Here is a 185119-nt window from a genome sequence, read left to right as displayed (position 1 = left end):
GAGGCAAGAGCGCGAAAGTCGCGCTCATTGCCTGCATGCGGATACTGCTGATCAGGCTGAACGCCATGCTACGCGACGGTACCGAATGGCGGTGACGAATAGCATGGTGAAGACAGTTGCTCCCACCAGGATGGTGATAGTCCTGTGGGAGCGGGCTTGCCCCGCGATAAAGATTGACCACTCATCCTTCAAGGTTGAAATCCTTCCCACCACCCCCATATGAGTCTGCATCAGGCATTTTCGCCCCGCTGCGTGGAGACTCTCCCTTGACCACCATCGTTTCAGTTCGCCGCCACGGCAAAGTCGTCATGGGCGGCGACGGCCAGGTTTCTCTCGGCAACACCGTGATGAAAGGCAACGCCAAGAAAGTCCGCCGCCTGTACCACGGCCAGGTCATCGCCGGTTTCGCCGGTGCCACCGCCGACGCATTCACCCTGTTCGAACGTTTTGAAGGCCAGCTGGAAAAGCACCAGGGCCATCTGGTCCGTGCCGCCGTCGAGCTGGCCAAGGAATGGCGTACCGACCGTTCCCTGAGCCGTCTGGAAGCCATGCTGGCGGTTGCCAACAAGGACGCTTCGCTGATCATTACCGGCAACGGTGACGTCGTCGAACCCGAAGACGGCCTGATCGCCATGGGTTCCGGTGGCGGCTACGCCCAGGCCGCCGCCCGCGCCCTACTGCAAAAGACCGACCTCTCGGCCCGTGAAATCACCGAGACCGCCCTGAACATCGCCGGTGACATCTGTGTGTTCACCAACCACCACCTGACTATCGAGGAGCAGGACCTGGCCGAGTAACTCAGCTGTTCTGGCGCCCGGCCCTGGTGGCCGGGCTTTTCCACGCTGACTTATCGAGCCCAAGGACCATCACAACCATGTCCATGACCCCCCGCGAGATCGTCCACGAACTCAACCGCCACATCATCGGCCAGGACGACGCCAAGCGCGCCGTCGCCATCGCTCTGCGCAACCGCTGGCGGCGCATGCAGCTCCCGGCCGAGCTGCGCGTTGAAGTCACGCCGAAGAACATCCTGATGATCGGCCCGACCGGTGTCGGCAAGACCGAAATCGCCCGGCGCCTGGCCAAACTGGCCAACGCCCCGTTCATCAAGGTCGAAGCGACCAAGTTCACCGAGGTCGGCTACGTTGGCCGTGACGTCGAGTCGATCATTCGCGACCTGGCCGACGCCGCGATCAAGATGCTCCGCGAGCAGGAAATCGTCCGGGTCGGCCATCGCGCCGAAGACGCTGCCGAAGAGCGTATTCTTGACGCCCTGCTGCCACCGGCACGCACCGGTTTCAATGAAGATCAGGTCAACACCCAGGACTCCAACACCCGCCAGCTGTTCCGTAAGCGCCTGCGCGAAGGCCAGCTGGATGACAAGGAAATCGAGATCGAAGTGGCCGAAGCCATGGGCGTCGACATTTCCGCGCCACCGGGCATGGAAGAGATGACCAACCAACTGCAAAACCTGTTCGCCAACATGGGCAAGGGCAAGCGCAAGAGCCGCAAGCTCAAGGTCAAGGAAGCGCTCAAGCTGGTGCGCGACGAAGAGGCCAGCCGCCTGGTCAACGAAGACGAGCTCAAGGCCAAGGCCCTGGAAGCGGTCGAGCAGCACGGCATCGTGTTCATCGACGAAATCGACAAAGTGGCCAAGCGTGGCAACGTCGGCGGTGCCGATGTCTCGCGCGAAGGCGTACAGCGCGACCTGCTGCCGCTGATCGAAGGCTGCACGGTGAACACCAAGCTGGGTATGGTCAAGACCGACCACATCCTGTTCATCGCCTCCGGCGCTTTCCACCTGAGCAAACCGAGCGACCTGGTCCCTGAGCTGCAAGGTCGCCTGCCGATCCGCGTCGAACTCAAGGCCCTGAGCCCGGAAGACTTCGAGCGCATCCTCAGCGAACCGCACGCCTCGCTGACCGAGCAATACCGCGAGCTGCTGAAAACCGAAGGTCTGCACATCGAGTTCGCCGCCGAAGGCATCAAGCGCCTGGCCGAGATCGCCTGGCAGGTCAACGAGAAAACCGAGAACATCGGTGCCCGTCGCCTGCACACTCTGCTCGAGCGCCTGCTCGAAGAGGTGTCGTTCAGCGCCGGTGACCTGGCTAGCGCCCACAGCGAAGCGCCGATCCGTATCGACGCCGAGTACGTCAACAGCCACCTCGGCGAATTGGCGCAGAACGAAGACCTTTCTCGTTATATTCTGTAAGCCTCACTCTCTTACAGGCAGGGCCGCTTGCGGCCCTGAACCACATGTCCAGACTCCCCACCGGCATCAACCTGCATAAAGCCTCCAAGACCCTCACACTGACCTACGGGCCAGACGAGGTGTACCACCTGCCCGCCGAATTCCTGCGCGTGCACTCGCCTTCCGCCGAGGTCCAGGGTCATGGCAATCCGATCCTCCAGTACGGCAAACTTGGCGTCGGCCTGAGCGGGCTGGAACCTGCCGGCCAGTACGCACTCAAACTAACCTTCGACGACGGCCACGACAGCGGCCTGTTCACTTGGGAGTACCTGGAGCAACTGTGCCTGCGCCAGCAGGAACTCTGGGATGACTACCTCGCCGAGCTGGAAAAAGCCGGGAAATCGCGCGACCCCTCCGAGTCCATCGTCAAGCTGATGCTCTAGTTCAGGCCTTTCAGGATTTAGAGCGCATTTTCTAATTCTATTTGCTTGAATGCCTGCTCAGCGGCCAATGAATGGCCGTCTTGCGCAACACTCGAAAGTCGGGTAACCAATGGATCTGGCAAGCTCCCTGCATTGCTTTGAAGCAGGGTCTGGCCGGTATGCAGAGGTCGCGAGCGAAAGCAGGCAGTCTTCTCAAGCAGAAAAACCCGCAGGGCTCATCGTCGTTTGCATCCGGCCGCAGGACCGCAGTTCGTTATCACTGGTCACCCTAGCAGCAGTACCGGGCACTCGTCTGTGTAACGCGCACAGCAGGCCGGTACTCGTCTCAGGACAACGGAGCGTCGTAGATGAGTCACAAGAACAACGATGACCTGCAGCGCCAAGCCTCGGAAAACACACTGGGCCTGAACCCGGTGATCGGCTTGCGCCGTAAGGATTTGCTGACATCTGCGCGAATGGTGCTGGGCCAGGCCATCCGCCAGCCGCTGCACAGTGCCAAGCATGTCGCGCATTTCGGTTTGGAACTCAAGAACGTGATCTTCGGCAGATCGGCCCTGCAACCGGAGAGCGACGACCGTCGTTTCAATGATCCGGCATGGAGCCAGAACCCGCTATATCGCCGCTACCTGCAGACTTACCTGGCCTGGCGTAAAGAACTGCACGACTGGATCGACACCAGCAACCTGTCGGATCAGGACATCAGTCGCGGTCACTTCGTCATCAACCTGATGACCGAAGCCATGGCCCCGACCAACAGCGCGGCCAACCCGGCAGCGGTCAAACGCTTCTTTGAAACCGGTGGCAAAAGCCTGCTCGACGGCCTGTCGAACCTGGCCAAGGACATGGTCCACAATGGCGGGATGCCCAGCCAGGTGAACATGGAGGCCTTCGAGGTCGGCAAGAACCTGGGCACCAGCGAAGGCGCGGTGGTGTTTCGCAACGATGTGCTGGAGTTGATCCAGTACCAGCCGATCACCGAACAAGTGCATGCCCGCCCGCTGCTGGTGGTGCCACCGCAGATCAACAAATTCTATGTGTTCGATTTGAGCCCGGAGAAGAGCCTGGCGCGCTTCTGCCTGCGCTCCAATCTGCAGACCTTCATCGTCAGCTGGCGCAACCCGACCAAGGCCCAGCGCGAATGGGGCCTGTCGACCTATATCGATGCGCTCAAGGAAGCCGTCGACGTGATCCTGGCGATCACCGGCAGCAAAGACCTGAACATGCTCGGCGCCTGCTCCGGCGGTATCACCTGCACCGCCCTGCTCGGTCATTACGCCGCGCTGGGTGAAACCAAGGTAAATGCCCTGACCCTGCTGGTCAGCGTCCTCGATACCACCCTCGACAACCAGGTTGCGCTGTTCGTCGACGAACAGACCCTGGAAACCGCCAAGCGCCACTCTTATCAGGCCGGCGTGCTTGAAGGCCGCGACATGGCCAAGGTGTTCGCCTGGATGCGCCCCAACGACCTGATCTGGAATTACTGGGTCAACAACTACTTGCTCGGCAACGAGCCGCCGGTATTCGACATTCTGTTCTGGAACAACGATACCACGCGCCTGCCGGCCGCCTTCCATGGCGACCTGATCGAAATGTTCAAAAGTAATCCACTGACCCGTGCCGATGCACTGGAAGTGTGCGGCACACCGATCGACCTGAAGAAAGTCACCGCCGACATCTACAGTCTGGCCGGCACCACCGATCACATCACCCCCTGGCAGTCCTGCTACCGCTCAGCCCAGCTGTTTGGTGGCAATGTCGAGTTCGTCCTGTCCAACAGCGGGCATATCCAGAGCATCCTCAACCCGCCGGGCAATCCCAAGGCACGCTACATGACCGGTAGCGAGCTGCCGACACTGGCCAGCGAATGGCAAGAGAATGCCCACAAGCACACCGACTCCTGGTGGCTACACTGGCAAGCCTGGATCGCGGCACGTTCCGGGGAACTGAAAAAAGCGCCGACGCGACTCGGTAACAAGAGCTATCCCGCTGGCGAGGCATCGCCTGGGACCTACGTTCACGAGCGTTGATTGCAGCGGCCGCCGCGGCCAGTTGCAGGCCGCGGCGAACTCTCCACCACAGGGCTTCGCGCATGCCGCAACCGTATATCTTCAGAACCGTCGACCTGGATGGCCAGTCCATCCGCACTGCGGTTCGCCCCGGCAAGCCGCACTTGACGCCCTTGCTGATTTTCAACGGCATCGGTGCCAACCTGGAGCTGGTATTCCCGTTCATCCAGGCCCTGGACCCGGACCTGGAGGTCATCGCTTTCGACGTGCCCGGTGTCGGGGGCTCATCAACGCCCAGGCAGCCCTATCGTTTCCCCGGGCTGGCCAAGCTCACCGCGCGCATGCTCGATTACCTCGACTATGGACAAGTCAATGCCATTGGCGTGTCCTGGGGCGGGGCACTAGCCCAGCAATTCGCCCATGACTATCCCGAGCGCTGCAAGAAGCTGGTGCTGGCGGCTACTGCGGCTGGCGCGGTCATGGTGCCGGGCAAGCCCAAGGTGCTGATGCTGATGGCAAGCCCCAGGCGTTACATACAGCCGTCGCATGTCATTCGCATCGCGCCGCAAATCTATGGCGGGGCTTTTCGCCGCGACCCGGACCTGGCCATGGCGCATGCCGCCAAGGTGCGCTCCTCAGGCAAGCTCGGTTACTACTGGCAACTGTTCGCCGGGCTCGGCTGGACCAGCATCCACTGGCTGCACAAGATCCAGCAGCCGACCCTGGTGCTGGCCGGTGACGATGACCCGTTGATTCCACTGATCAATATGCGTCTGCTGGCCTGGCGTATTCCCAATGCCCAGCTACACATAATCGACGACGGTCACTTGTTCCTGATCACCCGGGCCGAAGCCGTAGCCCCGATCATCATGAAGTTTCTTGAGCAAGAGCGCCAACGCGCCGTCATGCACCCGCGCCCCGCCCCCAGTTAAGACGCTGACATGAGGTTGGTGTCGCTCTTGCATTGATCTGTTTGTAGATGGCCTGACGACGGAGTGTTGCCTGATGAAAGACAAGCCCGCGAAGGGGTCGGTACCGGTCCCCGCCTCGTATATGAATGCGCAGAGTGCGATCACCGGCCTGCGTGGCCGCGACCTGCTGTCCACGTTGCGCAATGTCAGCCGCCACAGCCTGCGCCACCCGCTGCACACGGCCAAGCACATGCTCGCCCTGGGCAACCAGTTGGGACGCGTGCTGCTCGGCGACACACCGCACCAGCCCAACCCGCGCGACAATCGCTTCAAGGACCCGGCCTGGAATCTCAATCCCTTTTACAGCCGTGGGCTACAGGCTTATCTCGCCTGGCAGAAACAGACCCGCCAGTGGATCGATGAAAGCCAGCTGGAGCCCGATGACCGTGTCCGCGCACACTTCCTGTTTGCCTTGCTCAACGATGCGATGTCGCCGAGCAACTCGTTGCTCAATCCCGCTGCGGTCAAAGAGCTGTTCAACTCAGGCGGCCTGAGCCTGGTACGGGGTTTGAATCACTTGGTCGATGACCTGCGCCACAACGATGGCTTACCGCGCCAGGTTAACCCCCATGCGTTCGAGGTCGGTCGTAACCTGGCCACCACCCCCGGCGCGGTGGTGTTTCGCAGCGAGCTGCTGGAGCTGATCCAGTACAAACCGATGAGCGAAAAACAATACGCCCGGCCAGTGCTGGTGGTACCGCCGCAGATCAACAAGTTCTACATTTTCGACTTGAGCCCGGCCAACAGCTTCGTGCAGTACATGCTCAAGAATGGCCTGCAGACCTTCATGATCAGCTGGCGCAACCCCGACCCGCGCCATCGCGAATGGGGCTTGTCGAGCTACGTCGAGGCCCTGGAAGAAGCCATGAGTGTCTGCCGGGCCATCACCGGCAGCCGCGAGGTCAACCTGATGGGCGCCTGCGCCGGGGGCCTGACCATGGCCGCCCTGCAAGGCCACCTGCAGGCCAAGCGACAATTGCGCAGGGTCAGCAGTGCCACCTACCTGGTCAGCCTGCTCGACAGTCAGATCGACAGTCCCGCCAGCCTGTTCGCCGACGAACAGACCCTGGAAGCGGCCAAGCGCCGCTCCTACCAGCGGGGCGTGCTCGATGGCCGGGAGATCGCCAAGGTATTCGCCTGGATGCGCCCCAACGACCTGATCTGGAACTACTTCGTCAACAACTACCTGCTCGGCAAGGCGCCACCGGCCTTCGACATTCTCTACTGGAACAACGACAACACCCGCCTGCCGGCCGCGCTGCACGGCGACCTGCTGGACTTCTTCAAGCACAACCCGCTGACTCATGCCGCCGGCCTTGAGGTCTGCGGTACTCCGATCGACCTGCAGAAAGTCAACGTCGACAGCTTCAGCGTGGCCGGCAACAACGACCACATAACCCCTTGGGATGCGGTCTACCGCTCGACCTTGCTGCTGGGTGGCGACAAGCGCTTCATCCTGGCCAACAGCGGCCATGTGCAAAGCATTCTCAACCCACCCGGCAACCCCAAGGCGCATTATGTCGACAACCCGCGCCTGAGCAGTGACCCCCGGGCCTGGTTCTACGATGCCAAGCAGGTCGACGGCAGTTGGTGGCCACAGTGGCTGGAATGGATTCAGGCACGCTCCGGCACCCAACGCGAAACCCTGATGACTCTGGGCAACCAGAACTACCCTCCCATGGACCCCGCGCCCGGCTCTTACGTGCAGGCGCGCTGAACAAGTAGAACGGATGAAAACCCGCGACCGAATTCTCGAGTGTGCCCTGCAGCTGTTCAATCAGCAGGGCGAACCGAATGTCTCGACCCTGGAAATCGCCAATGAGATGGGGATCAGCCCAGGCAACCTGTACTACCACTTCCACGGCAAGGAGCCGCTGGTCCAGGGTTTGTTCGAGCGCTTCGAAGACGAACTGACCCCGCTGCTCGACCCGCCTCTGGAGGTGCGCCTGGATGCCGAGGACTACTGGCTGTTCCTGCACTTGATCGTCGAACGCATGGCCCAGTACCGTTTCCTGTTCCAGGACTTGTCGAACCTGACCGGACGCCTGCCCAAGCTGGCCCGTGGCATGCGTAACCTGCTTAACGCTCTCAAGCGTACCCTGGCTGCCCTGCTCGCCAGTCTCAAGGCGCAGGGCCAGGTGGTCAGCGACACGCGAGCACTTGGGCAGCTGGTGGAGCAGATCACCCTGACGCTGTTGTTCTCCCTCGACTACCAGCGCGTGCTGGCCCGGGAGGGTGAAGTCGGGGTGGTGGTGTATCAGGTGATGATGCTGGTGGCGCCGCATCTGGATACCGGGTCACGGCATGCTGCCGAGCAGATCGCTTTGAGGTATCTGGATGGCTGAAAAGCATCGCGGGGCAAGCCCGCGCCCACCGACTACTACGGTGGGAGCGGGCTTGCCCCGCGATTAGGCCCGAATCAGGACTGGCTGATCGGGCTTACAGGCGCCGATGGTGCTGGCGCGATCGGTGCTGCAGTTACTACGGGTGCAGCGCTGGGTGCCGGTGCTGCACTGGCCGCCGGGGCTGCTGCTTTGGCAGCAGGCTTGGCCGGTGCTTTTTTCACCGCAGGTTTCTTCGCCGCTGCAGGCTTGGCTGCTGCTTTGGCAGCAGGTTTGGCCGCTGCGGTTTTCGCTGCCGCCGGTTTGGCTGCAGGTTTGGCAGCAGCCTTGGCCAGTGGTTTGGCTGCGGTCTTGGCCGCTGCCGGCTTGCTCGAGGCCGGCTTGACCGAAGCACCGGTCAGTTTCTCGATCTGCTTGGTCAAGGTGTCGACCTGCTGATGCAACGCCTTGACTTCATTGCGGCTCGGAACGCCCAGGCGCGAAATGGCACTGTTCAGACGCTTGTCGAAAGCCTCTTCGAGCTCGCTCCATTTGCCCAGTGCACGGTCTTTGACATCACCCACCCGCGAGGTGGCCGACTTGGCCGAAGCCTTGGCCGCGTCTACGGAACTCTTGGCCTGCTTTTCAGCCTTCTCACCATCCTTGACCAGAGACTCGAACAGCTTGTTGCCGTCCTGGTCGATCTTGGAGTAGATACCCAGCCCAGCCAGCCAGATCTTGCGGGAATACTTCTCGATCCCCCCGACCCAGGAGCTGCTCTCTTTTTCGCTATTCTTCTTGCCAGCCATCCCGCTCTCCTTATTGTTTACGTGCGACACGTTCAAGCAATGCCGTCAGCTCATCGAGCTTGGCAGAGAGTGCCTCCACGTCATGTTTAGACGGAATGCCGATGCGATTCAAGGCGCTGGCAACCCGTGTGTCGAAAGCCTTTTCGATTTTATCGAGTTGAACTTCGACCTTGCCCTTGACGCTGGTGATCTCGCCTTTGACCGAATCGATCTGGCTGTTGGCGGCATCAAGCTCATGGTCGATGCGTTTCTTACCGCGTTTCTCGACGGTTTCGCCGGCCTTGACCAGCTCTTTCAGGTAGTCGGCACCTTCCTGACCGACCCGGGCATACGCGCCCAGACCTGCCAGCCAAATCTTGCGCGCGTAGCCGCGCACCTCACCCAGCGTGTGCTGGGTGTCGTCTTTTTTCTTCAGGGTCACTTTGGCCATGCTCTGCACCTCACGCTCGAAAAGATATGGAGGAACTGCCCATGGAAGCTGGGCTTGAGCATACGGTAGGGAGAAAAATTAGAATTCTCACCCTAAGGCAGGAAAAAAGCATCGCGGGGCAAGCCCGCTCCCACCGGCATTCACAATCCCGGTGGGAGCGGGCTTGCCCCGGGACAGGGTTTCACACCAGGGCTTTGTCCAACGCCCGCTCGATCTCGCTCTTGATGGTCGCACTCATCATCGACAGCATCATGCCCAGCTTCAACTCGACCCTGATGGTGTCTTCGCCTATCTGCACACTGCCACTGGCGCCGCTGCGCTTGACCTCGACCCGGTCGCCATTCCAGCGGGCACTGAGGTCGTACTCGCGAGCCAGCTTGTCGACCAGGGTCTGGGCCTTTTCCCGAGCCGCTTCGCGGCCCAGGCTGTGTTTGCGCTCAACGCTGATCTGGGTCATTCATTCAATCCTGAGTTCAAAGGCATACTCTATTATGCCCGCGCCCCGACCTGCGACACACCCCGCCAAGACAAATCCGACCGTACGCCCTAGAATGGCCAGTAATTTTTTCCGGTGAAGCGATATGAACGATCAGCGCAAAGGCGACCACGCCGAACCCACCACCCATTTCGGCTACCAGAACGTGCCGGAAAGCCAGAAAGCAGAGAAAGTCGCTGAGGTTTTCCATTCGGTGGCGGCCAAGTACGACTTGATGAACGATGTGCTTTCCGGCGGCATGCACCGCCTGTGGAAGCGCTTCACTATCGAGCTGTCCGGTGTGCGTAGCGGCAACCGGGTCCTGGACATCGCCGGTGGTACCGGTGACCTGGCCGCCAAGTTCTCGCAACTGGTCGGCCCAACCGGCCAGGTAGTGCTGGCCGACATCAACGAGTCGATGCTCAAGGTCGGTCGTGACCGCCTGCTCGATCGCGGTGTGGCCGGCAACATCGAATTCGTCCAGGCCGATGCTGAAAAGCTGCCATTCCCGGACAACCACTTCGATTGCGTGACCATCGCCTTCGGCCTGCGCAACGTGACCCACAAGGAAGACGCCATCCGCTCGATGCTGCGGGTGCTCAAGCCGGGCGGCCGTCTGCTGGTACTGGAATTCTCCAAGCCGACCAGCAAGCTGATGTCCAAGGTCTACGATGCCTATTCGTTCGCCTTCATGCCGCTGGCTGGCAAGCTGATCACCAACGACTCGGAAAGCTACCGCTACCTGGCCGAGTCTATTCGCATGCACCCTGACCAGGAAACCCTCAAGGCGATGATGGTCGAGGCCGGTTTCGACCGCGTCACCTACCACAACATGACCAGCGGCATCGTTGCCCTGCACCGGGGTATCAAACCCTGATGCTCCTGGCCGGCCTTCTTGCCAGCGTCGAACATGGCCTGAACCGTGTCCTGCGCCTGGACAGCACAGCGCTGCCGCGCTTGCGCCCGCTCGATGGCAAGGTGATTGCCATCGACTGCCGCCAGCCGGCACTGCAACTGTTCATTCTGCCCAGCGACGAAGGCCTGATGCTCGCCGCGCACTGGGCCAATGAGGCCGACTGCACCCTTCGCGCCCCGGCCAGCAGCCTGATGCGCCTGGCCCTGAGCCAGGACAAGAGCGCGGTACTGCACAGCCCGCAGGTCGAGCTCGAAGGCGATAGCGCTGTGCTTCTGGACCTGGTCGCGGTGCTTCAGGACCTGGAGCTGGACTGGGAATACGAAGTCTCGCGCTGGCTTGGTCCAGTGGCCACGCAACTGGTCAGCGGCCACCTGCGCAGCCGCGCCAGCTGGACCCGCCAAGGCCTGGCCAATCTCAACCAGAACCTCTCCGAGTACCTGGCCGAAGAAGCCCGCACCCTGGTTGGCCAGCATGAAGCCGAAGCCCGCTTCAGCGAACTCGACACGCTCAAAGTCGACATCGAACGCCTCGAGGCGCGCATTGAGCGCCTTGCCCGATCCCTTGATACCAGCGATAACGCATGAAGCTGCTTGCCGTCCGCCGTCTGTTTCGTATCCAGCGCGTGGTTATCCGCTACCGCCTCGATGACCTGCTGTTCGAACTGCCGCTGCCCTGGTGGCTGATGGCCCTGCAGCATCTGATGCCCTGGCGCTGGCTGCCACGCAAGCCCCTGGAGCTCAGTCGCGGCGCGCGCCTGCGCCTGGCCCTGCAAGACCTGGGGCCGATCTTCATCAAGTTCGGCCAGTTGCTGTCGACCCGTCGCGACCTGCTCCCCGAAGACATCGCCGACGAGCTGATGCTCCTCCAGGACCGGGTACCGCCGTTCGATCCACAGCAGGCCATCGCCCTGATCGAAGAACAGCTCGGCGCGAAGATCATTGAAGTGTTCAGCCGCTTTGACGTCGAACCGCTGGCCTCGGCCTCGGTGGCTCAAGTCCATGCGGCCAAGCTCAAGAGCGGCGAAGAGGTCGTGGTCAAGGTCGTGCGCCCAGGCCTCAAGCCGGTCATCGCCCAGGACCTGGCCTGGTTGTTCCTGATCGCCCGCGGCGCCGAACGGGTGTCCGCCGACGCTCGCTTGTTGCACCCGGTGGAAGTGGTCAACGATTACGAAAAAACCATCTACGACGAGCTCGACTTGCTGCGCGAGGCGGCCAACGCCAGCCAGCTCAAGCGTAACTTCGAAGGTTCGGAGATGATGTACGTGCCCCAGGTGTACTGGGACTGGTGCCGCCCCAAGGTACTGGTGATGGAGCGTATCTACGGCATCCAGGTCACCGACCTGGCAACCCTGGCCGACCAGCGCACCGACATGAAAATGCTCGCCGAACGCGGCGTGGAGATTTTCTTCACCCAGGTGTTCCGTGACAGTTTCTTCCATGCCGACATGCACCCGGGCAACATCTTCGTCAGCACCGTCAAGCCGTGGAGCCCGCAGTACATTGCCATCGATTGCGGCATCGTCGGCAGCCTGACGCCTGAAGACCAGGATTACCTGGCACGCAACCTGTTTGCCTTCTTCAAACGCGACTACCGCCGCGTCGCCCAGTTGCACATCGATTCCGGCTGGGTGCCGGCGCATACCAAACTCAACGAGTTCGAGGCGGCGATCCGCACCGTTTGCGAGCCGATCTTCGAAAAACCGTTAAAAGATATTTCCTTCGGCCAGGTGCTGATGCGCCTGTTCCAGACCGCGCGACGTTTCAACATGGAAGTCCAGCCGCAGCTGGTGCTGCTGCAAAAGACCCTGCTGAACATCGAAGGCCTGGGCCGTCAGCTGTACCCCGAGCTGGACCTGTGGAGCACCGCCCAGCCGTTCCTCGAACGCTGGATGCGCGAGCGGGTCAGCCCCAAGACTCTGCTGCAGAACCTGCACGGCCAGGTCGAACAGATCCCGCACCTGGCCGACATGACCCGCAACCTGCTCGAACGCATGTCGCAGCCGCACCTGGCCGAGCCGCCCAGCGCCTGGCAACAGAAAGGCGATGGCTGGGCCTTGCGCTTGCTCGGTGCCGGCTTGCTCGGCGGTGGCGCGACGCTCGCCGCCGGTGCCGTCAGCCTCAGTGCCCCGGCAGCCTGGCCGGCCTGGCTGATGCTTGCGGCCGGCCTGTACCTGATCGTGCGTCGATAGCCAGCCGGGCCGCTGACTGGCACACTAGCGCAAGGGGCCGGCAGAGGATCGGGCCTCTAGTTTTGGAGTCGTACATGAAAGACTGGCTGGACGAGATCAACTGGAACAGCGATGGCCTGGTACCGGCTATCGCCCAGGACCACAAAACCGGGCGCGTGCTGATGATGGCCTGGATGAATCGCGAGTCGCTGGCCCTGACCGCCGCTGAGCAGCGGGCCATCTATTGGTCACGCTCACGTGGCAAACTGTGGCGCAAGGGCGAAGAATCCGGGCACGTGCAAAAACTGCATGAAATGCGCCTGGACTGCGACGCCGACGTGATCATTCTGATGGTCGAGCAATTGGGACATATCGCCTGCCATACTGGCCGCGAAAGCTGCTTCTACCGTGTTTACGAAAACGCAGAGTGGAAGACCGTCGATCCCGTCCTCAAAGACCCCCACGCCATCTACAACGCAGGACACTGACATGAGCGACACCCTGACCCGCCTGGCCGAAGTGCTGGAAGCGCGCAAAGGCGCCGAACCTGACAGTTCCTACGTGGCCAGTCTTTACCATAAGGGCCTGAACAAAATCCTGGAAAAGCTCGGCGAAGAGTCGATCGAGACCATCATTGCTGCCAAGGATGCCGCCCACAGCGGAGATTACAGCGATGTCATCTACGAGACCGCCGATCTGTGGTTCCATAGCCTGGTCATGCTCGTCCAACTGGGCCAGCACCCACAGGCGGTGCTGGATGAGCTGGACCGCCGTTTCGGCCTGTCCGGGCACGCCGAGAAAGCAGCGCGTCAGCCGTCGGCCTAACTGAATTATTTCGAGGGATTGCACCATGGGTATTTTTGACTGGAAACACTGGATCGTTTTGCTGGTGGTCGTGGTACTGGTATTCGGTACCAAAAAGCTGAAGAACTTCGGCAGCGACCTGGGCGAATCGATCAAGGGCTTCAAGAAGGCCATGAACGAAGAAGAGTCCAAGCCTGAAGAGCAGACACCACCTCCGGTGCAACCCGTACAGCCACAGGCCGCTTCGCCACTGAACCAGCCGCAGACCATCGACGGCCAGGCGCACAAGGTCGAAGAGCCGATCAGGAAAGATTGATCAATGTTCGGGATCAGCTTCAGCGAACTGCTGCTCGTGGGCCTGGTGGCCCTGCTGGTGCTCGGCCCTGAGCGTTTGCCGGGCGCCGCGCGTACGGCCGGGTTGTGGATCGGCCGCCTCAAGCGCAGCTTCAATGCGATCAAGCAGGAAGTCGAGCGCGAGATTGGCGCCGATGACATCCGCCGTCAGCTGCACAACGAGCACATCCTCGCCATGGAGCAGGAAGCACGCAAGATCCTCAACCCGCAGAGCGTGACGCCTGAGCCACCTGCGACCCCGGTTGCCAGCAGCGAAGCCGCAGCAGCACCGAGCACAGCCACAGTCGAAGCCAAGCCGGTCGCCAACGCAACCACCGAACCGACACAGCCACCGCGAGCCCCATGAGCGATATTCCGGAAAACGACCAGCCGATGCCGCTGGTTTCGCACCTCACCGAGCTGCGTACGCGCCTGCTGCGTTGCGTCGCGGCCATCTTCCTGATCTTCGCCGGGCTGTTTTCCTTCGCGCAGCAGATCTATACCTTGGTCTCGGCCCCGTTGCGTGAGCACCTGCCGGCCAACGCGACGATGATCGCCACCGATGTGGCCTCGCCGTTTCTGACGCCGTTCAAGCTGACCATGATCGTTTCGCTGTTCCTGGCCATTCCGCTGATCCTCCAGCAGATCTGGGGCTTCATCGCGCCAGGCCTGTATCGTCATGAAAAGCGCATCGCGATCCCGCTGCTGATCTCCAGCATCATCCTGTTCTACGCCGGGATGGCCTTTGCCTACTTCCTGGTGTTCCCGCTGATCTTCGGTTTCTTTGCCAGTGCCACTCCGGAAGGGGTGTCGATGATGACCGACATTGCCAGCTACCTCGATTTCGTCATGACCCTGTTCTTCGCCTTCGGCGTGGCCTTCGAGATCCCGGTGGCCGTGGTCCTGCTGGTGTGGATCGGCGTGGTCGATGTGAAGTACCTGAAAAAGATCCGCCCTTACGTGATCATCGGCTGCTTTGTGGTCGGCATGATCCTCACGCCGCCGGACATTTTCTCGCAGACCTTATTGGCCGTGCCGATGTGGCTGCTGTTCGAGATCGGCGTGCTGTTTGGCGGACTGATCCGCAAACGCAGCGAACATCATGATGACGCCGCCGACGACCACAACGACCAGCCGCCAGCGACTCAACCGTGAACCTGCTGCTCCTCGAAGAAGCCGACTTCATCGCGGCCGATCGCGTCATTCTGGCTGACCGGCGCTTTACCCATATGCAGGAGATCCACCGGGTAGCGGTAGGCGACAGCCTGCGCGTCGGGCGCATTGGCGGGCTGATGGGCGAAGCCCGGGTACTGCGTCTGGAAGGCCACGAGGCCGAGTTGTCGGTCAGTTTCGAGCGTGAACCACCGGCCAAGTTGCCGCTGACCCTGGTGCTGGCCCTACCGCGCCCGAAAATGCTGCGCCGGGTGTTCCAGACCGTCGCCACCATGGGTGTGCCAAAGCTGATTCTGGTCAACAGCTACCGGGTCGAGAAAAGCTTCTGGCAGACCCCCTTCCTCGAACCCGAGGCCATCCGTGAGCAACTGATCCTGGGCCTGGAACAAACCCGCGACACAATCCTCCCCGAGGTCATCATCGAGAAACGCTTCAAGCCTTTCGTCGAGGATCGCCTGCCAGCCATTGCCCAAGGCACCCTCGGCCTGGTCGGCCATCCCGGGCCGTTCCCGCCCTGCCCGCGTGGCCTGGACGAGCCGGTGACCCTGGCCATCGGCCCCGAAGGCGGCTGGATTCCCTACGAAATAGACCTGCTGGGCAAGGCCGGGCTGGCCCCGGTGCAGCTTGGCGAGCGCATCCTGCGCGTGGAGACAGCGGTCACTGCCTTGCTCGCCCGACTTTTCTGACTTCAGCTTTGCGGCGCAAGGCCGATGGATTGGCACGAGAACAAGAAAATCACCCCTGCCGATTGCAATGGAGCCCCACCATGTACCGTTGGTTAGCGCAACATCTGGGTAACGTGAGCGTCAATCGTAAACTCGGAATCGGCTTCGGCCTGGTCCTGCTACTGACCCTGACAATCAGCCTGACCGGCTGGCAGGGCATCAATGGCATCACCCACCGCAGTGACACCCTCAGCGCTATCTCCCAGGTACTTGAGGCCACCCTGGAACTGCGCGTTGCTCGGCAGGGCTACCAACTCCAAGGTGGCGAATCTCCCGCGCAGCACCTCAACAGCGCGGTGGTGAAACTCGAGCAAAAACTACAGCAAGTCGATCAGTTTATTACCAGCCCACAGGACCGCCAGCGTCTCGAACAGCAGCAAGAAGCCGCCCGGCAGTACCGCCAGGCGCTGGGCATTACCGACAAGGCTGCCCAGCAACGCCAAGCAAGCCGCGAAGTACTCGGCAGCACCGCCGAGCAGGCTGCCGCTCTGATCGTCGAGGTTCAGCAGCAGCTGCTGCAGGGTGACACTAATCTGCACCTGTTCAACAGCGTCATGTCAGCCAGCAAATTGCTACAAGAGGCGCGGTTCGAGGTCCGGGGTTACACCTACAGCAACAATGCCGAGCTCCAACAGACCGCACTCGATGCCATCGACCAGGCAATCGAACAACTGACGACCCTGGCGGGAGTCTTGCCAGCGAACTTCACCAGCAGCCTCCAGCAAGCGGCAGGTGCCCTGAACAACTACCGTGCAGCCGTGGTCCAGTTCGGTGTTGCGCAGGTCGCGACAGAACAGGCGTCGGCACAGATGGCCGTACAGGGCCAGATCCTGATCGAACAAAGCCAGCAACTCACCAGCGACCTGACCCAGGCGCGCGATGACGAGTCGCAAAACGCCAAGTTGATGCTCGCCCTGGCCACCGCCCTGGCCCTGCTGTTTGGCCTGCTCGCTGCCTTGACCATTACCCGCCAGATCATCATCCCTTTGCGCCAGACCCTGAACGCCGCCGACCGGGTCGCCAGTGGCGACCTGCGCCAAGACCTCAACGTCGAGCGTCGGGACGAGCTTGGCCAACTGCAACACAGCATGCAACGCATGACTGTAAGCCTGCGCACGCTGATCGGCGGCATTGGCGATGGTGTCACGCAAATTGCCAGTGCCGCTGAAGAGCTGTCGGCGGTGACCGAGCAGACCAGCGCCGGGGTCAACAATCAAAAGGTCGAGACCGATCAAGTGGCCACCGCCATGAACGAGATGGCCGCTACCGTGCAAGAAGTCGCACGCAATGCCGAAGAGGCTTCTGAAGCAGCGCTGGTGGCCGACCAGCAGGCCCGTGAGGGTGATCGAGTAGTCGGTGAAGCCCTCAGCCAGATCGAACGCCTGGCGAATGAAATGAACCACTCCAGCGAAGCCATGGGCCAGCTCAAGACCGAGAGCGACAAGATCGGCAGCGTGCTCGATGTGATCAAGTCGGTGGCCCAGCAAACCAACCTGCTGGCCCTCAACGCAGCGATCGAAGCCGCCCGCGCCGGGGAAGCCGGCCGCGGCTTTGCCGTGGTGGCCGATGAGGTGCGCAGCCTGGCCCAGCGCACCCAGCAATCAACTGAAGAGATTGAAGCGTTGATTGCCGGCTTGCAAAGTGGCACCCAACAGGTCGTCAGCAGCATTGATGCCAGCCGTAACCTGACCGACAGCAGCGTCGAGCTCACCCGTCGCGCTGGCACCTCGCTGGACACCATCACCCGTACCGTTTCCTCGATCCAGGCGATGAATCAGCAGATCGCCGCAGCGGCCGAGCAACAAAGCACCGTGGCGGAAGAGATCAACCGCAGCGTGATGAATGTGCGCGATGTATCGGACCAGACCTCCGCTGCCAGCGAAGAAACCGCTGCCTCCAGCGTCGAACTGGCCCGCCTGGGTACCCATCTGCAGGGCCTGGTCGGCAAATTCCAGCTCTGAGGTTAAACAACCTGTGCTAGCCGTTCGGGCAGCACAGGTTGGGATACTGAGAGTCTTCTGCTGTTTGCCCTTGGGCAACCTTCCTACACCCTCCCGCCACTTCAACCATTTTCCTTAGGTTAACCACAGAACTTTCCTACATCGTTTGCAGGTCCAGCTCGCCCGCAGCCAGCCGATGAGCAAGGGGCGGCGCCCTGACCCTCGTCCTGGCGCCGGTCATTCCTCAATTGCTGGAGACCTCCATGTTCGGACCTGTGAATCGGATGCTAGGCAACATGAGCGTCAGACTGAAACTGACCTTGGCCTTTGCCTTGGTGCTGTTACTGACCCTATTGATCACCCTCAGCGGCTGGCGTGCATTGGACGACGCCATCCTGCGTTCGGAAAAGCTTCAGGAAATCGCCCGCCTCAATGACATCGGCAAGGACCTCAGGGCCGAGCGCATCACCTTTCGGGTACTCAATGATGCGCACAGCAAGGCTCAGATCGAGCTGTCGCTGAAGGCCCTGCAGGAACTGCTCACGGCAATGCCGGATCGTTATGCAGCGTCCGAAGACCGGCAGATGATCGCCGGCAAGCTGCAAACGGTGCAGCGCTTTACCCTGGACTTTGCACAGTTACAACAGGCCGTGGCCTTGCGCCAGACACGCCAGCAAGCCATGCAAGGTGCCGAACAGCGCCTCGCCGAGCTAGTCGATGAGGTCGCGGACCAAGCACTGGAGAACATGCGTAGCGAGAGCCAGCTGGCCAGTCAGAGCCAGGTCCTGAACCTGGCCGAAGCACTTGCCCGGCATGTCGAAGTTGCCAATCAACAAAGCCTGGTGCCGGCCTATACCTTCGCCCCCCTGGAGCAGTTCGCCAGCGTTGGTCAGGCGGCGCTCGATGCCAGCCGGCAGACCTTCGAGCAGCTGGCGCACCTGATGCAAACCCACGGTCTGGCCGCCAGCACCCGGGAAAACCTGCGCGCAGCACTGAGCCGCTACCAGGACAGCCTTGATCAGTATCGCCGGGCCGCCATCGCCGTGGAGAGCGTGCAAGGCACGCTGGAACAGCTAGGCATCGAGCTTCGCGACGCCAGCCGCAAACTGAGTGACCGTCAGATCGAACAGCGCGACGCCGAAGCCGTCCAGGCCCAGAGCGTACTGACCGCCGAGGCCACACTGGCCTTGCTATTCGGCAGCCTGGCAGCCTGGTTGATCAGCCTGCAAATCACCGCACCACTTAAACAGACCCTGGCCCAGGCCGCACGTATTGCCCAAGGCGACCTGCAACTGACCGAGACCGTGCAACGCCGCGACGAAATGGGCCAACTGCAAAACAGCATGCAGGCCATGACCCTGAGCCTGCGCGAGCTGATTGGAGGTATCGGCGAGGGCAGCACCCGGCTGTCCTCGGCAGTCGAACAACTGGCTGCGGTCAGCGAGCAGACCAAAGTCAGGATCGCCCAGCAAAAAGACGAAACCGATCAGGTTGCCACAGCCATGAACCAGATGAGCGCAACGGTTCACGAAGTGGCGCAGAACGCTGAACAGGCCTCGCAGGCGGCGACCACGGCTGACCAGCAGGCGCAACTGGGCGACCAAGTGGTCGGTGAGGCCGTGGAGCAGATCGAACAGCTGGCCCGGCAAATGGACCACTCGATCGATGCCATGCATCAACTGGCCGGCGAGAGCCAGCGCATCGGCAGCATTCTTGATGTGATCAAGTCGGTCTCCGAGCAAACCAACCTGCTGGCCCTGAACGCCGCCATTGAAGCGGCGCGGGCTGGAGAGGCCGGTCGCGGATTTGCCGTGGTCGCCGACGAAGTCCGTGGCCTGGCCCAGCGCACCCAGCAGTCAACCGAGGAAATCGAACAACTGATTGGCAACCTGCATGACGGCACCGATCAGGTCACCCGCCTGCTCGACAGCAGCAAGATCCTGACCCGCGACAGTGTCGAGCTGAGCCGCAGGGTCGGTGATGCATTGGGGCAGATTACCCGCACAGTATCGAACATCCAGGGCATGAACCAGCAGATTGCTACTGCCAGCGAGGAACAAAGCGCAGTGGCCGAGGAAATCAATCGCAGCGTGATCAATGTCCGCGAAGTGTCGGACCAGACCAGTACGACCAGTGAAGAGACAGCAGCGTCGAGCGTCGAGTTGGCGCGGCTCGGGCGTCAGCTACAGACGCTGGTCGGCCGCTTCAACCTATAACCTCTGGTGGTGGGCGGGCTTGCCCCGCGATTGCGATGTTACTGACACACCGCAATCGCGGGGCAAGCCCGCTCCCACCGGTCCTACAGCACCTGGCGCAAGAACGCCTGGGCGCGCAGGTCTTTCGGGGAGGTGAAGAACGCCTCGGGCGGCGAGTCTTCCAGCAGTTTTCCATGATCGAAGAACAGCACGCGGTCCGCCACTTCGCGGGCAAAGCCCATTTCGTGGGTCACGCAGACCATGGTCATGCCTTCCAGCGCCAAGGTTTTCATGACATCGAGCACTTCACCGACCATTTCCGGATCGAGTGCCGAGGTCGGCTCATCGAACAGCATCACCTTCGGGTCCATCGCCAGGGCACGGGCAATGGCGACCCGCTGCTGCTGACCACCGGACAGGCGCGAAGGGTATTCATTGGCTTTCTGGCCAATGCCAACCTTCTCCAGCAACGCCCGGGCCTTGGCCTCACGCTCGGCCTTGCCGCGCTTGCGCACCACCTTCTGCGCCAGGCACAGGTTCTCCAGCACGGTCATGTGCGGGAACAGGTTGAAGTGCTGGAACACCATGCCGACTTCACGGCGATAGGCGTTGACGTCAGTCTTCGGGTCAGCCAGTTGCAGGCCATCGATCGCCACCGTGCCCTCATCGAACGACTCCAGGCCATTGAGACAGCGCAGGAAGGTCGATTTGCCCGATCCCGAAGGTCCGAGTACGACCAACACTTCCCCCTTGGCCACGTTGGTACTGACGTGATCGACCGCGCGCACCACCTGGCCACGGGTATCGAAGACTTTTACCAGATCACGGACTTCAATCACTTTGCGCAAGCCTCCGCTCAAGCCGGCTGGCCATGTGCGACAGCGGCAGGTTGATCAAAAGGTACAGGCCGGCAACACAGAACCAGATCTCGAAGGTCGAGAACGAGGTAGTGATCGCTTCGCGCCCGCTCTTGGTCAGTTCGGTGATGGCGATCACCGACACCAGTGAGGTGTCCTTGACCAGGCTGATGAACTGCCCGGCCAGCGGCGGCAGAACGCGCTTGAACGCTTGTGGCAGCACCACGTGCCGCATCGACTGGCCAGCGCTCAAGCCCAGCGAGCGAGCCGCCTCGCCCTGCCCTTTGGCAATCGACTGCACACCGGCGCGGACGATCTCGGCCACGTACGCGCCGGTAAACAGTGCCAGTGCTGCAACCCCGGCGAACTCGCGGGACAAGTTGAGCACGGTGCCGATGAAGAAGTAGAAAATGAAGATTTGTACCAGCAGTGGCGTGCCGCGCACCAACTCGACGTAGACCGTGGACAGGTCACGCAGGGTCGGGTTGCTCGACAACCGGCACAATCCGGCGAACAGGCCAATGACCAGACCCAGCACGCCAGAGGCCACCGAGATCCAGACAGTGGTCCACAGCCCCCAGGCCAACGGTCCGGCGGCCCAGTGATGGGTCACACCGATCAGGTCGCCTTCGCTAACATCGTCGCCACGCGACAGCAGCACACTGGCCAGCTCGACGTCGAACACCTGCTCGGCGCCGCTCTCGTCACGCAGGGTGACGCTTGCCATGTCACCTTTGGGCGTAATCGATTCGATGGTTCCATTGTCGCTGGCGCGCTGGGCGACTTCGGCCTGGTAGGCGAAGTACTGCGGCACCCGGTTCCAGCTCCACTCGTAGGAAATCATCGAGGTGGCGTAATACAGGCTCAGTGCCAGGCCCACCAGGACCAGCGCGGTCAGCCCGTGCCAGGGCCACTGGGCTTTCTTGTGTTTGATCAATTGAGGGTACTTCCGTAAAAGCGAACGCGCAGGACCTGCCTGCGCGTCGGGTTTCAAACCGGGCGGGGTACCCCGGCCTTATTCCATGTCCTTGAGCCAGGCGGTGTCCTTGAACCACTTGTCGTGGATTCGATCGTAGGTACCGTCGTGCTTGATCTGGTGCAGGAAGTTGTTGATGAAGTTAAGGCTGTCGTAATCACCTTTCTTCAGGCCGAAGGCCAGCGGCTCGAAGGTGAACGGCTTGTCCAGGAACAGCAGTTTGCCGGCACCGGCCTTGTTCACTGCAACCACGTTGTACGGCGCGTCGTAGACGAAGGCGTCAGCCTTGCCGTTGACCACGTCCATCACCGCTTCCTGTTCGTTGTCGTAGCCGTGGTATTTGGCCTTGCCGATCAGCTTCTTGGCAACCATCTCGCCGGTGGTGCCGAGCTTGGAGGTCAGGCGGTACTTCTCGTTGTTCAAATCTTTGTAGGACTTGATCTCGCCCGCCAGTTCCTTGCGGATCAGCAGGGTCTGCCCGACAACGATGAAGGGTTCGCTGAAGTTCAGCTTCAGGTTGCGTTCCTGGGTCAGGGTCATACCGCTGCTGATGATGTCGAACTTGTCGGTCATCAGTGCCGGGATGATGCCATCGTAGGAGGTGGAGACCATCTCCAGCTTGACGCCCATGGACTTGGCCATGGCCTTGAGGATATCGACTTCGAAGCCGACGATCTCGCCACGCTTGTTGGTCATCTGGAACGGCATGTAGGTAGGGTCCATGCCTGCACGCAGGGTGCCGCGCTTGACCGCCTCATCAATGGCGCCGGCTGCCTGGGCAGCACTGACTGCCATCAGCGCGGTAACGCCGACCAGCAGCATCGACAGATATTTTTTCAACATCACCAGATCCCCCAGCAAGAAAGCTCGAATTTTATTTTTGGCGCGAACCGTCCTACAGACGGGTGCGAGATATTCGAGGGGGATGCTAACGCATGGGCGGCGTTGTGGGTATCAGAAAAAGGGATGAAACAAATCGCGGGGCAAACCCGCCCCCACAGGGATTGTGGAAGCAGGCTTGCCCCGCGATAAGTCAGGCGCTGGCCAATGAAGGCTGCGCCACAGGCTCCGGATGCAACGGCAACAACGGCGAGTGCGGGTCGTTGGCGATCGACTGACGCCAGACGCCCAACCAGGCCTCGTTGCTCTCGGCCCAGACCCGCGTGTGCAAGCGCGCCAAAGCGACCGGATCGCTGAGCAATGCCAGACGGGTGTTGCCGTCCAGGCCGCTTGGGCCAAGGTCCAGTGCCTGGCCGATACGCTCGGCACGCAGCGATTCGATCGGTGCCGCGACGCCGTGACGGGCGGTGGCCAAGGCACAGGCCAGAGCATTCTGCTGCGGGTCGACCACGGCCCGGACGAAACCGTCATGCATGGCATGCCAGCGGTTCTCGTGGGTGTACTGGTCGGTTGCCAGCAACTCGTGAGGCGTGGCGTATTCCTCAGGAATCAGGAACAGGCTCTCGTCCTTGGCGCGCAGGCCCAGGTGCACCCGGCTGGAGATCACCGACACCGGGATCGACAGCATCAGCGAACCGACAATTGGCACCAGCCACCACAGGAAGCTCGGGTTCAGCCACGCCACCAGCAAGGCCCAGGCCACACCCAGCAAGGTCTGCGGACCATGACGGCGCACCGCTTCGCTCCACGGGGTGGAGTCATCGTCACGCTGCGGCGAGTTCCAGGTCGCGGCCCAGCCGAGGAACGCGGCCAGTACGAAGCGGGTGTGGAAAATCATCCGCACCGGTGCCAGCAGCATGGAGAACAGCATCTCCAGCAACATCGACAAGGTCACTTTGAAGCGCCCGCCGAACTCTTTCGCACCCTTGGCCCAGATCAGAATGACGCTGAGCAGCTTGGGCAGGAACAGCAGCACGATGGTGGTCGAGAACAGCGCAATGGCCTTCTCCGGGTGCCACTGTGGCCACAACGGATAGAGCTGACGCGGCTCAAGGAAGTACTGCGGCTCCATCAGGGTGTTGGTCGCCAGCAATGCTGTCGACAGCACCAGGAAGAAGAACCACAACGGCGCCGACAGGTACGACATCACCCCGGTGAGGAACACCGCACGGTGCACCGGGTGCATGCCCTTGACCAGAAACAGGCGGAAGTTCATCAGATTGCCGTGGCACCAACGCCGGTCGCGCTTGAGCTCGTCGAGCAGGTTCGGCGGCAATTCTTCATAGCTGCCCGGCAGATCGTAGGCAATCCACACGCCCCAGCCGGCACGGCGCATCAGCGCGGCTTCGACGAAGTCGTGGGAGAGGATCGCACCGGCGAACGCACCTTTGCCCGGCAACGGCGCCAGGGCGCAGTGCTCAATGAACGGCTTCATGCGGATAATCGCGTTATGGCCCCAGTAGTGCGACTCACCGAGCTGCCAGAAGTGCAGGCCAGCGGTGAACAGCGGGCCGTAGACGCGGGTCGCGAACTGCTGCATGCGCGCATACAGGGTATCCATGCCCGACGCTTTCGGCGCGGTCTGGATGATCCCGGCATCCGGGTTGGCTTCCATCAAGCGCACCAGGCTGGTCAGGCATTCGCCACTCATCACGCTGTCGGCGTCGAGGACCACCATGTAACGGTAGTCGCCGCCCCAGCGACGGCAGAAGTCGTCGAGGTTGCCGCTTTTGCGCTTCACCCGGCGGCGACGGCGGCGGTAGAAGATCCGCCCGAAGCCCTTGGCCTCGCGACAGACTTCCAGCCACGCCTGTTGTTCAGCCACAGCGATATCGCTGTCGTTGGTGTCACTGAGCACGAAAAAGTCGAAGCGGTCCAGGTCACCGGTAGCGGCAACCGACTCGAAGGTTGCGCGCAGGCCAGCAAACACCCGTGGCACATCTTCGTTGCAGATCGGCATGACGATGGCGGTACGCGCACCGGCCTCGATCGGCTCGTTACCGGCACTGCTGCCGGAGATGCGGTACTTGTCGCGGCCGGTCAGCAGCTCGAGAAAGCCCATCAACGCGGTCCAGAAACCGGCCGATACCCAGCAGAACAGGATACCGAACAGGATCAGGATGCTGGTCTGCAGTGCGTAAGGCCAGACCTGCGTGGCAGTCTGCAGCAACGACTGGTGGGTGATTTCGTCGAGATCGACGAACGACCAGCCCTGGTACGGCAGGATGCCTTTCATGTACCAGCCGGCAACGATGGTCTGACCGAGCATCAGCGCCAGCAGGATGTAGCGACGCATGGAGCCGACCCAGCGCCAGCGGGCCTTGGGCAGCTCACGCTTGGCTGGGGGCGGGGCATTGGTACGCCCGGTCAGGCGGCGCCAGGCGCGAATCAGGATGTTGGTGCGCCATGGCTCGGGAATCACCCGGGTACGACGGATCGGCGGCGTGGCCTTGAGGCACACCCGGCCACTGCCATCGACCGCGAGCATCTCGGCGTCGTGCATGTCCTGGGCGCTGTTCAGGGTCAGCCGCTCGCCGACCGAAGCCTGTACGGCTTCGGTGTCGCGAGTGCCCGGCTGGGCCGACAAACGTTGATGCAGCTCGCTGAACGAGGTGCAGCTGGCAAGTTCCGCCCGCTGCTCATCGCTCAGTGGTAAATGGGCCAGGTATTCGCCAAGCGATTCTGGCCGTGCTTGAGAGTTACTCATCGGCAGGCAACTGATAGCTCCAGGTCTCGGTCAACACCTGTTCGGTGGTGGCCGGTGCCCCAGTGGTGGACGCCGCGTCGGCGGCAGGTTGCTCGGCAGGCTTCTCGGCCTTGGCAGTTTTGGCTGCTGCCTTGTCCTGTTTAGCCGGTTTTGCTGGCTTGGCCGGCTCGACCGGGACGTCACGCAGCAGCGCTGCACGCATTTCCACGGACTTGCTCGGGTCTTTGACCTTCATCCGCAAGGTAAGGCGCCAGCCTTTGATTTCCGGGTTGTAACGCAGGTTGTTCTCGACCAGCTCCGCGTTGTCACCAATACTGACCTGGCTACGAACAGCGGTGTCTTCTGGCAGTTTAGCCAGCACCGGACCTTCGAAGTCGACCAAAAAGGCCAGGCTGCCGTCCGGCTGACGAATCAGGTTGGACTGCTTGACGTCACCGGTAGAGCGCAAGGTCTGCTTGACCCAACCGAGCTTAGGCGAATGGAACTCGGACTCGTCGATGGTCCAGTGCAGGCGGTAGGCGTACTCGAACGGTGTCCCCGGCTCCGGCAGTTTTTCCGGGCTCCAGAAAGCAACGATGTTGTCGTTGGTTTCATCGGCGGTCGGAATCTCGACCAGGTCGACAGTACCTTTGCCCCAGTCGCCGACAGGCTCGATCCAGGCGCTTGGACGCTTCTGGTAGTTGTCATCGAGGTCTTCGAACTGGCTGAACTCGCGCTGGCGCTGCAGCAAGCCGAAACCACGCGGGTTCTCGACGCTGAAGTTGCTCACGGCCAGGTGTTTCGGGTTGTTCAGCGGACGCCACAGCCATTCGCCGTTACCGGCATGGATCGACAGGCCCTCGGAGTCGTGCAGGGCTGGACGGTAGTTGAGCACCTTCGAAGGCTGGTTGCCGCCGAACAGGAACATGCTGGTCAGCGGGGCAATGCCCAGACGGCTAACGTGGTCACGCAGGAACACCTTGGATTTGACGTCGACAATGGTGTCGCTGCCCGGACGCAGGGTCAGTTTGTAGGCACCGGTGGAGCGCGGCGAGTCGAGCAGTGCGTAGATCACCAGGTGCTTGTCGGTGGCCTTCGGCTTTTCGATCCAGAACTCGGTGAAGCGCGGGAACTCTTCGCCGGACGGCAGCGCGGTATCGATGGCCAGGCCACGGGCGGACAGGCCATAGACATGGCCCTTGCCGACCACGCGGAAATAGCTGGCGCCAAGCAGGGTCATGATTTCATCCTGCTTGTCGGCTTTGTTGATCGGGTACAGCACGCGGAAACCGGCATAGCCGAGATTCTCGGTGGCCTTGGGGTCAAACTGCACGCTGCCGAAATCAAAGCGGTTCGGGTCGTACTTGATTTCCTCGACCTTGGTCGCGGTAACTTCGTTGATTTTCACCGGCGTGTCGAAATGCATGCCCTGGTGATAGAAGGACAGCTTGAACGGGGTCTTGTCCTTGGCCCACTCGGCCTTCTCCGGCAGAAAGCGGATCTGCTGGTAGTCGCCGTACTTCATGTCACGGAACACAGCGGGCAGATTGCTTTTCGGCGCTTCGTACTTCTGCCCGGCAAGATCCTTCGCCTTGGCCGCAACATCGTCAAGGTTGAACGCCCAGAGCTGACCTGCGCTGAGCAGGCCTACCAGCGTTGCGCCCGCCAACAAGGCCTTGCGCAGCCGATTGCCTGGGGTTCTTGGTGCATTACAGGGACTTACAATCACGAGCAACCCTCGCCGAAAACAGATCAAAAAACCAACGGCCAGCGACATATGCCAGGTTGGCGAGCACTGTTCGGACTCCGAAAGGGCGCAATGATTCCCCAAACGGTTCCGGACAGTCTCAAGTCAGAGTAAAACGAACCCACGAACGCAGGTCCACATAGCGCGCGATTATCCAGCAGGCGGCGTTACAACGCATCAGGCCGAACAAACTATTTATGCTACAAAACCCCTTGTTTTCCTGCAAACAGGGGTTTTTTGCTGTCAGATTTGTAACATAAATGTTACGGGGCCATCATTGATCAAGTGCACCTGCATGTCAGCCCCGAACTGACCACTGGCAACCGTGCCATGTAGCGTCTGGGCCTGGGCCAGCAAATAGTCGAACAGCTCAGCACCGAGGGCTGGCGGCGCTGCGGTGGAAAAGCTCGGGCGCAGGCCGCTCTGGGTGTCGGCGGCCAGGGTGAACTGCGACACCAGCAGCAGGCCACCGCCAATATCCTTGAGCGACAGGTTCATCTTGCCCTGGGGATCGCTGAACACCCGGTAGTTGAGCAGTTTGTGCAGCAATTTGTCGGCATGCGCCCGGCTATCACCGGGCTCCACCGCAACCAGAACCAACAGCCCCTGGTCAATTGCCCCTACCGTTTTGCCCTCGACATCTACCCGTGCGCCACGCACACGTTGCAGCAGCCCCTTCATGCCTCTTCCAAGGGCAGGTCGAGCAGGCGCCGGGCCATCTGGTCGGCAGCACGCACCAGGGCATCGGTGATACCCGGCTCGGAAGCAGCGTGACCGGCGTCGCGGATCACCTTCAGCTCACTGTTCGGCCAGGCCTGGTGCAGCTCCCAGGCGTTATCCAGCGGGCAGATCACATCGTAGCGGCCATGCACGATGACCGCCGGCAGATGGGCGATCTTCGGCATGTCGCGGATCAGTTGGTCCGGTTCGAGGAAGGCATTGTTGGTGAAGTAGTGACATTCGATACGGGCGATCGACAGCGCGCGCTGCGGCTCGGAAAAGCGATCGACCACCAGCGGGTTGGGCCGCAGGGTTGCAGTGCGCCCTTCCCAGGTGGACCAGGCCTTGGCCGCATGCATCTGGGCAATCTGGTCGTTGCCGGTCAGGCGCTTGTGGAAGGCCTTGACCAGGTCACTGCGTTCTTCCGCCGGGATTGGCGCGATGTAATCCTGCCAGTAGTCCGGGAACAGACGGCTGGCGCCGGCCTGATAGAACCACTCGATTTCTTGCGGGCGGCACAGAAAGATGCCGCGCAGGATCAGGCCGTGAACGCGCTCGGGGTGGGTCTGGGCATAAGCCAGGGCCAGGGTCGAGCCCCAGGAGCCGCCGAACAGCACCCATTTTTCGATCCCCAAGTGCTTGCGGATGCGCTCCATGTCTTCGATCAGATGCCAGGTGGTGTTGTTTTCCAGGCTGGCATGCGGGGTCGAGCGACCGCAGCCGCGCTGATCGAAGGTGATGATCCGGTACAGGTTGGGATCAAAGTAGCAACGGCTCTGGGCATCACAGCCAGCGCCCGGACCACCATGGATGAACAGCACCGGCAGACCTTCCGGCGAACCGCTCTCGTCGACGTACAGCACATGCGGTGCTTCCACGGCCAGATCGTGCCGGGCGTAGGGTTTGATCTGCGGGTACAAGGTCTGCATTACGCACTCCGTGTGGGAATTATTCTGCCGTTGGGCATCATAAACCTGAATTGCGCTTTGAGCATGTACCTGTGTTGATCTTGCCCCGCGATAGCTTCAGCGCGAGTAGTGCTCCTGCCCCCACGCCAACACTGTCTCCAGCAATTTCTTCAACACCACTTGGGTCGGCTGCGCCAGATCCTCGCGATAGCTGAACGGCTCGACCTCTTCCATATAGGTACTCTGCGCCAGCTCCAGCTGCACTGCATGGATATTGTTGGCCGGATCGCCATAGTGACGGGTGATATGCCCGCCCTTGAAGCGGCCATTGAGCACATGGCTGTACTGCCCGGCCTCGGCGCAGGCACCCTGCAGGCGTTCGGCCAGTTGCGGATCGCAACTGGCGCCATTGAAGGTGCCCAGGTTGAAGTCCGGCAGCTTGCCTTCGAACAGATGCGGGATATGCGACCGGATCGAGTGGGCATCCCATAGCAGTGCGTAGCCAAACTGCTCGCGTAAGCGCGCCAGCTCACGACGAATCGTGTCGTGATAAGGGCGCCAGATACCCTCCAGGTACTCCGCCCGCTCTTCTGCCGACGGCTCCTTGCCAGCCTGGAACAACGGCTCGCCCTCGAACAAGGTAGCCGGGTACAGGCCAGTGGTAGCACCGGCATACAATGGTTTGTCGTCATCTGGACGGTTCAGGTCAATGACGAAGCGTGAGTACTCGGCGGCCACCACGCTGGCCCCCAGCTCACGGGAAAAATCGTAAAGCTGCGGAATATGCCAGTCGGTATCCGGCAAGCTTTGCGCCTGCGCTACCAGCCCGGCCTTGACCACTGGCGTCAAACGCAGGCCAGCGTGAGGCATGCTGATCAGCAGCGGCAGGCTGCCTTGGTGAAAACTCAGTACCTTGTCCATAGGCCCTCCTTCAATTGAAAATTTCGCGGCCCAGACGTACCACCCGCTTAGGCAGGTCGCCGCCCAGCCAATAGCATAGGTCGGCCGGGCGCTCGATCTGCCAGGCAACAAAGTCCGCCACTTTACCGACTTCCAGCGAGCCATGACTGTGGCCCAGTCCCAACGCCGTGGCGGCATGCGTGGTGACGCCTGCCAGAGCCTCTTCCGGGGTCATGCGGAACAGGGTACAGGCCATGTTCAGCATCAGCCGTAGCGACAGCGCCGGCGAAGTGCCGGGGTTCAGGTCGGTGGCGATGGCAATCTTCACCCCGTGTTTGCGCAAGGCATCCATCGGTGGCAGTTGGGTCTCGCGCAAAAAGTAAAACGCACCGGGCAACAGCACCGCCACGGTGCCGGCCGCGGCCATGGCAATGGCATCGTCCTCGGTCATGAACTCCAGGTGATCAGCCGACAGTGCCTGGTAGCGCGCAGCCAGGCTGGAGCCTGCCAGAGACGACAGTTGCTCGGCATGCAGCTTGATCGGCAGGCCCAGTTCGCGGGCCTTGATGAACACCCGCTCGACCTGATCCGGGGAGAACGCCAGGTATTCGCAGAATGCATCCACGGCATCGACCAGCCCCTCGGCCGCCAAGGCCGGGAGCATCACCTCGCAGATATGGCTGATGTAGTCGTCAGCCCGATCCTTGTACTCCGGCGGCAAAGCATGGGCAGCAAGGCAGGTACTGCGCACGGTCAGCGGCAGCTCTTCACCGAGGCGGCGAATGACTTTGAGCAGCTTGCGCTCGCTGGCAAGGTCCAGACCGTAGCCGGACTTGATCTCCAGGGTGGTGACGCCATCACGCATCAACGCCTGGACCCGCTGGCGAGCACTGCTGAACAGTTCATCTTCGCTGGCCGCCCGGGTCGCCCGCACGGTGCTGGCAATGCCACCACCCTGTGCGGCGATTTCGGCATAGCTGACCCCTTGCAGGCGCTGCTCGAACTCGCCGCTGCGATTGCCACCGAACACCGCGTGAGTATGGCAATCGACCAGCCCCGGAGTGACCCAGGCGCCGCCCAGGTCCACGCTTCTGTCAGCGTTCAGCGCCGGCAGCGACTGGCGCGGGCCGATCCACTCGATGTGGCCGGCGCTGGTGATGATCGCCGCGTCCTCGATAATCGAGTAAGCGCCTTGGGCCATGCTCGCCACATGGCAGTGCTGCCAGAGGGTTCTCATGCAATGTCTCCGTTTCTAGCGGTGAAGTTGGGACGGATCCTGGGCCAGCGGCGCTTCGCCCTTGGCTGCCCGTGGCCTGCACCACAGCAGGTACGAGGCGACCAGGAACAGCACCCAGACCACGCCGACCAGCAGCGCTGCCTGAGTATCAGGGAAGTAACCGAGCACGCCGAACACGAACAGCATGAAGGCAATTGCCGCTGCCGGACCGTACGGCCAGAACGGCACCGGGAACTTCAGCTCGGCGACTTCTTCACGGCTCATGCTGCGGCGCATGGCAACCTGGGTCACCAGGATCATCAGCCAGACCCAGACGGTCGCAAAGGTAGCGATCGAGGCAATCAGCAGGAACACGTTTTCCGGAATCAGGTAGTTGAGCACCACGCCACCGAGCAAGGCCGCACCCATGACCAGCACGGTCATCCACGGCACACCGTGACGGGAGATTTTCGCGAAGCCCTTGGGCGCATGCCCCTGCTGGGCCAGGCCGTACATCATGCGGCCGGCACCAAAGATATCGCTGTTGATTGCCGACACTGCCGCCGAGATCACCACGATGTTCAACACAGTCGCCGCCGAGCCGATCCCGAGGTTACTGAAGATCTGCACGAACGGGCTGCCTTGGCTGCCGATCTGCGGCCATGGGTACAGGCACATCAGCACGAACAGGGTCAGGACATAGAACAGCAGGATACGTATCGGTACCGCGTTGATCGCCTTGGGCAGCACGCGCTGCGGGTCCTTGGCCTCACCGGCGGTGATGCCGATGATTTCGATACCACCAAAGGCAAACATCACCACGGCGAAGGAAGCGATCAGACCGCCTATGCCATTGGGCATGAAGCCGCCATGGTCGAACAGGTTGCTGATACCCACGGTGTTGCCGGCACTGGCGTTGTTCAGGCCGAAAATCATGATGCCGAAGCCGCCCAGGATCATCGCGACAATGGCACCGACCTTGAGCAGCGACAGCCAGAATTCCATCTCGCCGAAGACTTTGACGTTACACAGGTTCAGGCCGCCAATGAGGAAGACGATCCCCAGCACCCAGATCCAACGGGCAACTTCGGGAAACCAAAAGCCCATATAAATGCCGAAAGCGGTCACGTCGGCGATACAGACGATGATCATTTCAAAGGCATAGGTCCAGCCCAGGATGAAACCCGACATCGGTCCCAGATAGGTAGTGGCATAGCTGCCGAACGAGCCGGAGACCGGGTTGTGCACGGCCATCTCACCCAGTGCGCGCATAACCATGAACACCGCCGCGCCGCCGATCAGGTAGGCCAGCAACACGGCGGGGCCGGCCATCTGGATCGCCGAAGCAGAGCCATAGAACAACCCGGTACCGATTGCCGAGCCTAGTGCCATAAAACGAATGTGTCGCGCGGTCAGCCCGCGCTTGAGACCTTGAGCTTCTTGCATGTCACGTCCTTATTTTTGTTCTGGTCGTGAGGATGGTCGGGCCGTTTGTCGAACATCGGGGGGGCAAGTCGGGTCGCCGCACCGCCGCTCCCACAGTGGGAGCGGCTTACCCCGCGATGAATAACGCAACGACCCCAGAGGCATTACAGGCTAGGCAGGACCTTGGCCGGCAGCAGGGTGGTCAGCGAGCCTTCGGCCAGCAGGGCGATGGCCGCCTCGATGTCCGGCGCGAAGAAACGGTCCTTCTCGTAGAAGGCGACCTTGCCACGCAGGGTCTGCCGCGCCTGCTCCAGCTTCGGCGAGGTTTTCAGGCCTTCGCGCAGGTCCAGGCCCTGGGCTGCAGCCAGCCACTCCACGGCAAGCACACCGCGGGTGTTTTCAGCCATTTCCCACAGACGCTTGCCGGCAGCCGGAGCCATCGACACGTGGTCTTCCTGGTTGGCCGAGGTCGGCAGGCTGTCGACGCTGTGCGGATGCGCCAGCGCCTTGTTCTCGCTGGCCAGCGCGGCCGCGGTCACCTGGGCGATCATGAAGCCGGAGTTGACCCCGCCGTTAGCCACCAGGAACGGCGGCAACTGAGACATGTGCTTGTCCATCATCAGCGAGATACGGCGTTCGCTCAGCGAGCCGATCTCGGCGATGGCCAGGGCCATGTTGTCAGCGGCCATGGCCACGGGTTCAGCGTGGAAGTTACCACCGGAGATCACGTCACCTTCGTTAGCGAACACCAGCGGGTTGTCGGACACGGCGTTGGCTTCGATCACCAGCACCTCGGCAGCTTGACGGAACTGGGTCAGGCAGGCGCCCATGACCTGTGGCTGGCAGCGCAGCGAGTACGGGTCCTGGACCTTGCCGCAGTTTTCGTGGGAGGCCGAGACTTCGCTGCCGTCACCGAGCAAGTCGCGGTAACAGGCGGCGGCATCGATCTGGCCGCGCTGACCACGGGCGGCATGGATGCGGGCGTCGAACGGCGAGCGCGAACCCAGCACCGCTTCGACCGTCAAGGCACCGATCGATGTCGCTGCGGCGTACAGATCCTCGCCTTCGAACAGACCGCGCAGGGCATAGGCGGTGGAAGCCTGGGTGCCATTGAGCAGCGCCAGCCCCTCCTTGGCCGCCAGGGTCAGCGGTTCAAGACCGGCAACTGCCAGCGCTTCGGTGGCCGACAGCCATTGGCCGTTGTAGCGAGCTTTACCTTCACCAAGCAGTACCAGCGACATGTGCGCCAGCGGTGCCAGGTCGCCGGAAGCGCCCACCGAACCTTTGAGCGGGATGTGCGGGTAGACCTCGGCGTTGATCAACGCGATCAGTGCGTCGATCACCTTGCGGCGAATGCCGGAGAAGCCACGGCTCAGGCTGTTGACCTTGAGCACCATGATCAGCCGTACCAGAGCATCATCGATAGGCTGGCCAACGCCGGCGGCGTGGGACAGCACCAGCGAGCGCTGCAGGTTTTCCAGGTCATGGCTGGCGATGCGGGTCGAAGCCAGCAGGCCGAAACCGGTGTTGATGCCATAGGCAGTGCGGTTTTCCGCCAGGATCTGCTCGACACAAGCGACGCTGTCGTCAATCTGCTGATCGGCGCTGGCATCCAGCTTGAGCTTTACTGGCTGCTGGTAGATCGCACGCAGCTGAGCCAGGGTCAGGGTGCCGGGCTTGAGGGTCAATTCAGTCACGTTAATGCTCCGTACTCGTGAGGCGTATACGCCTGCATAGATATCAGTATCAACCATTTACCGCAGATCAGCCGGTGATCATCGGCAGGTTCAAGCCTTGTTCTTTGGCGCAGTCGATGGCGATCTGGTAACCGGCATCGGCGTGACGCATGACACCGGTGGCCGGGTCGTTGTGCAGGACGCGGGCGATACGCTCGGCAGCCTCGTCGGTACCGTCACAGACGATGACCATGCCCGAGTGCTGCGAGAAGCCCATGCCGACGCCACCACCATGGTGCAGGGATACCCAGGTCGCGCCGCTGGCGGTATTGAGCAGGGCGTTGAGCAGCGGCCAGTCGGAGACAGCGTCAGAGCCATCGCGCATCGATTCGGTTTCGCGGTTGGGGCTTGAGACCGAGCCCGAATCCAGGTGGTCGCGGCCGATAACGATCGGTGCCGACAGCTCACCGCTGCGCACCATTTCGTTGAACGCCAGGCCCAGCTTGGCGCGCAGGCCCAGACCGACCCAGCAGATACGCGCCGGCAGGCCCTGGAAGCTGATGCGCTCGCGGGCCATGTCCAGCCAGTTGTGCAGATGCGTGTCGTCCGGGATCAGTTCCTTGACCTTGGCGTCGGTCTTGTAGATGTCTTCGGCGTTACCCGACAGCGCCGCCCAACGGAACGGGCCGATACCGCGGCAGAACAGCGGACGGATGTAGGCCGGCACGAAGCCCGGGAAGTCAAAGGCATTGCTCACGCCCTCTTCCTTGGCCATTTGACGAATGTTGTTGCCATAGTCGAAGGTCGGCACGCCCTGCTTCTGGAACTCGAGCATGGCTTTGACGTGTACGGCCATGGATTGCTTGGCAGCTTTGACCACTGCCGCAGGCTCGGTTTGCGCGCGGTCGCGGTACTGCTCCCAGGTCCAGCCGGCTGGCAGGTAACCGTTGAGCGGGTCGTGGGCACTGGTCTGGTCGGTGACCATGTCAGGGCGCACGCCACGCTTGATCAGCTCAGGCAGAATTTCTGCGGCGTTGCCCAGCAGGGCGATGGAGATGGCTTTGCCTTCGGCGGTGTACTTGGCGATACGGGCCAGGGCGTCATCGAGGTCCTTGGCTTGCTCGTCGACATAACGGCTGCTCAGGCGGAAGTCGATACGGCTCTGCTGGCATTCGATGTTCAGCGAGCAGGCGCCGGCCAGGGTTGCCGCCAGCGGCTGGGCACCGCCCATGCCACCGAGGCCTGCGGTCAGTACCCACTTGCCCTTGAGGCTGCCGTTGTAGTGCTGGCGGCCGGCCTCGACGAAGGTTTCGTAGGTGCCCTGAACGATGCCCTGGCTGCCGATGTAGATCCAGCTGCCGGCGGTCATCTGGCCGTACATGGCCAGGCCCTTGGCATCCAGTTCGTTGAAATGCTCCCAGTTGGCCCAGTGCGGCACCAGGTTGGAGTTGGCGATCAGTACGCGCGGGGCGTTGCTGTGGGTCTTGAACACGCCGACCGGCTTGCCCGACTGCACCAGCAGGGTTTCGTCTTCATTGAGGTTGGTCAGGCTCTCGACGATCTTGTCGTAGCACTCCCAGTTACGCGCGGCACGGCCAATACCACCGTAAACCACCAGTTCTTTCGGGTTTTCTGCGACTTCCGGGTCGAGGTTGTTCATCAGCATGCGCAGCGGCGCTTCAGTCAACCAGCTCTTGGCGGTGAGCTTGTTGCCGCGTGCAGCGCGGATTTCGACGTCACGGAATTTTTTGAAGTTGTTGTCAGTCACGGAAATGGCTCCTAAGCGATCAGTCCAAACCAACCCAGGCATTGGGTGTGTGATGGTGCTTATACAAACACATCTTTACTTGTATGTACAAGCATAGGCAATCAAAATACCAACGCTTCCAGACCAGCGCTTACAAAGCTGAAACGCAGACGCTAGAGCCCCGCAGCACCTGGTTTTGATCAGCAGAAAAAAAATTTCAGGGGATAAACGGTGAAATGAAGCCGACCAGTGGCGTTGCACCACATTGGGACAATCGGTAATAACCTCGGCCGAGGTGCTCGGCCGAGGTATAACAAAATCAGTGTGGCGTCAGCTCGATCAGGCAGCAGCGGCCCTGCACATTCAAAGTCTGCAGGCTGGCGTTATCTTGCAGCTGCAAGCAATCGTAACGTCCGAGCTGATGCTCGCCCTGCCCGGCCAGTGTCACTTCCACCTGGGAAGCGGCGGCAAACAGCAACAGGGTCGAGGCCGAGCTGAACACCCGCTGGCTGCCATCCAGCCACTGCAGGCGCGCACGGTAACGCTCGGGGGCGTAGATCAGGTTGAAATCGCGAATTGAACCACCGAGCAAGGTGCAGCTGACCTGGCTTTCGCCACTGAACGCAAAGGCATCGAAAGGCAACAGCGGCCGTGTTGCCTGGCCATCGACCTGCAAGCGCATGCCCTCGCCTTCAAGCACGGTGATGATCCGCTGATAACCGGCGAAACTGGAAAAACCTCCCGACCCGGCGATGTCGGCAATCGACAGGCGCCAGCCGAAACCGTCAAGGCCTTCGCCGGCATCACGGGTGATCTCTTCGGTACTGCCGCCACCGTTCTTCCACGGCATGCGGGGGTAGTCTTTGGCGCGTAAAACCTGCAACTGGCTCATTTGCTGAAGCGTCCTTCCAGACGATGACGGGAACCGGGGTGAATCAGACGAGCGGCAGTCACTGGCTGACGACCCGACCAGGTGCGGCGGCGGATCAACAGGCACGGCTCGCCCTGTTCGATTTGCAACAAGCGGCATTCTTCCGGCTCGGCGAGGATCGCCTCGACCACGTGCTCCCCCTCAGTCAGCGGTGCAACCTGGGACAGGTAAGCGTAAGGCGTCTGCCGGGTGAAATCCTGCTTGAGATAATCCGGGGCGATCTGCGCGTTGACGAAGCGGTCTTCGATCTGCACGGCAATGCCGTTTTCGTAGTGCACGATCAGCGAGTGGAACACCCGCTGGCCTTCACGCATGTCCAGGGCCAGGGCGCGCTCGGAGCCGGCAGATTCCTCGGCGAGGGTGATCACCTTGCACGTGTGTTGATGGCCACGGGCGGCGATCTCATCGGCAATGTTGTTGACCTCGAACAGCGCCGAGCGGGTCTTGGGCTCGGCGACGAAGGTGCCGACGCCTTGCATGCGCACCAACAGCCCTTCGGCAGTCAGTTCGCGCAAGGCACGGTTGATGGTCATGCGGCTGAAGCCCAGCTGGCTGACCAGCTCGCTTTCCGACGGCACCCGATGGTGCGGCGGCCAGCTGCCATTCTGGATCTGCTGGGCAATCATCTGCTTGACCCGGGCATACAGCGGCGCCGGCCCCTCGCCCATCTGGGCAACCAGCGCGGAGACAGGAGGTGTCGGCACGGAAAATATCCTTGTTCGGTTGAATGAACGGTAGCTTGCCGGAGTTTACCCAGCAGGCAAACGTCTGTATATGTATATACAAATAATCACAATGAGGTGCTGCGTCGATGTCCGTCTTCTTTGCCGAGCGCGCTCTGCTGCCTACCGGCTGGGCCGAAAACGTCCGAATCGAGGTCGGCGCCGATGGCCTGCTGGCCAGCCTCCAGACCGGTGGCTCGGCTGAAGGCGCTGAGCGTCTGGCCGGCCCGTTGTTGCCAGGCATGCCCAACCTGCACTCGCATGCATTCCAGCGCGCCATGGCCGGGCTGGCCGAGGTCGCCGGCAACCCCAATGACAGCTTCTGGACCTGGCGCGAGCTGATGTACCGCCTGGTCGGCAAGATCAGCCCGGAACAGCTGCAAGTCATCGCCCGTCAGCTGTACATCGAAATGCTCAAGGCCGGTTACACCTCGGTTGCAGAATTCCACTATGTGCATCATGACGCTCAGGGCCAGGCCTATGCCGATCCGGCCGAGCTGTCCTTGCGCATCAGCCAGGCGGCCAGCGCCAGCGGCATTGGCCTGACATTGCTGCCGGTGCTGTATAGCCACTCAGGCTTTGGCGGCCAGACGCCGAATGAAGGCCAGCGGCGCTTTATCAACAGCACCGAACAGTACCTGAGCCTGCAAGCACGCCTGGCGCCGCTGTTGGCCAAGCAACCGGCGCAAGCCCTGGGCCTGTGCTTCCACTCCCTGCGCGCGGTCACCCCGGCGCAGATTGCCGAGGTCCTGGCCGCCAGCGACAAGGCCTGCCCGGTGCATATCCATATCGCCGAGCAGCAGAAGGAAGTCGATGACTGCCTGGCCTGGAGCGGACGCCGTCCTCTGCAATGGCTGTACGAAAACACCGAAGTCGACCAGCGCTGGTGCCTGATCCACGCCACCCATGCCGAACCCGATGAAGTCGAGCTGATGGCCCGCAGTGGCGCAATCGCCGGCCTGTGCCTGACCACCGAAGCGAACCTCGGCGACGGGATTTTCCCGGCAGTGGACTACCTGGCCCGGGGCGGTCGCCTGGGGATTGGGTCTGACAGCCATGTGTCGTTGAGCGTGGTCGAGGAGCTGCGCTGGCTGGAGTATGGCCAGCGCCTGCGTGACCAGCGCCGCAACCGCCTGTATCGCGGCGACCAGCCAATGGTTGGACGTACCCTCTTCGATGCCGCACTCAGCGGCGGTGCCCAAGCCTTGGGACAACCGATCGGCGAACTGGCGGTGGGCAAGCGCGCTGACTGGCTGGTGCTCGATGGCGATGATCCGTACCTGGCGACCACTCGCGAAGACGGGATTCTCAACCGCTGGTTATTTGCCGGAGGGGATCGTCAAGTGCGTGATGTGATGGTCAACGGCCAGTGGGTGGTACGCCAGGGGCGGCATGCCCAGGAAGAAGACAGCGCACGGGAATTTACCGCGGTGCTGCGGACTTTGCTGGGCTGAGCTATCGCGGGGCAAGCCCGCTCCCACAGGATTTGTGTGTTTGTGGGAACGGGCTTGCCCCGCGATAAGGCCCTCAGTGCTTGTGCGCAACCATGTCCTTGTCCGCCACCCGCCAGATCAGGCGGTTGGTGTCATAACCCTGCTGACGCGCCTTGGCCAGCAGGCTTTCCCGCTGCCAGGCCGGAACGTTCGGCGTGCGCGAAAGAATCCACAGGTACCTACGATCCGGGTTACCAACCAGCGCGGTTTGATAGTCGTCGCCGACATACAGCACCCAGTATTCGCCCTTGGTTATTCCCGGCAGCACTGTCGAGAACCAATTGTCGAACTCCACCCAGAGTTTGTCAGTCTTGCCCGAAACCTGGGGCGTGGCGTTGCCGCTGGCTTCCTGCCACTCACCCTCAAGGGTCTGACAGCGGTTGAGCACACCGACCGTACCATCAGGTTTGAGGTTGTAGTGGGCCTCGGACTGGGCGCAATCGCGCTGGAAAAACATCGGCAGGCGCGCCAGTTCAAACCACTTGCCCTGGTAACGCTTGAAGTCGACGCTATCGACCGTCTTCGGCGGGATCGGCCCCGTGCCCGAGTTGGCACAGCCACCCAGGACCAGGCCGATACACAGGGCCAGCAGCAGGTGTAGCGGTTTCATTTGAGCCCCTGTCCTGAGTACATCAGCACCTTGTCGCCGGCGTATTGCACGCTGATAAAGCTCTTCTCGTCACCCCAAGTGCAACTGGACATGCCCAGGGCGCCGGAGCACTCCTTCGGCGTGCCGAGCAGCTTTTCGACCTCGGCCTTGGCCATGCCAGCCTTGAGCTGTGAATAGTTTTCCTGGTTGATTTTGTTGCACGCAGTCAGAAATACGCACAAGGACAACAGGGCGAGGGAACGCAACGACATGAAAGGTCACTCCTGGACATGAGGGTGCAGGCGCGATGGCCTACCGACAGCTTAGAAGGGAAAAACCGACTCTGGTTCCCCAGCTTCAGCGCTTTCCTGACGCCAAATCCCTGCCTTTGGTCGCATAGCGTCACATCCGCACTAATCTTTTGCCCAAAGCGGACGACACAGGGAGACGCTGCGACGCATTGCCGCGCCCTCCCCGTTGACCCGCCTTGTGCAGACAGACCCCGCAATGACAAAAAACCTGAAGTTCAGCCACAAGATTCTGCTCGCCGCCGCCCTGGTGGTCGCTGTCGCCTTTACCTGCTTTGTCCTGTTCAACGATTACCGCCAGCGTCAGACCCTGCGTAGCAATACCGAGGCCTCCATGCGCGAACTCGGCAGTTTGACCAGCAGCAACATCCAGACCTGGCTGCAGAGCCGCATACAGATCCTGCAGTCGCTGTCCCAGCAAGTGGCCGTCGATGGCGCCAGCAAAGACAGCCTGACCCACAGCCTCAACCTGCCGGTGTATGGCAACAATTTCCTCCTGACCTATTTCGGCGGCCAGGATGGCTACATGCAGTCGGTGCCCCTGGGCAGCCGCCCCGCCGACTACGATCCACGCGTGCGTGGCTGGTACAAGGCCGCCAGCAGCGCCGGCCAGACCATCGTCACCGAACCTTATATTTCGGCCTCCGCCAACAAGCTGGTGATTACCCTGGCCACGCCTGTGCAACATCAAGGCAAGCTGATCGGGGTCAATGGTGCCGACACCGACCTGGACAGCATCAGCGCAATCATCAACGCCCTGGACTTCGACGGTCACGGTCAGGCATTCATCGTCAACGGCGACGGCAAGATCCTGGTCCACCCCGACAGCAAGCTGGTGCTGAAAAACCTCAGTGAGGCCTACCCAAAGAACACTCCGCAGATCGGCAGTGGTCTCAAGGAGGCCGAACAAGGGGGTCAGCAGCAGTTCATCAGCTTCACCAAGGTCAATGGCGTGCCCTCAGCCGACTGGTATGTGGCACTGGTGCTCGACCAGGACTTCGCCTTCGCCATGCTCAGCGAACTGCGCACCTCGGCGATTGTCGCCACGGTGATTGCGGTGCTGATCATCATCGCCCTGCTGGGCCTGCTGATCCGCGTCCTGATGGAACCGCTGCACGTCATGGGCCGGGCGATGCACGACATCGCTGAAGGTGAAGGCGACCTGACCCGCCGCCTGCGCATTCACGGCCAGGACGAATTCGGCAGCCTCGGCCAGTCGTTCAACCGTTTTGTCGAGCGCATCCATGAGTCGATCCGTGAAGTGTCCTCGGCCACCGGCCAGGTCAACGAAGTGGCCTTGCGCGTCATTAGCGCCTCAAACGCCTCGATCCATAACGCCGACCAGCAATCGAGCCGTACCAGCAGTGTTGCCGCAGCCATCAACCAGCTCGGCGCCGCCGCCCAGGAGATCGCCCAGAACGCGGCCCTCGCCTCGCAGCACTCCAGCGATGCGCGCAACCTGGCCGCAGAAGGCCAGCAGGTGGTCGAGCAAACCATCGAGGTGATGAACCAGCTGTCGACCAAGATCAGCGACTCCTGCGACAACATCGAAACGCTCAACGCCAACACGGTGAACATTGGCCAGATCCTCGAAGTGATCAGCGGCATTTCCCAGCAGACCAACCTGCTGGCGCTCAATGCTGCCATCGAAGCGGCCCGTGCAGGTGAAGCCGGCCGAGGCTTCGCGGTGGTGGCCGATGAGGTACGCAACCTGGCTCACCGCACCCAGGACTCAGCGCAACAGGTTCAGCGCATCATTGAAGAACTACAGGCAGGCGCCCGCGTCGCCGTCAGCACCATGACCGAAAGCCAGAGCCACAGCCAGCACAGCGTCGGCATTGCCAACCAGGCCGGTGAACGCCTGGGCAGCGTGACTCAGCGAATCGGTGAGATCGACGGCATGAACCAGTCGGTGGCCACCGCTACCGAAGAACAGACGGCCGTGGTCGAGTCGATCAATGTCGACATCACCGAGATCAATACGCTGAATCAGGAAGGCGTGGAGAACCTGCAAGCGACTTTGCGGGCCTGCAATGACCTGGAGAATCAGGCCAGCCGCTTGAAGCACTTGGTGGGGAGTTTCAGGATTTGATCTGAAATTTATCGCGGGGCAAGCCCGCTCCCACAGAATCGGTGGGAGCGGGCTTGCCCCGCGATCGAATTCAACTCAAAACCGCGAGCCGGGCTCCAGCAGAAAATCCATCTCTTCATCGGTACTCGGCCGATTCAGAACCAGATTGCGATGCGGGAAGCGGCCAAAGCGGGCAATCACTCGCTGGTGCTGCTCGGCATAGTCGAGGAAGCCTTCGAACAGACGCCGCTCTCTATCCGGCTGGGCATCAAGCAACAACTGATAGCGCTCGACACTGATGTTCTGCCAGTCGAGCACTTCGGCATGCTCGAGCACCAGCAGGATGAACACCCGCTGGATCGGTAGAAGCTGGTAATCCCACTTCTTGTCCAGGCCCTGCATCACCAGCACCTGAGCACGCCGGTCGCCATCGAAGGCATGCGGCGTGTCGCGGTGAATCATGCGCGGCAACTGGTCGAGCAGCAGGACCAGACCCAGCCAGCCCTGCGGGCTTTGCAGCCACTCGTCCAGACCGCCCGCCAGTGCCTGAGCGACCAGGTCGCCGAAGCGCTCACGCGCCTCGTCGTCGTGGTGCTTGCCGAACCACAGCGTGCTCTTCTCGTCAGCGACGTCCTGAGGGCTGGTGCCCCATCCGAACCACCACTCCAGTAACGGCTGCCAAGGTGCGAGCATGACTTACTCCTGGTGATAACCGGTAACGCGCTCGACTTCCTGCTTGGAGCCGAGGAACACTGCCACGCGCTGGTGCAGGCTTTCGGGCTGGATGTCGAGGATGCGCTGTTTGCCGTCGGTGGAAGCACCGCCAGCCTGTTCGATGATGAACGACATCGGGTTGGCTTCGTACATCAAGCGCAGCTTGCCCGGCTTGGAAGGCTCACGGGCATCACGCGGGTACATGAACAGGCCGCCGCGGGTCAGGATGCGATGCACATCGGCAACCATCGAGGCAATCCAGCGCATGTTGTAGTTCTTTTTCAGCGGACCGGTCTCACCGGCCAGCAGCTCGCCCACATAACGGGTCACCGGCGCTTCCCAGTGACGCTGGTTGGACATGTTGATGGCGAACTCGGCGGTGGTTTCCGGCACCTGGATGTTCTCGTGGGTCAGGACGAAGCTGCCCAGCTCGCGGTCCAGGGTGAAGCCCTTGACGCCGTTGCCCAGGGTCAGGATCAGCATGGTCTGCGGACCATAGATCGCATATCCGGCGGCAACCTGCTTGGTGCCAGGCTGCAGGAAGGCCTGCTCGTTGAGGCTTTCGTTCTGGCTCAGGTACTCGTTAGGGCAACGCAGTACCGAGAAAATCGTGCCGACCGATACGTTGACGTCGATGTTCGACGAACCGTCCAGTGGGTCGAATACCAGCAGGTAGGCACCTTTCGGGTATTTGCCCGGAATCTGGTAGGCGTTGTCCATTTCTTCGGACGCCATGCCAGCCAGGTGACCGCCCCACTCGTTGGCTTCGAGCAGGATGTCGTTGGAAATCACGTCCAGTTTCTTCTGGACTTCGCCCTGCACGTTTTCAGTGCCCATGCTGCCCAGAACGCCGCCCAGCGCGCCCTTGGAAACGTTATGGCTGATCTCCTTGCACGCACGCGCCACCACTTCGATCAGGAAGCGCAGATCGGCAGGAGTACTGTTGCTGCGGGTCTGCTCAATCAAATAGCGACTCAGGGTAACGCGGGACATGTAAGGCTCCGAAGGAAGGGGGTAATAAAAACCCCCGCAGTTTACAGGGAGAGTGCAACGCTAGCGAGCGATCCGACACGCTTGCCCGATCAGACGGCACATTGGCCCGAGAGTTCACCGCCCCCGGGCCGCCATGCACAGCTTAGTCGAGGACTTTCCAGATTTGCGTGGCGTACTCACGAATGGTCCGGTCGGACGAGAACCAGCCCATCCGTGCGGTGTTGAGCACTGCGATACGCCACCACTGTTTGGGGTCATGCCAGAGCGCTTCGACGCGCAGTTGAGCATCCCAGTAGGCATCGAAGTCGGCGCAGAGCAGAAAGCGGTCATGGGCCACCAGCGAATCCACCAGCCCCAAATAACGGGCCGGATCATCCGGGGAGAACACCCCGCTGCGAATCGCCTGGAGCACGTCATTGAGACGGTGCGAGGCACTGATCGCCGCATGGGCGTCAAAGTCGCCACTGCGCTTGCGCGCTTCCACCTGCTGCGCGGTCAGGCCGAAGATGAACATGTTCTCGGCGCCCACTTGCTCGCACATCTCGACGTTGGCACCGTCCAGGGTGCCGATGGTCAGGGCGCCATTGAGACCGAACTTCATGTTGCTGGTACCAGAGGCTTCGTAACCGGCCGTAGAAATCTGTTCGGACAGGTCAGCCGCCGGAATGATGCTCTCCGCCAGGCTGACGTTGTAGTTGGGCAAGAACACCACCTTGAGCAGACCGCGCACCGTCGGGTCGTTATTCACCACCCGGGCGATGTCGTTGCTGAGTTTGATGATCAACTTGGCCTGGTGATAGCTGGCCGCCGCCTTGCCGGCAAAAATCTTCACCCGCGGCGCCCAGCTGGTGCCGGGCTCGGCGCGAATGGCCTGGTACAAGGCCACGGTGTGCAGGAGGTTGAGCAACTGGCGCTTGTACTCATGGATGCGCTTGACCTGCACATCGAACATGGCTTGCGGGTTGACGCTGACACCCAGGCGCTCCTGGATCAGATTGGCCAAGGCCGTCTTGCTGTGCAGCCGTTGCTCGGCGAACTGCTTGCGGAACGACGCCTTGTCGGCAAAGGGCTCAAGATCGCGCAAACGCCCTTGCGGGTCATCGAGCACGTCATCACCCAAAGCCTCGACCAGCATGCCGGTCAACAGCGGGTTGGACTGATAAAGCCAGCGGCGGAAGGTGATGCCGTTGGTCTTGTTGTTGATCCGTTCCGGGTAGAGCTTGTGCAGTTCGGCGAACACCGTGCTGCGCATCAACTTGCTGTGCAACGCCGACACGCCATTGACGCTGTGCGAGCCAAGAAACGCCAGGTTGCCCATACGCACGCGCCTGCCGTTGTCTTCCTCGATCAGCGACACTGCGCGCAGTACATCAAAGTCATGGATGCCCTTGGCCCGCAGGGCATCGATGTGAAACGCATTGATCAGGTAGATGATCTGCATGTGCCGCGGCAGCATGCGTTCCATCAGGCCGACCGGCCAGGTTTCCAGGGCTTCGGGCAACAGGGTATGGTTGGTGTAGGCCAGGGTCTCGACGGTCAACTGCCAGGCTGTGTCCCAGGGCACTTCATGCTGATCGACGAGCAAACGCATCAGTTCGGCCACCGCAATCGAGGGATGCGTGTCATTGAGCTGGATCGCCGCCGACTCATGCAGGTTGAGCAGACTTTCGTGCATGTTCAGGTGACGGCGCAGCAGATCCTGCAGCGAGGCACAAACAAAGAAGTACTCCTGGCGCAGGCGCAGCTCTTGGCCAGCCTCGGTACTGTCGGCCGGATATAGTACCCGCGAGATGCTTTCAGCCCGTGCTACTTCAGCCACGGCACCCAGGTGGTCACCCGCATTGAATCGCTCCAGGTGCAACTCTTCCAGCGCCCGTGCCCGCCACAGGCGCAAGGTGTTGACGCTGGCGCCACGCCAGCCAACAACCGGCGTGTCATAGGCCACCGCTCGTACGGTTTCGGCCGGCCACCACACCTGGCGTTGCTGGCCATTGGCGTCATGCACGGTCTCGACGCTGCCGCCAAAACTGATCGGATAGATCACCTCAGCCCGCTCGAACTCCCAGGGGTTGCCGAAATCCAGCCAGTTCTCGGTCTGCTCCTGCTGCCAGCCATCGACCACCGCCTGGCGGAAAAGGCCGTGCTCGTAGCGAATGCCGTAACCGTGGGCGGCAATACCCAACGTCGACATGCTTTCCATGAAGCAGGCCGCCAGACGCCCGAGGCCACCGTTGCCCAAGGCTGCGTCCGGCTCTAGCAGGCGAATGCGCTCAAGATCGACATCCAGGCCACTGAGGGCTTCTCGGGCGACCTCCAGCAGGCCCAGATTGCTCAGACTGTCGTACAGCAAGCGACCGATGAGAAACTCCAGGGACAGGTAATACACCCGTTTCTGGCTGCTGCGGTAGATCTGTCGGGTATGGTCCATCCAATGATCGACCATGTGATCACGGGCGGCCAGGGCGATGGCTTCGAACCAGTCATGGTCGAAGGCGTGTTCCGGATCCTTGCCGACCGCGTAGGTCAATTTGTCCAGTACAGCGGTGCGAAAAGCGGCCACCTCTGCGTCACGAGCGAGTGGTTCCTGAGACATGCGACGTCCTCGACCAGGTTGACGAATGCGGATGGAGATCTCTCAGCCTAGACCGTTCGACACAGAGCGAAAGCGCAGGTTCGGGAGTTTCTGCTTAAAAACAGCGGCCATGGCTGGTGGAACTGGCAAATGGCTGTTCACATTTTGACCAACTCCGGTATGATCGCGCGCCTACCAGAACATCTAAAACCTGAACCTGATGAAACCGACCCTGATTGCCGCCGCCGAAGTCGACCGCCTGGAAACCTGGCAGAAGTACCAAAGCCATATGTGCGGAGGCTGCAACTCGACCTGCTGTACCTTGCCGACGGAAGTGAAAATCAAAGACCTGATCCGTATGGGCGTGGTGGATGAGTTCGAGGTGGGCGAGCCGCCGAAGAACATTGCCAAGCGTTTGCAGAAGGACGGGATCATCCAGCGCTTCAACCAGAAGTCGGGCATCTTCACTCTGGCGCAGATGAGCAACGACGACTGCCTGTATCTGGATCGTAAAAGTCGCATGTGCACCATTTACGACAAGCGCCCGGACACCTGCCGTAACCACCCGCGGATCGGACCGCGCCCAGGGTATTGCGCCTACATTCCCAAGCCGGCAGCGCGCCGCTAAACGCATCGCGGGGCAAGCCCGCTCCCACAGTGGGCTTGCCCCGCGATTGGTTTACCAGACAAACAAAAACGCCCCCGGCCTTGCGGCCGGGGGCGTTTTTGTTTCAGCCGGGCTTAGTTAGCCTTGGCTTTCTTGGCAGCGCGGGTACGCTCGCCTTCGTCGAGGATCTTCTTACGCAGACGGATCGACTTAGGCGTCACTTCGCACAGCTCGTCGTCCTGGATGAATTCCAGAGCCTGTTCCAGGGTGAAGCGAACAGGTGGAACCAGAGCGATGGTTTCGTCTTTACCCGAAGCACGCATGTTGTCGAGCTTCTTGCCCTTGGTAGGGTTGACGCCCAGGTCGTTGTCACGGCTGTTCAGACCCACGATCTGACCGTTGTAGATCTCCTGACCATGCTCAACGAACAGCTTGCCGCGAGCCTGCAGGGTTTCCAGCGAGTAGGTCAGTGCCTTACCGGTTTCTACCGATACCAGTACACCGTTCTGACGGCCGGACATGTGACCGGACTTCATCGGCGCGTAGCGATCGAAGATCGAGGTCAGGATGCCTGCACCGTTGGTCAGGGTCAGGAACTGGTTACGGAAACCGATCAGACCACGGGCTGGAATGTTGTATTCCAGGCGTACACGGCCCTTGCCATCCGGAACCATGTTGGTCAGGTCGCCTTTACGCAGACCCATTTCTTCCATGACCTTGCCCTGCGAATCTTCAGGGATGTCGATGGTGACGTTCTCGAACGGCTCGTGCTTGACGCCGTCGACTTCACGGATGATCACTTCCGGACGACCAACGCCCATTTCGAAGCCTTCACGACGCATGGTTTCGATCAGAACCGACAGGTGCAGCTCACCACGGCCGGAAACCTTGAACTTGTCAGCCGAGTCGCCTTCTTCAACGCGCAGTGCAACGTTGTACAGCAGCTCTTTGTCCAGACGTTCCTTGATGTTACGGGAGGTGACGAACTTGCCTTCTTTACCGCAGAACGGCGAGTCGTTGACCTGGAAGGTCATCGAAACGGTTGGCTCGTCAACGGTCAGTGGCTTCATCGCTTCAACTGCGTCCGGGGAGCACAGGGTGTCAGAGATGAACAGCTCGTCGAAACCGCTGATGCAGACGATGTCGCCAGCCTGGGCTTCTTCGACGTCAACGCGGTGCAGACCGTGGTGACCCATCAGCTTGAGGATACGGCCGTTACGCTTCTTGCCGTCGGTATCGATAGCAACAACCGGGGTGTTCGGCTTGACGCGGCCACGGGCGATACGGCCAACGCCGATAACACCGAGGAAGCTGTTGTAGTCCAGGGCCGAGATCTGCATCTGGAACGGACCGTCACGGTCAACAGCTGGCGCTGGTACGTTGTCGACGATCGACTGGTACAGCGGGGTCATGTCTTCGGCCATTTCGGTGTGGTCCAGACCGGCAATGCCGTTCAGGGCCGAGGCGTAGACGACTTTGAAGTCCAGCTGTTCTTCGGTGGCGCCGAGGTTGTCGAACAGGTCGAAGATCTGGTCCAGAACCCAGTCAGGACGTGCGCCCGGACGGTCGACCTTGTTGATCACCACGATTGGACGCAGGCCGGCTTCGAAAGCCTTCTTGGTCACGAAACGGGTTTGCGGCATAGGGCCGTCTTGGGCGTCGACCAGCAGCAGCACGGAGTCGACCATCGACATTACACGCTCAACCTCGCCACCAAAGTCGGCGTGGCCGGGGGTGTCGACGATGTTGATGTGGTAGCCGTTCCAGTTGATGGCGGTGTTCTTCGCCAGAATGGTAATACCGCGCTCTTTTTCCTGGTCGTTGGAGTCCATGACGCGCTCGTCGTTGAGCTCGTTACGCTCCAGAGTGCCGGACTGACGCAGGAGTTTGTCGACCAGGGTGGTTTTACCATGGTCAACGTGGGCGATGATGGCGATGTTACGCAGATTTTCGATCACGTGTGTATCTCGATCAGAGGATTCGGGTTGCCGCCCAGTCTAGGCGGCGAATATGAATGAATGGCGCTCAACGGGCCCGCAGGTCGGGAGGGCGATGGCGGATGCTCCCGCCATACAACCCCGGCGTTTTATGTCGGACGATAAACGCGCACATTGGCATGTCCCTCACTGAGCAAATGATGGGCATGCAGGCGACTCATCACACCCTTGTCGCAATACAGTAGGTACTGGCGCGTAGCGTCCAGCTCCTTGAAGCGACTGTTCAGGGCGTAGAACGGCAAGGCCTTGACCTCGATGCCGTCCAGTTCCAGGGGCTGGTCTTCCTGGGCATCGGGGTGACGAATGTCGATCACCACCTGCCCGGCCAGCGCCTGGCTGACTTCTTCGATCTGGATATCCTGGCTGAGTTCATCGATCACGTGGTCGATGGAGATCAGGCGAGCGCGCTCCAGAGCACGCTCGAGCACGGCCATGTCGAACTGCTTCTCTTCATGGTCAACGCGGTGACGCTTGGCGCAGGTGGTCGGGTTCACCGAGATCACGCCGCAGTATTCAGGCATGTGCTTGGCGAACTCGGCGGTGCCGATCTGGTTGGCCTGGTCAATGATGTCCTGCTTGTGGCTGGCCAGCAGCGGACGCAGTACCAGCTTCTCGGTGGCCGAGTCGATTATGGCCAGGTTCGGCAGGGTCTGGCTCGACACCTGGGAAATCGCTTCGCCGGTCACCAGCGCGTCGATCTCCAGGCGGTCGGCAATATTGGTCGCCGCGCGCAGCATCATGCGCTTGAGGGTCACGCCCATGTAGCTGTTGTCGACCTTGCCGAGAATCTCGCCGACCACTTCTTCGAACGGCACGCTGACGAACAGCACGCGCTGGCTGCTGCCGTATTTCTTCCACAGGAAGTGGGCGACTTCCATCACCCCCAGCTCGTGGGCACGGCCGCCCAGGTTGAAGAAGCAGAAGTGGGTCATCAGGCCGCGGCGCATCATCTGGTAGGCCGCCACAGTGGAGTCGAAACCACCGGACATCAACACCAGAGTCTGCTCCAGCGCGCCCAGCGGGTAGCCGCCGATTCCCTTGTGCTGGCTGTGAATCACGTACAAAAGCTTGTCACGCACCTCGATGCGCACCTCGACCTCGGGATTGCGCAGGTCGATACCGGCGGCGCCGCACTGCTGACGCAGCTGGCTGCCGACATAACGGTCGACGTCCATCGAGGTGAAGTCGTGGTGGCCGCCACGCTTGCAACGTACCGCGAAGCGCTTGCCGGCCAGCAGATGACCGAAGTGCGCCTTGCACTTGGCAACGATATCGTCGAAGTCACCCAGCGGGTACTCGTCGACCTGCAGGAAATGGGCAATGCCCGGCATACAGGTCAGACGCTCGGTCATCTCGCGCAGGACTTTCTCGTCCTCGATGCGGGTGACCACCTCGAGGTTGTCCCAGACACCGTTAACCGCGAGCGCAGGATCGAGGTCCTTGAGCACGGTACGGATGTTGCGGCCCAGCTGACGAATGAAGCGCTTGCGAACCGGGCGGCTCTTGATAGTGATCTCTGGGAAGACTTTTACGATTAGTTTCATGAAATACAGCGCGCGAGGTGCCGACTAAAAAAGTGGGGCGCGGATTATAGCGGAAATTGTTCAAGGTTTAACCAATTAATCTACAGAAGGTTTTTCTCGCACCATAATGAGGCACAACACTTCATTCGCGCCTCTTAAGAGTGCAGAAAATCGCTTGAATTTCAGCCCCGCGCCCCTGAAATGCTTGGCAATCGGGCAAAAACTCCAAACCGGGGCACTGGCATGCAATTTGCTCCCTTGTGATGCAGGTTGCCTTGGCCGACTATTCGCGCCCGGCATCACCCAAATTCCAGGGCTGCACAGGCTAGCTCTACCCCACCCGGAGGACACTATGTCGAAGTCGGTTCAACTCATCAAAGATCATGACGTTAAATGGATTGATCTGCGCTTCACTGACACCAAGGGCGTACAGCACCACGTGACCATGCCGGCCCGTGATGCGCTGGAGGAAGACTTCTTCGAAGTCGGCAAGATGTTCGACGGTTCCTCCATCGCTGGCTGGAAAGGCATCGAAGCCTCGGACATGATCCTGATGCCGGTCGACGAAACCGCCGTGCTGGATCCGTTCACCGAAGAGCCGACCCTGATCCTGACCTGCGACATCGTCGACCCTTCGAGCATGCAGGGTTACGACCGTGACCCGCGCGCGATCGCCAAGCGTGCCGAAGAGTACCTCAAGAGCACTGGCATCGGTGACACCGTGTTCGCCGGTCCAGAGCCTGAGTTCTTCATCTTCGACGAAGTGAAGTTCAAGTCGGACATCTCCGGCTCGATGTTCAAGATCTTCTCCGAGCAAGGCTCGTGGATGTCCGACCAGGACGTTGAAGGCGGCAACAAAGGCCACCGTCCAGGCGTCAAAGGTGGTTACTTCCCGGTTCCGCCGTTCGACCACGACCACGAAATCCGTACTGCCATGTGCAACGCACTGGAAGAAATGGGTCAGACCGTCGAAGTTCACCACCACGAAGTGGCGACTGCCGGTCAGAACGAAATCGGCGTCAAGTTCAACACCCTGGTGAAGAAAGCTGACGAAGTCATGGCCCTGAAATACGTCGTGCACAACGTTGCCGACGCTTACGGCCGCACTGCCACCTTCATGCCGAAGCCACTGTACGGCGACAACGGCTCGGGCATGCACGTGCACATGTCGATCTGGAAAGAAGGCAAGAACACCTTCGCAGGCGAAGGCTATGCCGGCCTGTCCGACACTGCCCTGTACTTCATCGGCGGTATCATCAAGCACGGTAAGGCCCTGAACGGCTTCACCAACCCGTCGACCAACTCCTACAAGCGTCTGGTACCAGGCTTCGAAGCACCGGTAATGCTGGCCTACTCGGCTCGCAACCGTTCCGCTTCGATCCGTATCCCTTACGTTTCCAGCCCGAAAGCCCGCCGTATCGAAGCGCGCTTCCCGGACCCATCGGCCAACCCGTACCTGGCCTTCGCCGCACTGCTGATGGCCGGCCTGGACGGTATCCAGAACAAGATCCACCCAGGCGATGCCGCCGACAAGAACCTGTACGACCTGCCGCCTGAAGAGGCCAAGGACATCCCGCAGGTTTGCGGCAGCCTGAAGGAAGCCCTGGAAGAGCTGGACAAGGGCCGTGCGTTCCTGACCAAGGGCGGCGTGTTCTCCGACGACTTCATCGATGCCTTCATCGAGCTGAAGAGCGAAGAAGAAATCAAGGTCCGCACCTTCGTACACCCACTGGAATACGAGCTGTACTACAGCTGCTGATTCGGTGACGGTGTAACGCCATCAAAGAGAGGCCTCCTTCGGGAGGCCTTTTCTTTTTCTGACGCATGCATAGGTCACAGCCGACAGGTTTAAAGCTCACAACGCGGCACACTGGTCTTTTTCTGTTCAGGACACCTCACCATGCGCACAACCCTGTTTGCCCTGCTGTTCACTCCCCTGCTCCTCACCCAAGGCTGCACATCGACACCGCCACCCACCAGCGCGCTGCAGCAATTGCTCGACAGCGTCGAACAACGCCTGGATATCGCCGAAGCCGTTGCCCTAAACAAATGGGACTCGGGCCAGCCGGTACAAGCCAGCGAGCGCGAACTGCAGGTGATCGCCGGCGCCCAGACTCAAGCCGCACGCCTGGGCGTCGACAGTCAGCGCGCAGCCGTGTTTTTTACCGATCAGATCGAAGCCAATAAATTACTCCAGTACAGCGCGCTGTCACGCTGGCATGCGGCGGGCAGCGCACCGCAAACGCCACGTATCGATCTGGCCACGCAGTTGCGCCCACAGCTGGATCGTCTGCAACGCACCCTGCTAAGCCAGCTGGCGGCCTTCGACCGCAGCCGCCCGGCGCCTTGCCAGCCTGCACTGGCCCAGGCCATCGAGCAGCGCGAGACAAGCCCGCAACGAGCGCTGGCCCTGATCCGTGCCACCGCCCATTTATGCGCCGCGCAGTAAATCCTCCTCTATGCTCTATATTGGTGCACGCAATAGCCTGCACCTAAGCAAATCAGCCCATTTTGGTTCAAGAAAACCGCCAGATCAGGGCTTTGTAGCCATATTTAGCGCAAATACAGGTCTTTATCCGGCAAATCCGCTTCTTTTCGGAGCCTTGGTTTGTTTTTTGCATTTTCTTCTCACCAGCAGACAACCAGCGCCCGCGACCCTGGCCCAGCCGCGGTCGTCATGAGCCAAAAGAGGTCACCGACACCCCATGACCATCAGCGATGCCCTGCACCGACTGCTACTGGACAACCTGACCACTGCCACCATTCTGCTCAATGCCGAGTTGCGCCTTGAGTACATGAACCCGGCAGCGGAAATGCTCCTGGCCATCAGCGGCCAGCGCAGTCATGGGCAATTCATCAGCGAGTTGTTCACCGAATCGCCTGAAGCGCTCAATTCCTTGCGCCAGGCAGTGGAGCACGCGCACCCGTTCACCAAGCGCGAAGCGCAACTGACGTCACTGACCGGGCAGACTCAGACCGTCGACTATGCGGTAACACCGATCCTCAGCGGTGGCCGGACCTTGCTGCTGCTTGAGGTCCACCCCCGCGACCGGCTGCTGCGTATCACCAAGGAAGAAGCCCAGCTGTCCAAGCAGGAAACCACCAAGCTGCTGGTGCGCGGCCTGGCCCACGAAATCAAGAACCCACTGGGCGGCATTCGCGGCGCCGCCCAACTGTTATCGCGGGAGCTGCCCGAGGAAGCCCTCAAGGATTACACCAATGTGATCATTGAAGAGGCGGATCGCCTGCGCAACCTGGTCGATCGCATGCTCGGTTCGAACAAGCTGCCCTCGCTGGCAATGACCAACATCCATGAAGTGCTTGAACGGGTCTGCAGCCTGGTCGAAGCCGAAAGCCAAGGCGGCATCACCCTGGTGCGTGACTACGACCCGAGCCTGCCGGACGTACTGATCGACCGCGAGCAGATGATCCAGGCCGTGCTCAATATCGTACGCAACGCCATGCAGGCCATCAGCGGCCAGAACGAACTGCGCCTGGGCCGCATCAGCCTGCGCACCCGCGCCATGCGTCAGTTCACCATCGGCCACACCCGCCATCGCCTGGTGGCCAAGGTCGAGATCATCGACAACGGTCCGGGCATTCCCGCCGAACTGCAGGAAACCATCTTCTACCCCATGGTCAGCGGCCGTCCGGACGGTACCGGGCTGGGCCTGGCCATTACCCAGAACATCATCAGCCAGCACCAGGGCTTGATCGAATGTGACAGCCATCCAGGCCACACCACCTTCTCGATCTTTCTGCCGCTGGAACAAGGAGCCACCGCCTCATGAGCCGTAGTGAAACCGTCTGGATCGTCGACGATGATCGCTCCATCCGCTGGGTCCTGGAAAAAGCCCTGCAACAGGAAGGCATGACCACCCAGAGCTTCGACAGCGCCGACGGCGTCATGAGCCGCCTGGCCCGGCAGCAGCCTGACGTGATCATTTCCGATATCCGCATGCCCGGGGCCAGCGGCCTGGACCTGCTGGCGCAGATTCGCGAACAACACCCGCGCCTACCGGTCATCATCATGACCGCCCATTCGGACCTGGACAGCGCGGTGGCGTCCTATCAGGGCGGTGCGTTCGAATACCTGCCCAAACCGTTCGACGTCGATGAGGCCGTGTCGCTGGTCAAGCGCGCCAACCAGCACGCCCAGGAGCAACAGGGCCTGGATGTCGCCCCGAGCCTGACCCGCACCCCGGAAATAATCGGTGAAGCGCCGGCAATGCAGGAAGTGTTCCGCGCCATCGGTCGCTTGAGCCACTCCAACATCACCGTGCTGATCAACGGTGAGTCGGGTACCGGCAAAGAGCTGGTGGCCCATGCCCTGCACCGCCACAGCCCACGGGCGGCCTCGCCGTTCATCGCCCTGAACATGGCGGCGATTCCCAAAGATCTGATGGAGTCCGAGCTGTTCGGTCACGAAAAAGGCGCATTCACCGGTGCCGCCAACCTGCGTCGCGGCCGCTTCGAGCAGGCCGATGGCGGCACGCTGTTCCTCGATGAGATTGGCGACATGCCAGCCGACACCCAGACCCGTCTGCTGCGAGTACTGGCCGATGGCGAGTTCTACCGGGTTGGTGGTCATGTGCCAGTGAAGGTCGACGTACGCATCATCGCCGCGACCCACCAGAATCTGGAAACCCTGGTGCAGGCTGGCAAGTTCCGCGAAGACCTGTTCCATCGCCTGAACGTGATCCGCATCCATATCCCGCGCCTGGCCGACCGTCGCGAAGACATCCCGACTCTGGCCCGACACTTTCTCGGCCGCGCCGCCCAGGAGCTGGCGGTTGAGCCAAAGCTGCTCAAGGCCGAGACCGAAGAGTTCATGCGCAACCTGCCGTGGCCGGGTAACGTGCGTCAGCTGGAAAACACCTGCCGCTGGATCACCGTAATGGCTTCAGGCCGGGAAGTGCACATCGGCGACCTGCCGCCAGAACTGCTCAACCTGCCACAGGACAGCGCGCCGGTGACCAACTGGGAGCAGGCGCTGCGCCAATGGGCCGACCAGGCCCTAGCCCGCGGCCAGACCAGCCTGCTCGACAGCGCCGTGCCGAGCTTCGAGCGGATCATGATCGAAATCGCCCTCAAGCACACCGCTGGTCGCCGACGTGATGCCGCGGTATTGCTCGGCTGGGGGCGCAATACCCTGACGCGCAAGATTAAAGAGTTGGGGATGAAGGTCGCCGGCGGCGATGAGGACGGCGACGACGAGGCCTGATGGAACTCTGGTGGGGGCAAGCCCGCTCCCACCGATAGTTGCTCCCAGATGCACCGAACCTGTGCCCGACGCACCGCAGCAAAGCACAAATCCCCGGCAAAACCCCGTTCCAGCCCCTCAAACCCGCTTATCTGCGGGCTGCAATAAAACTGGCACACACCCTGCATTAGTATCAGTACTTCCAGTTTTGGGGGCCTTGGTACAGGCAGGCCGGGGATTCCCCTCTTTTATTCGTGCAGTCTCACCTGCACACGCCAGCGCCCCTCATCCTCTGCACCGGCCCAGTTGCCGTGCAGAGGACGGGCCGCGACCAGGGTCACCAGCAACCCACCATCACTTTTCTGCACCCGCCAACTGACCGGTTTGCCCTGCTGGCGCAACTGGCCCCGCGCAGCCTTGCCGTCGGCCTCGAACAGCAAGGCCAGGGTGCCATCGACTTCTTCGCCATGCAGTTTGGGTTCTTCGTTGAACCACAGGTCCAGCCCACCCTCGACCACCTGTACCTGCTCCAGAACCCGCGGCTCGGGCGTGGTCAGGCGGCCGATCATCAAGCCCACCAACATGCCGAAAATCGCCAGGGAAAACAGCACGCGCGGCCATTGCTGCGAACGCGGGTCCGGTTCAGGAGTAGAATGCTCGCCATCTTTATGCTCGGAGCCGTGCATGTTTCACGTCATCCTCTTTCAACCAGAGATTCCGCCGAATACTGGCAATATTATAAGGCTGTGCGCCAACAGCGGCTGTCACTTGCACCTGATCGAGCCGATCGGCTTCGAGCTGGACGACAAGCGCCTGCGCCGCGCCGGGCTGGACTACCACGAGTATGCCACCCTCAAGCGCCATGCCGACCTGCCCAGCTGCCTGGAAAGCCTCGGCCAGCCGCGTCTGTTCGCGTTCACCACCAAGGCTTCGCACCCTTACCACGAAACGGTGTTCCAGCCTGGCGATGCCTTCCTGTTCGGCCCGGAAAGCCGTGGCTTGCCTGCTGAGGTGCTCGACAGCCTGCCCGCCGAGCAGCGCCTGCGCCTGCCCATGCGCCCGGGATGCCGGAGCCTGAATCTGTCCAATACCGTGGCGGTGACTGTCTACGAAGCCTGGCGTCAGCAAGGTTTTGCCTGAGCCATGAAAAAAGCGCCCATCAGGGCGCTTTTTGCGACATTGCAACAGGCTTATTGCAGCGAAGGCGCTTCGCCAGCTTCCTGCATGCGCTGCATTTCCTGAGCGTACAGAGCGTCGAAGTTGACCGGCGACAGCATCAGCGCCGGGAACGAACCACGGGTCACCAGGCTGTCCAACGCTTCGCGAGCATACGGGAACAGGATGTTCGGGCAGAACGCGCCTAGGGTGTGGCTCATCGAAGCCGCATCCAGGTTCTTGATCAGGAAGATACCGGCTTGCTGGACTTCAGCAATGAAGGCCACTTCATCACCATTCTTGACGGTCACCGACAGGGTCAGTACGACTTCGTGGAAGTCGCCTTCCAGACCTTTCTGCTTGGTGTTCAGATCCAGAGCAACACTTGGCTCCCACTGCTGACGGAAGATCGCCGGGCTTTTTGGCGCTTCGAAGGACAGGTCGCGCACATAGATGCGCTGCAGGGAGAACTGCGGAGTGCTTTCGTCGGCTGCTGCTGCGTCGTTGTTCTGTTGATCAGTCATGACAGATCCTTCTTTCCAGGTTCTTTAATAGGGGTTCTGGTTCAGGCCTTGAGCAAGCCGTCGAGTTTACCGGCGCGCTCAAGGGCATACAGGTCGTCGCAACCGCCGACATGGGTGTTGCCGATCCAGATCTGCGGCACCGAGGTACGCCCTGCCTTCTGGCTCATTTCGGCGCGCACTTGTGGCTTGCCATCGACCTTGATCTCTTCGAACGCCGCACCTTTGCTTTCGAGCAGGTACTTGGCGCGCGAGCAGTAAGGGCAGTAGTCGCTGGAGTAGACGATGACGTTGGCCATATCACTTCACCAGCGGCAGGTTGTCGGCTTTCCAGCTCGACACACCGCCAGACAGCTTGGCAGCGGTGAAACCGGCTTTGAGCAGTTCGCGGGCGGTGGTGCCAGCGTGCTGACCCATGGCGTCGACGACGATCAGGGTCTTGTTGGCCTTGTGCTTTTCCAGCTCGCCGATACGTGCGGCGAATTTGTCCTGCGGAATGTTCAGGGCGCCAACGATATGGCCAGCCGCGTAATCCTTGGTCGAACGGATGTCGATCACCAGGCCTTTATCGCTGTTGACCAGGGCGGTCAGCTCGCCAGTGCTCAGGCTGCGTCCGCCTTTGCGCGCTTCGGTGACAATCAGCAGCACCAGCAGAACGACGAAGATACCAACCAGCAGATAGTGATTTGTTGCGAATTCAATCAGGTGAGCAACCATCGGAGGGTGTTCCAGGCCATTAAAAATGTTGGCCAGTATACACAGCCCCCAAGGTCGGCCAAAGCCCGCCCGACCGGCTTGTCGGTAGTAATTCTCATCTAACCCCTGCAGTCCGTCGGCCAGCCCCCGGCGGCGAACAAGGTTAATTCGTCATTCATGAGCAATTTGCCCTAAAATGCGTGTCTTTATCATCTGAACAACCGTGAGTGGGATTGATGACGAGCACGCCAAAACCTTTGGTCCTGATCATCCTGGATGGTTTCGGTCACAGCGAAAGCCACGAATACAACGCCATCTACTCGGCCAACACGCCGGTTTACGATCGCCTGCGCGCTACCCAGCCGCACGGCTTGATCTCCGGCTCCGGCATGGATGTCGGTTTGCCTGACGGGCAGATGGGCAACTCCGAGGTCGGCCACATGAACCTCGGTGCCGGTCGCGTGGTGTACCAGGACTTCACCCGGGTCACCAAGGCCATCAAGGACGGCGAGTTCTTCGATAACGCCGTGCTCTGCGGCGCAGTCGACAAGGCCGCGGGTGCCGGCAAGGCCGTGCATATCCTCGGCCTGCTCTCCGATGGCGGCGTGCACAGCCACCAGGATCACTTGATCGCCATGGCCGAACTGGCCGCCCAGCGTGGCGCCGAAAAAATCTACCTGCACGCCTTCCTCGACGGTCGTGACACCCCACCGAAAAGCGCGCAATCTTCGATCGAGCTGCTCGACGCCACCTTCGCCAAACTGGGCAAGGGCCGCATCGCCAGCCTGATCGGCCGTTACTACGCCATGGACCGCGACAACCGCTGGGACCGTGTATCGGCTGCCTACAACCTGATCGTCGACAGTGCCGCCGAGTACAGCGCCGACAACGCCCAGGCCGGCCTGGAAGCCGCCTACGCCCGTGGCGAGAGCGATGAATTCGTCAAGGCCACGCGCATTGGTGACGCCGTCAAGGTCGAAGACGGCGACGCGGTGATCTTCATGAACTTCCGCGCCGACCGTGCCCGCGAGCTGTCGCGAGTGTTCGTCGAGCCTGACTTCAACGAATTCCCACGTGCTCGTCTGCCCAAGCTTGCCGCTTACATCGGCCTGACCCAGTACTCGGCAAAGATCCCGGCCCCTGCCGCTTTCGCTCCGGGCAGCCTGGACAACGTGCTCGGCGAATACCTGGCGAAAAACGGCAAGACCCAGCTGCGCATCGCCGAAACCGAAAAATATGCTCACGTCACCTTCTTCTTCTCCGGCGGCCGCGAAGAGCCGTTCGAAGGCGAAGAGCGCATCCTGATCCCGTCGCCGAAGGTTGCTACCTATGACCTGCAGCCGGAGATGAGCGCCCCACAAGTCACCGATCGCATCGTCGAAGCCATCGAGCAGCAGCGCTACGACGTGATCGTGGTCAACTATGCCAACGGCGACATGGTCGGCCACAGCGGTGTGTTCGAAGCCGCGGTCAAGGCCGTCGAGGCCCTGGACCTGTGTGTCGGCCGTATTGTCGAGGCGCTCGACAAGGTCGGTGGCGAAGCCCTGATTACCGCCGACCACGGCAACGTCGAGCAGATGGAAGACGCCTGCACCGGCCAGGCGCACACCGCGCACACCACTGAGCCGGTGCCATTCATCTATGTTGGCAAGCGCAACCTGCAGGTCCGCGAAGGCGGCGTGCTGGCTGACGTGGCGCCGACCATGCTCAAGCTGCTGGGCCTGGAAAAACCGGCAGAAATGACCGGCACCTCGATTCTGATCGACGCCTGAAGCCGCTAATCCGGCCGCAACGGTCGGTTTTCCGGACAAACGCCTCAATGCAGTTGCCTTGAGGCGTTTTTTTTGCAAGCTGCGGCGGGCATACTAGGCCAGTCTCTATCCCTGGTGTCGCCCACTCCATGTTTCGCGCCCTGATCGTTCTAGCCTTGTCTTGCCTGCTCAGCCCGGCGTTTGCCGACGAGCGCGCGCAAACCCAGCAGCAACTGGACGCCACGCGTCAGGACATTGCCGAGCTGAAAAAAATGCTTGGCCAGTTGCAGCAGGAAAAATCCGGTGTGCAGAAAGACCTGCGCAGCACAGAAACCGACATCGGTAAGCTGGAGAAGCAGGTGGAGGCCCTGCAACAGGAACTAAAAAAGACTCAGGGCGAGCTGGAGCGCCTTGATCACGAGAAAAAAAAACTCCAGAGCGCCCGCGTTGAACAACAACGCCTGATTGCCATCCAGGCCCGTTCGGCGTACCAGAATGGCCGCGAGGAATACCTCAAGCTGCTGCTCAACCAGCAGAACCCGGAAAAATTCGCCCGTACCCTGACCTATTACGATTACCTGAGCCAGGCACGCCTGGAGCAGTTGCGCAGCTTCAATGAGACCTTGCGCCAGCTGGCCAACGTCGAGCAGGACATTAACCTGCAGCAGGCCCAGTTGCTGGCCCAGCAAGGCAACCTCGATGCCCAGCGCCAGGAACTGGAGAAAGTGCGCGCCGAACGCCAGCAAGTGCTGGCCAAGCTGAACAACGACGTCAAGGCCCGTGACCAGAAGCTGCAAGCCCGCGAGCAAGACCAGGCCGACCTGAGCAAGGTCCTAAAGACCATCGAGGAAACCTTGGCGCGCCAGGCCCGTGAAGCGGAAGCCGCGCGGCAAAAGGCCCTGCTGGCGGCGCAGGAGGCGGAAAAGCAACGCCAGCGTGAGGCCTTAGCAGCCAATAATGATGCGCCAAGCAAGCCCAGAGCCATCCCCGGCCCGCTGGTTTCCAGCAGCGGTGAAACCTTTGGCGGCGCTTTTTCTTCGGCCCGGGGCAAACTTCCATGGCCGGTCAATGGTCGATTGCTGGCGCGCTTTGGCGAAACCCGCGGAGGTGATTCGCGGGCGAAATGGGACGGCGTGATGATCAGCGCCTCACCCGGCAGCCAGGTGCGCGCCGTGCATGGTGGCCGGGTTGTGTTTGCCGACTGGTTGCGCGGCGCTGGACTTCTGGTCATTCTCGACCATGGTAATGGTTACCTGAGCCTCTACGGCCATAACCAGAGCCTGCTCAAGAGCGCCGGAGACGTCGTCAAGGCCGGCGAGGCTATTTCCACCGTCGGCGACAGCGGCGGCCAGGACAGCTCGGGGCTGTACTTTGCCATCCGCCAGCAAGGTCGTCCCAGCGACCCCGCACAATGGTGCCGTGCCCAGGGATAGGTACCACCCCCCTATTTGACGGCGTAGCGCGATATCGGGCTACGCCGAGGCTCCAGCCGGAGCGCTACCAGGATCAGGAGTTCGTTCGACATGCTGCATTCGCCTCGCCTCACCTCGCTGGCCCTGACCATCGCCTTGGTCCTCGGCGCGCCCCTGGCCCGTGCGGCCGAGCCCGCCAAGCCGACCTCGGTGCCGGCCACGACGGTATCGGCCTCTGCCAAGGCGCCACTGCCGCTTGACGAGCTGCGCACCTTCGCCGAGGTCATGGACCGGATCAAGGCGGCCTATGTCGAACCTGTGGACGACAAGACCCTGCTGGAGAATGCCATCAAGGGCATGCTCAGCAACCTTGACCCGCATTCCGCTTATCTCGGCCCGGAAGACTTCCAGGAGCTGCAGGAAAGCACCAGCGGCGAGTTCGGTGGCCTGGGCATCGAAGTCGGCATGGAAGATGGTTTCGTTAAAGTGGTATCACCGATCGATGACACCCCGGCCTCGCGCGCCGGGATCGAAGCCGGTGACCTGATCGTCAAGATCAACGGCCAGCCGACCCGCGGCCAGACCATGACCGAAGCGGTCGACAAGATGCGCGGCAAGATCGGTGAGAAAATCACCCTGACCCTGGTGCGCGACGGCGGCACGCCCTTCGACGTGACCCTTGCCCGCGCAGTGATTCAGGTCAAGAGCGTCAAGAGCCAGTTGCTCGAAGATGGCTACGGTTATATCCGCATCACCCAGTTCCAGGTCAAGACCGGCGAAGAAGTCGGCAAGGCCCTGGCCAAACTGCGCAAGGACAACGGCAAGAAGCTGCGCGGTCTGGTCCTCGACCTGCGCAACAACCCAGGCGGCGTACTGCAGTCGGCGGTGGAGGTATCTGACCACTTCCTGACCAAAGGCCTGATCGTTTACACCAAGGGCCGTATTGCCAACTCCGAGCTGCGCTTCTCTGCCGATCCGGCCGACGCCAGCGAAGGCGTGCCATTGGTGGTATTGATCAACGGTGGCAGTGCCTCGGCCTCGGAAATTGTCGCTGGCGCCCTGCAAGACCAGAAACGCGGCGTGCTGATGGGCACCGACAGCTTCGGCAAAGGTTCAGTGCAAACCGTGTTGCCCCTGAACAACGATCGCGCACTCAAACTCACCACAGCCTTGTACTACACCCCGAACGGTCGCTCGATCCAGGCCCAGGGCATTGTCCCGGACATCGAGGTGCGTCAGGCCAAACTGACCGCCGAGGTGGACAACGACAACTTCAAGGAAGCCGACCTGCAAGGCCACCTGGGTAACGGCAATGGCGGCGCCGACCGCCCCTCAAGCGCGAGCAAACGCAAGGAGCGTCCGCAGGACAATGACTTCCAGCTCAGTCAGGCCTTGAGCCTGCTCAAGGGCTTGAGCATCACCCACAGCAAGTGACCCTGCACATGCGTTACCTGTTGTGTGTTCTGCTGTATCTGTTGAGCGGCGCCGTGGTGGCGGCGTCCGCCCAACAGGGCAAGGCTTACATGAGCCTGATCATCGACGACCTGGGCCAGAGCAGCGCCCGCGATAGCCGCACCCTGGCCCTGCCGGGCCCGGTGACCATGGCGATCATGCCTGATACCCCTCACGCCACTGAATTCGCCCGCCAGGCCCACAAGGCGGGCAAGACTGTGATCCTGCACATGCCCATGGACCCAGCCACGGGGCCTTATGCCTGGCACCCCGGCACGCCAATAGCGGAACTGGCCCAGCGCCTGGATGCGGCCCTGGCCAAGGTGCCCTACGCTGCCGGCATCAATAATCACATGGGCAGCCGCATGACCTCGCAAGCCGAACCGATGGCCTGGCTGATGGGCGAACTGCAGCGTCGCCACCTGTTTTTCCTCGACAGTCGCACCAGCGCCGCCACTGTAGCGGCGGCCAAGGCCCAGGCACTTGGCCTGGCGCATGTCTCGCGGGATGTATTCCTCGATGACGTGCGCACACCCGAAGCGATTGCCGGGCAATTGCAGTCAGGTATTGAACTGGCGCGCAAGCAAGGTTCAGCCGTACTGATTGGTCACCCTTATCCGCAGACGCTCGACGTGCTGGAACGTGAGATGCCCCGACTCAAAAGCCAGGGCATTGAACTGATCAACATTGAGCAAATGATTACCGAGCGCAGCAATCAGGCCATGCCGGCTCACGGCAGGCAGGGTCGTTACACCAACCGATAAATGATAAAGGCCCTGTTCTCACGAACAGGGCCTTTATCATGGTCACGCCGGGAGCAGGTTAGCTATAAACCCGACCCAGCAACTGGCGATGGCTCTCGAACTGATCGAGCACATCGCGAGTGATCTGATCAGGCGTGAAGCCCATCAGATCGTATTCCTGGCTACCGTTGTGCAGGTACACCTCGGCACGGTAGAAGCGCTGGCGCACTTCGCTTTCACCTTCGACCGGCGCTTCGCTTGGCGCGGCCAGGTAGCCGTCCAGGCTCACTTCATAGACGAAAGGATTGCCCTCTTCCATCATCACCCGCAGGCCCATGGTCGAGCGCGACTGACCGACGCGGGTTTCCACCTCAACGCCCAGGTTGCGCAGTTGTACTGCAGCTTCCTTCAGCGCCGGGCTGACCTGCTTGTCCATGAAGCGCTGAACCATCGCCTGGGTAGGCTGCAGGTCCAGCTGGCTCAGGCGCTCGCTGAAGCCGCGGCGACCGCGGGCTGCCAGCTCGGCTTGTTCCTGCTCGATCTGGCTGTCCTGCTTCATGGCCTTGTACAGGCCGAGCATGAACAGCACCAGTACCACCGAGAACGGCAAGCCAGCCAGTACTACCATGGTCTGCATGGCGGCGAAGTTGCCGGCGAACAGCAGTCCGATGGTCACCAGGGTGATCACCACCGACCAGAACACGACCATCCAGTGCGGCGCGTCCTCGTCGACCTGGCCGCCTTTGCACGACAGGTTGGCCATCATCACCGCGCCAGAGTCGGCCGGGGTGAGGAACAGCACGAAGCCGACGAACACCGCTACACCAATGACAATCTTGGCCGCCGGGAAGAATTCCAGCAGTTGGTAGATCGACATCGACGGCTGCTCGAGCGCGGTCTTGCCCAGCTCCACGGCGCCATGATTCATCACCAGGTCCAGCGCGGTGTTGCCGAAGATCGACAGCCAGGCCAGGGTGAAGCCCAGCGGGATCAGCAGGACCCCGGCAACCAGTTCTCGCACGGTGCGGCCCTTGGAGATACGGGCGATGAACATGCCGACGAACGGGCCCCAGGAAATCCACCAGGCCCAGTAGAACACGGTCCACAGCCCCAGCCAGCGCTCGGACTTGCCCGCCTGGTCTTCGTAGACATAGAGATCGAAGGTCTTCAGCACGATGCCGTTGAGGTAGTCGCCGATGTTCTGTACGAAACCGTTGAGCAGGTGCAGGGTGTCACCTGCCAGCAGGACAAAGATCAGCAGGCCGCTGAACAGCACGATGTTCAGGTTCGACAGGCGACGGATGCCGTTCTCCACGCCGGAAACTGCGGCCACAGTGGCCACTGTGGCCATGACCAGGATCACGATCAGCAGATTGGTCTTGCTGTGGTCCATGCCGAACAGGTATTCCAGGCCCGAGGACACCTGCATCGAACCGATACCTAAATTGGTCACCAGCCCCAGCAGCGTCACGAACATACCGAAGATGTCCACCGCATGACCGGCGCCACCCTTGACCCAGCGCTCGCCCATCAGCGGGTACAGCGCCGAGCGCAGTGCCAGCGGCTGGTTGTGACGGTAGGCGAAGTAGCCCACAGCCAGACCGACCAGGGCGTAGATCGCCCAGCCGTGCAGACCCCAGTGCAGGAAGGTCAGCTGCAGGCCCTGGCGCGCAGCCTCGGCGCTGGCTGCGGAGCCTTCTGGCGGGTTGAAGTAGTGATCCAGCGGCTCAGAAGCGCCGAAGTACAACAGCGAGATGCCGATGCCCGAGGAGAACAGCATGCCGGCCCAAGCGCCATAGCTGAAGTCGGGTTTGTCGTCCTTGCCGCCAAGCTTGAGCTTGCCGAAACTGGAGAAGGCCAGGACGACCACGAATACCAGGTAGCCGCCGATCACCAGCATGTAATACCAGCCGAAGCTGCGGGTCAGCCAAGTCTGGGCGACGTTGAGCACTTCGCCGGCTTTTTCCGGTACAGCGATAAGCAAGGCAGTCAACACGAGGATCAGCAACGCGGAGGTGATGAACACCACGCTATTGACCCGGACCCTCTCAGCAGGGGTCTTGATTAGGGAGGCAGAACTCATTGCACGTAGGCTCCGGGCAGTGCGAGAGAAACGAAACGAACCTTTGCCTGAGCAAATGGTGCAATAGCCCCACTGCATCAGGTGTTATAAAAGCACCTTGGAAAACCGTGATTCCGAATCGATTGCGTTGAAAAAAACAGCTCGAAAACCCCGTTCCGAGGGTTAGCCGCACGGTCGTGGACCGCTCGGCGGATCTGCTCAACGCGCCGCTTACGCCCGTAAACACCTTGTATTCCGGGGGTTACACGTCTTTTTAGGGTGCCAATTTGGGCCGCTGACTGTAGGAAAAAACCTGTCAATGGCACAGATTGTCGCAGAGCTTATTCTTTGTTGATTGAACGTTCAATCAAAACAAAATAGACTGGCCTTCGCCGAGGCAGCCGCTCGTCGACTGCTCGCAGGCCTGAGGAGATTTGCAAGATGCCCAAGGTCGGTATGCAACCCATTCGCCGCCAGCAGTTGATCGAAGCCACATTGCTGGCCATCGACCAGGTCGGCATGGGTGACGCCAGCATTGCGCTGATCGCCCGTTTGGCCGGTGTGTCGAATGGCATCATCAGTCACTACTTTCAGGACAAGAACGGCCTGATCGCAGCGACCATGCAGTACTTGATGAGCGTGCTGAGCGAGAACGTCGTCGCCAATCGACAGGCGCTCAAGGATCACAGCCCGCGTGCCCACCTGCAGGTGATCATCGAAGGCAACTTCGACGCCAGTCAGGTCAACGGCCCGGCAATGAAAACCTGGTTGGCCTTCTGGGCCTCCAGCATGCACCAGCCGTCTTTGCACAGGTTGCAGCGGATCAACGATCACCGCTTGTATTCCAACCTGTGTTGCCAGTTCCGTCGCGTCCTGCCGTTGCCTGAGGCACGCACCGCGGCCCGAGGGCTGGCGGCATTGATCGACGGTCTGTGGCTGCGCGGGGCGCTGTCCGGAGAGGCCTTCGACACCGACCAGGCGAAACAAATCGCTTACGAATACATGGATCTACAACTGGCGAAACAGACGAGCCCGGACACGCAAAACCAGGCCTCTGAACCACCGCGCGCCGCGATTGCCCAACAAGCAGGAGCGCTGCACGGATAGCCAAACACACATATGCACTTGCGAGGACACTATGGCCCGTTTCGAACTGCAAAAACTCTACATTGATGGTGGTTATGTCGACGCTTCCAGCGACGCTACTTTCGACGCCATCAACCCGGCCAACGGCGAAGTCCTCGCTCAGGTGCAACGTGCCACTCAAGCAGACGTCGAGCGCGCAGTAGAAAGCGCCGAACGTGGCCAGAAAGTCTGGGCCGCCATGACTGCCATGCAGCGCTCGCGCATCCTGCGCCGCGCCGTCGATATCCTGCGCGAGCGCAACGATGAGCTGGCCGCCCTGGAAACCCTGGACACCGGTAAGTCCTACTCCGAAACCCGTTACGTCGACATCGTCACCGGCGCTGACGTACTGGAGTACTACGCAGGCCTGGTCCCGGCCATCGAAGGCGAGCAGATCCCGCTGCGCGACAGCTCGTTCGTCTACACCCGCCGCGAGCCGCTGGGCGTCACCGCCGGTATCGGCGCCTGGAACTACCCGATCCAGATCGCCCTGTGGAAATCCGCGCCAGCCCTGGCGGCCGGTAACGCGATGATCTTCAAGCCGTCGGAAGTTACCTCGCTGACCACCCTGAAACTGGCTGAGATCTACACCGAAGCCGGCCTGCCAGACGGCGTGTTCAACGTTCTGACCGGCAGCGGCCGTGAAGTCGGCACCTGGCTGACCGAGCACCCGCGCATCGAAAAAATCTCCTTCACCGGCGGCACCACCACCGGCAAGAAGGTCATGGCCAGCGCGTCGAGCTCGACGCTCAAGGAAGTCACCATGGAACTGGGCGGCAAGTCGCCACTGATCATCTGCGACGACGCCGACCTCGATCGCGCCGCCGACATCGCCATGATGGCCAACTTCTACAGCTCGGGTCAGGTCTGCACCAACGGCACCCGCGTATTCGTGCCTGCCTCGATGAAAGCGGCCTTCGAAGCCAAGATCGCCGAGCGCGTTGCGCGTATCCGCGTTGGCAACCCTGAAGACGAGAACACCAACTTCGGCCCGCTGGTCAGCTTCGCCCACATGGAAAGCGTGCTGGGCTACATCGCCAAGGGCAAGGAAGAAGGCGCACGCGTACTGTGCGGCGGCGAGCGCCTGACCGACGGCGAGTTCGCCAAGGGCGCGTTCGTGGCACCGACCGTGTTCACCGACTGCCGTGACGACATGACCATCGTCAAGGAAGAAATCTTCGGCCCAGTGATGAGCATCCTCTCCTACGAGAGCGAAGAAGAAGTCATCCGTCGTGCCAACGATACCGAATACGGCCTGGCCGCCGGCGTGTGCACCAACGACATCAGCCGCGCCCACCGCATCATCCACCAGCTGGAAGCCGGTATCTGCTGGATCAACGCCTGGGGCGAGTCGCCTGCCGAAATGCCGGTTGGCGGCTACAAGCAGTCCGGTGTCGGCCGTGAAAACGGCGTGAGCTCGCTGGCTCAGTACACGCGCATCAAGTCGGTACAGGTCGAGCTGGGCAACTACAACTCGGTGTTCTAAGCACCCCTGTAGCCGCGCCCGGCCCGCAAGGCCCGGGCGCTCCCGCGCTTTCCTGTCTACCGCCAACATGAGGGAACAGAAATGTCCCATGAATTCGATTACATCATCGTCGGTGCCGGCTCTGCCGGTAACACCCTGGCGACCCGTCTGACCGAAGACCAAGGCGTCACTGTCCTGCTGCTTGAAGCCGGTGGCCCGGACTACCGCGCCGATTTCCGTACCCAGATGCCAGCCGCCCTGGCTTTCCCGCTGCAGGGCCGCCGCTACAACTGGGCCTACGAGACCGATCCCGAGCCGCACATGGACGGCCGCCGGATGGAATGCGGTCGCGGCAAGGGCCTGGGTGGCTCGTCGCTGATCAACGGTATGTGCTACATCCGTGGCAACGCCATGGACTTCGACGGCTGGGCAGAACTGCCAGGCCTGGAAGACTGGACCTATCTGGATTGCCTGCCGTACTTCCGTAAAGCCGAAACCCGCGACATCGGCCCGAACGACTACCACGGTGGCGAAGGCCCGGTCAGCGTGACCACACCGAAAGCCGGCAACAACCCACTGTTCCACGCCATGGTCGAAGCCGGCGTGCAGGCCGGTTACCCGCGTACCGAAGACCTCAACGGCTACCAGCAGGAAGGTTTCGGCCCGATGGACCGTACCGTGACGCCTAAAGGCCGTCGCTCCAGCACCGCCCGCGGCTACCTGGACACCGCCAAGAAGCGTTCGACCCTGACCATCGTCACCCACGCCCTGACCGATCGCGTGCTGTTCGACGGCAAACGTGCCGTTGGCGTGACCTACCTGGTCGGCGCCAGCGAAGAGCGCGTGGAAGCCCGTGCGCGCAAAGAAGTCATCGTCTGCAGCGGCGCCATTGCCTCGCCGCAACTGCTGCAACGCTCCGGCGTCGGCCCGGCCGAACTGCTGAAAAGCCTGGACATTCCGGTGGTTCACGACCTGCCGGGCGTCGGTGAGAACCTGCAGGACCACCTGGAACTGTACCTGCAGTACGCTTGCACTCAGCCGGTTTCCCTGTACCCATCGCTGCTCTGGTACAACCAGCCGGCCATCGGTGCCGAGTGGCTGTTCAACGGCACCGGTATCGGCGCCAGCAACCAGTTCGAGGCCGGTGGCTTCATCCGCACCCGCCCTGAATTCAAATGGCCGAACATCCAGTACCACTTCCTGCCAGTTGCGATTAACTACAACGGCAGCAACGGCGTACAGGAACACGGCTTCCAGGCGCACATGGGCTCGATGCGTTCGCCAAGCCGCGGCCGTATCCAGGCCAAGTCGAAAGACCCGCGCCAGCACCCAAGCATCCTGTTCAACTACATGGCTACCGAGCAGGACTGGCAGGAATTCCGTGATGGCATCCGCCTGACTCGCGAAATCATGGCTCAGCCGGCCCTGGACGCCTACCGTGGTCGCGAAATCAGCCCGGGCGCCGACGTACAAACCGACGAAGAACTGGACAAGTTCATCCGCGAGCACGCCGAAACCGCGTTCCACCCGTCCTGCTCGTGCAAGATGGGCACCGACGACATGGCCGTGGTCGATGGCCAGGGTCGCGTGCATGGCATGCAGGGTCTGCGCGTGGTCGATGCCTCGATCATGCCGATCATCATCACCGGCAACCTCAACGCCACCACGATCATGATCGCTGAGAAAATCTCCGACAAGATCCGTGGCCGCCAGTCGCTGCCGCGAAGCACTGCCAAGTACTTCGTAGCCAATGACGCACCGGTCAAAGGCAAGGCGATGCGTGAAGTGAAGCAGGCCTGATGCTTCGCGGGGCAAGCCCGCCAAAGCACCACAGATCAGGCACCCGATGGGTGCCTTTTTTGTACCTGCGATTAACCCTTTACAGCCCGCCAACTCCTCAGGTTAGAATCCTTGGCACGCGACCTGCTTATCCACAGCAAACCGCCCCCTTCCTGCTTTCCCCCGGAGTACTGCCTTTGGATGCGTCCACCATCAATAGCCTGTTCTTGATCGGCGCATTGCTGGTAGGTGCAAGTATTCTGGTCAGCTCACTGTCATCACGGCTGGGCATCCCGATCCTGGTCATCATCCTCGCAGTCGGCATGCTCGCCGGCGTGGATGGCGGCGGCATCATCTTCAACAATTACCCGACCGCCTATCTGGTGGGCAACCTGGCACTGGCGGTGATCCTCCTCGATGGCGGTTTGCGCACGCGCGTGGCAAGTTTCCGCGTGGCCTTGTGGCCTGCGTTATCGCTCGCCACGGTCGGCGTGCTGATCACCACCGGGCTGACCGGCATGGCCGCCGCCTGGCTGTTCGACCTGAGTCTGATCCAGGGTCTGCTGATCGGTGCAATTGTCGGCTCCACCGACGCTGCAGCAGTGTTCTCACTACTCGGCGGTAAAGGCCTGAACGAACGGGTCACCGCTACCTTGGAGATCGAGTCGGGCAGCAACGATCCAATGGCGGTGTTCCTCACCGTCACCCTCATCGACATGATCGCCAGCGGCCAGACCGGCCTGCACTGGAGCCTGCTCACCCATCTGCTGCGCGAGTTCGGCATCGGCGGCCTGCTCGGCCTGGGCGGCGGCTGGCTGATGCTGCAACTGGTCAACCGCATCAACCTGGCGGGCGGCCTCTACCCGATCCTGGTGATCGCCGGTGGCCTGGCGGTGTTCTCCCTGACCAACGCCTTGCACGGCAGCGGCTTCCTCGCCGTGTACCTGTGCGGTCTGGTCCTGGGCAACCGGCCAATCCGCAGCCGCCACGGCATTCTGCACATGCTCGACGGCATGGCCTGGCTGGCCCAGATCGGCATGTTCCTGGTCCTCGGCCTGCTGGTCACTCCGCATGACCTGCTGCCCATCGCCCTGCCCGCCCTGGGGCTGGCGCTGTGGATGATCATCTTCGCCCGACCGCTGTCGGTGATTGCCAGCCTGCTGCCGTTCAAGGCCTTCCACGGCCGTGAAAAAGCCTTTATTTCCTGGGTAGGGCTGCGCGGCGCGGTACCGATCATTCTTGCGGTGTTCCCGTTGATGGCCGGGTTACCCGATGCCCAGCTGTTCTTCAACCTGGCGTTCTTTATCGTCCTGGTCTCGCTGTTGGTGCAAGGCACCAGCCTGCCGTGGGTGGCCAAGCTGCTCAAGGTAACGGTGCCACCCGACCCGGCACCGATCTCGCGCTCGGCCCTGGAAGTGCACATCACCAGCGAGTGGGAGCTGTTCGTCTACCGCCTCGGTGCGGAAAAATGGTGCATCGGCGCTGCCCTGCGTGAGCTGAAAATGCCCGAAGGCACCCGTATTGCGGCCCTGTTTCGTGGCCAGCAACTGCTCCATCCGTCGGGAAGTACCACCCTGGAAGTCGGCGATCTGCTGTGCGTGATCGGCCACGAACACAACCTGCCAGCCCTCGGCAAGCTGTTCAGCCAGGCCCCGCAACGCGGTCTGGACTTGCGCTTCTTTGGTGACTTCGTGCTCGAAGGTGACGCAGAACTGGGGGCTGTAGCGGCGTTGTACGGTTTGCAGCTCGACGGCCAGGACCCGCATATGCCGCTCAGCCGCTTCATCGCCCAGAAGGTTGGCGGTGCGCCAGTGGTCGGTGACCAGATCGAATGGAACAACACCCTATGGACGGTTGCAGTGATGGAAGGGAACAAGATCAGCAAAGTGGGCGTCAAATTCCCCGAAGGAACTCGACCCGGCCCCGGGTTGTTCCTTTAAACTCAAAACTTCGCCCCTGGTTGTAAGAATTTTCTGCCTATGTCTCTGCGCACCTCCATATGCGCAGCCCTGCTCGGGCTGTGTCTGTCACTCTCCTACGCCTGGGCGGCAGAACCGCCAACCCGTGCGTCCATCCAACACAGCCTGGACAAGATCGCCGAGCGCAAACTGCCGGAGGCTGAGCAGAAAGCCCTGCAGCAGGTTCTCGAACGGACCCTGACCTTCCTCGTGACCAAGGAAGACAGCGAGAAAAAGCTTGTCGCCCTCAAGCAGCAGCTCAGCGATGCGCCGCGCCAGATCAGCGAGAACCAACGCGAACTGGCCAAACTCAATGAAAGCAAAGTGGTCGCTGTGGCCCAGCGCTATGCCGCACTAAGCGTGCCGCAGCTTGAACAGCTACTGGCCGAACGCACCACCGAACAGAGCGAACTGCAGAAAGCCCTGTCTGAAGCCAACAGCCTGACCATCACCTCGCAGACCCGCCCGGAGCGGGCCCAGGCTGAAATCAGCGCCAACCAGACCCGCGCCCAGCAGATCAATGCCAGCCTCAAACTCGGCAAGGATGGCGGCAAGCCGCTGACCGCCGATCTGCGCAACCAGCTCAACGCCGAACTGGCAGCGATCAATGCCGTGACCCTGCTGCGCCGCCAGGAGCTGGCCGGCAACAGCCTGCTGCAAGACCTGGGCAACAGTCAGCACGACCTGCTGATCGAACGTGCCACACGCCTGGAACAAGAAATCCAGGACATGCAGACGCTGATCAACCAGAAGCGCCTGGCCCAGTCCCAACAGACCGTTACCGAGCAGTCCATTGAGGCGCAGAAAGCCGGCGGCAGCACCTTGCTGGCCAACGAAAGCGCAGCCAACCTGAAGCTCTCCGATTACCTGCTGCGCAGCACCGACCGACTCAACGAGGTGACCCAGCAGAACCTCAAGACCAAGCAACAGCTGGACAGCCTGACCCAGGCCGACCAGGCCCTGGATGAGCAGATCAGCGTGCTCAAGGGCAGCCTGCTGCTGTCGAAGATTCTCTACAAACAGAAGCAAGCCCTGCCGCACCTGAGGGTCGACCGTAACCTGGCCGACCAGATCGCCGATATACGCCTGTACCAGTTCGAAATCAACCAACAGCGCGAGCAGATCACCAGCCCGAGCAGCTACGTCGACAAACTGCTGGCCAATCAGCCTGAAGAAAACGTCACCCCGCAACTGCGCAAAGCCTTGCTGGAAGTGGCAATCACCCGTAGCGACCTGCTGGAGCGACTCAACCGCGAACTGAGCGCCCTGCTCAACGAATCCATCACCCTGCAGTTGAACCAGAAACAGTTGCTCAGCACCTCGCAGAGCTTGCGCAACACCCTCGATGAGCAGATGTTCTGGATTCCGAGCAACAAGCCACTGGACCTGGAATGGTTGCAGGCTGTTCCTGAGCGCCTGCAAAAGCAGTTGGTCAGTTTGCCTTGGGGCTCTGGTATCAAGGAGCTGGGCGATGGCCTGGTGCAGCGTCCGCTGCTGTTCCTGCCGCTGTTGCTATTGATCGGCGCCCTGCTGTGGCGGCGCAAGTACCTGTATGCCCGCCTGAACAAAGTCCACCAGGACGTCGGCCACTTCAAGCGTGACAGCCAGTGGCACACGCCCCAGGCGTTCCTGATCAATATCCTCCTGGCCATGCCCGTGAGCCTGGGCCTGGCGCTATGCGGTTTCGCGCTGCAAATCGACGCCCGTGGACAGAACGCCAACCTTGGCTCGGCCCTGCTGCAGATTGCCCAGGCCTGGCTGGTGTTCTATACCGCTTACCGGGTACTGGCTCCCGGCGGCGTTGCCGAACTGCATTTCCGCTGGGACAAGCCGCAAGTCGAGTTCTTGCGTCGCTGGATTCGCCGTCTGGGCGCCGTAGTACTGGCACTGGTCGGCGTGGTGGCGGTGGCAGAACACCAACCTTCTGCCCTGGCCGACGACGTGCTCGGCATTGGTGTGGTGCTGGCCTGCTATGCATTGATGACCTGGCTGCTCAGCCGCTTGCTGCTCAGCAGCCCGGCGCACCGTAATACCTCGTTGTTCCGCCAGGCCGTCGGCGTGGCCTTCACGGCCCTGCCGGTCGCCTTGTTCGTTGCCGTGTGCTTTGGCTATTACTACACCGCGCTGAAGCTCACCGACCGCCTGATCGACACCCTCTACCTGCTGATGTTCTGGCTGGTGATCGAGGCTGCTTTCGTTCGTGGTCTGGCTGTGGCTGCCCGGCGCCTGGCTTACCAGCGAGCCCTGAGCAAACGCCAGGCGACCACCAAGGAGGGCCTGGATGGCGAAGTGATTGTCGAGGAGCCAACCCTGGACATCGAACAGGTCAACCAGCAGTCTCTACGCCTGATCCGCCTGGCCATGCTCGGTGGCTTCATCGCGGCGCTGTACTGGGTCTGGTCCGACCTGATCAGCGTGGTTGCCTACCTCGACAACATCACCCTGTACGAGTACACCAGCGGCACTGGCGCAACGATGAGCATGGTGCCGATCAGCCTCAGTGACATGCTCGGCGCTCTGGTAATCATCGGCATCACCTTCGCTCTGGCGCGCAACTTGCCGGGCTTGCTTGAGGTACTGGTGCTGTCGCGCCTGAATCTGGCCCAAGGCAGTGCCTACGCAACCACTACGTTGCTGTCCTATGTGATTGCCGGGGTCGGCTTCGTCTCCACGCTCTCGGCCCTCGGCGTCAGCTGGGACAAACTGCAGTGGCTGGTGGCCGCGCTGTCGGTGGGCCTCGGCTTCGGTATGCAGGAGATCTTCGCCAACTTCATCTCCGGCATCATGATCCTGTTCGAACGTCCGGTGCGTATCGGTGACACCATCACCATCGGCAACCTCTCCGGCACGGTAAGCAAGATCCGCATCCGCGCCACGACCATTACCGACTTCGACCGCAAAGACATCATTGTCCCGAACAAGACCTTCATCACCGGGCAATTGATCAACTGGTCGCTGACCGACACCATCACCCGCGTCACCCTCAAGCTCGGTGTCGACTATGGCTCGGACCTGGACCTGGTACGCTCCCTGCTGCTCAAGGCCGCCCATGAAAACCCGCGGGTACTCAAGGAGCCGGAACCGATTGTCTACTTCCTGAACTTCGGCGAGAGCACCCTGGACCACGAACTGCGCATGCACGTGCGTGACCTGGGTGACCGCAACCCGGTGCTCGATGAGATCAACCGCTTCATCAACAAGGAATTCAAGAAGCAGCAGATCAACATCTCGTTCCGGCAGATGGAGATCTACCTGAAGAACATGCAGGGCCAAGAATACAAAATGGTCCCGGTGGAGAGCATGGACAGAACCGTGAACGTGAGCAAGCCGCTGGCTGATGGCGACAAACCGAACGACGCGGCATCCGGCAAAACCGCCTGACTGGACGCAGACGGCCATACCCTTGCAGAATGATCGGATATTCTCCTGGAGATGGCCGTTGAAAGCCCTCGACGAACTGACCTTCGACAACCGTTTTGCTCGCCTCGGCGACGCCTTTTCAACCTCGGTGCTGCCTGCGCCGATTGCCGAGCCGCGCCTGGTGGTGGTCAGCGAGGCCGCCATGGCCCTGCTCGACCTGGAGCCGAGCGAGGCACACTCGCCGGTGTTCGCCGAACTGTTTGGCGGCCACAAGCTCTGGAGCGAGGCCGAGCCGCGGGCGATGGTCTATTCCGGGCACCAGTTCGGCGGCTATAACCCGCGCCTGGGAGACGGTCGTGGCCTGCTGCTCGGTGAGGTCTATAACGACGCTGGCGAGCACTGGGACCTGCACCTCAAGGGCGCTGGAGAGACGCCCTATTCGCGCATGGGCGACGGCCGCGCGGTACTGCGTTCCTCGATCCGCGAGTTCCTCGCCAGCGAAGCCCTGCACGCCCTGGGCATTCCCAGCAGCCGCGCCTTGTGCGTGATCGCCTCAAGCACGCCGGTATGGCGCGAAACTCAGGAGCGCGCGGCAATGCTTCTGCGCCTGGCGCCGAGCCATGTGCGATTCGGGCATTTCGAATATTTCTATTACACCCGTCAGCCCGAGCAGCAGCGCATCCTCGCCGAGCATGTGCTGAAACTGCATTTCCCCGAATGCCAGACCGAGCCCGAACCGTACCTGGCGATGTTTCGCAGCATCGTCGAGCGCAACGCAGAACTGATTGCCCTGTGGCAGGCCTATGGCTTCTGCCATGGGGTGATGAACACCGACAACATGTCGATCCTCGGCATCACCTTCGACTTCGGCCCGTTCGCCTTCCTCGACGACTTCGACGCCAACTTCATCTGCAATCACTCCGATGACCAAGGCCGCTACAGCTACAGCAATCAGGTGCCCATTGCCCACTGGAACCTCAGTGCCCTGGCCCAGGCGCTGACGCCGTTCATCAGTGTCCAGGCGCTGCAGGAAACCCTGGCGTTGTTCCTGCCGCTGTACGAAGCCCATTACCTGCACCTGATGCGTCAACGCCTGGGCATGCTCAGCACCGAGGATGACGACAAAGTGTTGATCGAGCGCTTGTTGCAGCTGATGCAGCCGGGCGCGGTGGATTACACCTTGTTCTTCCGTAAGCTCGGCGACCAGCCCGCGGAACAAGCGCTACGCGTAGTACGCGATGATTTCGTCGACTTGGCCGGTTTCGATAGCTGGGCCGTGGACTACCTGGCTCGCCTGGCCCGTGAACCCGGCAACAGCGAAGGCCGCCGCGAACGCATGCACGCGGTCAACCCGCTTTACATCCTGCGCAACTACCTGGCCCAGCGCGCCATCGAGGCCGCTGAAGGCGGTGATTACGAAGAAGTGCGGCGCCTGCATCAGGTGTTGTGCAAACCGTTCGAGGAACAGCCGGGGATGCAGGCCTATGCCGAGCGTCCGCCGGAGTGGGGTAAGCATCTGGAGATCAGCTGTTCATCTTGACCCTACTAATGGGAACAACCGCCGGAGGGAGCGGGCTTGCCCCGCGATGCGATGTAACTGACACACCGCAATCGCGGGGCAAGCCCGCTCCCACAGACAGCTGTTCCACATCTAAACCCTGGAGTGCCGATGACTGACCCACTGGTAATACCCTGTCCTCACTGCAACGGTCTGAACCGCATCCCCGGCGAACGCCTCGGCGATACGCCAAAATGCGGCCGCTGCAAAAAACCGCTGCTGTTGAACAAACCCTTCGACCTCAAGCAAGGCGACTACGCCAGCCAGATCAAGGGCGACCTGCCGTTGCTGGTCGATGTCTGGGCTGACTGGTGCGGGCCGTGCAAATCCTTCGCGCCGATCTTCGAACAGGCCGCCAGCCAGTTGAGCGGACGCTGCCGTTTGGCCAAACTGGACAGCGAGGCCAACCAGCAACTGGCGGGGCAATTGGCGATTCGTTCGATTCCTAGCCTGATCCTGTTCAAGAACGGCCGGGAAGTGGCGCGCCAGAGCGGCGCATTTCCACTCCAGCAGCTACTGGAGTGGCTGCGCAGCCAAGGTATCTAGGCGTTTTCTTCAAGCAATGCGTGCAATTCGACAAACTGCTGGGTCAGCTTGTGCCGCGGCTCCAGGTGGATCAGCGGCAGGCTGGCCTGGTGCGACTCACGCATCTTCACCGAACTGTTGAGGTACACCGGTAACACCGGCAGGCCTTCGGCCAGCAGTTCGTCAAGCATCTGCTGGGGCAGGCTGGCCCGGGCCTGGAACTGATTGACGACAATGCCTTCGACTTGCAGGCCTTCATTGTGATCGTCCTTGAGCTCCTCGATTTCGGCCAGCAGGCCATACAGCGCCTGGCGGGAAAAGCTGTCGCAATCGAAGGGAATCAACACACGATCAGCGGCGATCAGCGCGGAAACCGCATAAAAATTAAGGGCTGGCGGGGTATCCAGATAAATCCGCTCGTAGTCTTCATCCAGCTCGTCGAGCAGTTTGCGCAGCTTGTTGATCTTGTGCTTGGCCTCAAGCTTGGGCTGCAGGTCGGCCAGCTCGGCAGTGGCGGTCACCACATGCAGGTTGTCAAAGGGGGTTTCGTAGATATCGACCTTGTTCTTCTTGGCAAACGGCCCGGATGACAGGGTCTGCTTGAAGAAATCGGCAATGCCCATGGGAATGTCCTCGCCGGTCAGCCCGGTGAGGTACTGGGTCGAGTTGGCCTGGGCATCCAGGTCGATCAGCAAGGTTCGATAGCCTTCATTGGCACTCACCGCCGCCAGGTTGCAGGCAATGCTCGATTTACCCACACCACCTTTCTGATTGAACACCACGCGCCGCATGGGAAGACCTCCGTGTATCTGGGAATGACCGAGTATGTGGTGCCGACGCAGGCTTGACCAGCACCGCATACCTCAAGTTGCCAAGGAATCGACCGACAACCGATTACTGCCGTCTGTCGGGAAAAATCTGAACGGTCTGACGAACCTGATTGTTCGAGGTCTTTTACAGGCGGGTGAATTTTCAACCAGCATTTGCTACACGCCAGAGTCACCGGGATAATGCGCGCCACTCGGCGATAGCGCCACACCCTGCCAATTCGTTAGCTGCGAGTCATACCCTCGGCAAGGATGTCCTTCAGGGCGGGAAACAAGCATCGTGATCACATTCGACATCAGCCAGTGGCGAGCCTGGGCGCCAGGCCTGCAGACGACTGCCGACTGGCAGCGCTGGAGCCAGGCCCCGCAGGTTTTCACGCCAACTGATCAGGCGCCGGATGTGTCGTTTTTGCCCGCCATGCAACGCCGCCGCCTGAGTCGCCTGGCGCGTATGGCCTTTGCCGTCGGCTGGCCGCTGGCCGATGGCCTGCGCGATTTGCCGCTGGTGTTTGTCTCGCGCCACGGTGAAACCCCACGCACTTACGCCATCCTCAGCGACCTGGCCCAGGAACAACCGCTGTCGCCCACCCAGTTCAGCCTCTCGGTGCACAATGCGGTGATCGGCCTATGGTCAATCATGCGCGGTGAAACCAGCGAGATGAGTGCAATTGCCGCCGCCGCTGACGGCTTTGAGCAAGGGCTGCTGGAAGCCGCTGGCCTGCTGCACGATGGCGCCCCAGCGGTGCTGCTGATCATCGTTGAAGAACAACCGCCCAAGGCCTACCGCGATTGGGTTGATGACGTACCCTTCGACTATGCGCTGGGATTGCTGTTGACCCCTGGTGATAGCTGGTCCCTGGCCCTTGGTTCAGACAGTGTCACAAACCCGGCTGCTGTCTGCGAGCCGCACGCCCTGCGTTGGCTGCACAACCTGCTGAGCGGCCAGACAAGCTGGATCCACAGCGGCCAGCGCCGCACATGGCACTGGCAACGTAAACCTTGAGCCGGCCACAGGACTTTTACTATTGGCGCCTGCTAGCCACCGCAGGCAGTTTCTGCCTGTTCGGTGTTGGCTGCCTATGCCTGCGCGTACTGGTGTTCCCGTTGCTGGCCTGCTTGCCCGGCGATGCTGCCCGTCATCGACAGCGGGCGCGATACACCATTAGCTGGCTGTTCTGGCGGTTCATTCGCTTCATGTCCGTCACTGGCGTGTTGACCTACGAAGTGCATGGCGCAGACAGACTCGGGCGCCCAGGGCAAATGATCCTCGCCAACCACCCTTCACTGATCGACGTGGTGTTCCTGATCGGCCTGGTGCGCCAGGCCAACTGCGTGATCAAGCAGAGCCTGTTGCGCAATCTCTTCACCCGCGGCCCGGTACGCTCGGCCGAGTACATCAGTAACGACGGCAGCATGGACATGCTCGACAGCGCAGTGAACGCTCTGCACGATGCCCAGACCCTGATTATTTTTCCCGAAGGCACACGTACACTACCCGGCCAGATGCCCACCTTTCATCGTGGCGCCGCCGCAATCGCCTTGCGCGGTGCGAAGATCATTACACCAGTGACCATCAAGGTCAGTCCCACGACCTTGACCAAGGCCGAGCCCTGGTACCGCATTCCTCTGCGCCGAGTGCACTTCAGCCTGCAGATCGGCGACGATATCGACCCGCAGGCGTTCGCCGCGCTGGGGCCCGCTCCTCAAGCCTCGCGTAAACTCAACGACTACCTGCACCAGTACTTCATCAAGGAGCTCGCCACAGATGAGCGTTGCACAGCAAGACCTTAACCGTGACATCAAGCTGTTGATCATTGACGCGCTCGGCCTGGAAGACATCAGCGCCCAGGATATCGACGACGATCAACCCCTGTTCGGCGAAGGTCTCGGACTGGATTCAGTAGACGCGCTGGAGCTCGGCCTGGCCATCCAGAAAAAATACGGCATCAAAATCGACGCTGACGCCAAGGATACCCGCAACCATTTCACCAGCGTGACCAGCCTTGCCGCTTTTGTCACCGCCAAACAGGCTGCCTGAGACTGCACCATGCAAACCCGCGAAGACATCTTCAACACCCTGCGCGATGCGCTGGTCGAACTATTCGAACTGGAGCCTGAGCGCATCAATCTGCAATCGAACCTGTACCAGGACCTGGAAATCGACAGCATCGATGCGGTCGACCTGCTCGATCACATCAAACGTCAGACCGGCAAGAAAATCACCGCCGAAGATTTCAAGTCCGTGCGCACCGTCAATGACGTGGTCGAGGCGGTGTATCGCCTGGTCAGCCCGGCGGCATGAAGCGCCTGATTGGCCTCGGCCTGGTCGTGGCCGGCCTGTTGTACCCGTTTGCGGTGTATTTTGGCATGGCGCATTTCGCCCCCTGGCAATTCGGCCTGTTGCTCGCTGGTCTGTGGCTGGCCCGCGTCCTGAGCGAGCCGCGTCGTCCGGGTGGACACTGGATCGCGCTGCTGGCCATCAGCTTCTGCGTGTTGCTGATGCTGCTCGACAACCCCACGCTGCTGCGTTGGTACCCGGTGCTGATCAACGCGTGCCTGCTCGGCCTGTTCGGCTTGAGCCTGAAGTTCGGCCCGCCCATGGTCGAACGCCTGGCACGGCTGCGTGAGCCGCAACTGCCAGAGGCTGCGATCCACTACACCCGTCAGGTGACTCAGGTCTGGTGCCTGTTCTTCCTGACCAACGGTTTGATCGCCTGCGCCCTGACCCTCTGGGCGCCCTTGAGCTGGTGGACGCTGTACAACGGACTGATCGCCTACGGTTTGATGGGCCTGTTGTTCACCGCAGAATGGTTGATAAGACAGCGTGTGCGAGGACGCTCATGAAGTGGCTGAACCCTGAGCAACTCTTGCGCCCGGTTGATGTACCGCGCCCGGTCACCCTGGACCCGGCGCTCGACCATGCGCAGCTCTGCGCTCAAGCCCTGCAACTGGCTGCAGGCCTTGAGCGCCGTGGCGTAACACGCCTGGCCGTGTACCTGGAAGATGCCGCGCTACTGGCCGTAGCATTGCTCGGCGCCTGGCGTGCCGGCGTGCAGGTGCTGCTGCCCGCCAATCTGCAACCCCAGACTCGCCTGCGCTGGCACAACGACGTCGACCTGTGGATCAGCGAACTGCCCCAGGACCATCAACTGGAGGCACTGTACGATGTGCCCCTGGCCGCCGCCGACCTGGATCTGGACACCAGTCAACTGAGCCTGTGCACCTCCGGCTCCAGTGGCGAGCCCAAGCGTATCGACAAAACCCTTCGTCAGCTGGCCAATGAAGTACTGGCACTGGAACAACAATGGGGTACTGAACTGGGTGATGCCTGCATCATCAGCAGCGTATCCGCCCAGCACATCTACGGCTTGCTGTTTCGCATACTCTGGCCACTGTGCGCCGGGCGCCCGTTCCTGCGGCGTCAACTGCCCTTCCCCGAAGACCTGCAGCGCGCCAGCCGCCAGCACCCGGCATTCGCCTGGGTTGCCAGCCCGGCCCTGCTCAAGCGCATGGGCGACAACCTCGACTGGCCGGGCCTGCGCCAGGTACGCCGGGTGTTCTCCTCCGGGGGAGCATTACCCGCCAGCGCAGCACAGGCCTTACAACAACGCCTGCAGCAATGGCCAACAGAGATCCTCGGCAGTTCCGAAACCGGAGGCATTGCCTGGCGCCAAGGCGACAGCTTGTGGCAACCGTTCAATGGCGTGCGCCTGAGCCAGAACGCCGCAGGCGCATTACGCATCGAATCACCTTATCTGCCAGTCGGCCACATCGAACAAAGCGCTGATGCCGTCGAGCTTGCGGCTGACGGACGCTTCCGCCTGCTCGGGCGTCTGGACCGCATCGTCAAGCTCGAGGAAAAACGCATCGCCTTGCCGATGCTGGAACAAGCCCTGCTCGAACACCCCTGGGTAGCCGACACGCGGCTGGCACTGATCCAGGAAAACCGCGCCGCTCTGGGGGCCTTGCTGGTTTTGACTACGACGGGGCTGCATGCCTTGCGCAATCAGGGACGACGTGCGATTACCGAAGGCTTGCGCACGCATTTGAGCCAGCACTGTGAAACCCTGGCCCTGCCCCGACGCTGGCGCCTGCTGCGCCAACTGCCGTTCAACACCCAGGGCAAGCTGCCGCAAGCCGAGATTGAAGCATTGCTACTGGCTCCGCGCCCCAAAGGTCCTGAAGTCATCAGCCAGCTACAGCAAGGTGACGAGCTGCAGCTGCAGCTGGCCGTCTCGGCGGACCTGGCCTACTTCAGCGGCCATTTCCCACAAACCCCGGTGCTACCCGGGGTGGTTCAAGTCGACTGGGCTATCGAGCTGGGGCAGGCGCTGCTCGACGGTCCGCGACGCTTTGTCGGCATGGAGGTGGTGAAGTTCCAGCGGGTAGTGCGGCCTGGCGATCTGCTGACCCTGCACCTGCGTTTCGATAGCGAACGCGGCAAGCTCTACTTCAGCTACAGCAAGGGCGGCGAATCCTGCTCCAGCGGCCGCATTGTGCTGGAGGCCCGCAGTGCATAAGCCCTGTGCGGTGATCCCGGTCTATAACCATGAACTGGCCGTACCGGCAGTGGTCTGTGCGTTGCTCGCGGTGGGCGTGCCCTGCGTGCTGGTCGACGACGCCAGCAGCCCGGCCTGCGCCGCTGTCTTGCGCCAACTGGCCACGCAGGAGCAGGTGTTTCTGCTGCAGCTGGCAGTCAATCAAGGCAAGGGCGGCGCAGTCATGGCCGGATTGCGTGAGGCGGCGCGCCTGGGCTTCAGCCATGCCCTGCAGGTGGATGCCGACGGCCAGCATGACCTGGCCGATGTCAGCCGTTTTCTCGAAGACTCGCGTGCGCATCCACAGGCATTGATCTGCGGTTATCCACAGTTCGACGCTAGCGTGCCCAAGGGCCGACTGTATGCCCGTTACCTGACCCATGTGTGGGTGTGGATCAACAGCCTGTCCCTGCAGATCCCCGACTCCATGTGCGGATTCCGGGTCTATCCCCTGGACCCGACCCTGGCGCTGATCGACAAGGTGAAGCTGGGCAAGCGCATGGACTTCGACCCGGAAATCCTCGTGCGCCTGGCCTGGCGCAACCAGCCCATGCGCTGGCTGCCAACCCGGGTGCATTACCCGGCAGATGGCCTGTCGCACTTTCGCCTGGTCCACGACAACGTCCTGATCTCCAAAATGCACGCCAAGCTGTTCGTCGGCATGTTGCTGCGCGCGCCGGTGATCCTCTGGCGCCGGTGGCAGGCATGAGCGGCGGCGAACGGCACTGGGCCGAGCAGCAGGAGCGTGGCAACTTCTGGCTGATGAAACTGACCGCTGTTAGCGTCAGGCTGCTCGGACGACGGCTGCTGAGCCCGGTCCTGTATGGCGTAGTGGTGTATTTTTTCCTGTTTGGCCGCACGGCCCGGCGCAGTGCCTGGCAGTACCAGCAGCGTCTGGCCGCGTGGAGCGCCGAACCCGCCTTGCAACCCAACCACTGGCGGGTGTTCGGTCAGTTCATGGCCTTCGCCGATGCCCTGCTCGACAAACTCGACGTGTGGAACGGCAAGCTGCGCCTGGAGCAGATCGAAATCATCGACCCGGCCTTGCTACGCGAGCAGTTGCGCGGCGAGCGCGGACAGATGCTAGTGGGTGCCCACCTGGGCAATCTCGAGGTTTGTCGGGCCCTGGCTGAGCTGGGCGAACAGGTGACCATGAACGTGCTGGTGCACACCAAACATGCCGAACGCTTCAATCGCCTGCTCGGCGAAGCCGGGGCCAGCAACCTGCGCCTGATTCAGGTCAGCGAGCTGGACCCGGCGATCATGCTGCAGCTCAGCCAGCGCCTGGAGCGCGGCGAATGGCTGGCGATTGCCGGTGATCGCGTGCCACTGCACGGGGCGCGCACGGTCGAGGTAGACTTTCTCGGCTACCCGGCGGCCTTTCCCCAAGGCCCGTGGTTGCTTGCCGGGCTGCTCAAGTGTCCACTCAACTTGCTGTTCTGCCTGAAGCAGCAAGGGCGCTATCAGGTGATTCTCGAACCTTTCGCCGCCGCCATCGAATGGCGCCGTGGTCAGCGTGATCAGGTGATTGCCGACTGGGCCGGGCGTTATGCCCAACGCCTGGGGCACTATTGCCTGCAAGCGCCGCAGCAATGGTTCAATTTCTACCCTTTCTGGAAATCCGATGACGATGCCTGTGCATGAGCCTGTAACCTTCGGCGAGTCGCCGCTTGCTATCGAAGACGTCCTGGCCCTGGCCTGCCGCCAGGCCGAAAGCCGCCTGCAGGATGACGCCGAATACCGTGCGCGCATCGCCCGTGGCGCGCAGTTTCTCGACACCCTGCTGAACAAGGAGGGGGTGATCTACGGCGTCACCACCGGCTATGGCGACTCGTGCGTGGTAGCCGTGCCGCTGGAGCACGTCGAGGCCTTGCCGCAGCATCTGTACACCTTCCATGGTTGCGGCCTGGGGCGCCTGCTCGATGCGCCGGCAACCCGCGCGGTGCTGGCCGCGCGCTTGCAGTCGCTGTGCCAGGGCGTATCCGGCGTTCGCGTAGCGTTACTGGAGCGTCTGCAGGCCTTTCTTGCCCACGACATCCTGCCGCTGATTCCGGAGGAAGGCTCGGTCGGTGCCAGCGGCGACCTGACGCCATTGTCTTACGTCTCCGCCACCCTGTCCGGTGAGCGCGAAGTCCTCTACCGCGGCGAACGCCGCAGCGCCGCCGAGGTCCACCGCGAGTTGGGCTGGCAGCCACTGGTGCTAAGGCCCAAGGAAGCCCTGGCGCTGATGAATGGCACCGCGGTAATGACCGGCCTCGCCTGCCTGGCCTTCGCCCGCGCCGACTACCTGCTCAAACTGGCCACGCGCATCACGGCGTTGAACGTAGTCGCCCTGCAAGGCAACCCGGAACACTTCGACGAGCGCCTGTTCGCGGCCAAGCCACACCCGGGGCAGATGCAGGTCGCCGCCTGGCTACGCCAGGACCTGGCCATCGACGCGCCGACCGCGCCTCTGCACCGCTTGCAGGACCGCTACTCGCTACGCTGCGCGCCCCATGTGCTCGGCGTGCTGGCCGACAGTCTGGGCTGGCTGCGCAGCTTCATCGAGACCGAGCTCAACAGCGCTAACGACAACCCGATCATCGACGCCGAAGCCGAACGGGTGCTGCACGGTGGGCACTTCTACGGCGGGCACATCGCCTTTGCCATGGACAGTCTGAAGAATCTGGTTGCCAACGTCGCCGATCTGCTCGACCGTCAGCTCGCCCTGCTGGTGGACGTGCGCTACAACCACGGCCTGCCCAGCAACTTGTCCGGCGCCAGTGCCGAACGGGCGATGCTCAACCATGGCTTCAAGGCAGTGCAGATCGGCGCCAGCGCCTGGACCGCCGAAGCCCTGAAGCAGACGATGCCGGCCAGCGTGTTCTCGCGCTCCACCGAATGCCACAACCAGGACAAAGTCAGCATGGGCACGATCGCTGCCCGCGATGCCCTGCGCGTGCTGGAACTGACCGAGCAGGTGGCTGCGGCCACTCTGCTCGCCGCCAATCAGGGCGTCTGGCTTCGTGGGCAGGCGGCCGACGCCCGCACACTACCGCCGGCCCTGGCCACGATGCACCGTGAGCTGCTGGCAGATTTCGCCCCGGTCATCGAAGACCGCGCACTGGATAGCGATCTGCGGTTGTGTCTGAAACGTATTGGCGAACAACACTGGAGGCTGCATGCGCAGTAAGGGCGTGCTGCACGTCGACAGCGAAATCCTGGTGCCGTTCTTCGACGTCGACAGCATGCTGGTGGTCTGGCACGGCCACTACGTCAAATACCTGGAAGTGGCGCGTTGTGCCCTGCTCGACCGGCTCGACCACAACTACCTGCAAATGCGCGACTCGGGCTATGCCTGGCCTGTGATCGACCTGCAACTGCGCTACGTACGCGGCGCCACCTTCGGCCAGCGCCTGAATGTGCGCGCCAGCCTGGTGGAATGGGAGAACCGCCTGAAGATCAACTACCTGATCAGCGATGCCGTCAGCGGCGAACGCATGACCCGCGCCAGCTCTGTGCAGGTAGCGGTGGAAATCGCCAGCGGCGAGATGCAATTGGCCTCACCTCAAGTGATGCTCGATGCTGTGGCCAAGGTGCTGAAATGAAAACCCTGTTGCGCAACCTGCTGTGCGCCGCCCTGATGCTCACCCATACCCTGGCTCAGGCCTTTGGCCTGGACGATCTGAGCACACAGCTGGCTGAGTCGGCGGTGGTCAAGGGGCCGTTCATTCAGGAAAAACACTTGCGCGCCCTGCCGCAGCCGTTAGTGAGCAAAGGCCAGTTCGTCCTGGCCCGCGATCACGGCTTGCTCTGGTTGCTGCATACACCGCTCAAGCAGGACTACCGCCTCGACGCTCAGGGCATTGCCCGGCGCGACGCTGGAGGCTGGCAGATGCTGCCAGGCAACAGTGCCGGTGCCGGTGCCGAGCAAAACCGCCTGTTCTTCGCCGTGCTGCAAGGTGACAGCAGCGGTTTGCAGCGCGACTTCGAACTCAGCCTGCAAGGCGATGCACAGCATTGGCAGCTACGCCTGACACCGCGCTCGCTGCTGCTCAAGCAAGTGTTCCAGCAGATCGATATCGACGGTGGACGCTTTGTCGAACGTATCCAGATGCTCGAAACCCAGGGCGACAGCACTGTGTTGCGCATGCCCTCAAGCAGCAGCGCCAGCCATTTGAGCGATACGGAGCGCCGCGACTTTGCCAAGTGAGCGCGTGTTGCCACGGCTTTTCCTGGTACTGCTGGTTGCTGTCCTGGCCCTGACCGGCTGGCAGTGGCATCGGGGTGCGCCACTGTCGGCCGACTTGATGACACTGGTACCCGGTGCTGTTCAAGACCCGCTGGTGCAACGCGCCGAACAGCGCATGCAGGAACCGTTGAACCGCGAAATGCTGATGCTGGTCGGCCACCCCCGGCGCGAACAGGCAATCGCCCTGGCCCAGCATCTGGGCCAGCAATGGCAGGCCAGCGGCTTGTTCGAAAAGGTTCAGTGGAGTGTGCAGAGCGACTTGCAGGCAGTACGCGAGCAATTGCTGCAAGGCCGTCTGGCAATGTTGTCGCGTGCCGATCGCAAGATGCTGAGCGACGATCCCCAGGCCTTTGTCGAACAACGCGTACAAAGCCTCTATGACCCTTTCTCCGGCTTCAGCCTGGTGCCGAGCCAAGACGATTGGCTGGGCCTGACCGGACGTATCCAGAACAGTCAGCCACGCCCGGCCGCAGTGCAGCTGGACACCGCCAGCGGTGCACTGCTGGCCGAGGCCGACGGCCAGTTCTGGGTATTGCTGCGCGCCCGTACTCAGGGCAACGCCTTCGATTTGCAGCTACCGCTGCAAGTGGCCGACTTGCTCGACAATAGCCGTCGGCAAGCCAGCCAGGACGGCGCCCGGTTGCTGGCCGCCAGCGGCCTGCTATACGCCGCCAACGGCCAGCGTCAGGCCAGCGAGGAAATCACCTGGGTCGGCGGCGGTGCCACACTCGGCATTCTGCTCTTGCTGCTCCTGGCGTTTCGGCGCCTGCGCGTACTGCTGGCGTTCGTCCCGGTGCTGGTCGGCATGCTGTTCGGTGCCACAGCCTGCGTTGCCCTGTTCGGCCAGATGCATGTGATGACTCTGGTGCTGGGCTCCAGCCTGATCGGTGTGGCCGTGGACTATCCGCTGCACTACCTGTCGAAAAGCTGGAGCCTGCGCCCCTGGCACGCCTGGCCCGCCGTGCGCCTGACCCTGCCGGGTCTGAGCCTGAGCCTGATCACCAGTTGCATTGGCTACCTGGCCCTGGCCTTCACGCCGTTCCCGGCGCTGACCCAGATCGCGGTGTTCTCCGCTGCCGGCCTGTTCGGGGCCTACCTCTGCGCGGTGTGCCTGCTGCCCGCACTGCTCAAGGGCACGACATTGCAACCGGCGCAATGGCCGCTGATGGTCGCGCAATGGCTGATGGACCTGCGCAGCACCTTGTTGGCCAAGATCCCCAGCCCGGTTCTGCTCGCCCTGCTGGCGCTGTTCTGTATCGCCGGCCTGTGGCAGCTGGACAGCCGTAATGACATCCGCCAGTGGATCAACAGTTCGCCACCGCTGCTTGCTGAGGCCCAAGCCGTGGCGCGCATTACCGGCTACCAGCCCACCAGCCAGTTCTACCTGGTCCGCGCTGACGACCAGAGCCAGTTGCTTGAGCGTCTGCAAACCTTGGGCACTCGCCTCGATAAGCTGGTCGAAACGGACAAACTCAAAAGCTATATGGCGCTCAGCCAACTGCTCGCCAGCCCGCTCGAGCAACGGCAGCTACGCGATGCGCTGGGCAAACTGCCCGAGCATTGGCAGCCTTTGCTGGCCATGGGCGTCCCGCACAGCGCACTGCAAGCTGAGCTGAGCCAACTGCAGGCAATGCCAGCCCTGGACATCGAACGCGTCCTCAGCGGCCCCTTGGGCGAGCCCTGGCGCCCGCTATGGCTGGGCACTGACGGTCAAGGCGTGGCTGCCATTGTCAGCCTGCAGGGGCTGAACGATCCGGCCGTCTTGCAACTGCAGGCAAATGACCTGCAAGGCGTGCAACTGGTGGATCGTCTCGGCGACTTGAACCGGGTATTTGCCGCCACCCAGGTCAGCGCCGCCGAGCTGAAACTGCTGTCCTGTGCGTTGATCGTGGTGCTGCTGATCCTGCCTTTCGGCATGAGCGGGGCGCTGCGTATCGTCGCCTTGCCGCTGCTCGCCGCCCTGTGCAGCCTAGCCAGCCTCGGCTGGCTGGGACAGCCGCTGACCCTGTTCAGCCTGTTTGGTTTATTGTTGGTTACGGCCATCAGCGTCGACTACGCGATCCTCATGCATGAACAGATCGGCGGCGCCGCCGTCAGCCTGCTGGGTACTTTGCTGGCAGCCACCACCACCTGGCTGTCGTTCGGCCTGCTGGCGGTATCGAGCACGCCTGCGGTGAGCAATTTCGGCCTGGCCGTGAGCCTGGGACTGGTATTCAGCTTCATCCTCGCGCCCTGGGCTGCCACCCGGCACAAGGAACCGGCATGAATCGCCTGCTGCTGATTGTTGCTATGTGCCTGCTCAGTGCCTGTGCCACTCAGGCGCCGCTGCCCGAACAGCTGCCGACGTTGCCACTGCCGATGCAACTGCACATCCAGCGCGAACAGGCCGATCAGCGTCAGGACTGGCTGCTGGTGATCCAGCGTGAAGGCCCCAGCCTACGCTGGTCGTTACTCGATTTACTGGGCATTCCCCAGGCCCGACAATTGCTCAATCAGGGTCAGTGGCAGGCCGATGGTTTCCTGCCACCCAACCCGGCGGCGCGCGAGCTGTTCGCCGCTGTGCTGTTCGCCCTGACAGCCGACGGGCAGCTCAAGCAACGCTATCCAGACGCCCGCCAGCACGGTCAGCAGCGCTGGCTGGGCAAGCGCTGGCGGGTCGATTACCGGCACGCCGATGACTTCACTTTGAACCTCAAGCAGGGCCTGCGCTATCGAGTCAGCCCTCTGCCCAGCGAGACCACGCCATGAGCGCTTATCTCAATGCCCTGGGCCTGGTTTGCGCCCTGGGGCGCGATCAGGCCGAAGTCGCCCGCCGCCTGTTTGCCGGCGATTGCTCAGGCATGCGCGAAGAACTCGGCTGGGTTCCAGAGCGCCGCGTGCCGGTTGCCGTGGTGCCCGGTACGTTGCTCGACTTGCCGCCGGCGCTGCGGTCGCGTCACAGCCGCAACAATCAGTTGCTGTATGAAGCCTGCCTGCAGATCGCCCCGCAGATCGAAGCGGCAATTGCCCGTCATGGCCACCAGCGGGTGGCCATCGTGCTCGGCACCAGCACCTCTGGCATTGCAGAAGCAGGCGACGGTATTGCTCATTACCTGCGCGAGCAGCAGTTCCCCGCGAGCTATGACTACAGCGAGCAAGAACTCAGTGCGCCGGCCAACTTCCTCGCCGACTGGCTGCAACTGAGCGGCCCGGCCTACGTCATCTCCACCGCCTGCACCTCCAGCGCCCGCGCCTTGATGAGCGCCCGCCGGCTACTCGATCTGGGGGTCTGCGATGCGGTGATCTGTGGAGGCGTGGACAGCCTGTGCAAGCTGACCCTCAACGGCTTCAGCGCCCTGGAAGCCGTCAGCGCGCAACGCTGCAACCCCTTCTCGGTCAATCGCAACGGCATCAACATCGGCGAAGCCGCGGCGCTGTTTCTGATGACCCGCGAAGCGAATCGCGAAGGCACCAGCGTTGCGCTCCTCGGCGCCGGGGCCAGCTCCGATGCGCACCATATCTCGGCGCCCGAGCCGCAGGGAAAAGGCGCCTTGCAGGCCATGGCCAAGGCGCTGGACAATGCAGGTCTACAACCGGCGCAAATCAACTACCTGAACCTGCACGGTACCGCCACCCAACACAACGATGCCATGGAGAGCCAGGCTGTGCATACCCTGTTCGGCAGCCAGTTGGCTTGTTCGTCGAGCAAACCCATGACCGGCCACACCCTGGGTGCCGCCGGTGCGCTGGAAGCGGCGTTCTGCTGGTTGAGCCTGTCGATGCACAATCGGCATGGACAACTGCCACCGCACATCTGGGACGGCGCGATTGACCCACAGCTGCCAACGCTCAACCTGGTCGATGCCAGCCAGCGTCTGCCAGCTGCTGGCCCACGACGCTTGATGAGTAACTCGTTCGCCTTCGGTGGCAACAATGTCAGCCTGATTCTCGGAGACGCCCCATGACCATCTGGCCCCTGGCTGAACTGCTGCCCCATGCCGGCGACATGATCCTGATCGACCAGGTCGAGTCCTTTGACCAGGACCAGGTTCATACCCGCCTGACTGTTCGCCCGGGCGGGTTGTTCAATCGCGCCGACGGCAGCCTGCCGGCCTGGGTCGGCATCGAGCTGATGGCCCAGAGCGCTGCGGCTTTTGCCGGCTGTCGCGCACGCACCCAAGGCAAGCCGGTAACGCTGGGCTTCCTGCTCGGTACGCGCAAGTTCGAATGCAATGTCGAGTATTTTCCCGCCGGTGCCGAACTGCATATCCATGCCCGTCCCTCACTGGAAGATGACAACGGCATGGCCGTATTCGAATGTGATCTGCACGGCCCGGGCATCCAGGCCACGGCCCGTTTGAACGTATTCAGCCCGCCGCAGGCTGCCAGCTACCTGGCCGAAGCGGGCCCTGAGGAGTCCCCCCATGACTGAGACCATTCTGGTCACCGGTTCCAGCCGCGGTATTGGCCAGGCCATTGCCCTGCGCCTGGCGCGCTCCGGTTTCGACCTGGTGCTGCATTGCCGTAGTGGCCGCACTGAGGCCGACGCTGTTGCCGAGGAAATCCGGGCTATGGGCCGACAGGCCCGCGTGCTGCAATTCGATGTTGCCGATCGTGGCGCGTGTGCGGCTATTCTCACTGCCGACGTCGAGGCCCATGGTGCCTATTACGGTGTGGTGTGCAATGCCGGACTGACCCGCGACGGTGCCTTCCCGGCCTTGAGCGAAGAGGATTGGGACCAGGTATTACGCACTAACCTCGACGGTTTCTACAACGTCCTGCACCCGCTGATGATGCCGATGATCCGCCGCCGTGCGCCAGGCCGGATCGTTTGCATTACCTCGGTTTCCGGGATGATCGGCAACCGAGGCCAGGTCAACTACAGCGCCTCCAAGGCCGGGGTCATCGGCGCCGCCAAGGCCCTGGCAATCGAACTGGCCAAGCGCAAGATCACGGTCAATTGCGTCGCCCCCGGGCTGATCGACACCGCCATGCTCGATGAACATGTACCGCTCGAAGACTTGCTGAAAATGATCCCGGCGCAACGCATGGGCACGCCGGATGAAGTCGCCAGTGCGGTCAATTTCCTGGTGTCGGCTGAGGCGGCGTACATCACCCGTCAGGTGCTGGCAGTCAACGGAGGGTTGTGCTGATGAAACGCGTGGTGGTCACCGGTATGGCCGGCATCACATCCCTGGGCAGCGACTGGGCGACCATTGCCGGGCACTTTTCCAGGCATCGCAGCGGCATCCGGCGAATGCACGAGTGGGACCGGTTCGAGGAGCTCAATACGCGCTTGGCCGGCCCGATCGATGACTTTCAGGTGCCCGACAGCTGGACCCGCAAGCAATTGCGCAGTATGGGCCGAGTCTCGCGCCTGGCCGTGGCGGCGGCCGAGAACGCCCTGCGCGATGCCGGGCTGTTCGGCGACCCGTCGATCCGCGATGGGCGCATGGGCGTGGCCTGCGGCTCGTCGACCGGCAGCACCGACGAAATGAAAACCTTTGGCAACATGCTGCTCAATTCAGTTGCCGAAGGCCTGAACGCCAACTCCTACGTGCGCATGATGCCGCACACCACAGCGGCGAATATCAGCATCTTCTTCGGCCTGACCGGGCGCCTGATCCCCACCTCCAGTGCCTGTACCAGTGGCAGCCAGGGTATCGGCTACGCCTATGAAGCGATCAAGTTCGGCCGCCTGCCGCTGATGCTCGCCGGAGGCGCCGAAGAACTGTGTCCGACCGAAGCGATGGTCTTCGATGCGTTGTACGCCACCAGCCTGAAGAACGATGCACCACAGAGCACGCCAAGCCCTTATGACCGTGGCCGCGATGGCCTGGTGATCGGCGAAGGCGGCGGCATGCTGGTACTCGAAGAGCTTGAGCACGCCCTGGCCCGAGGCGCGCACATCTACGCCGAAATCGTCGGTTTCGGTACCAATGCCGACGGTCAGCACATCACCCGCCCGGAGCAAGTAACCATGCGCCGCGCCATGGAGCTGGCCCTGGAGGATGCCCACTTGGCGCCCGAGGCCATCGGTTACGTGAATGGCCATGGCACCGCTACCGAACAGGGTGATATCGCCGAAACCCTGGCCACCAGCAGCCTGTTCGGCCCACGCATGCCGATCAGTTCACAAAAGAGCTTCCTCGGCCACACCCTGGGCGCGTGTGGGGCGCTGGAGTCCTGGTTCAGTATCGAGATGATGAACAGCGACCGTTATGTGCACACGCTCAACCTGGTGAATATCGACCCACAATGCGGTGAGCTGGATTACCTATGCGGCGATTGGCGGCACCTGAACAACGAGTACGTGATGAACAACAACTTCGCGTTTGGCGGAGTTAACACCTCGTTGATTTTCCGCCGCTGGCAGTGAGACCTCACGTCTGCGGGACAGGTAGCGCATTCCCACCCAGTAACGACACGAATGCGCTAGCCATTGCCGAAGGCGACTGGCGCCGCTGTACCACCCACACGGCGGTCACCGCATCGCGATCAAGTAGTGTCCGGTAAACCACACCGTCAATGCGCATACGCTGGAACGACGCCGGTAACACCGACACCCCCAACCCTGCCGAGACCAGACCGATGATGGTCATCGCTTCGCTGGCCTCCTGGGCAAAGTGCGGGCTGAAGCCGGCCTGCCGGGCCAGGCTCAGCAATTGTGCGTGCAGGCCACTGCCATAACTGCGGGGAAAGAACACGAACGGCTCGTTAGCCAACGACGCCATGTGCAACCCGGCTTCGCTGCCTTCAGCCAGTGGATGCGTGGCGTTGATCACCGCAACCAAGGGCTCGCGGAACAACTCGGTGGCGACCAGGCTATCGGGCAGCGTTAACGGTCGAATCAGACCGACCTCTATGGTTTCGTCGAGCAAGGCATCGGCTACCGCCTGGCTGCTCATCTCGCTGAGGTTAAGGTGAACGGCTGGGAAGCGCTGGCGAAAGGCATAGATAGCCTTGGGGATACTGGAATTGAACGGTGCCGATGACGTGAAGCCGATTTTCATCTCGCCCAGCTCACCCAGTTGCGCCCGCCGGGCGACGTCGGCGGCCTTGTCGACCTGAGCCAGCACCAGGCGTGCTTCTTCGAGAAACAGGCGCCCCGCTTCACTCAGCTCAACCCGACGATTGGTTCGCTCGAACAGACGCGCCCCAAGCTCCTGCTCCAGGGCCTGAATCTGCTGACTCAGCGGCGGCTGGGAAATCCCCAGGTTCTGCGCCGCCCGGCCAAAGTGCAGCTCTTCGGCGACGGCAATGAAGTAGCGCAGGTGGCGTAATTCCATGAAGGCTCCAATAGGTCGCAAAACCTCTTAAACAGGTCGAACAATATATTGGAAATGATCATTAGCCAGCTATATGCTTTTTTCACTGCCTGACTGGCCGTAGCGCCCCCGAGGTCACCCGTGAAGACTGCCGTTGCTCCACACGCCCACGAACTGCCCCACGCGCCCCTCGACGAAACTGTCGCAACCCTGAACGAACGCTGGATCGAAAAAGGCACTCCAGCCTTTTTGCGCACCGTACTGGCGCTGTTCTGCGGCGGATTTGCCACCTTTGCCTTGCTCTACTGCGTGCAACCGATGATGCCGCTGCTGTCTCAGGAGTTTTCCATCAGCGCCGCGCAAAGCAGCCTGATCCTCTCCGTGTCGACCGCCATGCTGGCGGTGGGCCTGCTGATCACCGGGCCCATCTCTGACCGCATCGGGCGCAAGCCGGTGATGGTGTTTGCGCTGTTCTGTGCGGCCCTGTGCACCCTCGTCAGTGCGCTGATGCCCAGCTGGCACGGCGTGCTGTTGACCCGCGCACTGCTGGGTCTGTCACTGAGTGGGTTGGCGGCAGTTGCGATGACCTATCTGAGTGAAGAGATCCACCCGCAGCACATTGGCTTGGCCATGGGCTTGTACATCGGTGGCAACGCCATTGGCGGCATGAGCGGTCGCCTGATCACCGGGGTACTGATCGATTTCGTCAGCTGGCACACAGCATTGCTGGTGATTGGCAGCCTGGCCCTGATCGCTGCGCTGGTGTTCTGCAAGGTTCTCCCCGAGTCGCGCAACTTCCGCCCACGCTCGCTGCATCCGCGCAGCCTGGTGGAAGGCTTTACCCTGCAGTTTCGCGATGCCGGGTTGCCGTGGCTGTTCCTCGAGGCCTTCCTGCTGATGGGAGCCTTCGTCACCCTGTTCAACTACATTGGCTATCGCCTGCTGGCCGAACCGTACCACATGAGCCAGGCGCTGGTCGGTTTGCTGTCGGTGGTGTACCTGTCGGGTATCTACAGCTCGGCGCAGATTGGCGCCCTGGCCGACAAACTGGGGCGGCGCAAGGTGTTCTGGGGCACTATCGTGCTGATGTTCAGCGGCCTGCTGCTGACCCTGTTCAGTCCCTTGCTGCTGGTGATCGTCGGCATGCTGGTGTTCACCTTCGGCTTCTTTGGCGCGCACTCGGTGGCCAGCAGCTGGATTGGACGGCGGGCGACCAAAGCCAAAGGCCAGGCGTCATCATTGTACCTGTTCAGTTACTACGCAGGATCGAGTGTGGCCGGGACGGCCGGTGGGGTGTTCTGGCACCAGGGCGGCTGGAACGGGATCGGGCTGTTCATTGGCAGTTTGCTGGTGGTGGCGTTGCTGGTGGCGTTGCGCCTCAGCAAGTTGCCAGCTAAAAGCTGAAAAAGGGGCCGCTGTGCGGCCCCCTAGCTCAGTTGATCACTTCAACCAGATCCACATCCACTTCACGGCTCATCAAGTGCTTCTCGACTTCACCGGTCAGCTTGACCTTGGTCTTGTCGTTGAAGGCCACTGGCGGCATGTCTTCCTTGTCGATTTCGACGGTGATGGTGCCCGTGGTGTCCTTGAACTCGAACTTGTCATCGTTGTTCAGCTTCTTGACAACGAAACCCTGCAACACCACCGCAGTGTCGTCAGCGGCGTCATTGGCAGCGGCAACGGTGGTCACTGGCTGGGCGCCTGGACCGGTGTAGCCGGCGGCCAGGGCGGCGGTGCTGAACAGCGGGGCAAGCAGCAGAGCGAGGTAGCGGGTTTTCATGAGGAAGATCCTGTCTGGGTTTCGATGAGCACAGATTACCCAGGCAGGCTGAACTGAAACTTAATAGCAAAACGCCCGGCATTGGCCGGGCGTTTTGTGCTGCAGCAGAGCTTACTGGTGGTACTGCGCCGACAACTCATGCACGGCGTGGATAAACGCGCCCGCATGCTCCGGATCGACTTCAGGGGTAATGCCGTGGCCAAGGTTGAACACATGGCCGCTGCCATGGCCGTAGCTGGCCAGGATGCGTCCGACTTCGGCACGGATGGCTTCTGGCTTGGCGTAGAGCACGGTCGGGTCCATGTTGCCCTGCAGAGCGACCTTGCTGCCGACACGCTGGCGGGCTTCGCCGATGTCGCAGGTCCAGTCCAGGCCCAGCGCGTCGGCGCCAGCGTCGGCGATGCTTTCCAACCACAGGCCACCATTCTTGGTGAACAGGATGACCGGTACCTTGCGACCTTCATGCTCGCGAATCAGACCGCTGACGATCTTGCGCATGTAGGCCAGGGAGAACTCCTGATAGGCCGCCGCCGACAGGTTGCCACCCCAGGTGTCGAAGATCTGCACCGCTTGCGCACCGGCCAGGATCTGGCCGTTGAGGTAGCTGATGACCGACTGCGCCAGCTTGTCGAGCAGCAGGTGCATGGCCTGCGGGTTGTCGTAGAGCATGGCTTTGGTCTTGCGGAAGTCTTTCGACGAGCCGCCTTCGACCATATAGGTGGCCAGGGTCCACGGGCTGCCGGAGAAACCGATCAGCGGCACACGGCCGTTGAGCTCGCGGCGGATGGTGCTGACCGCGTCCATCACGTAGCCGAGGTCTTTCTGCGGATCAGGGATCGGCAGCGCTTCGATGTCGGCCAGGGTGCTGATGACCTTCTTGAAACGCGGGCCTTCGCCGGTTTCGAAGTACAGGCCCTGGCCCATGGCGTCGGGGATGGTGAGGATATCGGAGAACAGGATCGCGGCGTCCAGCGGGTAGCGGTCCAGCGGCTGCAGGGTGACCTCGCAGGCGAACTGCGGGTTCATGCACAGGCTCATGAAGTCACCGGCCTTGGCGCGGCTGGCACGGTACTCCGGCAGGTAGCGGCCGGCCTGGCGCATCATCCACACCGGGGTGACGTCTACGGGTTGCTTGAGCAGGGCGCGCAGAAAACGATCGTTCTTCAAGGCAGTCATGTCGGCATCCGGAAAAAAAGTGCGGGCATTTTCTCAGACACCAACGGAAAAGGCACGGTAAGTACCGTGCCTTTTGTCTATCGACTTGTGACAGATCAATAGATTTGTTGAATTTATCGCGGGGCAAGCCCGCTCCCACAGGGTTTGTCGAATCTCCTGTGGGAGCGGGCTTGCCCCGCGAAAAGGCTTGTCAGACCTCCAGGTAATCCAGAATCCCTTCAGCCGCATTACGCCCTTCAAAGATCGCCGTCACCACCAGGTCAGAACCCCGGACCATGTCGCCACCGGCGAAGATCTTCGGGTTGCTGGTCTGGTGCTTGAACGAGCCTTTCTCCGGTGCCACAACGCGACCCTGGCTGTCGGTCTGGATGCTGAACTGCTCAAACCACGGCGCCGGGCTCGGACGGAAACCGAAAGCGATGACCACGGCGTCAGCCGGGATGATCTCTTCGGAGCCCGGGATCGGCTCAGGGCTGCGGCGGCCACGGGCATCCGGCTCGCCGAGACGGGTCTCGACCACCTTCACACCTTCGACCTTGTCTTCACCGACAATCGCAATCGGCTGGCGGTTGTAGAGGAACTTCACGCCTTCTTCCTTGGCGTTCTTCACCTCTTTGCGCGAGCCAGGCATGTTCGCTTCATCACGACGGTAGGCACAGGTCACTGCCTTCGCGCCCTGCCGAATGGAGGTGCGGTTGCAGTCCATCGCCGTGTCGCCACCACCGAGCACCACGACCTTCTTGCCCTTCATGTCGACGAAGTCTTCCGGCGACTTTTCAAAGCCCAGGTTGCGGTTGACGTTGGCCACCAGGAAATCCAGGGCATCGTGCACGCCAGGCAGGTCTTCACCCGGGAAGCCGCCCTTCATGTAGGTGTAGGTGCCCATGCCCATGAACACTGCATCGAACTCCTCGAGCAGTTGTTCCATGCTGATGTCCTTGCCCACCTCGGTATTGAGACGGAACTCGATACCCATGCCAGTGAAGACTTCGCGGCGATTGCTCAGCACGGTCTTTTCCAGCTTGAACTCGGGGATACCGAAGGTCAGCAGACCACCGATTTCCGGGTTGCGGTCGAACACCACCGGGGTCACGCCGCCGCGCACCAGCACGTCGGCGCAGCCAAGGCCGGCCGGACCGGCGCCGATGATGGCGACACGCTTGCCGGTCGGCTTGACCTTGGACATGTCCGGGCGCCAGCCCATGGCGAAGGCGGTGTCGGTGATGTACTTCTCCACCGAACCGATGGTCACCGCGCCGAAGCCGTCGTTGAGGGTGCAGGCACCCTCGCACAGACGATCCTGCGGGCACACCCGGCCGCAGACTTCCGGCAAGGTGTTGGTCTGGTGCGACAGCTCCGCGGCAGCGAGGATGTTGCCTTCGGAGACCAGCTTCAACCAGTTGGGGATGAAGTTGTGCACCGGGCACTTCCACTCGCAGTACGGGTTGCCACAGCCCAGGCAGCGGTGGGCCTGCTCGGCCGACTGCTGGGGTTTGAAGGGCTCGTAGATTTCCACGAATTCTTTCTTGCGTTGACGCAACAGTTTCTTCTTCGGATCCTTGCGCCCGACCTCGATGAACTGGAAGTCATTACTCAGACGTTCAGCCATGTTCAAAACCTCATCAAACTCTTCAGGCGCATATCACTGCGGGTTGGCACGGGTGCTGGACAGCAGGTTCTTCAGGTTTGCCGCCTTCGGCTTGACCAGCCAGAAGCGCCGCACGTAGTCGTCCAGGTTTTCCCAGAGCTCACGCCCCCATTCGCTGCCGGTTTCTTCGACGTACTCAGCCAGGACCCGCGACAGGTGGCTGCGATAAGCCTCCATCGCTTCGCCACTGATGCGCTGGATTTCCACCAGTTCATGGTTGAGCTTGTCGACGAAGCTGTTGTCCATGTCCAGCACGTAGGCGAAACCGCCGGTCATGCCAGAGCCGAAGTTGTAGCCGGTTTTGCCCAGCACGCAGACAAAACCACCGGTCATGTATTCACAGCAGTGATCGCCTGTACCCTCGACAATCGCGTGGGCACCGGAGTTACGCACGGCAAAACGCTCGCCTGCGGTGCCGGCGGCGAACAGCTTGCCGCCGGTGGCGCCATACAGGCAGGTGTTGCCGACAATGGCACTGTGCTGGGTGGCGAACGGGCTGCCCGCAGGCGGCACGATCACCAGCTTGCCACCGGTCATGCCTTTACCGACGTAGTCGTTGGCATCACCTTCGAGGTACATGTTCAGACCACCGGCGTTCCACACACCAAAGCTCTGCCCGGCAGTGCCTTTGAAGCGGAAGGTGATCGGTGCCTTGGCCATGCCCTGGTTGCCGTGCAGACGTGCGATCTCGCCGGAAATCCGGGCGCCGATGGAACGGTCGCAGTTACAGATGTCCAGGTTGAACTCGGCGCCAGACAGGTCACGAATGGCCGGCAGGGCCATGTCGACCATCTTCTCGGCCAGCACGCCCTTGTCGAACGGCGGGTTGCGGTCGACTTCGCAGAACTGCGGCTTGTCTGCCGGTACATGCGGGCTGCCCAGCAGCGGGCTGAGGTCAAGGTGCTTCTGCTTCTCGGTTTCGCCGGGGAGCATTTCCAGCAGGTCGGTACGCCCGATCAGCTCGCCGAGGCTGCGCACGCCGAGCTTGGCCAGCCACTCACGGGTTTCTTCAGCCACGTAGGTGAAGAAGTTCACCACCATGTCGACGGTGCCGATGTAGTGGTCCTTGCGCAGCTTGTCGTTCTGGGTGGCGACGCCGGTGGCGCAGTTGTTCAGGTGACAGATGCGCAGGTATTTGCAGCCCAGGGCGATCATTGGCGCGGTGCCGAAGCCGAAGCTCTCGGCGCCGAGGATGGCTGCCTTGATCACGTCGAGGCCGGTTTTCAGGCCACCATCGGTTTGTACCCGGACCTTGCCGCGCAGGTCGTTGCCGCGCAGGGTCTGATGGGTTTCAGCCAAGCCCAGTTCCCACGGGGCACCGGCGTACTTGATCGAGGTCAGCGGCGAAGCACCGGTACCACCGTCGTAACCGGAGATGGTGATCAGGTCGGCATAGGCCTTGGCCACACCGGCGGCGATGGTGCCGACGCCCGCTTCCGCCACCAGCTTGACCGAAACCAGCGCCTGCGGGTTGACCTGCTTGAGGTCGAAAATCAGCTGCGACAGGTCTTCGATCGAGTAGATGTCATGGTGCGGCGGTGGCGAGATCAGGGTTACGCCAGGCACGGCATAGCGCAGCTTGGCGATCAGGCCGTTGACCTTGCCACCCGGCAGCTGGCCACCCTCACCGGGCTTGGCGCCCTGGGCAACCTTGATCTGCAGCACTTCGGCGTTGACCAGGTACTCAGGGGTTACGCCGAAACGACCGGTGGCCACCTGCTTGATCTTCGAACTCTTGATGGTGCCGTAACGGGCCGGGTCTTCGCCGCCCTCACCGGAGTTGGAACGCGCACCCAGGCGGTTCATCGCTTCGGCCAGGGCCTCATGCGCCTCCGGCGACAGTGCGCCGAGGGAGATACCGGCAGAGTCGAAACGCTTGAGGATGGCCTCCAGCGGCTCGACTTCCTCCAGCGCCAGCGGCTGATCGGCAACCTTGACCTTGAGCAGGTCGCGGATCATCGATACCGGACGCTGGTCGACCAGCGTGGTGTACTCCTTGAACTTGGCGTAGTCGCCCTGCTGCACAGCGGCCTGCAGGGTGTTGACCACATCCGGGTTGTAAGCGTGGTACTCGCCACCGTGGACGAACTTCAGCAAACCGCCCTGCTGGATCGGCTTGCGCGCGCTCCAGGCTTCGGCGGCGAGCAGCTTCTGCTCGTTCTCGATGTCGACAAAGCGCGCGCCTTTCAGGCGGCTGGCAACACCACGGAAACTCAGTTCGACGACTTCCTCGGACAGCCCGACAGCTTCAAACAGCTGCGCACCACGGTAGGAACCAATGGTCGAGATGCCCATCTTCGAAAGAATCTTCAGCAGGCCCTTGGAGATGCCCTTGCGGTAGTACTTGAAGACTTCTTCCAGGTCACCGAGCACTTCACCGGTGCGGATCAGGTCGGCCAGCACTTCGTAGGCCAGGTACGGATACACCGCCGAAGCACCGAAACCGATCAGCACGGCGAAGTGATGCGGATCGCGGGCAGTGGCGGTCTCGACCAGAATGTTGCTGTCACAACGCAGGCCCAGTTCGGTCAGGCGGTGGTGCACGGCACCCACGGCCAGTGAGGCATGCACCGGCAGTTTGCCCGGAGCGATATGACGGTCGCTCAGCACCAGCTGGGTCTTGCCGCTGCGCACGGCTTCTTCGGCCTGGTCGGCGATGTTGCGCACCGCAGCTTCCAGGCCGACGCCTTCTTCGTAGTTGAGGTCGATCAGCTGACGCTCGAAACCTGGGCGGTCGAGGTTCATCAGCGAGCGCCACTTGGCTGGCGAAATCACCGGCGAGCTGAGGATGACCCGCGAGGCGTGCTCAGGGGACTCCTGGAAGATGTTGCGCTCAGCACCCAGGCAGATCTCCAGCGACATGACGATCGCTTCACGCAGCGGGTCGATCGGCGGGTTGGTGACCTGGGCGAACTGCTGGCGGAAGTAGTCATAGGTCGAACGCACGCGCTGGGAGAGGATCGCCATCGGCGTGTCATCGCCCATCGAACCGACCGCTTCCTGGCCTTGTTCGCCGAGCGGACGCAAGACTTGGTCACGCTCTTCGAAGGTGACCTGGAACATCTTCATGTATTGCTTGAGCTGGTCAGCGTCATAGCTGGCCACGCCCTGGTCGTCGCTGAGGTCGGCCTGGATGCGCAAGGCATTCTGACGCAGCCAGCGCTTGTACGGGTGACGCGACTTCAGACGGTTGTCGATGGCGTCGGTGTCGAGGATCTGCCCGGTCTCGGTGTCCACCGCGAAGATCTGGCCCGGGCCGACACGGCCCTTGGCGATGACGTCTTCAGGCTTGTAGTCCCACACGCCGATTTCCGACGCCAGGGTGATGTAGCCGTTCTTGGTGGTGACCCAGCGCGCCGGACGCAGGCCGTTACGGTCGAGCAGGCAGACCGCGTGGCGACCTTCGGTCAGTACCACACCAGCCGGACCGTCCCACGCCTCCATGTGCATGGAGTTGTATTCGTAGAAGGCGCGCAGGTCGGCGTCCATGGTCTCGACGTTCTGCCACGCTGGCGGAATGATCATGCGCACACCACGAAACAGGTCGATGCCGCCAGTGACCATCAACTCGAGCATGTTGTCCATGCTCGAAGAGTCGGAGCCGACGCGGTTGACCAGCGGGCCGAGCTCTTCCAGGTCCGGGATCAGGTCGTTGGCGAACTTGGTGCGACGGGCCTGGGCCCAGTTGCGGTTACCGGTAATGGTGTTGATCTCGCCGTTGTGGGCGAGGAAGCGGAATGGCTGCGCCAGCGGCCATTTCGGCAGGGTGTTGGTGGAGAAGCGCTGGTGGAACACGCAAATGGCGGTCTGCAGGCGCTCGTCACCTAGGTCCGGATAGAAGGCGGCAAGGTCCGCCGGCATCATCAGGCCCTTATAGATAATGGTCTTGTGCGAAAAGCTGCAGATGTAGTGGTCGCTGTCGGCGGCGTTGGCCACGGACGAACGACGACGGGCGCTGAACAGCTTGATCGCGAATTCCTGATCGCTCAGGCCTTCGCCGCCGACGAACACCTGCTCGATCTGCGGCAGGCGCTCCAGGGCCAGGCGGCCGAGGACGCTGGTGTCGATCGGCACCTTGCGCCAGCCGACCAACTGCAGGCCAGCGGCGAGGATCTCGCGGTTCATGTTTTCGCGGGCAGCTTCTGCCTTGGTGGTGTCCTGATTGAAGAACACCATGCCAACCGCGTACTGCTTGGGCAGCTCGGTGCCGAACTGTTCCAGGGCCACTGCGCGCAGGAACTGATCGGGTTTTTGCATCAACAGACCGCAACCGTCGCCGGTCTTGCCGTCAGCGTTGATACCACCGCGGTGGGTCATGCAGGTCAACGCCTGCATGGCTGTTTGCAGAAGGTGGTGGCTGGGTTCACCCGTCATATGGGCGATCAGGCCGAAACCACAGTTATCCTTGAATTCTTCGGGATGGTACAGACCTGTTTTCATAGACACTTTCTCACCAGGTTCGCCTCTCACCAAGGCAAATCTCTTTTTAATACAACCACTTACCATCCACGCCGAACGAATGCCAGCTTTGCGGGGGCAATAGAGGAGCCATTGTTGCACAGCGACAAGGAAGCCCACAAATTTACGACGAATAGTCGTAAGTCCATGTCGCATTTTTGAATGTTTTTAAGCGTGCGCCGTGGTACGGCATGGCTTGAGTCTGAAGCGTTTCAGCCTGGACTGCAAGATAGGCTTGTGGCCGGCAGTCTTGGACAGAAAAGCCTGCCGCGTTTTACGCAGCAGGCTTGACCGTAATTCAGGAGTCGCTCAGCAGGTGGCGGGGGTAGTGCCACCAGGCTATATCAGCGGGTCGCGGCCAGTTCTTGTTGGACGCTGGCGACGCTACGAGGCCAAGGTTTACCAGCCTGGACCTTGGCTGGCAAGGCTTTGATTGCAGCCAGGGCCGCATCACGGCTGGCGAAGCTGCCGTAAGTAATCACGTACAACGGCTTGCCCTGCAGGTTTTTCTTGAAGTAGCGATAGTCGCCACCCTGGGCCTTCACGTAAGCCTGGGCAGACGCTTCGGAGCTGGTACCGAGGATTTGCACGACATAGTTGCCCGGCTTCTGCCCGGCGTACCAGCTGCCACCTGCGGCCGGCTTGGCGGCCGGCTTCTCGGCAGGTTTTGGCGCTGGCTTGGCCGCTGCAACCTGAGTAGGTGCAGGCTTGACTGCAGGTGCAACCGGCTTGCTGACAACAGGCGCAACCGGTTGCGGCGCTGGCGCGACAGGTTGCGCCTGGGCGACCGGCTGTGCCGGAGCAGGTGCAGGGCCGGCGACAACGCCAGCTGGCGGAGCAATGGTGGTGACAGTTGGCGGCTGCAGTGCGGTATCACCGGCCGGACCACCTTCTTCGCCATCCCCCATACCTGTGGACTCGGCCAGCGGGCCGCGCATCACCGGCTGCGACTGACCTACCAACGGCAGTGGCATGGGTTGCGAGTTACCGGCGAACTCAATCGCCGGGCCGCCATTGTTCGACTGTGCATTACCTGGCTGGCCCTGGCCCAGTGGCAATTGTGCTTGCTCAGCAGGCGCGGTTGGCGCCTGATCGCCTTTCTTCGGCATCAGCACCGCCGCGGCAACGGCGACCACAACGACAGCAGACAACGCCAGCACGTGTTTTTTAGGCATATTGAACCCCATTGATGGTCGCTTGGCCGTGGTCCGGCTGGCGATCATGGCTTCGATCAAGGTATCGCGGGCGACCTGGTTGATTGCCCCAGGCCAGCCATCCGAGTGTTGGTGAATATCGACAATCTGTTCACTGGTGAACACCTCGATCCCTCGTCCGGCGCCTTCCAGGCGCTGCTCGAGGTATTCCCGGGTTTCTTCTTCGCTGTAGGGCGCAAGTTCAATGACGTGGAAACGCTCCAGGTCGGCATTGAGCTCTTCCAGCCCGGCGATCAGTGACGGTTCGCCGAACAGGAACACGTGCGGACGCCCTTCCGGAGTGCCCGCCGCCAGTTCCAGCAAGGCTTGGAGTGCCGACTCGTCGAGTTGTTCCGCATCGTCCACCAACAGGTAGACTTCCTGCCCGGTCAACGCCAGTTGCACCACCTGGGCAAGCAGCTCGGGGACCTCAGGCTGGGCAACACCCAGGGCCTGGGCGACCTGAGCGAGAACGCTGGCGGCATCGCTGGCGCCGCGCGCGGAAACCACCACGCTTTGCACCGACTGCTTGTTGGTGCTGGCAACCAGGGCTTGGCGCAGCAGGGTCTTGCCGCTGCCTTGGGGGCCGGTCACCACCAGCAGCAGCTGGCTGTAACGAGCCAGATGGTGCAGTTGGCCAAGCACCGGCTTGCGCTGGGCCGGGAAGAATTTGAAACCAGGCACCCGTGCAGCGAAAGGGTCGTGGTTCAGCTGGTAATGGCCGAGAAAGGCCTCGTCGGCATGCAAACTAGTCATCGGACGCTCATCAACCTCAAAGCTGGGCCACGATCGCGCGGTAATCCGCAGCCAGCGTGGCCTGAAGAATCTCTTTCGGATAGTCGTCGGTGACCACCGCTGCGCCCATTCGGCGCAGCAGGACCAGACGCAGACGACCGTCGAGTACCTTTTTATCTACTGCCATGTGCTCCATGAACTGCGCCGGGGTCATTTCCTCTGGCGGCATCACCGGCAAGCCTGCCTGCTGGAATAAGCGGATGCCACGATCACGCTCCTGCTGGCTGATCCAGCCCAGGCGCATGGACATCTCCAGCGCCATCACGGTGCCCGCTGCCACGGCCTCGCCATGCAGCCATACACCATAACCCATGTGGGTTTCGATGGCGTGGCCGAAGGTATGACCGAGGTTGAGGGTGGCGCGTACGCCAGACTCGCGCTCATCAGCACCGACAACGGCGGCCTTGGCCGCACAGGAGCGCGCAATCGCCTCGGTCAGGGCAACCTGATCCAGGCCGCGCAAGGCATCCATATTCGCTTCAAGCCAGCCCAGGAACGGTTCGTCACAAATCAGGCCGTACTTGATCACTTCGGCAAGGCCGGCCGACAGTTCGCGCGGCGGCAGGGTGTTGAGGCTGCAGGTGTCAATCAGCACCGCATTGGGCTGATAGAAGGCGCCGACCATGTTCTTGCCCAGCGGGTGGTTGATACCGGTTTTACCGCCCACCGAAGAATCGACCTGGGACAGCAAGGTCGTCGGCACCTGGATGAAGTCCACGCCACGCTGGTAGCAAGCGGCGGCAAACCCGGCCATGTCGCCTATCACCCCGCCACCCAAGGCAACCACCGTGGTGCGGCGGTCGTGGCGAGCCGTGAGCAAGGCATCGAAAATCAGCTGCAGGGTTTCCCAGTTCTTGAAGGCCTCGCCATCCGGCAACACCACCGGCAGCACCGAATAGGCACCCAGGGTCTTGCTCAGACGATCAAGATAAAGGGGTGCGACAGTCTCATTGGAGATAATGGCGACCTGTCGGCCGGCAATATGCGGCGCCAGCAGTTCAGGTTGATCCAGCAGGCCTTCGCCAATGTAGATCGGGTAGCTACGTTCGCCCAATTCGACCTTTAGTGTCTGCATGTGTCCCCACAATGAACGAGGCGCGGCATCGATGGCTCGACCCGCGCGATAACGGTGTGCCCTGTCATGGCATGACTGGTCGCCGAGGATAGTCCTGGCTTAACGGGGCGGCAACTTCTGCAAGCGCTCGAGAATATCCTGCACAACCATTCGCGGCGGCCGCTCGTCGGTTTCCACTACCAGATCAGCGATCTCGCGGTAGAGCGGATCACGGACCTCCAGCAGGGCACGCAACGTCGCCTCCGGATTGGCGGTGCGCAGCAATGGCCGGTTGCGGTCACGCGAAGTGCGCCCGACCTGCTGCTCGACCGAGGCGTGCAGGTACACCACCCGCCCGCCGGCATGCAGGGCCTGGCGATTGGCATCGCGCATCACCGCACCTCCACCAGTGGCCAGCACCACGCCATCGAACGCGCACAGCTCGGCAATCATCGCCTGCTCACGGTCACGAAAGCCCGGTTCGCCTTCCTTGTCGAAGATCCACGGGATATTGGCGCCGGTACGCAGTTCAATTTCCTTGTCGGAATCTTTGAACGGCAGGCGCAGCTCTTTGGCTAACAGGCGACCGATGGTGCTTTTACCAGCACCCATGGGCCCCACAAGTATCAAATTTCGCACAGAATCAACGACTCACAGCAATCGCCTGGTCACTCATGATACGCGGAGTCAGGAAGACCAGCAGCTCGGATTTTTTCTCTTGTAGAACATCGCGACGAAACAGCCGCCCAACATACGGCACATCGCCGAAAAATGGCACCTTATCGACAACTTTACTTTGCACCGTTGAGTACACGCCACCGATCACGATGGTCTCGCCGTCCCTGACGCGCACCTTGGCGTTGACCTCGTTTTTGCGGATCGGCGGCACATGGGCCAAGGCATTGAGGTAGTCCGGCTCATCCTTGGTCACTTTCACGGCCATGATCACCCGGTTGTCCGGGGTGATCTGCGGCGTCACCTCCAACGACAGCGAGGCCTCACGAAAGGTCACCGAGGTAGCGCCACTGCCACTGGTTTCCTGATAAGGCACTTCAGTACCCTTGAGGATCCGCGCGGTTTCCTTGTCGGCGGTGACCACTTTGGGCTGGGAGATAATTTCACCATTGCCGGATTTCTCCATGGCGCTAAGCTCCAGGTCGAGCAGGACGTTATCGCGCACCAGCCCCAAACCGATGGCCGAGGTAGCCCGCTCCGCCCCCAGGTCGACAAAGGTGTCGGCACCGCCCAGCACCAGACCACTGCCCAGATTCAGCGCCCCGCCCCAGCGCACGCCCAGACTCCTTTCGTAGTCGACATTCGCCTCAACGATCCTCGCCTCGATCATGACCTGGCGCACCGGCACATCCAGGCGAGCGATCAACTGACGCAACTCCTCCAGGCGCTCTGGAGTCTGGCGCGCGATCAGGGTGTTGGTCCGCTCATCGACACTCAGCGCTCCCGGAGCCGCGTCGAATGGATCGTTATCCATCAGCGAATGGAACACAGCCGCTATGTCCACAGCCTGGGCATAGTGAATCGGCAGCAGCTCTCGGCGTGTCGGCACCAGGCTGGCCACCTGCTGACGACCTTCCAGCAGTTGCCGTTGCTGCCCGGCCAGTTCGCCGATGGGCGCCACCAGCAGGACATTGCCTTCGGCACGCTGCTCCAAGCCTTTGCTACGCAGCACCAGATCCAGCGCTTGCTCCCAGGACACATCCTGCAGGCGCAGGGTGACCCTGCCCTGCACCGCATCGCTGGCGACCAGGTTGACCCCGGAAAAATCAGCCAGCACCTGCAACACCGAACGCACCTCGACATCCTGGAAGTTCAACGACAAAGGTTCGTCCGGTGGCGCGCCACTGGCCGACACTGCGCCGGCAGCCTGCAGGGTAAACAACCCGGCGAATACCGCCATATTCCATCCCGTCCTCATCTGCGACCTCCCTGGTCCACTGCTTTATCCCGCGCCTGCAGGCCGCTTCAGGCTCAGCGTTCGACGCCGCTCGATCCAGCCCTTGCCCACCACAAACACTTGCTCGGCTATTTCGATCTGCCGCTCATCAATGCCCACGACCCGCCCCTGATCACGCCCCAGGCGATCACCCAGCTGCAGGCGATGGACGACGCCAGCGACTTGTAGCAAGGCAAAGCGCACCGAACCACGGGCAAGGCTGCCAATCATCTCAAACTGGTCGAGTGGCAAGGTTTCCAGGTACTGACGGTTCTGCATCAGGGAGGAGGGCTCGAACGGACTTCGCGAAACGCCCGGCACCGGAGGCACAGGCTCTGGCTCTGGCTCCAATCCAGAGAGGCCAGAGACCGCGCTCGTCAGCCGGCTGCGGTAGGCGCTGAGGTGTACCTGTAAACGCAGGCCCGACTGCGTCGGCAGCAAAGAGAAATCCTGAAAAGTGATGAGTCGGGGCAGATGAGCAAGACCGTGGGTAAAAGTCAGTAACGCCAGGTAAGTGCCTTGCAACTGAAGCTGCATGGGCAGCTCAATGTGCTGGTCATGGAGGATTTCCGGTAACAGCTCTAGCTGTTCGACAAACACTCCGGTCGACTGAGCCTGGTACGCAATGTTTTCCAGCAGGTCAGCCAGCTCACCGCCCGCAGCCAACCTCCAGCGCGCCTCATCAAGATTCTGGTACGCCGCAGCCAGTCGCGCCTCATGGGCGGCAAGCGCCCGCGTACCTGCAGCCTTGTCTGCCTGCTCGATCCGCAAGTACTGCGCCTGTTCGGCGCCCTTCTCGATTTCGACGAAAAGAGCCCGCAAATGAACGCTGTAGGCAAGCCCCAGCAGCAGCGCCAGACAACCAACCAGCAATAACGTTTGCCTGACGGGCGAGCCCGTCACCAGCTGCCATCGAGCGATGGCCGACAGGTTCAAGAGTCAGCCCTCAAGGCCACGCTCAACTCGAACGCCTCCCCTTCATCCACAGCCTTCACTTGCTGCAATTCGGTCTTCCCTAGCGCGCAAGAGAGGTTGCGCAACAGCTGCGCAACCAGCGAACCGGAGTGCGCCAGCCCATGGATATGCAGGCGCGCACCTTGCCGGGTCGCCGCCGTGAGCTGTACCCCCTGAGGTACGGCACGTTCAAGTTGCTCGAGAAGATCCACCAGAAACAAGCGCTTGCCGCGCAGAGACTCCAGCGCTTGCAACCTGCCCCGGATCTGCTGCTGCTCAACTTCGTGTTGCGCTAGCTGCGCCAATTGAGCATCGAGGCTGTCGATCGCCTGCTGGATCGTGGCATTTTCGCGGATCTGGCGCTGCTGCGCCTGTCGCCCCAGATAGTCCGTCAGCACAGTAACCAGCACAGCCATCAGCCCTACGCCACACAACAGCAACTGCAAACGCCGGATACCGGCCAGGCGCCGCTGCTCACGCCAGGGCAACAGATTCAAGCCAGGCATCGATCGTCCTCACGCATTGCCAGACCGCAAGCGACTGTAAGACACGGGGCCTGCGCCAGCGAAGGACGGGACTGCAGGCCTGGCGCTAATGCCAGATGCTTGAAAGGGTTGGCATGGTGCATCTCCAGGCCGAGGCGTTGCTGCAACTGTACGAGCAAGCGGGGATCAGCAGTAGCGGCGCCTGCAAGCAACAACTGCTCTGGCAAGGCCGTCCCCGGCCTGGATAGCAGGTAGTTATCCACAGCCGTCGCCAACGACTGCACAAAGTCGCCCTGATTTGACATGCGCACCTCACGACGCAGCGACACCGGCCCCGCACCCCACTCATGAAAAACCAGGGCATCGGCCTCAACTTGCAGCAAAACCCCCTCGTACTGCACCGCACGACGCAAGGCATGACTGTCAGGCTCAACCACACAAGCGCACATGCCGGCGGACTCGAGGCTGGCCTGGAGAACATCCAGCAACGCCAGTTGACAGGCGGCAACAACGACTTGTTGGTGCTGCGGTTCGTCGGGATCGGGCCCCACGACCTGAAAGTCGATGGCCGCATCCTCAAGGGCAAAAGGAACGAACTGGCCGCAATCGACTGGCAGACGCTCAACAATGGCTGCGTCATCAACGTTCGCCGGCATCGACAGCAGCTTCTCGATCACCAGCCCACCTGGCAGCGCAACGGCTGCCCTGCGCACCTGCCCAGCGCTACGCCGGACTGCCTGGAGCAAGGCCGCGCCAACCTGTTCGGGATCAGCAATCCAGCCATTGCGCATGGCCGCTGCGGGCAAGGGCTCGAGCGCCCAGGCTTGCACGCTGTAACGACCGCGGTGACGGTGCAAGCGCACCAGCCTGATGAACGGAGGGGTTATTTCTACCCCCAGAAGTGAACCGGCATCCTTGCCTAGGCGTCCAAACATCGATTTTCCCTCGATCGCTGCAGCTCAACAGGGGCTTTGCCCCGTCAAACCTGACTGAGTTCCCTGACAGGCGCGCCAATAACGCGACCGTGCGAAAAATGCTTATAATGCCCAGCGTTTTTCCTTATCCGCTGGTCCTGCGCGCAACCCACTCTTTTACCTGGACGCCCAAAAGCCTTGATACGCCTGCTGAAGTTCTTCTGGTGGTCTTTCGTCGCAGTCATTTGCGCAATCGTGCTCGGCCTGAGCGGCGCGTTTCTGTATCTTAGCCCCAGCTTGCCCTCAGTAGAGGCCCTCAGAAGCATCCAGTTGCAGATCCCGTTGCGGGTCTACAGCAGCGACGGAAAGCTGATCGCAGAGTTTGGCGAGATGCGCCGTTCTCCCATCCGTTTCGCCGACATTCCACCGCATTTCATCCAGGCTTTGCTCTCGGCCGAAGACGACAATTTCGCCAATCACTACGGGGTCGACCCCGCCAGCCTGATGCGTGCTGCAACACAATTGCTCAAGTCCGGGCACATCCAGACCGGCGGCAGCACCATCACCATGCAGGTAGCGAAGAACTTCTTCCTCAGCAGTGAACGCAGCTTCTCGCGCAAAACCAACGAAATCCTCCTGGCCTTGCAGATCGAACGCGAGCTGACCAAAGACGAGATCCTCGAGCTGTACGTCAACAAGATCTACCTGGGTAACCGTGCCTACGGCATCGAAGCTGCGGCGCAGGTGTACTACGGCAAGTCGATCCGTGAAATCAGCCTGGCGCAGATGGCCATGATCGCCGGTCTGCCCAAGGCGCCGTCGCGCTTCAACCCGCTGGCCAACCCGGTGCGCGCCAAAGAGCGCCGTGACTGGATCCTGGGCCGTATGTACAAACTGGGCAAAATCGACGAAGCCAGTTACCAGACCGCCCTGGCTGAGCCGATCAACGCCAGTTACCACGTGCCGACGCCTGAAGTCCGCGCCCCTTACATCGCCGAGATGGCCCGCGCCGAAATGGTTGGCCGATATGGCAGCGATGCCTACACCGAAGGTTTCCGGGTCACCACCACGGTACCGAGCGACCTGCAGGAAATTGCCAACAAAGCCGTCCTCGACGGCCTCAGCACCTACGATGAGCGCCATGGCTATCGCGGCCCTGAAGCACGCTTCCCGGGCAAGACTCACGCTGCCTGGCTGCAGGAACTCAGCAAGCAGCGCCCGCTGGGCGGCCTGGAGCCGGTGATTGTCACCCAGGTCGACAAGACCGGCCTGCAAGTGCTGACCCGTGCCGACACGCTGGAGCATGTGGCCTGGGACACCATGAAATGGGCCCGCCCATTCCTCAACACCAATAGCCAGGGGCGTGCGCCGCAACAGCCTTCCGACGTCGCCCAGGTTGGCGACCTGATCCGCGTCCAGCGTCTGGACAACGGCGATCTGAAGTTCAGCCAGGTTCCGGGCGCGCAGAGTGCATTGGTCTCGCTCGACCCCAACAGTGGCGCCATCCGCGCCCTGGTGGGTGGCTTCTCCTTCGAGCAGAGCAATTACAACCGCGCCATGCAGGCCAAACGTCAGCCGGGCTCAAGCTTCAAGCCTTTCGTCTACAGCGCAGCGCTGGACAACGGCTACACCGCGGCCAGCCTGGTTAACGATGCCCCGATCGTGTTCGTCGACGAATACCTGGACAAAGTCTGGCGCCCGAAGAACGACACCAACACCTTCCTCGGCCCGATCCGCATGCGTGAAGCGCTGTACAAGTCGCGCAACCTGGTATCGATCCGTTTGCTGCAGGCCATGGGTGTCGGCCCGACCATCGACTACATCAGCAAGTTCGGCTTCAACAAGCAGGACCTGCCGCCCAACCTGTCCCTGGCCCTGGGCACCGCCACCCTGACCCCGATGGAAATCGCCACGGGCTGGAGCACCTTTGCCAATGGCGGCTACAAGATCACCCCGTACCTGATCGAACGTATCGAAAGCCGCAACGGTGAAACCCTGTTTACCGCCAACCCGCCACGGGTGCCGCAAGCGGAACAGGTCGAAGCCGGTATCGCCGCACCAGAAGCGCCGATCAGCATTCAGCTCCCCGGCGAAGCCGCTGCCACGCCTGCCAGCAACCAGCCTGCCTTCCCACAGCCGCCAGCAGTGGCCGAACGCATCATCGACAGCCGCACCACCTACATCCTCACCAGCATGCTCCAGGACGTGATCAAGCGCGGCACCGGGCGACGCGCCCTGGCCCTGGGCCGCACGGACCTTGCAGGCAAGACCGGTACCACCAACGAATCCAAGGATGCCTGGTTCTCCGGCTACAACGCCGACCTGGTAACCACCGTCTGGAGTGGTTTCGACCAGCCTGAAACCCTGGGCCGTCGTGAATACGGTGGCACCGTGGCGTTGCCGATCTGGATGAACTTCATGGGCCCGGCGCTCAAAGACAAACCCAACCACGCCCCGGCCGAACCGGAAGGCATCCTCAGCTTGCGGGTCGACCCAGTCAGTGGCCGGGCGGCAACACCGAGCACGCCGAATGCCTACTTCGAGCTGTTCAAGGCCGAGGACACGCCGCCATCGGTCAACGAGCTCAATGGCTCGGCACCGGGCAGCCCGCTACCGGCGGATGAAGCGGCACCGATCGATCTGTTCTGATTCGGAACCTGTGGGAGCGGCGGTGCGACGACTCGACTTGCCCCGCGACGGGATGTGACTGACAAACCGAATCGCGGGGCAAGCCCGCTCCCACCGAGACAGACACAAAAAAGCCCCGACTCTCACGAGCCGGGGCTTTTTGTTACAACGCTACAACGGCTTAGCCGTTGAACACGTCATCCACGCTTTTCAGCGGGTAGTTCTTCGGATACGGCAGGGTCGCCACGCCGGTTTCGATCGCGGCCTTGGCCACAGCATCGGATACGACGGTGATCAGACGGGCATCCATTGGCTTCGGAATGATGTACTCACGGCCGAACTCCAGCGAATCAACGCCGTAGGCTGCACAAACTTCCTTCGGCACTGGCAGCTTGGCCAGGTCTTTCAGGGCGTTGGCGGCGGCGATCTTCATCTCTTCGTTGATGCGCTTGGCGCGAACGTCCAGGGCACCACGGAAGATGAACGGGAAGCCCAGCACGTTGTTGACCTGGTTCGGATAGTCGGAACGACCGGTGGCCATGATCACGTCGCTACGGGTAGCGTGCGCCAGCTCCGGGGCGATTTCCGGATCAGGGTTGGAGCAGGCGAAGACGATCGGGTTCGGTGCCATCGACTTCAGGCCTTCAGCGCTCAGCAGGTTCGGGCCGGACAGACCAACGAACACGTCAGCGCCTTGCAAGGCGTCAGCCAGGGTGCGCTTGTCGGTAGCGTGGGCGAAGACCGCCTTGTACTGGTTCAGGTCGTCACGGCCAGCGTGAATCACGCCAGTACGGTCAACCATGAAGATGTTCTCGATCTGCGCACCCATGCTCACCAGCAGCTTCATGCAGGAGATGGCGGCAGCGCCAGCGCCCAGGCAGACGATTTTGGCGTCAGCCAGGTTTTTGCCTGCGATTTCCAGAGCGTTGATCATGCCGGCAGCGGTAACGATCGCCGTGCCGTGCTGGTCATCGTGGAACACCGGGATGTCGCACTGTTCGATCAGCGCACGCTCGATCTCGAAGCACTCAGGCGCCTTGATATCTTCCAGGTTGATGCCACCGAAAGTGATGGAGATGCGCTTGACGGTGTCGATGAAGGCTTGTGGGCTTTCGGAGTCGACTTCGATATCGAAGACATCGATGCCAGCGAAACGCTTGAACAGAACACCCTTGCCTTCCATGACCGGCTTGGACGCCAGTGGGCCAAGGTTACCCAGACCAAGGATGGCGGTGCCGTCGGAAATGACTGCTACCAGATTGCCCTTGCCGGTGTACTTGTAAGCCAGCTCCGGATCGCGAGCAATTTCACGTACCGGCTCGGCCACGCCAGGGCTGTAGGCCAGCGCCAGGTCGCGAGCAGTCGCGGTAGGTTTGGTGAGCTCGACGCTCAGTTTCCCCGGACGAGGCTGAGCATGGTATTCGAGAGCGGCGGTTTTCAAATCTGACATGGTGGGCATTCCGCTATTTACTGTTCTGACGGACCGCCGAGGATACGCAAAGAGCAAAGGGCCGACAAGACTGGCCGGTCACTTGTGTCAAGGCCTTTAACCTACGACTTTCCGCCAAGAGCCGCAGCCTGCAAGGGTTTCAATGTGTACAATTGAAGAAAAAAATGTCCACAATTTTTTATCTTTCGACCCGCTCCAGCATCGAAGGATCAGTCAAAGGCAGCAACCAGCGCTTCTGCCCGGTTTTCAGGCCGCCTTTGCGGGAACGATCCAGCACCCAACCTCGCGCCTCGATGCTTCGGCCCTTGAGCCCATCAAGGAAGGAGGGAGGAAAATTGCGCTGCAGCCGCGCCGGGACCTGAAGCACCAACGTATCGTCGATTTCGATCCAGATACCTCCGCGATTCCGCTCGATACCCATAACTTTGCCGCCGATCAAGGCAAAGCCGGATTGCCGCACCTGTGCCGCCGGGATCACGGGTGATTGCCGCCATACACCGGCCTTCAGCTGACGAGCGGCACGCTCGGCCTGCTGCTGACAGTCGGTGAGGGACACGTTAGGAGCCACGGCAACCCGGTAGCCAAGGCCTTCGCTGAGCAGTTGTGCTTCAAAATTGTCGCCAGTGCGACCATAAATGTGCGCCAAGGTGCGCCCATACTTGTCCTTGGACTCGACGCCCGGCACCAGCTCGACCTCAGCCCCACTGGCCCTGACCAAGGCCTGCAAACGCTGACGAGCAGCCTCGGCGAAGGGTTCACTGGTTCGACCCTTGCGGCCGATTTCCGGGGCATTGAGGCCAATCAGGCGAACACTGCGCCCATCATTCAGACGCAAGGTATCGCCATCGACCACCTGGCGCACGGTTACCCGCTGGGGATCGACAGGCAGCGGACAGAAGGCCTGTGCCTGCAACTGCCAGATTGCGCCCACAAAAAAGGCGCCCACAAGGGACGCCTTTTTCAGCAGCATTGCCAAACCCATCGGCCCGGCTACGCGCAATCTTACTTCTTGCCGAACGCTGCGAAGCGATCTTCGAAGCGCTTGACGCGGCCGCCGGTATCCAGAGTCTTCTGCTTACCGGTGTAGAACGGGTGGCACTCGTTGCATACGTCGGTACCCAGTGGAGCGCACAGGGTCGAACGAGTTTCGAACTTGTTACCGCAGCTGCAGGTGACTGCGACTACTTCATAATTCGGGTGAATTTCTGGCTTCATGGTCACTTCCTCGACTGCGTGCCGCCACCCAACACCATTGTTGAATACCGCACGTAATTAGGCGGCGAATAATACCAGAGCATGCTGTCAACGCAAGTTGTCGCTTGCACCGACCGTCGTCTGCTAGGCTCGCCGGCTCTTGCTAACCCCCTTCAGAGAATTCATCGCGTGTCCGACGTCATTCTGCGCCTCGCCCTGCCCTCGCCCCTGCGGCGACTGTTCGACTACAGGGCGCCAGCGAGCATGGCGCGCCAGGCGCTGACCCCGGGCATGCGTATCCGCGTGCCCTTCGGGCGACGGGAAATGATCGGCATCCTGATCGAAATCACCGACAAGAGTGAGGTTGCGGCGGACAAACTCAAGCCGGCAATTGCCCTGCTCGACCCGATTTCGCCGCTGCCCCCGGCGCTGTTCAAGCTGTGCCTGTGGACGGCCCAGTACTACCAGCACAGCCTTGGCGACACCCTGAGCTGGGCCCTGCCGGTGCTGTTGCGCCAGGGCGAACCGGCCGAGGCCCGCCAGGAACGCTTCTGGCAGATTGCACCGGGGGCGCGCCTGGATGATCCGCGCATCGCCCGCGCGCCACGTCAGCGTGAAGCCCTGGCGACTCTGGCACAGCACCCCCACGGCGTCGCCCACACCCTGCTGAGCAAGCTGATGCTGAGCAAGGACAGCCTCGACCTGTTGCTGGCCAAAGACCTGGTCCAGGTCGAAGTGCGCCGCCATCTACCTCTGGAGCGCCACGAACACTGGCTGGCCCAACCCGAGCTGCCACTCAACGACGAACAACGCGCAGCCTTCAATGCCGTGCGTTCGGGCTTCGACAGTTTTCATGCCTTCCTGCTCGCCGGCGTGACCGGCAGCGGCAAGACCGAGGTCTACCTGCAACTGATCCGCGAAACCCTTGAGGCCGGAAAGCAGGCGCTGATCCTGATTCCGGAAATCAACCTCGGGCCGCAGACCCTGGCGCGCTTCGAACAGCGCTTCAACGCCCGCATCGCCCTGCTGCACTCGGCGGTCAATGACCGCGAACGCCTGGACGCCTGGCTGGCGGCCCGCGACGGCGAGGCCGATATCATCATTGGCACCCGCTCGGCACTGTTCACGCCGATGAAGCACCCTGGCCTGATCATCATCGACGAGGAGCACGACGGCTCCTATAAACAGCAAGAAGGCCTGCGCTACCACGCCCGCGACTTGGCCCTGGTGCGAGCGCGCCAGGAAAACATCCCGATCCTGCTCGGTTCGGCAACGCCATCACTGGAAAGCCTGCACAACGCCCACAGCGGCCGCTACGGCCTGCTGCGCCTCAACCAGCGCGCCGGTGGCGCCCAACAGCCACGCTTCCTGCGCCTGGACGTCAAGAGCCGACCACTGGACAGCGGCATCAGCGGGCCAATGCAACAGGCTATCGGCCAGACCCTGGCCGCTGGCCAGCAGGTGCTGGTATTCCTCAATCGCCGTGGCTTTGCCCCGACTCTGCTGTGCCATGATTGCGGCTGGATGTCCGAATGCCCGCGTTGCGACGCGCGCATGACCGTGCACCAACGCTCCAACGAACTGCGCTGCCACCACTGCGGTTACGACGAACGTGTGCCGCGCCAGTGCCCGCAATGCAACAAAGTCGACCTGCGCCCGGTGGGCGCTGGCACTGAGCGGGCCGAAGAACGCCTGAGCATTCTGTTCCCCGACTTTCCGGTACTGCGTGTGGACCGCGACAGCACCTCGCGCAAAGACGCCATGAACCAACTGTTCAACACCATCCAACGCGGCCAGCCGTGCATCCTGGTTGGCACCCAGATGCTCGCCAAAGGGCACCACTTCCCGCGAGTGACTCTGGTGGCGATCCTCGATGCCGATGGTGGCTTGTTCTCCGGCGATTTCCGCGCCAGCGAGCGCATGGCCCAGCTTATCGTTCAGGTCGCCGGCCGCGCGGGGCGCGCCGAGGAGCCTGGCAAGGTGATCATCCAGACCCATCTGGCTGACCACCCGCTACTGGTGCAACTGACCGAACAGGGCTACTTCGCCTTTGCCGAGCAGGCCCTGAGCGAGCGCCGCGCCGCAGGACTGCCACCGTTTGCCCACCTCGCCCTGCTGCGCGCCGAAGCGCACAAACCGGGACAGGCCGAGAGCTTCCTCGACGAAGCCTGCAGCTCGGCCGAACAACTGCTGGCGGAGCACAACCTGCAGGGCATCGAGCTGTTGGGCCCGGTACCGGCGCCGATGGAACGACGTGCGGGGCGTTTTCGTGCACAACTATTGCTCCAGGCCAATGCGCGGGCGCCTTTGCATCGACTGATCAGTGCCTGGTTGCTACTGTTGGAACAAATGCCGTCCGGGCGCCAGGTGCGCTGGTCTTTGGATGTAGACCCGGTAGATTTGTATTGACAGCCCCCCTGTGGGAGCGGGCTTGCCCCGCGATTAAAGTCACCACAAATCCCCCAAAGGTTGGCAACCTCGCCCCGGCAACGGATAATGTCCAGTTTTTCCACCTGCGCATCGAAGCGCCGCCGCGCTTGCGGTCGAAAGAGAAGCCCATGAAAGACACCATTCGCCAGCTTATCCAGCAAGCCCTCACCCAACTCGTCACCGACGGTGTGTTGCCTGAAGGGCTGACGCCGGCGATCCAGGTGGAAAACGCCCGGGACAAAACCCACGGCGACTTCGCCAGCAACATCGCGATGATGCTGGCCAAGCCGGCCGGCATGAAACCCCGCGAGCTGGCAGAAAAAATCATTGCCGCGCTGCCTGCCGACGAGCAGGTCAGCAAGGTCGAGATCGCCGGCCCGGGCTTTCTCAACTTCTTCCAGAATACCCAGGCCCTGGCCGCTCGCCTGGATGCCGCGCTGGCCGACGCCAAGCTCGGTGTGAGCAAGGCCGGCCCGCAGCAGAAGGTAGTGGTCGACCTGTCGGCCCCTAACCTGGCCAAAGAAATGCACGTCGGCCACCTGCGCTCGACCATCATCGGCGACGCCGTGTCGCGCGTCCTGGAGTTCCTCGGCGACACTGTGATTCGTCAGAACCACGTTGGCGACTGGGGCACCCAGTTCGGCATGCTGATGGCCTACCTGCAAGAGAACCCGATCACCAGCGACGAGCTGTCGGACCTGGAAAACTTCTACCGCGCGGCGAAAAAACGCTTCGACGAGTCGGAAGAGTTCGCCGACCGCGCCCGTGGCCTAGTGGTCAAGCTACAAGCCGGTGACGAGGACTGCCTGAAGCTGTGGACCCGCTTCAAGGACATCTCGCTGTCGCACTGCCAGAAGACGTACGAACTGCTCAACGTCAAACTGACCATGGCCGACGTCATGGGCGAAAGTGCCTATAACGATGATCTGGCCAATGTCGTCAACGACCTCAAGGCCAAGGGCCTGCTGGTTGAAAGCAAGGGCGCCCAGTGCGTGTTCCTTGAAGCGTTCAAGACCGCTGAAGGCGAGCCACTGCCCGTGATCGTGCAGAAGGCCGACGGCGGCTACCTGTATGCCACCACCGACCTGGCAGCCGTGCGCTATCGCAGCAACGTACTCAAGGCCGACCGCGCCCTGTACTTCGTCGACCAGCGCCAGGCCCTGCACTTCAACCAAGTGTTCGAAGTCGCCCGTCTGGCCGGCTTCGTCGGCCACCCGATGCAAATGGAACACATGGGCTTCGGCACCATGAACGGCGCCGATGGCCGCCCGTTCAAGACCCGCGACGGCGGCACGGTGAAGTTGATCGACCTGCTCACTGAAGCCAAGGAGCGCGCTTACACCCTGGTCAAAGAGAAGAACCCTGAGCTGCCAGAAGACGAACTGCGCGCAATCGGCCAGGTGGTCGGCATCGATGCGGTCAAGTACGCCGACCTGTCCAAGCACCGCACCAGCGACTACAGCTTCAACTTCGAACTGATGCTCAACTTCGAAGGCAACACCGCGCCGTACCTGCTGTACGCCTACACCCGCGTCGCTGGTGTGTTCCGCAAACTGGGCAAGCGCTTCGATGAAGTGGACGGCCAGATCGTCCTGCAAGCCGCCCAGGAACAAGACCTCGCCGCGCGCCTGGCACAATTCGGCGAAATCCTGAACAACGTCGCCGAAAAAGGCACCCCACACGTCCTCTGCGCCTACCTGTACGACGTCGCCGGCCTGTTCTCCAGCTTCTACGAGAACTGCCCGATCCTGGCCGCCGAAACCCCTGAACAACAGCAGAGCCGCCTGCGCCTGGCCGCCCTGACTGGCCGTACCCTCAAGCAAGGTCTGGAACTGCTCGGCCTGGAAACCCTGGAGCGTATGTAAGTTGGCTGCCAAGAAAAAACCCGCACCCAAGCGCGGCGCCAGTCGCAACCAGGCCCCTGCCAAGCAACCGATCCCGGGCTGGTTGTGGCTGGCGATCGGCCTGAGCGTCGGCGCCTTCATTGTGTTTCTGATGAAGCTTGAGCCGGGCAATGAAGAGGTCAAGCGCAGCAAGCCGGAACAGCAGAAAGCCGAGAAAGCCGCTGAAGCCAACAAGACTGCGCCGAGCCCGCAACAACCGGTCAAGCCCAAGTACGACTTCTATACCTTGCTGCCCGAGTCGGAAGTGATCGTGCCGCCTGAAGCGGTACCGGAGAAAACCCCGCCGGTACCGGCGCAACCGCCGGTCACTCCGGCTGAAGCGGCGAAGATCGATACCGCACGGGCCCAGGCCGCGCTGATGGGGCAGACGCCACCACCGGCACCAGCGGTGATCAAGCCGGCGGCAACAACCCAATTCTTCCTGCAGGCCGGGTCGTTCCGCAAACAGGCCGATGCCGACAAGGTCCGTGCGCAAATCATTCTGCTCGGCCAGGCGGTCAAGGTGGAGTCCGGCACCGTCAAAGAAGAAACCTGGTACCGGGTACTGGTCGGCCCGTTCAGCAATCGCGAACAGCTGACCGTGGCCCAGAAACAACTGGCCGGCAGCGGCTTCAGCAACCTGCTGCTACAGCAGCGTCAGACCCGCCAGTAATCCCGCCAGCGGCCTTGTCGGCAACGACAAGGCCGCGGCATTCAACGGCGCTGGGCGTTGGCCAGCGACACCTGGGTGTTCAGCGTCCAGAAGTCATACAAGACCCCGACCAGAAACAATCCACCCGTGCACAGGTAGATGATCCCGGTGATCCATTTGCCCTGGTACATACGGTGTACGCCGAAAATGCCGAGGAAGGTCAACAGGATCCAGCTCAGGCTGTAGTCCAGGGGGCCGGCGTGAAAACGCAGGTCAGCCTCGCGATCCATCGCCGGGATCAGGAACAGGTCGATCAGCCAGCCGATGCCCAGCAGTCCCAAGGTGAAAAACCAGATCGTACCGGTGACAGGCTTGCCGTAATAAAACCGGTGCGCCCCGGTAAAGCCGAAAATCCACAGCAGATAACCGATCACCTTGCTGTGCGTGTCATGCAGCTGTCCATCCTGTTGATAACTGTTCATTCATAGCCTCTGAGGGTTATCGATAAATTTTCTAAGAAAAAATGTGACTTTTTTGTGTTAGGGCGACGGACGGACGGAACCAATCGACCAGCGGATCAAAAATTGATCAGAAAGCTGTTATAAAGTTGCGCGCTAACCAACAAGAGCCCTGCCCATGCGTCATCTTTTCAAGACATGGCTGACCCTTTGCCTATTATTGCCACTGGCCGCCCACGCCACCAACCGTGAGCAACGTTTACCCAACGGCTTCTCCACCCAGTCCACTTATTCTGCGGCTGCACGTTCGAACAAGAACGTCAGCACCAAGGCCCAGCTCCGCACCCGCCCCAGCAAGCCAAGCCTGCCGGTCGCGTCGATGTCGCCGCAGCAGAGCAGCGATGTGCTCAGCCGTGCCGTCAATGTCCTGGGCACGCCTTATCGTTGGGGCGGCAGCAGCCCGAGCAAAGGCTTCGACTGCAGCGGCCTGGTCAAGTATGCCTTCAACGACATCGCTGACGTCGACCTGCCCCGAACCTCCAATGCCATGGCCCAGGGTCACGGGGTGAAAGTCGATCGTAATAACCTCAAGCCCGGCGATCTGATCTTTTTCAACATCAAGAGCCGGCGGGTCAATCATGTTGCCATCTATCTGGGCAACGACCGCTTCATCCACGCCCCGCGTACGGGCAAGCGAGTCAGCATCGACACGCTGAACAAGCCGTTCTGGCGCAGCCGCTATGTGGTTGCCAAGCGCGTCCTGCCGAAAAGCCAGCAATTGGCCCTGGCCAAGCGTTAATGCCATTCATGCGTCCGCACGTGGGCGCTTTCAAGGTTGATCACTCCACGCGTCACCAGGCCCTGCAGGCAACTGTCCAGGGTCTGCATACCTGACGCCCCGCCCGTTTGTATCGTCGAATACAGCTGCGCCACTTTGCCTTCGCGCACCAGGCTGCGCACTGCCGGCGTGGCCAGCAGAATCTCATGCGCCGCCACGCGTCCACCGTCCACTTTCTCCACCAGCACCTGTGACACCACCGCTTGCAGGGCTTCGGCGAGCATGGCGCGAACCAGCAGCTTTTCCTCAGCGGCAAAGACATCCACCAGCCGGTCGATGGTTTTTGCCGCCGACCCGGCGTGCACCGTAGCCAACACCAGATGCCCGGTTTCCGCAGCGGTCAGCGCCAGGCGAATCGTTTGAGCGTCACGCAGTTCACCGAGCATGATCACATCCGGGTCCTGACGCAGCGCAGCGCGCAAGGCCTGAGCAAAGCCATGGCTATGCCGGCCGATTTCACGCTGGCTGATCATGCTGCGTTGTGGCTTGTGGATAAACTCGATGGGGTCTTCCAGGGTGAGAATGTGCAACTGCCGCTCTCGATTCAGGTGATCAAGCAAAGCCGCCAGAGTGGTGGACTTGCCGGAACCGGTTGGGCCAGTGACCAGCACTAGCCCCGCAGGCAACTCGGCAATCTTCCGGAACACGTCGCCCAAACCCAGCTCGGCAAGGCTGTACACCTGACTCGGGATCACTCGTAGCACCGCCGACGGCCCTCGGCACTGGGTGAACGCATTGACCCGAAACCGGGCCAGATCCGGTACAGCGATGGAAAAATCGATTTCCAGAAGCGTTTCGAAATCCTTTTTCTGCGCTGCGGTCATCAACTGCCCCAGCAATTCAAGCACCTGTTCAGCACTCAGGGCTGGCAGATCCACACGGCACATTCGTCCATCCAGACGTATGGCCGGCACCTCTGCCGCCGCCAGGTGCAGGTCCGAGGCCCCGGCCCTTGTCGCCAGGGCCAACAGTTCAGTCACATCCATGAGACTCCCCAAAGGCTGCCAAGCAGGTAGAATGCCGCAGACCCAAAGAGCCGCCGGCATCGATCAATGTCCACCATAGCAGACAACCTTTCCACGCTCACCGCCCGCATCAGCGCTGCCGCCAAGGCCGCTGGACGTGCGCCATCCGACATCCGCCTGCTGGCGGTGAGCAAGACCAAACCCGCCGCCGCCGTGCGTGAAGCCTTTGCTGCCGGGGTTCGCGATGTGGGCGAAAACTACCTGCAGGAAGCCTTGAACAAACAGGGCGAATTGACCGACCTGCCCTTGACCTGGCACTTCATCGGCCCCATTCAGTCAAACAAGACTCGCGCGATTGCCGAGCATTTTGACTGGGTACATTCCGTGGACCGCCTGAAAATCGCCCAACGCCTGTCCGAGCAACGCCCTGAGGGCCTCACGCCGCTGAGTATCTGCCTGCAGGTGAATGTCAGTGGCGAGACCAGCAAATCCGGCTGCACGCCGGAAGAACTGCCGGCGCTGGCAAGCGCCATCGCCGCGCTGCCCCGACTGCGGCTACGCGGATTGATGGCGATTCCTGAACCGACCGACGATCGTGCCGCTCAGGAGGCCGCATTTGCCCGGGTTCGCGAACTGCAAGACAGTCTCGGCCTGAGCCTGGACACCCTTTCCATGGGCATGAGCCACGACCTGGAAGCGGCCATTGCCCAGGGCGCGACCTGGGTGCGTATCGGCACCGCGCTGTTCGGCGCCCGCGACTACGGCCAGCCCTAGACCTATGGCTTTTTCAACTTTTCCCCTAAAGGACCTGACATGAGCAAGACTCGTATTGCCTTTATCGGCGCCGGCAACATGGCCGCCAGCCTGATCGGCGGCCTGCGCGCCCAGGGCCTGGACGCCTCGCAGATCCGCGCCAGTGATCCGGGTGCCGAGCAGCGGGCGAAAGTCCACGCCGAGCACGGCATTGAAATGTTTGCCAACAACGCCGATGCCGTCGAAGGTGCCGACGTTGTCGTCCTGGCGGTCAAGCCCCAGGCCATGAAGGCCGTGTGCGAAGCGCTCAAACCCAGCCTCAAACCCGAGCAACTGGTAGTGTCGATTGCCGCCGGGATCACCTGCGCCAGCATGAACAACTGGCTCGGCGCACAACCGATCGTACGCTGTATGCCCAACACCCCGGCGCTGCTGCGCCAAGGTGTGAGCGGCCTGTACGCCACCGCCGAAGTCTCCGCAGCGCAGCGCCAGCAAGCAGAGCAACTGCTGTCGGCGGTGGGTATTGCCCTGTGGCTGGACAGCGAACAACAGCTCGACGCCGTCACCGCCGTTTCCGGCAGCGGCCCGGCGTACTTCTTCCTGTTGATCGAAGCCATGACTGCCGCTGGCGAAAAGCTTGGCCTGCCACGCGAAACCGCCGCCAAGCTGACCCTGCAAACCGCCCTAGGCGCTGCGCATATGGCCGCCAGCAGCGATGTTGATGCCGCCGAACTGCGTCGCCGCGTCACTTCCCCTGCGGGCACTACTGAAGCGGCGATCAAGTCGTTCCAGGCCGATGGATTCGAAGCGTTGGTGGAAAAAGCGCTCAGCGCTGCCGCGCATCGCTCGGCCGAGATGGCCGAACAACTGGGCAACTAAGGAGCCGAACATGATCGGATTGAACACCGCTGCCATCTACGTCCTGCAAACCCTGGGCAGCCTTTACCTGCTGATCATCATGCTGCGTTTCATCCTGCAGCTGGTTCGCGCCGACTTCTACAACCCGCTCAGCCAGTTCGCCGTGCGCGCCACCCAGCCGCTGCTCAAGCCAATGCGCCGGGTCATCCCGAGTCTGTTCGGTCTGGATATGTCGTCGCTGCTGCTGGCAATTATCGTCCAGCTGCTGATCATGGGCCTGACCCTGCTGCTGGCCTACGGCACCACCGGTAACCCGCTGCAATTGCTGGTCTGGTCGATAATTGGCGTGACCGCATTGTTCCTGAAGATTTTCTTCTTCGCCCTGATTATCAGCGTGATCCTTTCCTGGGTCGCCCCGGGCAGCCACAACCCGGGGGCCGAGCTGATCAACCAGATCTGCGATCCTTTCCTGGCACCGTTTCGCCGCCTGCTGCCGAATCTGGGTGGCCTGGATATCTCGCCAATCCTGGCGTTCATAGCCTTGAAGCTGATCGACATGCTGGTGATCAACAATCTGGCAGCGATGACGGCCATGCCGGAGATGCTGCGCCTGTTGGTCTGATCCTGATACCCCAGGGGCTGCTGCGCAGCCCACCCATCGCGGGTTAAGCCCGCGATGCTTTTGATCCTGGCCTTTGCGCTGAAGTTGAATTGCGCCAGTGATTACCTGAACCAACCGATAATTTTACCGATACCGCCCAGTAGAAAAAGCAAGCTCACGAACGATATCAAGCCCCACTGCAAAACCGCCAGTTTTCGCTTAAGCTGGGCTGGAAAATTGTTTAAATCTTCGGCACTCAAGCTACCGCGCTTTAGATAAAAGCCAGAAAACGTAACAAATCCAGAAATACCACCGACCAATAGGAATGCTTTAATTTTCCGGGCGTGGCCGAGACCACTATTTTCGTCGAAGTCGACCCAGCACAGCGACAAAACAGAAGACCAACAAAGCGGTAATAACTACAGAAAACACACAGAGACCCAAGAAATAATATTTGTCCCAGTTATCTCCTTGTATAACGCCTGCGTACTTAGAAATAATTTCATAAAACCTGACTTCTGGAAAAGTCAAAAAAGAGATCGTCAAGACAACTGTGAATATCGCAAACTCCAGAACCCATAAAGCCGCATATTTTGTAGCTCGCATTAGTATACCTGCACCGTACCAAAGGCTTTTAATGTGGTCGTTGGATTGAAAGTCGCGGTCTTCAATAATGCCTCACGTAAAATCATAAAATCAGAAAGACGAGGGAGTGTTATACACCCCTCGCTTACACCTTTATATCCGGCTGGATGCAATCGGAAATGTCCACGTTCTACGCTATTTATAAATGTTAGGTCATCTATATTTGAGTCTTGTCGATACAGAGCAAACCATATACTCCGATCTGATCCAGATACGAGAGACACGAAGGAGTCTCGAATACCGGTTACTAGCCCACCACTTCCCCTCGTAACAATATAGTAGTTGCCGGGAGGAAGCGGTCCGGCACTTGGAGTTGCTACGGCATTGGGGTCATTTCGGCTGCTCTCCATCCCTGAATAGGCAGGAAAAAAACCCACCCCGGGGCATGACAGATTCGATAAGGCACCTCCGTTCAAATGGAACGTGCATCTGATCATCTTTCATCCCAACTGTCTGAAAAAATTATATTACCGTCGCAGTGCTTCCATGTTATTTTTTCGTATCGGAGCCCCACAATTTCGAGGTGGTTATGCTTTTCCATCGCTGGATTTTTACAATCGTGCATCACGGGGCAAATAGATATGACTTTTACGCTCTCTAAAAACATATTGAAATATTCTTGTTCTTGCCCCATATGATTGATGCTATACCATTTTATCTCTACTGACTTTAGCGTCTGCCCCTTTGCCACTGCCTTATAGAGATATGGGCTAGAGGAATCAAATTCTTTTTCAAATGTCAGAGGTGCATGAATACGAGTACCTGTGACTTTTCCTGTCATATTATCTGTCGGAAGGTGTAGTCCATGCCCGAATCCGAGCACTTCTACACTTCCCTCCCGGCCGGCAATATCTACAGATCCTTTAATGTCCGCTCCGCCATCATCCTTCAACCATAAATATGCTGGAATAGCCATTTTGAAAGTCCTTATCTAATGAGGTTCCCGATTCACACTATCAACCTATAAACATTGACCGCAATAATCTTGTCATCCCGGCCAATGAAACATCCTTCATTCATTGATTTTTTCTCCATTTCATCCGACCGTGCCCAGGGTGTTCCCGACCGTAGGTTGTGACCGTCAGCTTTGAGAGATCCGGCTGCCTCCCCCTTTCCTTCGGCAAGCGCACTGAGCCGGGCGAATATCGGGACGGTGATGTATAAAACGATGGGACCCTAGCAGCGTCGCGACTCCAATGGCAGGGCATCAGGAGCGAATAGGAAATTACGCAAAGAAAAACATCCAATTCCTACACGGCAACCCAACCACCACACTCTGCTGCCCTCTCGCTCCGGTTCGCACCGTCGCCCTTTCGTATGCGTCCGAGCATCCCGAGCGGCGGATGCTCCGAATATGCCCGCAGTTGAGGCGGGCACCGTAGGTGTTCAAGCTGTACTTCAATTCTGTGAACACCTTCGATCGCTGTGAGCGGGCTTGCCCCGCGATGCTTTCCTTCCTTGCCGCACACATCAGTGGTCTTTAGACTTACGCCTCATTTAAGCGTGAGCAGGGTCGATGTCCACTGTCTTTCCCGAAGATTCGGTCGGTCTGGTAACACCGCAACTGGCACAGTTCAACGAGCCTTTGGCGTTGGCCTGCGGTCGCTCGCTGGCCACCTATGAACTGATCTACGAAACCTACGGCACCCTCAACAGCACGGCCAGTAACGCTGTGCTGATTTGCCATGCGTTGTCCGGCCATCATCATGCGGCGGGCTATCACAGCCCCGACGACCGCAAGCCGGGCTGGTGGGACAGCTGCATCGGCCCGGGCAAGCCGATCGACACCAACCGCTTCTTCGTGGTCAGCCTGAATAACCTCGGCGGCTGCAACGGCAGCACCGGTCCCAGCAGTATCAATCCGCTGACCGGCAAGCCTTACGGTGCCGACTTCCCGGTATTGACCGTAGAAGACTGGGTGCACAGCCAGGCCCGCCTGGCCGACCGCCTGGGCATCCAGCAGTGGGCCGCCGTGGTCGGCGGCAGTCTTGGCGGCATGCAAGCGCTGCAGTGGACCATCACCTATCCGGACCGCGTACGTCACTGCCTGGACATTGCCTCGGCACCCAAGCTCTCGGCACAGAACATCGCCTTCAACGAAGTGGCCCGCCAGGCCATCCTCACCGACCCGGAGTTCCATGGCGGCTCGTTCCAAAACCTGGGCGTGATCCCCAAGCGCGGCCTGATGCTGGCGCGCATGGTCGGGCACATCACCTACCTGTCCGATGACTCCATGGGCGAGAAATTCGGCCGTGAGCTGAAAAGCGACAAGCTCAACTACGACTTCCACAGCGTCGAGTTCCAGGTCGAAAGCTACCTGCGCTACCAGGGCGAGGAATTCTCCGGCCGCTTCGACGCCAACACCTACCTGCTGATGACCAAGGCACTGGACTACTTCGACCCGGCTGCCGCACACGGCGGCGACCTGGCGGCGACCCTGGCCAATGTCACCGCAGACTACTGCGTGATGTCCTTCACCACCGACTGGCGCTTCTCGCCAGCGCGCTCGCGGGAGATCGTCGACGCGCTGATCGCCGCGCGCAAGAACGTCTGCTACCTGGATATCGACTCGCCCTATGGCCACGATGCCTTCCTGATCCCGACCCCGCGTTACATCACGGGATTCACGAACTACATGAACCGCATCGTCTGCTGAGGAACCTATGAGAGCCGACCTGGAAATCATCCAAGACTGGATCCCCGCCGGCAGCCGGGTACTCGACCTCGGTTGCGGCACTGGTGAACTGCTGGCGTCGCTGCGCGACCACAAGCAGGTCGCCGGCTACGGCCTGGAAATCGACCCCGACAACATCGCCCAGTGCGTGGCCAAGGGCGTCAACGTCATCGAGCAGGACCTCGACAAAGGCCTGGGCAATTTTGCCAGCAACAGCTTCGACGTGGTGGTCATGACCCAGGCCCTGCAGGCCGTGGAGTACCCGGACCGGATCCTCGACGAAATGCTGCGCGTAGGTCGCCAGTGCATCATCACCTTCCCCAACTTCGGCCACTGGCGTTGCCGTTGGTACCTGGCGACCAAAGGTCGCATGCCGGTTTCGGATTTCATGCCTTATACCTGGTACAACACGCCGAACATTCACTTCTGCACCTTTGAAGACTTCGAGGCGCTGTGCAGCGAACGTCGTGCCCAGGTTCTCGACCGTCTGGCAGTCGACCATTTGCACCGCCACGGGTGGGCGAGCAAGCTATGGCCTAATCTTCTAGGGGAGATCGGCATTTACCGTGTCAGCAGCCCCGGCCTTGCCGAACACAAGGTCGCGGTTTAACCCGCACACTGGAGGAGAACGATCATGGGTCGCTTGTTGAGCTTTTTACTGATTGCCTGCCTGAGCGTAACGGCCGTCGCCGCCGATGCCATCAAGGGCGAACGCAAGGAAGTGTTCGGTGATACCACCGTGCACTACAACACCTTCATCTCGACCTTCCTGCAACCGGATATCGCCAAGGCCGCAGAACTGGTTCGCAGCAAAAACCAGGGCGTGATCAACGTCTCGGTGATCAAGGCCGGTAAGCCAGTGGCCACCCAGGTCAGCGGCACCGTCAAAGACCTCACCAGCACTTCGATCCCGCTGAAGTTCAAGCAGATCACCGAACAAGGTGCGATCTACTACATCGCCCAGTTCCCTGTGGAACAACAGGAAACCCGAACCTTCACCATCGACGTTGGAATTGGTGGCAAGACCGAAACCATCCGTTTCAACCAAGAGCTTTTCCCAGGCGAATGATGACTTTTCAGCAAATCGTATTGGCCAGCCACAACGCCGGCAAACTCAAAGAACTGCAAGCCATGCTCGGTGACACCGTGCAGCTGCGCTCGATTGGCGAATTCAGCAGCGTCGAACCGGAAGAAACCGGCCTGTCGTTCGTCGAAAACGCCATTCTCAAGGCGCGCAACGCCGCACGCCTTTCCGGTATGCCGGCATTGGCTGATGACTCGGGCCTGGCCGTGGACTTCCTCGGTGGCGCCCCGGGTATCTACTCGGCGCGCTACGCCGACGGCCAGGGTGATGCGGCCAACAACACCAAATTGCTCGATGTCCTCAAAGACGTCCCGCAGGAGCAACGCGGCGCCCAGTTCGTCTGTGTCCTGGCCCTGGTGCGCCACGCCGACGATCCGCTGCCAATCCTCTGCGAAGGTCTCTGGTACGGCCGCATCCTGACCGAAGCCAGCGGCGATCACGGCTTCGGCTACGATCCGCTGTTCTGGGTGCCGGAGCGCAACTGCTCCAGCGCCGAGCTGAGCCCCGCCGACAAGAACCAGATCAGCCACCGTGCCCGCGCCATGAGCCTGTTGCGTCAACGTCTGGGCCTGGCATGACCGATCATTCGCCGGCACAGCCACTGCACCTGGGCGAGGCTGGCTTCACTTCCCAAGCACCGCGGGCGGCCTTGACGCAACTGCCGCCCCTGGCGCTGTACATCCATATTCCCTGGTGCGTGCGCAAATGCCCGTACTGCGACTTCAACTCCCACGCTGCCACGCCTGAGCTGCCGGAAGAGGCGTACGTCGATGCCCTGCTGGCTGACCTCGACCAGGAACTGGGCGCAGTCTATGGCCGACCGATCAGCTCGATCTTCTTTGGCGGCGGCACACCCAGCCTGTTCAGCGCCCGCGCTTTGGGCCGGCTGTTACAGGGAGTCGAGCAACGCATCCCGTTTGCCAGCGATATCGAAATCACCCTGGAAGCCAACCCCGGGACCTTTGAACAGGAGAAGTTCAAGGCCTACCGGCAATTGGGCATCAATCGCTTGTCGATCGGCATCCAGAGCTTCCAGCAGGCCAAGCTTGAGGCCCTGGGTCGCATTCACAATGGTGACGAGGCAATTCGCGCCGCCGATATGGCGCGCAATGCCGGGTTCGACAACTTCAACCTCGACCTGATGCACGGCCTGCCGGAGCAGTCGCTGGATGATGCCCTTGGCGACCTGCGCCAGGCCATCGCACTGAATCCCACGCACCTGTCCTGGTACCAGCTGACCCTGGAACCGAACACGGTGTTCTGGAACCAGCCACCGTCGCTGCCCGAAGACGACATCCTCTGGGACATTCAGGAGGCCGGCCAGGCCCTGCTCGCCAGCCACGGTTACACCCAGTATGAAGTCTCGGCCTACGCCCAGCCTGGCCGTGCGGCCCGTCACAACCTCAATTACTGGAGCTTTGGCGACTTCATCGGTATCGGAGCCGGCGCCCACGGCAAACTCAGCCATCCGGACGGGCGCATCCTGCGCACCTGGAAGACGCGCCTGCCCAAGGACTACCTGAACCCGGGCAAAGCCTTCAAAGCCGGTGAAAAGCTGCTGCCGGTGGACGAACTGCCGTTCGAGTTCCTGATGAACGCCCTGCGCCTGACCCAGGGTGTGGACAGCGAACTGTTCAGCCAACGCACCGGACTGCCGCTGGAACAACTGGCTGCAGCCCGCCGTGAGGCCGAACAAAAAGGCCTTTTGCAGGTCGAATCGACGCGACTGGTCGCCACCGCACGAGGCCAGTTGTTCCTCAACGACCTGCTGCAGTATTTCTTGACCTAAGGATTACGAATGGACTTGGTACTCGACCTGCTCTCGACAGTTTCCCGCTGGAGTCGCAGCCATCTGTCGGAGATCTCACTGGCGCTTGTGGGCTGTCTGCTGGTGCTGTTTGGCACCGACATCAAAGGCTGGGTGGAACAACGCCTTGGCGGCCTGGCAGGCGCCTTGCGCGTGCCGTTCATGGCCTTGCTGGTGATGATCGGCAGCGGTGCGGCGCTGATCTATGCCACACCATGGGTGGTGAAAGGCCTGGCGCAGTTCAACAACTATGCGTTGGCGCCGGTGTTGCTGATTGTGCTGGTGTTGATTGGCGTAGTTGCTGATCGACGCTGAGAGCATCGCCGGCAAGGCCGGCTCCTTGTAGGAGTCGGCCTTGCCGGCGATCGAGCGCAAAGCGGTCGCCGTTTTACGCCAGTTTTTCGAACTTCAGATCCCACACCCCATGCCCAAGTCGCTCGCCACGGCGTTCGAACTTGGTAATCGGGCGTTCGGCCGGACGCTCCACGCACTTGCCGTCGGCGGCCAGGTTGCGATAACCCGGGGCGACATTCATCACTTCCAGCATGTATTCGGCATAGGGCTCCCAGTCGGTGGCCATATGGAATACCCCGCCGACCTTGAGCTTGCTACGCACCAGTTCAGCAAACTCGGGCTGAACGATACGACGCTTGTGGTGACGGCTCTTGTGCCACGGATCGGGGAAGAACAGCATCAAGCGATCGAGGCTGTTATCAGCCACGCACTTGTTCAGCACTTCGATCGCGTCGCAGTCGTACACCCGCAGGTTCTTCAGGCCCTGGGTCAGCACGCCGTTGAGCAGCGCACCGACACCCGGACGGTGCACTTCGACACCGATGAAGTCCTGATCCGGCGCGGCAGCCGCCATTTCCAGCAGGGAATGGCCCATGCCGAAACCGATCTCCAGGGTACGCGGTGCCGAACGGCCAAAGACCTGGTCGTAGTCCACCGGGCTATCGGCCAGTGGCAGGATGAACAGCGGCCCACCCTGCTCCAGGCCACGTTGCTGGCCTTCGGTCATGCGCCCGGCACGCATCACGAAACTCTTGATACGGCGGTGTTGGCGCTCTTCGCCTTCGGCGGAGATCGGCGTTTCTTGCGATTCAGTCATCAGGGGCTCTTACTTGATCAGACCATCCAGCGGCGACGAGGCGCTGGCATAGAGTTTTTTCGGCATACGCCCGGCCAGATACGCCAGGCGACCGGCAACAATGGCGTGTTTCATGGCTTCGGCCATCATGATCGGCTGCTGGGCATTGGCAATCGCCGAGTTCATCAGCACCGCCTCACAGCCCATTTCCATGGCGATGGTGGCGTCCGAAGCGGTACCGACACCGGCGTCGACCAGCACAGGTACTTTCGATTCTTCAAGGATGATCTGCAGGTTGTACGGGTTGCAGATACCCAGGCCGGTGCCAATCAGGCCTGCCAGCGGCATCACCGCGATGCAGCCGGCTTCAGCCAGCTGACGGGCGATGATCGGGTCGTCGCTGGTGTAGACCATCACATCGAAACCGTCCTTGACCAGCACTTCGGCGGCCTTGAGGGTTTCGATCACGTTGGGGAACAGGGTTTTCTGGTCGGCCAGGACTTCCAGCTTGACCAGGTTGTGGCCATCGAGCAGTTCACGGGCCAGGCGGCAGGTACGCACGGCTTCGACCGCGTCGTAGCAGCCTGCGGTGTTCGGCAGGATGGTGTAACGATCCGGCGGCAGCACATCGAGCAGATTCGGTTCGCCCGGGTTCTGGCCGATGTTGGTCCGGCGCACGGCCACGGTGACGATCTCGGCACCCGAGGCTTCGATCGCCAGGCGGGTTTCTTCAAGGTCACGGTACTTGCCGGTGCCGACCAGCAGGCGCGACTGGAAGGTACGGCCGGCCAGGGTGAAGGGCTTGTCGCTGCGAAGGTTGCTCATCGGAAATCCTCTGAATGGTTGAGGGACTTGCAAGGTGTTCCTGGGGCCCTAGCCGCCGCCGATGGCATGCACGACTTCGACCTGATCGCCCTCACGCAGCGCCGTGGCTGCGTGCTGGCTACGTGGCACGATATCCAGGTTGAGCTCTACCGCGACGCGGCGCCCGACAAGGTCCAGGCGGGTCAGCAGGGCCTCGACGCTTTCGCCATCGGGCAACTCGAAGGGTTCACCGTTCAATTGAATGCGCATGCGCACGGCCACCATTATTTTTAGGGGCCCGCATTCTAGCCCTGATCAGGTGCTGCGACCAAGGCCAAGCATCGCCATTCGTCTCGATTCGGACCGCCGAGTCAACCCAGGCGCCAGGCGGCGAGCCCCAGACACAGCCAGCCGCCAAGGAAGGCCATACCACCGATTGGCGTGATCATGCCCAGTTTTCCAATACCACTGAGGGTCAGCAAGTACAGGCTGCCGGAGAACAGCACGATACCCAGGGCGAACAAGCCGCCGGCCCAACCGACCAAGCGGCCAGGTAACTGCGTGGCCAGCACGGCAACGCCAAGCAAGGCCAGGGCGTGGACCAGCTGATAGGTTACCCCAGTATGGAAGATCGCCAGGTATTCACTCGTCAGTCGCCCCTTCAGACCGTGCGCGGCAAAAGCACCCAGCGCGACACCGGTGAATCCGAAAAAGGCAGCGAGCAAGAGAAAACTACGCAACATGAGGCGACTCCTAGTCATCACAGGGTCTGTATAATGGCCCGCTCATTCGGTTCGGCCAAGCCATCTCTATGTTGTCGTCCATTATCCGCCGCCTTACCCGCGCCCTGCTCTGGTTCGCCGCCGGCAGCGCCTTGCTGGTGCTGGTGCTGCGCTGGGTACCGCCGCCGGGCACGGCGCTGATGGTCGAGCGCAAGGTCGAATCCTGGCTCAACGGCCAACCCATTGACCTGCAGCGTGACTGGGAGCCTTGGGAGCGCATTTCCGATGAGCTCAAGGTGGCGGTGATTGCCGGTGAAGACCAGAAGTTCGCCAACCATTGGGGCTTTGACTTCATCGCCATCCAGGCCGCCCTGGCCCACAACGAACGCGGCGGCAGCATTCGCGGCGCCAGCACCCTGAGCCAGCAAGTGGCCAAGAATCAGTTTCTCTGGTCGGGACGCAGCTGGCTGCGCAAGGGCCTGGAGGCCTGGTTCACCGCCCTGATCGAACTGCTCTGGTCCAAGGAACGGATACTTGAGGTCTACCTCAACAGTGCCGAATGGGGCGAAGGTGTGTTCGGTGCACAAGCCGCCGCGCAGCATCATTTCGCTGTCGATGCCAGCCGCCTGAGCCGTCAACAGGCCAGCCTGCTGGCCGCCGTGCTGCCCAGCCCGTTGAACTGGAGTGCCAGCCGTCCCAGCAGCTATGTGGCCCGACGTGCTGGTTGGATCCGTCAGCAGATGCGCCAGTTGGGTGGCAGTGGCTACCTGGTGCAGCTGGAAAGCCCGCGCAAGGCGCCCTGGAACCAATAAAAAACCCGGCAAAGCGCACGCCTTGCCGGGTTTTTATTGTTTGCTGATTACTGGGTAAACGCCTTAGAACGCGCCCATGTAGTCACGTTTGCCCACTTCCACACCATTGTGACGCAGGATTGCGTAAGTGGTGGTGACATGGAAGAAGAACTGCGGCAGGCCGTAGGTCAGCAAATAGGCCTGGCCACTGAAGCGCTTCTCTTTCGGCGTACCCGGACGGGTCACGATTTCGATGCCTTCCTTGCCATCGATCTGCGCCGGCGCAACGCTGTCCAGGAAAGCTAGAACCTTACTGATCAGCGCTTGCAGTTCAGCAAAGGTGGTTTCGCTGTCATCGTATTTCGGCAACTCGACCTCAGCCAGGCGCGCTGATACACCCTTGGCGAAATCAACAGCGATCTGCACTTGGCGAACCAGTGGAAACATATCCGGATACAGGCGAGCCTGGAGGAAAACGCTCGGATCAATGTTTTTCGCCGTGGCGTGAGCTTCGGCCTTGTTCAGAACCTCACTCAAGGCGTTGAGCATTTGCTTGAAAACAGGAACAGAAGCAGCGTACAAGGAAATGGTCATAGCAATCTCGACATGGGTGGCGGAAAAAGTGGCGGGGCCAGCGTGGCGCGATTATAGACCTGCGCTGGCGCCTGAAAGACATGAAAAAGCCCCGACACATCGGGGCTTTTTGTTTATTGCCGTATCGCGGCTCAGATTGCGATCAAGGCTTTCACCTTGTTCATCGCATTCTTCTCCAGCTGACGAATCCGCTCGGCGGATACGCTGTATTTCTCGGCCAGGTCGTGAAGCGTGGCCTTTTCCTCGGCTAGCCAGCGCTGGTAGAGGATGTCGCGGCTACGGTCGTCCAGACCCTGCAGGGCTTCATGCAGGTTGCTGGTGGAGTTGTCGCTCCAGTCGGCATTTTCAAGCTGAAGCGCCGGGTCGTAGCGATGGTCTTCCAGGTAGTTGGCCGGCGACTGGAACGCACTGTCGTCGTCAGCTTCGGACGCTGGATCGAAAGCCATGTCCTGACCGGTCAGGCGGCTCTCCATCTCGCGCACTTCACGCGGCTCGACACCCAGGCTTTCGGCCACACGATGCACTTCATCGTTGTTCAGCCAGGCCAGACGCTTCTTCTGGCTGCGCAGGTTGAAGAACAGCTTGCGCTGGGCCTTGGTGGTTGCGACCTTGACGATACGCCAGTTACGCAGGATGAACTCGTGAATCTCGGCCTTGATCCAGTGCACGGCAAAGGACACCAGGCGCACACCCATTTCCGGATTGAAACGCTTGACCGCTTTCATCAGGCCAACGTTGCCTTCCTGAATCAGGTCAGCCTGGGCCAGCCCGTAGCCGGAATAGCTGCGAGCGATATGTACGACAAACCGCAGGTGGGCAAGCACCATCTGCCGAGCCGCCTCAAGATTCTGCTCATAGTAGAGACTCTCGGCCAGTTCACGCTCCTGCTCCGGCGTCAGCAATGGAATGCTGTTGACCGTGTGCACATAGGCTTCCAGGTTTGCGCCGGGAACCAGGGCATAGGCAGGTTGCAACGAAGTGGTCATACGAAAAAACCTCCGACTCACTAAACTCGTGCCCGCAGGCACTGCCAACATTGACCGGGAACCGCGAAACAAGTTCCCTGAAAATAAAAAGAGTCAATAGCAGCAAAAAGACATTATCGCGGTGCAAGCTCGCTCAGGTGGCGGGCGACCGCAATCCAAGCACCGATATACCCTAACAGTACCGCACCAAGCAAGAGCGACAGACCATCGGCAGGCGGAACTCCGGCCAAGGCGAAATCACTGCCATATAGCCCGGAAAGCCCGACTACCGCGTCATTCAGCCAGTTCAGGCCGAATGCCAGCACGCCCCAGGCCAACACCCCCGCACCCAGGCCGTACAAGGCGCCCATGTACAGGAAAGGCCGGCGCACATAGCTGTCGGTACCGCCTACCAGCTTGATCACTTCGATCTCGGTACGGCGGTTCTCGATGTGCAGGCGAATTGTGTTACCAATTACCAAAAGCAGCGCCGAAACCAGCAAAACCGTCAGACCGAAGACAAAGCGATCACCCAGTTTGAGGATCGCGGCCAGACGCTCGACCCAAACCAGGTCCAGCTGCGCCGCATCCACCTTGGGCAGTTCCGCAAGGCGCTGGCGCAAGGCTTCGAGGGCGGGTTTGTCGACTTCCGCCGGAGTCACCACGACCACGCCGGGCAGCGGGTTTTCCGGCAGCTCGCGCAGCGCATCACCCAGCCCGGACTGCTGCTGGAATTCTTCCAGGGCCTTCTCACGGCTGACGTACTCGGCCTCGGCCACGCCCGGCAAGCCCTTGATCTGCTCACGCAGGGCTTCGCCGTCGCGGCTGCTGGCGTCGAGCTTGAGGTACAGGGAAATCTGCGCCGCACGCTGCCACGACCCACCCAGACGCTCGACGTTGCCGAGCAGCAACGACAGGCCCATGGGCAGACTCAGGGCCACTGCCATCACCAGGCAGGTGAAAAAGCTGCCGATCGGCTGCTTGGCCAGGCGCCGCAAGCTGTCGAGCAGGCTGGAGCGGTGGCTTTCCAGCCAGGCATGCAACAGGGTGCGGAAATCCGGACCATCGTCGTCATGGCTGTTGCGTTTGTTCTTTTCAGGTGCTGGGTCGGCGGCCTTCGGCGCGACCCGTTCGGAAACCTTTGGACTGCGTGTCGCACTCATTGCCCGGCCTCCCCGTCGCCGATCAAGCGGCCGCGCTGCAGGGTCAGCATGCGATGGCGCATACGCGCGATCAGTGCCAGGTCGTGACTGGCAATCAGCACACTGGTGCCCAGGCGGTTGATGTCTTCGAATACACCCATGATCTCCGCGGCCAGGCGCGGGTCGAGGTTACCGGTGGGCTCATCCGCCAGCAGCAAGGCCGGACGGTGCACGATAGCGCGGGCAATACCGACCCGTTGTTGCTGGCCGGTGGACAGGTCGCCGGGAAACAGTTCGGCCTTGTCCGACAGGGCTACACGCTCAAGCGCCGAGTCGACGCGCTTGGCCACCTCGGCCTTGGACAAGCCAAGGATCTGCAGCGGCAGCGCAACGTTGTTGAATACAGTACGGTCGAACAGCAGTTGATGATTCTGGAACACCACGCCGATCTGCCGACGCAGGAACGGAATCTGCGCGTTGCTGATCTGCCCTAGATCCTGCCCGGCCAGCAGCAGCTTGCCACTGGTCGGTCGCTCCATGGCCAGCAGCAGGCGCAGCAAAGTGCTTTTGCCGGCGCCAGAATGGCCGGTGACGAACAGAAATTCGCCCCGACGCACCCGAAAACTCAACTCATGCAGGCCTACGTGACCATTGGGGTAGCGCTTGGCGACCTGTTCGAATCGAATCATGGATGCTCCCGCTCGGCAAACAGTGCTTTGACGAAGGGCTCGGCTTCAAAGGTGCGCAGATCGTCGATGCCTTCGCCCACGCCAATATAGCGGATTGGCAAGCCGAACTGCTTGGCCAGGGCGAAGATCACCCCACCCTTGGCGGTGCCATCGAGTTTGGTCAGGGCCAGGCCCGTGAGTTCAACACTCTGGTTGAAGTGCTTGGCCTGGTTGATCGCGTTCTGTCCGGTACCGGCGTCCAGCACCAGCAGGACCTCATGCGGCGCGTCGGCATCGAGCTTGCCGATCACCCGACGGACCTTCTTCAACTCTTCCATCAGGTTGTCTTTGGTGTGCAGGCGACCGGCGGTATCGGCGATCAGCACATCGATGCCGCGCGCCTTGGCGGCCTGGACGGCATCGAAGATTACCGAAGCGGAGTCGGCGCCGGTGTGCTGGGCGATAACCGGAATCTGGTTGCGCTCGCCCCAGACCTGCAACTGCTCGACGGCGGCGGCACGGAAGGTGTCACCGGCGGCGAGCATGACTTTCTTGCCTTCCAGCTGCAGCTTTTTCGCCAGTTTGCCGATGGTCGTGGTTTTGCCGGCACCGTTGACGCCAACCACCAGGATCACAAAAGGCTTGGAGTGGGACTGGATGCGCAGTGGCTGCTCGACCGGTTTGAGCAGGTCGGCCAGTTCGCCTTGCAGGGATTTGTACAGCGCATCGCTGTCGGCCAACTGCTTGCGTGCGACCTTCTGGGTCAGGCTCTGGACGATCACCGAGGTGGCTTCGACGCCAACGTCTGCTGTCAGCAGACGGGTCTCGATCTCGTCGAGCAGGTCGTCATCGATGGCTTTCTTGCCCAGGAACAGGCTGGCCATGCCCTCGCCGATGCTGGCGCTGGTCTTCGACAAGCCCTGTTTGAGACGGGCGAAGAAGCCTGCCTTGTTCTCTTCACTACGGGCCGGGGCAGGCGCTTCGACAGGCGTGGGCTCTACGACAGGCGTAACGGGTGCAGCGGTGGCCACTGGAGCCACTGGAGCCACTGGAGCCACTGGAGCCACTGGAGCCACTGGAGCAGGCTCAGGCTCAATGACTGGCGCTGCAACCGGTTCAGGCTGGACAACGACCGGCGCAGGCTCCACCACAGGCGCAGCGACCGGTGCCGGACGTTCCGGAATCGGCGGCGGGGTGTGCGGCTCAAGGTCAGCCACCAGGGCAACCGGCTCTTCAGGCACCGGCAGGACCAAACCGACGGACGGCGCGGGTGGTGCCTCAACTGCAACCACCGCTGGCGCGACGACAGCAGGCTCTGGCGCAACGGCAGGTGCTGGTACAGGCGCGAGGGCACCATCGATTGGCGCTGCGGCGGCCGGCACGTCGCTGGTCAGCGCCGCAGGCTGCTCTGGCTCAACCGGTGCAGGGGCTTGTGGCTGTTCGGCAACAGGGGGCTGGGGCTTTTTGCGCAGCCAGCCGAACAGGCCTTTCTTTTCACCAGCCGCGGCCGGCGTCTTTTTGTCGTCGTTGGAACCAAACATGGAAGACGGCTATCTCAGGGTAGCGATGCGCCACTGCGGCGCCTCGAAAATTCTTTTAACGCAGAACAGACTACTTTTATTCCGGCTCGTTCATGCGCAGCATTTTGTCATCAAGCCTGCGGGTCAGATCCGCGACAGGCATGGTCGTCAGGCAACCGGATCAGTATCCTAGCACCTCCTAGCCCGCTGACGCTAAGACCACGCGGGCAGTCCTACAGGTTAAACAACGTATGAATGCTCTAGCCCGCCGCGCCGCTGGCCTGTTGCTCAGCACAGTTTGTCTGCCGTTCGCCGCCTTTGCCGCCGATCCGCAACCCACCCACGAGTTCATTCTCGACAACGGCCTGAAAGTGGTCGTGCGCGAGGACCACCGTGCGCCGGTGGTGGTCTCGCAGATCTGGTACAAGGTCGGTTCCACCTATGAGTCCCCGGGCCAGACCGGTCTGTCCCACGCGCTGGAACACATGATGTTCAAGGGCAGCGAGAAACTCGGCCCCGGCGAAGCTTCGCGCATCCTGCGCGACCTGGGGGCCGAAGAGAACGCCTTCACCAGCGACGACTACACCGCTTACTACCAGGTTCTGGCCCGCGACCGCCTGCCGGTGGCCCTGGAACTGGAGGCTGACCGCATGAACAGCCTGCGCCTGCCAGCCGACGAATTCAGCCGCGAAATCGAGGTGATCAAGGAAGAGCGCCGTCTGCGCACCGACGACCAGCCCAACGCCAAGGCGTTCGAGCTGTTCAGCGCCATGGCCTTTCCGGCCAGCAGCTACCGCACCCCGACCATCGGCTGGATGGCTGACCTGAACCGCATGAAGGTCGAAGAGCTGCGCCACTGGTACCAATCCTGGTACACCCCGAACAACGCCACCCTGGTGGTGGTCGGTGACGTTACCGTTGATGAGGTCAAGGGCCTGGCCCAGCGTTTTTTTGGCACCATCCCCAAGCGCGCCCTGCCACCGGTCAAGCTGCCGCTGGAACTGGCGGAGCCGGGCCTGCGGGAAACCACCTTGCATGTGCGCACCCAGTTGCCGAGCCTGATCTACGGTTTCAACGTCCCGGGCCTGGCCACCGCCAAGGACCCGCGCACCGTGCACACCCTGCGCCTGATCGCGGCACTGCTCGACGGTGGCTATAGCGCCCGCCTGCCAAGCCAGCTGGAGCGCGGCCAAGAGCTGGTCTCCGGGGCCTCGTCCAACTACAACCCGTTCACCCGCGGCGACAGCCTGTTCCTGATCTCGGCCACGCCGAACCTGCAAAAGCACAAGACCCTGGCCGAGGTTGAAAGCGGCATCTGGAAGCTGCTCGACGAACTCAAGACCACCCCACCTTCGGCTGAAGAGCTGGAGCGCGTACGCGCCCAGGTGATCGCCGGCCTGGTCTACGACCGCGACTCCATCAGCAGCCAGGCCACGGCCATCGGCATGCTGGAAACCGTCGGCCTGTCGTGGAAACTGATCGACAGCGAACTCGACGAGCTGAAAAGCGTGACCCCGGCCGACATCCAGAACGCTGCGCGCACCTATTTCACCCGCGAACGCCTGAGCGTTGCCCACGTACTGCCCGAGGAGACCGCTCATGAGTGATCGCAGCGCACCCCGCTACACCCTGATCGGCCTCGGCATCCTGGCCCTGGTGGGCGGCTTGGCATTCTTTCTGGCCAAACCCGTGCAATCGGACAATGCCGCCCAGCCTGCCGCCAGCACTGCGGCCAAGCCGGCCAACACCCTGCAGACCCTGGCTGAGCTGGACGGCAAGGCGCCCAGCCGCCGGCAACTGAATATCCAGACCTGGAACACCACCGAAGGCGCCCGAGTGTTGTTCGTCGAAGCCCGCGAGCTGCCGATGTTCGACCTGCGCCTGACCTTTGCCGCCGGCAGCAGCCAGGACGGCGACGCCCCCGGCCTGGCAACGCTGACCAACGCCATGCTCAATGAAGGCGTGGCCGGCAAGGACGTCACTGCCATCGCCGAAGGCTTTGAAGGCCTGGGTGCAGACTTTGGCAATGGCGCCTACCGCGACATGGCCGTAGCCACCCTGCGCAGCTTGAGTGCTGCCGACAAGCGTGAACCGGCGCTCAAGCTGTTCGCTGAAGTGGTGGGCAAGCCGACCTTCCCGCAAAGCGCCCTTGAGCGCATCAAGAACCAGATGCAGGCCGGCTTCGAGTACCAAAAGCAGAATCCGGGCAAGCTGGCCGGTATCGCGCTGTTCGAGCACCTCTACGGCAAGCACCCATATGCCCACCCAAGCGATGGCACTGCCAAGAGCATCCCGCCGATCGCCCTGGAGCAACTGCGCGCCTTCCACGCCAAGGCCTATGCCGCTGGCAATGCCGTCATTGCCTTGGTCGGCGACCTCAGCCGTAGTGAAGCCGAAGCCATAGCCGCCCAGGTCTCGGCCGCCCTACCCAAAGGCCCGGGGCTGGCCAAAGTGGCTCAGCCCCGGGAACCAAAGCCGGGCACCACACACATCGACTTCCCGTCCAAGCAGACCCACCTGATGCTGGCCCAGCTGGGTATCGACCGCAACGACCCGGACTACGCGGCGCTGTCGCTGGGTAATCAGATTCTCGGTGGCGGTACCTTTGGCACCCGCCTGATGAGTGAAGTGCGCGAGAAACGCGGCCTGACCTACGGCGTCTACTCGGCCTTCAGCCCGATGCAGGTGCGTGGCCCGTTCATGATCAACCTGCAGACCCGTGCCGAGCTCAGCGAAGGCACCCTCAAGCTGGTCCAGGACATCCTCGCCGACTACCTCAAGAGCGGTCCGAGCCAGCAGGAACTGGATGATGCCAAGCGTGAACTGGCCGGCAGTTTCCCGCTGTCCAACGCCAGCAATGCGAGCATCGTCGGCCAGTTGGGCGCCATCGGCTTCTACGACCTGCCACTGACCTGGCTGGAAGACTACATGCAACAATCCCAGGCGCTGACCATCGAACAAGTCAAGGCCGCCCTGAACAAACACCTCGCCGCCGACAAGATGGTCATCGTCACCGCAGGTCCGAGCGTGCCGCAGAAACCTCTGCCGCCACCCACTGACAAACCCGCCGAGCAGCCGCTTGGTGTACCGGAGCATTAATGGCCAGTCCATCCGCAAAATCGGCCAAGCCACACAACGGCCAAGGCCAACTGCGCATCATTGCCGGCGAATGGCGCAGCCGCCGCCTGAGCTTCCCTGACGCACCAGGCCTGCGCCCCACCCCGGACCGGGTGCGCGAAACCCTGTTCAACTGGCTTGCCCCCCATATCGAAGGGGCCAAGGTACTGGATGCCTTTGCCGGCAGCGGCGCCCTGTATCTGGAAGCGTTGTCTCGCGGCGCCGCCGAGGCAGTCGCACTGGACAGCAACCCGGCGGCCATCGCCAGCCTGCGGCAAAACCTGGAACTGTTGCGCTGCCCGCGTGGCCAGTTGTTCCAGAGCGACGCCCAACGTTACTTGCAGGGTGAACCGAAGTTCACCTTCGACCTGGTGTTCCTCGACCCGCCGTTTCACCAGGACCTGCTGCCCACTACCTGCGCCCTGCTCGAAGAACGCCAGTGGCTGGCGGCCAACGCCTGGATCTACACCGAAAGCGAAACCCCGCCCTCAAGCCTGCAGCTGCCCGGCAATTGGCGCTTGCACCGAGAGAAAAAAGCCGGACAGGTGTATTACGCGCTCTGGCAGCGCGGCTGATTCACAGCACAACAGCGCAACGGGCATTACACTGCATAGCAACCGTTGCGCTTTTTTCAAGAGATACCTCCGATGTCTTCTGTCCCCCCCAGCTCCTTTAAACCTGCCCTGGGGCTGGGCAACCCGCATATCCAAACGCTGTGGGGACCACTGTGGCGAAAGTCGACCGAACTGCCCCGTCAACGCGAGCGGCTGTGGCTGGCCGACGGCGATTTCCTCGATCTTGACTGGCATGGCCCGCACGTAGCTAGCGCACCGCTGGTGCTGGTACTGCATGGCTTGACCGGGTCATCCCACTCGCCTTATGTCGTCGGATTGCAGCACGCGCTGGCCGGCCGCGGATGGGCTAGCGTGGCGGTGAATTGGCGCGGTTGTTCCGGCGAGCCCAACCTGCTCGCGCGCAGCTACCACTCAGGCGCCAGTGAAGACCTCGCCGAAGCCATCAGCCACCTGCGGGCCAGCCGTCCGCAGGCGCCGCTGTATGCCGTTGGCTACTCGCTGGGCGGCAATGTGCTGCTCAAGCATCTGGGTGAAGTGGGTTCGGCCAGCCAGTTGCAGGCCGCAGTGGCGGTATCCGTACCGTTTCGCCTGGATCACTGCGCTGACCGTATTGGCCTAGGCTTTTCCAAGATCTACCAGGCGCACTTCATGCGCGCCATGCTGGCCTACGTGAAAGACAAACAACGGCACTTCCAGCGCCACGGCCACCATGAGGGCCTGGCGGCGCTGGAGCGTCTCGGGTCGCTGGAGAATCTGCGCACATTTTGGGATTTCGATGGCCGGGTTACCGCGCCGCTCAATGGTTTTGCCGATGCCCAGGACTATTATCGCCGCGCCTCGAGCCGCTATTTTCTTGGCGAAAACCGCACACCGACGCTGATCATTCACTCCAGCGACGACCCGTTCGTATTCAGCCATAGCTTACCGTCGGCCAGAGAACTACCCAAGCAGACCACCTTCGAGCTGCACACCCGTGGTGGTCATGTCGGTTTTGTCGAGGGCAGCCTGCGCAATCCGGGGTATTACCTGGAGAGGCGGATACCACAGTGGCTGGGAGCGGGTTTGCCCGGCGATGCCCTTAATCCCCCGTAGCCACCTGCCGCGCAGGATCGGTGATCCACTCGCTCCACGACCCTGCATACAGCTTGCCCAGCGGATATCCGGCCAGCGCCAAGGCAAACAGGTTATGGCATGCGGTCACCCCGGACCCGCAATAAGCCACCAACTGCTCCGGCGCACGCGTGCCCAACGTCTCGGCAAAGCGCTTCTTGAGCTGACCTGCGGACAAAAACCGCCCGTCAGCGCCCAGGTTGTCGGTAAAGGCCGCACACTGCGCCCCCGGAATATGCCCGGCCACCGGATCGATCGGCTCAACCTCGCCGCGAAAACGTGGCAGGCCGCGGGCGTCGATAAGAGTCAGATCAGGCTGCCCCAGACGCTCAGCCAACTGTTTGGCATCAAGCACCAGTGCATCATCTGGCTCGCCACTGAAGGTGCCTTCTCGTTTGGCCGGGGCGTCGAGACTCAACGGCAACCCTGCCGCGTGCCAGGCCTTCAGGCCGCCATCCAGAATCGACACACCGCTTCGCTTGCCAAGCCAGACCAGTAGCCACCAGGCACGGGCGGCGAAAGCACCAGGGCCATCGTCATAGAGTACGATCTCACTGTCGTTATCGATCCCCCAGGCACGCAGTCGCTCGACCAGGTGTTGCGGGTCCGGCAAGGGATGGCGACCGGTCACGCCCTTGATGACTGGGCCGCTGAGGTCACGCTCAAGGTCGGTGAAATGCGCACCGGCAATATGCCCCTCGGCGTAGCTGCGCTGGCCATAATCGATGTCTTCCAGAGCAAAGCGGCAATCAAGTATCACCAGCGCCGGCGCCTCCAGGCGTTCGGCCAATTGCTGGGCGGTGATCAGTTGCGCGAGGGGCATGACAGTCTCCTGAACGATTGAACGGATAGGGCCTGGACGCTTATTGCTCCAGTGCCTGGTTGAGCGAAACGTAAAATTCCTGGCACAGGGCATCCACCGCCGGGCGGGCCTGAGCGGTAACAAAACCGAGTTCAAGGACCAGCACCTGATAGATACCGCGCTTGAAGGCATCCTCACTCAAGTGCGCCGAATTCTCCCGGGTGGTACATAGGAAACGTACCCAGGAGGTCAGCACGATCCAGGCGTTGAGGGTCAGCGACTCGATCTGCACGGCATCCATCTGCACGATCCCGGCGTCGACAAATCCACGGTAGATGGCCTGGCCCTGGATCAGGCAACGCTGGGAAAAACGCCGGTAACGCGCCGCCAGCTCCTTGTCACTGTCGAGCAGGTGTTCAAGGTCGCGATGCAAAAAGCGGTAGTCCCACATCGCCGCCAGCAGCTCCTTGAGGTAGAAGCGCTTGTCTTCGACGGTCGAAGGCCGCCCTTGCGGCGGGCGCAGGAAGCTTTCGACCTGCTCTTCATACTGGGTGAAGAGCACAGCGATGATTTCCTGCTTGTTAGCGAAGTGGTAGTACAGGTTGCCCGGGGAAATCTCCATATGGGCGGCGATGTGGTTGGTGCTGACACTGCGCTCGCCCTGCTGGTTGAACAGCTCCAGGCTGTTCTGCACGATGCGTTCGCGGGTCTTGATACGCGGGGCCATGATCAGCTCCAAAGGCCGAGCTTTGATTGAATAGGTCCATCTTACGGTTTATCCGAATGTGGATGTACCTGCCTGTGGTTAAAAAAGGATCGCAAAACACTCCGGCTAGAGTATAAGCTCTAGAAAAACAATGCCGTGGAGTTTCGCATGACTGCCGATGCTGCTCGTCCTTTACCTGTGACTGCCGTTGATGATCTTGCCGCCCAGTTCAACGCCCAGCGTCAGGCGTTTGCGGGCAATCCCATGCCGGCGTTGGCCCAACGCCGGCAATGGCTGAAAAGCCTGCGCCAACTAGTGCTCGCCCATCAGGACGCACTGATTGCAGCCATCAGCGAAGACTTCAGTGGCCGCAGTGCCGACGAAACCCGCCTGGCCGAACTGATGCCAAGCATCCAGGGCCTGCACCACGCCGAACGCCATCTCAAACAGTGGATGAAGGCCTCACCGCGCAAGGTCGGCCTGGCCTTCCAGCCGGCCAGCGCCAAGGTGCTGTATCAGCCACTGGGCGTGGTCGGGATCATCGTGCCGTGGAACTACCCGCTGTTTCTGGCCATCGGCCCTTTGACCGGCGCCCTGGCCGCTGGCAACCGGGTCATGCTCAAGCTCAGCGAAGCCACACCAGCGACCGGTCTGCTGCTCAAGCAATTGCTGCGAACGGCATTCCCCGAAGACCTGGTCAGTGTGGCGCTGGGCGACGCAGATGTCGGCGAAGCCTTCTCGCGCCTGCCCTTCGATCACCTGCTGTTCACTGGTGCTACCAGTGTCGGCCGCCATGTGATGCTGGCAGCAGCGCAGAATCTGACCCCGGTAACGCTGGAGCTGGGCGGTAAATCGCCAGCCATCGTCTCGACCACCGTGCCCCTGGCCGACGCTGCCGAACGCATTGCCTTCGGCAAGACCCTCAATGCCGGACAGACCTGCGTAGCGCCAGACTACGTGCTGGTGCCACGCGAACGCCTGGATGACTTCGCCACGGCCTACCGCAGCGTCGTTCATCGCTTCTACCCGACTGTGGCAGACAACCCGGACTACAGCGCGATCATCAACCCACGTCACCTGGCGCGCCTGGAAAGCTACCTGAGCGACGCCAGCGACAAGGGCGCGAAGATCATTGACCTTTACCCGCAAGAACCGCGACAAGGCCGGCGCTTGCCACCTCACCTGCTACTGCAGGTCAGTGACCAGATGCGTGTGATGCAGGACGAGATCTTCGGCCCGCTGCTGCCGCTGGTGCCCTACGACAGCCTTGATCAGGCACTTTCATACGTTAACCAGCGCCCTCGCCCCCTGGCGCTTTACTACTTTGGCTACGACCGGGCCGAGCAGCAGAAGGTTCTGGAACAGACCCACTCCGGTGGCGTCTGCCTCAACGACACCTTGCTGCACGTGGCCCAGGACGATCTGCCTTTTGGTGGCGTCGGCCCCTCAGGCATGGGCCACTACCACGGCCACGAGGGCTTTTTGACCTTCAGCAAGGCCAAGGCGGTGTTCGCCAAGCAGCGCTTCAACGCCGCACGGTTGATCTACCCCCCCTATGGCAAGGCCTTGAGCAAGCTGGTGTACAAACTCTTCATCCGCTAACACCACAACCAGGCACAACAATGACTACAAGTCTGCCTGCTACACCCGCCTTGAGCCGCCGCGGGTTGCTCAAGTTCAGCCTCGGCGCCAGCGCCTTTCTGGCCAGCGCCGGGTTGGGCGCCAGCCTCACCGGGTGCTCGGCGCAATCGCCGGCCAGCGGCTTCATCAGCCTGCGCCAGAGCGATCTGCCGATTCTGCGCACACTGATCCCGGTAATCCTGGCTGGTACAACAGCCGCCGAACACCTTGAAGCCATGCTGCAACAGCTGGACAACAAGCTCGCCAGCTTGTCCCCGGCCATGCTCAAACTGACTCTGCAACTGTTCGACGTACTCGCCCTGCCGGTGACCCGAGGGCCGCTGACCGGCATCTGGGGCAGCTGGGAAAACGCAAGCATCGAGCACATCCAGGCCTTTTTGCAGCGCTGGGAGAACAGTTCGCTGAATCTGTTGCGCATGGGCCATGCCTCGCTGCTGCAACTGTTGCAGATGGCCTGGTACGAGCTGCCTGAGTCCTGGGCGCACTGTGGCTACCCTGGGCCGCCCAAGGTCTGACTCAACTTATAACGACAAGAGGCTGAAGATGCCCGTACCCGACCTGTTTCGCGAAGGCCTTGACCGTGGCTGGAAAGCCCGTGACGCCTCGCGCCTGGACCACGACCTGAGCCTGGAAACCGATATCGCCATCATCGGCAGCGGCGCCGGGGGTGCCACCAGCGCCGAACTGCTCAGCGCTGCCGGGTTCAAGGTGCTGCTGATCGAAGAAGGCCCGCTCAAGACCAGCAGCGACTTCCATCTGCTTGAAGACCAGGCCTACGCCAACCTCTATCAAGAAGGCATCGGCCGCATGAGCAAGGATGGCGCCATCACCATCCTTCAAGGCCGCGCGGTGGGCGGTACCACCTTGATCAACTGGACCTCAAGCTTTCGCACCCCCGAGCCGACCCTGCAGCACTGGGCCAGCGAACACGGCGTCAAAGGCCTGAGCAGTGTCGAACTGGCCCCCTGGTTCGAACGCATGGAACAGCGCCTGGGCATCGCCCCCTGGGTCATGCCGCCGAATGCCAACAATGAGGTACTCAAACGCGGCTGCGCCGCCCTCGATTACAGTTGGGAGGTCATTCCACGTAACGTGCGCGGCTGCTGGAACCTGGGTTACTGCGGTATGGGCTGCCCGGTCAATGCCAAGCAATCGATGCTGGTCACCAGCATTCCCGCCACCCTGGAAAAAGGCGGCGAGTTGCTCTACCTGGCCCGCGCTGAACGCTTGATCCACGATGGCGAGCGCATCAGCGGCCTGCAATGCCTGGCCATGGATGCGCGCTGCGTGAACCCGATCGGGCGCAAGATTCAGATCAAGGCGCGCCACTACATCCTCGCCGGGGGTGGGATCAACAGCCCGGCCCTGCTGCTGCGCTCGGACGCGCCGGACCCGCATGAGCGCCTGGGCAAGCGCACGTTTCTGCACCTGGTCAACTTCAGTGCCGGGCTGTTCAAGGACAAGGTCAATCCGTTCTACGGCGCACCGCAATCGATCTACTCCGACCACTTTCAGTGGCGCGACGGCGTCAGCGGGCCGATCGGTTACAAACTCGAAGTGCCGCCGCTGCACCCGGCGCTGGCCAGCACCCTGCTGGGCAGCTTCGGCACTGAAAATGCCATGCGCATGGAACAACTGCCCAACACCCACGTGATGCTCGCGCTGCTGCGTGACGGTTTCCACCCGGACAGCATCGGCGGTGACGTCCAGTTGCGCGGCGATGGCTCGCCAGTGCTCGATTACCCGGTTTCGCCCTATGCCTGGGACGGTATACGCCGCGCCTTTCACAGCATGGCCGAAATCCAGTTCGCTGCAGGTGCCGAAGCGGTGCTGCCGTTGCACAGTGAAGGCCGTTACGTGAAAACCCTCGGCGAGGCCCGGCAGATGATCGACGGCCTGAGTCTTGAGCTGTTTCGCACGCGCCTGGGCAGCGCCCACGTCATGGGCGGTTGCGCCATGGGCGAAGACCCGCGCCAAGCCGTCTGCGACAGTCTGGGACGCCATCATCAGCTGGCCAACCTGTCGATCCACGACGGTTCGCTGTTCCCCACCAGCATCGGCGCCAACCCACAATTGTCGGTGTACGGCCTCAGCGCGCGGCTCACCGATGGCCTGATCGAACGCCTGGTTGCCGGGAGATGACAACAAATGGGCACCCTGTCTATAGTGCCTTCAGCGTGCGCAGGCGACTTGGCCGACTGCCACTGCTGCGATACCATCCGACTCCCCAACGCACTCCTGCCAGGACGACGCGATGAACCGAGTGTTGTACCCAGGTACTTTCGACCCTATTACCAAGGGCCATGGCGATTTGGTCGAGCGTGCCTCGCGGCTGTTCGACCAGGTGATCATTGCGGTCGCCGCCAGCCCCAAGAAAAACCCGCTGTTCCCGTTGGAACAACGGGTGGAACTGGCTCGTGAGGTCACCAAGCACCTGCCCAATGTCGAAGTCATCGGCTTCTCATCCTTGCTCGCGCACTTTGCCAAGGAGCAGCAGGCCAATGTGTTCCTGCGCGGCCTGCGTGCCGTCTCGGACTTCGAGTATGAGTTCCAGCTGGCGAACATGAACCGCCAGTTGGCACCGGACGTCGAAAGCCTGTTCCTCACCCCTTCCGAGCGTTATTCGTTCATTTCCTCGACCCTGGTCCGGGAAATTGCGGCACTGGGTGGCGACATCACGAAATTCGTCCATCCGGTGGTGGCCGACGCCCTGACCGAACGCTTCAGAAAGTGACATCGGTGATTTGACCACGGCGCCCGCGTGCACTGCGGGCGCTAATGCGGCACAATTGTGTCCATTGGTTTTCAAATGCCCGGGTTCTGAGCCCGGGCCGGAGTCCCCATGTCCCTGATCATCACCGACGATTGCATCAATTGCGACGTCTGCGAACCCGAGTGCCCGAACGCCGCTATTTCCCAGGGCGAAGAGATCTACGTGATCGACCCGAACCTGTGCACCCAGTGCGTCGGCCACTATGACGAGCCACAGTGCCAACAGGTCTGCCCGGTTGACTGCATCCCGCTGGATGAAGCCCATCCGGAGACCGAAGAGCAGTTGATGGAAAAATACCGCCGAATCACCGGCAAGGCCTGATGCCGTTCGTCGCCCGCCTCGCCCCTCTGGTTCTTGGCGCCGCACTGGCGCTGGGAACGGCCAGTGCCCTGGCACAAGGCCCGGGGCGGGCGGCGATTGCCAGCCCGCACGCTGAAGCCAGCGCTGCTGCGCGGGAAATCCTCGAACAAGGCGGTAATGCCTTCGATGCGGCAATTGCAGTCAGCGCTGCGCTGGCGGTCGTCGAGCCTTATGGTTCCGGGCTCGGTGGCGGCGGCTTCTTCCTCCTGCGCGAGGGCGACACGCCGGCACGCTACGCTTTTATCGACGCCCGCGAACGCGCGCCAGGAAAAGCCAGCGAAGCCATGTACCTGAAGGACGGCAAGGTTCAGCCTGGCCTGTCCATCAATGGCCCTCTGGCAGCAGCGATTCCAGGTTTGCCGGCAGCGCTGGCGGACCTTGCCGCACACTATGGCAAGCTGCCACTGAAAAACACCCTGGCCCCGGCCATTCGCCTGGCCAACCACGGTTTTGCCGTCGACCGCATTTACCGTGATCGGGCCAAGATGCGCTTGAGCGCCCTGCGCGACGACCCGGAAAGCGCCCGACTGTTCCTCACCAACGGTGAAGTGCCAGCCCTTGGCGCACAGATTCGCCAACCGGAACTGGCCGTGACCCTTGAGCGCCTGGCCAACCAGGGCCGCGAGGGTTTCTACAGCGGCCCGACTGCCCAGGCCATGGTTCAGGGCGTACAAGCCGCAGGCGGTATCTGGAGCCTGGATGACCTGGCCAACTACCGCACGGCCAAACGCGAACCGTTGCGTTACCAGCTGGCCGATCAGCGCGAACTGATCAGTGCCCCGCCGCCGTCCGCCGGTGGCGTAGCCCTGGCCCAGAGCCTGGCGATGCTTCAGCGTCTACCCTGGCAGAGTGCCGAGCCGGTGCAACGTAGCCATTACGTGCTGGAAGTACTGCGCCGCGCCTACCGCGACCGCGGCCTGCTCGGCGATCCGGATTACGTCGCCAACCCAATGCCGCAACTGCTGGCGCGCAGTTACCTGACCAGCCTTGCCGACAGCATCGACGTGCATCAGGCCACGCCAAGCAGCAGCCTGCCGCCCGCCCCAGCCTGGCGTGAAGGCGACCACACCACCCACTTCGCGGTGATCGACGCCGAAGGCAACGCCGTGGCCGCGACGCTGTCGGTCAACCTGCCATTCGGTGCGGCCTTCAGCGCACCCGGTACGGGCGTGGTGTTGAACAACGAAATGGATGACTTCGCTGCCGACCCGCGCGGCAGCAACAGTTATGGCCTGGCCGCCAGCCAGGCCAATGCCGTGGCTGCCGGCAAGCGGCCGCTGTCGAGCATGAGCCCGAGTTTCATCGAGAGTCCAACACAGTTCGCCGCCTTCGGCACACCCGGCGGCAGCCGGATTCCGAGCATGGTGCTATTGTCGATGCTTGGGTTTCTCGAAGGCAAGCCGGTCGCCAACTGGCCCGCAGTGCCGCGTTATCACCACCAGTACCTGCCGGATGTGGTCGAGCACGAACCGGGCGCGTTCAGCGCCGAACAGCAGCGCGAGCTAAATGCCCGCGGCTACCAGCTCAAGGATTTGGGCCGTACTTACGGCAATCAACAAGTGTTGTACTGGGATAAATCCAGTCAAGCCCTGGAAGCCGCCAGCGACCCGCGTGGCGTGGGTAGCGCCGAAGTGCTCAGCCCACGCTGAGCCCCCTCACTTCTGGCAGCGCGGGCAGAACACGCTGGCGCGCTGGCCGAGCTTGACCTCGCGCAGGATACTGCCGCAGACCTTGCAGGGCTCTTCCCGGCGTCCGTAAACGAACAGTTCCTGCTGGAAATAGCCCGGCTGGCCATCACCGCCGACAAAGTCGCGCAAGGTGGTGCCACCGCGCTCAATCGCGCAGGCGAGGATGCGCTTGATCTCGATCGCCAGCTTCAGATAACGCGCCCGTGAGATGCTCCCGGCCTCGCGGCGCGGATCGATGCCCGCAGCAAACAGGGCCTCGGTCGCATAGATGTTGCCGACGCCGACCACCACCGCGTTGTCCATGATGAACGGCTTGACCGCCATGGCCTTGCCCCGCGACAGCTGGAACAAGCGCTCACCATCGAACAGGTCGGTCAACGGTTCAGGGCCAAGCTTGATCAGCAGCTCATGATTGAGCGGATCGAGGCTCCAGAGCATCGCGCCAAAGCGGCGCGGGTCGGTATAGCGCAAGGCCAGGCCCGACTCCAGCTCGATATCCACATGTTCATGCTTGGCGGCTGGCAAGCCGATCTCGACCAGACGCAGATTGCCGGACATCCCCAGGTGACTGATCAGCGTCCCGACCTCGGCATTGAGCAGCAGGTACTTGGCGCGGCGCTCGACCTTGACGAAACGCTGCCCGGACAGGCGAACATCGAGGTCTTCGGGGATTGGCCAGCGCAGGCGCCGGTCGCGCACGATCACCCGGTTGACGCGCTGGCCTTCCAGGTAAGGCGCGATACCGCGCCGGGTGGTCTCGACTTCTGGTAGTTCCGGCATGGATCAGTGACTGCCCAATTCGCGAATGGTTTGCTTGAGGTTCTCAAAGTCGTACTCGGAAAGCCCCACATAGTCGAGCACCAGGTGCCCAACGGCATTCCACTCGTGGTCGACGCTCTGGTTGCCCAGCACCCGGTACGACGAGCAGATGTGCTCGGCCATCTTGAGGATCGCCAGCAGGTTCTTCAGTTGGCTGTTACGCACCGAATCATCGCTGAACACCGCCAGGGCATTGTGGTGGTTGGCGATGGCATTGCTCAGGTGCTCGGGCAGGCGCCAGGACTTGGCGGTGTAGTAACCGACCACTGCGTGGTTGGTGTTGAACACCTGGTTCTCGATGTCGACCACCCGCTTGTCGGCACCCGCATTGGCGTAGGCGTCTTCGAGCACGTCCATGTACTCGGGGAAGCGCTTGAGCATCAGCGGCACACCGCAGTCGTGAAACAGGCCCAGGGCATAGGCCTCGTCAACCGCCTGTGAGCCGATACGCTTGGCCAGGGTCAGGCAGGTCATGGCCACATCCTGGGCGGTGTCCCAGAAGCGGTTGAGGGTAACGATGGTGTCGTCGCTCATCTCGCCCTTGATCGACTGGGCGTTGATCAGGTTGATGATCGAACGACTGCCGAGCAGGTTCACCGCACGCTGGATCGAGGCAATCTTGTTGGTCAGGCCGTAATACGGCGAATTGACCAGCTTGAGCAAAGCGCCAGACAGGCCCGGGTCCTGGGCGATCAGTTTGGCGATCACCTCAAGGTCGGGATCAGGCATGTATTGCTCGAACTGAAGATCGACCATGATCTGCGGCTGTGGCGGCACGCTGATACCTTGCAAGGCGTGCTGGATCTGTTCGGCGGAGAGTTCCTGGGACATAAGTACACACTCGGGGCTGAGCGGCGATTCTAACCCGATCGTACCGGCCCGGGGTGAAGCGAAAGGCCACTGCTCTGTTGCAATTTGTCGCTATTCACATCAGCGCCACAGGCATCAGGTTATACTCCCGCTCTTTTTTCCCGGAGCGACGTCATGTCCCTGCCCAGCCTTCGTCTCAAAGCCAATGCCGACCGCCGCCTGCGCGCCGGCCACCTGTGGGTTTACAGCAACGAAATCGACGTCGCCGCGACCCCGCTGCATGGTTTCAAGGCCGGTGACCAGGCGATTCTGGAAACCGCCGGTGGCAAGGCCCTGGGCGTCGTCGCCATGAGCCCGAACAACCTGATCTGCGCCCGCCTGCTGTCGCGTGACGCCAAGCTGGCGCTGGACAAGTCGCTGCTGGTGCACCGCATCAACGTTGCCCTGTCGTTGCGAGAGCGTCTGTTCGACAAGCCGTTCTACCGCCTGGTGTACGGTGACTCCGACCTGTTGCCAGGCCTGGTCGTCGATCGCTTCGGCGATATTCTGGTCGTTCAGTTGGCCTCGGCCACCATGGAACAACACAAGGACGACGTCATCGCCGCCCTGGTGCAGGTCCTCAAGCCAAGCGGCATCCTGTTCAAGAACGACTCGGCCGCCCGTGACGCCGAAGGCCTGAACCGTTACGTCGAAACCGTATTCGGCCTGGTGCCGGAGTGGGTTGCCCTGGAAGAGAACGGCGTCAAATTCGAAGCCCCGGTAATGGAAGGCCAGAAGACCGGCTGGTTCTACGACCACCGCATGAACCGCGCGCGCCTGGCGCCGTACGTTCAGGGCAAGCGTGTTCTCGACTTGTTCAGCTACATCGGTGGCTGGGGCGTGCAGGCTGGCGCCTTCGGTGCCAGCGAAGTGTTCTGCGTCGACGCCTCGGGCTTTGCCCTCGATGGCGTGGAGCGCAACGCCGCGCTCAATGGCATTGCCGAGAAACTCACCTGCATTGAAGGCGACGTGTTCGAAGCACTGAAGGAACTCAAGGCCTCCGAAGAGCGTTTCGACGTAATCGTTGCCGACCCGCCCGCCTTCATCAAGCGCAAGAAAGACCTGAAAAACGGTGAAGGCGCTTACCGCCGCCTGAACGAACAGGCCATGCGCCTGCTGACCAAAGACGGCATTCTGGTCAGCGCCTCGTGCTCGATGCACTTGCCCGAGGACGACCTGCAGAACATCCTGCTGACCAGCGCTCGTCATCTGGATCGCAACATCCAGCTGCTCGAACGCGGCGGCCAGGGCCCGGATCATCCGGTCCACCCGGCGATCCCGGAAACCCGTTACATCAAGAGCATTACCTGCCGGTTGCTGCCTAACGGCTAAGTAGCAGAGTGAATGAATCCCGGCCAAGGGCCGGGATTCTCGCTTTCAGATATCCAGCACCTGCGAAGCAATCCCGAAGTACACCAGTACTCCGGCGGCATCGGCAATCGAGGTCACCAAGGGCCCGCTGGCGGTGGCCGGGTCGAGCTTCATGCGGCTTAGCAGAAACGGCAGGCTCATGCCGATCAAGCTGCCCAACAAGACAATCACCAACATGCTGCTGGCGACGATCAGCGCAATATCCGGGCCGCCTCGCAACACCCCCAACGACGCCACCGCAACAGCCATGGTGCTACCCAGGGCCAAGGCCACCCCACACTCCCGCCCGAGCAGGCTCAACCAGTCGCGCATGACCACCTCTCCGGTAGCCAGGGCACGGACCATCAGCGTCGCCGACTGGGCCCCGGCATTGCCGCCACTGTCGACCAGCAACGGCAGGAAGAACACCAGGGCGATATGCGCGGCGATGGTGTCTTCGAAAGCGGCAATACCCGCCCCGGAAAACAGGTTGCCGAACACCAGCAACACCAGCCAGAGCACGCGTTTGCGATAGAGCAAACCCACCGTGGCAGTCTTCAGGTTGCCCAGATGGGTACCGATCAGCGCGCCTTTATGGAAGTCCTCGGTGGCCTCCTCGACCACCACATCCATGGCATCGTCACAAGTGACGATGCCCACCAGACGTCCGCCGCTGTCCAGCACAGGCAAGGCCAGCAGGTCGTGTTCGCTGATCAGTCTGGCCACTTCTTCCTGAGAGGTGGCAGTGCTGACACTGAGTACCGGACGCACCATCAGTTGCTCTACCGGCAACTCGGGTGTGGCAAGAATCAGCTCGCGCAGGGACAGCGTGCCAAGCAGGTTGCCCTGCTCGTCGAGCACGTAGGACTGATAGATGGTCTCGGCATCAGCGGCTTCGCGGCGCAGCATATCGATGGCCTGGCTTGCGCTCAGGCCGCTGCAGATGCAGGAGTAATGGCTGCTCATCAGCGCCCCAGCGGTACCGGTAGGGTAGCAGCCGACCTGCAGCAGGTGGTCGCGACGAGCCTGGGCTTGTTCGCGTGGCAAGGCCAATCCGCCCAGGTTTGCTTCGTGGATTGTGGTCATATCGATCTCCAGGCAGCAGTGCAGGTGCCTGGAGGCCGACCGACAAGGCTATCGGTCAGCTAACGGGCAGCCCTGACGCCACTGCATTCAGTGCCAGAATGTAGGTTCGCGATGAACTGAAACTGGGAAGGTCCATTAAGGGTGTCGTCTCGTAAGCCGCACATGCGGCGCGGGGATGATAGCCAGTCCGGAGAGCGGAAACAGCTGCTTTTCCGGGTTTTAGTGGCATTTCAGAACAGTCTTACAGAGGATCTGACAGACCAATTGCGGAACAACATCGCCGCCGATCACCACCAACTATCCACAACGCCATTCCTTCGCGGCGCCAGCGGTGTAGAATCGGGCTATTCATCGCCAGTCATCCCCGGCGGGTTTATGAGCTCTGGCCGAGCGCACGGCGATCCCGCGGCGATCTCGGCTTCATCCGTACCAGCGGCCACCTGCCTTCGGTGCAAAGGACAAGAGAAGCTCACTCCCCTTTTTGTTACCTGCTTAGCCGCCAGGAGTGCTTCATGCCTGATTACCGCTCAAAAACGTCCACCCACGGTCGCAATATGGCCGGCGCACGCGCCTTGTGGCGTGCCACCGGGATGAAAGACGAGGACTTTAAAAAGCCAATCATCGCCATCGCCAACTCGTTCACCCAGTTCGTCCCGGGGCATGTGCACCTGAAGGACCTGGGCCAACTGGTCGCCCGCGAAATCGAACGCGCCGGTGGCGTGGCCAAGGAGTTCAATACCATCGCGGTCGACGATGGCATCGCCATGGGCCACGATGGCATGCTCTATTCGCTGCCAAGCCGCGAGATCATCGCCGACTCGGTCGAGTACATGGTCAACGCCCACTGCGCCGACGCTATCGTGTGCATTTCCAACTGCGACAAGATCACCCCCGGCATGCTCATGGCTGCCCTGCGCCTGAACATTCCGGTGATTTTCGTTTCCGGTGGGCCGATGGAAGCCGGCAAGACCAAGCTGGCCAGCCATGGCCTGGACCTGGTCGATGCCATGGTCATCGCCGCAGATTCGACTGCTTCCGACGAAAAAGTCGCCGAATACGAGCGCAGCGCCTGCCCGACCTGCGGCTCCTGCTCCGGCATGTTCACCGCCAACTCGATGAACTGCCTGACCGAAGCACTGGGCCTGGCTTTGCCGGGCAACGGTTCGACCCTGGCCACCCACAGCGACCGCGAGCAGCTGTTCCTGCAGGCCGGCCGCACCATCGTCGAGCTGTGCAAGCGCTACTACGGCGACAATGACCAGAGCGTCCTGCCGCGTAATATTGCCAACTTCAAGGCGTTCGAGAACGCCATGATGCTCGACATCGCCATGGGCGGTTCGACCAACACCATCCTGCACCTGCTGGCTGCCGCCCAGGAAGCCGAGATCGACTTCGACCTGCGCGATATCGATCGTCTGTCACGCAAAGTGCCACAGCTGTGCAAAGTCGCGCCGAACATCCAGAAGTACCACATGGAAGACGTCCATCGCGCTGGCGGCATCTTTAGCATCCTCGGTTCGCTGGCCCGTGGTGGTCTGCTGCACACCGACCTGCCGACCGTGCATAGCCCGAGCATGGAAGAAGCCATCGCCAAGTGGGACATCACCCAGACCGACGACGAAGCGGTGCACCACTTCTTCAAGGCCGGTCCGGCCGGTATTCCGACCCAGACCGCGTTCAGTCAGTCGACCCGCTGGCCGAGCCTGGATGACGACCGTGAAAACGGCTGCATCCGCAGTGTCGAGCACGCTTACTCGCAAGAGGGTGGCCTGGCCGTGCTGTACGGCAACATCGCCCTGGACGGTTGCGTGGTGAAGACTGCGGGTGTCGATGAATCCATCCATGTGTTCGAAGGCAACGCGAAAATATTCGAAAGCCAGGACAGCGCCGTGCGCGGCATCCTTGCCGACGAAGTGAAAGAAGGCGATATCGTCATCATCCGCTACGAAGGCCCGAAAGGCGGCCCGGGCATGCAGGAAATGCTCTATCCGACCTCCTACCTGAAATCCAAAGGCCTGGGCAAAGCTTGCGCCCTGCTCACCGACGGTCGCTTCTCCGGCGGCACTTCGGGCCTGTCCATCGGCCACGCTTCTCCTGAAGCGGCTGCCGGCGGCGCCATCGGCCTGGTGCAGGACGGCGACAAGGTGCTGATCGACATCCCCAACCGCTCGATCAACTTGCTGGTCAGCGATGAAGAGTTGGCGGCACGTCGTGTCGAACAGGACAAGAAAGGCTGGAAGCCGGTGGAAGTACGCCCACGTAAAGTGACCACCGCACTGAAAGCCTACGCCCTGCTGGCCACCAGCGCCGACAAGGGCGCGGTACGCAACAAGGCGTTGCTCGACGGGCTGTAAGTCGACGCAGTACAAAAAAACCGGCGCCTTGTGCGCCGGTTTTTTGTTCAACAGCATCGCGGGGCAAGCCCGCGATGGTTTCAGCCCTCATGCCCCCTGCGGTTCCCTGATCTTGTACCAGGCCACATACAGCGCCGGCAGGAACAGCAAGGTCAGCAGGGTGGCGATGATAATCCCGCCAATCATCGCGTAAGCCATCGGCCCCCAGAACACCTCACGGGCGATGGGGATCATACCCAGGCTGGCCGCTGCCGCCGTCAATAGAATCGGCCGTCGGCGGTGGTTGGTAGCCTCCTGCACCGCCGCCCACGGCGACAGTCCCTGCCCCTCGTACTCATCGATCTGGGTCACCAGGATCACCGAGTTGCGGATGATGATGCCGATCAGCGCGAGAATCCCGAGGATGGCCACGAAGCCCATCGGTGTACCCGTTGGCACCAGCGCCAAGACCACACCAATCAAGCCCAGCGGCGCCACGCTGGCCACCAGGAACAGTTTCTGCACGCTGTGCAGCTGAATCATCAGGAACGTGCCCATCAGGAACAGCATCAGCGGCAACACTTTGGCAATCGGCCCCTGGGCCTTGCCACTTGCCTCCACGGTACCGCCGGTTTCGACCTTGTAGCCCACCGGCAGTTTGCTGGTGAAGTCGTCGATTTGCGGTTTGAGTTCACGCACCAGGTCGGTCGGCTGGATATCGCCACGCACCGCAGCCTTGATGGTGATGGTCGGCTTGCGGTCGCGGCGCCAGACCAGCGGCTGCTCCAGCTCGTAGCGCACGGTGGCGAAGGCCAGTAACGGAATCGAGGTACCGTTGGGGGTGACGATCTGCAGGTTCTGCAGGGTCTGCGGCGAACTACGCTCACTGTCTACGGCACGGGCAACGACGTTGATCAGGTAGATGTTGTCGTTCACCTGGGTTATTGGCGTGCCACTGACAATGCTGTTCATGACAGTGGCCACGTCCTCGGACGACAGGCCAAGCTGACGCGCCTTGTCCTGGGCGATTTCCACGCGCAGTACTTTGCCCGGTTCGTTCCAGTCATAAATCATCTGGCCGATGTTGTCGTTGCTGTCGAGCAAGGTTGCCAGGGCAATGGCGTGTTTACGCACCTCGTCGATGTCCTTGCCCATCACCCGGTACTGGATCGGCAATCCTACCGGCGGACCCATTTCCAGCGACTGGACGTTGCTGCCGATACCGACGAAGTCTTCGCGCAAACGCTGCTTCAAGCGTTGCATCAACCCTTCGCGCTCCTCGAAACCTTTACTGACGATCACCAGCTGGGCGTAGTACGGGTTCTGCAGTTGCTGGTCCAGTGGCAGATAGAAGCGAATCGCGCCCTGGCCGATATAGGCGCTCCAGCGCACGATGTCCGGGTCGCCCTTGAGCGTTGCTTCAAGCCGGTCCACCGCTTTACGGGTTTCCTCGATCGAGGCGTTCTGCGGCAGGTTGAGGTCAACGAGAATCTCCGGGCGGTCCGAAGAGGGGAAGAACTGGTTCTGCACAAAGCGCATGCAGAACAACGCCAGCACGAACAGCAAAATAGTGCTGACGATGGTCAGCCAGCGATGACGCATGCACCACAACAGGCTGTGTTCGAAGGCCTTGCCGACGCGACCGGTTTCTTCTGTATGAGCTTTGACCTTGGCGTTGAGAATATGCACGCCGAGTACCGGCGCAAACATCACCGCCACCAGCCAGGAGACCAACAATGCCGCCGCGATCACCGCGAACAGGGTGTAGGTGTATTCTCCCGCCGAACTGGCGTTCAGACCGATCGGAATAAAGCCGGCCACAGTCACCAGGGTACCGGTAAGCATCGGGAATGCTGTTGAGGTATAAGCGAAGGTCGCCGCTTGCTCCTTTGTCTCGCCCATTTCCAGGCGTGTGACCATCACCTCCACGGTGATCATCGCATCGTCCACCAACAGGCCCAGGGCAATGATCAACGCACCCAGGGAAATCCGCTGCATGGTGATGCCGCTGTACTCCATGAAAATGAACACCATGGCCAGTACCAGCGGAATCGAACAAGCCACCACCAGGCCTGCGCGAATGCCCAGGCTGACGAAACTCACCACCAGTACAATGACCACGGCTTCGAACAATGCGCTGGTGAAGCCACCGACGGCTTCTTCCACCACCACAGCCTGGTCGGACACAGTATGCACCCCGACACCAACCGGCAGGTCAGAGATGACACGGTCCATCATTTTGTGCAGATCGGCGCCAAATTGCTGGATGTTGCCACCGGCCTTCATGCCAATGCCCAGGCCGATGGCAGGCTGGCCGTTGTAACGAAATTGCGGCGCAGGCGGGTCGACATAACCGCGCTGGATATCGGCGATGTCCGCCAGCCGGAAGAAGCGGTCATTGATGCGCAGGTTGACCGCCTCCAAGTCTTTCTCCGAGGCGAACTGGCCGGAAGTACGCACCGACACACGTTCAGGACCCGCTTCAATCACCCCGGCCGGGGTCACTGCGTTCTGCGCTTGCAAGGCTTGCAGCACCTGGCGCCGATCAATACCGAACGAGGCCAGCTTGCGCGTGGAGAAGTTGAGGTACAGCACTTCGTCCTGGGGGCCGATCATCTCGACCTTGCCCAGGCCGGGCACTTCGCGGATCTTGGCACGCACCTGTTCGACATAGTCGCGCAGCTGGCGCATGGTCAGACCGTCGGCGGTAAAGGCGTAGATCGAACCGTAGACGTCACCGAACTCATCGTTGAACCCGGGCCCCTGGATCCCCTGGGGGAACTGGCCGTGAATATCCTGGATCTTTTTGCGTACCTGATACCAGATCTCGGGAATGTCCTTGGAGGGCGTGGTATCCAGCAGGTTGACATAGACCGTCGACTCACCCGGCCGGGTGTAGCTCTTCACATAGTCGAGCGAATCGAGCTCCTCGAGTTTTTTCTCGATACGGTCGGTGACCTGGTTGAGCATCTCGTCCTGGGTTGCTCCCGGCCAGCGCGTCTGGATGACCATGGTCTTGATGGTGAATGACGGGTCTTCCTCACGCCCCAGGTTCATGTAGGAGAACACGCCCATCAGCAAGCCGACGAACATCAGGTACCAGACAAAGGATTGGTGCTTCAGCGCCCACTCCGACAGGTTGAAGCTTCCTTTCATCGTGGATCTTCCTCATCGACTTTGACTTTCTGACCCGGTTTAAGGCTGTTTACACCGGCTGTCACCACCCGATCACCGGCCTGAACGCCCGAACTCAACACCACACTGCCGGGGGTACGTTCCAGCAGTCTCACCTCCCGAGTGGCAACGGTATTCTGTTGCGGATCGACCACCCACACCCGGGTCTGGCCATCACTTTCCAGCAATGCTGTAGCGGGTAACTCGCTGCGCGGCGACACCGACGAGGTCAATGTGACGCTGATCGCTGTCCCCAGGTAGAACGACTTTGGGGTACTGGCCAGGGTCAGGCGCGCACGACGGGTCCGCGTGGCGGCGTCGGCCTGAGGCTCAAGTTCGCGCAAGATCGCGGTGGTGTTGATACTCGGATCGAGTTGCGAGGCCACGACAAATTTCAAGTCTGCAGACAACTGTTCAGCCAGGTAGGTCGGCAGGTCGATGACCGCCTCCTTGATATCCGGCCGGGCCAGGGTGACCACTGCCTGACCGGCACTGACGGTTTGCCCCGCTTCTGCCTGCCAGTTAGTGACCACAGCAGCGTGATCGGCCTTGAGTTCGCTGTAGCCAAGCTGATCACGCGCCTGGGTGAGGGCGGCGCGCGCCTGCTCCAGGGAGGCACCCGTAGTTTTCAGATTGGTCTGGGCGATGTCCAGTTGCGCCTGGGCGCCCACGCCACGATCGAACAACTGTTGCTGGCGGCGCGCGTCGGCCTGGGCATTGATCCACTGGGCCTGGACCTTGGCCAGATCGCCCTCGGCAGCACGTAGCTGGTTGCGCTGATCGGCCGGATCAAGGCTGGCCAGTATATCGCCCGGTTTCACCTCGCTGCCGACATCGACCCAGCGCCGGGCAATACGACCGGCCACGCGAAAGCCCAGGGTGCTCTCGTACCGCGCCTGGATGGTGCCGGCAAAGCGGCCGAGACTGGCTTGTACCTGCGGCTGAACGATCATCGACAGCACCGGACGGATCGGCTCAGACTCCGCGGTATTCTTTCCACAACCGGCAAGAAAGAGCATGCTGCACAGGCTCAGTGCGACTGCTCTCATTGTGCCACCCCACTGTCCTTGAGCGTCGCGATCTCCACCTGCATGCCCGGGTTGAGCAACTGCCCCCCTGCCACCACCACGGTTTCCCCTCCTTTGAGACCTTCACCGATCACCACCTTGCCGATGAGATAGCGCCTGACCTTGACCTGCTGCAGTCTGACCTTGTTGCCCTCATCCACCAGCCACACGGCCGGATCATGCAGGGCCTTGGTCAACGCCGACCAGGGCAATTCGATACTGGGCTTGCCCTGGGCATGACCCGTGGCGCTGACCGCCGAACCCAGCTCCATACCAGGCGGCACATCGCGCAACGCCACCTTGACCTGCACTGTGCCGCTCTGTGCCGATACGGTCGGGGTAATTTCACGCACATGGCCCTTGGCCTGGATTTTCGGGTTGTCCACCAGGCTGACAGTGATCGTCTCGCGGTTGGCCGGCGCGACCAGCAAGGATTCGTAGACATTGAACACCGCATCACGCTCGCCATCATGGGCCAGGCTGAAGATCGGCGCCGTAGCTTGCACCACCTGCCCTACTTCGGCCTGGCGATCGGTGATGACCCCGGCCGCATCGGCCACCAGTGCGGTGTAGCTCAGCTGATCACGGGCATTGGCCAGTTGCGCCTGGGCGGCCTTCAAGGCGCTCTGGCTACTGCGCAGCGCAGCCTGTGCCGAGTCGTATTCACTCTGGCTGGTATAGCCCTTGGGCAACAGTTTCTGCTGACGGACAAATGCGGCGGCGGTCTGCGTCACCCGCGCCTGTTCGGCGAACACTTCGGCCTTGGCCGAATCGACAGTGGCTTGCAGGTCTTTGGGGTCGAGCCGGGCCAGTACCTGGTTGGCTTTCACGTGATCGCCGACATCGACGCTGCGGGAAATGATCTTGCCACCCACGCGAAACGACTGATCCGCCTGCACCCGCGCCTGAACATCGCCAGTGAGGGTTACCGACGCAGCAAAATCACTGGATTGAACACGTTGTACGGCTACTCTGGGCAGCTCGATTTCGGCAGTGTTCTTCTCGCCGCAGCCCGTTAGCACGAGCGCCGAGCCAAGACTGACAACCAATACAGTACGCAACACCGTCATGCAGGCTCCTTGCATGTGTCAGATCGATACAGAGATGCGAGTGTTAGCGTAGATCAGGGTTTGAGCGGCCGCTGTAACTAATGCAGTTCCGTTGGCTCTTCACGAAATCCCGGGGACTATGATCCTTGGGTTGGCATTTGAGGCTGCGAGCTTATCCATTCAATGCGGCGCCCAGTACCCATGCTCGTCAGCTGGTCAGTTTCCTGTTGCAGTAGCTTGTGCGAGGGGCCGCATAGGCGGCCCTGAATAAACCTGTGGTTTTGACTTCATCCAGTAGCGCTTCCACCAGCACCAGGCTCATCTCCAGCGATTGCTCAGTAGCCCAGAGCAAGCCGCACACTTGTGCATTGACCATGTCACTGGCGTGGGTGATGCTACAGATAGACTAAGAGGTTAACTGGGTTTGGCAAGGCTTTGCCTTGCATCGCAGGCAAAGCCAGCGCCTACCTTATCTTTACAAGATCAGCGCCGATTGGCAGCCCGGCAGCGGGCTGGAGCCTATGCTTTAGTTCGGAACGCCCAGCCGTGAAAGAATACCATTATCATTGAAATGATAGTGATCTCGGGATAGTAGTCGGTGATGTCTGGGGTAAATTGGAAGCGAAGCAGTTTTCTGTTTGCCGCAGCATCAAGATAAAATGCAATCATCATTGAGTTGTATATAAGACTGAAAAACACTCCCCACGTGTTAAACCGAAGTTTTATCAGCCAGCGGTTTAGCAGCAACGAAGCGGTGGTACTGAGGAGCACAAGAAAAGAAAATCCAAAAATGTTCATTTTTTGTATTCATCATAGAACTGATCTGCTGTTACAGCATCTACCCCGATCTCGAACGTCAATGCTTTTCGACTCATTTGCTTATATGCCCGTTCACGGCCTGTATTAATGAATCTGAGCTACAGAGACATAAGCTGGCCCCACCATACTGCCTCTACTTCTGGGCATGCCTCTTGGGGTGTAACCCCATGGGATGGGCAGTGACAAGCTCCTACCTTATCGTCACAACATCAGCGCCGATTGGCAGCCCGGCAGCGGGCTGGAGCCTATGCCTTAGTTCGAAACGCCCACCAATGGAACAAGACCATGAACATTGATGTTATCGAAATCGCCGGGTAGTACTCAGCGGCACTTTGATCAAATTGAAAGCACAGTAGTTTCTTGTTTTCCACGGCGTCAAGATAAAATGCAATCATCAGGGCATTATAAATAAGGCTGGCGAATACCCCCCAGGCGGCAAATCGAAACTTTATAAGGTAGCGGTTCAGCAGCAAGGAAACGGCGGCGCCAAAAAGCACAAAGAAAGAAAACTCGATGATGTTCATTTTTTGTATTCATCATAAAGCTGTTCTGCTGTTATGGCATCTACCCCTACTTCCAGCACTAATGCTTCTCTACTCATCTGCTTATATGCTCGCTCGCGGTCGCTCCTAATGAATCTGAATAGTCGCCACGCGTCAGGCTTCAACACCGGCTGCATAACTCCGGCTCCAGACAATGCAAGGTCCCCAGTCAGGTACGCCATATTCCCACTGGTTTCGCTGTAGCCTAGCTGTTTTGCAGCACCTTGATAGGCTTTCCTAACGGGCCCTTCCACATCGGTGCGTGCTGAATACAAGTTCATTGTATTTTCATAGACGTTGTTGCTGCCGTGTATCATTAGCGGAGCGCCGAGAAATGCGCACATAGTGCCTGCGGAGCCATAACACACACCGGCCCCGGTCGCGACCTGTACTGCCCCACCTATCAGACCAATCGACTGCCTGAAAATGTGCTCTGATTGGCTGAGCAGGCTCTGCTGCTCCGCTTTCAGCTCCCGCAACCCCTCCTGCGGGCTCAGCTGCCGCTCCTCCACATCCCTCACCACTCGCCGCGCGTAATAAGCAAGTTCGCGATTGAACTGCATGCGCGTTTGATCATCCTTCAGGTGTCGCGCACTGATCGTGCAGGCGAAGCCGGTAAACTGCGCTGCGGCATGGCTGACTTCCCAGAAGTCATTCATGCTCAGTTTCGATTTATCGCTCGGCTTCGCCATCACGCACTCCTCCGTGGAAAGTGGTGGGCGAAGGACTGCTCTTGGAACTTTCGGTTGAGCGAGGCGAAGTCTTGATAGGCCATGCTACGTACTCCCTGTAGGCGGACCGCGCAGGCTACGAGCTTTTTCTCCAAATGTATGTCGGACGTTTCTGAAAATCAGCCATCTTGGATTCGCTGCTTGTAACAACTTTGAAATATTTTTCGGAAGCGTCTGACATACTCGGCTAGCATTTTAGTAATAATCTGCGTGCTTCACTTACAAGTGAGTACGCACTTTGGCTCATCACGGCTATATGTCGATCACTGGCAAGAAACAGGGACTGATCTCCGCTGGCTGTTCCGGCCTGGACTCCATTGCCAATAAATGTCAATCCGCGCACCTTGACGAAATCATGGTACTTTCCTTCGCCCACAACCTTTCCAATCTCGACAACACCAAACATGCAACTCATCACCCGCTGAACATTATCAAGTACATCGATAAGGCGACCCCGTTGTTAGCGCAAGCGGTGGCCAGTCGTGAGGTTGTTGAGTGCACGCTGAACTTTTATCGCCTGAGCCTGAGCGGCCATCAGGAAAAGTACTTCAGCATCAAGATCTGGGATGGCCTGATCGTTGACCAACGCCTGGAGATGCCCCATTCAGTGCTTCTGAACGACCAGGAGGCCCAGGAGCACCTTGCTATCCGTTACAGAGACATAAGCTGGTCCCACCATACTGCCGCTACTTCTGGGCATGCCTCTTGGGGCGTAACCCCATGGGATGGGCAGTGACAACAACGCTGAGGGCCTGACCGTTTCTGCAAACTAACAGGCTGCTGGCCCCTCCACCCTTACGGCGGCTACTTTTCTCCAAGACAAAAGGGCCCCGCATAAGGGCGGAAGGAGCCGGCAGAGGCAAGTCCAACCTGTACAAAGCCTTGCGCTTGCTCGCTGAAACCGCCGCTGCACCTGCGCGAGCGCATCCGTGGCTGGCGGCCAGTTCAGCCTGCAGTTCCATCAAGAAGGCCTGCTGCGGCCACTGTCAGCGGCCGAGCTATCGGATGGAACCTTGCGCTACTTGCTGCTGGTAGCGGCGTTATTGAGCCCCAGAGCGCCCACCATGATGGTGCTCAATGAGCCGGAAACCAGCCTGCACCCGGACCTGCTACCGGCGCTGGCACGCTTGATCACTCGCGCCACCGAGCATTGCCAGGTGTGGGTGGTGTCGCACGCACGGCGACTGGTGGCCGCGCTGGAACAGGATGCGACCTGCAACTCGATTGTGCTGGAGAAGGAACTGGGACAGACCCGGGTGGCGGGTCAGGGCATGCTGGATGAGCCGGCCTGGTATTGGCCGGATTGAGCTCACCTCAGATCAGATTCTTGCGTGAACGGTAGGCGCTGGCCTTGCCGACGATGCAGGCGACGGGCAATTACTGACACCGCGTCGACATCATCGCCGGCAAGGCCGGCTCCTACAGAGGAATCAAGCCGAAACCGGGGTCGGCGCGCGACGCACGTCCGGCTGCTTCCAGGAATCGGCAGCGCTTTCTTCGATGGCTTGCTGGATCGCCCGGCGGCGACGTTCTTCGGCCTGACGGCTGAAGTACCAGACCATGAAGGTCACCAGCGACACCGACAGCAGGATCAGGCTGGCCACGGCATTGATCTCCGGCTTCACGCCCAGACGCACAGCCGAGAAGACTTCCATCGGCAAGGTGGTCGAGCCCGGGCCGGACACGAAGCTGGCCAGTACCAGGTCGTCCAGCGACAGCGCGAAGGACATCATGCCGCCCGCCGCCAGCGAGGGCGCGATCATCGGGATGGTGATCAGGAAGAACACCTTCCACGGCTTGGCACCCAGGTCCATGGCCGCTTCCTCGATCGACAGATCCAGCTCACGCAGACGTGCCGACACCACCACCGCCACATAGGCCGCACAGAAGGTGGTATGCGCGATCCAGATGGTCACGATACCGCGCTCCTGCGGCCAGCCGATCATCTGTGCCATGGCCACGAACAGCAGCAACAGCGACAGGCCGGTAATCACCTCAGGCATTACCAGCGGTGCGGTGACCAGGCCACCGAACAGGGTACGGCCCTTGAAACGTGTCACCCGGGTCAGCACGAAGGCCGCCAGGGTGCCCAACGCCACCGCTGCGATCGCGGTGTAGCAGGCGATCTCCAGCGAGCGCATCACCGAGCCCATCAGCTGGCTGTTGTCGAGCAGGCCGACGTACCACTTGATCGACCAGCCGCCCCAGACTGTCACCAGTTTCGAGGCGTTGAACGAGTAGATCACCAGGATCAGCATGGGCAGGTAGATGAACAGCAAGCCCACAATCAACATCAGCTTGGAGAAACTGAAACGCTTCATGCCCTGCCCTCCATCTCTTTGGCCTGACTACGGTTGAAGAGCAGAATCGGCACGATCAAGATCGCCAGCATCACCACCGCCAGGGCAGAGGCCACCGGCCAGTCACGGTTGTTGAAGAACTCTTGCCAGAGCACTTTACCGATCATCAAGGTTTCCGGACCGCCGAGCAGTTCCGGGATAACGAACTCACCGACCACCGGAATGAACACCAGCATGCAGCCGGCGATGATGCCGTTCTTCGAGAGCGGCACAGTGATCTTCCAGAAGCTGTTGAAGGTGCTCGACCCCAGGTCCGACGCGGCCTCAAGCAGGCTCTGGTCGTGTTTGACCAGGTTGGCGTAGAGCGGCAGGATCATGAACGGCAGGTACGAATAGACCACACCGATGTATACCGCAAGGTTGGTGTTAAGGATCTGCAACGGTTGGTCGATCAGGCCCAGCCACATCAGGAAGCTGTTGAGCAGGCCGTTGTTGCTGAGAATGCCCATCCAGGCGTAAACGCGGATCAGGATCGCAGTCCAGGTCGGCATCATGATCAGCAGCAACAGGACCGTCTGGCTCTCCTTGCGTGCGTTGGCGATGGCATAGGCCATCGGATAGCCGATCAGCAGGCACAGCAACGTGCTGAAGAAGGCCATCTTCAACGAGCCCAGGTACGCCGAGATGTACAACTCATCCTCGGTCAACAGGCCGTAGTTGGCCATGTTGAGCACCAACTGCAGCTTGTCTTCGACATAGCTGTAGATTTCGGTGTACGGCGGAATTGCCACGTCCGCTTCAGCGAAGCTGATCTTCAGGACGATGAAGAACGGCAGCATGAAGAACAGGAACAGCCAGATGAACGGCACGCCGATCACCATATGGCGACCTTCAGGCTTTATTCGGTTGAATGCTCGCTTGAGCTTGCGCATGTTCATGACCGCAATACCACGCCGCTGTCGTCTTCCCACCAGACGTAAACCTGATCGTCCCAGGTCGGTCGGGTGCCCTGGCGTTCAGCGTTGGCAACGAACGACTGGACGACCTTGCCGCCAGGCAACTCGACGTAGAACACCGAGTGGCCACCGAGGTAAGCGATGTCGTGAACCCGGCCGCGCGACCAGTTGTGTTCGCAGGTCGGCTGCTGGGTAGTCACCAGCAGTTTTTCCGGACGCAGTGCATAGGTGATGCGCTTGTCTTCCACCGAGGTGGTAACACCGTGGCCGACGTAGATCTTGCGCTCAAGTTCCTTGCTGGCAATGACCGCGTGACCTTCGGCATCGTCGACCACCTCACCCTCGAACAGGTTGACGTTGCCGATGAACTCGCAGACCAGGCGGCTGGTCGGGGTCTCGTAGATGTCGATCGGGCTGCCGATCTGGGCGATCCAGCCCAGGTGCATGATGGCGATGCGCTGGGCCATGGTCATGGCCTCTTCCTGGTCGTGGGTCACCATCACACAGGTCACGCCGACCCGCTCGATGATTTCCACCAGTTCCAGCTGCATCTGCGAACGCAGTTTCTTGTCCAGCGCACCCATCGGCTCATCGAGCAACAGCAGTTTCGGCCGTTTGGCCAGCGAGCGGGCCAACGCTACACGCTGACGCTGACCGCCGGAAAGCTGATGCGGCTTGCGCTTGGCGTACTGGGTCATGTGTACCAGCTTGAGCATCTCGCCAACACGGGCGTCGATCTCGGCCTTGGGCATACGGTCCTGCTGCAGGCCGAAGGCGATGTTCTGCGCCACGGTCATGTGCGGGAACAGCGCATAGGACTGGAACATCATGTTGATCGGCCGCTCGTAGGGCGGCATGTCAGTGATGTCTACGCCATCGAGGAAGATGCGCCCCTCGGTTGGTCGCTCGAAACCGGCCAGCATACGCAGCAAGGTGGATTTGCCCGAACCGGAGCCACCGAGCAGGGCGAAGATCTCACCCTTCTTGATTTCCAGGGACACATCGTCCACGGCGATGGTTTCGTCGAACTTTTTCGTGACCCGGTCGATTTTGACCAGCACCTGTTTAGGTTGCTGGTCGCCCTCGAGGGCTTTCTTATAGGCACCGGAGGCAACAGCCATTTGTGAAACTCCCAACAAGATTTTTTGCGTCCGCCCCTGCCGTGACGGACTCTGGATTTTTACTTGCCCGACTTGATCTTGGTCCAGCTACGGGTCATCAAACGTTGCACCTTGGGAGGTAGCTCCGAGTTGACGTACAACTTGTCCAGCACTTCTTGCGGTGGGTAAACCGCTGCGTCGGTTCGCACGCTCTGGTCCATCAGATCGCCAGCCTTGAGGTTCGGGTTGGCATAACCGACGTAATCGCTGACCTGGGCAATTACCTCAGGCTGCAGCAAATAGTTGATGAAGGCATGGGCCTCTTTGACATTGGTCGAATCCTTGGGGATCGCCAGCATGTCGAACCAGAGGTTGCCGCCTTCCTTGGGAATCACATAGGCCACATCCACACCCTTGCCAGCTTCTTCGGCACGGGTTCTGGCCTGGAATACATCGCCGGAGAAACCGGCGGCTACGCAGATGTCGCCATTGGCCAGGTCCGAGATGTACTTGGACGAGTGGAAGTAGGTCACGTAAGGACGCACCGCCAGCAGCTTCTTCTCGGCGTCGGCGTAATCCTTGGGGTTGGTGCTGTTGGGGTCGCGCCCCATGTAGTTCAGTACCGCCGGGAGCATCTCGTCGGCCGAGTCGAGGAAGGCGACGCCGCACTTGGAGAGCTTCTTGATGTTTTCCGGCTCGAACAGCATGGCCCAGGAATCGATCTTGTCGGTGCCCAGTGCCGCCTTGACCTTCTCGACGTTGTAGCCGATGCCATTGGTGCCCCACAGGTAGGGGACGGCGTACTGGTTGCCCGGATCGTTTTTCTCCAGGCGCTCAATCAGCGCCGGGTCGAGGTTCGAATAGTTCGGCAGCAGCGACTTGTCGAGCTTCTGGAAAGCGCCCGCCTTGATCTGCTTGCCGAGAAAATGGTTGGACGGCACCACTACGTCATAGCCGGTACGACCGGCCAGCAGCTTGCCTTCCAGGGTTTCATTGGAGTCAAAGACATCCTGCACCGGTTTGATCCCGGTGGCTTTTTCGAAATCCGCGAGGGTTGTCTGGCCGATGTAGTCCGACCAGTTGTAAATGTGCACCGTGGGCGCCGCTTGGACGCTGATCGCCAGCGTCAGACCCGCTCCAGCCAGCATGGCCTTGCGAAAGACAGAAATAGACAAGTGGGAGGTCCTCTACAAAAGTGCCCAAGTCGTACGGCAGAAATCCCTGCCGGACAAGCAAACCGGCGCGCAACTTACCTTCGATACATGCATGTCGCAAAAACAATTTGCCACTTTTCGCGATCCTGGGCGTGATTTGCACCACGCCCAGGGTCAATCAGGCTTACTTGCCCGATTTGATCTTGGTCCAGCTACGGGTAATCACACGCAGCGTGCCTGCATCCAGGTCGCTGATCGCGTACAGCTGCTTCTTCACTTCATCCGACGGGTAGATGCTCGGATCGCTGGTAATGTCCTTGTCCACCAGCGGCGTAGAGGCTTTGTTACCGTTCGGGAAACGTACGGCGTTGGTGATCTCGGCCATGATTTCCGGCTGCATCAGGAAGTCCATGAACTTGTAGGCGGCGTCGACGTTGGTGGCATCCTTTGGAATGGCAACCATGTCATAGAAGGTACCGGCGCCTTCTTTCGGAATGGTGTAGGCCAGCTTGACCTTGTCACCTGCCTCCTGAGCGCGCGCTTTGGACTGTTCCAGGTCACCCGAGTAGCCCACAGCCACACAGATGTTGCCGTTGGCCAGGTCCGAGATGTACTTGGACGAGTGGAAGTAGGCGATCGAAGGACGGACCTTCATGAACAGGTCTTCAGCGGCTTTCAGGTCAGCCTTGTCTTTGCTGTTGGTTGGCTTGCCCAGATAGTGCAGCGCTGCCGGGATCATTTCGGTCGGTGCGTCGAGGAAGCTTACGCCGCAGCTTTTGAGCTTTTCGATGTTCTCAGGCTTGAACACGGCATCCCAGGAATCGATCTTGTCGACGCCCAGCGCAGCCTTGACCTTCTCCGGGTTGTAACCGATGCCGATGGAGCCCCACATGTACGGGAAAGCATGTTTGTTGCCCTGGTCGCTGGCATCGCCAACGGCCTTGAGCAGGTCTTCGTCGAGGTTCTTCCAGTTAGGCAGCTTGGACTTGTCCAGCTCCTGGTAAACACCGGCCTTGATCTGCTTGGCCAGAAAGTTGTTGGACGGGATAACCACGTCGTAACCGGACTTGCCGGCCAGCAGTTTGGCTTCCAGGGTTTCGTTGCTGTCGAAGACGTCGTAAACGACCTTGATGCCGCTTTGCTTCTCGAACTTGGCGACGGTATCCGGCGCGATGTAGTCAGACCAGTTGTAAACGTGAACAACCTTGTCATCCGCCTGAACAGCACTGGCCATGGCACCCATCAGGGACACAGCCAACAACGTCTTGCCCAATTTCTTCATGCGTAATGCTCCAGAATTTTTTATTTAGCCATCTGTTCAGTGGCCGGCTCTTTACGGCGCAAGCTTCGGGCGACTGAAACAGTCGCTAGTCTGGCAAGTTCCAAGGCGCTCTTTCAAGGAAAGCGCGCCTCGAAACACGATGATGCCATTACGCTAGCCTAGCACTTGGCTATTTCAGCGCCTCAAGTGTCAAGTCCAGGCATTTGCGCGCCTTTTCCACCAGCTCGTCGATCTCTGCACGGCTGATCACCAGCGGTGGTGCAATGATCATGGTGTCGCCCACCGCGCGCATGATCAGACCGTTGTCGAAGCAGAACTGGCGGCAGATCATGCCGGCGCCCTGGCCTTCGAAACGGGCGCGAGTCGCCTTGTCCTTGACCAGCTCGATTGCACCGAGCATGCCCAGGCCACGCACTTCGCCCACTAGCGGGTGATCGTTCAGCTCGCGCAGACGTTTTTGCAAATACGGTGCCGTTTCCTCGTGAACCCGCTCGATAATTTTCTCGTCGCGCAGGATTCGCAGGTTTTCCAGGCCCACGGCGGCGGCCACCGGGTGACCGGAGTAGGTGAAGCCGTGGTTGAAATCGCCACCTTCGCTGACCACCTTGGCCACTTCGTCACGCACGATCACACCACCCATAGGGATGTAACCGGAAGTCAGGCCTTTGGCGATGGTCATCAGGTCGGGCTTGAGGTCGTAGTAATCGGAGCCGAACCACTCACCGGTACGCCCGAAACCGCAGATCACCTCGTCGGCAATGAACAGAATCTCGTACTTGGCGAGGATCTCCTTGATCTTCGGCCAGTAGGTGTCTGGTGGAATGATCACGCCGCCAGCACCCTGGATCGGCTCAGCGATAAAGGCGGCGACGTTGTCTTCGCCGACTTCGAGGATTTTCTTCTCCAGCTGTTCGGCGGCCCAGATCCCGAACTCGTCTGGGGTCATGTCGCCGCCCTCACCGAACCAGTACGGTTGCGGGATATGCACGATGCCCGGCAGCGTACCGCTTTGCGCATGCATGCCGCTCATGCCACCCAGCGCCGCACCGGCCACGGTAGAACCGTGATAACCGTTGATACGGCCGATGATCACCTGTTTCTGCGGCTTGCCCTTGACCGCCCAATAGTGGCGGACCATACGCAAGTTGGTGTCATTTCCTTCAGAACCGGAGCCTGTGAAAAACACATGAGTCATACCTTTCGGCGCTACGGCAGAAATCGCCTTGGCCAGTTCCAGTGCCGGTGGGTGCGCAGTCTGGAAGAACAGGTTGTAGTACGGCAGCTCACGCATCTGCCTGGCCGCCACCTCAACCAGTTCTTCACGACCGTAGCCGACCGCCATACACCACAGACCAGCCATGCCATCGAGGATCTTGTTGCCCTCGCTGTCCCACAAGTACACGCCTTGAGCTTTGGTGATGATCCGCGGGCCCTTCTCTTTCAGCTGTTTATAGTCACTGAAAGGCGCCAGGTGATGCTCACTGCTAAGGGTTTGCCACTCACGGGTTTGCGGGTTGTTGACGCTCATGTGCTTCTCCGTTTTCTGACGGCCGCAGTCCTGCGGCTGCGGGTTGATCAGACCGCAAACAGCAGGAACTCACGTTCCCAGGAGCTGATTACGCGTTTGAAGTTTTCATGTTCGGCGCGTTTGGTCGCGACGTAGCCGGTGATGAATTTCTTGCCCAGGTACGGCTCCAGGGCCTGGCAGTTCTCCATGCGCTCCAACGCATCCTCGATGGTCAGCGGCAGGCGCAGGTTGCGCCGCTCGTAACCACGACCCTGTACCGGCGCGCTTGGCTTGATGCCTTCGACCATGCCGATATAACCGCACAGCAGACTGGCGGCGATTGCCAGGTACGGGTTGGCATCGGCGCCTGGCAGACGGTTCTCGACCCGGCGGTTCTGTGGCCCGGCATCCGGTACACGCAGGCCGACGGTACGGTTCTCTTCGCCCCATTCGACGTTCACCGGCGCCGAGGTATCGGGCAGGAAACGGCGGAACGAGTTGACGTTCGGCGCGAACAGCGGCAGCACTACAGGGATGAACTTCTGCAGACCGCCGACATGGTTGAGGAACAGCTCACTCATGCTTCCATCGGCATCAGAGAAGATGTTCTTGCCGGTGCGCACGTCGACGATGCTCTGGTGCAGGTGCATGGCGCTGCCCGGCTCGCCGGTCATCGGTTTGGCCATGAAGGTGGCGGCAACATTGTGCTTGAGCGCCGCCTCACGCATGGTGCGCTTGAACACCAGGATCTGGTCGGCCAGGGCCAGGGCGTTGCCGTGACGGAAGTTGATTTCCATCTGTGCCGTGCCGTCTTCGTGGATCAGCGTGTCCAGGTCGAGGTTTTGCAGCTCGCACCAGTCGTAGACGTCCTCGAACAGTGGATCGAATTCGTTGGCAGCTTCAATGGAGAACGACTGACGGCCGGTTTCCGGACGGCCGGAGCGGCCGATCGGCGGCTGCAGCGGGAAGTCCGGGTCTTCGCAGCGCTTGGTCAGGTAGAACTCCATCTCTGGCGCCACGATCGGCTGCCAGCCCTTGTCGGCATAGAGTTTCAGTACTTTCTTGAGTACGTTGCGCGGCGACAGCTCAACTGGGTTGCCCTGTTTGTCATAAGTATCGTGGATCACCTGAGCCGTCGGCTCGATGGCCCAAGGCACGAGAAACACCGCGTTCTCGTCGGGTCGGCAGATCATGTCGATGTCGGCCGGGTCCAGTAATTCGTAATAAATGTCGTCATCGACATAGTCGCCGGTAACGGTCTGCAGCAGGACACTCTCGGGCAGGCGCATGCCTTTTTCGGCAATGAACTTGTTGGTTGGAGAAATCTTGCCACGGGTGATACCGGTGAGGTCGCTGATCAAGCACTCCACTTCGGTGATCTTGTGTTCTTTCAACCAATCGGTGAGCTGGTCGAGGTTGCTACTCATAAATACCTCAGGAGGTAAATGTCTGGACAGTCGTCAGGACACCCGGAGTGGGCCGTCCCAGACATTCTGGATGCCGCGCCCGGGTAAAGCAAAAGCCGCGCAGGGGCAGGCCGCGACGAGAGCCGCTATAGTGAAGGCAGAGGATATTCGAAGGGGCAGCGACAACAGGCAGGCTGCCCGGGCCGTCAATTATTTCAGCCGGGGGAATGCGTACAGACGCGTCGCGATAATCGCTCGCGCAAAATGCGTGCAAACCGATCTGCGAGCGGCAGGCGGTGATGCCGGTTGTCGGCAGGCGTGACATATAACCCCCGGTATTATTGATGTTATGGGTTGCCACCGAGCTTAGCCTTGTTCATTTTTTTACACAACACCCCCGTAAAAAATAGAACACGGCCCGCTCAAAATCGCTCGTATGGTACGAAAGCAGCGATTGTCTGCGCCCTCAATTGCAGCAAAAATGCCGCTTGAGGGCCATTTTAGGGCATCATGGGGTTGGCTTGACTTCAGTAGGGCTTTCCGATTGACTGGAGCTGCAAGCCCCCATTGATTGATATTTTTAACAACAAAGGTGTTGCATCATGTCGGTACCCCCGCGTGCCGTTCAGCTTAACGAAGCGAACGCGTTCCTTAAGGAACATCCTGAGGTTCTCTACGTTGACCTTCTGATTGCAGATATGAATGGTGTGGTGCGTGGCAAGCGCATCGAGCGCACCAGCCTCCACAAGGTTTACGAGAAAGGCATCAACCTGCCGGCCTCCCTCTTCGCATTGGATATCAACGGCTCCACGGTCGAAAGTACCGGCCTGGGCCTGGACATCGGCGATGCCGACCGCATCTGCTATCCAATCCCCGACACACTGTCCAACGAGCCTTGGCAGAAGCGCCCTACCGCGCAGCTGCTGATGACCATGCACGAACTTGAAGGCGAGCCGTTCTTTGCCGACCCGCGGGAAGTCCTGCGCCAGGTAGTGAGCAAGTTCGACGAGATGGGTCTGACCATCTGCGCCGCGTTCGAGCTGGAGTTCTACCTGATCGACCAGGAAAATGTGAACGGCCGTCCGCAGCCGCCGCGCTCGCCGATTTCCGGCAAACGCCCGATGTCGACCCAGGTTTACCTGATCGATGACCTCGACGAGTACGTCGACTGCCTGCAGGACATCCTCGAAGGTGCCAAAGAACAGGGCATCCCTGCCGACGCCATCGTCAAGGAAAGTGCCCCGGCGCAGTTCGAAGTCAACCTGCACCACGTTGCCGACCCGATGAAGGCCTGCGACTACGCGGTACTGCTCAAGCGCCTGATCAAGAACATCGCCTACGACCATGAGATGGATACCACCTTCATGGCCAAGCCCTATCCGGGTCAGGCGGGTAATGGTCTGCATGTCCATATCTCGGTGCTGGACAAAGATGGCAAGAACATCTTCACCAGCGAGGATCCCGAGCAGAACGCCGCACTGCGTCACGCGATCGGCGGTGTGCTCGAGACCCTACCGGCGTCGATGGCGTTCCTCTGCCCGAACGTCAACTCGTACCGCCGTTTCGGTGCTCAGTTCTACGTGCCGAACTCGCCAAGCTGGGGCCTGGACAACCGTACCGTGGCCCTGCGCGTACCGACCGGCTCACCTGACGCCGTGCGCATCGAACACCGCGTAGCCGGTGCCGACGCCAACCCGTACTTGCTGCTGGCCGCTGTCCTGGCCGGCGTTCACCATGGTTTGACCAACAAGGTCGAACCGGGCGAGCCGACCGAAGGCAACTCCTACGAGCAGAACGAGCAGAGCCTGCCGAACAACCTGCGTGATGCCCTGCGTGAGCTGGACGACAGCGAGATCCTGGCCAAGTACATCGATCCGAAATACATCGATATCTTCGTGGCCTGTAAAGAGAGTGAGCTGGAGGAGTTCGAACACTCCATCTCCGATCTTGAGTACAACTGGTATCTGCATACCGTTTGATGCGCATATCGCGGGGCAAGCCCGCTCCCACAGGTTAGTTACAACCCTGTGGGAGCGGGCTTGCCCCGTGAAGCTTTCTACAAAGCCTTCTCGAAAATCTTCGAATTACGCTGATAGTTGTACAGCGACGCCCGCGCCGCCGGCAGCCGCTCGACCCCACTGGGCACGAACCCACGCTCACGGAACCAGTGCGCAGTCCGCGTCGTCAGCACAAAGAGGGTATTGAGCCCCATCTCCCGCGCCCGCGTTTCGATGCGCTCAAGCAGCTCATCGCCACGGCCACCATGGCGATACTCGGGATTGACCGCCAGGCACGCCAGCTCCCCGGCCTCGGAATCGGCAATCGGGTACAGCGCCGCACAGGCGATGATCATGCCTTCGCGCTCGACCACACTGAACTGCTCGATCTCGCGTTCCAGCACCTCACGCGAACGCCGCACCAGAATGCCCTGCTCTTCCAGCGGACTGATCAGCTCTAGCAAGCCGCCGACATCCTCGATCGCCGCCTCGCGCACCTTCTCGAACTGCTCCTGGGCCACCAGGGTCCCGCCACCGTCACGGGTGAACAGCTCGGTAAGCAAGGCGCCGTCTTCGGCATAGCTGACGATATGGCTGCGCGCCACACCACCACGGCAGGCCTCGGCGGCGGCATCGAGCAACTCGCCCTGATAATCACTGCCCAGACGCTGCATATGCGCAGGTACCTGCTGCGGACGCAACTCTCGCACCAGCCGCCCTTGCTCGTCGAGCAGGCCACGCTCGGCTCCGAACAGCAGTAATTTGTCGGCACCCAGCTCGATGGCGGCACGGGTCGCGACGTCTTCGCAGGCCAGATTGAAGATCTCGCCGGTCGGTGAGTAACCCAGCGGCGACAACAGGACAATCGAGCGCTCATCGAGCAGGCGGTTGATACCTTTGCGGTCAACCCGGCGCACTTCACCGGTGTGGTGATAATCCACGCCCTCAAGCACGCCGATCGGCCGCGCGGTCACCAGGTTGCCGGAGGCCACGCGCAAGCGCGAACCCTGCATCGGCGAGGCCGCCATGTCCATCGACAGGCGTGCTTCTATGGCAATGCGCAGGTGGCCCACGGCGTCGATCACGCACTCCAGGGTGGCCGCATCGGTGATGCGCATGCCACGATGGTAGTGCGGGGTCAGGCCGCGACTGGCCAGGCGGGTTTCGATCTGCGGGCGCGAACCATGCACCAGCACCAGACGCACCCCGAGGCTATGCAGCAGGACGAGGTCGTGGACGATATTGCCGAAGTTGGGGTGTTCGACCCCATCACCGGGCAGCATGACCACAAAGGTGCATTCCCGGTGGGCGTTGATGTAAGGCGAGGCATGACGCAGCCAGTTGACGTAATCGGGCATAACCACAGAGCCTGTAGAAAAAGGGACAAGAACGGGAAAGCACACAGCGCTCGAAGGGTTATCGTCGGAACAGGCTTGGCGTCACGCGCAATCTCCTTTGGGAAAACGGCTGAACTCAGCGGGCAATGACCGGGCTCAGGCAATAATGTTCGATCAACTCACGCAATAGACGCACGGTTGGCTGCAAGCGTGACATTTCAAGGTACTCGCCCGGCTGGTGGGCGCAGGCGATGTCACCCGGCCCCAGCACCAGGGTTTCACAGCCCAGGCGCTGAAGATAAGGCGCTTCGGTGCCAAAGGCTACCGCTTCGGCACGATGCCCGGTCAGACGTTCGGCTACCCGTACCAGTTCCGCATCGGCGGCCTGCTCAAAGGGCGGCACTTCCGGGAACAACGGGGCATAGTCGATCTTTACCTGATGCTGCTCGGCCAGCGGCTGCAGCTTCTGGCGGATGGCCGCACGCAGCGCCTCTGGGTCCATCCCCGGCAACGGCCGCAGATCGAACTCCAGGGCGCACTGGCCACAGATCCGGTTGGGGTTGTCACCGCCATGGATACAGCCGAAGTTCAGGGTTGGTTGCGGCACGCTGAACTGGGCGTTGTGGAATTGTTTTTGCCATTGCCGGCGCAAGCCCATCAGTTCAGCCATCACCTGATGCATGGCTTCCAGCGCGCTATGGCCCAGGCTCGGGTCCGACGAATGGCCGCTGCGACCAAGGATATCGATGCGCTCCATCATCACCCCCTTGTGCAGGCGGATCGGCTTGAGCCCGGTCGGCTCGCCGATCACCGCCGCCCGCCCCAGAGGGCGACCGGCTTCGGCCAGGGCACGGGCGCCAGACATGGAGCTTTCTTCGTCACAAGTCGCGAGAATCAGCAGCGGCTGCTTGAAATCATGGGCCAGCAACGGCTGCACCGCCTCAATGATCAAGGCGAAGAAGCCTTTCATGTCACAACTGCCAAGGCCGACCCAACGGCCATCGACTTCGGTCAGCTTCAATGGATCGGTCTGCCACAGCCCCGGATCATAGGGCACGGTATCGCTGTGCCCGGCCAGCACCAGCCCGCCCGGCCCACTGCCGTAACTGGCGAGCAGATTGAACTTGCCCGGCGCCACTTGCTGGATATCGCAGGCAAAGCCCAGGTCGCCCAGCCAGCCCGCCAACAGGTCGATTACCGCTCGGTTGGACTGATCCAGCGCAGGTTGGGTACAGCTGACCGAAGGCGCGGCAATCAGCGCGGCAAACTGGTCTTTGAGCGATGGCAGCGGCATGCGCGTTCTCCTCGAGGCGAAACCCATCATAGGGCCATCGGGCACCTGGAACAAACCGCCAGCGGCCGAGTCCTGTACACTGCACGGCCAAGACGCTCCCTGTCATCCGAGCCTGGATTACCCAGCAATGCACAAAGAAACCGAAATCAAACTGCGGGTCAGCCGCGAGACCCTCGCCGCCCTGCGCGAACACCCATTGCTGAAGAAGCGCAACAAGTCTGGCTGGCAGCAGCGCGAGCTGCTCAACCAGTACTTCGACACCCCGGGGCGTGATCTGGCCGCCGCCAAGGTCGCGCTGCGCCTGCGCCGCGACGGCGAAGCGGTCATCCAGACCCTCAAGACCCGCGGCCAGAGCGTCGCCGGCCTGTCCCAGCGCAACGAGCACGAGTGGCAGCTGCCCAAAGCCAAGCTGGATCTTAAAAAACTTGACGAGCAATGCTGGCCGGCCGAACTCGCCGACCTGGACAAAAAGGCCATCAAAGCACTGTTCACCACCGATTTCACTCGCGAATACGCAGAAATCGCCTGGGGCCGCGGCAAGGCCAAAGTCGTGATCGAGGCTGCGCTGGATCTGGGCACCGTGGTCGCCGGCAAGCACAAAGAAGAAATCTGCGAGCTGGAACTGGAACTGCGCGAAGGCGAGCCAGAGGCGCTGCTGGAGCTGGCCGCCGAGCTGTCTGCCACGCTGCCGCTGTTCCCGTGCGATATCAGCAAGGCCGAACGCGGTTATCGCCTGCTCGATCCAGCCAGCTACGCGCTGAGCCTGCCGGCAGCCGAACTGAGCGCCGAAATGTCTCTGGACGACGCCTTCGCCGCTCTCGCCTGGCAACTGCTTGGCGCCAGCCAGCGCCTGGCCGAACAGTACCGTTTCAACGGCCACTGGCGCTTGCTGCAAGACTGGGTTCAGGCCCTGGCCGAACTGCGCGCCCTGGCCAGCAGCCTTGGCCAGGCCGCGCCGCGCACTACCACCGCCGCCCTGCGCAGCAGCCTCGACGCGCTGCTGGAAGACTGGCGCCCGCTGGTACTGGCCGGCAACGACGACGAAGACGTACGCCGTGCTGCCCCCGAGCAGTTCGCCGAAGAGCTGCAGGACACCCGCTGGGGTCAGTTCTCCCTGGAAACCTCACGCTGGCTGCTGGCCCGGGGCTGGACCGTCGAGCGCAACAAGCGCGGTGACCGTCAGGGTGCTGCACAGCTGGCCAACTGGCTGAACGTGCTGCTGGCTGACGAAGCCAAGGACCTGCAACTGCCCCTGTACCATCGCCAGCCTGAAGACCTGGCCGAGCAACTGCCGCGTATCGAGCGCCTGCTGGCCTGGCTGCACCATGCCCGTCAGGTACTGGAGAGCCCGGACCTGGACCGCCTGTTCGGTGAACTGAACAAGCTGCACGAACTGGCCAACCTGCCGATCAGCGATGAAGTGGAGGCTGAGGTCCGCACTGAAGTCCTGCAAGCCCGTGCCGACCAGGCCATGGCCGTGTTTCAGAGCCGCGGCTGGAAGCACCTGCTGCGCAAGTAAACCCTAGCGCAGCACCGGTAGACTCGTCGTGGACTTGATTTCGGACAAGGCCACGATCGAGTTGACCTCCTGGATCCCCGGCACCATCGACAGCTTCTCGAAAAAAAACCGTTCGTAGGCTTCGATGTCCGGGGTGACAATGCGCAGCAGAAAGTCCACTGCGCCCATCAGCACATAACACTCCAGCACCTCCGGGAAGCCGCGAATCGCCTCGGTGAATTCGGTGAAGTTGGAGCGTCCGTGGGCGTTGAGTTTGACCTCGGCGAAAATCTGCGTGTTCAGGCCGATCTTCTTGCGATCGAGCAAGGTCACCTGCCCGCGAATCACCCCCTCCTCCTTCAAGCGTTGAATCCGTCGCCAGCAGGGTGACTGAGAAAGACCAACACGCTCGGCAATCTGCGCGCTGGACAGCGAAGCGTCCTCCTGCAACAGGGCCAGAATGCGACGATCATAAACGTCCAGCTCGCCTTGCATAATTTCTCTCCAATTGTGCATCTATGCGAATTGAACAAGTCTCATATTCGCCAAAATCTCTGATCATAGAGAAAAAATACCCGCTTGCGCATGTGAAAATTTCTCGCATTGAGTCCGGAGAATCCCATGAGCGCACTTGAACGCTTTGACAGCCCGCTGCCCCCACTGCGTGACGACGTCTGGGCCGTCGGCAACCTACACAGCTGCGTGCACTACCACCTGCAGGTCGAAGCGGAGCCGGACAGCCTGTGTCGGGTGTTGAACCTGTTCGCCCTGCAGTTCCTCACGCCGCACAAAGTGCTGATCAAGCAAGCGGGTGATCTGCTTGATGTCGAGATCGAAATTGCCGGTTTGAGCTGGCACCGGGCCGAACTCATTGCACAAAAAATGCGCAACCTGATCTGTGTCGACGAGGTCCGCCTGCAACAGGCCCAGCTTCCAGACTGAGCATGGAAATGCCTGGATACGTAGATCGGCCTTGCTATTGCCCAGAGTCAACTACGCTTGTGATTGCCACCCCTTCAGGCAGCAAGGCAAGGACGCCACATGACTGTCAGCGACGAGGATCGCAGGCTGAGCCTGGACGGCCTCCTGACCGACCTGCTCGACGCCCGACTCATCAACCCGGACGCCGCTCAGCTACTGCGAACGCAGCACCTGGCCACCGACGTCCACCCACTCGAACACATCGCCCGTCAGGCCCTGCCTGACCCACGCCAACCCGGTCGGTACCTGGACCTGGAAACCCTGTGCCAGTGGCAGGCCAAACAGGCCGGACTGCCCTATCTGTACATCGACCCGCTACAGCTCGACCTCAATGCAACCACTGACCTGATGTCCGCAGCCTTTGCCCAGCGTCATGGCATTCTGGCGATTGCTGCGGATAACCAAGGCGTTACCGTGGCCAGCGCCGAGCCCTATGTCAGGTCCTGGGAAACCGATCTGGCCCAAGTGCTGCGACGCCCGATCAAACGCGTGCTGGCCAGCCCCGTGCAGATTCGCCAGTTCAGCCAGGCGTTCTTCCACCTCGCCCGCTCGGTCAACGGCGCCAGCCGCCAGCCGATCACCTCGCCATCATCGGACAAGGTTGAACAATTGCTCGAACTGGGCGCAAACGGCCAGCAGCGTGAGGGAGATGATGCCCATATCGTCACCATCGTCGACTGGTTGTTGCAGTACGCCTTCGATCAACGCGCCAGCGACATCCATCTGGAGCCCCGACGCGACCAGGGTCATTTACGCTTTCGCATCGACGGCTTGCTGCACCCGGTCTATCAGTTCCCCGCCGAGGTCACCCTGGCAATAATCAGTCGCCTGAAAACCCTCGGGCGCATGAACGTCGCTGAAAAGCGCCGCCCCCAGGATGGCCGGATCAAAACCCGCCTGGCGGCGGGTATTGAAGTCGAGCTGCGTCTGTCGACCCTGCCCACCACCTTTGGTGAAAAGCTGGTGTTGCGTATCTTCGACCCTGCGCTGCTGCAGCAGGACTTCCACCAGCTAGGACTGGAAGGTGACGACCTGCTGCGCTGGCAAGCGCTGATCGGGCAACGCCACGGCCTGATCCTGATCACAGGGCCGACCGGCTCCGGCAAGACCAGCACCCTGTACGCCACCCTCAAGTACCTGGCCACACCGCAGATCAACCTGTGTACCGTCGAAGACCCGATTGAAATGGTCGAGCCCGGCTTCAATCAGCTACAGGTCCATCCGGCGATCGACCTGGGCTTTGCCGAAGGCGCACGCGCCCTGCTGCGCCAGGACCCTGACATCATCATGATCGGTGAAATCCGCGACCTGGAGACCGCCCAGGTGGCCTTCCAGGCCGCACTGACCGGCCACCTGGTGTTATCCACCCTGCACACCAACGACGCCTGCGGCGCCATCAACCGCCTGCTTGAGCTGGGGGTTGCGCCGCACTTGATCAAGGCCGGTTTGATCGGGGTAATGGCCCAGCGCCTGGTACGAACACTGTGCCGGGCCTGTAAAGTTAGAGCGCCTTCTGGTGAAGTCGGCTATCAGGCCAGGGGTTGCAATGAGTGTCGGCAGACTGGCTATCACGGGCGCACTGGCATCCATGAACTGCTGTGCATGAGCGAGAAACTGATCAGCCAGATCCGCAGCGATACCGACCTGACCATGCTGCGCCGGCAAGCCCTCGACGAAGGCCTGATAAGCCTGCAACAGCGCGGCGCGCAGAAGGTAGTGAATGGCCTGACCACAGCGGCGGAAGTGCTGCGTGTCACCCCAGGGAACTAGATGCGGGTGAACCGATCCAACCTGCCAGTTAACCTCAGTTGGAGTCACCCGTAGATGCGTCTCAAACTTGCAGTTGCGACCCTTGCTCTGCTTTCCTTGCCAGTCGGTTCCGCCATGGCCGATACATTCTGGCGCAATGTCATTTCCTCCGGCGCGACCACCGCTTCCTCCTACCTGACATCCAAGGATCACAAACTGGTGGTAGCAGCGCAGGATGATGCGGGCAGCTTCGTTGCCAGCGAAGGAGCAATTCGTGGCCCGTACCTGGAGGCGGCCATTCAGAAAGTCCGGGCCGACAATCCAGGCCTTGAGGTCAGCGATATGGACCTGGCTCAGGCGATCCTGGCCAAGAATGCTGTAGCGCAGTAATTCATCGCGGGGCAAGCCCGCTCCCACAGAGATCACACCAGCCCTGTGGGAGCAACTGTCTTCACCATGCTATTCGTCACCGCCATTCGGTACCGTCGCGTAGCATGGCGTTCAGCCTGATCAGCAGTATCCGCATGCAGGCAATGAGCGCGACTTTCGCGCTCTTGC

At 61.2% G+C, this 185119-nt stretch carries 165 protein-coding genes and 5 pseudogenes; 92 read left to right on the top strand and 78 right to left on the bottom strand.

The annotated features are described in order from the left end of the window. Window positions 1-266 precede the first annotated feature (266 nt). The 7 genes from hslV (at window position 267) to C6382_RS13700 (ending at window position 7956) form a co-directional block, all read left to right on the top strand. On the top strand, window positions 267-797 hold the full coding sequence (gene hslV / locus C6382_RS13730; protein ID WP_107024976.1) for an ATP-dependent protease subunit HslV: 531 nt from the start codon (window positions 267-269) through the stop codon (window positions 795-797). Window positions 798-874: 77 nt separating this feature from the next. Continuing rightward, on the top strand, window positions 875-2212 hold the full coding sequence (gene hslU / locus C6382_RS13725) for an ATP-dependent protease ATPase subunit HslU (protein WP_107024975.1): 1338 nt from the start codon (window positions 875-877) through the stop codon (window positions 2210-2212). A 44-nt stretch (window positions 2213-2256) separates the two neighbouring features. Next, on the top strand, window positions 2257-2634 hold the full coding sequence (locus C6382_RS13720; RefSeq protein ID WP_107024974.1) for a gamma-butyrobetaine hydroxylase-like domain-containing protein: 378 nt from the start codon (window positions 2257-2259) through the stop codon (window positions 2632-2634). Window positions 2635-2981: 347 nt separating this feature from the next. Beyond that, complete coding sequence (gene phaC / locus C6382_RS13715) at window positions 2982-4661, top strand: class II poly(R)-hydroxyalkanoic acid synthase (RefSeq protein ID WP_107024973.1); 1680 nt, start codon at window positions 2982-2984, stop codon at window positions 4659-4661. Window positions 4662-4723: 62 nt separating this feature from the next. After that, the gene (gene phaZ / locus C6382_RS13710) at window positions 4724-5572 is read left to right on the top strand and encodes a poly(3-hydroxyalkanoate) depolymerase (RefSeq protein ID WP_107024972.1); all 849 of its coding nucleotides are present in this window, start codon (window positions 4724-4726) and stop codon (window positions 5570-5572) included. A 73-nt stretch (window positions 5573-5645) separates the two neighbouring features. Further along, window positions 5646-7328, top strand: a complete 1683-nt coding sequence (gene phaC, locus C6382_RS13705; protein ID WP_107024971.1) for a class II poly(R)-hydroxyalkanoic acid synthase — start codon at window positions 5646-5648, stop codon at window positions 7326-7328. A 13-nt stretch (window positions 7329-7341) separates the two neighbouring features. Continuing rightward, window positions 7342-7956 (top strand): TetR/AcrR family transcriptional regulator, encoded by a 615-nt coding sequence (locus tag C6382_RS13700; RefSeq protein ID WP_107024970.1) that lies wholly within the window; start codon window positions 7342-7344, stop codon window positions 7954-7956. A gap of 74 nt (window positions 7957-8030) precedes the next feature. On the opposite strand, the gene C6382_RS13695 is transcribed toward C6382_RS13700, so the two are convergent. From C6382_RS13695 to C6382_RS13685, 3 genes are all read right to left on the bottom strand, one after another. After that, a complete protein-coding gene (locus C6382_RS13695; RefSeq protein ID WP_107024969.1) occupies window positions 8031-8741 on the bottom strand; it encodes a phasin family protein in 711 nt (236 codons plus the stop codon). A 10-nt stretch (window positions 8742-8751) separates the two neighbouring features. Then, on the bottom strand, window positions 8752-9171 hold the full coding sequence (locus tag C6382_RS13690) for a phasin family protein (RefSeq protein WP_107024968.1): 420 nt from the start codon (window positions 9169-9171) through the stop codon (window positions 8752-8754). 181 nt (window positions 9172-9352) lie between these two features. After that, window positions 9353-9628, bottom strand: coding sequence for a polyhydroxyalkanoic acid system family protein (locus tag C6382_RS13685; RefSeq protein WP_107024967.1), 276 nt, complete (start codon window positions 9626-9628; stop codon window positions 9353-9355). A 124-nt stretch (window positions 9629-9752) separates the two neighbouring features. On the opposite strand from C6382_RS13685, the gene ubiE reads away from it, so the two are divergent. From ubiE to C6382_RS24670, 13 genes and pseudogenes are all read left to right on the top strand, one after another. Beyond that, window positions 9753-10523: a bifunctional demethylmenaquinone methyltransferase/2-methoxy-6-polyprenyl-1,4-benzoquinol methylase UbiE gene (gene ubiE / locus C6382_RS13680; RefSeq protein ID WP_107024966.1), complete on the top strand. Its 771-nt coding sequence runs from the start codon at window positions 9753-9755 to the stop codon at window positions 10521-10523. Beyond that, a complete protein-coding gene (locus C6382_RS13675; protein ID WP_107024965.1) occupies window positions 10523-11146 on the top strand; it encodes an SCP2 domain-containing protein in 624 nt (207 codons plus the stop codon). Before ubiE ends, C6382_RS13675 begins: the two co-directional genes overlap by 1 nt. Next, the gene (gene ubiB, locus C6382_RS13670) at window positions 11143-12750 is read left to right on the top strand and encodes a ubiquinone biosynthesis regulatory protein kinase UbiB (protein WP_107024964.1); all 1608 of its coding nucleotides are present in this window, start codon (window positions 11143-11145) and stop codon (window positions 12748-12750) included. Before C6382_RS13675 ends, ubiB begins: the two co-directional genes overlap by 4 nt. Before the next feature lie 74 nt (window positions 12751-12824). After that, window positions 12825-13217 (top strand): phosphoribosyl-AMP cyclohydrolase, encoded by a 393-nt coding sequence (gene hisI / locus C6382_RS13665; protein WP_107024963.1) that lies wholly within the window; start codon window positions 12825-12827, stop codon window positions 13215-13217. A gap of 1 nt (window position 13218) precedes the next feature. Continuing rightward, entirely contained in the window at window positions 13219-13554 is a 336-nt protein-coding gene (locus tag C6382_RS13660) for a phosphoribosyl-ATP diphosphatase (protein WP_107024962.1), read from the top strand. Window positions 13555-13579: 25 nt separating this feature from the next. Continuing rightward, window positions 13580-13849: a twin-arginine translocase TatA/TatE family subunit gene (locus C6382_RS13655; protein WP_038615428.1), complete on the top strand. Its 270-nt coding sequence runs from the start codon at window positions 13580-13582 to the stop codon at window positions 13847-13849. Window positions 13850-13852: 3 nt separating this feature from the next. After that, a complete protein-coding gene (tatB, locus tag C6382_RS13650; protein WP_107024961.1) occupies window positions 13853-14233 on the top strand; it encodes a Sec-independent protein translocase protein TatB in 381 nt (126 codons plus the stop codon). Continuing rightward, the gene (gene tatC / locus C6382_RS13645; RefSeq protein ID WP_038615432.1) at window positions 14230-15021 is read left to right on the top strand and encodes a twin-arginine translocase subunit TatC; all 792 of its coding nucleotides are present in this window, start codon (window positions 14230-14232) and stop codon (window positions 15019-15021) included. Before tatB ends, tatC begins: the two co-directional genes overlap by 4 nt. Continuing rightward, window positions 15018-15725, top strand: coding sequence for a 16S rRNA (uracil(1498)-N(3))-methyltransferase (locus C6382_RS13640; RefSeq protein ID WP_107024960.1), 708 nt, complete (start codon window positions 15018-15020; stop codon window positions 15723-15725). The genes tatC and C6382_RS13640 overlap by 4 nt, the downstream gene beginning before the upstream one ends. Window positions 15726-15805: 80 nt before the next feature. Continuing rightward, window positions 15806-16819: pseudogene (locus C6382_RS24685) on the top strand (methyl-accepting chemotaxis protein); the annotation flags it as partial. 33 nt (window positions 16820-16852) lie between these two features. Beyond that, a complete protein-coding gene (locus tag C6382_RS24680) occupies window positions 16853-17725 on the top strand; it encodes a methyl-accepting chemotaxis protein (protein WP_371919621.1) in 873 nt (290 codons plus the stop codon). 242 nt (window positions 17726-17967) lie between these two features. Continuing rightward, window positions 17968-19065 (top strand): annotated as a pseudogene (locus C6382_RS24675) (methyl-accepting chemotaxis protein); the annotation flags it as partial. After that, on the top strand, window positions 19048-19920 hold the full coding sequence (locus C6382_RS24670) for a methyl-accepting chemotaxis protein (protein ID WP_371919620.1): 873 nt from the start codon (window positions 19048-19050) through the stop codon (window positions 19918-19920). The pseudogene C6382_RS24675 and the gene C6382_RS24670, both read left to right, overlap by 18 nt. A gap of 83 nt (window positions 19921-20003) precedes the next feature. Here the strand turns inward: C6382_RS24670 and C6382_RS13625 are convergent, their stop codons facing one another. From C6382_RS13625 to hutC, 14 genes are all read right to left on the bottom strand, one after another. Beyond that, on the bottom strand, window positions 20004-20738 hold the full coding sequence (locus tag C6382_RS13625) for an amino acid ABC transporter ATP-binding protein (protein WP_038616999.1): 735 nt from the start codon (window positions 20736-20738) through the stop codon (window positions 20004-20006). Next, complete coding sequence (locus C6382_RS13620) at window positions 20731-21693, bottom strand: amino acid ABC transporter permease (RefSeq protein ID WP_107024957.1); 963 nt, start codon at window positions 21691-21693, stop codon at window positions 20731-20733. The genes C6382_RS13625 and C6382_RS13620 overlap by 8 nt, the downstream gene beginning before the upstream one ends. A 78-nt stretch (window positions 21694-21771) precedes the next feature. Then, window positions 21772-22572, bottom strand: a complete 801-nt coding sequence (locus C6382_RS13615) for a transporter substrate-binding domain-containing protein (RefSeq protein ID WP_178082779.1) — start codon at window positions 22570-22572, stop codon at window positions 21772-21774. A gap of 193 nt (window positions 22573-22765) precedes the next feature. Continuing rightward, window positions 22766-25339 (bottom strand): glucans biosynthesis glucosyltransferase MdoH, encoded by a 2574-nt coding sequence (mdoH, locus tag C6382_RS13610; protein WP_107024955.1) that lies wholly within the window; start codon window positions 25337-25339, stop codon window positions 22766-22768. Beyond that, the gene (locus tag C6382_RS13605) at window positions 25332-27047 is read right to left on the bottom strand and encodes a glucan biosynthesis protein G (protein ID WP_107024979.1); all 1716 of its coding nucleotides are present in this window, start codon (window positions 27045-27047) and stop codon (window positions 25332-25334) included. The genes mdoH and C6382_RS13605 overlap by 8 nt, the downstream gene beginning before the upstream one ends. Before the next feature lie 261 nt (window positions 27048-27308). Continuing rightward, window positions 27309-27746, bottom strand: a complete 438-nt coding sequence (dtd, locus tag C6382_RS13600) for a D-aminoacyl-tRNA deacylase (RefSeq protein ID WP_107024954.1) — start codon at window positions 27744-27746, stop codon at window positions 27309-27311. Further along, window positions 27743-28714 carry a prolyl aminopeptidase gene (gene pip / locus C6382_RS13595; protein ID WP_107024953.1) on the bottom strand — a complete coding sequence of 324 codons (972 nt, stop codon included), beginning with the start codon at window positions 28712-28714 and terminating at the stop codon, window positions 27743-27745. The genes dtd and pip overlap by 4 nt, the downstream gene beginning before the upstream one ends. A gap of 96 nt (window positions 28715-28810) precedes the next feature. Then, window positions 28811-29614 (bottom strand): N-formylglutamate deformylase, encoded by an 804-nt coding sequence (hutG, locus tag C6382_RS13590; protein ID WP_107024952.1) that lies wholly within the window; start codon window positions 29612-29614, stop codon window positions 28811-28813. A 10-nt stretch (window positions 29615-29624) separates the two neighbouring features. Next, on the bottom strand, window positions 29625-30830 hold the full coding sequence (hutI, locus tag C6382_RS13585) for an imidazolonepropionase (RefSeq protein WP_107024951.1): 1206 nt from the start codon (window positions 30828-30830) through the stop codon (window positions 29625-29627). Window positions 30831-30845: 15 nt separating this feature from the next. Next, a complete protein-coding gene (locus tag C6382_RS13580) occupies window positions 30846-32255 on the bottom strand; it encodes an amino acid permease (RefSeq protein WP_107024950.1) in 1410 nt (469 codons plus the stop codon). A 143-nt stretch (window positions 32256-32398) separates the two neighbouring features. Next, complete coding sequence (gene hutH / locus C6382_RS13575; RefSeq protein WP_107024949.1) at window positions 32399-33931, bottom strand: histidine ammonia-lyase; 1533 nt, start codon at window positions 33929-33931, stop codon at window positions 32399-32401. A 67-nt stretch (window positions 33932-33998) separates the two neighbouring features. Further along, window positions 33999-35678 carry a urocanate hydratase gene (gene hutU, locus C6382_RS13570; protein WP_107024948.1) on the bottom strand — a complete coding sequence of 560 codons (1680 nt, stop codon included), beginning with the start codon at window positions 35676-35678 and terminating at the stop codon, window positions 33999-34001. Between the two features lie 298 nt (window positions 35679-35976). After that, window positions 35977-36549, bottom strand: coding sequence for a HutD family protein (locus C6382_RS13565; protein WP_107024947.1), 573 nt, complete (start codon window positions 36547-36549; stop codon window positions 35977-35979). Beyond that, entirely contained in the window at window positions 36546-37256 is a 711-nt protein-coding gene (hutC, locus tag C6382_RS13560; RefSeq protein WP_178082777.1) for a histidine utilization repressor, read from the bottom strand. Before hutC ends, C6382_RS13565 begins: the two co-directional genes overlap by 4 nt. 143 nt (window positions 37257-37399) lie before the next feature. Here hutC and C6382_RS13555 point away from each other — a divergent pair, with 143 nt between their 5' ends. Then, window positions 37400-38764, top strand: a complete 1365-nt coding sequence (locus tag C6382_RS13555; RefSeq protein WP_107024945.1) for a formimidoylglutamate deiminase — start codon at window positions 37400-37402, stop codon at window positions 38762-38764. A 73-nt stretch (window positions 38765-38837) separates the two neighbouring features. Here C6382_RS13555 and C6382_RS13550 read toward each other — a convergent pair whose 3' ends face one another. Further along, window positions 38838-39413, bottom strand: coding sequence for a lipocalin family protein (locus tag C6382_RS13550; RefSeq protein ID WP_107024944.1), 576 nt, complete (start codon window positions 39411-39413; stop codon window positions 38838-38840). Further along, window positions 39410-39664 carry an outer membrane protein assembly factor BamE gene (gene bamE / locus C6382_RS13545; RefSeq protein ID WP_107024943.1) on the bottom strand — a complete coding sequence of 85 codons (255 nt, stop codon included), beginning with the start codon at window positions 39662-39664 and terminating at the stop codon, window positions 39410-39412. The genes C6382_RS13550 and bamE overlap by 4 nt, the downstream gene beginning before the upstream one ends. A gap of 235 nt (window positions 39665-39899) precedes the next feature. On the opposite strand from bamE, the pseudogene C6382_RS24665 reads away from it, so the two are divergent. After that, window positions 39900-40937, top strand: a pseudogene (locus tag C6382_RS24665) (cache domain-containing protein); the annotation flags it as partial. A gap of 24 nt (window positions 40938-40961) precedes the next feature. Beyond that, window positions 40962-41792, top strand: coding sequence for a methyl-accepting chemotaxis protein (locus tag C6382_RS24660; RefSeq protein ID WP_371919619.1), 831 nt, complete (start codon window positions 40962-40964; stop codon window positions 41790-41792). A gap of 75 nt (window positions 41793-41867) precedes the next feature. Here C6382_RS24660 and C6382_RS13535 read toward each other — a convergent pair whose 3' ends face one another. The 3 genes from C6382_RS13535 to C6382_RS13525 form a co-directional block, all read right to left on the bottom strand. Then, the gene (locus C6382_RS13535) at window positions 41868-42464 is read right to left on the bottom strand and encodes a DUF924 family protein (RefSeq protein ID WP_107024941.1); all 597 of its coding nucleotides are present in this window, start codon (window positions 42462-42464) and stop codon (window positions 41868-41870) included. A gap of 3 nt (window positions 42465-42467) precedes the next feature. Next, complete coding sequence (locus C6382_RS13530) at window positions 42468-43478, bottom strand: class 1 fructose-bisphosphatase (protein WP_107024940.1); 1011 nt, start codon at window positions 43476-43478, stop codon at window positions 42468-42470. A gap of 142 nt (window positions 43479-43620) precedes the next feature. Further along, entirely contained in the window at window positions 43621-46071 is a 2451-nt protein-coding gene (locus C6382_RS13525; RefSeq protein WP_107024939.1) for a glycogen/starch/alpha-glucan phosphorylase, read from the bottom strand. 199 nt (window positions 46072-46270) lie between these two features. Here C6382_RS13525 and C6382_RS13520 point away from each other — a divergent pair, with 199 nt between their 5' ends. Further along, window positions 46271-46678, top strand: coding sequence for a YkgJ family cysteine cluster protein (locus tag C6382_RS13520; RefSeq protein WP_038615479.1), 408 nt, complete (start codon window positions 46271-46273; stop codon window positions 46676-46678). Window positions 46679-46791: 113 nt separating this feature from the next. On the opposite strand, the gene typA is transcribed toward C6382_RS13520, so the two are convergent. Further along, on the bottom strand, window positions 46792-48615 hold the full coding sequence (typA, locus tag C6382_RS13515; RefSeq protein WP_107024938.1) for a translational GTPase TypA: 1824 nt from the start codon (window positions 48613-48615) through the stop codon (window positions 46792-46794). A 128-nt stretch (window positions 48616-48743) separates the two neighbouring features. Beyond that, window positions 48744-50198, bottom strand: a complete 1455-nt coding sequence (gene thiI, locus C6382_RS13510; protein ID WP_107024937.1) for a tRNA uracil 4-sulfurtransferase ThiI — start codon at window positions 50196-50198, stop codon at window positions 48744-48746. 331 nt (window positions 50199-50529) lie between these two features. Between thiI and glnA the strand changes: the two genes are divergently transcribed. From glnA to ntrC, 4 genes are all read left to right on the top strand, one after another. Next, window positions 50530-51936 carry a type I glutamate--ammonia ligase gene (gene glnA / locus C6382_RS13505; RefSeq protein ID WP_038615485.1) on the top strand — a complete coding sequence of 469 codons (1407 nt, stop codon included), beginning with the start codon at window positions 50530-50532 and terminating at the stop codon, window positions 51934-51936. 141 nt (window positions 51937-52077) lie between these two features. Further along, complete coding sequence (locus tag C6382_RS13500) at window positions 52078-52626, top strand: chorismate mutase (RefSeq protein ID WP_107024936.1); 549 nt, start codon at window positions 52078-52080, stop codon at window positions 52624-52626. Window positions 52627-52882: 256 nt separating this feature from the next. Then, on the top strand, window positions 52883-53968 hold the full coding sequence (gene glnL, locus C6382_RS13495) for a nitrogen regulation protein NR(II) (protein WP_107024935.1): 1086 nt from the start codon (window positions 52883-52885) through the stop codon (window positions 53966-53968). Continuing rightward, window positions 53965-55401 carry a nitrogen regulation protein NR(I) gene (gene ntrC / locus C6382_RS13490; RefSeq protein WP_107024934.1) on the top strand — a complete coding sequence of 479 codons (1437 nt, stop codon included), beginning with the start codon at window positions 53965-53967 and terminating at the stop codon, window positions 55399-55401. The genes glnL and ntrC overlap by 4 nt, the downstream gene beginning before the upstream one ends. A 227-nt stretch (window positions 55402-55628) precedes the next feature. Here the strand turns inward: ntrC and C6382_RS13485 are convergent, their stop codons facing one another. Next, a complete protein-coding gene (locus tag C6382_RS13485) occupies window positions 55629-56066 on the bottom strand; it encodes a hypothetical protein (protein WP_107024933.1) in 438 nt (145 codons plus the stop codon). On the opposite strand from C6382_RS13485, the gene C6382_RS13480 reads away from it, so the two are divergent. Continuing rightward, window positions 56065-56520, top strand: a complete 456-nt coding sequence (locus C6382_RS13480; protein WP_107024932.1) for a tRNA (cytidine(34)-2'-O)-methyltransferase — start codon at window positions 56065-56067, stop codon at window positions 56518-56520. The genes C6382_RS13485 and C6382_RS13480 overlap by 2 nt on opposite strands. 50 nt (window positions 56521-56570) lie before the next feature. Here C6382_RS13480 and secB read toward each other — a convergent pair whose 3' ends face one another. From secB to C6382_RS13465, 3 genes are read right to left on the bottom strand one after another with little or no spacing between them, the layout of a single operon-like run. Beyond that, on the bottom strand, window positions 56571-57059 hold the full coding sequence (gene secB / locus C6382_RS13475) for a protein-export chaperone SecB (protein ID WP_107024931.1): 489 nt from the start codon (window positions 57057-57059) through the stop codon (window positions 56571-56573). Between the two features lie 41 nt (window positions 57060-57100). Beyond that, on the bottom strand, window positions 57101-57355 hold the full coding sequence (gene grxC / locus C6382_RS13470) for a glutaredoxin 3 (RefSeq protein ID WP_107024930.1): 255 nt from the start codon (window positions 57353-57355) through the stop codon (window positions 57101-57103). 1 nt (window position 57356) lies between these two features. Next, entirely contained in the window at window positions 57357-57773 is a 417-nt protein-coding gene (locus C6382_RS13465; RefSeq protein WP_107024929.1) for a rhodanese-like domain-containing protein, read from the bottom strand. Window positions 57774-57988: 215 nt separating this feature from the next. Between C6382_RS13465 and gpmI the strand changes: the two genes are divergently transcribed. From gpmI to C6382_RS13445, 4 genes are all read left to right on the top strand, one after another. Then, window positions 57989-59524 (top strand): 2,3-bisphosphoglycerate-independent phosphoglycerate mutase, encoded by a 1536-nt coding sequence (gene gpmI / locus C6382_RS13460; RefSeq protein ID WP_107024928.1) that lies wholly within the window; start codon window positions 57989-57991, stop codon window positions 59522-59524. Window positions 59525-59652: 128 nt separating this feature from the next. Beyond that, window positions 59653-60936: a murein hydrolase activator EnvC gene (locus C6382_RS13455; protein ID WP_107024927.1), complete on the top strand. Its 1284-nt coding sequence runs from the start codon at window positions 59653-59655 to the stop codon at window positions 60934-60936. Between the two features lie 90 nt (window positions 60937-61026). After that, window positions 61027-62349: a S41 family peptidase gene (locus tag C6382_RS13450; RefSeq protein WP_107024926.1), complete on the top strand. Its 1323-nt coding sequence runs from the start codon at window positions 61027-61029 to the stop codon at window positions 62347-62349. 8 nt (window positions 62350-62357) lie between these two features. Further along, window positions 62358-63131, top strand: coding sequence for a divergent polysaccharide deacetylase family protein (locus tag C6382_RS13445; RefSeq protein ID WP_107024978.1), 774 nt, complete (start codon window positions 62358-62360; stop codon window positions 63129-63131). A 58-nt stretch (window positions 63132-63189) separates the two neighbouring features. Here C6382_RS13445 and C6382_RS13440 read toward each other — a convergent pair whose 3' ends face one another. After that, window positions 63190-65193 (bottom strand): BCCT family transporter, encoded by a 2004-nt coding sequence (locus C6382_RS13440; RefSeq protein ID WP_107024925.1) that lies wholly within the window; start codon window positions 65191-65193, stop codon window positions 63190-63192. Between the two features lie 420 nt (window positions 65194-65613). Between C6382_RS13440 and betI the strand changes: the two genes are divergently transcribed. The 7 genes from betI (at window position 65614) to trxC (ending at window position 76963) form a co-directional block, all read left to right on the top strand. After that, a complete protein-coding gene (gene betI, locus C6382_RS13435; RefSeq protein ID WP_107024924.1) occupies window positions 65614-66279 on the top strand; it encodes a transcriptional regulator BetI in 666 nt (221 codons plus the stop codon). 31 nt (window positions 66280-66310) lie between these two features. Next, window positions 66311-67783, top strand: coding sequence for a betaine-aldehyde dehydrogenase (gene betB / locus C6382_RS13430; protein WP_107024923.1), 1473 nt, complete (start codon window positions 66311-66313; stop codon window positions 67781-67783). An 81-nt stretch (window positions 67784-67864) separates the two neighbouring features. Next, window positions 67865-69562 (top strand): choline dehydrogenase, encoded by a 1698-nt coding sequence (gene betA / locus C6382_RS13425; protein ID WP_107024922.1) that lies wholly within the window; start codon window positions 67865-67867, stop codon window positions 69560-69562. A 176-nt stretch (window positions 69563-69738) separates the two neighbouring features. Further along, window positions 69739-71481, top strand: a complete 1743-nt coding sequence (locus C6382_RS13420) for a potassium/proton antiporter (protein WP_107024921.1) — start codon at window positions 69739-69741, stop codon at window positions 71479-71481. Between the two features lie 39 nt (window positions 71482-71520). Further along, window positions 71521-74880, top strand: coding sequence for a mechanosensitive channel MscK (gene mscK / locus C6382_RS13415; RefSeq protein WP_107024920.1), 3360 nt, complete (start codon window positions 71521-71523; stop codon window positions 74878-74880). Between the two features lie 58 nt (window positions 74881-74938). Next, window positions 74939-76399: a protein adenylyltransferase SelO gene (selO, locus tag C6382_RS13410; RefSeq protein ID WP_107024919.1), complete on the top strand. Its 1461-nt coding sequence runs from the start codon at window positions 74939-74941 to the stop codon at window positions 76397-76399. Window positions 76400-76528: 129 nt separating this feature from the next. Continuing rightward, complete coding sequence (gene trxC, locus C6382_RS13405) at window positions 76529-76963, top strand: thioredoxin TrxC (RefSeq protein WP_107024918.1); 435 nt, start codon at window positions 76529-76531, stop codon at window positions 76961-76963. Here the strand turns inward: trxC and C6382_RS13400 are convergent. Further along, complete coding sequence (locus C6382_RS13400; protein WP_107024917.1) at window positions 76960-77733, bottom strand: ParA family protein; 774 nt, start codon at window positions 77731-77733, stop codon at window positions 76960-76962. The genes trxC and C6382_RS13400 overlap by 4 nt on opposite strands. A 316-nt stretch (window positions 77734-78049) precedes the next feature. Here C6382_RS13400 and C6382_RS13395 point away from each other — a divergent pair, with 316 nt between their 5' ends. Genes C6382_RS13395 through C6382_RS13315 form a run of 17 tightly spaced genes read left to right on the top strand, consistent with a single transcriptional unit; the run spans window position 78050 to window position 92896 of the window. After that, complete coding sequence (locus C6382_RS13395) at window positions 78050-78772, top strand: beta-ketoacyl synthase chain length factor (RefSeq protein WP_107024916.1); 723 nt, start codon at window positions 78050-78052, stop codon at window positions 78770-78772. Continuing rightward, window positions 78769-79560 carry a 1-acyl-sn-glycerol-3-phosphate acyltransferase gene (locus C6382_RS13390; RefSeq protein ID WP_107024915.1) on the top strand — a complete coding sequence of 264 codons (792 nt, stop codon included), beginning with the start codon at window positions 78769-78771 and terminating at the stop codon, window positions 79558-79560. Before C6382_RS13395 ends, C6382_RS13390 begins: the two co-directional genes overlap by 4 nt. Further along, window positions 79535-79807, top strand: a complete 273-nt coding sequence (locus C6382_RS13385; RefSeq protein WP_107024914.1) for a phosphopantetheine-binding protein — start codon at window positions 79535-79537, stop codon at window positions 79805-79807. Before C6382_RS13390 ends, C6382_RS13385 begins: the two co-directional genes overlap by 26 nt. A gap of 9 nt (window positions 79808-79816) precedes the next feature. Further along, on the top strand, window positions 79817-80071 hold the full coding sequence (locus C6382_RS13380) for an acyl carrier protein (protein ID WP_107024913.1): 255 nt from the start codon (window positions 79817-79819) through the stop codon (window positions 80069-80071). Then, a complete protein-coding gene (locus tag C6382_RS13375) occupies window positions 80068-80613 on the top strand; it encodes a hypothetical protein (RefSeq protein WP_107024912.1) in 546 nt (181 codons plus the stop codon). Before C6382_RS13380 ends, C6382_RS13375 begins: the two co-directional genes overlap by 4 nt. Then, window positions 80610-82289: an acyl-CoA synthetase family protein gene (locus C6382_RS13370; protein WP_107024911.1), complete on the top strand. Its 1680-nt coding sequence runs from the start codon at window positions 80610-80612 to the stop codon at window positions 82287-82289. The genes C6382_RS13375 and C6382_RS13370 overlap by 4 nt, the downstream gene beginning before the upstream one ends. Further along, window positions 82282-83016: a glycosyltransferase family 2 protein gene (locus C6382_RS13365; RefSeq protein WP_107024910.1), complete on the top strand. Its 735-nt coding sequence runs from the start codon at window positions 82282-82284 to the stop codon at window positions 83014-83016. The genes C6382_RS13370 and C6382_RS13365 overlap by 8 nt, the downstream gene beginning before the upstream one ends. Next, complete coding sequence (locus C6382_RS13360) at window positions 83013-83951, top strand: glycosyl transferase (RefSeq protein WP_107024909.1); 939 nt, start codon at window positions 83013-83015, stop codon at window positions 83949-83951. Before C6382_RS13365 ends, C6382_RS13360 begins: the two co-directional genes overlap by 4 nt. Next, window positions 83932-85479, top strand: a complete 1548-nt coding sequence (gene hutH, locus C6382_RS13355) for a histidine ammonia-lyase (protein ID WP_107024908.1) — start codon at window positions 83932-83934, stop codon at window positions 85477-85479. The genes C6382_RS13360 and hutH (C6382_RS13355) overlap by 20 nt, the downstream gene beginning before the upstream one ends. Beyond that, window positions 85469-85894: a thioesterase family protein gene (locus tag C6382_RS13350; RefSeq protein WP_107024907.1), complete on the top strand. Its 426-nt coding sequence runs from the start codon at window positions 85469-85471 to the stop codon at window positions 85892-85894. The genes hutH (C6382_RS13355) and C6382_RS13350 overlap by 11 nt, the downstream gene beginning before the upstream one ends. After that, a complete protein-coding gene (locus C6382_RS13345; RefSeq protein WP_107024906.1) occupies window positions 85891-86499 on the top strand; it encodes an outer membrane lipoprotein carrier protein LolA in 609 nt (202 codons plus the stop codon). Before C6382_RS13350 ends, C6382_RS13345 begins: the two co-directional genes overlap by 4 nt. Beyond that, window positions 86489-88804 (top strand): MMPL family transporter, encoded by a 2316-nt coding sequence (locus C6382_RS13340; RefSeq protein WP_107024905.1) that lies wholly within the window; start codon window positions 86489-86491, stop codon window positions 88802-88804. Before C6382_RS13345 ends, C6382_RS13340 begins: the two co-directional genes overlap by 11 nt. Further along, on the top strand, window positions 88801-89286 hold the full coding sequence (locus tag C6382_RS13335) for a hypothetical protein (RefSeq protein WP_107024904.1): 486 nt from the start codon (window positions 88801-88803) through the stop codon (window positions 89284-89286). The genes C6382_RS13340 and C6382_RS13335 overlap by 4 nt, the downstream gene beginning before the upstream one ends. Continuing rightward, on the top strand, window positions 89283-90482 hold the full coding sequence (locus tag C6382_RS13330; RefSeq protein WP_107024903.1) for a beta-ketoacyl-[acyl-carrier-protein] synthase family protein: 1200 nt from the start codon (window positions 89283-89285) through the stop codon (window positions 90480-90482). Before C6382_RS13335 ends, C6382_RS13330 begins: the two co-directional genes overlap by 4 nt. Continuing rightward, window positions 90479-90949, top strand: a complete 471-nt coding sequence (locus C6382_RS13325; protein WP_107024902.1) for a hotdog family protein — start codon at window positions 90479-90481, stop codon at window positions 90947-90949. Before C6382_RS13330 ends, C6382_RS13325 begins: the two co-directional genes overlap by 4 nt. Continuing rightward, complete coding sequence (fabG, locus tag C6382_RS13320; protein ID WP_107024901.1) at window positions 90942-91670, top strand: 3-oxoacyl-ACP reductase FabG; 729 nt, start codon at window positions 90942-90944, stop codon at window positions 91668-91670. The genes C6382_RS13325 and fabG overlap by 8 nt, the downstream gene beginning before the upstream one ends. Further along, a complete protein-coding gene (locus C6382_RS13315; protein ID WP_107024900.1) occupies window positions 91670-92896 on the top strand; it encodes a beta-ketoacyl-ACP synthase in 1227 nt (408 codons plus the stop codon). The genes fabG and C6382_RS13315 overlap by 1 nt, the downstream gene beginning before the upstream one ends. Window positions 92897-92900: 4 nt before the next feature. Here the strand turns inward: C6382_RS13315 and C6382_RS13310 are convergent, their stop codons facing one another. After that, window positions 92901-93806: a LysR family transcriptional regulator gene (locus C6382_RS13310; protein WP_107024899.1), complete on the bottom strand. Its 906-nt coding sequence runs from the start codon at window positions 93804-93806 to the stop codon at window positions 92901-92903. A 153-nt stretch (window positions 93807-93959) separates the two neighbouring features. Between C6382_RS13310 and C6382_RS13305 the strand changes: the two genes are divergently transcribed. Beyond that, a complete protein-coding gene (locus C6382_RS13305; protein WP_256589091.1) occupies window positions 93960-95189 on the top strand; it encodes an MFS transporter in 1230 nt (409 codons plus the stop codon). Window positions 95190-95217: 28 nt separating this feature from the next. Here the strand turns inward: C6382_RS13305 and C6382_RS13300 are convergent, their stop codons facing one another. From C6382_RS13300 to pilM, 11 genes are all read right to left on the bottom strand, one after another. Beyond that, window positions 95218-95565 carry a YgiW/YdeI family stress tolerance OB fold protein gene (locus C6382_RS13300; protein WP_107024897.1) on the bottom strand — a complete coding sequence of 116 codons (348 nt, stop codon included), beginning with the start codon at window positions 95563-95565 and terminating at the stop codon, window positions 95218-95220. A gap of 111 nt (window positions 95566-95676) precedes the next feature. Continuing rightward, window positions 95677-96741 carry a uroporphyrinogen decarboxylase gene (hemE, locus tag C6382_RS13295; protein WP_107024896.1) on the bottom strand — a complete coding sequence of 355 codons (1065 nt, stop codon included), beginning with the start codon at window positions 96739-96741 and terminating at the stop codon, window positions 95677-95679. 190 nt (window positions 96742-96931) lie between these two features. Continuing rightward, entirely contained in the window at window positions 96932-98350 is a 1419-nt protein-coding gene (locus C6382_RS13290) for an FAD-dependent oxidoreductase (RefSeq protein WP_107024895.1), read from the bottom strand. Window positions 98351-98383: 33 nt separating this feature from the next. Beyond that, entirely contained in the window at window positions 98384-102829 is a 4446-nt protein-coding gene (gene gltB, locus C6382_RS13285; protein WP_107024894.1) for a glutamate synthase large subunit, read from the bottom strand. Between the two features lie 362 nt (window positions 102830-103191). Next, window positions 103192-104796, bottom strand: coding sequence for an AAA family ATPase (locus tag C6382_RS13275; RefSeq protein ID WP_107024893.1), 1605 nt, complete (start codon window positions 104794-104796; stop codon window positions 103192-103194). 16 nt (window positions 104797-104812) lie between these two features. After that, the gene (gene aroB, locus C6382_RS13270; RefSeq protein WP_107024892.1) at window positions 104813-105910 is read right to left on the bottom strand and encodes a 3-dehydroquinate synthase; all 1098 of its coding nucleotides are present in this window, start codon (window positions 105908-105910) and stop codon (window positions 104813-104815) included. A 99-nt stretch (window positions 105911-106009) separates the two neighbouring features. Then, window positions 106010-106528, bottom strand: coding sequence for a shikimate kinase AroK (aroK, locus tag C6382_RS13265; RefSeq protein ID WP_010222231.1), 519 nt, complete (start codon window positions 106526-106528; stop codon window positions 106010-106012). Window positions 106529-106532: 4 nt separating this feature from the next. Beyond that, window positions 106533-107822 (bottom strand): type IV pilus secretin PilQ, encoded by a 1290-nt coding sequence (locus C6382_RS13260; protein WP_256589089.1) that lies wholly within the window; start codon window positions 107820-107822, stop codon window positions 106533-106535. A 24-nt stretch (window positions 107823-107846) separates the two neighbouring features. Then, on the bottom strand, window positions 107847-108713 hold the full coding sequence (locus tag C6382_RS13255) for a pilus assembly protein PilP (protein ID WP_158262106.1): 867 nt from the start codon (window positions 108711-108713) through the stop codon (window positions 107847-107849). Between the two features lie 59 nt (window positions 108714-108772). Next, window positions 108773-109300, bottom strand: coding sequence for a PilN domain-containing protein (locus tag C6382_RS13250; RefSeq protein WP_107024889.1), 528 nt, complete (start codon window positions 109298-109300; stop codon window positions 108773-108775). After that, on the bottom strand, window positions 109288-110214 hold the full coding sequence (gene pilM, locus C6382_RS13245; RefSeq protein WP_107024888.1) for a type IV pilus biogenesis protein PilM: 927 nt from the start codon (window positions 110212-110214) through the stop codon (window positions 109288-109290). Before pilM ends, C6382_RS13250 begins: the two co-directional genes overlap by 13 nt. A gap of 180 nt (window positions 110215-110394) precedes the next feature. Here pilM and C6382_RS13240 point away from each other — a divergent pair, with 180 nt between their 5' ends. After that, window positions 110395-112842, top strand: a complete 2448-nt coding sequence (locus C6382_RS13240; protein ID WP_371919618.1) for a penicillin-binding protein 1A — start codon at window positions 110395-110397, stop codon at window positions 112840-112842. Between the two features lie 160 nt (window positions 112843-113002). Here C6382_RS13240 and C6382_RS13235 read toward each other — a convergent pair whose 3' ends face one another. The 3 genes from C6382_RS13235 to rpmE form a co-directional block, all read right to left on the bottom strand. Further along, window positions 113003-114271 (bottom strand): malic enzyme-like NAD(P)-binding protein, encoded by a 1269-nt coding sequence (locus C6382_RS13235; RefSeq protein ID WP_107024886.1) that lies wholly within the window; start codon window positions 114269-114271, stop codon window positions 113003-113005. A gap of 178 nt (window positions 114272-114449) precedes the next feature. Continuing rightward, window positions 114450-115271, bottom strand: coding sequence for a thermonuclease family protein (locus C6382_RS13230; RefSeq protein WP_107024885.1), 822 nt, complete (start codon window positions 115269-115271; stop codon window positions 114450-114452). Between the two features lie 2 nt (window positions 115272-115273). Further along, complete coding sequence (gene rpmE / locus C6382_RS13225; RefSeq protein WP_107024884.1) at window positions 115274-115486, bottom strand: 50S ribosomal protein L31; 213 nt, start codon at window positions 115484-115486, stop codon at window positions 115274-115276. Window positions 115487-115654: 168 nt separating this feature from the next. Between rpmE and C6382_RS13220 the strand changes: the two genes are divergently transcribed. The 3 genes from C6382_RS13220 to C6382_RS13210 all read left to right on the top strand — a co-directional run bounded on the left by C6382_RS13220 (window position 115655) and on the right by C6382_RS13210 (window position 120451). Next, on the top strand, window positions 115655-117874 hold the full coding sequence (locus C6382_RS13220; RefSeq protein WP_107024883.1) for a primosomal protein N': 2220 nt from the start codon (window positions 115655-115657) through the stop codon (window positions 117872-117874). Between the two features lie 149 nt (window positions 117875-118023). Next, window positions 118024-119760 carry an arginine--tRNA ligase gene (argS, locus tag C6382_RS13215; protein ID WP_107024882.1) on the top strand — a complete coding sequence of 579 codons (1737 nt, stop codon included), beginning with the start codon at window positions 118024-118026 and terminating at the stop codon, window positions 119758-119760. 1 nt (window position 119761) lies between these two features. After that, the gene (locus C6382_RS13210; RefSeq protein WP_107024881.1) at window positions 119762-120451 is read left to right on the top strand and encodes an SPOR domain-containing protein; all 690 of its coding nucleotides are present in this window, start codon (window positions 119762-119764) and stop codon (window positions 120449-120451) included. Window positions 120452-120492: 41 nt separating this feature from the next. On the opposite strand, the gene C6382_RS13205 is transcribed toward C6382_RS13210, so the two are convergent. Then, window positions 120493-120912, bottom strand: a complete 420-nt coding sequence (locus tag C6382_RS13205) for a TM2 domain-containing protein (RefSeq protein WP_038615556.1) — start codon at window positions 120910-120912, stop codon at window positions 120493-120495. Between the two features lie 154 nt (window positions 120913-121066). Here C6382_RS13205 and C6382_RS13200 point away from each other — a divergent pair, with 154 nt between their 5' ends. Further along, window positions 121067-121687: a C40 family peptidase gene (locus C6382_RS13200; protein ID WP_107024880.1), complete on the top strand. Its 621-nt coding sequence runs from the start codon at window positions 121067-121069 to the stop codon at window positions 121685-121687. Here C6382_RS13200 and C6382_RS13195 read toward each other — a convergent pair. After that, window positions 121684-122712 (bottom strand): type IV pilus twitching motility protein PilT, encoded by a 1029-nt coding sequence (locus C6382_RS13195; RefSeq protein WP_107024879.1) that lies wholly within the window; start codon window positions 122710-122712, stop codon window positions 121684-121686. The genes C6382_RS13200 and C6382_RS13195 overlap by 4 nt on opposite strands. Before the next feature lie 66 nt (window positions 122713-122778). On the opposite strand from C6382_RS13195, the gene C6382_RS13190 reads away from it, so the two are divergent. The 3 genes from C6382_RS13190 to C6382_RS13180 are packed head-to-tail and all read left to right on the top strand — an operon-like array spanning window position 122779 to window position 124924. Beyond that, window positions 122779-123465, top strand: coding sequence for a YggS family pyridoxal phosphate-dependent enzyme (locus C6382_RS13190; RefSeq protein WP_107024878.1), 687 nt, complete (start codon window positions 122779-122781; stop codon window positions 123463-123465). 39 nt (window positions 123466-123504) lie between these two features. Further along, the gene (gene proC / locus C6382_RS13185; RefSeq protein ID WP_107024877.1) at window positions 123505-124323 is read left to right on the top strand and encodes a pyrroline-5-carboxylate reductase; all 819 of its coding nucleotides are present in this window, start codon (window positions 123505-123507) and stop codon (window positions 124321-124323) included. Window positions 124324-124333: 10 nt separating this feature from the next. Continuing rightward, on the top strand, window positions 124334-124924 hold the full coding sequence (locus C6382_RS13180; RefSeq protein WP_107024876.1) for a YggT family protein: 591 nt from the start codon (window positions 124334-124336) through the stop codon (window positions 124922-124924). 584 nt (window positions 124925-125508) lie between these two features. Here C6382_RS13180 and C6382_RS24655 read toward each other — a convergent pair. Both C6382_RS24655 and C6382_RS13165 read right to left on the bottom strand, forming a co-directional pair. Next, window positions 125509-125985, bottom strand: coding sequence for a DUF2778 domain-containing protein (locus C6382_RS24655; RefSeq protein ID WP_107024875.1), 477 nt, complete (start codon window positions 125983-125985; stop codon window positions 125509-125511). Next, window positions 125982-126464, bottom strand: coding sequence for an Hcp family type VI secretion system effector (locus C6382_RS13165; RefSeq protein ID WP_107024874.1), 483 nt, complete (start codon window positions 126462-126464; stop codon window positions 125982-125984). The genes C6382_RS24655 and C6382_RS13165 overlap by 4 nt, the downstream gene beginning before the upstream one ends. A gap of 600 nt (window positions 126465-127064) precedes the next feature. On the opposite strand from C6382_RS13165, the gene C6382_RS13160 reads away from it, so the two are divergent. From C6382_RS13160 to C6382_RS13135, 6 genes are read left to right on the top strand one after another with little or no spacing between them, the layout of a single operon-like run. Continuing rightward, window positions 127065-128204 carry a homoserine O-acetyltransferase gene (locus C6382_RS13160; RefSeq protein ID WP_107024873.1) on the top strand — a complete coding sequence of 380 codons (1140 nt, stop codon included), beginning with the start codon at window positions 127065-127067 and terminating at the stop codon, window positions 128202-128204. Window positions 128205-128211: 7 nt separating this feature from the next. Continuing rightward, on the top strand, window positions 128212-128832 hold the full coding sequence (metW, locus tag C6382_RS13155; protein ID WP_038615569.1) for a methionine biosynthesis protein MetW: 621 nt from the start codon (window positions 128212-128214) through the stop codon (window positions 128830-128832). A gap of 24 nt (window positions 128833-128856) precedes the next feature. Continuing rightward, window positions 128857-129291, top strand: a complete 435-nt coding sequence (locus tag C6382_RS13150; RefSeq protein WP_107024872.1) for a DUF4426 domain-containing protein — start codon at window positions 128857-128859, stop codon at window positions 129289-129291. After that, the gene (rdgB, locus tag C6382_RS13145) at window positions 129288-129884 is read left to right on the top strand and encodes an RdgB/HAM1 family non-canonical purine NTP pyrophosphatase (RefSeq protein ID WP_107024871.1); all 597 of its coding nucleotides are present in this window, start codon (window positions 129288-129290) and stop codon (window positions 129882-129884) included. The genes C6382_RS13150 and rdgB overlap by 4 nt, the downstream gene beginning before the upstream one ends. Beyond that, complete coding sequence (gene hemW / locus C6382_RS13140; protein ID WP_107024870.1) at window positions 129881-131095, top strand: radical SAM family heme chaperone HemW; 1215 nt, start codon at window positions 129881-129883, stop codon at window positions 131093-131095. Before rdgB ends, hemW begins: the two co-directional genes overlap by 4 nt. Window positions 131096-131104: 9 nt before the next feature. Next, a complete protein-coding gene (locus tag C6382_RS13135; protein ID WP_107024869.1) occupies window positions 131105-131428 on the top strand; it encodes a DUF3392 domain-containing protein in 324 nt (107 codons plus the stop codon). Window positions 131429-131501: 73 nt separating this feature from the next. Here C6382_RS13135 and trmB read toward each other — a convergent pair whose 3' ends face one another. The 4 genes from trmB to C6382_RS13115 form a co-directional block, all read right to left on the bottom strand. Then, a complete protein-coding gene (gene trmB / locus C6382_RS13130) occupies window positions 131502-132224 on the bottom strand; it encodes a tRNA (guanosine(46)-N7)-methyltransferase TrmB (RefSeq protein WP_038615577.1) in 723 nt (240 codons plus the stop codon). A gap of 9 nt (window positions 132225-132233) precedes the next feature. Further along, window positions 132234-133028 (bottom strand): thiazole synthase, encoded by a 795-nt coding sequence (locus tag C6382_RS13125; RefSeq protein ID WP_038615579.1) that lies wholly within the window; start codon window positions 133026-133028, stop codon window positions 132234-132236. Window positions 133029-133076: 48 nt separating this feature from the next. Next, a complete protein-coding gene (thiS, locus tag C6382_RS13120; protein ID WP_107024977.1) occupies window positions 133077-133277 on the bottom strand; it encodes a sulfur carrier protein ThiS in 201 nt (66 codons plus the stop codon). A 101-nt stretch (window positions 133278-133378) separates the two neighbouring features. Continuing rightward, window positions 133379-133750 (bottom strand): DUF423 domain-containing protein, encoded by a 372-nt coding sequence (locus C6382_RS13115; protein WP_107024868.1) that lies wholly within the window; start codon window positions 133748-133750, stop codon window positions 133379-133381. Between the two features lie 33 nt (window positions 133751-133783). Here C6382_RS13115 and mtgA point away from each other — a divergent pair. Beyond that, window positions 133784-134541, top strand: a pseudogene (gene mtgA / locus C6382_RS13110) (monofunctional biosynthetic peptidoglycan transglycosylase). Between the two features lie 63 nt (window positions 134542-134604). On the opposite strand, the gene C6382_RS13105 reads toward mtgA, so the two are convergent. From C6382_RS13105 to ftsY, 5 genes are all read right to left on the bottom strand, one after another. After that, window positions 134605-135114: a DUF1993 family protein gene (locus C6382_RS13105; RefSeq protein WP_107024866.1), complete on the bottom strand. Its 510-nt coding sequence runs from the start codon at window positions 135112-135114 to the stop codon at window positions 134605-134607. Window positions 135115-135245: 131 nt separating this feature from the next. Then, window positions 135246-136100 carry an RNA polymerase sigma factor RpoH gene (rpoH, locus tag C6382_RS13100; protein WP_107024865.1) on the bottom strand — a complete coding sequence of 285 codons (855 nt, stop codon included), beginning with the start codon at window positions 136098-136100 and terminating at the stop codon, window positions 135246-135248. A 113-nt stretch (window positions 136101-136213) separates the two neighbouring features. Beyond that, window positions 136214-137242, bottom strand: coding sequence for a permease-like cell division protein FtsX (gene ftsX, locus C6382_RS13095; protein WP_107024864.1), 1029 nt, complete (start codon window positions 137240-137242; stop codon window positions 136214-136216). Next, on the bottom strand, window positions 137239-137910 hold the full coding sequence (gene ftsE, locus C6382_RS13090) for a cell division ATP-binding protein FtsE (protein ID WP_038615591.1): 672 nt from the start codon (window positions 137908-137910) through the stop codon (window positions 137239-137241). The genes ftsX and ftsE overlap by 4 nt, the downstream gene beginning before the upstream one ends. Beyond that, entirely contained in the window at window positions 137907-139430 is a 1524-nt protein-coding gene (gene ftsY / locus C6382_RS13085) for a signal recognition particle-docking protein FtsY (RefSeq protein ID WP_107024863.1), read from the bottom strand. Before ftsY ends, ftsE begins: the two co-directional genes overlap by 4 nt. Window positions 139431-139660: 230 nt before the next feature. Between ftsY and C6382_RS13075 the strand changes: the two genes are divergently transcribed. The 4 genes from C6382_RS13075 to C6382_RS13060 all read left to right on the top strand — a co-directional run bounded on the left by C6382_RS13075 (window position 139661) and on the right by C6382_RS13060 (window position 144193). Then, complete coding sequence (locus tag C6382_RS13075) at window positions 139661-141016, top strand: pitrilysin family protein (RefSeq protein WP_107024862.1); 1356 nt, start codon at window positions 139661-139663, stop codon at window positions 141014-141016. Beyond that, window positions 141009-142508: a pitrilysin family protein gene (locus C6382_RS13070; RefSeq protein ID WP_107024861.1), complete on the top strand. Its 1500-nt coding sequence runs from the start codon at window positions 141009-141011 to the stop codon at window positions 142506-142508. The genes C6382_RS13075 and C6382_RS13070 overlap by 8 nt, the downstream gene beginning before the upstream one ends. Then, window positions 142508-143101, top strand: a complete 594-nt coding sequence (rsmD, locus tag C6382_RS13065; protein ID WP_107024860.1) for a 16S rRNA (guanine(966)-N(2))-methyltransferase RsmD — start codon at window positions 142508-142510, stop codon at window positions 143099-143101. The genes C6382_RS13070 and rsmD overlap by 1 nt, the downstream gene beginning before the upstream one ends. Before the next feature lie 72 nt (window positions 143102-143173). Then, window positions 143174-144193 carry a hydrolase gene (locus C6382_RS13060; protein WP_107024859.1) on the top strand — a complete coding sequence of 340 codons (1020 nt, stop codon included), beginning with the start codon at window positions 143174-143176 and terminating at the stop codon, window positions 144191-144193. Here the strand turns inward: C6382_RS13060 and C6382_RS13055 are convergent. Both C6382_RS13055 and C6382_RS13050 read right to left on the bottom strand, forming a co-directional pair. After that, on the bottom strand, window positions 144180-145034 hold the full coding sequence (locus tag C6382_RS13055; protein ID WP_107024858.1) for a sulfurtransferase: 855 nt from the start codon (window positions 145032-145034) through the stop codon (window positions 144180-144182). The genes C6382_RS13060 and C6382_RS13055 overlap by 14 nt on opposite strands. Before the next feature lie 40 nt (window positions 145035-145074). Then, entirely contained in the window at window positions 145075-145740 is a 666-nt protein-coding gene (locus C6382_RS13050) for a TetR/AcrR family transcriptional regulator (RefSeq protein ID WP_107024857.1), read from the bottom strand. 147 nt (window positions 145741-145887) lie between these two features. Here C6382_RS13050 and C6382_RS13045 point away from each other — a divergent pair, with 147 nt between their 5' ends. From C6382_RS13045 to ggt, 6 genes are all read left to right on the top strand, one after another. Further along, window positions 145888-147321 (top strand): coniferyl aldehyde dehydrogenase, encoded by a 1434-nt coding sequence (locus C6382_RS13045; RefSeq protein WP_107024856.1) that lies wholly within the window; start codon window positions 145888-145890, stop codon window positions 147319-147321. Between the two features lie 20 nt (window positions 147322-147341). Beyond that, complete coding sequence (locus C6382_RS13040) at window positions 147342-147875, top strand: twin-arginine translocation pathway signal protein (protein WP_107024855.1); 534 nt, start codon at window positions 147342-147344, stop codon at window positions 147873-147875. 28 nt (window positions 147876-147903) lie between these two features. Continuing rightward, complete coding sequence (locus tag C6382_RS13035) at window positions 147904-149502, top strand: GMC family oxidoreductase (RefSeq protein WP_107024854.1); 1599 nt, start codon at window positions 147904-147906, stop codon at window positions 149500-149502. Between the two features lie 112 nt (window positions 149503-149614). Continuing rightward, a complete protein-coding gene (gene coaD / locus C6382_RS13030; protein WP_107024853.1) occupies window positions 149615-150094 on the top strand; it encodes a pantetheine-phosphate adenylyltransferase in 480 nt (159 codons plus the stop codon). A gap of 108 nt (window positions 150095-150202) precedes the next feature. Further along, on the top strand, window positions 150203-150454 hold the full coding sequence (locus tag C6382_RS13025; protein WP_010222176.1) for a YfhL family 4Fe-4S dicluster ferredoxin: 252 nt from the start codon (window positions 150203-150205) through the stop codon (window positions 150452-150454). Next, complete coding sequence (gene ggt, locus C6382_RS13020; RefSeq protein WP_107024852.1) at window positions 150454-152142, top strand: gamma-glutamyltransferase; 1689 nt, start codon at window positions 150454-150456, stop codon at window positions 152140-152142. Before C6382_RS13025 ends, ggt begins: the two co-directional genes overlap by 1 nt. A gap of 6 nt (window positions 152143-152148) precedes the next feature. Here ggt and mutM read toward each other — a convergent pair whose 3' ends face one another. Together mutM and C6382_RS13010 are read right to left on the bottom strand one after the other, a co-directional pair. Continuing rightward, window positions 152149-152961, bottom strand: coding sequence for a bifunctional DNA-formamidopyrimidine glycosylase/DNA-(apurinic or apyrimidinic site) lyase (gene mutM, locus C6382_RS13015; RefSeq protein WP_107024851.1), 813 nt, complete (start codon window positions 152959-152961; stop codon window positions 152149-152151). Between the two features lie 3 nt (window positions 152962-152964). Then, window positions 152965-153777: an HDOD domain-containing protein gene (locus C6382_RS13010; RefSeq protein ID WP_178082774.1), complete on the bottom strand. Its 813-nt coding sequence runs from the start codon at window positions 153775-153777 to the stop codon at window positions 152965-152967. A gap of 207 nt (window positions 153778-153984) precedes the next feature. Between C6382_RS13010 and C6382_RS13005 the strand changes: the two genes are divergently transcribed. Beyond that, window positions 153985-155181 (top strand): class I SAM-dependent rRNA methyltransferase, encoded by a 1197-nt coding sequence (locus C6382_RS13005; RefSeq protein ID WP_107024849.1) that lies wholly within the window; start codon window positions 153985-153987, stop codon window positions 155179-155181. Window positions 155182-155226: 45 nt separating this feature from the next. Here C6382_RS13005 and mgtE read toward each other — a convergent pair whose 3' ends face one another. Next, entirely contained in the window at window positions 155227-156285 is a 1059-nt protein-coding gene (gene mgtE / locus C6382_RS13000) for a magnesium transporter (RefSeq protein WP_107024848.1), read from the bottom strand. A gap of 512 nt (window positions 156286-156797) precedes the next feature. Here mgtE and ilvD point away from each other — a divergent pair. Continuing rightward, complete coding sequence (gene ilvD, locus C6382_RS12995) at window positions 156798-158639, top strand: dihydroxy-acid dehydratase (protein WP_107024847.1); 1842 nt, start codon at window positions 156798-156800, stop codon at window positions 158637-158639. Between the two features lie 87 nt (window positions 158640-158726). Here the strand turns inward: ilvD and C6382_RS12990 are convergent, their stop codons facing one another. The 5 genes from C6382_RS12990 to C6382_RS12965 form a co-directional block, all read right to left on the bottom strand. Continuing rightward, on the bottom strand, window positions 158727-161774 hold the full coding sequence (locus C6382_RS12990) for an efflux RND transporter permease subunit (protein WP_107024846.1): 3048 nt from the start codon (window positions 161772-161774) through the stop codon (window positions 158727-158729). Beyond that, a complete protein-coding gene (locus C6382_RS12985; RefSeq protein WP_371919617.1) occupies window positions 161771-162811 on the bottom strand; it encodes an efflux RND transporter periplasmic adaptor subunit in 1041 nt (346 codons plus the stop codon). Before C6382_RS12985 ends, C6382_RS12990 begins: the two co-directional genes overlap by 4 nt. 26 nt (window positions 162812-162837) lie before the next feature. Next, window positions 162838-163929 carry an efflux RND transporter periplasmic adaptor subunit gene (locus C6382_RS12980; protein WP_107024844.1) on the bottom strand — a complete coding sequence of 364 codons (1092 nt, stop codon included), beginning with the start codon at window positions 163927-163929 and terminating at the stop codon, window positions 162838-162840. A 1043-nt stretch (window positions 163930-164972) separates the two neighbouring features. Next, the gene (locus C6382_RS12970; RefSeq protein WP_107024842.1) at window positions 164973-165251 is read right to left on the bottom strand and encodes a hypothetical protein; all 279 of its coding nucleotides are present in this window, start codon (window positions 165249-165251) and stop codon (window positions 164973-164975) included. Beyond that, on the bottom strand, window positions 165248-165961 hold the full coding sequence (locus C6382_RS12965; protein WP_107024841.1) for a DUF4225 domain-containing protein: 714 nt from the start codon (window positions 165959-165961) through the stop codon (window positions 165248-165250). The genes C6382_RS12970 and C6382_RS12965 overlap by 4 nt, the downstream gene beginning before the upstream one ends. A 277-nt stretch (window positions 165962-166238) precedes the next feature. Here C6382_RS12965 and C6382_RS12960 point away from each other — a divergent pair, with 277 nt between their 5' ends. Both C6382_RS12960 and C6382_RS12955 read left to right on the top strand, forming a co-directional pair. Further along, entirely contained in the window at window positions 166239-166736 is a 498-nt protein-coding gene (locus C6382_RS12960; RefSeq protein ID WP_107024840.1) for an Hcp family type VI secretion system effector, read from the top strand. Window positions 166737-166929: 193 nt separating this feature from the next. Then, a pseudogene (locus C6382_RS12955) lies at window positions 166930-167307 on the top strand (AAA family ATPase); the annotation flags it as partial. Between the two features lie 123 nt (window positions 167308-167430). Here C6382_RS12955 and C6382_RS12950 read toward each other — a convergent pair. The 7 genes from C6382_RS12950 to C6382_RS12920 all read right to left on the bottom strand — a co-directional run bounded on the left by C6382_RS12950 (window position 167431) and on the right by C6382_RS12920 (window position 175726). Then, entirely contained in the window at window positions 167431-168321 is an 891-nt protein-coding gene (locus C6382_RS12950; protein WP_107024839.1) for an ABC transporter permease subunit, read from the bottom strand. Then, window positions 168318-169238 carry an ABC transporter permease subunit gene (locus C6382_RS12945; RefSeq protein WP_107024838.1) on the bottom strand — a complete coding sequence of 307 codons (921 nt, stop codon included), beginning with the start codon at window positions 169236-169238 and terminating at the stop codon, window positions 168318-168320. Before C6382_RS12945 ends, C6382_RS12950 begins: the two co-directional genes overlap by 4 nt. Further along, complete coding sequence (locus C6382_RS12940) at window positions 169235-170377, bottom strand: ABC transporter ATP-binding protein (protein ID WP_107024837.1); 1143 nt, start codon at window positions 170375-170377, stop codon at window positions 169235-169237. Before C6382_RS12940 ends, C6382_RS12945 begins: the two co-directional genes overlap by 4 nt. A 59-nt stretch (window positions 170378-170436) precedes the next feature. Further along, window positions 170437-171531, bottom strand: a complete 1095-nt coding sequence (locus C6382_RS12935) for a polyamine ABC transporter substrate-binding protein (RefSeq protein ID WP_107024836.1) — start codon at window positions 171529-171531, stop codon at window positions 170437-170439. 163 nt (window positions 171532-171694) lie between these two features. After that, window positions 171695-172792: a polyamine ABC transporter substrate-binding protein gene (locus C6382_RS12930; RefSeq protein WP_107024835.1), complete on the bottom strand. Its 1098-nt coding sequence runs from the start codon at window positions 172790-172792 to the stop codon at window positions 171695-171697. A gap of 169 nt (window positions 172793-172961) precedes the next feature. Further along, window positions 172962-174320, bottom strand: coding sequence for an aspartate aminotransferase family protein (locus C6382_RS12925; RefSeq protein WP_107024834.1), 1359 nt, complete (start codon window positions 174318-174320; stop codon window positions 172962-172964). A gap of 47 nt (window positions 174321-174367) precedes the next feature. Continuing rightward, entirely contained in the window at window positions 174368-175726 is a 1359-nt protein-coding gene (locus tag C6382_RS12920; RefSeq protein ID WP_107024833.1) for a glutamine synthetase family protein, read from the bottom strand. Between the two features lie 581 nt (window positions 175727-176307). Between C6382_RS12920 and C6382_RS12915 the strand changes: the two genes are divergently transcribed. Next, a complete protein-coding gene (locus C6382_RS12915) occupies window positions 176308-177684 on the top strand; it encodes a glutamine synthetase family protein (protein ID WP_107024832.1) in 1377 nt (458 codons plus the stop codon). A gap of 77 nt (window positions 177685-177761) precedes the next feature. Here C6382_RS12915 and argA read toward each other — a convergent pair whose 3' ends face one another. Together argA and argE are read right to left on the bottom strand one after the other, a co-directional pair. After that, window positions 177762-179060, bottom strand: coding sequence for an amino-acid N-acetyltransferase (gene argA / locus C6382_RS12910; RefSeq protein ID WP_107024831.1), 1299 nt, complete (start codon window positions 179058-179060; stop codon window positions 177762-177764). A gap of 115 nt (window positions 179061-179175) precedes the next feature. Further along, entirely contained in the window at window positions 179176-180333 is a 1158-nt protein-coding gene (argE, locus tag C6382_RS12905; protein ID WP_107024830.1) for an acetylornithine deacetylase, read from the bottom strand. 127 nt (window positions 180334-180460) lie between these two features. Between argE and C6382_RS12900 the strand changes: the two genes are divergently transcribed. Beyond that, entirely contained in the window at window positions 180461-181852 is a 1392-nt protein-coding gene (locus C6382_RS12900) for an inorganic triphosphatase (protein WP_107024829.1), read from the top strand. A 3-nt stretch (window positions 181853-181855) separates the two neighbouring features. Here the strand turns inward: C6382_RS12900 and C6382_RS12895 are convergent, their stop codons facing one another. Then, complete coding sequence (locus C6382_RS12895) at window positions 181856-182326, bottom strand: Lrp/AsnC family transcriptional regulator (protein ID WP_107024828.1); 471 nt, start codon at window positions 182324-182326, stop codon at window positions 181856-181858. Between the two features lie 126 nt (window positions 182327-182452). On the opposite strand from C6382_RS12895, the gene C6382_RS12890 reads away from it, so the two are divergent. The 3 genes from C6382_RS12890 (at window position 182453) to C6382_RS12880 (ending at window position 184951) form a co-directional block, all read left to right on the top strand. After that, entirely contained in the window at window positions 182453-182773 is a 321-nt protein-coding gene (locus C6382_RS12890) for a hypothetical protein (protein ID WP_107024827.1), read from the top strand. A 99-nt stretch (window positions 182774-182872) separates the two neighbouring features. Further along, a complete protein-coding gene (locus tag C6382_RS12885) occupies window positions 182873-184582 on the top strand; it encodes a GspE/PulE family protein (protein ID WP_107024826.1) in 1710 nt (569 codons plus the stop codon). A 54-nt stretch (window positions 184583-184636) separates the two neighbouring features. After that, a complete protein-coding gene (locus C6382_RS12880) occupies window positions 184637-184951 on the top strand; it encodes a DUF2388 domain-containing protein (protein WP_107024825.1) in 315 nt (104 codons plus the stop codon). Window positions 184952-185119 lie beyond the last annotated feature (168 nt).

Source organism: Pseudomonas sp. BBP2017 (assembly GCF_003024385.1).
Classification (GTDB): Bacteria; Pseudomonadota; Gammaproteobacteria; order Pseudomonadales; family Pseudomonadaceae; genus Aquipseudomonas.
Note: the sequence above shows the minus strand (reverse complement) of the source record. Positions and strands in the feature narration are given on the sequence as shown.

Bases quoted from the DNA above. Each gene is read 5' to 3' on its own strand.
- hslU (WP_107024975.1), top strand. From the start codon at position 875: ATGTCCATGACCCCCCGCGAGATCGTCCACGAACTCAACCGCCACATC.
- C6382_RS13720 (WP_107024974.1), top strand. From the start codon at position 2,257: ATGTCCAGACTCCCCACCGGCATCAACCTGCATAAAGCCTCCAAGACC.
- phaC (WP_107024973.1), top strand. From the start codon at position 2,982: ATGAGTCACAAGAACAACGATGACCTGCAGCGCCAAGCCTCGGAAAAC.
- phaZ (WP_107024972.1), top strand. From the start codon at position 4,724: ATGCCGCAACCGTATATCTTCAGAACCGTCGACCTGGATGGCCAGTCC.
- phaC (WP_107024971.1), top strand. From the start codon at position 5,646: ATGAAAGACAAGCCCGCGAAGGGGTCGGTACCGGTCCCCGCCTCGTAT.
- C6382_RS13700 (WP_107024970.1), top strand. From the start codon at position 7,342: ATGAAAACCCGCGACCGAATTCTCGAGTGTGCCCTGCAGCTGTTCAAT.
- C6382_RS13695 (WP_107024969.1), bottom strand. From the start codon at position 8,741: ATGGCTGGCAAGAAGAATAGCGAAAAAGAGAGCAGCTCCTGGGTCGGG.
- C6382_RS13690 (WP_107024968.1), bottom strand. From the start codon at position 9,171: ATGGCCAAAGTGACCCTGAAGAAAAAAGACGACACCCAGCACACGCTG.
- C6382_RS13685 (WP_107024967.1), bottom strand. From the start codon at position 9,628: ATGACCCAGATCAGCGTTGAGCGCAAACACAGCCTGGGCCGCGAAGCG.
- ubiE (WP_107024966.1), top strand. From the start codon at position 9,753: ATGAACGATCAGCGCAAAGGCGACCACGCCGAACCCACCACCCATTTC.
- C6382_RS13675 (WP_107024965.1), top strand. From the start codon at position 10,523: ATGCTCCTGGCCGGCCTTCTTGCCAGCGTCGAACATGGCCTGAACCGT.
- ubiB (WP_107024964.1), top strand. From the start codon at position 11,143: ATGAAGCTGCTTGCCGTCCGCCGTCTGTTTCGTATCCAGCGCGTGGTT.
- hisI (WP_107024963.1), top strand. From the start codon at position 12,825: ATGAAAGACTGGCTGGACGAGATCAACTGGAACAGCGATGGCCTGGTA.
- C6382_RS13660 (WP_107024962.1), top strand. From the start codon at position 13,219: ATGAGCGACACCCTGACCCGCCTGGCCGAAGTGCTGGAAGCGCGCAAA.
- C6382_RS13655 (WP_038615428.1), top strand. From the start codon at position 13,580: ATGGGTATTTTTGACTGGAAACACTGGATCGTTTTGCTGGTGGTCGTG.
- tatB (WP_107024961.1), top strand. From the start codon at position 13,853: ATGTTCGGGATCAGCTTCAGCGAACTGCTGCTCGTGGGCCTGGTGGCC.
- tatC (WP_038615432.1), top strand. From the start codon at position 14,230: ATGAGCGATATTCCGGAAAACGACCAGCCGATGCCGCTGGTTTCGCAC.
- C6382_RS24680 (WP_371919621.1), top strand. From the start codon at position 16,853: ATGCAACGCATGACTGTAAGCCTGCGCACGCTGATCGGCGGCATTGGC.
- C6382_RS24670 (WP_371919620.1), top strand. From the start codon at position 19,048: ATGCAGGCCATGACCCTGAGCCTGCGCGAGCTGATTGGAGGTATCGGC.
- mdoH (WP_107024955.1), bottom strand. From the start codon at position 25,339: ATGAGTAACTCTCAAGCACGGCCAGAATCGCTTGGCGAATACCTGGCC.
- dtd (WP_107024954.1), bottom strand. From the start codon at position 27,746: ATGAAGGGGCTGCTGCAACGTGTGCGTGGCGCACGGGTAGATGTCGAG.
- pip (WP_107024953.1), bottom strand. From the start codon at position 28,714: ATGCAGACCTTGTACCCGCAGATCAAACCCTACGCCCGGCACGATCTG.
- hutG (WP_107024952.1), bottom strand. From the start codon at position 29,614: ATGGACAAGGTACTGAGTTTTCACCAAGGCAGCCTGCCGCTGCTGATC.
- hutI (WP_107024951.1), bottom strand. From the start codon at position 30,830: ATGAGAACCCTCTGGCAGCACTGCCATGTGGCGAGCATGGCCCAAGGC.
- C6382_RS13580 (WP_107024950.1), bottom strand. From the start codon at position 32,255: ATGCAAGAAGCTCAAGGTCTCAAGCGCGGGCTGACCGCGCGACACATT.
- C6382_RS13565 (WP_107024947.1), bottom strand. From the start codon at position 36,549: ATGAGCCAGTTGCAGGTTTTACGCGCCAAAGACTACCCCCGCATGCCG.
- hutC (WP_178082777.1), bottom strand. From the start codon at position 37,256: ATGGGCGAGGGGCCGGCGCCGCTGTATGCCCGGGTCAAGCAGATGATT.
- C6382_RS13555 (WP_107024945.1), top strand. From the start codon at position 37,400: ATGTCCGTCTTCTTTGCCGAGCGCGCTCTGCTGCCTACCGGCTGGGCC.
- C6382_RS13550 (WP_107024944.1), bottom strand. From the start codon at position 39,413: ATGAAACCGCTACACCTGCTGCTGGCCCTGTGTATCGGCCTGGTCCTG.
- bamE (WP_107024943.1), bottom strand. From the start codon at position 39,664: ATGTCGTTGCGTTCCCTCGCCCTGTTGTCCTTGTGCGTATTTCTGACT.
- C6382_RS13535 (WP_107024941.1), bottom strand. From the start codon at position 42,464: ATGCTCGCACCTTGGCAGCCGTTACTGGAGTGGTGGTTCGGATGGGGC.
- C6382_RS13530 (WP_107024940.1), bottom strand. From the start codon at position 43,478: ATGTCCCGCGTTACCCTGAGTCGCTATTTGATTGAGCAGACCCGCAGC.
- C6382_RS13525 (WP_107024939.1), bottom strand. From the start codon at position 46,071: ATGTCTCAGGAACCACTCGCTCGTGACGCAGAGGTGGCCGCTTTTCGC.
- C6382_RS13520 (WP_038615479.1), top strand. From the start codon at position 46,271: ATGAAACCGACCCTGATTGCCGCCGCCGAAGTCGACCGCCTGGAAACC.
- thiI (WP_107024937.1), bottom strand. From the start codon at position 50,198: ATGAAACTAATCGTAAAAGTCTTCCCAGAGATCACTATCAAGAGCCGC.
- glnA (WP_038615485.1), top strand. From the start codon at position 50,530: ATGTCGAAGTCGGTTCAACTCATCAAAGATCATGACGTTAAATGGATT.
- C6382_RS13500 (WP_107024936.1), top strand. From the start codon at position 52,078: ATGCGCACAACCCTGTTTGCCCTGCTGTTCACTCCCCTGCTCCTCACC.
- glnL (WP_107024935.1), top strand. From the start codon at position 52,883: ATGACCATCAGCGATGCCCTGCACCGACTGCTACTGGACAACCTGACC.
- ntrC (WP_107024934.1), top strand. From the start codon at position 53,965: ATGAGCCGTAGTGAAACCGTCTGGATCGTCGACGATGATCGCTCCATC.
- C6382_RS13480 (WP_107024932.1), top strand. From the start codon at position 56,065: ATGTTTCACGTCATCCTCTTTCAACCAGAGATTCCGCCGAATACTGGC.
- C6382_RS13485 (WP_107024933.1), bottom strand. From the start codon at position 56,066: ATGCACGGCTCCGAGCATAAAGATGGCGAGCATTCTACTCCTGAACCG.
- secB (WP_107024931.1), bottom strand. From the start codon at position 57,059: ATGACTGATCAACAGAACAACGACGCAGCAGCAGCCGACGAAAGCACT.
- grxC (WP_107024930.1), bottom strand. From the start codon at position 57,355: ATGGCCAACGTCATCGTCTACTCCAGCGACTACTGCCCTTACTGCTCG.
- C6382_RS13465 (WP_107024929.1), bottom strand. From the start codon at position 57,773: ATGGTTGCTCACCTGATTGAATTCGCAACAAATCACTATCTGCTGGTT.
- gpmI (WP_107024928.1), top strand. From the start codon at position 57,989: ATGACGAGCACGCCAAAACCTTTGGTCCTGATCATCCTGGATGGTTTC.
- C6382_RS13455 (WP_107024927.1), top strand. From the start codon at position 59,653: ATGTTTCGCGCCCTGATCGTTCTAGCCTTGTCTTGCCTGCTCAGCCCG.
- C6382_RS13450 (WP_107024926.1), top strand. From the start codon at position 61,027: ATGCTGCATTCGCCTCGCCTCACCTCGCTGGCCCTGACCATCGCCTTG.
- C6382_RS13445 (WP_107024978.1), top strand. From the start codon at position 62,358: ATGCGTTACCTGTTGTGTGTTCTGCTGTATCTGTTGAGCGGCGCCGTG.
- C6382_RS13440 (WP_107024925.1), bottom strand. From the start codon at position 65,193: ATGAGTTCTGCCTCCCTAATCAAGACCCCTGCTGAGAGGGTCCGGGTC.
- betI (WP_107024924.1), top strand. From the start codon at position 65,614: ATGCCCAAGGTCGGTATGCAACCCATTCGCCGCCAGCAGTTGATCGAA.
- betB (WP_107024923.1), top strand. From the start codon at position 66,311: ATGGCCCGTTTCGAACTGCAAAAACTCTACATTGATGGTGGTTATGTC.
- betA (WP_107024922.1), top strand. From the start codon at position 67,865: ATGTCCCATGAATTCGATTACATCATCGTCGGTGCCGGCTCTGCCGGT.
- mscK (WP_107024920.1), top strand. From the start codon at position 71,521: ATGTCTCTGCGCACCTCCATATGCGCAGCCCTGCTCGGGCTGTGTCTG.
- trxC (WP_107024918.1), top strand. From the start codon at position 76,529: ATGACTGACCCACTGGTAATACCCTGTCCTCACTGCAACGGTCTGAAC.
- C6382_RS13400 (WP_107024917.1), bottom strand. From the start codon at position 77,733: ATGCGGCGCGTGGTGTTCAATCAGAAAGGTGGTGTGGGTAAATCGAGC.
- C6382_RS13385 (WP_107024914.1), top strand. From the start codon at position 79,535: ATGAGCGTTGCACAGCAAGACCTTAACCGTGACATCAAGCTGTTGATC.
- C6382_RS13380 (WP_107024913.1), top strand. From the start codon at position 79,817: ATGCAAACCCGCGAAGACATCTTCAACACCCTGCGCGATGCGCTGGTC.
- C6382_RS13375 (WP_107024912.1), top strand. From the start codon at position 80,068: ATGAAGCGCCTGATTGGCCTCGGCCTGGTCGTGGCCGGCCTGTTGTAC.
- C6382_RS13370 (WP_107024911.1), top strand. From the start codon at position 80,610: ATGAAGTGGCTGAACCCTGAGCAACTCTTGCGCCCGGTTGATGTACCG.
- C6382_RS13360 (WP_107024909.1), top strand. From the start codon at position 83,013: ATGAGCGGCGGCGAACGGCACTGGGCCGAGCAGCAGGAGCGTGGCAAC.
- hutH (WP_107024908.1), top strand. From the start codon at position 83,932: ATGACGATGCCTGTGCATGAGCCTGTAACCTTCGGCGAGTCGCCGCTT.
- C6382_RS13350 (WP_107024907.1), top strand. From the start codon at position 85,469: ATGCGCAGTAAGGGCGTGCTGCACGTCGACAGCGAAATCCTGGTGCCG.
- C6382_RS13345 (WP_107024906.1), top strand. From the start codon at position 85,891: ATGAAAACCCTGTTGCGCAACCTGCTGTGCGCCGCCCTGATGCTCACC.
- C6382_RS13335 (WP_107024904.1), top strand. From the start codon at position 88,801: ATGAATCGCCTGCTGCTGATTGTTGCTATGTGCCTGCTCAGTGCCTGT.
- C6382_RS13330 (WP_107024903.1), top strand. From the start codon at position 89,283: ATGAGCGCTTATCTCAATGCCCTGGGCCTGGTTTGCGCCCTGGGGCGC.
- C6382_RS13325 (WP_107024902.1), top strand. From the start codon at position 90,479: ATGACCATCTGGCCCCTGGCTGAACTGCTGCCCCATGCCGGCGACATG.
- fabG (WP_107024901.1), top strand. From the start codon at position 90,942: ATGACTGAGACCATTCTGGTCACCGGTTCCAGCCGCGGTATTGGCCAG.
- C6382_RS13315 (WP_107024900.1), top strand. From the start codon at position 91,670: ATGAAACGCGTGGTGGTCACCGGTATGGCCGGCATCACATCCCTGGGC.
- C6382_RS13310 (WP_107024899.1), bottom strand. From the start codon at position 93,806: ATGGAATTACGCCACCTGCGCTACTTCATTGCCGTCGCCGAAGAGCTG.
- C6382_RS13300 (WP_107024897.1), bottom strand. From the start codon at position 95,565: ATGAAAACCCGCTACCTCGCTCTGCTGCTTGCCCCGCTGTTCAGCACC.
- hemE (WP_107024896.1), bottom strand. From the start codon at position 96,741: ATGACTGCCTTGAAGAACGATCGTTTTCTGCGCGCCCTGCTCAAGCAA.
- C6382_RS13290 (WP_107024895.1), bottom strand. From the start codon at position 98,350: ATGGCTGAACGTCTGAGTAATGACTTCCAGTTCATCGAGGTCGGGCGC.
- gltB (WP_107024894.1), bottom strand. From the start codon at position 102,829: ATGAAAACAGGTCTGTACCATCCCGAAGAATTCAAGGATAACTGTGGT.
- C6382_RS13275 (WP_107024893.1), bottom strand. From the start codon at position 104,796: ATGACTAGTTTGCATGCCGACGAGGCCTTTCTCGGCCATTACCAGCTG.
- aroB (WP_107024892.1), bottom strand. From the start codon at position 105,910: ATGCAGACACTAAAGGTCGAATTGGGCGAACGTAGCTACCCGATCTAC.
- C6382_RS13260 (WP_256589089.1), bottom strand. From the start codon at position 107,822: ATGAGGACGGGATGGAATATGGCGGTATTCGCCGGGTTGTTTACCCTG.
- C6382_RS13250 (WP_107024889.1), bottom strand. From the start codon at position 109,300: ATGCCTGGCTTGAATCTGTTGCCCTGGCGTGAGCAGCGGCGCCTGGCC.
- pilM (WP_107024888.1), bottom strand. From the start codon at position 110,214: ATGTTTGGACGCCTAGGCAAGGATGCCGGTTCACTTCTGGGGGTAGAA.
- C6382_RS13235 (WP_107024886.1), bottom strand. From the start codon at position 114,271: ATGTCAGATTTGAAAACCGCCGCTCTCGAATACCATGCTCAGCCTCGT.
- rpmE (WP_107024884.1), bottom strand. From the start codon at position 115,486: ATGAAGCCAGAAATTCACCCGAATTATGAAGTAGTCGCAGTCACCTGC.
- argS (WP_107024882.1), top strand. From the start codon at position 118,024: ATGAAAGACACCATTCGCCAGCTTATCCAGCAAGCCCTCACCCAACTC.
- C6382_RS13205 (WP_038615556.1), bottom strand. From the start codon at position 120,912: ATGAACAGTTATCAACAGGATGGACAGCTGCATGACACGCACAGCAAG.
- C6382_RS13200 (WP_107024880.1), top strand. From the start codon at position 121,067: ATGCGTCATCTTTTCAAGACATGGCTGACCCTTTGCCTATTATTGCCA.
- C6382_RS13195 (WP_107024879.1), bottom strand. From the start codon at position 122,712: ATGGATGTGACTGAACTGTTGGCCCTGGCGACAAGGGCCGGGGCCTCG.
- C6382_RS13190 (WP_107024878.1), top strand. From the start codon at position 122,779: ATGTCCACCATAGCAGACAACCTTTCCACGCTCACCGCCCGCATCAGC.
- proC (WP_107024877.1), top strand. From the start codon at position 123,505: ATGAGCAAGACTCGTATTGCCTTTATCGGCGCCGGCAACATGGCCGCC.
- C6382_RS13180 (WP_107024876.1), top strand. From the start codon at position 124,334: ATGATCGGATTGAACACCGCTGCCATCTACGTCCTGCAAACCCTGGGC.
- C6382_RS24655 (WP_107024875.1), bottom strand. From the start codon at position 125,985: ATGATCAGATGCACGTTCCATTTGAACGGAGGTGCCTTATCGAATCTG.
- C6382_RS13165 (WP_107024874.1), bottom strand. From the start codon at position 126,464: ATGGCTATTCCAGCATATTTATGGTTGAAGGATGATGGCGGAGCGGAC.
- C6382_RS13160 (WP_107024873.1), top strand. From the start codon at position 127,065: ATGTCCACTGTCTTTCCCGAAGATTCGGTCGGTCTGGTAACACCGCAA.
- metW (WP_038615569.1), top strand. From the start codon at position 128,212: ATGAGAGCCGACCTGGAAATCATCCAAGACTGGATCCCCGCCGGCAGC.
- C6382_RS13150 (WP_107024872.1), top strand. From the start codon at position 128,857: ATGGGTCGCTTGTTGAGCTTTTTACTGATTGCCTGCCTGAGCGTAACG.
- rdgB (WP_107024871.1), top strand. From the start codon at position 129,288: ATGATGACTTTTCAGCAAATCGTATTGGCCAGCCACAACGCCGGCAAA.
- hemW (WP_107024870.1), top strand. From the start codon at position 129,881: ATGACCGATCATTCGCCGGCACAGCCACTGCACCTGGGCGAGGCTGGC.
- C6382_RS13135 (WP_107024869.1), top strand. From the start codon at position 131,105: ATGGACTTGGTACTCGACCTGCTCTCGACAGTTTCCCGCTGGAGTCGC.
- trmB (WP_038615577.1), bottom strand. From the start codon at position 132,224: ATGACTGAATCGCAAGAAACGCCGATCTCCGCCGAAGGCGAAGAGCGC.
- C6382_RS13125 (WP_038615579.1), bottom strand. From the start codon at position 133,028: ATGAGCAACCTTCGCAGCGACAAGCCCTTCACCCTGGCCGGCCGTACC.
- thiS (WP_107024977.1), bottom strand. From the start codon at position 133,277: ATGCGCATTCAATTGAACGGTGAACCCTTCGAGTTGCCCGATGGCGAA.
- C6382_RS13115 (WP_107024868.1), bottom strand. From the start codon at position 133,750: ATGTTGCGTAGTTTTCTCTTGCTCGCTGCCTTTTTCGGATTCACCGGT.
- C6382_RS13105 (WP_107024866.1), bottom strand. From the start codon at position 135,114: ATGACCATTTCCTTGTACGCTGCTTCTGTTCCTGTTTTCAAGCAAATG.
- rpoH (WP_107024865.1), bottom strand. From the start codon at position 136,100: ATGACCACTTCGTTGCAACCTGCCTATGCCCTGGTTCCCGGCGCAAAC.
- ftsX (WP_107024864.1), bottom strand. From the start codon at position 137,242: ATGAGTGCGACACGCAGTCCAAAGGTTTCCGAACGGGTCGCGCCGAAG.
- ftsE (WP_038615591.1), bottom strand. From the start codon at position 137,910: ATGATTCGATTCGAACAGGTCGCCAAGCGCTACCCCAATGGTCACGTA.
- ftsY (WP_107024863.1), bottom strand. From the start codon at position 139,430: ATGTTTGGTTCCAACGACGACAAAAAGACGCCGGCCGCGGCTGGTGAA.
- C6382_RS13075 (WP_107024862.1), top strand. From the start codon at position 139,661: ATGAATGCTCTAGCCCGCCGCGCCGCTGGCCTGTTGCTCAGCACAGTT.
- C6382_RS13070 (WP_107024861.1), top strand. From the start codon at position 141,009: ATGAGTGATCGCAGCGCACCCCGCTACACCCTGATCGGCCTCGGCATC.
- rsmD (WP_107024860.1), top strand. From the start codon at position 142,508: ATGGCCAGTCCATCCGCAAAATCGGCCAAGCCACACAACGGCCAAGGC.
- C6382_RS13060 (WP_107024859.1), top strand. From the start codon at position 143,174: ATGTCTTCTGTCCCCCCCAGCTCCTTTAAACCTGCCCTGGGGCTGGGC.
- C6382_RS13055 (WP_107024858.1), bottom strand. From the start codon at position 145,034: ATGCCCCTCGCGCAACTGATCACCGCCCAGCAATTGGCCGAACGCCTG.
- C6382_RS13050 (WP_107024857.1), bottom strand. From the start codon at position 145,740: ATGGCCCCGCGTATCAAGACCCGCGAACGCATCGTGCAGAACAGCCTG.
- C6382_RS13045 (WP_107024856.1), top strand. From the start codon at position 145,888: ATGACTGCCGATGCTGCTCGTCCTTTACCTGTGACTGCCGTTGATGAT.
- C6382_RS13040 (WP_107024855.1), top strand. From the start codon at position 147,342: ATGACTACAAGTCTGCCTGCTACACCCGCCTTGAGCCGCCGCGGGTTG.
- C6382_RS13035 (WP_107024854.1), top strand. From the start codon at position 147,904: ATGCCCGTACCCGACCTGTTTCGCGAAGGCCTTGACCGTGGCTGGAAA.
- coaD (WP_107024853.1), top strand. From the start codon at position 149,615: ATGAACCGAGTGTTGTACCCAGGTACTTTCGACCCTATTACCAAGGGC.
- C6382_RS13025 (WP_010222176.1), top strand. From the start codon at position 150,203: ATGTCCCTGATCATCACCGACGATTGCATCAATTGCGACGTCTGCGAA.
- ggt (WP_107024852.1), top strand. From the start codon at position 150,454: ATGCCGTTCGTCGCCCGCCTCGCCCCTCTGGTTCTTGGCGCCGCACTG.
- mutM (WP_107024851.1), bottom strand. From the start codon at position 152,961: ATGCCGGAACTACCAGAAGTCGAGACCACCCGGCGCGGTATCGCGCCT.
- C6382_RS13005 (WP_107024849.1), top strand. From the start codon at position 153,985: ATGTCCCTGCCCAGCCTTCGTCTCAAAGCCAATGCCGACCGCCGCCTG.
- mgtE (WP_107024848.1), bottom strand. From the start codon at position 156,285: ATGACCACAATCCACGAAGCAAACCTGGGCGGATTGGCCTTGCCACGC.
- ilvD (WP_107024847.1), top strand. From the start codon at position 156,798: ATGCCTGATTACCGCTCAAAAACGTCCACCCACGGTCGCAATATGGCC.
- C6382_RS12990 (WP_107024846.1), bottom strand. From the start codon at position 161,774: ATGAAAGGAAGCTTCAACCTGTCGGAGTGGGCGCTGAAGCACCAATCC.
- C6382_RS12985 (WP_371919617.1), bottom strand. From the start codon at position 162,811: ATGCTCTTTCTTGCCGGTTGTGGAAAGAATACCGCGGAGTCTGAGCCG.
- C6382_RS12980 (WP_107024844.1), bottom strand. From the start codon at position 163,929: ATGACGGTGTTGCGTACTGTATTGGTTGTCAGTCTTGGCTCGGCGCTC.
- C6382_RS12970 (WP_107024842.1), bottom strand. From the start codon at position 165,251: ATGAACATCATCGAGTTTTCTTTCTTTGTGCTTTTTGGCGCCGCCGTT.
- C6382_RS12965 (WP_107024841.1), bottom strand. From the start codon at position 165,961: ATGGCGAAGCCGAGCGATAAATCGAAACTGAGCATGAATGACTTCTGG.
- C6382_RS12950 (WP_107024839.1), bottom strand. From the start codon at position 168,321: ATGAAGCGTTTCAGTTTCTCCAAGCTGATGTTGATTGTGGGCTTGCTG.
- C6382_RS12945 (WP_107024838.1), bottom strand. From the start codon at position 169,238: ATGAACATGCGCAAGCTCAAGCGAGCATTCAACCGAATAAAGCCTGAA.
- C6382_RS12940 (WP_107024837.1), bottom strand. From the start codon at position 170,377: ATGGCTGTTGCCTCCGGTGCCTATAAGAAAGCCCTCGAGGGCGACCAG.
- C6382_RS12930 (WP_107024835.1), bottom strand. From the start codon at position 172,792: ATGAAGAAATTGGGCAAGACGTTGTTGGCTGTGTCCCTGATGGGTGCC.
- C6382_RS12925 (WP_107024834.1), bottom strand. From the start codon at position 174,320: ATGAGCGTCAACAACCCGCAAACCCGTGAGTGGCAAACCCTTAGCAGT.
- C6382_RS12920 (WP_107024833.1), bottom strand. From the start codon at position 175,726: ATGAGTAGCAACCTCGACCAGCTCACCGATTGGTTGAAAGAACACAAG.
- C6382_RS12915 (WP_107024832.1), top strand. From the start codon at position 176,308: ATGTCGGTACCCCCGCGTGCCGTTCAGCTTAACGAAGCGAACGCGTTC.
- argA (WP_107024831.1), bottom strand. From the start codon at position 179,060: ATGCCCGATTACGTCAACTGGCTGCGTCATGCCTCGCCTTACATCAAC.
- argE (WP_107024830.1), bottom strand. From the start codon at position 180,333: ATGCCGCTGCCATCGCTCAAAGACCAGTTTGCCGCGCTGATTGCCGCG.
- C6382_RS12900 (WP_107024829.1), top strand. From the start codon at position 180,461: ATGCACAAAGAAACCGAAATCAAACTGCGGGTCAGCCGCGAGACCCTC.
- C6382_RS12895 (WP_107024828.1), bottom strand. From the start codon at position 182,326: ATGCAAGGCGAGCTGGACGTTTATGATCGTCGCATTCTGGCCCTGTTG.
- C6382_RS12890 (WP_107024827.1), top strand. From the start codon at position 182,453: ATGAGCGCACTTGAACGCTTTGACAGCCCGCTGCCCCCACTGCGTGAC.
- C6382_RS12885 (WP_107024826.1), top strand. From the start codon at position 182,873: ATGACTGTCAGCGACGAGGATCGCAGGCTGAGCCTGGACGGCCTCCTG.
- C6382_RS12880 (WP_107024825.1), top strand. From the start codon at position 184,637: ATGCGTCTCAAACTTGCAGTTGCGACCCTTGCTCTGCTTTCCTTGCCA.